The 222249-nt window shown below is 64.3% G+C and carries 215 protein-coding genes, 10 tRNA genes, 11 pseudogenes and 1 riboswitch (1 of these 237 only partly in view); of the genes and pseudogenes, 152 read left to right on the top strand and 84 right to left on the bottom strand.

The annotated features are described in order from the left end of the window. Positions 1-122: 122 nt before the first annotated feature. The 8 genes and pseudogenes from ACP7DD_RS00005 to ACP7DD_RS00040 form a co-directional block, all read left to right on the top strand. A pseudogene (locus ACP7DD_RS00005) lies at positions 123-233 on the top strand (EamA family transporter); the annotation flags it as partial. A 356-nt stretch (positions 234-589) separates the two neighbouring features. Further along, positions 590-1834, top strand: a complete 1245-nt coding sequence (gene ltrA / locus ACP7DD_RS00010) for a group II intron reverse transcriptase/maturase (RefSeq protein ID WP_426172640.1) — start codon at positions 590-592, stop codon at positions 1832-1834. A gap of 82 nt (positions 1835-1916) precedes the next feature. Next, positions 1917-2177 (top strand): annotated as a pseudogene (locus ACP7DD_RS00015) (group II intron maturase-specific domain-containing protein); the annotation flags it as partial. Between the two features lie 398 nt (positions 2178-2575). Next, positions 2576-3646 carry an efflux RND transporter periplasmic adaptor subunit gene (locus tag ACP7DD_RS00020; RefSeq protein ID WP_426172641.1) on the top strand — a complete coding sequence of 357 codons (1071 nt, stop codon included), beginning with the start codon at positions 2576-2578 and terminating at the stop codon, positions 3644-3646. Positions 3647-3791: 145 nt separating this feature from the next. After that, positions 3792-4085, top strand: a pseudogene (locus ACP7DD_RS00025) (efflux RND transporter permease subunit); the annotation flags it as partial. Further along, a pseudogene (locus ACP7DD_RS00030) lies at positions 4082-4234 on the top strand (RND transporter); the annotation flags it as partial. The pseudogenes ACP7DD_RS00025 and ACP7DD_RS00030, both read left to right, overlap by 4 nt. Positions 4235-4458: 224 nt before the next feature. After that, positions 4459-5340, top strand: a complete 882-nt coding sequence (locus ACP7DD_RS00035; protein WP_426172642.1) for a hypothetical protein — start codon at positions 4459-4461, stop codon at positions 5338-5340. Positions 5341-5486: 146 nt separating this feature from the next. Then, positions 5487-6518 (top strand): hypothetical protein, encoded by a 1032-nt coding sequence (locus ACP7DD_RS00040; protein ID WP_426172643.1) that lies wholly within the window; start codon positions 5487-5489, stop codon positions 6516-6518. A gap of 191 nt (positions 6519-6709) precedes the next feature. Here ACP7DD_RS00040 and ACP7DD_RS00045 read toward each other — a convergent pair whose 3' ends face one another. Genes ACP7DD_RS00045 through ACP7DD_RS00070 form a run of 6 tightly spaced genes read right to left on the bottom strand, consistent with a single transcriptional unit; the run spans position 6710 to position 13857 of the window. Beyond that, on the bottom strand, positions 6710-8071 hold the full coding sequence (locus tag ACP7DD_RS00045) for a sensor histidine kinase (protein ID WP_426172644.1): 1362 nt from the start codon (positions 8069-8071) through the stop codon (positions 6710-6712). Continuing rightward, positions 8068-9465 carry a sigma-54-dependent transcriptional regulator gene (locus tag ACP7DD_RS00050; protein WP_426172645.1) on the bottom strand — a complete coding sequence of 466 codons (1398 nt, stop codon included), beginning with the start codon at positions 9463-9465 and terminating at the stop codon, positions 8068-8070. The genes ACP7DD_RS00045 and ACP7DD_RS00050 overlap by 4 nt, the downstream gene beginning before the upstream one ends. Before the next feature lie 22 nt (positions 9466-9487). Next, a complete protein-coding gene (locus ACP7DD_RS00055; RefSeq protein ID WP_426172646.1) occupies positions 9488-10690 on the bottom strand; it encodes an ABC transporter permease in 1203 nt (400 codons plus the stop codon). Continuing rightward, a complete protein-coding gene (locus ACP7DD_RS00060; protein WP_426172647.1) occupies positions 10690-11922 on the bottom strand; it encodes an ABC transporter permease in 1233 nt (410 codons plus the stop codon). Before ACP7DD_RS00060 ends, ACP7DD_RS00055 begins: the two co-directional genes overlap by 1 nt. 9 nt (positions 11923-11931) lie before the next feature. Next, positions 11932-12594: an ABC transporter ATP-binding protein gene (locus tag ACP7DD_RS00065; RefSeq protein ID WP_426172648.1), complete on the bottom strand. Its 663-nt coding sequence runs from the start codon at positions 12592-12594 to the stop codon at positions 11932-11934. Positions 12595-12609: 15 nt separating this feature from the next. Beyond that, entirely contained in the window at positions 12610-13857 is a 1248-nt protein-coding gene (locus tag ACP7DD_RS00070; protein ID WP_426172649.1) for an efflux RND transporter periplasmic adaptor subunit, read from the bottom strand. A gap of 277 nt (positions 13858-14134) precedes the next feature. On the opposite strand from ACP7DD_RS00070, the gene ACP7DD_RS00075 reads away from it, so the two are divergent. The 6 genes from ACP7DD_RS00075 (at position 14135) to ACP7DD_RS00100 (ending at position 19517) form a co-directional block, all read left to right on the top strand. After that, positions 14135-15097, top strand: coding sequence for a phytanoyl-CoA dioxygenase family protein (locus tag ACP7DD_RS00075; protein WP_426172650.1), 963 nt, complete (start codon positions 14135-14137; stop codon positions 15095-15097). An 84-nt stretch (positions 15098-15181) separates the two neighbouring features. Next, positions 15182-17323, top strand: a complete 2142-nt coding sequence (locus ACP7DD_RS00080; protein WP_426172651.1) for a S46 family peptidase — start codon at positions 15182-15184, stop codon at positions 17321-17323. A gap of 203 nt (positions 17324-17526) precedes the next feature. Then, on the top strand, positions 17527-17772 hold the full coding sequence (locus tag ACP7DD_RS00085) for a helix-turn-helix domain-containing protein (RefSeq protein ID WP_426172652.1): 246 nt from the start codon (positions 17527-17529) through the stop codon (positions 17770-17772). Then, positions 17772-18371, top strand: coding sequence for a nicotinamide riboside transporter PnuC (pnuC, locus tag ACP7DD_RS00090; RefSeq protein WP_426172653.1), 600 nt, complete (start codon positions 17772-17774; stop codon positions 18369-18371). The genes ACP7DD_RS00085 and pnuC overlap by 1 nt, the downstream gene beginning before the upstream one ends. Then, positions 18371-18889 carry an AAA family ATPase gene (locus ACP7DD_RS00095; RefSeq protein ID WP_426172654.1) on the top strand — a complete coding sequence of 173 codons (519 nt, stop codon included), beginning with the start codon at positions 18371-18373 and terminating at the stop codon, positions 18887-18889. The genes pnuC and ACP7DD_RS00095 overlap by 1 nt, the downstream gene beginning before the upstream one ends. A gap of 184 nt (positions 18890-19073) precedes the next feature. Next, positions 19074-19517, top strand: a complete 444-nt coding sequence (locus ACP7DD_RS00100; RefSeq protein WP_426172655.1) for a hypothetical protein — start codon at positions 19074-19076, stop codon at positions 19515-19517. A gap of 9 nt (positions 19518-19526) precedes the next feature. Here the strand turns inward: ACP7DD_RS00100 and ACP7DD_RS00105 are convergent, their stop codons facing one another. The 3 genes from ACP7DD_RS00105 to ACP7DD_RS00115 form a co-directional block, all read right to left on the bottom strand. Further along, the gene (locus ACP7DD_RS00105) at positions 19527-21698 is read right to left on the bottom strand and encodes a TonB-dependent siderophore receptor (RefSeq protein ID WP_426172656.1); all 2172 of its coding nucleotides are present in this window, start codon (positions 21696-21698) and stop codon (positions 19527-19529) included. 80 nt (positions 21699-21778) lie between these two features. Beyond that, positions 21779-21877, bottom strand: a riboswitch (TPP riboswitch). Between the two features lie 50 nt (positions 21878-21927). Then, positions 21928-22887 (bottom strand): DUF535 family protein, encoded by a 960-nt coding sequence (locus ACP7DD_RS00110; protein WP_426172657.1) that lies wholly within the window; start codon positions 22885-22887, stop codon positions 21928-21930. A 119-nt stretch (positions 22888-23006) separates the two neighbouring features. Continuing rightward, entirely contained in the window at positions 23007-23534 is a 528-nt protein-coding gene (locus tag ACP7DD_RS00115; protein WP_426172658.1) for an SRPBCC family protein, read from the bottom strand. A 157-nt stretch (positions 23535-23691) separates the two neighbouring features. On the opposite strand from ACP7DD_RS00115, the gene ACP7DD_RS00120 reads away from it, so the two are divergent. Beyond that, on the top strand, positions 23692-24399 hold the full coding sequence (locus ACP7DD_RS00120; protein ID WP_426172659.1) for a glutathione S-transferase: 708 nt from the start codon (positions 23692-23694) through the stop codon (positions 24397-24399). An 8-nt stretch (positions 24400-24407) separates the two neighbouring features. Here ACP7DD_RS00120 and ACP7DD_RS00125 read toward each other — a convergent pair whose 3' ends face one another. Next, positions 24408-25610 carry an MFS transporter gene (locus ACP7DD_RS00125; RefSeq protein ID WP_426172660.1) on the bottom strand — a complete coding sequence of 401 codons (1203 nt, stop codon included), beginning with the start codon at positions 25608-25610 and terminating at the stop codon, positions 24408-24410. 32 nt (positions 25611-25642) lie between these two features. Between ACP7DD_RS00125 and ACP7DD_RS00130 the strand changes: the two are divergent. From ACP7DD_RS00130 to ACP7DD_RS00150, 5 genes and pseudogenes are all read left to right on the top strand, one after another. After that, a pseudogene (locus ACP7DD_RS00130) lies at positions 25643-26539 on the top strand (LysR substrate-binding domain-containing protein). Positions 26540-26733: 194 nt separating this feature from the next. Beyond that, positions 26734-26961, top strand: coding sequence for a hypothetical protein (locus tag ACP7DD_RS00135; RefSeq protein ID WP_426172661.1), 228 nt, complete (start codon positions 26734-26736; stop codon positions 26959-26961). Positions 26962-27031: 70 nt separating this feature from the next. Continuing rightward, entirely contained in the window at positions 27032-27541 is a 510-nt protein-coding gene (locus ACP7DD_RS00140; protein WP_426172662.1) for a DinB family protein, read from the top strand. A 245-nt stretch (positions 27542-27786) separates the two neighbouring features. Beyond that, the gene (locus tag ACP7DD_RS00145; RefSeq protein WP_426172663.1) at positions 27787-28530 is read left to right on the top strand and encodes an N-acyl amino acid synthase FeeM domain-containing protein; all 744 of its coding nucleotides are present in this window, start codon (positions 27787-27789) and stop codon (positions 28528-28530) included. A gap of 267 nt (positions 28531-28797) precedes the next feature. Further along, positions 28798-31764, top strand: a complete 2967-nt coding sequence (locus ACP7DD_RS00150) for a putative bifunctional diguanylate cyclase/phosphodiesterase (RefSeq protein ID WP_426172664.1) — start codon at positions 28798-28800, stop codon at positions 31762-31764. Between the two features lie 13 nt (positions 31765-31777). On the opposite strand, the gene ACP7DD_RS00155 is transcribed toward ACP7DD_RS00150, so the two are convergent. The 6 genes from ACP7DD_RS00155 to ompR all read right to left on the bottom strand — a co-directional run bounded on the left by ACP7DD_RS00155 (position 31778) and on the right by ompR (position 36558). Continuing rightward, positions 31778-32203, bottom strand: a complete 426-nt coding sequence (locus ACP7DD_RS00155; protein ID WP_426172665.1) for a DUF4124 domain-containing protein — start codon at positions 32201-32203, stop codon at positions 31778-31780. A gap of 228 nt (positions 32204-32431) precedes the next feature. Next, positions 32432-32836 (bottom strand): YXWGXW repeat-containing protein, encoded by a 405-nt coding sequence (locus ACP7DD_RS00160; RefSeq protein WP_426172666.1) that lies wholly within the window; start codon positions 32834-32836, stop codon positions 32432-32434. A 269-nt stretch (positions 32837-33105) separates the two neighbouring features. Then, positions 33106-33459, bottom strand: a complete 354-nt coding sequence (locus ACP7DD_RS00165) for a RidA family protein (protein ID WP_426172667.1) — start codon at positions 33457-33459, stop codon at positions 33106-33108. Between the two features lie 20 nt (positions 33460-33479). Beyond that, a complete protein-coding gene (locus tag ACP7DD_RS00170; RefSeq protein WP_426172668.1) occupies positions 33480-34436 on the bottom strand; it encodes a threo-3-hydroxy-L-aspartate ammonia-lyase in 957 nt (318 codons plus the stop codon). Between the two features lie 47 nt (positions 34437-34483). Next, positions 34484-35857 (bottom strand): ATP-binding protein, encoded by a 1374-nt coding sequence (locus ACP7DD_RS00175; protein WP_426172669.1) that lies wholly within the window; start codon positions 35855-35857, stop codon positions 34484-34486. Next, positions 35857-36558 (bottom strand): two-component system response regulator OmpR, encoded by a 702-nt coding sequence (ompR, locus tag ACP7DD_RS00180; protein WP_229413943.1) that lies wholly within the window; start codon positions 36556-36558, stop codon positions 35857-35859. The genes ACP7DD_RS00175 and ompR overlap by 1 nt, the downstream gene beginning before the upstream one ends. Before the next feature lie 348 nt (positions 36559-36906). Between ompR and ACP7DD_RS00185 the strand changes: the two genes are divergently transcribed. Then, complete coding sequence (locus tag ACP7DD_RS00185; protein ID WP_426172670.1) at positions 36907-37230, top strand: hypothetical protein; 324 nt, start codon at positions 36907-36909, stop codon at positions 37228-37230. Between the two features lie 206 nt (positions 37231-37436). After that, positions 37437-39359: a flagellar assembly protein A gene (locus ACP7DD_RS00190; protein ID WP_426172671.1), complete on the top strand. Its 1923-nt coding sequence runs from the start codon at positions 37437-37439 to the stop codon at positions 39357-39359. Positions 39360-39436: 77 nt separating this feature from the next. Here the strand turns inward: ACP7DD_RS00190 and arfB are convergent, their stop codons facing one another. Next, the gene (gene arfB / locus ACP7DD_RS00195) at positions 39437-39835 is read right to left on the bottom strand and encodes an alternative ribosome rescue aminoacyl-tRNA hydrolase ArfB (RefSeq protein WP_426172672.1); all 399 of its coding nucleotides are present in this window, start codon (positions 39833-39835) and stop codon (positions 39437-39439) included. Further along, positions 39832-40872, bottom strand: a complete 1041-nt coding sequence (locus ACP7DD_RS00200) for an HDOD domain-containing protein (RefSeq protein ID WP_426172673.1) — start codon at positions 40870-40872, stop codon at positions 39832-39834. The genes arfB and ACP7DD_RS00200 overlap by 4 nt, the downstream gene beginning before the upstream one ends. Before the next feature lie 168 nt (positions 40873-41040). Here ACP7DD_RS00200 and ACP7DD_RS00205 point away from each other — a divergent pair, with 168 nt between their 5' ends. Then, positions 41041-41523 (top strand): chemotaxis protein CheW, encoded by a 483-nt coding sequence (locus ACP7DD_RS00205; protein WP_426172674.1) that lies wholly within the window; start codon positions 41041-41043, stop codon positions 41521-41523. A gap of 68 nt (positions 41524-41591) precedes the next feature. Here ACP7DD_RS00205 and ACP7DD_RS00210 read toward each other — a convergent pair whose 3' ends face one another. The 4 genes from ACP7DD_RS00210 to ACP7DD_RS00225 all read right to left on the bottom strand — a co-directional run bounded on the left by ACP7DD_RS00210 (position 41592) and on the right by ACP7DD_RS00225 (position 46106). Next, positions 41592-43592, bottom strand: a complete 2001-nt coding sequence (locus ACP7DD_RS00210) for an ATP-binding cassette domain-containing protein (protein ID WP_426172675.1) — start codon at positions 43590-43592, stop codon at positions 41592-41594. Between the two features lie 107 nt (positions 43593-43699). After that, positions 43700-44587 carry a 50S ribosomal protein L3 N(5)-glutamine methyltransferase gene (gene prmB, locus ACP7DD_RS00215; RefSeq protein ID WP_426172676.1) on the bottom strand — a complete coding sequence of 296 codons (888 nt, stop codon included), beginning with the start codon at positions 44585-44587 and terminating at the stop codon, positions 43700-43702. A gap of 2 nt (positions 44588-44589) precedes the next feature. After that, a complete protein-coding gene (gene dapE / locus ACP7DD_RS00220) occupies positions 44590-45744 on the bottom strand; it encodes a succinyl-diaminopimelate desuccinylase (RefSeq protein WP_426172677.1) in 1155 nt (384 codons plus the stop codon). Next, on the bottom strand, positions 45741-46106 hold the full coding sequence (locus ACP7DD_RS00225) for an ArsC family reductase (protein WP_426172678.1): 366 nt from the start codon (positions 46104-46106) through the stop codon (positions 45741-45743). The genes dapE and ACP7DD_RS00225 overlap by 4 nt, the downstream gene beginning before the upstream one ends. 267 nt (positions 46107-46373) lie before the next feature. Between ACP7DD_RS00225 and ACP7DD_RS00230 the strand changes: the two genes are divergently transcribed. Genes ACP7DD_RS00230 through ACP7DD_RS00240 form a run of 3 tightly spaced genes read left to right on the top strand, consistent with a single transcriptional unit; the run spans position 46374 to position 49884 of the window. Continuing rightward, positions 46374-48716: an ATPase, T2SS/T4P/T4SS family gene (locus ACP7DD_RS00230; RefSeq protein WP_426172679.1), complete on the top strand. Its 2343-nt coding sequence runs from the start codon at positions 46374-46376 to the stop codon at positions 48714-48716. Between the two features lie 36 nt (positions 48717-48752). Beyond that, positions 48753-49505, top strand: a complete 753-nt coding sequence (locus tag ACP7DD_RS00235; protein WP_426172680.1) for an MGMT family protein — start codon at positions 48753-48755, stop codon at positions 49503-49505. 22 nt (positions 49506-49527) lie between these two features. After that, the gene (locus tag ACP7DD_RS00240; RefSeq protein WP_426172681.1) at positions 49528-49884 is read left to right on the top strand and encodes a YybH family protein; all 357 of its coding nucleotides are present in this window, start codon (positions 49528-49530) and stop codon (positions 49882-49884) included. On the opposite strand, the gene ACP7DD_RS00245 is transcribed toward ACP7DD_RS00240, so the two are convergent. After that, positions 49856-50275: a VOC family protein gene (locus tag ACP7DD_RS00245; protein WP_426172682.1), complete on the bottom strand. Its 420-nt coding sequence runs from the start codon at positions 50273-50275 to the stop codon at positions 49856-49858. The two genes, ACP7DD_RS00240 and ACP7DD_RS00245, sit on opposite strands and share 29 nt — an antisense overlap. A 74-nt stretch (positions 50276-50349) precedes the next feature. After that, a complete protein-coding gene (locus ACP7DD_RS00250) occupies positions 50350-50886 on the bottom strand; it encodes a pyridoxamine 5'-phosphate oxidase family protein (RefSeq protein WP_426172683.1) in 537 nt (178 codons plus the stop codon). 286 nt (positions 50887-51172) lie between these two features. Between ACP7DD_RS00250 and ACP7DD_RS00255 the strand changes: the two genes are divergently transcribed. Next, positions 51173-51355: a DUF3606 domain-containing protein gene (locus ACP7DD_RS00255; protein ID WP_426172684.1), complete on the top strand. Its 183-nt coding sequence runs from the start codon at positions 51173-51175 to the stop codon at positions 51353-51355. A gap of 13 nt (positions 51356-51368) precedes the next feature. On the opposite strand, the gene ACP7DD_RS00260 is transcribed toward ACP7DD_RS00255, so the two are convergent. The 7 genes from ACP7DD_RS00260 to ACP7DD_RS00290 form a co-directional block, all read right to left on the bottom strand. Beyond that, positions 51369-52514, bottom strand: coding sequence for a PilT/PilU family type 4a pilus ATPase (locus ACP7DD_RS00260; RefSeq protein ID WP_426172685.1), 1146 nt, complete (start codon positions 52512-52514; stop codon positions 51369-51371). A 29-nt stretch (positions 52515-52543) separates the two neighbouring features. Further along, positions 52544-53371, bottom strand: coding sequence for a 2,3,4,5-tetrahydropyridine-2,6-dicarboxylate N-succinyltransferase (dapD, locus tag ACP7DD_RS00265; protein ID WP_426172686.1), 828 nt, complete (start codon positions 53369-53371; stop codon positions 52544-52546). Beyond that, complete coding sequence (gene dapC / locus ACP7DD_RS00270) at positions 53368-54612, bottom strand: succinyldiaminopimelate transaminase (protein WP_426172687.1); 1245 nt, start codon at positions 54610-54612, stop codon at positions 53368-53370. The genes dapD and dapC overlap by 4 nt, the downstream gene beginning before the upstream one ends. Positions 54613-54743: 131 nt before the next feature. Then, on the bottom strand, positions 54744-56084 hold the full coding sequence (locus ACP7DD_RS00275; protein ID WP_426172688.1) for a diguanylate cyclase: 1341 nt from the start codon (positions 56082-56084) through the stop codon (positions 54744-54746). A gap of 183 nt (positions 56085-56267) precedes the next feature. Beyond that, positions 56268-57461: a PLP-dependent aminotransferase family protein gene (locus ACP7DD_RS00280; protein WP_426172689.1), complete on the bottom strand. Its 1194-nt coding sequence runs from the start codon at positions 57459-57461 to the stop codon at positions 56268-56270. 121 nt (positions 57462-57582) lie between these two features. Next, positions 57583-58044 (bottom strand): RidA family protein, encoded by a 462-nt coding sequence (locus ACP7DD_RS00285; RefSeq protein WP_426172690.1) that lies wholly within the window; start codon positions 58042-58044, stop codon positions 57583-57585. A 146-nt stretch (positions 58045-58190) separates the two neighbouring features. Further along, positions 58191-59117, bottom strand: a complete 927-nt coding sequence (locus ACP7DD_RS00290; RefSeq protein ID WP_426172691.1) for a DMT family transporter — start codon at positions 59115-59117, stop codon at positions 58191-58193. 75 nt (positions 59118-59192) lie between these two features. Between ACP7DD_RS00290 and ACP7DD_RS00295 the strand changes: the two genes are divergently transcribed. After that, positions 59193-60659: a PLP-dependent aminotransferase family protein gene (locus ACP7DD_RS00295; protein ID WP_426172692.1), complete on the top strand. Its 1467-nt coding sequence runs from the start codon at positions 59193-59195 to the stop codon at positions 60657-60659. Between the two features lie 76 nt (positions 60660-60735). Continuing rightward, positions 60736-62649 carry a molecular chaperone HtpG gene (gene htpG, locus ACP7DD_RS00300; protein WP_426172693.1) on the top strand — a complete coding sequence of 638 codons (1914 nt, stop codon included), beginning with the start codon at positions 60736-60738 and terminating at the stop codon, positions 62647-62649. A gap of 59 nt (positions 62650-62708) precedes the next feature. Here htpG and ACP7DD_RS00305 read toward each other — a convergent pair whose 3' ends face one another. From ACP7DD_RS00305 to kynU, 3 genes are read right to left on the bottom strand one after another with little or no spacing between them, the layout of a single operon-like run. Continuing rightward, a complete protein-coding gene (locus ACP7DD_RS00305) occupies positions 62709-63254 on the bottom strand; it encodes an RBBP9/YdeN family alpha/beta hydrolase (RefSeq protein WP_426172694.1) in 546 nt (181 codons plus the stop codon). Positions 63255-63269: 15 nt separating this feature from the next. After that, positions 63270-64199, bottom strand: a complete 930-nt coding sequence (gene kynA / locus ACP7DD_RS00310) for a tryptophan 2,3-dioxygenase (RefSeq protein ID WP_426172695.1) — start codon at positions 64197-64199, stop codon at positions 63270-63272. Then, complete coding sequence (kynU, locus tag ACP7DD_RS00315; RefSeq protein WP_426172696.1) at positions 64123-65370, bottom strand: kynureninase; 1248 nt, start codon at positions 65368-65370, stop codon at positions 64123-64125. The genes kynA and kynU overlap by 77 nt, the downstream gene beginning before the upstream one ends. A 504-nt stretch (positions 65371-65874) precedes the next feature. Between kynU and flhD the strand changes: the two genes are divergently transcribed. The 15 genes from flhD (at position 65875) to ACP7DD_RS00390 (ending at position 78561) form a co-directional block, all read left to right on the top strand. Beyond that, entirely contained in the window at positions 65875-66192 is a 318-nt protein-coding gene (gene flhD, locus ACP7DD_RS00320) for a flagellar transcriptional regulator FlhD (protein ID WP_099787901.1), read from the top strand. A gap of 58 nt (positions 66193-66250) precedes the next feature. Further along, the gene (gene flhC, locus ACP7DD_RS00325; RefSeq protein ID WP_426172697.1) at positions 66251-66802 is read left to right on the top strand and encodes a flagellar transcriptional regulator FlhC; all 552 of its coding nucleotides are present in this window, start codon (positions 66251-66253) and stop codon (positions 66800-66802) included. A gap of 37 nt (positions 66803-66839) precedes the next feature. Beyond that, the gene (locus tag ACP7DD_RS00330; RefSeq protein ID WP_426172698.1) at positions 66840-67610 is read left to right on the top strand and encodes a class I SAM-dependent methyltransferase; all 771 of its coding nucleotides are present in this window, start codon (positions 66840-66842) and stop codon (positions 67608-67610) included. Positions 67611-67803: 193 nt separating this feature from the next. After that, positions 67804-68664: a flagellar motor stator protein MotA gene (gene motA / locus ACP7DD_RS00335; RefSeq protein ID WP_426172699.1), complete on the top strand. Its 861-nt coding sequence runs from the start codon at positions 67804-67806 to the stop codon at positions 68662-68664. 54 nt (positions 68665-68718) lie between these two features. Further along, on the top strand, positions 68719-69678 hold the full coding sequence (motB, locus tag ACP7DD_RS00340) for a flagellar motor protein MotB (RefSeq protein ID WP_426172700.1): 960 nt from the start codon (positions 68719-68721) through the stop codon (positions 69676-69678). Positions 69679-69706: 28 nt separating this feature from the next. After that, on the top strand, positions 69707-70255 hold the full coding sequence (locus ACP7DD_RS00345; protein ID WP_426172701.1) for a chemotaxis protein: 549 nt from the start codon (positions 69707-69709) through the stop codon (positions 70253-70255). A gap of 61 nt (positions 70256-70316) precedes the next feature. Further along, positions 70317-70682, top strand: a complete 366-nt coding sequence (locus ACP7DD_RS00350; protein WP_099787486.1) for a response regulator — start codon at positions 70317-70319, stop codon at positions 70680-70682. Positions 70683-70745: 63 nt separating this feature from the next. Beyond that, positions 70746-72932, top strand: coding sequence for a chemotaxis protein CheA (gene cheA / locus ACP7DD_RS00355; RefSeq protein ID WP_426172702.1), 2187 nt, complete (start codon positions 70746-70748; stop codon positions 72930-72932). 45 nt (positions 72933-72977) lie between these two features. Next, positions 72978-73478 carry a chemotaxis protein CheW gene (locus tag ACP7DD_RS00360; protein WP_426172703.1) on the top strand — a complete coding sequence of 167 codons (501 nt, stop codon included), beginning with the start codon at positions 72978-72980 and terminating at the stop codon, positions 73476-73478. A 92-nt stretch (positions 73479-73570) separates the two neighbouring features. After that, positions 73571-74428 (top strand): CheR family methyltransferase, encoded by an 858-nt coding sequence (locus tag ACP7DD_RS00365; protein WP_426172704.1) that lies wholly within the window; start codon positions 73571-73573, stop codon positions 74426-74428. 16 nt (positions 74429-74444) lie between these two features. Next, entirely contained in the window at positions 74445-75047 is a 603-nt protein-coding gene (gene cheD / locus ACP7DD_RS00370; RefSeq protein ID WP_426172705.1) for a chemoreceptor glutamine deamidase CheD, read from the top strand. Between the two features lie 16 nt (positions 75048-75063). Then, positions 75064-76128 carry a protein-glutamate methylesterase/protein-glutamine glutaminase gene (locus ACP7DD_RS00375; RefSeq protein WP_426172996.1) on the top strand — a complete coding sequence of 355 codons (1065 nt, stop codon included), beginning with the start codon at positions 75064-75066 and terminating at the stop codon, positions 76126-76128. Positions 76129-76254: 126 nt separating this feature from the next. Beyond that, entirely contained in the window at positions 76255-76653 is a 399-nt protein-coding gene (gene cheY, locus ACP7DD_RS00380; protein WP_426172706.1) for a chemotaxis response regulator CheY, read from the top strand. Between the two features lies 1 nt (position 76654). Beyond that, entirely contained in the window at positions 76655-77314 is a 660-nt protein-coding gene (gene cheZ / locus ACP7DD_RS00385) for a protein phosphatase CheZ (RefSeq protein ID WP_426172707.1), read from the top strand. Between the two features lie 38 nt (positions 77315-77352). Then, on the top strand, positions 77353-78561 hold the full coding sequence (locus tag ACP7DD_RS00390) for an EAL and HDOD domain-containing protein (protein ID WP_426172708.1): 1209 nt from the start codon (positions 77353-77355) through the stop codon (positions 78559-78561). A 61-nt stretch (positions 78562-78622) separates the two neighbouring features. Here ACP7DD_RS00390 and ACP7DD_RS00395 read toward each other — a convergent pair whose 3' ends face one another. The 5 genes from ACP7DD_RS00395 to ACP7DD_RS00415 all read right to left on the bottom strand — a co-directional run bounded on the left by ACP7DD_RS00395 (position 78623) and on the right by ACP7DD_RS00415 (position 85764). Continuing rightward, positions 78623-79543, bottom strand: a complete 921-nt coding sequence (locus tag ACP7DD_RS00395; RefSeq protein WP_426172709.1) for a class I SAM-dependent methyltransferase — start codon at positions 79541-79543, stop codon at positions 78623-78625. A 9-nt stretch (positions 79544-79552) separates the two neighbouring features. Next, positions 79553-80284 (bottom strand): methyltransferase domain-containing protein, encoded by a 732-nt coding sequence (locus ACP7DD_RS00400; RefSeq protein ID WP_426172710.1) that lies wholly within the window; start codon positions 80282-80284, stop codon positions 79553-79555. A gap of 36 nt (positions 80285-80320) precedes the next feature. Next, a complete protein-coding gene (locus ACP7DD_RS00405) occupies positions 80321-81397 on the bottom strand; it encodes an iron-containing redox enzyme family protein (protein ID WP_426172711.1) in 1077 nt (358 codons plus the stop codon). A 75-nt stretch (positions 81398-81472) separates the two neighbouring features. Continuing rightward, positions 81473-81661, bottom strand: coding sequence for a hypothetical protein (locus tag ACP7DD_RS00410; RefSeq protein ID WP_426172712.1), 189 nt, complete (start codon positions 81659-81661; stop codon positions 81473-81475). 116 nt (positions 81662-81777) lie between these two features. After that, positions 81778-85764 carry an FAD-dependent oxidoreductase gene (locus ACP7DD_RS00415; RefSeq protein WP_426172713.1) on the bottom strand — a complete coding sequence of 1329 codons (3987 nt, stop codon included), beginning with the start codon at positions 85762-85764 and terminating at the stop codon, positions 81778-81780. 343 nt (positions 85765-86107) lie between these two features. Here ACP7DD_RS00415 and ACP7DD_RS00420 point away from each other — a divergent pair, with 343 nt between their 5' ends. The 4 genes from ACP7DD_RS00420 to ACP7DD_RS00435 are packed head-to-tail and all read left to right on the top strand — an operon-like array spanning position 86108 to position 89239. Further along, complete coding sequence (locus ACP7DD_RS00420; RefSeq protein WP_426172714.1) at positions 86108-86302, top strand: hypothetical protein; 195 nt, start codon at positions 86108-86110, stop codon at positions 86300-86302. A gap of 2 nt (positions 86303-86304) precedes the next feature. After that, on the top strand, positions 86305-87036 hold the full coding sequence (locus ACP7DD_RS00425; protein WP_426172715.1) for a hypothetical protein: 732 nt from the start codon (positions 86305-86307) through the stop codon (positions 87034-87036). A gap of 2 nt (positions 87037-87038) precedes the next feature. Continuing rightward, a complete protein-coding gene (locus ACP7DD_RS00430; RefSeq protein WP_426172716.1) occupies positions 87039-88052 on the top strand; it encodes an NAD/NADP octopine/nopaline dehydrogenase family protein in 1014 nt (337 codons plus the stop codon). Next, positions 88049-89239, top strand: coding sequence for an aminotransferase class V-fold PLP-dependent enzyme (locus ACP7DD_RS00435; protein ID WP_426172717.1), 1191 nt, complete (start codon positions 88049-88051; stop codon positions 89237-89239). Before ACP7DD_RS00430 ends, ACP7DD_RS00435 begins: the two co-directional genes overlap by 4 nt. Here the strand turns inward: ACP7DD_RS00435 and panC are convergent. The 4 genes from panC to ACP7DD_RS00455 all read right to left on the bottom strand — a co-directional run bounded on the left by panC (position 89236) and on the right by ACP7DD_RS00455 (position 92596). Next, complete coding sequence (gene panC / locus ACP7DD_RS00440) at positions 89236-90075, bottom strand: pantoate--beta-alanine ligase (RefSeq protein WP_426172718.1); 840 nt, start codon at positions 90073-90075, stop codon at positions 89236-89238. The two genes, ACP7DD_RS00435 and panC, sit on opposite strands and share 4 nt — an antisense overlap. Positions 90076-90108: 33 nt before the next feature. After that, on the bottom strand, positions 90109-90960 hold the full coding sequence (locus ACP7DD_RS00445) for a segregation and condensation protein A (protein WP_426172719.1): 852 nt from the start codon (positions 90958-90960) through the stop codon (positions 90109-90111). Between the two features lie 18 nt (positions 90961-90978). Then, on the bottom strand, positions 90979-91188 hold the full coding sequence (locus ACP7DD_RS00450) for a DUF3460 family protein (protein WP_426172720.1): 210 nt from the start codon (positions 91186-91188) through the stop codon (positions 90979-90981). Between the two features lie 91 nt (positions 91189-91279). After that, positions 91280-92596 (bottom strand): enoyl ACP reductase FabMG family protein, encoded by a 1317-nt coding sequence (locus tag ACP7DD_RS00455; RefSeq protein WP_426172721.1) that lies wholly within the window; start codon positions 92594-92596, stop codon positions 91280-91282. Positions 92597-92750: 154 nt separating this feature from the next. Here ACP7DD_RS00455 and ACP7DD_RS00460 point away from each other — a divergent pair, with 154 nt between their 5' ends. Beyond that, a complete protein-coding gene (locus ACP7DD_RS00460) occupies positions 92751-94904 on the top strand; it encodes a methyltransferase domain-containing protein (RefSeq protein WP_426172722.1) in 2154 nt (717 codons plus the stop codon). A gap of 73 nt (positions 94905-94977) precedes the next feature. On the opposite strand, the gene metG is transcribed toward ACP7DD_RS00460, so the two are convergent. Beyond that, positions 94978-97098, bottom strand: a complete 2121-nt coding sequence (metG, locus tag ACP7DD_RS00465) for a methionine--tRNA ligase (RefSeq protein ID WP_426172723.1) — start codon at positions 97096-97098, stop codon at positions 94978-94980. A 150-nt stretch (positions 97099-97248) separates the two neighbouring features. On the opposite strand from metG, the gene apbC reads away from it, so the two are divergent. The 25 genes from apbC (at position 97249) to ACP7DD_RS00590 (ending at position 115925) form a co-directional block, all read left to right on the top strand. Next, complete coding sequence (apbC, locus tag ACP7DD_RS00470) at positions 97249-98337, top strand: iron-sulfur cluster carrier protein ApbC (protein WP_426172724.1); 1089 nt, start codon at positions 97249-97251, stop codon at positions 98335-98337. Next, positions 98338-99369, top strand: coding sequence for an RNA methyltransferase (locus tag ACP7DD_RS00475; protein ID WP_426172725.1), 1032 nt, complete (start codon positions 98338-98340; stop codon positions 99367-99369). A 120-nt stretch (positions 99370-99489) separates the two neighbouring features. Continuing rightward, positions 99490-99891 carry a hypothetical protein gene (locus ACP7DD_RS00480; RefSeq protein ID WP_426172726.1) on the top strand — a complete coding sequence of 134 codons (402 nt, stop codon included), beginning with the start codon at positions 99490-99492 and terminating at the stop codon, positions 99889-99891. Continuing rightward, a complete protein-coding gene (locus tag ACP7DD_RS00485; RefSeq protein ID WP_426172997.1) occupies positions 99828-100142 on the top strand; it encodes a SulP family inorganic anion transporter in 315 nt (104 codons plus the stop codon). The genes ACP7DD_RS00480 and ACP7DD_RS00485 overlap by 64 nt, the downstream gene beginning before the upstream one ends. A 63-nt stretch (positions 100143-100205) precedes the next feature. Then, positions 100206-100556: an STAS domain-containing protein gene (locus ACP7DD_RS00490; protein WP_426172727.1), complete on the top strand. Its 351-nt coding sequence runs from the start codon at positions 100206-100208 to the stop codon at positions 100554-100556. A 159-nt stretch (positions 100557-100715) separates the two neighbouring features. Then, the gene (locus tag ACP7DD_RS00495) at positions 100716-101372 is read left to right on the top strand and encodes a TorD/DmsD family molecular chaperone (RefSeq protein WP_426172728.1); all 657 of its coding nucleotides are present in this window, start codon (positions 100716-100718) and stop codon (positions 101370-101372) included. A gap of 25 nt (positions 101373-101397) precedes the next feature. After that, positions 101398-101601, top strand: a complete 204-nt coding sequence (locus ACP7DD_RS00500; protein ID WP_426172729.1) for a formate dehydrogenase — start codon at positions 101398-101400, stop codon at positions 101599-101601. Positions 101602-101630: 29 nt separating this feature from the next. Then, positions 101631-104513: a molybdopterin-dependent oxidoreductase gene (locus ACP7DD_RS00505; protein ID WP_426172730.1), complete on the top strand. Its 2883-nt coding sequence runs from the start codon at positions 101631-101633 to the stop codon at positions 104511-104513. 59 nt (positions 104514-104572) lie between these two features. Beyond that, positions 104573-105253 carry a formate dehydrogenase FDH3 subunit beta gene (gene fdh3B, locus ACP7DD_RS00510; protein ID WP_426172731.1) on the top strand — a complete coding sequence of 227 codons (681 nt, stop codon included), beginning with the start codon at positions 104573-104575 and terminating at the stop codon, positions 105251-105253. After that, positions 105250-105468, top strand: coding sequence for a hypothetical protein (locus tag ACP7DD_RS00515; protein ID WP_426172732.1), 219 nt, complete (start codon positions 105250-105252; stop codon positions 105466-105468). The genes fdh3B and ACP7DD_RS00515 overlap by 4 nt, the downstream gene beginning before the upstream one ends. A gap of 12 nt (positions 105469-105480) precedes the next feature. Further along, entirely contained in the window at positions 105481-106527 is a 1047-nt protein-coding gene (locus ACP7DD_RS00520; protein WP_426172733.1) for a formate dehydrogenase subunit gamma, read from the top strand. Beyond that, positions 106524-106856, top strand: coding sequence for a hypothetical protein (locus ACP7DD_RS00525; protein ID WP_426172734.1), 333 nt, complete (start codon positions 106524-106526; stop codon positions 106854-106856). The genes ACP7DD_RS00520 and ACP7DD_RS00525 overlap by 4 nt, the downstream gene beginning before the upstream one ends. 8 nt (positions 106857-106864) lie before the next feature. After that, the gene (locus ACP7DD_RS00530) at positions 106865-107287 is read left to right on the top strand and encodes a hypothetical protein (protein ID WP_426172735.1); all 423 of its coding nucleotides are present in this window, start codon (positions 106865-106867) and stop codon (positions 107285-107287) included. Then, on the top strand, positions 107287-107748 hold the full coding sequence (locus ACP7DD_RS00535; protein ID WP_426172736.1) for a DUF3305 domain-containing protein: 462 nt from the start codon (positions 107287-107289) through the stop codon (positions 107746-107748). Before ACP7DD_RS00530 ends, ACP7DD_RS00535 begins: the two co-directional genes overlap by 1 nt. Next, positions 107748-108266 carry a DUF3306 domain-containing protein gene (locus tag ACP7DD_RS00540; protein WP_426172737.1) on the top strand — a complete coding sequence of 173 codons (519 nt, stop codon included), beginning with the start codon at positions 107748-107750 and terminating at the stop codon, positions 108264-108266. Before ACP7DD_RS00535 ends, ACP7DD_RS00540 begins: the two co-directional genes overlap by 1 nt. Before the next feature lie 92 nt (positions 108267-108358). After that, the gene (locus ACP7DD_RS00545; RefSeq protein WP_426172738.1) at positions 108359-110011 is read left to right on the top strand and encodes a 4Fe-4S binding protein; all 1653 of its coding nucleotides are present in this window, start codon (positions 108359-108361) and stop codon (positions 110009-110011) included. A 128-nt stretch (positions 110012-110139) separates the two neighbouring features. Continuing rightward, positions 110140-111534: a glutamate--tRNA ligase gene (gene gltX / locus ACP7DD_RS00550; protein WP_426172739.1), complete on the top strand. Its 1395-nt coding sequence runs from the start codon at positions 110140-110142 to the stop codon at positions 111532-111534. Positions 111535-111600: 66 nt separating this feature from the next. Continuing rightward, positions 111601-111676 (top strand) — tRNA-Ala (locus ACP7DD_RS00555). A gap of 35 nt (positions 111677-111711) precedes the next feature. Further along, positions 111712-111787: transfer RNA gene (locus tag ACP7DD_RS00560), tRNA-Glu, on the top strand. An 80-nt stretch (positions 111788-111867) separates the two neighbouring features. Next, positions 111868-111943, top strand: a tRNA-Ala gene (locus ACP7DD_RS00565). A gap of 21 nt (positions 111944-111964) precedes the next feature. After that, positions 111965-112040 (top strand) — tRNA-Glu (locus ACP7DD_RS00570). Between the two features lie 61 nt (positions 112041-112101). Then, positions 112102-112177, top strand: a tRNA-Glu gene (locus tag ACP7DD_RS00575). 130 nt (positions 112178-112307) lie between these two features. Beyond that, entirely contained in the window at positions 112308-113480 is a 1173-nt protein-coding gene (earP, locus tag ACP7DD_RS00580) for an elongation factor P maturation arginine rhamnosyltransferase EarP (protein ID WP_426172740.1), read from the top strand. Between the two features lie 122 nt (positions 113481-113602). Then, complete coding sequence (locus ACP7DD_RS00585; RefSeq protein WP_099787520.1) at positions 113603-114178, top strand: elongation factor P; 576 nt, start codon at positions 113603-113605, stop codon at positions 114176-114178. Between the two features lie 145 nt (positions 114179-114323). Beyond that, complete coding sequence (locus ACP7DD_RS00590; RefSeq protein WP_426172741.1) at positions 114324-115925, top strand: amidase; 1602 nt, start codon at positions 114324-114326, stop codon at positions 115923-115925. A 7-nt stretch (positions 115926-115932) separates the two neighbouring features. Here the strand turns inward: ACP7DD_RS00590 and ACP7DD_RS00595 are convergent, their stop codons facing one another. The 12 genes from ACP7DD_RS00595 to ACP7DD_RS00650 form a co-directional block, all read right to left on the bottom strand. After that, positions 115933-116382, bottom strand: coding sequence for a TssQ family T6SS-associated lipoprotein (locus ACP7DD_RS00595; protein ID WP_426172742.1), 450 nt, complete (start codon positions 116380-116382; stop codon positions 115933-115935). A gap of 22 nt (positions 116383-116404) precedes the next feature. Next, positions 116405-118033: a protein kinase domain-containing protein gene (locus tag ACP7DD_RS00600; protein ID WP_426172743.1), complete on the bottom strand. Its 1629-nt coding sequence runs from the start codon at positions 118031-118033 to the stop codon at positions 116405-116407. After that, positions 118030-118809 (bottom strand): PP2C family protein-serine/threonine phosphatase, encoded by a 780-nt coding sequence (locus ACP7DD_RS00605; protein WP_426172744.1) that lies wholly within the window; start codon positions 118807-118809, stop codon positions 118030-118032. The genes ACP7DD_RS00600 and ACP7DD_RS00605 overlap by 4 nt, the downstream gene beginning before the upstream one ends. Continuing rightward, positions 118802-119665 (bottom strand): type VI secretion system-associated FHA domain protein TagH, encoded by an 864-nt coding sequence (gene tagH, locus ACP7DD_RS00610; RefSeq protein ID WP_426172746.1) that lies wholly within the window; start codon positions 119663-119665, stop codon positions 118802-118804. Before tagH ends, ACP7DD_RS00605 begins: the two co-directional genes overlap by 8 nt. Beyond that, on the bottom strand, positions 119589-120998 hold the full coding sequence (gene dbpA / locus ACP7DD_RS00615; RefSeq protein WP_426172747.1) for an ATP-dependent RNA helicase DbpA: 1410 nt from the start codon (positions 120996-120998) through the stop codon (positions 119589-119591). Before dbpA ends, tagH begins: the two co-directional genes overlap by 77 nt. Before the next feature lie 49 nt (positions 120999-121047). Next, entirely contained in the window at positions 121048-121287 is a 240-nt protein-coding gene (locus ACP7DD_RS00620) for a hypothetical protein (RefSeq protein WP_426172748.1), read from the bottom strand. Between the two features lie 104 nt (positions 121288-121391). Further along, positions 121392-121468, bottom strand: a tRNA-Met gene (locus ACP7DD_RS00625). A 48-nt stretch (positions 121469-121516) separates the two neighbouring features. Further along, on the bottom strand, positions 121517-122683 hold the full coding sequence (locus tag ACP7DD_RS00630) for a methyltransferase (RefSeq protein ID WP_426172749.1): 1167 nt from the start codon (positions 122681-122683) through the stop codon (positions 121517-121519). Between the two features lie 69 nt (positions 122684-122752). Continuing rightward, positions 122753-123580: a hypothetical protein gene (locus ACP7DD_RS00635; RefSeq protein ID WP_426172750.1), complete on the bottom strand. Its 828-nt coding sequence runs from the start codon at positions 123578-123580 to the stop codon at positions 122753-122755. Between the two features lie 83 nt (positions 123581-123663). Next, positions 123664-123876, bottom strand: coding sequence for a hypothetical protein (locus ACP7DD_RS00640; RefSeq protein ID WP_426172751.1), 213 nt, complete (start codon positions 123874-123876; stop codon positions 123664-123666). Positions 123877-124021: 145 nt separating this feature from the next. Continuing rightward, positions 124022-127768: an AAA family ATPase gene (locus ACP7DD_RS00645; protein WP_426172752.1), complete on the bottom strand. Its 3747-nt coding sequence runs from the start codon at positions 127766-127768 to the stop codon at positions 124022-124024. Continuing rightward, positions 127765-129024 carry an exonuclease SbcCD subunit D C-terminal domain-containing protein gene (locus ACP7DD_RS00650; RefSeq protein ID WP_426172753.1) on the bottom strand — a complete coding sequence of 420 codons (1260 nt, stop codon included), beginning with the start codon at positions 129022-129024 and terminating at the stop codon, positions 127765-127767. The genes ACP7DD_RS00645 and ACP7DD_RS00650 overlap by 4 nt, the downstream gene beginning before the upstream one ends. A gap of 88 nt (positions 129025-129112) precedes the next feature. On the opposite strand from ACP7DD_RS00650, the pseudogene ACP7DD_RS00655 reads away from it, so the two are divergent. The 7 genes and pseudogenes from ACP7DD_RS00655 to clpB all read left to right on the top strand — a co-directional run. Continuing rightward, positions 129113-129355: pseudogene (locus ACP7DD_RS00655) on the top strand (DNA glycosylase AlkZ-like family protein); the annotation flags it as partial. Further along, positions 129250-129876: pseudogene (locus ACP7DD_RS00660) on the top strand (DNA glycosylase AlkZ-like family protein); the annotation flags it as partial. The pseudogenes ACP7DD_RS00655 and ACP7DD_RS00660, both read left to right, overlap by 106 nt. A gap of 294 nt (positions 129877-130170) precedes the next feature. Continuing rightward, the gene (locus ACP7DD_RS00665; protein WP_426172755.1) at positions 130171-130761 is read left to right on the top strand and encodes a hemerythrin domain-containing protein; all 591 of its coding nucleotides are present in this window, start codon (positions 130171-130173) and stop codon (positions 130759-130761) included. Between the two features lie 157 nt (positions 130762-130918). Beyond that, positions 130919-133465, top strand: coding sequence for a DUF349 domain-containing protein (locus ACP7DD_RS00670; RefSeq protein WP_426172756.1), 2547 nt, complete (start codon positions 130919-130921; stop codon positions 133463-133465). Beyond that, positions 133462-133920 carry a molybdenum cofactor biosynthesis protein MoaE gene (locus ACP7DD_RS00675; protein WP_426172757.1) on the top strand — a complete coding sequence of 153 codons (459 nt, stop codon included), beginning with the start codon at positions 133462-133464 and terminating at the stop codon, positions 133918-133920. The genes ACP7DD_RS00670 and ACP7DD_RS00675 overlap by 4 nt, the downstream gene beginning before the upstream one ends. Further along, positions 133917-134291: a fluoride efflux transporter CrcB gene (crcB, locus tag ACP7DD_RS00680; protein WP_426172758.1), complete on the top strand. Its 375-nt coding sequence runs from the start codon at positions 133917-133919 to the stop codon at positions 134289-134291. The genes ACP7DD_RS00675 and crcB overlap by 4 nt, the downstream gene beginning before the upstream one ends. Positions 134292-134354: 63 nt before the next feature. Then, positions 134355-136982, top strand: a complete 2628-nt coding sequence (clpB, locus tag ACP7DD_RS00685; RefSeq protein WP_426172759.1) for an ATP-dependent chaperone ClpB — start codon at positions 134355-134357, stop codon at positions 136980-136982. 10 nt (positions 136983-136992) lie between these two features. On the opposite strand, the gene ACP7DD_RS00690 is transcribed toward clpB, so the two are convergent. Next, a complete protein-coding gene (locus tag ACP7DD_RS00690) occupies positions 136993-137148 on the bottom strand; it encodes a hypothetical protein (protein ID WP_426172760.1) in 156 nt (51 codons plus the stop codon). 118 nt (positions 137149-137266) lie between these two features. Between ACP7DD_RS00690 and ACP7DD_RS00695 the strand changes: the two genes are divergently transcribed. From ACP7DD_RS00695 to ACP7DD_RS00715, 5 genes and pseudogenes are all read left to right on the top strand, one after another. Further along, positions 137267-138475 (top strand): MFS transporter, encoded by a 1209-nt coding sequence (locus ACP7DD_RS00695; RefSeq protein WP_426172761.1) that lies wholly within the window; start codon positions 137267-137269, stop codon positions 138473-138475. A 33-nt stretch (positions 138476-138508) separates the two neighbouring features. Next, positions 138509-139003, top strand: a complete 495-nt coding sequence (gene rraA / locus ACP7DD_RS00700) for a ribonuclease E activity regulator RraA (RefSeq protein WP_426172762.1) — start codon at positions 138509-138511, stop codon at positions 139001-139003. Between the two features lie 25 nt (positions 139004-139028). Next, a pseudogene (gene aceA / locus ACP7DD_RS00705) lies at positions 139029-140255 on the top strand (isocitrate lyase); the annotation flags it as partial. A 177-nt stretch (positions 140256-140432) separates the two neighbouring features. Further along, on the top strand, positions 140433-141560 hold the full coding sequence (locus ACP7DD_RS00710; protein WP_426172763.1) for a 23S rRNA (adenine(2030)-N(6))-methyltransferase RlmJ: 1128 nt from the start codon (positions 140433-140435) through the stop codon (positions 141558-141560). A 126-nt stretch (positions 141561-141686) separates the two neighbouring features. Beyond that, positions 141687-142955: an EAL and HDOD domain-containing protein gene (locus ACP7DD_RS00715; protein ID WP_426172765.1), complete on the top strand. Its 1269-nt coding sequence runs from the start codon at positions 141687-141689 to the stop codon at positions 142953-142955. Between the two features lie 6 nt (positions 142956-142961). Here the strand turns inward: ACP7DD_RS00715 and ACP7DD_RS00720 are convergent, their stop codons facing one another. Together ACP7DD_RS00720 and ACP7DD_RS00725 are read right to left on the bottom strand one after the other, a co-directional pair. Continuing rightward, positions 142962-143708 (bottom strand): SAM-dependent methyltransferase, encoded by a 747-nt coding sequence (locus tag ACP7DD_RS00720; RefSeq protein ID WP_426172766.1) that lies wholly within the window; start codon positions 143706-143708, stop codon positions 142962-142964. Between the two features lie 115 nt (positions 143709-143823). Next, positions 143824-144438 (bottom strand): Maf family nucleotide pyrophosphatase, encoded by a 615-nt coding sequence (locus tag ACP7DD_RS00725; protein ID WP_426172767.1) that lies wholly within the window; start codon positions 144436-144438, stop codon positions 143824-143826. A gap of 153 nt (positions 144439-144591) precedes the next feature. Here ACP7DD_RS00725 and ACP7DD_RS00730 point away from each other — a divergent pair, with 153 nt between their 5' ends. From ACP7DD_RS00730 to ACP7DD_RS00860, 27 genes are all read left to right on the top strand, one after another. Next, positions 144592-145089 carry a YceD family protein gene (locus ACP7DD_RS00730; protein ID WP_426172768.1) on the top strand — a complete coding sequence of 166 codons (498 nt, stop codon included), beginning with the start codon at positions 144592-144594 and terminating at the stop codon, positions 145087-145089. A gap of 200 nt (positions 145090-145289) precedes the next feature. Further along, a complete protein-coding gene (gene rpmF / locus ACP7DD_RS00735) occupies positions 145290-145472 on the top strand; it encodes a 50S ribosomal protein L32 (protein ID WP_008449924.1) in 183 nt (60 codons plus the stop codon). Positions 145473-145665: 193 nt separating this feature from the next. Further along, positions 145666-146742, top strand: coding sequence for a phosphate acyltransferase PlsX (gene plsX, locus ACP7DD_RS00740; RefSeq protein ID WP_426172769.1), 1077 nt, complete (start codon positions 145666-145668; stop codon positions 146740-146742). Positions 146743-146757: 15 nt separating this feature from the next. After that, complete coding sequence (locus ACP7DD_RS00745; RefSeq protein ID WP_426172770.1) at positions 146758-147744, top strand: beta-ketoacyl-ACP synthase III; 987 nt, start codon at positions 146758-146760, stop codon at positions 147742-147744. 41 nt (positions 147745-147785) lie between these two features. Continuing rightward, positions 147786-148727: an ACP S-malonyltransferase gene (fabD, locus tag ACP7DD_RS00750; protein ID WP_426172771.1), complete on the top strand. Its 942-nt coding sequence runs from the start codon at positions 147786-147788 to the stop codon at positions 148725-148727. 59 nt (positions 148728-148786) lie between these two features. Next, a complete protein-coding gene (gene fabG / locus ACP7DD_RS00755; RefSeq protein ID WP_426172772.1) occupies positions 148787-149524 on the top strand; it encodes a 3-oxoacyl-ACP reductase FabG in 738 nt (245 codons plus the stop codon). A gap of 182 nt (positions 149525-149706) precedes the next feature. Next, positions 149707-149946 carry an acyl carrier protein gene (gene acpP / locus ACP7DD_RS00760; RefSeq protein ID WP_018059410.1) on the top strand — a complete coding sequence of 80 codons (240 nt, stop codon included), beginning with the start codon at positions 149707-149709 and terminating at the stop codon, positions 149944-149946. A 29-nt stretch (positions 149947-149975) separates the two neighbouring features. Next, complete coding sequence (gene fabF / locus ACP7DD_RS00765) at positions 149976-151226, top strand: beta-ketoacyl-ACP synthase II (RefSeq protein WP_426172773.1); 1251 nt, start codon at positions 149976-149978, stop codon at positions 151224-151226. Positions 151227-151263: 37 nt separating this feature from the next. After that, positions 151264-151824, top strand: coding sequence for a protein YgfX (locus tag ACP7DD_RS00770; RefSeq protein ID WP_426172774.1), 561 nt, complete (start codon positions 151264-151266; stop codon positions 151822-151824). Positions 151825-151921: 97 nt separating this feature from the next. After that, entirely contained in the window at positions 151922-152530 is a 609-nt protein-coding gene (gene rpoE / locus ACP7DD_RS00775) for an RNA polymerase sigma factor RpoE (RefSeq protein WP_426172776.1), read from the top strand. 56 nt (positions 152531-152586) lie between these two features. Continuing rightward, complete coding sequence (locus ACP7DD_RS00780; protein WP_426172777.1) at positions 152587-152892, top strand: sigma-E factor negative regulatory protein; 306 nt, start codon at positions 152587-152589, stop codon at positions 152890-152892. Between the two features lie 197 nt (positions 152893-153089). Next, a complete protein-coding gene (locus ACP7DD_RS00785) occupies positions 153090-154520 on the top strand; it encodes a DegQ family serine endoprotease (RefSeq protein ID WP_426172998.1) in 1431 nt (476 codons plus the stop codon). Beyond that, positions 154517-154807 (top strand): glutaredoxin family protein, encoded by a 291-nt coding sequence (locus ACP7DD_RS00790; RefSeq protein WP_426172778.1) that lies wholly within the window; start codon positions 154517-154519, stop codon positions 154805-154807. Before ACP7DD_RS00785 ends, ACP7DD_RS00790 begins: the two co-directional genes overlap by 4 nt. Positions 154808-155124: 317 nt before the next feature. Continuing rightward, complete coding sequence (lepA, locus tag ACP7DD_RS00795; RefSeq protein WP_426172779.1) at positions 155125-156915, top strand: translation elongation factor 4; 1791 nt, start codon at positions 155125-155127, stop codon at positions 156913-156915. After that, positions 156916-157830: a signal peptidase I gene (gene lepB, locus ACP7DD_RS00800; protein WP_426172780.1), complete on the top strand. Its 915-nt coding sequence runs from the start codon at positions 156916-156918 to the stop codon at positions 157828-157830. It begins immediately after the preceding gene. Between the two features lie 18 nt (positions 157831-157848). Next, entirely contained in the window at positions 157849-158256 is a 408-nt protein-coding gene (locus ACP7DD_RS00805) for a DUF4845 domain-containing protein (RefSeq protein WP_426172781.1), read from the top strand. A gap of 29 nt (positions 158257-158285) precedes the next feature. Further along, complete coding sequence (gene rnc / locus ACP7DD_RS00810; RefSeq protein WP_426172782.1) at positions 158286-159143, top strand: ribonuclease III; 858 nt, start codon at positions 158286-158288, stop codon at positions 159141-159143. Then, on the top strand, positions 159140-160045 hold the full coding sequence (gene era / locus ACP7DD_RS00815; RefSeq protein WP_426172783.1) for a GTPase Era: 906 nt from the start codon (positions 159140-159142) through the stop codon (positions 160043-160045). Before rnc ends, era begins: the two co-directional genes overlap by 4 nt. Positions 160046-160070: 25 nt before the next feature. Then, positions 160071-160856, top strand: a complete 786-nt coding sequence (recO, locus tag ACP7DD_RS00820; RefSeq protein WP_426172784.1) for a DNA repair protein RecO — start codon at positions 160071-160073, stop codon at positions 160854-160856. Positions 160857-160881: 25 nt separating this feature from the next. After that, the gene (pdxJ, locus tag ACP7DD_RS00825) at positions 160882-161655 is read left to right on the top strand and encodes a pyridoxine 5'-phosphate synthase (protein WP_426172785.1); all 774 of its coding nucleotides are present in this window, start codon (positions 160882-160884) and stop codon (positions 161653-161655) included. Beyond that, the gene (acpS, locus tag ACP7DD_RS00830) at positions 161652-162044 is read left to right on the top strand and encodes a holo-ACP synthase (protein WP_426172786.1); all 393 of its coding nucleotides are present in this window, start codon (positions 161652-161654) and stop codon (positions 162042-162044) included. Before pdxJ ends, acpS begins: the two co-directional genes overlap by 4 nt. 18 nt (positions 162045-162062) lie before the next feature. Continuing rightward, positions 162063-163934 carry an excinuclease ABC subunit UvrC gene (uvrC, locus tag ACP7DD_RS00835; protein WP_426172787.1) on the top strand — a complete coding sequence of 624 codons (1872 nt, stop codon included), beginning with the start codon at positions 162063-162065 and terminating at the stop codon, positions 163932-163934. Between the two features lie 175 nt (positions 163935-164109). Further along, complete coding sequence (pgsA, locus tag ACP7DD_RS00840) at positions 164110-164694, top strand: CDP-diacylglycerol--glycerol-3-phosphate 3-phosphatidyltransferase (RefSeq protein ID WP_426172789.1); 585 nt, start codon at positions 164110-164112, stop codon at positions 164692-164694. Positions 164695-164763: 69 nt separating this feature from the next. Further along, a tRNA-Gly gene (locus ACP7DD_RS00845) sits at positions 164764-164839 on the top strand. A gap of 73 nt (positions 164840-164912) precedes the next feature. Continuing rightward, positions 164913-164988: transfer RNA gene (locus ACP7DD_RS00850), tRNA-Gly, on the top strand. A 46-nt stretch (positions 164989-165034) separates the two neighbouring features. Next, positions 165035-165110: transfer RNA gene (locus tag ACP7DD_RS00855), tRNA-Gly, on the top strand. Between the two features lie 76 nt (positions 165111-165186). Further along, positions 165187-165260 (top strand) — tRNA-Cys (locus tag ACP7DD_RS00860). Positions 165261-165840: 580 nt separating this feature from the next. Here the strand turns inward: ACP7DD_RS00860 and ACP7DD_RS00865 are convergent. Both ACP7DD_RS00865 and ACP7DD_RS00870 read right to left on the bottom strand, forming a co-directional pair. Then, positions 165841-166020, bottom strand: coding sequence for a tautomerase family protein (locus ACP7DD_RS00865; protein WP_426172790.1), 180 nt, complete (start codon positions 166018-166020; stop codon positions 165841-165843). A gap of 36 nt (positions 166021-166056) precedes the next feature. Further along, positions 166057-166524 carry an SDR family oxidoreductase gene (locus ACP7DD_RS00870; RefSeq protein WP_426172791.1) on the bottom strand — a complete coding sequence of 156 codons (468 nt, stop codon included), beginning with the start codon at positions 166522-166524 and terminating at the stop codon, positions 166057-166059. Here ACP7DD_RS00870 and ACP7DD_RS00875 point away from each other — a divergent pair. After that, complete coding sequence (locus ACP7DD_RS00875; protein ID WP_426172792.1) at positions 166518-166895, top strand: alpha/beta fold hydrolase; 378 nt, start codon at positions 166518-166520, stop codon at positions 166893-166895. The two genes, ACP7DD_RS00870 and ACP7DD_RS00875, sit on opposite strands and share 7 nt — an antisense overlap. Before the next feature lie 111 nt (positions 166896-167006). Here the strand turns inward: ACP7DD_RS00875 and ACP7DD_RS00880 are convergent. Then, positions 167007-167582: pseudogene (locus ACP7DD_RS00880) on the bottom strand (YceI family protein). Between the two features lie 181 nt (positions 167583-167763). On the opposite strand from ACP7DD_RS00880, the gene ACP7DD_RS00885 reads away from it, so the two are divergent. Further along, the gene (locus ACP7DD_RS00885; protein WP_426172793.1) at positions 167764-168645 is read left to right on the top strand and encodes a LysR family transcriptional regulator; all 882 of its coding nucleotides are present in this window, start codon (positions 167764-167766) and stop codon (positions 168643-168645) included. Between the two features lie 148 nt (positions 168646-168793). Here ACP7DD_RS00885 and ACP7DD_RS00890 read toward each other — a convergent pair whose 3' ends face one another. Beyond that, entirely contained in the window at positions 168794-169648 is an 855-nt protein-coding gene (locus ACP7DD_RS00890; protein WP_426172794.1) for a LysR family transcriptional regulator, read from the bottom strand. A 133-nt stretch (positions 169649-169781) separates the two neighbouring features. On the opposite strand from ACP7DD_RS00890, the gene ACP7DD_RS00895 reads away from it, so the two are divergent. From ACP7DD_RS00895 to ACP7DD_RS00915, 5 genes are read left to right on the top strand one after another with little or no spacing between them, the layout of a single operon-like run. Beyond that, positions 169782-170567 carry a dioxygenase gene (locus tag ACP7DD_RS00895; RefSeq protein WP_426172796.1) on the top strand — a complete coding sequence of 262 codons (786 nt, stop codon included), beginning with the start codon at positions 169782-169784 and terminating at the stop codon, positions 170565-170567. Between the two features lie 13 nt (positions 170568-170580). Continuing rightward, the gene (locus tag ACP7DD_RS00900) at positions 170581-171285 is read left to right on the top strand and encodes an alpha/beta hydrolase (protein WP_426172797.1); all 705 of its coding nucleotides are present in this window, start codon (positions 170581-170583) and stop codon (positions 171283-171285) included. 19 nt (positions 171286-171304) lie between these two features. Further along, positions 171305-171730, top strand: coding sequence for a DoxX family protein (locus ACP7DD_RS00905; protein WP_426172798.1), 426 nt, complete (start codon positions 171305-171307; stop codon positions 171728-171730). Between the two features lie 56 nt (positions 171731-171786). Then, positions 171787-172245 (top strand): alcohol dehydrogenase catalytic domain-containing protein, encoded by a 459-nt coding sequence (locus tag ACP7DD_RS00910; RefSeq protein WP_426172799.1) that lies wholly within the window; start codon positions 171787-171789, stop codon positions 172243-172245. Beyond that, complete coding sequence (locus tag ACP7DD_RS00915; RefSeq protein WP_426172801.1) at positions 172194-172706, top strand: zinc-binding dehydrogenase; 513 nt, start codon at positions 172194-172196, stop codon at positions 172704-172706. The genes ACP7DD_RS00910 and ACP7DD_RS00915 overlap by 52 nt, the downstream gene beginning before the upstream one ends. A gap of 25 nt (positions 172707-172731) precedes the next feature. On the opposite strand, the gene ACP7DD_RS00920 is transcribed toward ACP7DD_RS00915, so the two are convergent. Continuing rightward, positions 172732-173838: an S-(hydroxymethyl)glutathione dehydrogenase/class III alcohol dehydrogenase gene (locus tag ACP7DD_RS00920; RefSeq protein ID WP_426172802.1), complete on the bottom strand. Its 1107-nt coding sequence runs from the start codon at positions 173836-173838 to the stop codon at positions 172732-172734. Between the two features lie 147 nt (positions 173839-173985). Between ACP7DD_RS00920 and ACP7DD_RS00925 the strand changes: the two genes are divergently transcribed. Next, on the top strand, positions 173986-175005 hold the full coding sequence (locus tag ACP7DD_RS00925) for a GlxA family transcriptional regulator (RefSeq protein WP_426172803.1): 1020 nt from the start codon (positions 173986-173988) through the stop codon (positions 175003-175005). Positions 175006-175112: 107 nt separating this feature from the next. Here the strand turns inward: ACP7DD_RS00925 and ACP7DD_RS00930 are convergent, their stop codons facing one another. Both ACP7DD_RS00930 and ACP7DD_RS00935 read right to left on the bottom strand, forming a co-directional pair. After that, on the bottom strand, positions 175113-175670 hold the full coding sequence (locus ACP7DD_RS00930) for an ester cyclase (protein WP_426172804.1): 558 nt from the start codon (positions 175668-175670) through the stop codon (positions 175113-175115). Between the two features lie 189 nt (positions 175671-175859). Next, positions 175860-176783, bottom strand: a complete 924-nt coding sequence (locus ACP7DD_RS00935) for a LysR family transcriptional regulator (RefSeq protein WP_426172805.1) — start codon at positions 176781-176783, stop codon at positions 175860-175862. Positions 176784-176895: 112 nt separating this feature from the next. Between ACP7DD_RS00935 and ACP7DD_RS00940 the strand changes: the two genes are divergently transcribed. From ACP7DD_RS00940 to ACP7DD_RS01030, 19 genes and pseudogenes are all read left to right on the top strand, one after another. Next, positions 176896-177882, top strand: coding sequence for an FAD-binding oxidoreductase (locus ACP7DD_RS00940; protein ID WP_426172806.1), 987 nt, complete (start codon positions 176896-176898; stop codon positions 177880-177882). Positions 177883-177900: 18 nt separating this feature from the next. Beyond that, positions 177901-178926 carry a gentisate 1,2-dioxygenase gene (gene gtdA / locus ACP7DD_RS00945; protein ID WP_426172807.1) on the top strand — a complete coding sequence of 342 codons (1026 nt, stop codon included), beginning with the start codon at positions 177901-177903 and terminating at the stop codon, positions 178924-178926. A 16-nt stretch (positions 178927-178942) separates the two neighbouring features. Continuing rightward, positions 178943-179641, top strand: coding sequence for a fumarylacetoacetate hydrolase family protein (locus ACP7DD_RS00950; protein WP_426172808.1), 699 nt, complete (start codon positions 178943-178945; stop codon positions 179639-179641). A gap of 1 nt (position 179642) precedes the next feature. Beyond that, complete coding sequence (locus ACP7DD_RS00955; protein ID WP_426172809.1) at positions 179643-180896, top strand: aromatic ring-hydroxylating dioxygenase subunit alpha; 1254 nt, start codon at positions 179643-179645, stop codon at positions 180894-180896. Beyond that, positions 180893-181372 (top strand): aromatic-ring-hydroxylating dioxygenase subunit beta, encoded by a 480-nt coding sequence (locus ACP7DD_RS00960; RefSeq protein WP_426172810.1) that lies wholly within the window; start codon positions 180893-180895, stop codon positions 181370-181372. Before ACP7DD_RS00955 ends, ACP7DD_RS00960 begins: the two co-directional genes overlap by 4 nt. A 10-nt stretch (positions 181373-181382) precedes the next feature. Beyond that, the gene (locus ACP7DD_RS00965) at positions 181383-181697 is read left to right on the top strand and encodes a non-heme iron oxygenase ferredoxin subunit (RefSeq protein ID WP_426172811.1); all 315 of its coding nucleotides are present in this window, start codon (positions 181383-181385) and stop codon (positions 181695-181697) included. A 25-nt stretch (positions 181698-181722) separates the two neighbouring features. Next, positions 181723-182892, top strand: a pseudogene (locus ACP7DD_RS00970) (ABC transporter substrate-binding protein). A gap of 21 nt (positions 182893-182913) precedes the next feature. After that, a complete protein-coding gene (locus tag ACP7DD_RS00975; protein WP_426172812.1) occupies positions 182914-183834 on the top strand; it encodes a branched-chain amino acid ABC transporter permease in 921 nt (306 codons plus the stop codon). Further along, positions 183834-184838 carry a branched-chain amino acid ABC transporter permease gene (locus ACP7DD_RS00980; protein WP_426172813.1) on the top strand — a complete coding sequence of 335 codons (1005 nt, stop codon included), beginning with the start codon at positions 183834-183836 and terminating at the stop codon, positions 184836-184838. Before ACP7DD_RS00975 ends, ACP7DD_RS00980 begins: the two co-directional genes overlap by 1 nt. Further along, positions 184835-185581 (top strand): ABC transporter ATP-binding protein, encoded by a 747-nt coding sequence (locus tag ACP7DD_RS00985; RefSeq protein ID WP_426172814.1) that lies wholly within the window; start codon positions 184835-184837, stop codon positions 185579-185581. The genes ACP7DD_RS00980 and ACP7DD_RS00985 overlap by 4 nt, the downstream gene beginning before the upstream one ends. Position 185582: 1 nt before the next feature. Beyond that, complete coding sequence (locus ACP7DD_RS00990) at positions 185583-186305, top strand: ABC transporter ATP-binding protein (RefSeq protein ID WP_426172815.1); 723 nt, start codon at positions 185583-185585, stop codon at positions 186303-186305. After that, a complete protein-coding gene (gene maiA / locus ACP7DD_RS00995) occupies positions 186302-186961 on the top strand; it encodes a maleylacetoacetate isomerase (protein ID WP_426172816.1) in 660 nt (219 codons plus the stop codon). Before ACP7DD_RS00990 ends, maiA begins: the two co-directional genes overlap by 4 nt. Positions 186962-187005: 44 nt before the next feature. Then, on the top strand, positions 187006-188106 hold the full coding sequence (locus ACP7DD_RS01000; protein ID WP_426172817.1) for a porin: 1101 nt from the start codon (positions 187006-187008) through the stop codon (positions 188104-188106). Positions 188107-188158: 52 nt separating this feature from the next. Beyond that, positions 188159-188284: a hypothetical protein gene (locus ACP7DD_RS01005; protein ID WP_426172818.1), complete on the top strand. Its 126-nt coding sequence runs from the start codon at positions 188159-188161 to the stop codon at positions 188282-188284. Between the two features lie 39 nt (positions 188285-188323). Next, entirely contained in the window at positions 188324-188716 is a 393-nt protein-coding gene (locus ACP7DD_RS01010) for a hypothetical protein (protein WP_426172819.1), read from the top strand. A 317-nt stretch (positions 188717-189033) separates the two neighbouring features. Then, the gene (locus tag ACP7DD_RS01015) at positions 189034-190773 is read left to right on the top strand and encodes a GMC family oxidoreductase (RefSeq protein WP_426172820.1); all 1740 of its coding nucleotides are present in this window, start codon (positions 189034-189036) and stop codon (positions 190771-190773) included. A 41-nt stretch (positions 190774-190814) separates the two neighbouring features. After that, on the top strand, positions 190815-192278 hold the full coding sequence (locus tag ACP7DD_RS01020; RefSeq protein ID WP_426172821.1) for a benzaldehyde dehydrogenase: 1464 nt from the start codon (positions 190815-190817) through the stop codon (positions 192276-192278). A gap of 82 nt (positions 192279-192360) precedes the next feature. Further along, positions 192361-193056: a transporter gene (locus tag ACP7DD_RS01025; protein WP_426172822.1), complete on the top strand. Its 696-nt coding sequence runs from the start codon at positions 192361-192363 to the stop codon at positions 193054-193056. Further along, positions 193011-193226, top strand: coding sequence for a hypothetical protein (locus ACP7DD_RS01030; RefSeq protein ID WP_426172823.1), 216 nt, complete (start codon positions 193011-193013; stop codon positions 193224-193226). The genes ACP7DD_RS01025 and ACP7DD_RS01030 overlap by 46 nt, the downstream gene beginning before the upstream one ends. Here the strand turns inward: ACP7DD_RS01030 and ACP7DD_RS01035 are convergent. The 11 genes from ACP7DD_RS01035 to ACP7DD_RS01085 form a co-directional block, all read right to left on the bottom strand. Then, entirely contained in the window at positions 193213-195165 is a 1953-nt protein-coding gene (locus tag ACP7DD_RS01035) for a sigma-54-dependent Fis family transcriptional regulator (protein WP_426172824.1), read from the bottom strand. The genes ACP7DD_RS01030 and ACP7DD_RS01035 overlap by 14 nt on opposite strands. A gap of 27 nt (positions 195166-195192) precedes the next feature. After that, positions 195193-195948, bottom strand: a complete 756-nt coding sequence (locus tag ACP7DD_RS01040) for a methyl-accepting chemotaxis protein (RefSeq protein WP_426172825.1) — start codon at positions 195946-195948, stop codon at positions 195193-195195. Between the two features lie 8 nt (positions 195949-195956). Beyond that, the gene (locus ACP7DD_RS01045) at positions 195957-196658 is read right to left on the bottom strand and encodes an ABC transporter ATP-binding protein (RefSeq protein ID WP_426172826.1); all 702 of its coding nucleotides are present in this window, start codon (positions 196656-196658) and stop codon (positions 195957-195959) included. Beyond that, complete coding sequence (locus ACP7DD_RS01050) at positions 196651-197436, bottom strand: ABC transporter ATP-binding protein (protein ID WP_426172827.1); 786 nt, start codon at positions 197434-197436, stop codon at positions 196651-196653. Before ACP7DD_RS01050 ends, ACP7DD_RS01045 begins: the two co-directional genes overlap by 8 nt. After that, positions 197433-198467, bottom strand: coding sequence for a branched-chain amino acid ABC transporter permease (locus ACP7DD_RS01055; protein WP_426172828.1), 1035 nt, complete (start codon positions 198465-198467; stop codon positions 197433-197435). The genes ACP7DD_RS01050 and ACP7DD_RS01055 overlap by 4 nt, the downstream gene beginning before the upstream one ends. 3 nt (positions 198468-198470) lie before the next feature. Further along, positions 198471-199343 (bottom strand): branched-chain amino acid ABC transporter permease, encoded by an 873-nt coding sequence (locus ACP7DD_RS01060; protein ID WP_426172829.1) that lies wholly within the window; start codon positions 199341-199343, stop codon positions 198471-198473. A gap of 93 nt (positions 199344-199436) precedes the next feature. Beyond that, the gene (locus tag ACP7DD_RS01065) at positions 199437-200609 is read right to left on the bottom strand and encodes an ABC transporter substrate-binding protein (RefSeq protein ID WP_426172830.1); all 1173 of its coding nucleotides are present in this window, start codon (positions 200607-200609) and stop codon (positions 199437-199439) included. Positions 200610-200631: 22 nt separating this feature from the next. Then, a complete protein-coding gene (locus ACP7DD_RS01070) occupies positions 200632-201429 on the bottom strand; it encodes an alpha/beta fold hydrolase (protein WP_426172831.1) in 798 nt (265 codons plus the stop codon). After that, the gene (locus tag ACP7DD_RS01075; protein ID WP_426172832.1) at positions 201429-202982 is read right to left on the bottom strand and encodes a benzoate-CoA ligase family protein; all 1554 of its coding nucleotides are present in this window, start codon (positions 202980-202982) and stop codon (positions 201429-201431) included. The genes ACP7DD_RS01070 and ACP7DD_RS01075 overlap by 1 nt, the downstream gene beginning before the upstream one ends. 42 nt (positions 202983-203024) lie before the next feature. Beyond that, positions 203025-204596, bottom strand: a complete 1572-nt coding sequence (locus ACP7DD_RS01080; protein WP_426172833.1) for a 3,4-dehydroadipyl-CoA semialdehyde dehydrogenase — start codon at positions 204594-204596, stop codon at positions 203025-203027. After that, complete coding sequence (locus ACP7DD_RS01085; RefSeq protein ID WP_426172834.1) at positions 204593-205066, bottom strand: DUF4863 family protein; 474 nt, start codon at positions 205064-205066, stop codon at positions 204593-204595. Before ACP7DD_RS01085 ends, ACP7DD_RS01080 begins: the two co-directional genes overlap by 4 nt. Positions 205067-205226: 160 nt before the next feature. Between ACP7DD_RS01085 and ACP7DD_RS01090 the strand changes: the two genes are divergently transcribed. The 9 genes from ACP7DD_RS01090 to ACP7DD_RS01130 all read left to right on the top strand — a co-directional run bounded on the left by ACP7DD_RS01090 (position 205227) and on the right by ACP7DD_RS01130 (position 215454). Then, positions 205227-206126, top strand: a complete 900-nt coding sequence (locus tag ACP7DD_RS01090; RefSeq protein ID WP_426172835.1) for a helix-turn-helix transcriptional regulator — start codon at positions 205227-205229, stop codon at positions 206124-206126. Between the two features lie 200 nt (positions 206127-206326). Then, entirely contained in the window at positions 206327-207982 is a 1656-nt protein-coding gene (gene boxC, locus ACP7DD_RS01095; protein ID WP_426172836.1) for a 2,3-epoxybenzoyl-CoA dihydrolase, read from the top strand. 26 nt (positions 207983-208008) lie between these two features. Beyond that, positions 208009-209436, top strand: a complete 1428-nt coding sequence (boxB, locus tag ACP7DD_RS01100; protein ID WP_426172837.1) for a benzoyl-CoA 2,3-epoxidase subunit BoxB — start codon at positions 208009-208011, stop codon at positions 209434-209436. 69 nt (positions 209437-209505) lie between these two features. After that, complete coding sequence (gene boxA, locus ACP7DD_RS01105) at positions 209506-210741, top strand: benzoyl-CoA 2,3-epoxidase subunit BoxA (RefSeq protein WP_426172838.1); 1236 nt, start codon at positions 209506-209508, stop codon at positions 210739-210741. Positions 210742-210746: 5 nt separating this feature from the next. Then, positions 210747-211547, top strand: a complete 801-nt coding sequence (locus ACP7DD_RS01110) for an enoyl-CoA hydratase-related protein (protein ID WP_426172839.1) — start codon at positions 210747-210749, stop codon at positions 211545-211547. Between the two features lie 20 nt (positions 211548-211567). Next, positions 211568-213043 (top strand): 3-hydroxyacyl-CoA dehydrogenase, encoded by a 1476-nt coding sequence (locus ACP7DD_RS01115; RefSeq protein WP_426172999.1) that lies wholly within the window; start codon positions 211568-211570, stop codon positions 213041-213043. Then, complete coding sequence (locus ACP7DD_RS01120; protein ID WP_426172840.1) at positions 213040-213849, top strand: enoyl-CoA hydratase/isomerase family protein; 810 nt, start codon at positions 213040-213042, stop codon at positions 213847-213849. Before ACP7DD_RS01115 ends, ACP7DD_RS01120 begins: the two co-directional genes overlap by 4 nt. After that, positions 213846-214283, top strand: a complete 438-nt coding sequence (locus tag ACP7DD_RS01125) for a MaoC family dehydratase (protein ID WP_426172841.1) — start codon at positions 213846-213848, stop codon at positions 214281-214283. The genes ACP7DD_RS01120 and ACP7DD_RS01125 overlap by 4 nt, the downstream gene beginning before the upstream one ends. A gap of 79 nt (positions 214284-214362) precedes the next feature. Next, complete coding sequence (locus tag ACP7DD_RS01130; protein ID WP_426172842.1) at positions 214363-215454, top strand: porin; 1092 nt, start codon at positions 214363-214365, stop codon at positions 215452-215454. Positions 215455-215587: 133 nt separating this feature from the next. On the opposite strand, the gene ACP7DD_RS01135 is transcribed toward ACP7DD_RS01130, so the two are convergent. Next, positions 215588-216061 (bottom strand): DsbA family protein, encoded by a 474-nt coding sequence (locus tag ACP7DD_RS01135; protein WP_426172843.1) that lies wholly within the window; start codon positions 216059-216061, stop codon positions 215588-215590. Between the two features lie 206 nt (positions 216062-216267). Then, positions 216268-217413: a branched-chain amino acid ABC transporter substrate-binding protein gene (locus tag ACP7DD_RS01140; RefSeq protein ID WP_426172844.1), complete on the bottom strand. Its 1146-nt coding sequence runs from the start codon at positions 217411-217413 to the stop codon at positions 216268-216270. Positions 217414-217847: 434 nt separating this feature from the next. On the opposite strand from ACP7DD_RS01140, the gene ACP7DD_RS01145 reads away from it, so the two are divergent. The 3 genes from ACP7DD_RS01145 (at position 217848) to ACP7DD_RS01155 (ending at position 220026) form a co-directional block, all read left to right on the top strand. After that, positions 217848-217985 carry a hypothetical protein gene (locus ACP7DD_RS01145; RefSeq protein ID WP_426172845.1) on the top strand — a complete coding sequence of 46 codons (138 nt, stop codon included), beginning with the start codon at positions 217848-217850 and terminating at the stop codon, positions 217983-217985. Between the two features lie 556 nt (positions 217986-218541). Next, a complete protein-coding gene (locus ACP7DD_RS01150; protein ID WP_426172846.1) occupies positions 218542-218676 on the top strand; it encodes a hypothetical protein in 135 nt (44 codons plus the stop codon). Positions 218677-218694: 18 nt separating this feature from the next. Continuing rightward, complete coding sequence (locus ACP7DD_RS01155; protein WP_426172847.1) at positions 218695-220026, top strand: GAF domain-containing sensor histidine kinase; 1332 nt, start codon at positions 218695-218697, stop codon at positions 220024-220026. A 36-nt stretch (positions 220027-220062) separates the two neighbouring features. Here ACP7DD_RS01155 and ACP7DD_RS01160 read toward each other — a convergent pair whose 3' ends face one another. The 5 genes and pseudogenes from ACP7DD_RS01160 to ACP7DD_RS01180 form a co-directional block, all read right to left on the bottom strand. Continuing rightward, the gene (locus ACP7DD_RS01160; protein WP_426172848.1) at positions 220063-220701 is read right to left on the bottom strand and encodes a hybrid sensor histidine kinase/response regulator; all 639 of its coding nucleotides are present in this window, start codon (positions 220699-220701) and stop codon (positions 220063-220065) included. Next, a complete protein-coding gene (locus ACP7DD_RS01165) occupies positions 220679-221080 on the bottom strand; it encodes a sensor histidine kinase (protein ID WP_426172849.1) in 402 nt (133 codons plus the stop codon). The genes ACP7DD_RS01160 and ACP7DD_RS01165 overlap by 23 nt, the downstream gene beginning before the upstream one ends. Positions 221081-221106: 26 nt before the next feature. Continuing rightward, positions 221107-221400: a hypothetical protein gene (locus tag ACP7DD_RS01170; protein WP_426172850.1), complete on the bottom strand. Its 294-nt coding sequence runs from the start codon at positions 221398-221400 to the stop codon at positions 221107-221109. Positions 221401-221656: 256 nt separating this feature from the next. After that, entirely contained in the window at positions 221657-222067 is a 411-nt protein-coding gene (locus tag ACP7DD_RS01175; protein ID WP_426172851.1) for a nuclear transport factor 2 family protein, read from the bottom strand. 84 nt (positions 222068-222151) lie between these two features. Further along, positions 222152-222249: pseudogene (locus ACP7DD_RS01180) on the bottom strand (LysR family transcriptional regulator); its annotated part runs 13 nt beyond the window's last position; the annotation flags it as partial.

Genomic DNA, 222249 nt, shown 5'->3' on the forward strand with positions numbered 1-222249 from the left:
GTCGTGGTTGATGTTGACCTGTCGAAGTTCTTCGACCGGGTCAATCATGACATCCTGATCGACCGCCTGAGGAAACGCGTGGACGACTCCGGAGTGATCCGTCTGGTCCGTGCCTATCTTGCGTGCTGCTGGTGCTCTCGCGCGGCGAATGGCGCCAGCTGGCCGCGCTGCGGCTGGCGGCCGGCGACGTCTACATGATCCTGGCGACGATCTCTTGGTCGTTCTACAGCTGGCATGAGCGAAAGCAAACCGTTCGATGACGCATCGTTAAGCATTTAAGTGCTGTCAAAACCAAGGTCGTCCATCCACCTTGGGATCAGTCGGGGCGAATCCTGTTTACGGACCCGTCGGCAGCCGGTGTATAGGCGGCATGAGCTCAATACAGGCTTTGGTATGGAACGTGAGAACCTTGGTTCGGATGCTAAGGAAAATGACAAATGGCAGACACCATGAGGAAGAATACCGATGCCGGAACGAGGGGCGGAGTTGCCCGTAGTAGTGTTGAAGCCCTTGTAATGAGGGCGGAGCGAAGGGGTGGCGTTATCCGGTTGACGAAGGTCGCCAACCTGTTTTGCTGGGGATGAGTGACGTGAAATCAACAAAACCTTACAGTATTGCGAAACGTACCGTGTGGGATGCGTACCAGAAAGTGAAGGCCAACCGTGGCGCTGCCGGCATTGACGATGAAACGATCACAATGTTCGAACAGAACCTGTCGAAGAATCTCTACAAGCTATGGAATCGGATGTCGTCGGGGTCGTATCTGCCGCCGCCGGTCAAGCAGGTGGAAATTCCGAAGGCATCGGGCGGCACGAGAAAGCTTGGTATTCCCACTGTTTCCGACAGAATTGCACAAACGGCGGCCAAGCTCGTCATTGAACCGATCCTTGACCCGATGTTTCATCCGGATTCATACGGATATCGGCCAGGTAAATCGGCGAAACAGGCTGTTGCCATCACCAAAGAACGGTGCTGGCAGCATGACTGGGTGGTCGAGTTTGACATCAAAGCGGCATTCGATCAAATAGATCATGTGCTCTTGATGAAAGCCGTTCGCAAGCACGTCAAGGAAGACTGGATTCTGTTGTACATCGAGCGGTGGCTCACTGCCCCGTTCGAGACGGCAGAGGGCGTTTCCGTTCCAAGGGAGCGGGGCACGCCTCAGGGCGGCGTCGTCAGTCCGATCCTGATGAACCTGTTTATGCACTATGCGTTCGATCTTTGGGTGAAGCGCAACTATCCACAATGCCCTTTCGCTCGCTATGCTGATGACGCAGTGGTTCACTGCCGAAATCAGGCGCAGGCGGAAGACGTGATGCAATCGATCGCATTGCGGCTGGCGGAATGCGGGTTGACGATGCATCCGGAGAAATCGAAGATCGTGTACTGCAAACACAGCAGGCGCACCAAGGCGTACCAGCTCGTGCAATTTACCTTTCTCGGATTCACATTCCGACCGAGAGGTGCGCGGAACAAGCAGGGCCGGTTATTTACAAGTTTCTTACCGGCCGTCAGCGATACAGCGTTAAAGCGAATGCGCCAGGTGGTACGGGGCTGGAAGCTGCATCGGCAGACCCCAGCAACGCTGCAGGAACTGGCGTGGCAATACAACTCCATAATACGTGGGTGGGTGGACTACTATGGGGCGTTCCATCGGACAGAAATGCACAAGCTATTTCAATACCTTGATCAAAGGCTGAAGCAGTGGGCCAGACGGAAGCACAAGACACTGAGGCGGCATCCAAGGCTCAGTGCCGAGTGGCTTGGCAAGATGAAGATGGATTCCCCGGCGTTGTTCGTCCACTGGCGTGGCATGGCAGGCAAGGTTGGCTAACGGGAGCCGTATGAGGCGAGAGTCTCACGTACGGTTCTGAGAGAGGCTCAAGGTGAAATTCCTTGGGTCTACTTACCAAGGCTACTTCAAGCTGGCCCAGACGCCTACAGTCTGGAAAGCCCTCGATGAGTGGCTGCGTCACAGGCTTCGAGCCATCCAGCTCAAGCACTGGAAGCGCGGAACTACCATGTATCGTGAATTGCTGAAACTGGGTGCACCGCCATCGGTAGCCAGGCAGATCGCTGCAAACAGCCACTGCTGGTGGCGCAACAGTGCCAAATTACTCAATAGCGTGCTCACCATAGCGTACTTTGATCGCCTTGGCGTACCACGTCTTTCTTAACCTCAACTACTCGAATCGCCCGGTGCGGACCCGCATGCCGGGTGGTGTGGCAGGGGAGCGGCCCTTTTGGGCTGCCCCCTATGCCGATGTCTTTTGTCTTATTTCTCTCTGCCCATTTGTGTCACGTTTGTCGCGGTATACGTACGGTGCGAAACATGCTGATCGAACTGCCCATGCTGCAGTTTGAAGGAAAATTGTTATGTTTTTGACCAAGGAAAACCCATGGACCGGCCCCCGCTCATCGCCGAAAAGACCCTCCCGCCGCCGCATAGCCGGCGCAGCAAGATCGTCGGCGGCGTCATCGCGGTGGTCGCGATGGCCGGCCTGGGCTACTTGGGCTTGCATCTGACCGATCCGGAGGCAGCGGCCGGGGCGGGCGCGGCGCGCCCGCCACCACGGTGGGCGTGGCAACGGCCGAGAAGGCCGACAGCCCGGTGGTGCTCGACGCGCTCGGCACCGTCACCGCGGCGGCCACCGCCACGGCCACCGCCACCGTCAGGCCGCACGTGTCGGGCGTGCTGCAAAAAATCCTGTTTAGCGAGGGCCAGCTGGTCAGGGCCGGCCAGGTGCTCGCCACCATCGACCCGCGCGCGTTCGAGATGGCGCTGCTGCAGGCGTCCGGCAATCGCCAGCGCAACGAGGCGCAGCGCGACAGCGCGAAGGTCACGCTGGCGCGCTTTCGCACGCTGCTGACGCAGGACTCGATCGCCCGCCAGGAAGTCGATACGCAGGCAGCATTGGTCAAGCAGCTCGAAGGCACCGTGATGACCGACCGCGCCGCCGAAGGCGTGGCCAAACTCAATCTGAGCTACACCCAGGTCACGGCGCCGATCGGCGGGCGCGTCGGCCTGCGCGTCGTCGACATGGGCAACCTGGTCGGCAGCGGCGAGGCCAACGGCATCGCCGTCATCACCCAGCTCTCGCCGATCGACGTCGAATTCGCCGTGCCGCAGGACCAGGTGCCGGCGCTGCAGGCGCGCGTGAGCGAAGGCGCCACGCTGCCGGCTGTGGCGTTCGACCGCACCCGCACGTCCAGCCTTGCCACCGGCAAGTTCGCCGCCCTCGACAACCAGGTCGACGTGCAGACCGGCACGGTGCGCGCCAAGGCGCGCTTCGCCGACGCCAACCAGGCGCTGTTCCCCAGCCAGTTCGTCAACCTGCGCCTCGAAATACGCAACATCAAAGAGGCGGTGGTGGTGCCGGTGACGGCGCTGCGCCACGGCTCGACGGGCGACTTCGTCTACGTGCTCGATGCCGCCGACAAGACGGTGGCGCTGCGGCCGGTCACGCGCGGCCAGGCAACCGTCGACAAGGTGCAGGTCGTTACCGGACTGCAGGTCGGCGAGCAGGTCATCACCGAGGGCGCCGACCGCCTGAAGGATGGCGCCAAGGTCACGCTGCCGGCCGATGCCACCGCGCCGTCAGCTGGCGAGCGCCGTCGCCGCCAGCCAGAAGGAGCGGCCCAATGACAACCGCCAACCGTGAAACCGTCGTTCCCGCGCAGGCGGGAACCGCTACCATGCGTGCGCGGTCACTACGCATGCGTGCCATGGTTTCCCGCCTGCGCGGGAATGACGGTTTTTCGGTTGCCGGTACTGTAGACGAGGTGAGGTTATGAATCCGTCTGGCCCGTTCATCCAGCGGCCGGTCGCCACCGCGCTGCTGATGGTGGCGATCGTGCTGGCCGGCCTGGTCGGCGTCGAGTTCCTGCCGCTGTCGGCGCTGCCGCAGGTCGATTTCCCCACCATCCAGGTGCAGACGCTGTACCCCGGCGCCAGCCCGGAAGTGATGGCGCGGACCGTCACCGCGCCACTCGAGCGCCAGTTCGGCCAGATGTCGGGCCTGTCGCGCATGAGTTCGACCAGCGCCGCCGGCGTGTCGGTGGTGACCTTGCAGTTTGGCCTCGGCGGGGGCAGGTGAGCTACACCGAAGTGGTCCAGGCACAGGCGACGGCGCTGTCGGCGCGGCGCGCGCTGGTTCAGGTGCAGGCCGATCGCCAGGCAACTGCGGTAGCGCTGATCCAGTCGCTCGGCGGTGGCTGGCAAACGGCGCCCTGAACCGCGCGATCGTGGGATTGTGGGCAACACGCCGCTGCTCAAGAGAAAGGTCGGGAGGGTGAGGGTGGCCTCCCCGACAGGACCCATGCGGCAAGCTGTCTAATTTGACGTGCGCATCGTGTCTAATTTTGTCGAATTCTGTCTGTTTCTGAACGCTGCTGTAGGTACGCTGTCTAATTTAAGGAATTCGACAAAAATAGACAAAACGCGCAGAGGAAAAGAGTATGGATGCCGCATGCCTTCTCCCGGTAACCCCGGACACCCTCGTCGCTCTGCGCGACTATTTGCGAGACAGTGGCAGCGCACTTTCGGTCTCCGCCGCCGCGACAATGGCTATCGGCGCCTGGCTCCGGGCGGCGAATGACCGTGACCTGATGGCTGCCGGCGCATCACCCCAGCCACAGTCGACAGCGCGGGTAAGGGCTACGCATCTCGAGGCGGTTAACGTGGATGCACAATCGGATGCAGCGGATGCACACCCAGAAGACGACACCATCGCCAGAACCAGTGCCGACGCCGACGCCGACGCCGACGCCGACGCAAAAACCAACGCCAAGTCCATGGCAAAAATCAGAGCAAAAACCACAGCAAGCGCCAACGCGAACTCCTCTCTGGACGGGTATCAATGGAAGGAGTTGTTTCTGCCTGACGGTACCGAACTTCGCATGTGCTCGAATAATGCGGTTCATCGCGCCCGTGTCACCGGTGCGGCGATTTTCTACCAGGGGCGGCAGGTATCGCCGCGCCAGTTCACGCTGGCCGTCGCGGGAGACGGCCGCAACGCCTGGCGCGATTTGTCGCTGCGGCTGCCAGGTGAGAATCAATTCCTGCCGGCCGGTTTATTACGCCGCAGGGCCCAAGCCGACATCCGGATGCGCGCCGAAGCTCAGCTTGGAGAACGGGGAATGCGCGGCGCAGAGGCGAGCCGTCGCGGTTCGCCTGCGGACACTATCGCTGCCGCGGCGGATGCGATGGGCGACGCATTGCGCACGGCGCTCGCGCTGGTCGAGCACAGCAACACCCAGTCGTTACCAAAATACGAGCGGCGAGTCGACCCACATCGCCGCACCACCGACGTGCTTGTCAATCACATCAAGTTCGACTAGATCGGCTGGTCTCGCGTTGAAAAATTACCCAGCGCGATCCGGTAACGCCGCAGCGGCCGTGCCGTGTATCATCTGGCAATCTCGAACCTGCCGAAAAGTCCGCCATGCGCCCCTCGCTTGCCCGCGTTTCCCTCGTCCTCTCCGCCATGCTTGCCCCAACCGCTTTCGCCGCTGCCGCCGATTCGCCCGCGCCGGCTGCGTGGCGCGCCGAAGCGAGCGGCGCCACCGCCGAACTGCGCGGCCTGTCGGTAGTGAGCGATACCGTTGTGTGGGCCAGCGGCGCCAAGGGCACCGTGTTGCGTACTACCGACGGCGCGCGTTGGCAGGTGCTGCAAGTTGCCGGCGCCGAGCAGCTCGACTTTCGCGATATCCACGCCATCGATGCCAAGTCGGCGCTGGTGATGAGCGCCGGCCCCGGCGCGCTGTCGCGCATTTACCGTACCGATGACGGCGGCGCGTCGTGGCGTCTGCTGGCGACGAACCAGTTCGCCGAAGGCTTCTGGGATGCGATGGCGTTCTGGGATGCCGACAACGGCATTGTGTTCGGCGATCCGGTCAACGGCAAATTCCAGGTGTACGTCACCGCCGACGGCGGCGCCAGTTGGCGCCTGGGCGATGGCAAGGGACTCGAGGCGCTCGACAAGGAGGGCGCCTTTGCCGCCAGCGGCACCAGCCTGTCGGTGGCCGGATCGCGCGACGCGTGGATCGTCACCGGCGGGGCGCAGTCCTCGCGCGCGTTTCACTCGGCCGACCGCGGCGTCAGCTGGCAGGCAAGCACGCTGCCGATTCCGGCGGGAGCAGCCGCGCGCGGCGCCTTTTCAGTCGGCTTTGCCAATGCGCGGGTCGGCATGGCCGCCGGCGGCGACTACAAGGATGCTGCGCTGGCCGCCGTCAACGGCGCGCGCACCGACGACGGCGGCGCCAGCTGGACGGCGGCGACGATCCTGCCGGCCGGCTACATGTCGGTCGTGATGCCGGTGCCGGGCGCGCCGGCCAGTTTCGTCGCCGCCGGCCTGGCCGGCTCGGGCTATTCGCTCGATGGCGGGCGTACCTGGACGGTACTTGACCGCATCCCGGTCAACGCGGTCGGCTTCGCGTCGGCCATCACCGGCTGGGCGGTCGGGCCCAAGGGCCTGTTGATGAAGTACACCGGGCCGGCGCTGGCAGCATCGCGGTAAATACAGCGCTGGCCGGACAAACCATACGGTTGTTCTCGCCAACGCATAGTTTTCGCAGGAAAGCCACGCAGACCGCCGCCCGGTGGCGAAAATGAAGTCGACAAAACTGGCGGCAACGCTGCGCTTTGCCAGCAGCGTGCAGGCGTGTCCGGGGCGTGTCCGGGGCGCGTCCGGGGTCTGACCCGGTGGGGTCAGACCCTGTCACGCGGCCGATGGTCAACCTGCGCCGCAAACCTGATCGCAAAGCGCGTGGCGCCGTCGCCGGTGGCGGACAGCGTGTACGGAAAACCGTGCCGGTTCAGCACTTCGCGCACGAACACCAGGCCGATTCCCTGGCCGCCTTTCTTGGTGCTGAAAAAGGGCGTGAACAGCTGGCGCGCCGGCACCTGGCCGAGCTGGTTGCCCGAGTCGAGAACCGACAGGGTCGGACCGCCGGCGCCGTCGACCAGGCCGAGGCGGATGTAGCCGCCATCCTGGCCGCTCGCTTCGACCGCCTCCAGCGCGTTCTTGACGATGTTGATCAACGCCTGCTCCATCAGCTGGCTGTCGATCCGCTGCGGCGCCACGTCGTCGCAGCGGCTCCAGCCGATGTCGATGCCGCGCCGCTTGCACTGCTCGCGGTTGAGCCAGATGATATCGTCCATCATCGCCTTGATGCTGGCCGGCCGCAGTTCCGGCTCGGGCATCTTGACCACGCGCGTGAAGCGCTCGATGAATTCGCCGAGGCTGGCGTTGCGCCGCTTGACGGCCTCGATCGCGGTGGCGAAATCGACGCCGTCGCGTTCGGCCAGCTGGTCGCGGTAGTACAGCAGCGAGTCGAGCACCGAGCCGGTGGCCGCCACCGTATTGTTTACTTCATGCGCCAGTACCCGCACCAGCTTGTCGTAGGTGGCGCGCTCCGAGCTTTCCAGTTCGGCCGTCAGTTCCTCGACCATCAGGAAGTGGCGCGCGAAGCCGCGGTCGAAAAACTGGCCGCGCTGGCCGCGGTAGCGGCGCCCATCGAGATCGGTCAGCAGCCGGCTGTCGCCAAGCGGCAGCGCACCCAGTTGGGCGAGCAGTTCGCGCGCGCGCTCGCCGCCGCCGGCGTTGGCCAGCAGCTTGCCGTGCGGGCGCTCCAGTTCCAGCAGCGCCATCGCGCTGGCGTTGACCAGGCTGATGGCGCCGTCGAAGTCGAACACCAGCACCGCGCCGGGCGTCGCTTCGAGCAGGCGGTCGAGGAAGCCTTGCTGCTCGCCGATCTCGAGCCGCTCGCGGTACAGCATGCCAAGCATGGTGTTGAAGACGTTGACCAGTTCGTCGAGCTCTGGCACCGCGGTGCGCGTCAGCCGGCCGGCGTAGTTCTGGTCCTGCAGCAGGTCGTGGAAGCGCTGGGTGTAACTTAGCGGCTCGAGCGCGCGCCGTACCAGATAAAAACCAACGGCCACGCTGGCCAGCAGCAGCAGTTCGGCACCGACGAACAGCAGCGGGCGCTGCAGGAACGTCACCGCCGCAATGACGAAGAACAGCAAATGCATGGCGACCAGGTAGGCGTGCAGCCGCAGGCGCAAGGTCATGCGCCGGCCTCCTGCTCGGCGCTGCCGAGGCCATGCCGCTCGAGCCGGCGGTACAGCGCGGTGCGCGACAGGCCCAGCGTCTTCGCCACCCGCGAGATGTTCCCCTGGTGCTGCGACATCGCCGCCTCGATCATGTGGCGCTCGACCTGTTCGAGCGTCATGCCGTCGACGCCGAGGCGGTTGCCGGCGCCTGCCTGGTCACGCTGGTCGGCGCCGAGAAAGTCTGCCTGCGTCAGCTCGCTTTTGCCGCCCAGGAGCAAGGTGCGCTCGAGCGTCTGGCGCAGCTGGCGGATGTTGCCTGGCCACGGCTGCGCGCTGAGCCACTCCATCGCCTGCGGCGTGATCGACGCCGCGCCCATGCCGTAGCCGTCGGCCACCGCACTGACGATGTGTGCCGCCAGCAGCGCAATGTCGCTGCGCCGCTCGCGCAGCGGCGGCAGCCGGATCGTGATCAGGTTCAGGCGGTAGAACAGGTCTTCGCGGAAGTCGCCCGCCGCCACCAGTTCGGCCAGCTCCTGGTTGGTGGCCGAGACGATGCGCACGTCGGCCTGCTCGCTGCGGCTGGCGCCGACCGGCTGGTAGCGCTGGTCCTGCAGCACGCGCAGCAGCTTGACCTGGTCGGCGCGGTTCAACTCGCCGATTTCGTCCATGAACAGCGTGCTGCCGTGGGCGCAGGCGATGTGGCCGCGGCGGTCGACCTTGGCGTCGGTGAAGGCGCCGCGCACGTGGCCGAACATCTCGGACTCGAACAGCGACGGCGTGATCGCGCCCATGTTGATCTTGACGGCGGCGCGCGCCGCGCGCGCACTGTTGCGGTGGATGGCGTCGGCCACCAGCTCCTTGCCGGTGCCGCTTTCGCCGAGAATGAGCACCGGCGCGCGGGTGGCGGCGACCTGGCCGATGGTGGCAAGCACGCGCAGCAGCTTGGGATGCTCGCCGATGATGCTGGAGAAGTCGTACTGGGCGTCGAGCGAGGCGCGCGTGACGCGGGTCGGCGAGGGCGCTTCGAGCTGCAAGGTGGTGCCGACCAGCTGCGCGAGCTGCAGGTTGTCCCACGGCTTGGTGAAAAAATTGGCGGCGCCGGCCTGCACGCCGCGCACCGCCAGCGCGATCGAGCCCCACGCCGTCATCAACAGCACCGGCACGCCGGGGTGGCGTTCCTTGATGGCCGCCAGCAGCGCCAGGCCTTCTTCGCCGCTGGTCTGCAGCGAAAAATTCATGTCCTGCAGGACCAGGTCGAACGGTTCGGCCGCGAGCAGCGCCAGCGCCTGGGCGGCGCCGTCGCAGCAGCGGGCGGCGTAGCCCGATTGCTTGAGCAGCAGGGCCAGCGACACCTGGACGGCGCTGTCGTCGTCGACCACCAGGATGCGCATAGTGCGGGCAATATCGATCATTGTTGTCGCGTAGGCTCCAAAGCTATTCGTAGTGCAGCGCTTCGGTCGGGCTTAGCCGGCTCGCGCGCCAGCCCGGATACAGCGAGCATAGCAAGGATATCAGATAGATCACCGCCATCGATAGTGCCGCGGCGGTCAAAAATACCGGCCAGTTCAGGCTCGCTCCAAGCGCGCCGGTGATCGGCAGCTGCACCAGCAGCAGCAGCGCGACGGCCATCGCCACTGAACTCAATAGCAGCTGCTCGCCGATGATCTGGCCGTAAATCTGCGCGCTGCTCGCGCCAATCGCGCGGCGCAGGCCGATTTCCGGGATGCGCTGGGTGGTATTTTGCCACAGCACGCCGAACAGGCCGAAGGCCACCATCGCCAGCATGAAGGCGGCGATCACCGCCATGATGACCAGCGGCGCCAGGTCTTCCTTGAGCTGGCTGGCGCGCATCTCGGTCAGCGGCGCGATGGTGTAACTGAGGTCGTTGCGCACCAGCTTGAGCTGGCGCACCAGCGTTTCCTCGAACGCGCGCTCGGTCCCTGGCCGCACCTTGAGCAGGATCGTGTGGACGTCGGCTTCGCGCTCGTGCGCGGCAAAGCGCAGGAAGATGAAGTGCACTGGCGTCATCAGTTCGCCGCGGCCGCGGAATGCCTCGATCACGCCGGTGACCTTCAGCGTGCGCGGCTTCTTGTCATCGGGCTCGCTGTCGGAGAACTCTTTGCCGATCGCCGACTGGCCCGGATAGAGCTTCTCGGCCAGACTGCGCGTGATCACCACCGGCACCGTGGCCGCGCCGTCGTCGGCGGCCGAATACCAGCGGCCCTCGAGCAGGCGCATGCCGGTTACGTCGAGGTAGTCGTCGCTGGCGTCGAGCATGTCGGCCTCGATGCGCGCACCGCCGCCGGGTGGCACGAACTCGGTGCGCATGATCTGGCGCCGGTACGGCGAGAACGTCGAAAACGCCACCCGCTCGATCTGCGGCATCGCTTCGAGGCTGCGCTTGAAGCGGTCGTAGATGGCCGGATCCTGCTTGACCTCGCGGCCGGCGCCGCCGCTCAGGCCCACCGACCAGACGTGCTGGTAGGCGAAGCCGAGCGGCATCCGGTACAGCTGGTGGTAGCGCGCGCACGCGGCGGCGATGCCGAACACGATCAGGAACGCGATCAGGATTTCGAGGCTGAGCATCAGGTTTCTGGATTTGCGCTTCCAGATCAGTTTCATCATGTGGCGGAACATCAGGCATTTCCCTTCAGGGCGTGGGCAGGATCGAGGCGCGACATGTTCCAGGCGGGGATCACGCCGGACATCACGCCAAACAGCAGCGACAGCAGCAGGCCGTAGCCGAAGATGGCCAGGTTCATGTCGACTTTCAGGTAGGGCACCAGGCCGGAACCTTCCAGCCACCACAGCACCAGGCGGGCGGCGAACAGGCCGATGGCGCCGCCGGCCACGCACAGCAGCATGTTCTCGACGATGAGCTGCCATACCAGCTGGGCGCTGGTGGCGCCGAACGCCTTGCGCACGCCGATCTCGGAGCGCCGCTCCATGATGCGGCCGGTGTTCAGGTTGACCAGGTTCAGCGCCGGCAGCAGCATGAACAGCAGCATCGCCACGCCGATGATCGCCAGCAGCGTGCCTGCGCCGGAATCGACGCCGCGCGAGTTGTTCAGGTTGCGGGCGAACAGGTCGAGCTTCGAGTCGGCCATCAACAGCACCTTGGTGATCTTCTTCGGGTCGTCGAACTGCACCGTGCGGGCGATCTGCTCGACCTCGTGGCGCAGCTGCGGCAGGTCGGCCGCCGTCGGCGCCAGCAGCAGGGCGGCGAAGTCGCCGGTGTACTGCCCGCGATAGTCGGACGACGGCGACGTGGTGACCGGGGTCCAGATGTCGGCGAAGGCGTTGACGTGCATCGCGTCCTCGACCACGCCGACGATCTCGAACGATTGGCCGCCGACGCTGATTCTCTGGCCCAGCGCCGGGCCGGCGGCGAACAGCTGGCGCGCCGACGACGCGTTGACCACCGCGACGAAGCGGCCGTTGGCCACGTCGTCGGCGCCGAGGACGCGCCCGGCCAGCACGCGGAAGTCGAGAATCTTCCAGTACTCGGCATCGGTATTGCGCATCTGCAGCGCGTGCACCTGGCCGTCCTTGTACACCGACACGGTGCGCGGCAGGCTGACCGCCGACACCAGCTCGGCCGACTTCATCGGCTTCAGGTACTTGTCGATCAGCTTGAAGCCCGGCGGGCTGCTGATGCGGGTGTGCGGGCCGGTTGCCTCGACCTTCAGCACCTGCAGCAAGCGGTCGCTGTTGCCTTCCACGCCGCGCGGGAAGAACGCCGTTTCCAGCAGCGCGGCGACGACCATCAACACCACCAGCGTGAGCACGATGCACAGCAGGTTGATGGCGGTGAAGAGCTTGCGCCGCATGAAGACGATCCAGGCGGTCATCAGGTAGTTTCTGAGCATGCCTCTCTCCTAGGCGACCAGCTGGCCGTCGAACACGCGCACGATGCGCCCGGCCGCCCTGGCTTCGCGCTCGTCGTGGGTGACCATCAGCACGGTGGTGCCTTCGCCGTTTAGCTGCAGCAGGATGTCCATCACCTCGGCGCCCATCTTGCTGTCGAGGTTGCCGGTCGGTTCGTCCGCCAGCAGTACCTGCGGCTTGCCGACCATCGCGCGGGCGATCGCCACGCGCTGCTGCTGGCCGCCCGATAGCTGGTTCGGATAATGGTCCATGCGCGCGCCCAGGCCGACTTTCTCGAGCATCGCGCGCGCCGCCTGGCGCCGCTCGGCCGCGCCCATGCTGCGGTACAGCAGCGGCAGTTCGACGTTGTCGATCACGCGCAAGTCCGGGATCAGGTGGAAGCTCTGGAAGATGAAGCCGAAGGTGCTGTTGCGCAGCTGCGCCACCTGCTTGTCGCGGTACGACTTGAGCGGGATGCCGTCGATGCTGACGGTGCCGGCGCCGGGCCGGTCGAGCAGGCCGATGAGGTTCAGCAAGGTGCTCTTGCCGCATCCCGATGGCCCCATCATGGCGACGAATTCGCCCTTCTTGACATGCAGGTCGATGGCGTTCAGCGCCAGCGTTTCGACCTTGTCGGTCTGGTAGGTCTTGCTCACGTTCTCTAAGCGGATCATGGTGGCTTTCAGGGGTTAATGGGTAATGCGGATGCTGTCGGCATCCTTGAAGCGGCTGATGTCGGAAACGATGATGCGTTCGCCCGCGGTGGCGCCGGCGACGATTTCGACGGCGCGGCCGTCGCCGGCGCCGAAGTCGACGCTGCGCTTGCGGGCGACACCGTCGGTGATGACGAAGGCCGGCTGCGGACCGCGGCCGTTGAACGCGGCGCCGCTGTCGACGATCAGCGCGCCGGCTTTCTGCTCGGTGACGATGTTGACGTCGACCCGCATCTTGTTGCGCAGCTGCGCATCGTTCGGCTGGTCGAGCGCGACGAGCAGCTTGATGGCGCCGTTCTGGATCTCCGGCAGGATCGTCTGCACCTTGCCGGAGCGCTGCTTGCCGTTCTGCTCGACGCGCACCGCCTGGCCGGTTTCCAGCGCGCGCGCATGAACGTCCGACAGCGTCGCTTCGACCCGGTAGTTATTCAGTTCCGACACCTTCGCCACCAGCTGGCCGGTGGTGACGCTGGCGCCTTCATCGGCCAGGATTGCCGTCAGCATGCCGGCGAACGGCGCGCGCACGCTGGCCTGGTCGAGCAGTTGCTGCTGCTGCTGCAGCTGCTTGCGCAGGATCGCTTGCTGCAGGCGCGCGCCGTCGATGCTGCTGTGGGTGGCGCGCTTGACGTCCTCGATCAGTTCGCGCTGCTGGCGCAGCTGGATCTCGGTGCGCTTGACGTTCAGTTCCGCCGTCAGCATGTCCTCGCCCGACACCGCACCGCTTTTTCTCAGCGTCTGGAAGCGCTGCCACTTGGCCTGGGTGCTTTGCAGGTCGATTTCGAGCAGCTCGACGCTGCTGACGAGCTGCTTGCGCTTCTGCTCCATCTCCAGGGTCAGGCCGAAGATGCGGTTGTCCTGCTGCGCCAGCTGTTCCTTGACGGCGTCGAGCGAGAGCACGATGGTCTTGTCGTCCAGTTGCAGCAGCAATTCGCCGGCCTTGACCTGCTGGCCAAGCTTGGCGTGCACCTTGGCGACGTGGGTCTGGAACGGGCTCGAAACGAGTTCCTCGTGGACCGGGATGACGACGCCGGAAGCGTTAATGGTATTGGCGATGGCGCCGCGGCGCACTTCGGCGACCCGGATGTCGGCCGCGCCGATGGTCGGCCGCACGGCGCGGTTGATGGCCCAGGCGGTGGCGCACAGCGTTGCCAGCACGCCGACGGCGGCGGCCAGCTTGAGGCGGCGGCGCCGGTCGATTGCTTGCTCGCTGACAGGTTGATCCATTTGAGGGCTGAAAAAGTGATGAGTTGTGTGCTGTAGAGCAAACACCATGCCAGGCAGGGGTCAGACCCGGTTTTGCTTCTAGCGGGTCTGACCCAGGTTGCGTTGGTGCCCGCCAAACGTTGCCCGCGCCCGGCCACCACTGTCCGTTTCCGGGCACTCGACATTAATAAGCGAAAAAGGTTCGCCCGCCCGCCGCCAACGCGCTTGACAGACCTCAGCAGCGCGCCGGCGCGCGCCCCTAGAATTGATCAACTCCGAAAAGCGCGCCGCAGCGACCATGATTACCGAGCCATCCGAAGCCTCCGACGCCTACCCCGCGCTGACCGACGCGGCCGCGTTTCGCGAGTATTTCCAGCGCGAAGGCTACGTTGTCGTGCGCCACGCTTTGCCGTCGGCACTGTGCACCGAGGCCATCGACGGCTTCCTGAAAGAAGTCCACCTCGACACGCGCGCATTGTTCCAGCGCGCCACCGCGCCGCGCTACCAGCGGCACGTCTACACCGGCGCCGGCCACATGCATTGCCCGATCATGAACCTGCCCGACATTTCCAGCCGGCGCTACCCGCAGTTCAAGGGCGCCGGCATGGCGCTGCTGACCGACAAGGTGGTGCGGCGCGCGCTGGAAACGCTATTTGGCGAACCGGTGCGCCTGGTGCGCTCGATGTACTTCGACGGCCACGAGCCAAGCTGCGCGCACCGCGACAAGGCCGGCGGCAAGCCCGGCGCCAATCCCAGTGGCGCGGCGATGATCGGCGCCTGGATCGCCGCCGAAGACATCGACCCCGGCGCCGGCCGCTTTTTCGTGCTGCCCGGCAGTCACCTGCAGCAGGTGCCGGGAAAAATCCCGCTCGATCCGCGCAGCGCGCGCTGCCAGGCGGCGGTGGCCGACTTCGCCGCGCGCGGCCCGCTGCCGCTGGTGGCGCCGTCGATGGGCCAGGGCGACTTGTTGCTGTGGAACTCGATGACGATCCACGGCAGCCTGCCGGCCACCGCGCCGCAGTGTTCGCGCCGCTCGTTTACCGGCTACTACACCAGCCGCTCGCAAATTGACGACCGCCACGCCGGCGCCGGCGCCAGCGTCATGATGGGTGGCATGGAAATTTTGCACCACAGCGATCACCGCACGCTGGCGGGCAGGGCGGCCATCCTGCTGCGCTCGGAGTATCCGGGCGCCTACACCGTGCTGCGCCGGCTCAGGCACCTGCGCCCGTGGCCGGCCGGTGGCGGTACGGGCCCGTAAATACGGCCGAAAAAAGCATTTCCAGCCGTATCCATCAGCGATATACTTCCCGCTTGCTTTTTATTATCATCTGGGGATCCCATCTTGTTCAAATTACTCGTCTTGCCCGTCGCCTTGATCGGAGTGTTTGCCACCGCCAGCGCCGACGAAGGCCAGTGGCAGCCGCACCAGCTGCCGCAACTCAAAGCTGAGCTCAAGCGCATCGGCATCACCATCCCGCTCGACAAGCTGACCGACCTGTCGAAGCATCCGATGAGCGCGATCGTGTCGACCGGCGGCTGTTCGGCCTCGTTCGTCTCGGGCGACGGCCTGATCGTCACCAACCACCACTGCGGCCATGCGGCGATCCAGCGCAATTCGACCCCGGAGCACAATTACCTGCTCAACGGCTTTCTCGCCAAGGACCGCGCCGGCGAACTGCCCGGCGGCCCGAGCATGCTGGTGTACGTCACCGAAAAGGTCGAGAACGTCACCGACCGCGTGCTCAAGGGCCTGGCGCCGACCATGTCGGGCCGCGAGCGCTATGAAGAAGTGCAGGGCCGCATCAAGGCGCTGATCGCCGAATGCGAGACCGACAAGGGCTACCGCTGCTCGGTGCCGGCGTTCCACCGCGGCCTCGAGTACTACCGCATCCGCCAGCTGATGATCCGCGACGTGCGCCTGGTGTACGCGCCGTCGGAAAAGATCGGCAACTTCGGCGGCGACGTCGACAACTACGAGTGGCCGCGCCAGACCGGCGACTTCTCGTTCCTGCGCGCCTACGTCGGCAAGGATGGCCGCCCGGCCGATCCGTCGCCGGACAACGTGCCGTACAAGTCGAAGGATTTCCTGGTGGTATCAGCCGAAGGGCTCAAAAACGGCGACCCGATCCTGCTGGCCGGCTATCCGGGGCGCACCAGCCGCTACAAGATGCCGTCGGAAATCCGCTTCGCGCGCGACACCGATTTCCCGCTGCGCGTGGCCGGCATGCAAGCGGACCTGGCCGTGATCGCCGCCGCCACGATGGGCAACCCGGCGTATGACGTGCGCTATGCCAACGTGGTCAAGGGCATCAACAACGTCATGAAGAAGACGCAAGGCTTGCTCGACGGCTTTGCCCGCAAGGACATCGCCGCCATCAAGGACGTGCAGGACGCCGAGTTCCGCGCGTGGTTCAAGCAGCACCAGGGCAACGCGCCGAAGACGCTGATGGCCGACCTCGACGCGCTGATCGCCGCCGACATCGCGCTGTCGGAAGAAGAGTACGCCTGGTCGGTCGGCACCCACAGCGACCTGCTCGGCAGCGTGCGCACGCTGTACCGCCTCGCCCTCGAGCGCCAGAAGCCCGATCCGAAGCGCGACGCCGGCTACCAGGAACGCGACCTGTCGTTCATCAAGGCACGCCTGACGCGCCTCGAGCAGTCGCTGGTCCCAACTGTCGACGAGGCACGCTACGGCGCCGCCCTGCAGCGCTACAGCAAGCTGGCCGCGCGCAGCCGTCCGCATTCGCTCGACGCGCTGCTGCCGGTCGCGCGCGACGTGCCGGCGCTGTACAAGTCGACCGAACTGGCCGACACCGCCAAGCGCCTGGCGTGGATGGGCAAGGATGTCGACACGTTCCGCAAGTCGGACGACGCCTTCATCAAGCTCGCCGTCAAACTGCATGAGGTGTCGAGCTCGCTGGAAAACCGCCGCAAGGAAATCAACGGCAACCTCGAGAAGGTCATTCCACAGTACATGTCGGCCGTCATCGCATGGAAGACGAGCCAGGGCAAGCCGGTGTATCCGGATGCCAACTCGACGTTGCGGGTGACGTACGGCACGGTGTCGCCGTACTCGCCGCGCGACGGCCTGGTCAAGGGGCCGTTTTCGACCGTCGACGGCGTCGTCGAGAAGCATACCGGCGTCGATCCGTTCATCGTGCCGAAGGAAGTGCTCGACGCGGTCAAGGCCAAGCGTTTCGGCGCCTTCAAGGATCCGGTGCTGAACACGGTGCCGGTCAACTTCCTGTCGAGCGCCGACACCACCGGCGGCAATTCCGGTTCGGCCGTGATGAACAAGCGCGGCGAACTGGTGGGCCTCAATTTCGATTCGACCTACGAGTCGATCACCAAGGACTGGTACTTCGACAGCGCCATCACGCGGGCGATCCACGTCGACATCCGCTACATGCTGTGGGTGATGAAGGAAATCGATCACGCCGACAACCTGCTCAAGGAAATGACGGTCAAGTACCCGAAGAAGTAATCGGCGCTTGAACTGAAAAAAGCCGCGACAGCTGATGCTGCCGCGGCTTTTTTTGTCCGCAGGGGTCTGCCGACGCCAGCAACTCCGGGGTCTGACCCAAAAAAGCAAACCCGGGTCAGACCCCTGCGCTTGTGTTCGCTAAACGTGGCTCTGTTATTCAAGATATTGCATATGCCTCTTGCATGGCGCATACTGGTGTTGCCATGAACCACGACAACCTGCCTGCCGCCGAAGAAGCCGACATCCGCGCGGCCATCACGGCCGCGCTGGAAAGGTGGCTGCGGCAATCCGGCCTGACGCAGACCGCAGCGGCCGACCTGCTTGGCACGACCCAGGCGCGCGTTTCGGAAATCAAGCATGGCAAGACGTCCCAGTTCAGCCTCGACCTGCTGGTGCGTTTCGCCGCCCGTGCTGGCCTGCAACCTCGATTGACCCTTACCGCTCCCTGATGAACGATTCGCTTACCCTGTTCGGCCTTGCCACCACACCCCTTGAACTGATCTCCTTCGTGCTGGCGGTGATGACGGTGCTGCTCAATATTCGCCGCAATCACTGGGCCTGGCTGTTCGCGATCGTCTCGTCGGCAACCTACGGCGTGGTGTTCTTCAACGCTCGCCTGTACGGCGATTGCGGCCTGCAGCTGGTGTTCATCGTGGTGTCGGTGTGGGGCTGGCACAGCTGGCTGCGCGGCGGCCTGAAACACGAGCCGCTGCGCGTGACGCGGTTGGCGCGCGCCGGCTGGATCGCGGCGGCGGCCGGCTGGCTGGCCGGCTTCGCGCTGCTTGCCGTGTTCCTCAAGACCTGGACCAATACCGACGTGCCCTACATCGACGGCTTCCTGACCGCCGGCAGCCTGGTCGGCCAGGTGCTCCTGTCGCGCAAGAAGGTCGAAAACTGGCACGCCTGGATCATCGTCGACATCCTGTACGTCGGCCTGTACGTGTACAAGGGTCTGATGCTGACGGCGGTCCTGTACGGCCTGTTCGTGCTGATGGCCGTCGCCGGCCTGCGCGCGTGGAGCCGCGCCGCCGCCGAGGGCCAGGCGTGATGGCGGTGCGCCGCGTCGCCATCCTCGGCGCCGAGTCGTCCGGCAAATCGACGCTGGCGGCCTCGCTGGCGGTCCACTACCACACCATGTGGGTGCCCGAATACCTGCGCGAGTTCGTCGACAAGCATGCGCGCGTGCCGTACGAAAGCGACCAGTTCCGCATCGCCCAGGTGCAGATGGAACGCGAGCACGCGGCGGCGGCGCTGGCCGACGGCTGGCTGTTTTGCGATACCACGCCATTCATGACGGCCATCTACAGCGGCGTCTATTGGGGCCGGGTCGATCCGCTGCTGGGCGCGCTGGACCGCCTGCACGACTACGCCGTCACGCTGGTCACCGCGCCCGACGGGCCGTGGGTGCCCGACGGCCTGCAGCGCGAATCGGCGGCGGTGCGCCAATCGGTGCACGAGGCGGTCATCGACAAGCTCGAACGCCGCTCGATTGCCTACACGCTCGTCACCGGCAGCCTGGAACAACGCCTGCCGCAGGCAGTGCTCGCGCTGGACCAACACCTTTAACCACAACGGACTAATCGATGAAAAAAATCCTCGTGCTGGCGTCGATGGCGGCCGGCCGTCGCGCAGTTCGCCGGAAATCGGCCTGGGCTACAACGTCACCTCGCGCTGGTACACCTAACTGACGGCCGAGTGGGCCAGCCCGGGCTCGAACCACCTCGAGGCGCTCGAGTGGCAGAACGATTACATGCTGACCCAGGGCCAGTATCCGTTCGACCTGGCCTTCCACACCAACGTCGAACGCGCGCTGGACGGCTCGGGCGAGATCGGCCTGGAATTTGGCCCGGTGCTGCAGACCGAGGTTGGCCGCACCCAGCTGAATTTGAACCTGTTCCTCGAGCGCGACTACCGCGTCGAGGTATCCGAGCCGATACAGTTCAAGTACCAGTGGCAGGTCAAGTATCGCTGGGTCGAGAAGCTGCAGTTCGGCGTGCAGGGCTTTGGCGAAGTGGGGGAGTGGAACAGCTGGCTGCCGCGCGCGCAGCAGTCGCACCGCGCCGGTCCGGCGCTGTTTGGCAGCTGGGACTTGGGCGGTGGACGGGAATGGAAGTATGAAGCGGCCTGCCTGATCGGCAAGAACTCCGCCCGCAAAGCGAAGAGCTTTGCGATGCGGATCCAGTACGCCGATTAGAAGCCGACGCTAGAAATCGAACTGCGCCGACACGCGCACCGTGCGCGGCGCGCCCGGCAGCAGGTAGCCGCCCAGCGCCGGCGTAACATCGCGCCAGTAGAACTTGTCGAACACATTGTTTACGCCCGCGCGCAAGGTGGTCGGCACGCCGGCCACGCGGGTGCTGTAGGCGGCGCCAAAGTCGGCGACGTGGTAGCCCGGCACCGAAACGCTGTTCTCGACATCGAACGCCTTGCGCCCGGCGTACTGCCAGGCCGCGTTCACCTTCAGGCCGGCCACCTGCGCCACGCTGTACTCAACCCATGCGCTCGACTTGAAGCTCGGGACGTTGGTGACCCGCTTGCCGTCGATATCGGCGCGGCCGGTGCCTTCCTGAGCTGTGTGCAGCGCCAGCAGCGACAGGCCGTACTGCACGCTGCCGGCGGTCGTGCCTTGCGCCGACAGTTCAAGCCCGCGGTGGGTCTGCTCGCCGCTGCGCACAAAAGTTTTCGACGCGTCGGTGTATTCGAGCCCTTTGCGAACCTGGAACAGCGCCGCCGATAGCGTGACGCCGTTGTTCAGCGCACCCTTGACGCCCACCTCGACCTGCTTCGAGCGGCTTGGCGCCAGTGCGGTGTTTTCGAACGTCGTCTTGATCGGCGCGATGCCGCCGTGTTCGAGGCCATGCGTCATCGCCGCGTACAGGTTCCAGTCCTGGGTCGGGCTGTACACCAGCGCCACGTTCGGCAGCACGAAGTTGTCGTCGCGGTGCACGTAAAAACGCTGCGCGCCGGCGACGCGCGAGTTCTCGTCCGGGATGTACTCGTCGCGCTTGACCTGCACGTAGCGCAGGCCGGCGTGCAGCTTGAGCTGCGGCGTGAGCGCGGCGATATCCTGGACGAACAGCGCCCGTTCGTTCTCGCGGCGCCGCTCGAATACCGGGCCGGTCGACGGATTGCCCGGCGCCGGCGGCACCGCCACATTGTGATAGATGTTGCTGCTGCCGGCGTAGTCATAGACATAGTCGCCCGACTTGTCGCTGCGGGTAAACAGCGACATGCCGGCGGTGAGCCGGTGGCGCACCGCGCCGGTGGCGAATTTTCCCTGCACCAGCGCCTGCGCGCCGAACGGCGACTTCGATTCGCCCACGCTTTGGTAGTCGTAGACGTCGTAGTCGCCATTCGAGCAGTAGCCCGGATAGAAGCCGTCGCCCTCGTTGCTGCAGCCGTAAGGGAAGGCGGTGTAGTCGTCGCGCTTGAACCAGTGCTTGTTCATGCTGACCGTCGCGTTCCAATCGTCGTTGATGCGGTATTCGAAGCGCAACCCGGCGTTGCTGCTGCGCGTGTCGACCGGCTTGGCCCACGGCTGGTCGTTGAGCAGCATCGACGCCGACACGCCGGTCGGCAGCGTGGTGTTGCGGATCAGCTGGTAGCCGGGTGCCGTCAGCTGCGACTTGTGCTGGTAGTCGACATCGAACTGCAGCAGCGCGTCCGGCGAAATCTGCCAGTCGAAGGCGCCGGAGACGAACTTGCGTTCGCCGTCGGCGTTCTTGATGTACGAGCGCAGGCTCTCGGCGGCGGCGTTGATCCGGTAGCCGAAGTGCTGGTCGGCGAAGCGCCCGCCCAGGTCGACCGAGCCGTACACGGTGCCGCGCTCGCGCGCTTCCAGCGTGACCGAGCGCAGGTCGGTCACGGTCGGGCGCTTGGTGACGTAGTTGATGATGCCGCCCGGCGCGGCAACGCCGGCCTGCAGGCCCGCCAGGCCCTTGAGCACTTCGATGCGCTCCTTGTTTTCGAGCGGGATCTGGGTGTCGCCGGGGATGGCGATGCTGTCCTTGCGGTAGCTCGACGCACTGTCGAGCGTGAAGCCGCGGATCGAGAACTGCTCGGCGTAGCCGACCGCGTTGTACGAATCGCTGACGCTGGCGTCGAGCTTCATCGCGTCGGTGCTGTTGTGAATGCCCAGGTCCTGCATCTGCTCGCGCCCGATGACGCTGATCGTCGCCGGCGTTTCCAGCAGCGGTGCGTCGGCAAAGCCGCCGATAGCGGCGCGCGCGACGGCGACCGCTTTGCTGCCGGTGATGACGACTTCCTGCATCGGCTGCACGGTACTTTGCGCCGCGGTTTGTGCCGACGCGTTGATAGCGACCGCCTGCATCACTGCGAGGGCGAGCACGGAATACTTCAGGTGTGGATGTGACATTGTCTGCTCGTGGTAGTGCGCCGGCAAAGGCGAGCGCGAAAAATAAAAACCGGAGCCAAACGGGAGGAGTGAACAAAGGAGGGAGGTACTTTGCGCTTTCCTTCGCTGGCATTATCCAGATCAGGTACGAAGAGTATCTCTCACCCGGAATTTGCGTTCCAGGACCCCTAGCGAATGGCGAGTTTATCACGAACGGGCGCGCGGCGGGGCAAGCCGCGGCGGCGGGGCCCTACAGCGATTCGGTCTCGGGCAGCGGCGCGCGGCGCGTCGACGGCGTTGGCGAGCGCTTGAATTTGCGCTCGAGCGTGAGGCGCGCGGACGCGCCGATCTCGGCCCAGTTCTCGCGCCGGATGGCGGCGCGTTTGCGGTGCTTGCGCGGCATGTCGGCCAGCGGCTTGACGTAAAACGGCAGCGCCACCAGGTAGCCGCAACCGGGCAGTTCGACGCCGCCGAGTATCTTCCAGAAGCCGTCGTAGGCGTTGGCGAAGTGCTTGACATCCTGCGCGTCGTAGGTCGGGTGGCAGCTGCCCTTGATCGCGACCAGCTCATTGGCGCCGACCGCCTGCGCCACGCCCTGCATCGCGGCGAAGCAGAAAAAGCTCGGCGAATTGTTCGGGAAGGCTGCCTCGAACGCGGCGAAAGCGGCATCCGAATCGGTCCAGCGGCCCTGGTTGCGCGCGACGAACGGCACCATCGCGCTGTCGACGCCGACCACGCCGCCGGCGATCCAGCTGAAGCTCAGGCGGTGCAGGCATTTGCCGTCGGCCTCGAACGCGATCGTCAGGTCGCCCTCGGCGTTCATGCGCGAGGCCATCGCCAGCTTGATGACGAAGTCGCTGCCGCCGGCGCGGCGCTGCCACAAGATCAGGCCGCCGGCGCGGTAGACCGCGTACTTGTAGGACGTGTTGAAGGTCGCGTCATCGAACGCGTAATGGTGCAGCACGCAGGCGATGCGCGCGCGGGCGCTCAGGTTCTTGATCAGGTAGTCGCGGTGGCTCAGGTGGTGGAACAGGTCGTCGTTCGGCGGCGCGGCGACGTAGTTGCGAACCAGGTCGAGCCGGCACAGGCGCCGGTGCTGCGGGTAGAACGCCAGCACGCGCAGCGAGCGCGCCAGGCACAGCATCCAGGAGGCGAAGCTGTATTGCTCGCGGCGCGCAAGCCAGTGCCTTGTCAGGTGAGCCAGGATCATCGACGGTCCGCAGGAAGGATGGCAGTGGTAGCGCCGGCGTTGCCGCCGTGCGCCATTCAACCAGCATCATCGTTTACCTGTTTGCAACGGGCGGTGATGTAGCTCAAGAAAGGCTGAGCTTACTTTTCGGCAGCCGTTTTCAGCTGTGCCAGGCCCTTGTCGAAATCCTTGCCGATCATGTCGTCCATGTTCATGAAAACGGTCATCAGCTTGGACACGAACGGCATCGGACCGTGCATGTACCACGTCACGTTGGTGCTGTCGCCCTGCGGCGTGAGGGTGAATTCGGTGGTGCTGTGCGATTCGACCGGCTGGAAGAATGCGAGCTTGACGACCGTCCTGGACGGTGTGCTGGCGTCGACGATCTCCATGCGGCCCTTGCCGACGTCGCTGTTGCCTTCCCATTCGTAGACGGCGCCCTTGCCGCTTGCCGCGCCGCTGAATATGCGCTTCATGTTCGGGTCGAGTTTTTCCCACGGCGACCAGCTGGCCCACTGATGAAAGTCGGTCAGCAGCGACGCGATCTTTTCCGGAGTCGCCTTGACGGCGATGCTGCGCCTGACCGAAAAGCTGTCCGGCTTCATGGCCGCCAGGCCGAGGATCAGGACGACGATGGCGAGGACGCCCAATGCGATTTTCTTGATCATGTTTTCTCTCCCTGTGGTTTGGTCGTTCTGCCCGCTCTGCGGCGGTAGCGCGAGACTAGCATGGAAGGCGCCGGCGCCGAAGAAAACCCGCTGCGCGCCGCCGGGCCGGAAAAAGCCGGATAATCGGGCCGATCCATCTGGAAAACGAGGAGTCGGCATGGTCTACCAGCTTTACTACTGGCCCACCATCCAGGGCCGCGGAGAATTCGTGAGGCTGGCGCTGGAGGAAGCGCAGGCAGAGTACGTCGACGTCGCGCGCGGCAAGAACGGCACCCGCGCGCTGATGAAGATGCTGGGTGATGCGAGCGAGCCGTCGTTCGCGCCGCCGTTCCTGGTGGCCGGTGAGCAGACCATCGGCCAGGCCGCCAACATCCTGCTGTTTCTCGGCCCGCGCCATGGCCTGGCGCCGCGCGCGCAGGCGGGGCGATTGTGGATCAACCAGCTGCAGCTGACCATCGCCGACCTGGTCGCCGAAGCGCACGACACGCACCACCCGATTGCAAGCGCGCTGTATTACGAAGACCAGAAGAAGGAAGCGCGGCGCCGCAGCGCCGATTTCCTGGCCGCGCGGGTGCCGAAGTTTTTCGACTACTTTGAAGGCGTGCTGTCGAAGGCCGGGCGCGGCGGCTACTTTACCGGCGCCCGCGTCAGCTACGCCGACCTGTCGATGTTCCAGGTCATCGCCGGACTGCGCTACGCCTTTCCGCTGTCGATGGCGCGCATCGAGGCCGGCTATCCGCGCCTGGTCGCGCTGCACGAGCAGGTGGCGGCGCGGCCGAACATCGCCGCCTACCTGGCGTCGAAGCGGCGCATACCGTTCAACCAGGACGGCATTTTCCGCCACTATCCCGAACTCGATCAGTAGTCAGCCCATCACGCGGCCAGCGGCACGCCGGCGCGTTCGCCGCTGGCGATGCCGTCGCGGCGATCGAGCCGGCCGGCCAAGGTGGTCAGGGCCAGCGCGCCTACCACCACCAGCGCGCCGATCGATGGCGTCGCCATCAGGCCGAGGCGGGCGACGATCAATCCACCGCCCCAGGCGCCGAGCGCGATGCCGACATTGAAGGCGGCGATGTTCAGGCCGGACGCCACGTCCACTGCCTGCGCCGCGTCGCGTTCGGCGCGCTGCACCACATACACCTGCAGCCCCGGCACGTTGCCGAAAGCGACCGCGCCCCATGCCAGCACGGTGACCAGCACCAGCGGCTTGCTGGCGGCGGCAAACGTCAGCACCAGCAGCACGACGGCCAGCAGCGCGAAGACGATCTGAAGCGCGCGCACCGGTCCCTTGCGGTCGGCCAGCTTGCCGCCCCAGATATTGCCGGCGGCGACAGACACGCCGTACACCAGCAGCACCAGGCTGACGGTGGAGGCGGCAAAGCCGGACACCTGCTGCAGGATCGGCGCCAGGTAGGTGAACGCGATGAAGGTGCCGCCATAACCGAGCGCGGTCATGGCGTACACCAGCAGCAGGCGCGGTTTGCGCATCACCGCCAGTTGGGTCAGCAGCGACGACGGCTTGCTGCCGGCGATACCGGCCGGCACCAGGACGGCGCAGCCGACGATGGCGATCACGCCCAGCAGCGACACCGCCAGGAAGGTCGCCTGCCAGCCGAAGCTCTGGCCGATGAAGGTCCCTAGCGGCACGCCCGTCACCAGTGCCACCGTCAGGCCGGAGAACATCAGCGCGATCGCGCTGGCCGCCCTGTCTTTCGGCACCAGGCCGGTGGCGATGGTCGAGCCGATCGAGAAGAACACGCCGTGCGCGAGCCCGGTGAGGACGCGCGCGCCCATCAGCGTGGCGTAGCCCGGCGCCATCCAGGCCAGCAGGTTACCGATGGTAAATAGCACCATCAGACCGACCAGCAGATGCTTGCGCGGGATGCGGCCGGTGAGGGCGGTCAGCACCGGCGCGCCGATCGCCACACCCAGCGCGTACAGGCTGACCAAGAGGCCGGCCGACGGCACCGACACGCCAAGACTGGAGGCAATGGTGGGAATCAGCCCGACGATGACGAATTCGGTGGTGCCGATGGCGAATGCGGCGAGGGTCAGCGCCCAGAGTGCGAGAGGCATGTGCGTCCTTGACTTTTGACTGGGAGTCACGAATGAATGACGTCGACGCGTTGATTGCATTCGCCGCGGTGATAGATACGGGCTCGTTTTCGGCCGCCGCCGCGCGGCTCGGGCAAACGCCGTCCGGTGTCAGCCGCATCGTGTCGCGCCTCGAAGCGCAGCGGGGCATGACATTGATGGTTCGCACCACGCGCCGGCTCGACCTGACCGAGGAGGGCAGCTGGCTGCTGGCGCGCGCAAGGTGCTCGCCGAGCTGGAAGACACCGAGGCGCAGGTGGTGGCGCGCCGCTCGCAGCCGTCCGGCCTGGTGCGGGTGAATGCGGCGACGCCGGCGCTGGGCCACCTGGTCGCGCCGCTGGTCGCCGATTTTCTGGACGCCTACCCGCTGGCCAAACTCGAGCTGACCAGCGGCGAGACCATCGTCGACCTGATCGAGGAACGCGCCGACGTCGCTGTCCGCATCGGCCACCTGGCCGATTCGACGCTGAACGCGCGGCTGCTGGGCACGAGCCGCCTGCGCCTGCTGGCCTCGCCGGCATACCTGCTCAAGCATGGCGAGCCGGCCGATGCCGCGCAGCTGTTGGCGCACCGGCTGCTGGGGTTTTCCGCGCCGGCGTCGCTGAACATCTGGCCGCTGGCGGTGGACGGCGAAGAAGGCATGGCGGTGACGCCGGCGCTGCTGGCGTCGAGCGGCGAGACCTTGCACCAGCTCGCGCTGGCCGGCGCCGGCATCGTCTGCCTGTCGGACTTCCTGACGCGCGACGACCGCGCCGCCGGGACCCTGGTGCCGGTGCTGGCGCCGCTGACCTTGCCGTGGTCGCTGCCGGTGTGGGCGGTGTTTTACAAACAGGGCGCGCTGGCGCCGGCGGGTGGCGGCGCTGGTCGACTTCGTGGCGCGCCGGCTGGGCGAGGGCATCCTCGACCCTTGATTAGTGCGGCGCGACTTGACGCAGCCGGTGCGGCGACGAAGCGGCGGGAACCGGCGCGGCAGCCGCGATCAGACACTCTGCCACAACTGGAGAGGGCCGATGTTTACAATGATCTCGCTGATCTACCTGCAGATGGGCATGGTCGTCAATCTGGCCGGCTCGACCGTGTCGGGCGAGTTCAAGACACTGGCGCAGTGCCAGAAGGCAGCCGTGGCCAGAAGGGCGCGTTGCCTATTCCGCCCGGCCATGCGGCGGCGTGGCAGGACACGCTGTGCGTTCCGATCAACCGCGACGTGCGCGTCGGCAACGAGCGTCAGACAGATTTCGAAAAACTGCTGGCCGACGCGATCGAACCGCGCGCCTGCGACAGCGAGGGCGTCTGCCGGCGCGCCGGTATCGAGCGGCGCCGCGGCAAGCACTAGTATTGCGATTCCAGTAACATCGGCGTTTTCAGCCAGGAGCGTCACGATGCGAACCAGCCATATCCTTCTGATGGCAAATTACAACGCGACGATGAATCGCAAACTGTACCAGGCTGCGCGAACCTTGCCGGCACAGGCGCTGACGGCCGACCGCAAGGCGTTTTTCGGGTCCATCCTGGGCACCCTGAACCACCTGGTCAATGGCGACACCATCTGGCTCAAGCGTTTTGCCGCGCATCCGGCCGGCTACCGGCAGCTCGATACCGTCGCCGCATTGGCCAGTCCCACTTTCCTGGCCGAGTTGCGCTTCGACAATTTCGACGAGTTGTGGGAGCACCGGCGCTGGCTCGACGAACTGATAGTGGAATGGGCGGCGAGCATCGCCGACGCCGACCTGGACCACACCCTGGACTATGTCAATTCGCGCGGCGCGGCCCACAAGGACTTTTTCAGCGTCCTGATGCATTTCTTTAACCACCAGACCCACCACCGCGGGCAGGTCAGTACGCTGTTGTCGCAAGAAGGCATCGACATCGGCGTGACCGACCTGCTGGTGCTGATTGCCGACGCGCCGCGCTGATCCCACTTTCCGGATTCATCGCAGAAACAACGCGTGCTGCCAATTGATTGGTTTCTAATAAGAAACGAATCAAAACGTCAATTGGCAATAAGTCCATCAAAATGAGGGTGAAAAGGATGCCTAATCAACACTTTGATAATTGACCAAACCTCGATAATTAACAAACAAAATGTTAAATCTCAAGGAGTGTCGTCATGGACCAGTGCCCAGCAGTCGTGTCTTCCCAATCCCTCGTGGCCGATGTAATGACGTCTTCTTTTGTGCGTGAGCAAGCCAAGCCCGTCGAGCGGCTGCCGTTTACCATCAAGCGCGTGCAAACCGATGAGGACATGCGCAAGGCCGTGCAGATCCGCCACGCCGCCTACGCCCGCCATGTGCCCGAATTTGCCAGATCGCTGCGCGAGCCTGAACTGTCCGATTACGAGAACGATTGCGTGGTGTTGCTGGCCGAATCGAAGCTCGACGGCTCGCCGCTTGGCAGCATGCGCGTGCAGACCAACCAGGGCCGCCAGCTGAGCGTGGAAGACTCGGTCGCGCTGCCGGACTGGCTGCAGGGCCGCCGCCTGGCCGAATTGAGCCGCCTGGGCGTCGACGGCGGACGGGTGGGGCGTCTGGTCAAGATTGCACTGTTCAAGGCGTGCTTTGAGTATTGCGAGAATAACCGCATCGATTACCTGGTGCTGACCGGCCGCAGCCCGGTCGACCGTCAATACGAGCAATTGTTGTGCGTCGATGTCTTCGAGGAAAAGATGACAATTCCGCTGCAGCACGTCGGCAACATACCGCATCGCATCATGTCGTTCGACATCGCGACCGGGCAGGAGCGTTGGGAGGCGGTCAACCATCCACTGCTGGGGTTTTTCCGCCACACGCGTCATCCCGACATCGATATCTCGAAGAAGACCATGCCCCGTCCGGTTCGCGTGCCGGTCACGCCGCGCCTGCCGGATCAGCCGCGCGGCAATCCGTCCGTTTTCGCGCTGGCCTGACGCCGCCGGCACGTCCATACAGGCTTGTCACCGTTGAGTGGGGAGAGGGGCGGCGCCGTCGAGGCGCCGCCCGAATCCCCCACTTAATGGTGACATAGCCATTTTTGCCGGCAAGCGTAGTCGGGAGAACATGCACACCTTGTCGTCACGGGCCGGTTGTGCAGTACGGAAATTATTGCAAATCATCACTTTTTGCCTGTATGCTTGCGACAAGACACAATTCACGGGACCGGCCCGTGTTATGTGCCGATACACCTCTTGATCGCCATGCAGAAGTCTTTCAACCAATTACGCGATATTTTGCCGATGCTGGCGAAACGCACGTCCCAGTCGGTCCTGCACGCCTTCGCGTATTACCTCATTCCGATCGGTATCGCCACCTTTTCGCTGATCGCGCTGGTGTTCTGGACGCCGCAATATGCAGCCGATGGGGATGTGCCGCTGGTGCTGCGCACCGTCGTCGATGAGCGCGGCGCGCTGGCCCCGGCCGACGCGCTGGCCAAACTGCAACAAAAAGAACGGGTCAGCCAGTTCGACACCAAGCTGTCGGAAGCGCCCGTCTGGTTCAGCTTCGCCACGCTCAACCAGAACGGCGAGCCGGCCGTCATCGATTTTCCGTCGCGCCACGCCAGCGAGATCGCCTGCTGGGACCAGGCGTCGCTGCAGTCGCTCGGCGCCGCCTCGCGTCAGCACGCCCATCGGCAACTGAGCTCCGCCCGAGGCGGCTTCGCGCTGAAGCTGCCGGCCTTGCCGGCCTTGCCGGCCAACATCCTGTGCCGCGCCGCCTTCATCGGCCCGGCCCAGCTGACTGTGCGGCAATGGCCGGCCGGGCAGTTCGACCTGGCGATTGAGCAATATCATCGCAAGTCGGGCCTGCTCGACGGCGGCATGCTCGTGCTGGCAGTGTTCGTGCTTATTACCGCGCTGATCAACCGGCGCTCGCTGTACGTGCTGTTTTCCGCCTGGCTGATCCTGAACCTGCGGGTCGGTGCGCTGTCGGCCGGCTGGGACAGCCAGTGGCTCGGGCAGGTGGTGCCGCCGGAGTTCCTCGCAATTAGCCGTCCGATGACGTTCGTGCTGTACGCGATGTGCACGCTGACCTTGTACCAGACCTTGCTGGCCGACGAACTGAAGAACTCGCGCCACCTGGGCGGCCTGCGCCTGATCCACTGGTCGTGCCTGCCGCTGCTGCTGGCCGCCGTGCTGCTGCCGTACCGCCTGTTCTTGCCGATCATGTGGGTCATCATGGTCATCGGCCTGTCGATCACGACGGTCGGCCTGATCAGCGTGATGATCCGCTCGCGCACCCGGGTGGCATACTGGATCGCCGCATCGTTCGCCGTCACCTTCGTCGCCTCGCTGGCCGAGATGGTGTCGGCCGCGCTCGGCATGCGCGAACTGCTGGTGATCAATAGCGTCACCGCGGCGCTGGCGTCGAGCCTGCTTGCGGCGCTGGCGGTTGCCGAGCAGATGCGGATGGAGACGGTCAAGCGCATCGCCGTCCAGCAGGAACTGGAGCACACGTACGAGGTCATGCCGGTCGGCGTGTTCACCCTCGACATCTACGGCCACTTCCTCAGCGCCAATCCGGCCTTGCAGAAGATGCTGGGCGGATCGGCGCTGGTGATGGCGCGCAGTAAATGGACGCAATATTTCTCGCAGACGGTATGGAGCCAGCTGCACGATATGGTGCACAGTCATACCGAGGCAGAACTGGAAATCGAGAACCGTGACACTTCGCGCCATTTCCTGGTGCGCGCCATCCTCGCGCGCGGCCGCATCGAAGGCGTGCTGCAAGATATTACCGAGCAGACCGAGGCGACGGAGCAGCTGCGCTTCATGGCCAACAACGATCCGCTGACGAAGGTATTCAACCGCCGCGGCATCGAGAAGATGTTCGAGGGCGCGATCGGCCCGGTGGCCGACGGCAAGCCCCTGGCGCTGGCCTACGTTGACCTCGACCGCTTCAAGCTGATCAACGATCTGTTTGGCCACACCGCCGGCGACGAAGTGCTCAGGCAGGTGTGCGAGCGGATGGGCACGATGCTGGCCGGCGGCCACCAGATCGGCCGCGTCGGCGGCGACGAATTCGTCATCGTCATGCCGAACACGGCGCTGCCGCTGGCGTCGCTGATTTGCCGCGGCATCGTCGACCGCATCGGCAATACGCCGTACCGGGTCGGCGACAAGGCCTTCCACGTGCGCGGCTCGATCGGCCTGATCGAGGTCGGCGCCGGCATGCAGATGAAAGACGCCGTCTCGACCGCCGACCGCGCCTGCCGCGAAGCGAAGACCGGGCGCAAGGAGGGGCTGGTCGTCTACGAGCGCGACGCTTCCGCCTTCCTCGAGCGCGTAGCAGAACTGACGCTGGTCGAGCAATTGTCGTCGACCAATGCGACCGAAGGAATGTTCCTCGAGATGCAGCCGATCATGTCGCTGAAGGCGCCGCACGCTTCGCTCAATTTTGAGGTGCTGCTGCGCATGCGCGAGCGCGACGGCAGCGTCACCTCGGCCGGGCCGATCATCGCCGCGGCGGAAAAAAGCGGGCACGCCGGCGTCATCGACCGCTGGGTGCTGGCCAGCACGCTGAGCTGGATCCAGACCAATCTGACGAGCCTGCCCAATACCCAGTTCGTCTGCATGAACCTGTCGGGCGCGTCGCTCAACGACGAGCGCTTCGTGCAGGACACCATCGACATTCTCGCCCGCCACGTGCAGGTGGCCAGCCGGCTGTGCATGGAGATCACCGAAAGCGTCGCGCTGCACGACCTCGACAACACGCGCCGCTTCATCGACCAGGTGCGCAACTTCGGCGTCAAGATCGCGCTCGACGATTTCGGCGCAGGCTACACGTCGTTCTCGTATCTGAAGGAATTGCCGGCCGACGTGCTGAAGATCGACGGCAACTTCATCGTCAACATCAACGAGCATCCGGCCAACGTCGCGATCGTCGAAGCGATCGTCAACCTGGCGGTGAATCTGGGAATGAAGACGATTGCCGAGTGGGCGGAGGATACGGCGACGGTGCGCACGCTTGCCGAGATCGGCGTCGACTACGTGCAGGGTTTCGCGGTGTCGAGGTCGCAGTCGCCGGATCGCATGCTTACGGCGGCTTCATCAGCCAGCTTCATCCAGGACAAGGATCTGGCGCTGCTGGTGCGTACGCTAGGCGCCCCGGCCAATGTGGCGGAAGTGCCTGAGGCGATCCCGTCGCGCATGCAGGATTTGCACTAGGTTACTGGTTCGATCAGTTCAGCGCCACGCGCTGCTGTCTGGTGCTGGCGGAGGCCTGGTCGAGCACTTGCATGCTCAGCCGCGCCGCCTTCAGTGTCTCGACGTCGCGCGCCAGCATCCGGCTCTTGCCGCGCGGTGCGCTCCAGCTGTCATGCTGGATCGGCATGGGCGTAAAAGCCATCCGCGTGACGCGCCGTGCCGGCGCCGGCGCAGCCGCAGCCGGATCGACAGCGTGGGCATCGGCGGCCTGGGTAGCCGGCGCCTCGGCCGAAGCCGCAACCACCACCGTTTGTACACCCGCGCTGCACTGATTGTCCGTCAGCGTCACCCGGCCATCCTGGTCGACACATTTGACGATGTCGGCGCTATTGGCAAACGCGGCCGAGGCAGCGAACATGGCGGTGAGAAGAAGGCTGCTGCGGAAGGTCTTGTGGTTCATGATGCTGCTCCTGATTAAGATGAACCCATTTTGCCGACAGCGCAAGAAGTTATCTGTTCGCTACCGAACGTGGACAGGATTGTATTATTGTAGGACTCGTCTTGCAGCCGTTGCCCAGCAGAATCGAAATGGCGCCGACGTGAAAACGGCCCGTTCGGCCAGCGCTTTCGCGCCGCGGAACGGGCCGTTTGGTCCGGCTGTCTGTCAGCCGGCGCTGCTAAGCGATGGTTAGTTGCGGTTCGGGTTGTTAGGACGGCGGTCCTGGCTGTTTCGCACGCCGTCGCCATCTTTATCGCGGTCCATGCGGTTAGGTACGCCATCGCCGTCACGGTCGCCGCGCGCCCACTGACCGCGAGTCATTTCCCAGCGGCCATCTCGCTCGGCCCAGGTCGGCTGATTGTAGACATAACCGCGGCGATCGCGCACCCAGGTGCCGCGCACCCATGTGTGGTGATTGCGTTTCCATTCCCAGTGCCCTGGAATCCAGGTGTGGCCGCGGCGCGCTTCAGGCACGCGTTCGGCGCGCAGCGCTGGTGGCGCCTGGCGTACAACGATCACTTCGGCGGCAGCCGGCAGGGTAATGGTGCCCAGCGAGCCGGCGACGAGTGTCGCGATCAGCAGTTTTTTCATCATGATGAAATCTCCTCTTGGATAGGTGTGTCCACAGTTATAGAGTGTTCATAATGAAACGTATGTGCGCTGCTGAACATTGGGCTGTAACAGATGTGTCTGTCACGTGGTGCCCGCAACCAGCCGGGGGGGGCACCAACCGGGGTCAGCACCGACAGTGCCAACCGGGGTCAGTGCCGACAATCGGACACGGCCCCATCCTTGCAAGCCGCAGCGCCGCTCAGTTCGTGTCCGAATGTCGGCACTGACCCCGCTGGTGGCAGCAGCGGCGGTCAGGCGGGCTTGCGGGCGACCAGCTGGACTTCGATCAGATTGCCGAAATGCAGCGCCGGCAAAGGTACCACCGCGCGCGCCGGCTTGTGCTGGCCGAACACGCCGGCGTACAGCGCGTTGAACGCCGCCCAGTGCTCGACGCCCACCAGGAAGGCGGTGCACTGGACGACGTCGCCAAAACCGCAGCCGGCCGCGCGCAGCATTTTTTCGGCTTGGTCGAACACCGATATACACTGGGCGTCGAAGCCGTCTGCCAGCGCGTCGACGGCCGCCGCCGAGGGCAGGATGCCGGAGACGAACACCAGGGCGTTCGCTTCGACCGCCTGCGAATAGTGGCCGCCCGGGAGCGGCAACTAGGGCGACTGCACCAGCTTCATGCGACCAGGCGCGCGAAGCGGGCCAGGTCGACGTTGCCGCCGCTGATCAGGATGCCGACCCGCTTGCCCTCGAGCGGGACCACGCCGTGCAGCGCGGCCGCGGCGCCGAGGCACCCGGTCGGCTCGACGATCATCTTCATGCGCTCGGCGAAGAACTTCATCGTCGCCACCAGCTGGGCGTCGCTGACGGTGACGATGTCGTCGACGTCGCGCCGGATCACTTCGAAATTGTGCTCGCCGATGTGGGTGACCATGGCGCCGTCGGCGATCGTGTCGGGCACGGCGATGTGCACCACCGCGCCGCCGCGCAGCGACTGCTGGGCGTCGTTGCCGGCCTCCGGCTCGACGCCGATGATGCGGCAGTGGGGGCTCTGGGCCGACGCCGCCAGCGCGGAGCCGGCCAGCAGGCCGCCACCGCCGACGCATACCAGCAGCACGTCAAGCTGGCCGGCGTCTTCGATCAGCTCCATTGTGGCGGTGCCCTGGCCGCAGATGACGTCGGGGTGGTCGTACGGCGGAATCAGGGTCATGCCGCGCTCCTGGGCCATGCGCCGGCCGATCGCTTCGCGGTCTTCCTTGTAGCGGTCATAGACGATTACTTCGGCACCGTAGCCTTTGGTGGCGGCCACCTTCAGCGCCGGCGCATCGCGCGGCATGATGATCGCCGACGCCATCCCCAGCAGGCTGGCCGACAGCGCGATCGCCTGCGCGTGGTTACCGGACGAGAAGGTGACGACGCCGGCGCGGCGCTGCTCGTCGCTGAATTTCGACAGCGCGTTGTAGGCGCCACGGAACTTGAACGCGCCGCTGCGCTGGAAGTTCTCGCACTTGAAGAACAGCCGCGCGCGCGCCATGTCATCGGCGGTGCGCGAGGTCAGTACGGGAGTGCGGTGCGCCACGCCCTTGATGCGCGCGGCGGCTTTTTCTATTTCGCTGAACTGCAGTTGCGCCATGTCGACCATATCGAGATCCCGGTGTCAGAGTGGACCCAAGTATAGCCTCAAGCGACCATCGGCATCGACAGCTCCACCTGCAGGCCGCCGCCGTCGCGGTTGCGCAGCGCGAGCAAGGCGCCGTGGCGGCCCACCACGCGTTCGACGATCGCCAGGCCGAGGCCCGCGCCATTGGCCTGGCCGCGCGCCGTGTCCATCCGCGTGAACGGCTTGAGCAGCTGCTCGATCTGCCCGCGCGGCACGCCGACGCCATGGTCCTGCAGGCAGATCACCGCGCGCTTGACGCCGCCGGCGGCGACCACGCGACACGAGATGTCGATCTCGGTGATGTCGCCGCCCGGCGTGGCGCCGTAGCGGCGCGCATTTTCGACAAGGTTGTTGAAGACGCGCCGCAGGTCGGTCTCGTTGCCCAGCACGTGCACGCCTGCTTCGATGTCGCTGGACACGCGCATGCTGGGCATGCGTTCGGCGGCGCGCGCGACGTCGGCCAGCAGGTAGCTGATGTCGACGGTGACGAAGCTGGCCGCCTCGGTCGGCTTGGCGTAGTCGAGGAACTGGCCGATGATCGCATCCATCTGGGCGATATCGGACTGCAGGCCTTCGCGCGCTTCGGTCGACAGCTTGGCCATCTCCAGTTCGAGCTGCATGCGCGTGAGCGGCGTGCGCAGGTCGTGCGAGATGCCGGCCAAAATCAGCGCGCGGTCCGATTCGACCTGCTGCAGGTCGTCGACCATCTGGTTGAAGCTGCGGTTCGCCTCGATGATCTCCTGCGCGCCTTTTTCCGGCAGCGGGTCGGGCCGCTTGCCCTGCGCGATGGCGCGCGCGGCGGCGGTCAGGCGCGCCAGCGGAAGGTTGATCAGGCTCGAAATGAGGGCGGCGCCGAGCAGCGACAGCACGCCGACCACGCCGGCCCAGCCGAGCCACTGCACGCCGGACAGGCTGGCCAGGCGCTCGCGTTCGAGCATCAGCCAGTATTCGTCGCCGTCGATCTTGAAGCTGATCCAGAAGCCGGCGACGCCGTTCACGCGGCTCGAAAAGCGCGTGTCTGCGCCCAGCTTGTCCTTGACGATCGCCTCGATCTCCGGCATCAAGGGCGTGTCCGGCGGCGGATCGACTTCGTCGGTGGGATACAGCGCGTTGATGCGGATGCCTTCGTTGCTGACCAGGTCGAACAGCAGTTCCTTGCGCAAGTCGATGGCCGAGTGGGTCAGCGCCGCCCGCGTGATGGTCACCACCGAGATCACCAGTTCGGCCGTCTGCTTGACCTGCGGGCCGCGCTGGACGGCGTTGATCATGCCGATCCATGATGCCATCGACAGCGTCGTCAGAAGCCCCAGCAGCAGGAAGGTGCGCCAGAACAGGCCGCTCTTGAACCAGCTGAAACGGCGCGCGGCGCCGACAGTTTCGGTACGTGCTAGCACTAGCGTGGCTGGCCTTCAGGGATGAACACGTAGCCCAGGCCCCAGACGGTCTGGATGTACAGCGGGCTCGAAGGATCGGGCTCGATCAGCTTGCGCAGGCGCGAAATCTGCACGTCCAGGCTGCGGTCGAACACTTCGTATTCACGCCCGCGCGCCAGTTCCATCAGCTTCTCGCGCGACAGCGGCTGGCGCGCATGGCGCGCAAACACCTTCAGCACCGAGAATTCGCCGGTCGTCAGCGGCACCGTTTCGCCATTTTTCTTCAGCGTGCGCGTGGCCAGGTCCAGCACGAACTGGCCGAATTCGAACGAGGCGGGCGTTTCCGACGGCGCGCCCGGGATTTCGTCCGGGCCTTTGCGGCGCAGCACCGCGCCGATGCGGGCGACCAGCTCGCGCGGGTTGAACGGCTTCGGCAAATAGTCGTCGGCGCCCATCTCGAGGCCGACGATGCGGTCGACGTCTTCGCCTTTGGCCGTCAGCATGATGATCGGCGTCTGGTCGCCGGCGCCGCGCAGGCGGCGGCAGATCGACAGGCCGTCTTCGCCCGGCAGCATCAGGTCGAGCACCAGCAAGTCGTAGCGCTCGCGCAGCCACAGCTTGTTCATCGCCGGCGCGCTTTCGGCCGTCACGACGGCGAAGCCTTGTTCGGTGAGATAGCGGCGCAGCAGGTCGCGCAAGCGCACGTCGTCGTCGACTACCATAATCTTCGCCGAGTGGCCAGCCGGAGCGCCCTGCGTTGTGTTGTTGCCTGTGCCTGGTGTCAATTGTGAGTTCATAAGCCTGCCAAATTTGTCATATTGATGTCGCTATGGTAACGTGTTATCGCCGTGCAAACAGGGTTGCTTTTGATTCATTACACGCTGTTACAAACTTTACCCAATTCGTCTTATACCCCGAAACGAATGGTCATACACTGGGGTCATAGCAAATTAAGCTTAACTGTTTATACGGCATCGCGGAAGAGGAACACTATGAAAAACGCGCTCACCCCCCCCCTTGCAGCAGCAAGCGCTCGTCTTTGCGGCCGGTTGGCGCTCGTCCGCGCGGTTGTGCTTGGCTGTGCCATCGCTTGTGTCGGCGCCCCTGCATTCTCGCAGGAACGTGACAGCGACGGCCGCCGTCAGGCGCCTCCCCAGCAGGTTCAGCGCGATCAGCCGCGCGGCGAACGCACGCCGCCGCAGCAGCGCGTCGAACCGCGCCAGCACGACCAGCAGGGCGTCGATGCGCGCGCCGAAGAGCAGCGCCGCCAGGCGGCGCTGCAGCAGGACCAGGGCCGCCGCGGTGGCCGTCTCACGCCGGACGAGCGGCGCGAGCTGCGCCGCCAGATCAACGAGGCCGGCAACGACCTGTATCCGAACGCCCCGCGCCGCTAGGCGCGGTTCTCCCCCGCAGTTCAGCGGCGCGGCGCCTGCCGCCGCGCCCGCCGCCTTCCCGGTCCGACCCCTCCAAACAGTCACTTTATTGGCATTTTTACGCGCCTAAGTTGTATAGTGGGCAAATCGAAGCTGTTACGCTGTGAAAACTTCACATAGCGAACTAAAATAGCCAATAAAACAAGTCTGCCCTGATGGAGTGTGCTGTGCCGATAGATTCAGCTGTTGCCAATTTTCTCGATGCGCCAATCGGCGGGCTTGATGCACTTGGCCTGGAGCGGTGCATCGTGCGCCGGCGCGACGGCATCTACGCCGACCCGTCGTCACTGGGCAAGCTGTTCCTCACCGCGTTCGACCATGTCTTGCGCGGCAACTTCTATTTTACCGAGCTCGACTACGCGCTGGTGATCAAGGCGCTGTACGACTGCGGCCCCGATTTGCCGCGCCCGGGCAGCGGCGAGGTGATGGTGCGCTTCGCCACCGACGTGACGCCGTTCGATCCGGCGCGGCGCGCGTTATACAAGGCGGTCAAGATCGTCGGCGGCAGCGCCGAATACTATTTCGAGCCGGCCTACCTGGCCGATCCGGCCAACCCTGACGCCACCACCGAGCCAACCCCGCTCGACGTTGACGAATTCATCGCCGACATGTGGCAGAAGGGGATCCGCTTCGGTATCGATATCGGCGCGGTAAACGCGGCGATCGCCGGCGGCAAGGCCGAACGGGTGACGGTGGCGCGCCGGCTCGATGCGATGCCCGGGCGCGACGCCCAGATCGTTGAGGTATCGGAAGATATCCACCGCAGCGACGCGCCGCGCCAGCTGGCCAACGGCAAGCTCGATCTGATGGCGTTCCAGAACCGCTTCCCGCAGATCAAGCGCGGCGTCAAACTGCTCAAGAAAGTACCGCGCGCGCCCGGCGCTACCGGCTTCGAGCTGTCCGGCATTCCGATCGAGCCGGCGGTGCCCGCCGACGTTGACCTGGCGCCGATGGCGGGCCTGGGCACGGCGGTCGATTACACCGCCGACGGCAAATACCTGGTGTCGACGCAAGCCGGCTTTCTCAGCGTCGAACCAAGTTCGGGGCAGATCTCGGTGGGCGACAAGATCGTCAGCCGCGACGGCGTTTCGTCGCGCACCACCGGCAACCTGCAGCTGACGGGCGACTATGAAGAATTCGGCGAGGTGCAGGAAAAGCGTGTCATCGAAGGCGAGGGCATCACCATCCACGCCGACGTGTTCGGCAATATCGTCTCGCGCGGCGGCATGGTGCTCCTGAACCGCAACCTGGTGGGCGGCTCGGCGCACAACGCGCGCGGCGACATCGCCGTCAAAGGCATCGCTTCCGGCGCGGTGGTGCAGGCCAGCTGCGGCGAAGTGGTGATGAACCGCGCCGAGAACTGCATCATTTCCGGCACCCGCGTCACGGTCGACCATGCCGTCAACTGCGAAATCATCGCCGATGAAGTGGCCATCAAGCACGCCGAGGGCTGCGCCATCGCCGGGCGCTGCGTGACGATCAACAGTGCCGGCCCGCGCAAGCAAAGCGAGATGGTGGTGTTCGCGCTGCTGCCCGACAGCAGCCAGATCGACGAAGTGCTCAAGCTGATGGGCGCGCGCGTCGAGCAGTTCAGCGCGTTGGCCGGGCAGCGCAAGGCCGAGATGGAAAAGATGACGGGCGAACCGGAGGTGCGCAAGTACGTCATGCTCGCTTCCAAGATCCGCAAGAAGGAATTGACGCTCACCCCCGAGCAGGTGCCGGTGTTCCAGAAAATGGCGCTGGCGGTGGGGCCGGCGCTAAAGGCGATCGCCAAGGTCTCGCTCGATGTCAAGGCCGCCGAGACCGAGCGCGATGCCGGCCAGGCGCTGCTGGCGCAGCTGCTGCAGCAGCGCAGCGAGAGCGAGGGCATCAGCCAGGTCACGGTCAGCACGGTGCAGGGCGACACGGTGGTGCGCACGATGCCGTTCAACCCGGACGGCAGCAGCACGTTCGACCTGCCGCCGAAGGACATCAAGGCGCGCCTGCGCGCGTGCAGCGTGCCTGGCGAGATGATTTTTTCAGGCAGCGCCGGCACGGTCAGCTGGATCAGCGAGCAGGGCGATATCGCGGCTGCCACCAGCTTGCGTTAGCACGTCGTCCTCTCGTTGGCGAGGATGACGTTGATCGATGTCGACCTTTTTTGGCGGTCGCCGTTCCTGCCGCGCCGCTACTCGCTGACTTTGCCGCGCATCGCCTTGGTCTGCCCGCTCTTGGTTTTTGAATCGAGGCGCTTGCGCTGCGAGCTGCGGGTCGGCCTGGTAGCGCGCCGCACGGCCGGCAGCACCGCCACGCTGTCGACCAGTTCCTGCAGCCGCCGCAGCGCTTCTTCCTTGTTCTGTTCCAGGCTGCGCGACTGCTGCGCCTTCATCACCACCACGCCGTTTTGCGTGATGCGCTGATCCGACACTGCCAGCAGGCGCTCCTTGATATGCTCCGGCAGCGACGACGCACCGATATCGAAGCGCAGGTGCACCGCGCACGATACCTTGTTGACGTTCTGGCCGCCCGGGCCTTGCGCGCGGATCGCGGACAGTTCGACCTCGTCGGGGTTGACCTGGGCCGTCACGGCGCTGCCGCGTCGTCGATCGGCCGCAGCGAGCGGTAGGCGTCGTCGGCGAACGGCGCCAGGCCGCCGAACAGCGCCGGGTCGTTCGGCAGCGCGCGGCCGTTCTCGACCAGCATGCGCACCTTGCCGAGATAGTCGGTCAGCGTCAGCAAGCGTCCGAGCGGCGAGACGATGGCGTCTTTCTTCATGCCGGCCTGCTCGGTGATCGCCCGTGTGACGTTGTCGGGGAAATGCCATTCACGCCCGATGCTGCAGGTAAGCTGCCGCGCGTGGTTGACCAGCTGCGCGCAGAACATCTCCGAGCCCAGACCCTTGTCGCCCTTGGTCGCCTGGTCCAGGATGCGCAGCGAGACGATCAGCCCGACGTTTTGCACCAGGCCGGCGAGGAAGGCTTCGAACGGGTCGATGCCCATCGACTCGGCCAGCGCGCGGTTGGCTACCGCGCAGCGCTCCGAGTGGTCCCAGATGCGCGGCGCCAGCGTGCGCGTGAAGTGGCCCGAATTCATGTCGATGATCGGGCGAAAGGCGACGCTGGTAATCAGGTGGCGCAGGCCTTCCTGGCCGATCAGCATGACCGCGTGTTCGACGCTGGAGATCGACGTGCCGCTGCCGGCCAGCGAGCTGTTGGCAAGGCGGATGACGGCTGCTACCAGCACCACGTCGTTGGAAATCGTGCGCGATAGCTGGGCGCCGGAGAAGGTGTCGCTGCGCAGGCTTTGCAGCAGCTGCGGAATCATGCCGGGCAAGCGCCGCACCAGCGCGGCGCCGGACTGCTGCGAGTCGAGGACGGCGGCGAGGGCAGCGAGCGCCTGGCTTTCCTGCGCACTGATGTCGAGGTCCGATTCGCTGTCGGTATCGAACAGCCAGCGGTAATACAGGCTGCCGGCCTGGACGAGCTGGTCGAACGGCACGACCGGCCGGGTCAGCGGCGCCGCCAATGGCGCCGGCGCGGTGTCCGGCAGCGGCGCCGGCGAAGGTGCGCCTGGCGGCCCGGCCTGCGCCGCACCGGAGAACAATCGCTGCAACCATCGATACATGAATTCTTCCCTCGTTGTTGGCGCGACCATTGTAAAGCTATCCTGCAGCCTTGCAACCATATCATGTCGATAGGAAATATTGACTCCAGTCAACGGGAGCAATCGATTCCGCCACTACGATAGGAATTCGTTGTCCAGCCGTACCCCCGCACAGACGAAAGGACCATCATGCAAAGCACCTATACCGAGCTTGGCTGTTCGGGCAAGACCGAGTTCCTCAGCTTTCAGCTCGGCGGGCTCGAATACGGGCTCGATTTCAGCAAGGTCAAGGAGCTGCGGATGCTGCAGTCACTCGAGCGCTTCGCCTCGGAAGGCGAAATCATCAGCGGCGTGGCGGTGTCGCGCGGGGTGATCATGCCGATCGTCGACATGCGGGTGGCGATGAGCGGGCGCCAGAGCGTACCGGACCCGCGCACCGACGTCATTATCCTGCAGTTGTCCAATTCGATGATGGGAATGGTCGTCGATGGCGTCACCGACGTGGTCAGTCTGGACAACGACCAGATCCGCGCCATTCCCGGCACCGAGGAAGTGGCCGTCGACTACCTGATCGGACTGGGCGAATGCGAAGGGCGCCGCCTGATCCTGGTCGATATCGACAAGCTGATGTCGATCAAGCGCGACGTCGAAGGCACCAGGCAGGCCGCCTGATTCACCACCCCGGCTAGTCCTGGCCGCGCGGGCGGATACCGATTCCGCCCGCGCGCCGCCAGCCTTCCTTACGCAGCCAGCCCTTCGAGCTGCTCCTGCAAGTCCAGCCACTCCGCTTCAAGCTGCGCCAGGTCCTTGCCGAAGAAAGCCTGGTCGGCCAGCAGCAGCTTGAGCTTGGCCTTGTTGGCAGCATCGTAGGCGCCCGGTTCGAGCAGCTTGGCGTCGACTTCGGCTTTCTGCGCGTTGCGCTTGGCGATCTGCTCTTCGAGGCGCTTGATCTTGTTCTCGATCGGCTTCTTCAGCGCGGCCACTTTCTGGCGCTGCTCGGCCTCCACGCGCTTTTGTTCCTTCGTATTGACCGCGGGAGCTGGCGTCGGCGGCGCGATCGCCGAAGCGACCGGGAAGGCCGTCTTGTTGTCCTTGCCCGCCGCCGGCAGCACGCTGGTGCCTTTGCCAAGCTTGGTCTGGAACAGCCAGTCCTTGTAGTCGTCGAGGTCACCGTCGAACGGCTGCAGCTTGCCGTCGGCGACGATGATGAACTGGTCGGTCGTGGCGCGCAGCAGGTGGCGATCGTGCGATACGACGACGAGCGTGCCTTCGAACTGCGCCAGCGCCATCGTCAGCGCCTCGCGCGTTTCCAGGTCCAGGTGGTTGGTCGGCTCATCGAGCAGCAGCAGGTTCGGACGCTGCCAGACGATCAGCGACAGCGCCAGGCGCGCCTTTTCGCCGCCCGAGAACGGGCGGATCGGGCTGGTGACCATGGTGCCGGGGAAGTTGAAGCCGCCGAGGAAATTGCGCAGTTCCTGCTCGCGCACGGTCGGCGCGATTTTCTGCAAGTGCCACAGCGGCGACTCGTCGTGGCGCAGCATCTCCACCTGGTGCTGGGCGAAGTAGCCGATCGACAGGCCCTTGCCGAGGGTGGCGTCGCCCGTCAGCGGCTCGAGTTCGCCTGCGATGGTCTTGATCAAGGTCGATTTGCCGGCGCCGTTCACGCCCAACAGGCCAATGCGCTGGCCGATCTGCAGCGAGAACTTGATGTCGCGGACGATGATCTTGTCGCCGACCTTGTCGCCGTGTTCGTCGAGGATATGGTAGCCGGCGTTGACGTCTTCCATCACCAGGAGCGGGTTCGGCGCCGACAGCGGCTCGCGGAATTCGAACGAGAACTCGGCGGCGGCGCGCAGCGGCGCCATCTCTTCCATCTTGGCCAGCGCCTTCATCCGGCTTTGCGCCTGGCGCGCCTTCGAGGCCTGCGCCTTGAAGCGGTTGACGAACGATTCGAGGTGGGCGCGCTGGCGCTCCTGCTTGGCCATTGCGCCGGCGGCGAGAATCATCTGCGCGGCGCGCTGGCGTTCGAAGCTCGAGTAGTTGCCCGAGTAGCGTTTCAGCTTGCGCTCGTCGATGTGCACCACCACGTTGACGATCTCGTCGAGGAAATCGCGATCGTGCGAAATGATGATCAGGGTGCCGGCGTATTTCTTCAGCCAGTCTTCCAGCCAGATGATCGCATCCAGGTCGAGGTGATTGGTCGGCTCGTCGAGCAGCAGCAGGTCGGAAGGGCACATCAGCGCCTGCGCCAGGTTCAGGCGCATCCGCCAGCCACCCGAGAAGCTGACGATCGGCTGCTGCATCTGGTCGAGCGAGAAGCCCAGACCGAGCAGCAGCTGTTCGCCGCGCGACTGCACGGTGTAGGCGTCGGCGTCGGCCAGCGCGCTGTAGATCTCGCCGATGGCGATGCCGTTTTCGTGCGTTTCAGGCTCGGTTTCGAGGCGCGCCAGTTCCGCTTCGAGCTTGCGCAGGCTGACGTCGCCGTCGATTGCGTAGTCGAGCGCGCAGCGCTCCAGCGGCGGCGTTTCCTGTGCCACGTAGGCCATGCGCCACTTGGCCGGGAAGTCGATCTCGCCCTGGTCGGCGTGGATTTCGCCGCGCAGCATGCCGAACAGGCTCGATTTGCCGGCGCCGTTGGCGCCGATCAGGCCGATCTTGTCGCCGGGGTTGAGGGTCAGGTCGACGCCTTCGAGCAGGGGCTTGGTGCCGCGCATCAGGCTAACGTTCAGGAAACGAATCATGCTGGTCTATTCAATCTATCAAATGTGGTGCGGTGAAGCGGGTGTCGCGTCTCGGGTCTGACCTTATGGGGTCAGACCCCGGTGTTGTTAGGTGCCGGCTCGCGGCATTATTTTTTTAGCTGGTCGGCGGTGAGCAGGAACACCATGTCGTCGCCGGCGCTGGTGGTCAGCCACGTCAGCCCCAGGTGCCCGAACGCCGCTTCCGCGTATTCGCGCTCGTTGCCGATTTCGACCATCAGCATGCCGTCCGGCGTCAGGTAGTCGGCAGCGCCTTCGACGATCTTGCGCACCAGGTCCATGCCGTCGGCGCCGCCGTCGAGTGCGATCTGCGGCTCGCGCAGGTACTCCTGCGGCAGCTTGCTCATCGAGTCGGAATTGACGTACGGCGGATTGGTGACGATCAGGTCGTACTTCTTGAACGGCACATTCGCGTACAGGTCGGAAGCGATCGGGTTGACGCGGCCTTCGAGCTTGTATTGGCGGATATTGCGCTCGGCGACGGCCAGGGCGTCGGGCGAAATGTCGACCGCGTCGACCACGCTTTCCGGGAAGGCGTCGGCCATCATGATGGCCAGGCAGCCGGACCCGGTGCACAGTTCGAGGATGCTCTCGACCGCGTACGGATCCTGCACCCATGGGCTGAACTGGTTTGGAATGAGTTCGGCGATGAACGAGCGCGGCACGATCACGCGCTCGTCGACGTAGAACGCGTAGGTTCCGAGCCAGGCCTCGTTGGTGATGTAGGCGGCCGGCACGCGCTCGACCGCGCGGCGCTCGATCACCGCCAGCACCTGCAGCACTTCTTCCTGCAGCAGCTTGGCGTCGAGGAAGGGGTCGAGCTTGTCGAGCGGGAGCTTGAGCGTGTGCAGGATCAGGTACGCCGCTTCATCGAGCGCCTCGGCGCTGCCGTGGCCGAAAAACAGCTTGGCCGTGTTGAAGCGGGTGACGGCATAGCGCAGCAGGTCGCGCGAAGTGGTGAATTGAGCAGTGGTCATGGCTAGTTCTCGGTTGGGCGAGCTTGCGCCAGCAGGTTTTCCAGGGTGCGGCGATAGATGTTCTTGAGCGGATCGACGAAGCGCACGTCGATATGCTCATCGATCTTGTGGATGCTGGCGTTCGGAGGGCCGAATTCTATCACTTGCGGGCAGATCCGCGCGATGAAGCGGCCGTCCGAAGTTCCGCCCGTGGTCGACAATTCAGTGTGCACGCCGGTCTCGGCGAGGATGGCCGCGGCCACCGCGCCGGACAAGGCGCCGCGCGGCGTCAGGAATGGCAGCCCGGACAGCGTCCAAGCCAGCTGGTACTCGAGGTTGTGGCGATCGAGGATGGCGTGCACGCGCGCCTGCAGGCCGTCGGCCGTGCTGGCGGTGGAAAAGCGGAAGTTGAAGTCGATCGCCAGTTCGCCGGGGATGACGTTGTTGGCACCCGTGCCGGCATGGATGTTCGACATCTGCCAGGACGTCGGCAGGTAGTACTCGTTGCCGTCGTCCCAGCGTTCGGCGGCCAGTTCGGCCAGCGCCGGCGCCGCCTGGTGGATCGGGTTGCGCGCCAGGTGCGGGTAGGCGATGTGGCCCTGCACGCCCTTGATGACGAGGTGGCCCGACAGCGAACCGCGGCGCCCGTTCTTGATCATGTCGCCGAGCACGTGGGCCGATGTCGGTTCGCCGACCAGGCAGTAATCGATCTTCTGGCCGCGTTCTTCGAGCATGCGGCAGACGACGACGGTGCCGTCGGTGGCCGGGCCTTCCTCGTCGCTGGTGAGCAGGAAGGCGATCGAGCCTGCGTGATCCGGATGGGCGGTGATGAACTCCTCGCACGCCACCACCATCGCCGCCAGCGACGTTTTCATGTCGGCGGCGCCGCGGCCATACAGCTTGCCGTCGCGCTGGGTCGGCGCGAACGGCGGCGACTGCCACTGCTCGAGCGGGCCGGTCGGCACCACGTCGGTATGGCCGGCGAAGACGAACAGCGGCGAGCGCGTGCCGCGCCGCGCCCACAGATTGGTCACGCCGTTCGAGGTGATCGCTTCGCAGGCGAAACCGAGCGGGGCGAGCAGTTCGGTCAGGCGGCGCTGGCAGCCCTTGTCGTCGGGGGTGATCGACGACAGCGCGATCAGCTCTTCGGTCAGCGCGAGGGTGCGGGAAACGCTCATCGCGAGGCCGGGCTATCGAACAGCTGGCGGTAGATGGCGTCGGAGAAACCGACACTGGGAGCGCCGGCGCCGGCCAGCACCGGGCGCTTGATGACCGACGGCGCTTCGAGCATCAGCTCGAGGGCGCTCGCCTTGTCGACGACGACGGCGCGCTGTTCGTCGGTCAGCTTGCGCCAAGTCGTGCCCTTGCGGTTGACCAGCACTTCCCAATCGAGCTGTTCGAGCCAGGCGGCGGCGGTGGCGCGCTCGAGCCCTTGCTTCTTGAAGTCGTGGAAGGCGACGTCGTGACCATGTGCGGCGAGCCAGACGCGGGCCTTCTTGACCGTGTCGCAGTTGGGAATGCCGTACAGCTTGGTTTTCATGGTCGATGGCGCTCGCCGCTCCGGGAGGGAGCGGACAGCAATAATTGCGGGGAACCTGAAAGCATAGCATACGGAGTCCCCTGATGGAGAGTTTACACGCCTGGGCGGCCGGCCGGCGCGCCGTTGATCGTTCGCAATCGCAAGGCGCTCTCAGTTTGGCTATTCAATTTTGGCAACTATACTTGACGGGTATGCAATGTCCTGTCCTTCGAAAAGGGTCCTGCCATGTGGCTGCACTTTCCCACGCCGACGCGCTAGGCGGCGCCCATGCAAAGCCCAGTGAACACACCGGGTAGGCCCGACGGGCGCGACAGCCGCTTGCGTTTTTTCGGCGCGGTGCTCGCCTTCAGCCAGCAGGTTCGCGGCGCCGTCGATGCCGGCCAGTTCCTGCCCGAGGTGGCAAGCGCCATCTGCGAGCTGTTCGAGTGCGAGTCGATGGTGCTGTACGGCGTGAGCGGCGACTACGGCTCCATCGTCCCGCGCCACAACACGGGACCCGGCGCGGCGCACGACCTGGCGATGCCGATTTCGGACCACAGCGTTGCCGGCTACGTCGCGCTGCACCGGCGCCCGGTCTGCATCCGAGACGTGTATGACGACACCGAGCTGGCGTCGCACGCGCCGCCGCTTCGCTTCTCGCGCGAGGCCGACCTGCGCAGCGGCCGGCGCACCAGGCAGATGCTGGTCGCGCCGCTGATCGACGCCGAAGGCGACACCTTGCTCGGGGTGCTGCAGCTGTCGAACAACCGGTCCGGCCGCTACTTCCGCTCGATCGCCGCCGAAGGCATCAAGGAAGTATGCGGCGCGCTGGCGGTCGCCTTGCGCAAGCGCCTCAAGCCCGCGCCGGGCTTTCGCTCCAAGTACGATTTCCTCGTGGCCGATGCCGTGCTGAGCGCGGTGCAGCTGGAGCGGGCGCACCATGCGGCCGGCGCCGGCGGCGACGTCGAGAACGTCCTGGTCCAGCACTACCACGTCAAGCTGCCGGTGCTGGGCGCGGCGCTGGCCAGGTTCTACGGCGTGCCCTACGAGCCGTTCCGGGTCGAGCGCAGCCGGCCGGCCGGAGTGCTGAAGACGCTCAAACGCGAGTTCGTCGAACATAACCGATGGCTCATCATCGAGCAGGAACGGGACTTGCTGGTCATTCTGGCGACCGATCCGGAAGCGGTGACGCACTCGCGCATGGTACGCAACCTGTTTCCGAAGGCGCGGCTGGCGCTGCGGGTGACGACCAAGCTCGAATTCAGGCTGACGGTCGACAGGTTCTTCGGCGGTCATGCCGATGGCGTGGTCAACGCCTTGCCGGCCGGCGCGCAGGGGCAGGGCGACGACGCCGCCGAGTCGAGCGGGGTCGACGACAATGAATTGGTCAGGCTGGTCCACAAGATGATCCTCGATGCGTACCGCCAGGGCGCCAGCGACATCCACATCGAGCCCGGCGTCGGCGACGACAAGACGCTGATCCGCTTTCGCAAGGATGGCGCGCTGGAACCTTACGCCGAGGTGCCGGCGAGCTATCGCAGCGCTCTGCTGGCGCGCATCAAGATCATGTGCGACCTCGATACGTCCGAACACCGCAAGCCGCAGGACGGCAAGATCAGGTTCGGCAAGTACGTCCCGCTCGACATCGAGCTGCGGGTGCTGACGATGCCGTCGGCCGGCGGCGTCGAAGACGTCGTGATGCGCATCCTGTCCGCTGGCGAGCCGATCCCGCTCGATCAACTCGGCGTGCTGCCGCATAACCTGGCGCGCCTGAAGCAGCTGGTGGCCAATCCACACGGCTTGTTCTTCGTCTGCGGGCCGACCGGCTCGGGCAAGACCACCACGCTGCATTCGGTGCTGCGCTACCTGAACACGCCGGAGACCAAGATCTGGACCGTCGAGGACCCGGTCGAGATCACCCAGAAGGGGCTGCGCCAGGTACAGGTCAATCGCAAGATCGGCCTCGATTTCGCCACCGTGATGCGCTCGTTCCTGCGCGCCGACCCCGACATCATCATGGTCGGCGAAATGCGCGACAAGGAGACCGTGTCGATCGTGCTGGAAGCGTCACTGACCGGGCACCTGGTGTTCGCCACGCTGCATACCAACAGCGCCGCCGAGTCGATTGTGCGCCTGCTCGACATGGGGATGGATCCGTTCAACTGCGCCGACGCCTTGCTCGGCGTGCTGGCGCAGCGGCTGGCGCGGCGGCTGTGCACGCATTGCCGCCGGCCCTACCTGGCGTCGGAGCCGGAGGTCGACAGCCTGTTGGCCGAGTACTGCGCCGAGATCCGGCCGATGCCCGCATCCGAGGCGGAACGCAAGGCGAGGATGGCGCTGGCGCGCAAGGCGTGGTTCGAGCGTTACGCCGACGACGCCGGGCGCTTCACCTTGTACGAACCGGTTGGCTGCGCGCTATGCAACCGGGGATACAAGGGGCGCGTCGGCCTGCACGAACTGATGATCGCGACAGACAGGATCAAGCACATGCTGCAGGAGCGCGCGCGCGTGACGGAGCTGCTGACGGCGGCGCTGGACGACGGCATGCTGACCTTGAAAATGGACGGCATCGAGAAAGTGCTGGCCGGCGCCACCGACATGAAGCAGGTGCGCATGGTGTGCATCGGCTGACGGCGCAGCGCTGTATAGTGGCCGTTCTGGCCCACTTTGGAACGATCGATGACAGTCCCCGCGCCCGGCAGAGTAGAAAAGCTCTTCATCAAGGTTCGCCGGGGCGAGCCGCTGGTCGAATGCGACGCGCTCGATTGCGCGGCCGCGCTGGGAATCGACGGCGACGTCCACGCCAATCGTCTGAGCCCGCGGCAGATTCTGGTCACGCTGCAGTCTGAGCTCGCCGCTCTGGCGCTGGCGCCGGGCGTGCTGTTCGAGAACATGGTCGTCTCGATGTCAGATGCGGCGCCCTTCAAGCCTGGCGCGGCGATCGTCACCGATGGCGGTGTGGAGATCAGGCTCACCATGTTTTGCGAGCCGTGCAAACGGATCGCGCGGGTCGTGCCGAACCTGGCCGCAGTCGTCAATCGCCGCGGGGTGCTGGGAACCATTGTGCGCGGCGGCGCGATTCGCCGCGGCGACGCGGTTACCATCATCCCCGCCAGGTACGCCGCGCTGCCGGAATCGCCCGCGCAAAAATTTCGCGACTTCGTCTCGACTATCCCGGCCGGCAAAGTGGTGCGATACCTCGACGTGGCGATAGCGATGGGCGTCGACCAGAGTTTCATTCGTGCGCTGCCTGGCTACATCAAGCGCCATATGCCGGACCAGCTGCCGGTGCACCGTATCGTCAACGCGCACGGAAAGCTGCTCGATTTCGTTCACGGCCAACAGGCCAGGCTGGCCGACGAAGGCGTGCGGGTGACTTCGGGTTCTGTGGATTTGCACTCGTTCCTGTGGACGGGATGAATCGATCAGCAAGGGGGGCACAATGGAAATACCGGAACCGGTCAGAGACCTGGTCGACGATTGGGATGCGGCGCGCGAGGCTGGCGATGGTCTGCGCCTGGCGTCTTTTTACGCCGACGATGCGACGATCCTGCTGCCGACCGGGGAGGCTTTGCGCGGACGCGATGCGATCGCCGCCCACTACAGCAAGCTGCCTGCCGTGAAAGAGAGCGACAAGGCGCGCATCGGAGCGCGAAAATTCTTCTTCTTTCCGCCGGTAGTGCACGCGACGGCGACCGCCAGCGGCCGGCACGGCGAGAAGCATTCGTTTGTCGATATCCTGGTTCAGCAACCGGACGGCAGTTTCCTGTTCAGCTTTTCATCCTGGACGCTGCGATAGCGGCGCCGGCCTGTCGCGCGTAGCTGACCGTCAGGATTTCCCACCGGTGCCCGTCCGGCTCGTTCCAGTAAATCATGTCGCCGCCGTAGTCCTCGTTGATCTTCATGTCGACCGGTCCGCGGACGTTGCTGCGGTAGGCGATGCCGGCGCCCTGGATGCGCGCGAGGATCGCGTCGAACACCTGCTGGCTGACGCGGAAGCAGGAATGGGCGATCGGATAGGCTTCCTCGGTCTGCTGGAAATCGAGTGTCGGGCCATCGTTGCTGTAGACCGGCGAAAACACGCCATGCGAGGTTTCTTCCCATGGCACGCCGAGCAATTCGGCCAGCAGCCTGGCTGATGCGACGCGGTTGCGGCACGGGACGATGAAATGATCGAGTTCGATTGCCATCGCGCTCTCCTGCAATGTCGTTGCGATAGCGTAGCACAGGCCGCGACCTGCGCCTCGTCCGTCAATGCGTCCGGCTACGGCTTCAGCTTGCCTTCGATCGAATCGTCGAGCGTCTTGCCGACGACTGCGCCGACGAGCATCTTGGCGCCGGCGACCGCGCTGCCGTGCTTGTTGTCCCAGTAGTACGCATTGGTCGGCGTGACCTTGATGGCGGTGATGCGCGGATCGTCTTCGCCTTCGGTGAACCAGGTCTTCAGCACGAAGCCCCACAGCTTCTTGATGACGGCCTTGTCGCGCGTGATGGTGGCGGCGCCGTTCATGCTGAGGAACTCGGCATGCTTGGAACCCTGGAAGAACAGGCGCACCGCGGGATCGGCGGCGATCGACGCGTTCTTGTGGCTGTCCGACGCGCTGAGGAACCACAGGTTGCCCTGGTCGTCGACGTCGCGCACGCTCATCGGCCGCGTGCCGCCCGTTTCACCGGAAGCGTCGGCGGTGCAGAAGAAGCACGTCTCGGCATCCTTGACCATCTCCTTGAGCCTGTCGATGGCCTCCTTGCCAACGAGGTCCTTGCGGTTTTCTTCCGATTGATTCTTGTTGATCGAGTCCATGCCTGATCTCCGTAGTTCGTGGTTTGTCCTGAACAGATAGTACTGCCGGGCCAAATTTGCGAACGTTCGATACATAACGGTGCCTGATTATGTTCTTTTCTCAGAACTCTACCGCTCCCTACGAGTCAAATCTTCAGAATGTTTGAGTTACTGAGGAGACGATGAATGATCTTGGGAAAGACTGAGGAAAGAACATAATCAGGTAACGGTGAGTGCGTCATCGAACTGTGGCTGCGCCAAATCGCTGGCATTGTCGGGCTGTCCAATCACGATGAAGGGGAACGCCATGTCCGACAATCCGCTGGAGCCAGGGCCGCAGGACTACGACCGGATCAACGTCAATGTCGAGTCGGAGATCGAATACTGGTCAAAAGAACTTGGAGTGAGCCGCGACCGCCTCGCTCGGGCGATCGAGGCGGTCGGGGAAAAGGTGGGCGACGTGCGCCGCCAGCTGGGGCTGACGGGTTAGGCGGCAGCGCGCTTCAGGTATTGAGGGTGAACTCGGTGAACGAGGCGCCTTCGTCGGCCGGCTTGGCCGGTTCCGACTCCTGCTGCGCGTGCTTGCTCTCCGGTCCGTTGTTGAGCAGCCAAAGCAGGTTGGTGGCCGAATCGGCGTTCGCCAGCGCTTCTTCCTGCGATACCAGGCCGCTTTGCACCAGTTCGAGCAGCGCCGCCTCGAACGTCTGCGAGCCTGGCGACAGGCTCTTTTCCATCGCCTCCTTGATCTGGCCGATTTCGCCTTGTTCGATCAGGTCGGCCACGTAGCGGGTATTGACCATGACTTCGACCGCGGCCTGGCGGATGCCGCCGGCGCTCGAGCGCACCAGCCGCTGCGAGACGATTGCCTTGACGGCCGACGACAGATCCTGCAGCAGCGCCGGCCGGTTCTCGATCGGGTAGAAACTGATGATGCGATTGAGCGCGTTGTAGCTGTTATTGGCATGCAGCGTCGCCAGCACCAGGTGGCCCGACTGCGCATACGCCAGCGCCGCCGACATGGTTTCCTTGTCGCGGATTTCGCCAATCAGGATGCAGTCCGGCGCCTGCCGCATCGAGTTGCGCAGCGCCGTCGCAAAGCTGGCCGCGTCGCTGCCGATCTCGCGCTGGTTGACGATCGACTTCTTGTTCTTGAAGAGGTATTCGATCGGGTCTTCCAAGGTGAGGATGTGGCCGGCGCGCAGTTCGTTGCGGTGGTCCAGCATCGAGGCGATAGTGGTCGACTTGCCGGAGCCGGTGGCGCCCACCAGCAGCAGCAGGCCGCGCTTTTCCATGATCAGTTCTGACAGGATCGATGGCAGCCCGAGGTCGCCCAGCGCCGGGATATTCGCCGGCACGAAGCGAAACACCGCCGAGATCGAGCCGCGCTGGCGAAACGCCGACAGCCGGAAGCGCCCCAGGTTGGGCACCGAGATGCCCATATTGAGTTCGTTGTCGCGCCTGAGCTCTTCCATCTGCGCCGGGGTGGCGATTTCCGCCAGCAGCGACTCGATGTTGTCCGGCTCGAGCTTTTGCTGGTTGATCGGGATGAGGTTCCCGTTGATCTTGATATGCACCGGTGAGTTCACGGCAAAGAACATGTCCGACGCGTTCTTCTCTTTCATCAGCTGGAACAAGCGGTCCATCGCCATTATTTGTCTCCCGTGTGCATATCGTAGGCTCAGATCCCGCGCAGCAGCTCGTTGATGCCGGTCTTGGCGCGCGTCTTGGCGTCGACCCGCTTGACGATGACGGCGCAGTACAGGCTGTACTTGCCGTCGTCGGACGGCAGGTTTCCCGATACGACGACCGAGCCGGCCGGGATGCGGCCATACGTCACTTCGCCGGTAGCGCGGTCGTAGATCTTGGTCGACTGGCCGATGTACACGCCCATCGAGATGACCGAGTTCTCTTCGACGATGACGCCTTCGACGACTTCCGAGCGCGCGCCGATGAAGCAGTTGTCTTCGATGATGGTCGGATTGGCCTGCATCGGTTCGAGCACGCCGCCGATGCCGACGCCGCCGGACAGGTGGACGTTCTTGCCGATCTGCGCGCACGAGCCGACGGTGGCCCAGGCGTCGACCATGGTGCCTTCATCGACATAGGCGCCGATGTTGACGAACGACGGCATCAACACGACGTTCTTGCCGATGAAGCTGCCGCGGCGGGCGACCGCGCCCGGCACAACGCGAAAGCCGCCGCGGGCGAAATCGTCGGCGCTGTAGTCGGCGAACTTGCCGGGCACCTTGTCGTAGAAGCGCATGCCGTCGCCGGCCTCCATCACGCAGTTGTTCTTGAGGCGGAACGACAGCAGCACCGCCTTCTTGATCCACTGGTTGACGACCCAGTCGGCGCCGGTTTTTTGCGCCACGCGCAAGCTGCCGTCGTCAAGGCCGGCGATGACGTGGGCGACCGCGTCGCGCAGTTCGGCTGCGCCGTTGGCGGGATTGATCTCGGCGCGCTGATCCCACGCCGTGTCGATGATGGTCTGGAGCTGTTGAGTCATGATGTCTGCTTAGGTAGTGGATAAGTGGATGACTTGAGCGCGCGGCAAAACCGGACGATGCGCTGGGCCGCCTCGAGCCCTTCGTCGACTTCGGCGACCAGCGCCATGCGGATGCGGTTCATGCCCGGGTTGGCGCCGTGCGCCTCGCGCGCCAGGTAGCTGCCCGGCAGTACCGTGACATTGTATTCGGCATACAGGCGGCGGGCAAATTCGGTGTCCGACAGGCCGCTTCTGCGCACGTCGGCCCACAGGTAGAAGCCGGCATCGGGCAACTCGACGTCGAGCACCTCGCGCAGCAGCGGCGTCACCAGTGCGAACTTCTCCTTGTACTTGGCGCGGTTCTCCTGCACGTGGGTCTCGTCGCCCCAGGCGGCGATCGACGCCGCCTGCACCGGCGGCGACATGGCGCCGCCGCTGTAGGTGCGGTAGAGGAGGAATTTCCGGATGACGGCCGGGTCGCCGGCGACGAAGCCCGAGCGCATGCCCGGCACGTTCGAGCGCTTCGACAGGCTGGAAAACACCACCAGGTTGGCGTACGGACGCGCGCCGCCGCTGCGGCCGAGCTGGTGCGCCGCTTCCAGCGCGCCCAATGGCGCCGTGCTGCCGTGATAGATCTCCGAATAGCACTCGTCGGCGGCGATGACGAAGCCGTGCCTGTCGGCCAGCGCGAACAGTGTTTTCCAGTCGTCCAGCGACAGGATCGCGCCGGTCGGGTTACCCGGTGAGCACAGGTACAGAAGCTGCACGCGCGGCCACACGTCGTCGGGCACGCTGGCGTAGTCGCAGGCGAAATTGCGCGCCGGGTCGGAGTTGACGAAGTACGGCTCGGCGCCGGCCAGGTAGGCGGCGCCCTCGTAGATCTGGTAGAACGGGTTCGGGCACATCACCAGCGCGCGCCTGGATGGATCGATGACGCAGTGGGCGATGGCGAACAGCGCCTCGCGCGAGCCGTTGACCGGCAGCACCTGGGTAGCCGCGTCGAGCGGCGGCACGCCGTAGCGGCGCTCCAGCCACCCGGCGATCGCCGCGCGCAACGGCTCGCTGCCGACCGTGCTCGGGTAGCTCGCCAGGCCGTGCAGGCTGTGCGTCAGTGCCTTGTGGATGAACGGCGGCGTAGGGTGCTTGGGCTCGCCCATGCCAAGGCTGATGGGCAGGTAGCCCGGGTTCGGCGCTACTTCGGCAAACAGCCGGCGCAGTTTTTCGAACGGGTAAGGGTGCAGCTTGTCGAGATGTGGATTCACGGCGGTACCAGGGTTAGCGTGTGTGACGTTGCCTGGCCATTATAGCGCCGATAAGTCGATGCAGCCCGAGCCGGCCAGGGGCTGGTGTCAGGTCTGACATTCGGACATTTGGAAGTCGAAATGTCCGAATGTCAGACCTGACACCAGTGTTGCGACGCGACTGGGGCCATCACGCGGTTGCGGCCGGCGTCCTTGGCGGCGTACATCATGCGGTCGGCGGCGACGAAGAACTCTTCGATGCGGTCGAACTGGGTCGGCACGACGGTGGCCACGCCGATGCTGACGGTGAGCCACTCGCTGGTGCTCGAACGCGGGTGCGGCAGGTGCAGCGATTCGACCTGCGCGCGGATCGACTCGGCCAGCACGACCGCCGTGTCGAGCGCGGTCTCGGCGAACAGCAGCACGAATTCCTCGCCGCCGTAGCGCGCCGCCAGGTCGGTGGTGCGCAGGGCGCGCGATTGCAGCGCGGCGGCCACCTGCTGCAGGCAGATGTCGCCGGCGGCGTGCCCGAGTGTGTCGTTGTACAGCTTGAAATGGTCGACGTCGAGCAAGATCAGCGACAGCGGCTGGCCGCTGCGGATCGCGCGCAGCCACTCCTGTTCGAGGAAGCTGTCGAAGCGGCGTCGATTGGCGATCTGGGTCAGCTGGTCGACCATCGCGGCGTGCTGCAGCGCCGTCTCGGAGCGCTTGTGATGGGTGATGTCGTGCAGCAGGCCGATGAACAGCGGCTCGTCGGCGACCATCGGCGTGAGCGTCAGGTCCATCGCGCGCAGGGCGCCGTCGCGGTGGCGGATCAGCACTTCGCGCGCGCCGCCCGGGTGCACCGCGGCGGGGTCGGCGGCGCATGCGGCGAAATAGTCGAGGTATTCCTGCGCCAGCGTGGCGCCGAGCAGATCGGACAGCGCGTGGCCTGCCAGTTCGTCGGCGCCGTAGCCGAGATGGCGCTCGCAGGCCGGGTTGCTGTACTGGATGCGCCCGGACGCCTCGATCACCATCAGTCCTTCGTCCATGGCGTCGACGATCATGCGCAGGCGGTCGGCCTGGTCCTTCTGGGCGGCGCTGGTGCAGCGCATCTGCAGCTGGGCGCGCACGCGCGCGCGCACTTCAGCCATGCGCAGCGGCTTGCCGATGTAGTCGGCCGCGCCGATGTCGAAGCCGGCGACGATGTCGTCGGTGTCGGACTTGGCGCTCATGAAAATGACGGGGATGTTCTGCGTACGGGCGTCGCCCTTGAGCTGGCGGCACGTTTCGAGGCCGTCCATGCCGGGCATGACGACGTCGAGCAAAATCAGATCAGGCTGGACCCGCTGCGCGAGCGACAACGCGCGCTCGCCGGAGGTCGCGACGAAGGTCTGGTATCCCTGCTTGCTCATCATCGTGCGCAGCACGCCAAGGCTGGCCGGAGCGTCGTCGACGATCAGGATCGCGGGCGCGCGGGCAGGGGACAAGGTCGGTGAGGCATAGTAGCTCATACGACAAAATCATACCCTTAAGTAATCTTTTCAGGTAAGAATTGTTGCCTAGAGGTTAGGCATTGCTGTTGTAGCTGCGCAACCGCCGTTTACAACGACGGGTTGACGGATGGTTGCTGAAGTGCGTCCCCAACGGCGCCGGCAACGCACGTGCAGTTTACCTGCATGGACCTTACTCGAGCACTACTTGAACGCTGCGATCAGCTTGCCGAGGATGGCGATGCCTTCCTGGATGCGGGCTGGCGAGACGGTCACGAACGACAGGCGCAAGGTGTTCATCTCCGGCTCGTTGGCGTAGAACGGGGCGCCGGGCACGAAGGCGACCTTGGCGGCGAGCGACTGGTCGAGCAGCCTCATCGCGTCGATGTGCTTTGGCAGCTGCACCCAGATGAACATGCCGCCTTCCGGCTTGGTCCAGCTGACGTTCGACGGGAAGTGTTCCTTCATCGCATCGAGCATGGCCTGGCACTGCTTGGCGTACAGCGCGCGGATGGTCGGGATGTGCTCTTGCAGGAAGCCGTCCTTGATCACTTCGTGCACCACCATCTGGGTCAGTTGCGAGGTGTGCAGGTCGGCGGCCTGCTTGGCCAGCTCGAGGCGGCGTACCAGCGGCAGCGGCGCGACCACGTAGCCGAGGCGGATGCCGGGCGTGAGCACCTTCGAGAACGAGCCCATATAGATGACGCCTTCCGGGTTCATGTTCAGCATTTTCGGGTAAGGCTCGCCCTTGTAGCTGAGCGCGCCGTACGGATCGTCCTCGATCAGCGGCAGGTTGTGGCGCGCGCACGTTTCGACCAGTTCCAGGCGGCGCTCGACGGACAGGCTGCGGCCGGTCGGGTTCTGGAAGTTCGGCAGCGCGTACAGCATGCGCGCGCCCTTGACGACGGCGTCGATCGAGCTTGGCACCAGGCCATGGTCGTCGGTGGCGACCGAGGCGAATTCCGGGCGGTACACCGAGAACGCCTGCAGCGCGCCGAGGTAGCTCGGCGTCTCGACCAGCACGCGGCTGCCTTCGTCGATCAGCACTTTGCCGATCAGGTCGAGCGCCTGCTGCGAGCCGGACGTCATCAACACCTGCTCGGCGGCGATGGTGCAGCCTTCGGTGGACAGCGAATTGGCGATCCATTCGCGCAGCGGCGGGAAGCCGTCGGTCGGGCCGTACTGCAGCGCTACGCGACCGCTTTCGGTCAGCACCTTGTCGAATGCGCTCTTCATCTTCTCGACCGGGAAGGTGTCGGCCGACGGCAGGCCGCCGGCAAACGAGATGATATCCGGGCGCTGGGTCACCTTCAGGATCTCGCGGATGAAGGAACTCTGCATGGCCGCGGCGCGGTCGGCGAAGTGCCAGGTGATCGGGTTTGGATTTTCAATTTTCATGCTGGTCTCACAGAAGGAAAGGGCCGCGCGGGTGCTGGGCCATTATAAAGCAACCGGGTAGGCCGCTTCGTCGAAGGAAAGCGCTGGATAAGCGCCATCCGGGATGGGGTGGGGGAGGCGCTTACGCCACCTCGACGATCATTTCGATCTCGACGCAGGCGCCGCGCGGCACCTGGGCGACGCCGAAGGCCGAGCGGGCGTGCTTGCCGGCGTCGCCGAACAGTTCGCCGAGCAGCTCGGAGGCGCCGTTGGTGACCAGGTGGTGTTCGGTGTAGTCGGGGGTCGAGTTCACCAGGCTCATCAGCTTGACGATACGCTTGACGCGGGTCAGGTCGCCGCCGCAGGCTTCCTGCAGCGTGCCGACCAGGTCGATGGCGATCGTGCGCGCGGCCTGATTGCCTTCTTCGGTGCTCTTGTTCTTGCCCAGCTGACCGACGTTCGGCGTGCCGTCCGCGTTCTTGGCGATGTGTCCGGACAAAAAGATCAAGTTACCGGTTTGCACATACATCACATACGCGGCGACGGGCGCGGCCGGCGCCGCCAGGGTGATGTTGTGTTCTTTGAGTTTTTGGTAAACGGACATGATCGATCCTGATTTGATAAAAGAAAGACGGTATTGTACGTCCGGCACGCTTCGCTGCCCACCACACGCTAGGGTCAGGTCCGACATTAAGAGACCTGACCCCAGCAAAATGTCCGAACGTCAGACCTGACCCCAGCACTGATTCGCTAGCGGCGCACCTGCATCTTGCGACCGGCGGCCACCACCGCGATCACCGCAAATGCAAAGGCGAAGTTCGACAGCTCGAGCGGCTCGCCCAGCAGCAGGGCGGCGCCAACCAGCGTCAGGAACGGCTGCACCAGCTGCACCTGGCCGACCCGCGCGATGCCGCCGACGGCCATGCCGCGATACCAGAAAAAGAAGCCGATGAACATCGAGAATACGGATACGTAGGCGAAGCCGATCCAGGCGCCGGCGCCGGCGTCGGCGAAGCTGCCCAGCCGCGACCAGCACAGCCACAGCACCAGCGGCGCCACCAGCGGCACCGACAGCACCAGCGCCCAGCTGATCACCTGCTGGCCGCCGAGCGTGCGCGCCAGGCGCCCACCTTCGGCGTAGCCGAGCGCGCCAAGCACGACGGCGGCGAACATTAACAGGTCGGCCAGGTGAAAGCTGCCGCCGCTCTGGCGCAGCGCGAAGCCGATCACCAGGCCAGTACCCAGCAGCGCCATGGCCCAAAAGCCGCGAGATGGCTTTTCGTTGCCGCGCAGCGCGGAGAACACGGCGGTGGCCAGCGGCAAGATGCCGACCAGTACGGCGCCGTGCGAGGCCGGCAGGGTGCGCAGCGCAATCGATGTCAGCCACGGGAAGCCGATCACGCAGCCGAGCGACACCATCGCCAGCGGCAACAGCGCCGAGCGCGGCGGCAACGGCGCGCGGTTCCAGCGCAGCCAGACTGCGCCCAGAACGGCGGCGACGAGCGCGCGGCCAAGGGCGACAAAGGCCGGGTCGAGGCCGGCCACGGCCATGCGCGTAAATGGCAAAGTCAGGCTGAATATCGCCACCCCCGCCAGGCCGAGCAGCATGCCGCGCGTTTCGTCCGCGCTGGCGGCGCCGGCCGATGGGCTTACCGGAATTCCAATAGTTTTGTGCATCAGGTATCCTAGACGACAAAACCAGTACAGTGCGAGTACACTCACTCAGTTAATTTCTCATACTGTGACGGTAAAATGACCAGTACACTGCCTTTCACCACCTTGTTGTCGCGCGACGCCGGCGAAACGCTGATCGACCAGATTGCCCGTTCGGTCGCCGCCCGCATCGACGACAAGCTGCTGCGCGGCGGCGCCCGCATGCCGTCGATCCGCCAGTTCGCCGCCGCCCACGCGGTGTCGGCCTTCACAGTGGTGGCAAGCTACGACAAGCTGGTCGCGCGCGGCTACCTCGAGTCGCGCCGCGGCGCCGGCTTTTTCGTGCGCGAGCGTTCGCCATTAAATACCGGCGAGCGCTCGGCGGCGCCGGCGGCCGGCGCGTTCGCCAGCGAGGCCGCGGCGGCTGGCCCGCGCCGGCCGCTCGACGTGGTCTGGCTGATCCGTCACATGTTCAACGCTTCGCCGACACAGCAGGCGCCAGGATCCGGCGTGCTGCCGGCCGACTGGCTCGACGGCCCCGGCATCGCCAACGCGCTGCGCGGCGTCGGCCGCCAGCACGCCAGCCTGCTGCTCAACTATGGTGCGCCGCAAGGCTTCCTGCCGCTGCGCCAGCAGCTGCAGCGCAAACTGGCCGAGCTCGAAATCGATGCCGGCCCCGGCCAGGTCGTCACCACCGTCGGCGTGACGCAGGCGCTGGACCTGGTGGCGCGCGAATTCACCCGCCCCGGCGACACCATCTTCGTCGACGACCCGGCCTGGTACCTGATGTTCGGCTCCTTCGCCGCGCTCGGCGCGCGCGTGGTCGGCATTCCGCGCCTGGCCGATGGCCCCGACCTGGTCCAGCTGGCGCAGCTGGCGGCGCTGCACAAGCCGAAGCTCTACATCATCAACTCGGTGCTGCACAATCCCACGTCGACGTCGCTGTCGGCGGCCAAGGCGTTCCAGGTGCTGCGCCTGGCCGAGGAGCACGGCTTCACGATCGTCGAGGACGACATCTACTGCGACCTGCATCCGGGACCGGCGGTGCAGCCGGCCACCCGCATCGCCGCGCTCGACCAGCTGCAGCGGGTGATTTACCTGGGCGGGTTTTCGAAATCGATGGCCGCCAACCTGCGCGTCGGCTTCATCGCCACCTCGCCCGAATGGGCGCAGCGGCTGGCCGACCGCAAGATGCTGGCCACGCTGACCAGCAGCGACATCGCCGAGCGGGTGGTCTACAAGATCCTGTCCGAGGGCCTGTACCGCAAGCACCTCGACCGCATCCGCGCGCGGCTCGACACGGTACGCACCAGGACCGTGCGGCAGATGGAGAAGGTGGGGCTGAAGGTCGGCGTGGCGCCGACGGCGGGAATGTTCGTCTGGGCCGACGCCGGGGTCGATACGAGCGTGTTGACCGAGCGGGCCATGGCCACCGGACTGCTGCTGGCGCCGGGCAGCCTGTTTTCGCCGAACCAGCTGCCGTCGACGAAGATGCGGCTAAATGTGGCTGCGATGCAAGAGCCGACCGTCTGGGAGTTTCTGCAGCGCGAAATCGGCAAAGGCTAGCCCTTGAAATTGCTTTTTCGACCCCAATCTTGCAACAATCCGTTCGTTTATTAAACCGTTTCACAAGAGGAAAAAAATGGCCGTCGCCGAAAAAGAAACCCTTGGTTTTCAAGCTGAAGTAAAGCAGCTGCTGCAGTTGATGATTCACTCCCTGTATTCGAACAAGGAGATTTTCCTGCGCGAGCTGATCTCGAATGCGTCCGACGCCGCCGACAAGCTGCGCTTCGAGGCGATCAATAACGATGCGCTGTATGGTAATGACCATGAGCTCAAGATCATCGTCTCGTTCGACAAGGACGCCAAGACCATCACCATCTCCGACAACGGCATCGGCATGGGCCGCGATGAAGTCATCTCGCACCTCGGCACGATCGCCAAGTCAGGCACCAAGGAGTTCTTCGGCAAGCTGTCCGGCGACCAGCAGGCCGACGCAGCCCTGATCGGACAGTTCGGCGTCGGCTTCTACTCCGGCTTCATCGTCGCCGAGCGGATCATCGTCAACACGCGCCGCGCCGGCGCCTTCGCCTCCGAAGGCGTGCGCTGGGAGTCGCGCGGCGAGGGCGACTACTCGGTCGAGCCGATCGAGAAGACCAACCGCGGCACCGACGTGATCCTGCATTTGCGCGACGGCGAAGAAGAGCTGCTGTCGAGCTGGAAGCTCAAGTCGATCATCCGCAAGTACTCCGACCACATCTCGCTGCCGATCCAGATGCGCAAAGAGGAGTGGGACGCCGAGAAAAACGAGCAGGTGATCAAGGACGAATTCGAGACCATCAACCAGGCCAGCGCGCTGTGGGCTCGCAACAAGGCCGACGTCACCCAGGAGCAGTACGACGAATTCTACAAGCACGTCTCGCACGACTTCCAGGCGCCGCTGACGTTGACGCACAACCGCGTCGAGGGCCGCAGCGAGTACACCCAGCTGCTGTACGTGCCGAGCCACGCGCCGTTCGACCTGTGGGACCGCAACAAGCGCGGCGGCATCAAGCTGTACGTCAAGCGCGTGTTCATCATGGACGACGCCGAGCAGCTGATGCCGGCCTACCTGCGCTTCATCAAGGGCGTGATCGACTCGAACGACCTGCCGCTGAACGTCTCGCGCGAGATTTTGCAGGAGTCGCGCGACGTCAAGGTGATCCGCGAAGGCTCGACCAAGCGCGTGCTGGGAATGCTGGAAGAACTGGCCAACGCCGACGAGCAGGAGAAGAAGGACAAGTACACTACCTTCTGGAAGGAATTCGGCCAGGTCCTGAAGGAAGGCATCGGCGAAGACGCCACCAACAAGGACCGCATCGCCAAGCTGCTGCGCATCGCTTCGACCGCCAACGACAGCGGCGAGCAGACGACGTCGCTGGCCGATTATGTATCGCGCATGAAGGAAGGCCAGTCGAAGATCTACTACGTCGCCGGCGACAACTACATCGCGGCCAGGAACAGCCCGCACCTCGAGATCTTCCGCAAGAAGGGCGTTGAAGTGCTGCTGCTGACGGACCGCGTCGACGAGTGGATGCTGTCGTTCCTGACCGAGTTCGAAGGCAAGGAGCTGGTGTCGGTGGCCAAGGGCGACCTTGACCTGGGCGCGCTCGAGGACGAAGCCGAGAAAAAGGAGCACGAGGAAACCGAGACCTCGTACAAGGACCTGGTCGAGAAGATGAAGACGGCGCTGGGCGAGAAGGCCAAGGACGTGCGCATCACGTTCCGCCTGACCGATTCGCCGGCCTGCCTGGTCGCCGACGAGAACGAATTGTCCGGCAACCTGCTGCGCATGCTGAAGGCCGCCGGCCAGGACGCGCCCGAGTCGAAGCCCATCCTCGAGATCAATCCGAACCACCCGCTGGTGGCGCGCCTGAAGAACGAGGAAGGCGACGGCGAGAAGTTCTCGTCGTGGGCGCATATCCTGTTCGACCAGGCGCTGCTGGCCGAAGGCGGATCGCTGGCCGATCCGGCCACCTTCGTCAAGCGCCTCAACGAGATGCTGCTGGCGAAGTAAGCCAGGGGTAGTACGGAAAAAAGGGCAGAGAAAATTCTCTGCCCTTTTTTTATTCATATTTACTTTGACAGCTCGGCGCAAAAATCGGCCAGCAGCTTTTCGCCCTCCGGCCACGCGCCATGCCCGCTGTCGCCATTGATATGGCCGGCCGCGCCGATTTCAACGAACCGGCTGCCCCACGCCTGGGCGAACTGACGCGCGCGCTCGATTGTCACGTATGGATCGTTCGAACTGGCCACCACGATGCTCGGAAACGCCAGCTTGGCAAGCTGCATCGGCTTGAAGCTGCTGGCGTCTGCCGGATACGACGGCGCCTCGACGTCGCTGGGCGCGACCAGGAATGCGCCTGCCACCTTCAGCGCCGAGTCGGACGCTGCCCAGTGCGCCACCAGGGCGCACGCCAGGCCGTGCGCCACCAGCATCGGCGGGCCTTCGGCGGCCGCAATCGCCGCATCGAGCTCGACCACCCACTCGTGGCAGTCGGGGTTGATCCAGTCGCGGTGCGGCACGCGCTGCCAGGCCGGATACTTGTGCTGCCACAGCGTCTGCCAGTGCTGAGGTCCTGAATTCCACAGTCCGGCCAGTACCAATACGTCGCATTCCATACCAGTTCCTTTCATTTACAGCGCGGTGCGCAGCGAGAACAGCTCGGGGAACAGTACCACGTCGAGCATCTTGCGCAGGTAGCTCACGCCAGCGGTGCCGCCGGTACCGGTCTTGAAGCCGATGATGCGCTCCACCGTCGTGACGTGGCGGAAGCGCCAGAAGCGAAACGCGGTTTCGAGGTCGACCAGCTTCTCAGCGAGCTCGTACAGCGCCCAGTGCTTGCCGGGATCCTGGTAGACGCCCAGCCACGCCGCTTTTACGGAGTCGTCGTGCGCCGTCGGCAGCGTCCAGTCGGCGGCCAGGCGCTCCGGCGCGATGGCAAAGCCGCTGCGCGAGAGCAGCATCACCGCTTCGTCGTACACCGACGGCGCATGCAGCTCGCGTTCGAGCATCTGCTGCGCGGCCGGCGCGGTGCTGTGTACCGACAGCAGCGCGGCGTTCTTGTTCCCCAATATGAACTCGAGTTCGCGGTACTGGTGCGACTGAAAGCCCGAAGAGGCGCCCAGGAACGGGCGGATCGCGGTGTACTCCGGCGGCGTCATCGTCGCCAGCACATCCCACGCGTGCACCAGCTGGTCCATGATGCGCGCCACCCGCGCGAGCATCTTGAAGGCCGGCGCCAGTTCGCCGGCGCGCATGTTCAAGCGCACCGCCTGCAGCTCGTGCAGCATCAGCTTGAGCCACAGTTCGCTGGTCTGGTGCTGGACGATGAACAGCATCTCGTTGTGATTCGGCGAGCGCGGATGCTGGGCGTTGAGGATCTGCTCGAGCCCCAGGTAGTCGCCGTAGCTCATCGCGGTGCTGAAGTCCATCTTGGCGCCATGCCATTCGGCCGGGCATTTGGTGTCGTCGCTCATGGGTTCTCTGTCAGGTGACCGCGCCGCGGCTGGCGGCAATGTCGTAGGCTTGTTCGTCGAGGATGGCGCGCAGGATCTCGACCGCATCCCAGACGTCGGCAAAGCTGGTGTACAGCGGCGTGAAACCGAAGCGCATGATGGCCGGCTCGCGGTAGTCGCCGATGACGCCGCGCTCGATCAGTGCGGCCATCACCGCGTAGCCGTGCGGATGGGTGAAGCTGACCTGGCTGCCGCGGCGGGCATGTTCGCGCGGGGTCACCAGGCCCAGAGCTTGCTCGCCGCAGCGCGATTCCACCAGGTCGATGAACAGGTCGGTGAGGGCGAGCGACTTGGCGCGGATCGCCGCCATATCGGTCTGCTCGAACACTTCGAGGCCGCATTCGACCAGCGCGAGCGAGACCACCGGCTGGGTGCCGCACAGCGCGCGGCCGATGCCGTCGGCGGGCGCGAAGGCGGGCGCCATCGCGAACGGCGCCGCGTGGCTCCACCAGCCCGACAGCGGCTGGCGAAACGATGGCTGGTGCCGCTCGGGCACCCAGATGAACGCTGGCGCGCCCGGTCCGCCGTTGAGGTACTTATAAGTGCAGCCAACCGCCAGGTCGGCGCCGGCCGCGTTCAGGTCGACCGGCACCGCGCCGGCCGAATGGGCCAGGTCCCACAGCATCAGCGCGCCCTGGGCGTGGGCGTGGCTGCCGATGGCCGCCATGTCGTGCTGATAGCCGGTGCGGTAGTTGACGTGGGTGAGCATGACCACGGCGCAGTCGGCGTCGATCGCCGCCGGCAGGTCAAGGACCGCGTCGACCAGGCGCACGGTGTAGCCACGCGCCAGCCAGCTGGCCAGTCCCTGCGCCATATAGATATCGGTCGGGAAGTTGGCGCGCTCGGTGACGATGGTGCGGCGCGGCGCGCCGGGACGGTCCGCCTGCATCTCGAGCGCTGCCGCCAGCGCCTTGAACAGGTTCAGCGAGGTGCTGTCGGTGATGACCACTTCGCCGGCGCGCGCGCCGATCAGCGGGGCGAGGCGGTCGCCGAGGCGCTTGGGCAGGTCGAACCAGCCGGCCGTGTTCCAGCTGCGGATCAGCCCTTCGCCCCATTCGCGCGCGATCACATCGGTGGCGCGCGCCAGCGCCGTCTTCGGCCGCGCGCCGAGCGAATTGCCGTCGAGGTAAATCACGCCTGGCGGCAGCTCGAAGCGCGCGCGCAGCGGCGCCAGCGGGTCCTGCGCGTCAAGCGCCAGGCAGTCGGTTCGTGTCGTCATGCGAAAGCTTTACTAATAGAGAGGGGAGACTGCATGCGGAACCCTTCAGCAAAACATCAAAGCCGTCTATACAGGCCAATAGTGACAGTCTAACAAAGAACGAGCTTACCGCAGCCGTTCAAAAATAATTCGCAACCGCCCTAAAGTTCCCGAAAGCAGGGCCGTAATAGACTCCATGGATGAAATTTAAAAGAATTTTAGATTTATTTCAAAAAAACCCTAAAGTTCTCCATAACTTTGACGTAACCGAAATAAGACGACAGAAGAAGCGCGTCGAAGTTTCAAGATTTTGCAGTTTCCGCCAGTCAATTCCGCCCTGTTCCCATAGGGGCGCGACCACGATCACGTTGTGTTTGTCAGACAAACACCGACGGGTCGACCTCGTCATTGCCCGACGAAAAATACATCCCTCGTCCTATTTCGTAAAAGTTTCCACACAGTCAGAATGTATCTCATCGGCAATACAACTGCTTGCCGAATTTCAACGGATTCAAGGAGATGGAAATGACTGCGAACGACATGATGGCGGAAATTCGTGATGCTAATCTGAGCTACCTGATGCTCGCTCAGCAAATGATCCGTGCAGACAAGGTAACCGCGATCTTCCGTCTCGGCATCGCCGCCGACATCGCTGAACTGATCGAAGGCATGAGCAACGCCCAGATCCTCAAATTGGCAGGCGGCAACATGATGTTGGCCCGATTTCGATTTGACGACAGCGCCATCCTCTCCATGCTGACTAACTATAACAAGGACCGCAGCCTGGCACAGTCGCACGCCGCCATCCTGATGGCCGGCCAGGCAGTCGAAGAAATCGCGTAAGTCACACTGGTTCAATCAAGCACAGCAGTTCTTGGTGTAGCAGACACGGAGTTTCAAAATGAGCAAGAAAAGCGTCGTCACGGAAGCCCAGGAAATTCAGCTGGCAATTGAACTGATCCAGCTCGGCGCCCGCCTGCAATTGCTCGAAACCGAAGTGACGCTGTCGCGCGAACGCCTGCTCAAGCTGTACAAGGAACTGCGCGGAATGTCGCCGCCGAAGGGCATGCTGCCGTTTTCGACCGACTGGTTCCTGACCTGGCAGCCGAACATCCACTCCTCGCTGTTCATCAACATCCACAAATTCCTCGTCGAGCACGCCGGTGCCACCGGCATCGAAGCGGTGATGAAAGCCTACAAGCTGTACCTCGAACAAATGCCGCCGGAGCCGGGCGAAGAGCCGCTGCTGTCGCTGACGCGCGCCTGGACCCTGGTTCGTTTCTTCCAGAGCAAGATGCTGTCGATGGCCTCCTGCAAATGCTGCCAGGGCAAGTTCGTCGTCAACCAGCTCGACCTGAACGATGGTTACCAGTGCGGCCTGTGCCACATGCCTTCGCGCGCCGGCAAGACCAAGAAGTCGAAAGACGCCGCGGCGGCGCTGCTGGCCGCGTGACCTCCCGCATTACCGCATTCCCATCGAGGGGCAGGGCGTGAGCCTTGCCCTTCGTCGCATCTGGCGCGCGCCGGCGGTGCAGGCGCTGCTGCTGCAACTGGCCGCCGCGCCGCTGACGGTGGCCGCGCTGTTGCTGTTGCTGCGCGCCGGAACGCCGGTCAGCCTGGCCGGCGCCGGCCTGCTGCAGGGCGTCTGCGCCGCTGCCCTCAGCGGCTGGCGCCGGCTGGCGCCTTGGTGGCTGGCGATTCAGCTGCTGTTCCCGCTGGCGCTGCTTGCCGGGGTCTCCTTGCAGTTGCCGCCAACGCTGTTCCTCGGCGGCTTCCTGATCTTGCTATTAATATACTGGTCGACCTTCCGCACCCAGGTGCCGTATTACCCGTCCGGGCGGCGCGCCTGGGACGCGGTGGCCGCCGTGCTGCCGCCAGATCGGCCGCTGTTCGTCATCGACATCGGCAGCGGACTCGGCGGCCTGGTGCTCGACCTGGCGCGGCGCCGGCCCGACTCTACTTTTGTCGGCATCGAACTGGCGCCACTGCCGTGGCTGGCGAGCGCGCTGCGCGCCCGGCTGGCCGGCAGCGGCGCGCGTTTCGTGCGCGGCGACTACGAACAGCTCGACCTCGGCGACTACGACGCCGTGTTTGCCTACCTGTCGCCGGCGGCCATGGATGGCCTGTGGCGCAAGGCGAGCGCGGAGATGCGGCCCGGTTCGCTGTTACTCAGTTATGAGTTCAAAATCGGTGCAAAGCCGCCGGACATTAACATAATGCCTACAGGCGCCGGCCCGGCGCTTTATGGTTGGCGCTTTTAGGCGACACACCGTCATAAACGGGGCGGTTTTACTTGCCCGGTGGCCATTCTCACGCTATTGTAGTTCCCTAGGACAATTTTTTGCTCGATCGCCACGTGATTCGGTCGACACCCATTGTCACTATTTCCATTCAGTTGTTCGAACACTATGCCGGGCCGGGGCCCGATCTTTTCCACCTTGGGAGTCAGCGCTCTTGTTAGTCATCATTGGATATATCGTCGTCTGCGCCTCGGTGTTTGGCGGCTTCGCAGCTAGCGGCGGCCACCTGGCTTCGCTGTTCCAGCCGCTCGAGCTGGTGATGATCGGCGGCGCCGCGCTGGGCGCTTTCCTGGTCGGCAACAATGGCAAGTCGATCAAGGCGACGATGCAGGCGCTGCCGTCGGTGCTGAAGGGGTCGCGCCACACCAAGGAACTGTACATGGAGATGATGTCGCTGCTGTTCGACATCCTGTCCAAGGTGCGCAAGGAAGGCCTGATGTCGATCGAAGGAGACATCGACAAGCCGGAAGACAGCCCGCTGTTTTCCAAGTACCCGGGCGTGCTGGCCGACCACCACATCGTCGAATTCATGACCGATTACCTGCGTCTGATGGTGTCGGGCAACATGGATGCTTTCCAGATCGAAAACCTGATGGACAACGAAATCGAGACCCATCACCATGAAGGCGCCGTGCCGGCCCATTGCATCGCCAAGCTCGGCGACGGCCTGCCGGCGTTCGGCATCGTCGCCGCGGTGATGGGCGTGGTGCACACGATGGAGTCGGTCGGTATTCCGCCGGCCGAGCTGGGCATCTTGATCGCCAAGGCGCTGGTCGGCACCTTCCTCGGCATCTTGCTGGCGTACGCGTTCGTCACGCCGCTGTCGAGCCTGCTCGAACAGAAGCTCGAAGAGTCGACCAAGATGTTCCAGTGCGTCAAAGTCACGCTGCTGGCCAGCCTGAACGGCTACGCGCCGGCGCTGGCGGTGGAATTTGGCCGCAAGGTACTGTACTCGACAGAACGGCCGACTTTCGGCGAGCTCGAAGAGCACATCAAGAAATCGAAGACCAAGTAAGCCGCTCGATGTTAACTCTCTATTCACACGCAGACTTCCTGCCTCGGAGCGCATATGGCCGATGAGGGCTTACGACCGATAATTGTCAAGCGCATCAAGAAGACGGCGGCGGGCCACCACGGCGGCGCCTGGAAAATCGCGTACGCCGACTTCGTGACGGCGATGATGGCGTTCTTCTTGCTGATGTGGCTGCTCGGCTCGACCACCAAGGGCGACCTGAACGGCATTTCGGAGTTCTTCAAGACGCCGCTGAAGGTGGCCATGTCGGGCGGCTCGGGCAGCGGCGACAGCTCGTCGGTCATCCAGGGCGGCGGGCGCGACCTGACGCGGCGCGACGGCCAGGTCAAGAAAGGCGACGTCGAGTCGGTCAAGAAATCGTACGACCTGAAGGCGGCCAAGGCCGCGCTCGAGCGCGAAGAGGGCGTCCGCCTGCAGCAGCTGAAGGCAAAGATCGAAGCGACGATCGAAGCCAACCCGCTGCTGAAGAAATACAAGAACCAGCTGCTGCTCGACATCACCAGCGAAGGCTTGCGCATCCAGATCGTCGACGAGCAGAACCGGCCGATGTTTGCACTGGCAAAAGCGACGGTGCAGCCGTACACGGCCGATATCCTGCGCGTGATCGGCGTCGTCCTTAACGAAGTGCCGAACCGCATCGGCCTGTCCGGCCACACCGATTCGACGCCGTACTTTTCCGACGTCGGCTACAGCAACTGGGAACTGTCGAGCGACCGGGCGAACGCGTCGCGCCGCGAACTGATCATCGGCGGCATGAACGAGAACAAGATCCTGCGCGTTGTCGGACTCGGTTCGGCAGCGAACCTGGACCGCGAGGACCCGTTCAACCCGATCAACCGACGCATCAGCATCATCGTGATGAACAAGAAAACCGAAGAAACCGTCATGCGCGACAACGCGTCGCTGCAGGTGCCGGAGATGAACGGGACAACCCAGGCGGCTGCCCCAGCGGTGCTGGCGCAGCCGCCCGCGGCAGCGGCGAAGGCGGCGCCGTGATGTCGCGCGCAAGAATTGGAGGCGTCGTATGACGAGAAAGAAAATACTGGGTTCGCACGTGAAGCGGCTGCTGTCGGGCGTATCCGACCACGGCAAGAAACACTTGTCGGAAGTTGAGACGGACCTGCGCCAGACCGAATTGCTGCTCGAAGAGGCGGTCGACAAGCTCACCAGCAGCTTCATGGCGATCCACCATGTAGTCGGCGCGCGCCAGGACGGCATCAACCTGCTGCTTGCCGGCGGCACCCCGAGCGCCGACGAAATCGACCGCATGAAAGGCATGTCCGGCGAAATTGGCCAGCACGTCAATTCGGCCATTACCAGCATGCAGTTCCAGGACATGACGAGCCAGCTGATCGACCGCACGCTCAAGCGCGTTACCGGCCTGCGCGCCTTTCTCGGCACGCTCGGCACGCACGGCGAAGGCGTTGCCGCGGAAGCGGGCAGCGAGGAAATCGTCGAGCTGCTCGGCAAGGTCAGCATGGCGCTGGCGATCCAGTCGCTCGAATTGCGCAGTGTATTAAGAAAAGCAGTGAACCAGCAGCACCTTGAAAGCGGCGAGATCGAACTGTTCTAACCGTCGCTGTCACCAATAGATCCAATCAGACTAACCACGAAAACAAAAGCAGGAGCAGGAAATGGCTAAAACAATTCTCGCAGTCGACGATTCAAGCTCATTGCGCCAGATGGTGGCGTTCAGCCTGAAGGCGGCCGGCTACCTCGTGGTCGAGGCGGTCGACGGACAGGACGGCCTCGAGAAAGCCAAGCTGCAGACCGTCGACCTGGTGCTGACGGACCAGAACATGCCGCGCATGGACGGCCTGGCGCTGATCAAGCTGCTGCGCGGCCTGCCGGCCTACCAGAAGGTGCCGATCCTGATGCTGACGACCGAGTCGTCCGACGAGATGAAATCGAAGGGTCGCGCCGCCGGCGCCAATGGCTGGCTGGTCAAGCCGTTCGACCCGCAGCGGCTGATCGAAGTGGTCAAAAAAGTCATCGGTTGATGCGTCGTAGCGCGTGAAAGAAAGTACCAGTATGATGCATCGCGAAATTGACGGAGTTCCCTCATGACCATCGACATAAGCCAGTTTTTCCAGGTCTTTTTCGATGAGGCGGAGGAACTGCTGGCGGAAAAAGAACGGCTGCTGCTGGCAGTCGACATCGCCGCGCCCGACCCCGAGGATCTGAACGCCATTTTCCGCACCGCCCACTCGATCAAGGGCGGCGCCTCGACGTTCGGACTGAACGACATGTCGGACGTCACCCACATCCTCGAGTCGCTGCTCGACCGCATCCGCAAGGGCGAAATGGCGCTTACGGCCGAACACGTCGACGCCTTCCTGGCCGCCAAGGACATCCTCAAGATGCAGCTCGACGGCCATCGCAACGGCGCCCATGTCGACCAGGATGCCGTGGCCGACGTGCGCATGATGCTGCAGGAACTGTCGCAGGATGCGCCGGCGCCGGCGCGCCCGGTGGCGCCGGCCTTTGTGCAGACCGAAGTCAGGCCGAACCTTGGCGTCGGCGGGCGCCGCTACAAGATCGAGTTGCCGCATTGCGAGCAGCGCGACGTCAACGCGCTGGCCGCCGAGCTCGGCCTGCTCGGCCGCATCACCGTCTCGCCGCTCGACGGCGGGCGCCACGCGCTGACGCTGACCACCCACGAAAGCCTGGAAGACATCATCGCCATCTGCTCGTTCGTGCTCGATCCGGACGAGCTGAAGATTTTCGAGGCGCCGGCCCTGACGCCGGCCCAGCGCGCGCTCGAGGACGCCGAACGCTGCCGGATCGAAAAGTCGCTCGGCTACGGCTTTTTCGATCCGCTCGAGGCGGACGACGCCGGCGACGACGTGCAGCAGCCGGAGCAGTCCGACGAGGAACGCGGCTACGGCTTCTTCCAGCCGATCGAACAGATCCGCGCGGCCGCCGCCAGCGCCGCCGCCGCGGTGGCGCCGACCAAGCCGCTGCCGTCGGCCACCCGGATCGAGGCGCTGGAGATTTCCGAAGTGGCAGCCGAGAAAAAAGCTGCCGCCCGCAAGGACGACAAGAGCGGCGGCGCCGGCGCCGAATCGTCGTCGATCCGCGTGTCGATCGAAAAGGTCGACCAGCTGATCAACCTGATCGGCGAACTGGTGATCACCCAGGCGATGATCGAGCAGCGCAGCGACGGGCTCGATCCGATGCTGCACGAGCGATTGCTGGGTAGCGTCGGCCAGCTGACGCGCAACACGCGCGACTTGCAGGAAGCGGTCATGTCGATCCGCATGATGCCGATGGACTTCGTGTTCTCGCGTTTTCCACGCATGGTGCGCGACCTCGCCGCGAAACTCGGCAAGAAGGTCGACTTCATCACCAACGGCGCCGCGACCGAACTGGACAAGGGCCTGATCGAGCGCATCGTCGATCCGCTGACCCACCTGGTACGCAACAGCATCGACCACGGCATCGAGATGCCGGCCGCGCGGGTTGCCGCCGGCAAGACCGAAACGGGGCGATTGTTCTTGTCGGCCGGCCACCAGGGCGGCAACATCGTCATCGAAGTGTCCGACGACGGCGGCGGCCTGAACCGCGAGCGGATCCTCGAAAAGGCCGCCCAGAACGGCTTGCCGGTCAGCGACAACATGCCCGACGCCGAAGTGTGGCAACTGATTTTCGCGCCGGGCTTTTCGACCGCCGAAACCGTCACCGACGTGTCCGGCCGCGGCGTCGGCATGGATGTGGTCAAGCGCAACATCGCGGCGATGGGCGGCTCGATCGACATCCGCTCGGCGAAAGGCTTCGGCACGACCATTTCGATCTCGCTGCCGCTGACCTTGGCCATTCTCGACGGCATGTCGATCCGCGTCGGCGAGGAAGTCTATATCCTGCCGCTCGGCTTCGTCGTCGAGTCGCTGCAGCCGGCGCCGGAAGACATCAAGGAAATCGCCAACCGCGGCCGGGTCATCAAGGTGCGCGGCGAATACCTGCCGTTGATTCCGCTGTACCAGATGTTCGAGATCGAACCGCGCTTTACCAACCCGTGCGAAGGGATCGTCGTGATCCTCGAGTCCGATGGCCGCAAGGCCGGGCTGTTTGTCGACGACCTCGTCGGCCAGCAGCAGGTCGTGGTCAAGAACCTCGAGTCGAATTACCGCAAGGTGACCGGCATTTCCGGCGCCACCATTCTCGGCGACGGCGGCGTGTCGCTCATTCTCGATGTCGCCGCGCTGATGCGCTCGTCGCGCCAGCTGGCCGACGATACCGTGTTTTCGTAATTTTTCTCTAACTTTTTTTGCACTAGACCAGGATAGGAAACCACCATGTCGATGACATCCATCACCACCAAGTCCGGCGACGCGCACGACGGCGCAGGCAGCGAATTTCTCGCCTTCACGCTCGGCTCCGAGGAGTACGGCATCGATATCCTGAAGGTGCAGGAGATCCGCGGCTACGAAGCGGTCACCCGCATCGCCAACGCGCCCGAGTTCATCAAGGGCGTGATCAACCTGCGCGGCATCATCATCCCCGTGGTCGACATGCGCATCAAGTTCAACCTCGGCACGCCGGTATACGACCAGTTCACCGTCGTCATCATCCTCAACATCGGCGGGCGCATCATGGGCATGGTCGTCGATTCCGTCTCCGACGTCACCACGCTCACGCCCGACCAGGTCAAGCCGGCGCCGGAAATGGGCACCGCCTTCAATTCGGACTACCTGATTGGCCTCGGCACCATCGACGAGCGCATGCTGATCCTGGTCGACATCGACAAGCTGATGTCGTCGGGCGAAATGGGCCTGATCGAAAAGATCGCGGCGTAACAGTTGCAGCTGTAAGCGGCCACGCGCCTGGCGCGGCCGCATGTGCTCCGAGCAATATTGAAGCAGTACCGTAGAGCAGAAGGTGAAGCATCGTGTCGCAAACTAAAGCGGAATCCGGCAAGGAATTCAATTTCACCAAGAGTGATTTTGAAAGAGTCCGTGCGCTGATTTACAAACGGGCAGGTATTTCACTGGCCGACAGCAAGCAGGAAATGGTTTACAGCCGCATCGCGCGGCGCCTGCGGGCAACCGGCATCGTATCGTTTTCGACCTACCTCGACGACCTCGAGGCGGGCAAACTCAGCGGCGACGAGTGGGAGTCGTTTACCAACGCGCTGACCACCAACCTGACGTCGTTCTTTCGCGAGTCGCATCACTTCCCGCTGCTGGCCGAACACCTGAAGCGCCTGCCGCCCGGGCCGATCACCATCTGGTGTTCGGCCAGCTCGACCGGCGAGGAGCCGTATTCGATCGCGATGACCGCGTGCGAGGCGTTCAATACCTTGAGCCCGCCGGTGCAGATCATCGCCACCGACATCGACACCAATGTGCTGGCCGCCGGCGCCCACGGCGTCTACGGCATCGAACGGCTCGACAAGATGTCGGCCGAGCGCTCGAAGCGGTTTTTCCTGCGCGGCAAGGGCGACCAGCAAGGCATGGTGCGCGTGCGCCCGGAACTGCGCCAGCTGGTCACCTTCAAGCCGCTCAACCTGCTCGCCGACAGTTGGCCGCTGACGGGCCAGTTCGACGTCATCTTCTGCCGCAACGTCATGATCTATTTTGACAAGGCGACCCAGCGCAAGATCCTGGCGCGCTTTGTACCGCTGATGAAGCCGCACGCACTGCTGTTTGCCGGCCACTCTGAAAACTTTCTGTACGTCTCTGATTCGCTGAAGCTGCGCGGCAAGACGGTGTATGAACTCGAACAAGGTCGTTCCGGCAACCACTAGCCGCAGCGAAAGAATCATGGACTCCAACGAACAATTTGCCACCAACGTCTATTACGATCGAACGTTCGAGTGCGACGCGGCCAAGATCCTGCCTGGCGAGTATTACCACACCAACAAGGACATGCTGATCGTGACCGTGCTCGGCTCGTGCGTGTCGGCGTGCATCCGCGACCGCGTCAGCGGCCTGGGCGGCATGAACCACTTCATGCTGCCCGACGGCGGCAGCGACGCCAACAGTCCCGTGTCGGCGTCGATGCGCTACGGCACCTACGCGATGGAGGTGTTGATCAACGAACTGCTCAAGTCCGGCGCGCGCCGCGAGAACCTCGAAGCGAAGGTATTCGGCGGCGGCGCCGTGCTCAAGGGCTTCACCGCCATCAACGTCGGCGAGCGCAATGCCGCATTCGTCATCAGCTACCTGAAGATGGAAAAAATCCGCGTGCTGGCCGAAGACCTCAACGACATCTATCCGCGCAAGGTGTATTTCTTCCCGCGCACCGGCAAGGTGTTGGTCAAGAAATTGATGCAAACCCATAACGACACGCTGGCACAACGCGAGCGCGACTACGCCAGCCGCCTGAAGGTCGCGCCTGTTGGCGGCGAAATTGACCTGTTCTGACGAGAAGACTATGACTATGAAGATCAAGGTATTGATCGTGGACGACTCGGCGCTGATCCGCAGCGTCATGAGCGAAATCATTTCCAGCCAGCCCGACATGGAAGTGGTCGGCGTGGCGCCCGATCCGCTCGTCGCGCGCGAGCTGATCAAGCAGACCAATCCCGACGTGCTCACGCTCGACGTCGAGATGCCGAAAATGGACGGCCTCGATTTCCTCGAAAAGCTCATGCGGCTGCGTCCGATGCCGGTGCTGATGGTGTCGTCGCTGACCGACCGCGGCTCGGAAATCACCATGCGCGCGCTGGAACTGGGCGCGGTCGACTTCGTGACCAAGCCGAAGATTTCGATCCAGGCCGGCATGCGCGAATACACCGAGCTGATCGCCGACAAGATCCGCGCCGCGGCGAAGGCGCGCGTCAAGGCGCGCACGCTGGCGCCGCCCAGGTCCGACGGCGCGCTGCCGCCGATGCGCAACCCGCTGCTGTCGTCGGAGAAACTGATCATCATCGGCGCCTCCACCGGCGGCACCGAAGCCATCCGCGAATTTTTGATGCGCATGCCGTCCGACTGCCCCGGCATCCTGATCGCCCAGCACATGCCGGAAGGCTTCACCACGTCGTTCGCCCGCCGCCTCGATTCGCTGTGCAAGATCAGCGTGCGCGAAGCGGCCGGCGACGAGCGGGTGCTGCCGGGCCACGCCTACATCGCGCCTGGCCACTCGCACCTGATGCTGGCGCGCTCGGGCGCGAACTACGTCACCCGCATCGACCAGGCCGATCCGGTCAACCGCCACCGGCCGTCGGTCGACGTGCTGTTCCGCTCGGCCGCGGTGGCGGCCGGCAAGAACGCGGTCGGCGTGATCCTGACCGGGATGGGCAAGGACGGCGCGCTCGGCATGCTCGAGATGAAAAACGCCGGCGCCTACAATTTCGCCCAGGACGAGGCCTCGTGCGTCGTGTTCGGCATGCCGCGCGAGGCCATTGCGATCGGCGCCACCCATGAAGTTGCGCCGCTGACCGAGCTGCCCGGCAAGGTTCTTACCCATCTTGCAACACAAGGTGGACGATCGTTGCGCGTGTAACTCTTTAAAACGTCTTTACTTGTGAGTTTTATCGCCGTACGGCAACAAAACTGCTATCCTTTAGGCTGCTTCTCGGTGTGAAGAAGTGTGTCGATAACCGAATCAAAAGAATCAACGGAGTAATTCATGGCTGACCCAAAAATGCGCTTTTTAGTTGTTGACGATTTCTCGACGATGCGCCGCATTGTCCGGAATTTGTTGAAGGAACTGGGATACGCGAATGTCGACGAAGCCGAAGATGGCGTCATGGCGCTGGCCAAGCTGCGCAGCGAGACGTTCGATTTCGTGGTGTCCGACTGGAACATGCCGAACATGGATGGCCTGACGATGTTGCAGAACATCCGCGCCGACCCCGCGCTGGCCAAGCTGCCGGTGCTGATGGTCACGGCGGAGGCGAAGAAGGAAAACATCATCGCCGCCGCCCAGGCCGGCGCGAACGGCTACGTGGTCAAGCCGTTCACCGCTGCCACGCTGGACGAGAAGCTGAACAAGATCTTCGAGAAACTCGAAAAAGTCGGAGCCTGAAATGGGTGAGTTTATCGCCGGTGGCGTCGCTTCGGCCGGTAGCCCGGTGGACCATGCCGACGAGTTCCTGAGCCGGATCGGCCACATGACGCGCGCGCTGCACGACAGCCTGCGCGGTCTCGGCCTCGACAAGCTGATCGAAAAAGCGGCCAGCGACATTCCCGATGCGCGCGACCGCCTCGACTACGTCGCCCGCCTGTCCGAGCAGGCAGCGCAGAAGGTGCTCAACGCCACCGACGCGGCCGGCCCGCTGCAGGACAAGATCGACAGCGACGCCCAGCAATTGTCGGCGGCGTGGAACGGTCTGCTCGAAGCGCCCGCCACCACCGACGCCGAATGGCGCGAGCTGGCCGAGTCGACCATCCTGCGCCTCGACGCCACGCGCGGGGCCACCGTCGACACCAAGGCCTACCTGATGGACATCATGATGGCCCAGGATTTCCAGGACCTGACCGGCCAGGTGATCACCAAGGTGACGGCGATTGCGCAGAACCTCGAGCAGCAGCTGGTGCAGATGCTGGTCGACTTCGCGCCGCCGGAGGTCAAGCGGGAATTCGACAACGGCTTGCTCAATGGGCCGCAGATCAACCCGACCGGCAACAGCGAAGTGGTGTCGAACCAGGGCCAGGTCGACGACCTGCTCGACAGCCTCGGTTTCTGAGTTTCCCTTAGTTCTAGCAATACCGAAGCGATTCCAACATGCATCAAACAAACTTTATCGTTCGTGAACCGTTGCTCGATCCAAAGCAGCGCGTGATCGGCTACGAGCTGTCGTGGAAGCACGATGAAAACCAGCCCGTGACCGGCGCCGATCTCGAGTCGCTGATCGGCTTCGTCGCAGAAAACGTCAATGACGAAGAGACCGGCTGGTTGCTGCGCGACAAGATTTTGTTTCTCGACGCGGTGCCCGACATGCTGTCGACCGACGCGCTGTACTCGATGCCGCCGGAACGCACGGTGCTGACGCTGAAGGCGGCCGACATGGCCGACCCGGACACGCTGGCCGCGGTGCAGGGCCTGCGCGCCGGCGGCGTCGGCATCTCGGTGCGCGACGGCGACCTCGGCCACCTCGGCAAGAACCTCGGCATCAGCGCCTCCTACATCGAAGTGCGCTTTTCCGGCGCCGACGTTGCCGCCCAGGCGCGCACTTACGCCGCGGTCAAGCAGTCGACCGTGCGCATGGTGGGCCGGCCGGTAACGACGTGGGCCGATTTCGACGCCTGCGCCGCGCTCGGCCTCGACGCCTTCGTCGGCAAGCTGCACCTGACGCCGCGCCCCGGCATGCCGGTCAAGGGCATGAACCCGGCCCAGACCATCATCTTGCAGCTGATGCAGATGGTCACGGCCAACGAAGACATTCCGAAGATCGAAAGCGTGCTCAAGCGCGATCCGGCGCTGTCGTACAAGCTGCTGCGCTTCATCAACTCGGCCGGCTTCGGCAGCGGCCGCGAAATTCAGTCGCTGCGCCAGGCCATCACCTTGCTCGGTTACGCACCGCTGTACCGCTGGCTGACCTTGCTGCTGGCCACCGCCAGCACCAGCGGCTATTCGCCGGTGCTGATGGAGACGGCGGTGGTGCGCGGCCGCCTCGCCGAGCTGCTCGGCGCCAAGGCGCTCGGCCGCGGCGAAGGCGAGAACCTGTTCGTCGCCGGCATGTTCTCGCTGCTCGACCGCCTGCTCGGCCTGCCGATGAAGGAAGTGCTCGACACCATCCAGCTGCCCGACGAAGTGGTGCGCGCGCTGCTCACCCGCGGCGGCAAATACGGCCCGTACCTGGCGCTGGCCGAGGCGTGCGAACTCAATTCGAACCTGGTCGCGGGGCTGGCCAGGTCGCTTGCCATCACGCCGCTCGAAGTCAACAAGGCGCACCTGTCGGCGCTGGCGTGGGCGCAGAACGTCACCACCTGATCTGGCGTTAACTGGGCGCATATGAGCGGGGTCCGCGCGTTTGCTGCCCGCGGCAGCAGACTCAACGAATCAGCCAGCGCGCGAAATCGCCACGCGTCTCGTCGGCGCCGTCGCCGGCGCTCTCGCGCACCAGCGCGTCGAAATTTGCGCTGCCCAGCGGATCGCCGGCGCGGCCGATGCCGAACACGCTGTGCGGCCGGGTCGGCCCGCACAATGGTTCGTCGGAGATCGACAACGGCTGCCAAGCATGCTTGCGCATCAACAGATTGATGGACTTGGCCGTCAGGTAGCGCCGGTGATTGTGGCCGCAGCGGCCGGTCTGGCGTGCCTGCGCCAGCGCGCGTCCTTCGAGCAGCAGCACGGCGCCGGGCCGCGCCGCCAGGCGGCACAGCGCCAGCACCCGGTTCGGATCAACCACGTGTTCGAGCGAGCCGGTGATGACGATCAGGTCGTAACTGTGCGGTTCGAGCACCATTTCCTCGGCCGCCTGCAGCGCGATCGGCGCCTGGTAATGCTGCTGGCCATGCGCGACATAACCGGCATCGGGATCGGTGCCGAATCCCGTCCATCCGCGCATCAGGAAGGCATGCATGACGCCGCCCGCCGAGCAGCCGACGTCGAGCATGCGCCCCGGCGCGTCGAACAGGCCGGCGAGACGGCGGTACAGGTATTCGCCGCGGCTGCGCTGGTCCTGCATGAAGCCGTCGCTGGGGCCGGCGCTGCCGCTGAGGACAAGCCGGTAACGATGCTCGTAGTAGGCGCTGTAGAACGCGGCGTCGAAGCGTGGGTTCTGGAACAGATAGCCGCAACGGGCGCAGGCGAGCACGCGCAAGTCGACGTCGAGCCCATGCTCGATTTCGACGCTGGCGCGGATCAGTACCGATTCCGCCTCGTTGCATACCTCGCACGCGACCTCGGTGGCGGCGTGTTCCGGCGGCATACGCAGCCAGGCAAGGTACTCCGCCAGCGACAGGGTGCGCATGAAGCCGCCTCACTTGATGGCGAGGAAACCTTCGAAACACAGGTGCTTGAAGACCGTCATGACGTCGACAAACCCGGCGCGGCGCATCAGGTCCAGGTTGGCGCCGCTTGAAAACGGCTCCAGCACGCCCTTGATGCTGCTGGCTTTTTCGAGGATTTCCTGCGGCGTGTAGCCGTTCTCGAGCTTGAAGTCGACATACAAGGCGCTGGCGATGTCCTGGAAACGCGCATCCGGTGCCCTCACTTTTTCGAACATCATGAAAGCGCCACCCCAGTTAAGCGTCTGGTAAATCGTATCGATCAACTGTTGGCGGCGCCGCGGCGGCACGAACTGCACCGTATAGTAAGCGACCATGAAGTCGCTGCCGCGGTACGGGAACTCGCAGGCGTCCGCCACGCTGTATTCGACGTTGTCGGCGCCGTTGGTGCGCGCATGTTCTTCACGCGCGAATGCGATCATCGATGGTTCGACGTCGATGCCGATCCATTGTGCAGCGTGCGGATGGCGCCCGGCCAGGCGCTCGAGCAGCGTTCCCGTCGAGGTGCCGATCTCATAGCCGACCGAGTCGCTGTTGATGAAGTAGTCGCTGACCTGCTCGACGAGCTTGTGGCCCTGTTCGTAATGCGGTATCGACCTGGCGACATGGCCGGCGAACTTGCGTGGCGTGGCGCCGCCGAAGGTCCAGGCGGCGCGCGCCGCTTCGATGCCGTCGCCGACCGGCAGCAAGGTGGTGGTGGTCATGGTCAGTATCTCCAGGTGGCGACGGCAAGCGGCGCTTCAAAGGAAGGCAAAAGTCATCGGCTGACGCGGGAAATATTTGCCCCCGAGTTCGCCGTAATACCTCCTGATTTCATGGCTTTGCAGGTCGAACGCGTGCTTCAGGTCGTGCAGCTTGTTGACGATCTGGTCGAGCAGGGCAGCGTCGGTTACCTTGAACAGGTGCAGGTTGTCGGCCAGCAGCTCGCTGTGTCCCAGCGCCGCGTCGATCGCCTGGTGGCGGAAATACGGTTGCATCGCGCCGCTCGGCAGCTGGTAGGCGCGCTCCAGCGCTTGCTGGAACTCGTTCATTTGGGCAGGCGCCATGTCGTGTGCTTCGACCAGCGCGGCCACCAGCAGCACCGACTCCGGCGCCAGCGCGAACAGTTCGCGCATCAGCAGGCCGATCAGGCGGGTCGACACCAGCGGCTGGCTGCTGCGCACTTCTTCGCCGGTGAGGCCGATATTGACCAAGGTTTGCAGCACGAAATTCTCGTGCCCGCGCTCCTGCTCGACATACCGGTCGAGCAAGTCGGCCAGCTCACCGTCGGCGCCGCTGGCGGCGCTGGCGATCGCTTCGGGGAAATCGCGCACGTAGTGGTACATCTCGATCAGCCATCCTGTCAGAACCGTCTTTGCCAGCTTGCCCTCGATCAGTTCGTTGGCGACGAAAGCGCGGTTCAGCGCGCGGCTCCATGCGGCACAGGCACGCTCGACGCGGTCGTGCACGTGCGCCAGCGTCGGCTGCTGGCACTGGGTGGCCTGGTTGGCGTCGGGCAGCATCAGGCCGGCATCGGACAGTGCCGCCAGCATCGACACCACGTCGGCCAGCGCGGTGCCGCTGCGCTCGGCGATCTGGTGCGCGCCATTGTGGCCGGTGCAATGGCTGCGGATGTCTGCAAACGCGAGCGCCTGCGCGGTCGGCACGGCGAACCTGGCGTCCATCGTCTCGACTGTCGCCTCGGGCGCTCCGGGGGTAATCTCCCACAGGTTCTCGCGCAGGCGCGGGCGCGCGCACGATTGCGCGGGCAGGTCCGCGCTGATCGGTTTGATCGGATCGACCCGCTGGCCGACCTCGGCATAAGTGTCAGTATTCATCGCCGTTTCCGTAATCACCAAGCATTCATCGGGCCAACACTTCGTGCGGATGGGAGGCCGCACGAAGCATCGCCTTTATCCGCAGAGATAGATGGTCTTTCTCTGCTCCATTGGAACATCCGTCTCGTCCATCTTGCGGAAGATCATCGTCGCGTGTTTTGACTCACGCAGGACGTCGAGCACCATGCGCACCGTGCGCTCGGCCTCCGGGCCCGTCACGCCGGATTTCTTCGCTACCGATTCGGTCAATTGCTTCGCATTCATGTTGGATCCCTCTCGTTGGTTTAAGTCGGTGACCTGGGCGGTCACCTTCAGGACTGCACAGTTGCCATTGGACTCCTCTTGGTCAAGTTGAAAAAACTGGCAGGCGGCGTCGCCCGCTATGTCTGGATCGCGTTCATCACCGCGTCCGGCCTGACCAGGTCGAACACGACGGTCGCCGGCACCGCGGCGCGGTCCGGATGCAGGGCCAGGTAGCGGGCGCTGTCGCGCGCTTGCCGTTGCTCGATGGCGGCGCCTACGCTTCTCGCATCCTGGTAAAAGCGGTCGACCACGCTTCGCAGCGCGCCGTCGCTGAAAGCGTAGCTATCCTGCAGCACGGCGATCGCCGGGGCCAGGATGCCGCGCCCGAACACGGTTTCCGGGTACGGACCCTGGCCGGTCACCGACGCATTGATCTGGACGTCCATGAAATTCATGTTGCCGAGCGACGGATAGACCGTATCCTGGCTCGGCAGGCAGGCCAGCACGTCGGCCGCGGTCCAGTCGCGCGAGGCTTTCGCGACCGGCGGCGCGAACATCAGCGTCGACGCGTTCGGCACGAAAGCTGCGTGGTTGTAGGCGCCGTCGTTGATCACCGTGTGCTGGACCGAGAACTGCCACACGAACATGGCGAGCACTTCCTTCAGCGCATCCCTGGTGACGACGCTGGCGGGGAAGCGCTGGGCCTGGCGGGTGCCGTCGACGTAGTTAAAGGCGGGCATCAGCTTGCCGAAGAAGCGTTGCAGCTGGACGTCGGCGCGCACGCTGTCGTCGGCCGCGTAGCAGGTATCGACAAACTCGCCGGTGAAGCGGGCGATGGCCTTGTACCACAGCAGCGTATCGTGGACGTAAGGGTAGGAGAACGGGGTGTCGAGCACGCCGCGCTTGCCGGCGTCGACCGGGATCGCCTGTTCGAGGAAGCGGAAGCTGCCGTCGCCGTTGTAGATATGATCCTGCAACTGGTAGTTGCCGATGCGTCCGCACGAGAACATCAGGTCGTAGACGAAACCGAGGTTGTACACGCCGGGCTTGCCATTGACTTCGCGGGTCGCCGGGAACGGTTGCAGGAACGGGTCGTAGCCACTGTTGTAGATGGTTTGCTGAAACTCGGCCGTCTTGACCACGTGCGGGCGCAGCAGCTTGAACACGGGGTGCTGCTGGAACGGCGCCGCCGAGCAAGGCTGCGTGAGCGGGTTGAACACTTCCTCCGAGAACAGCGCGATGGACACCATCGCGCAGATCTGGTGCGTCAGCAACTGGTGGAAGCCGACGTCGTGCAGCGTCTGGCCGGCGCAGTTGGTCAGCATCTTGGCCAGCAGCCAGGCGTTCGACGCGTTGGGCATGCCGGGCCAGAACAGTTCGCCGCCCCGTTCGAGTTGCAGGCCGACCGGAACTAGCTCGTTGTCATCGTTCACGCTGAAAAACACGATCGGCTTGGGCAGGTAGCTGGCCGCCGGCGTGACAGTGCACGCCTGCAGGTAACGCCGGTAATCGGCGACGTACACAAGCTGTTCGAGCGCGCCGAGATCGCCCGGATTGGGCACGGCGGCGCGATCGACGATGGCGCGCACTTCGGCCAGCGTTACCTTCTGCAACAACGTCGGCATGAAGCCAGCTAGCTGCTGGCGGGCGAACTCGTCGTCGTCCTTGAGCCAGAACTGCGGCGCTGGAATGGTCTGGAAATTATTGCCGTAGTAGATATCCTCGAGCATGTCGGCCGTGCTGGCCGGCGCGCCTTCGCGCCGTCGCTGGCGAACCGTGGCGCTGCCGGCGCGGCCGCGTTGCGCTACGTTGTCGTCCCACTGGTCGTTGAGCATCTGCAGCACCAGGCGGTCGCGTGCATTCGCCTTCATTGCCTGCGGCACCTTGTTGAAGTCGGCGACGAAGGCCGGCACGTTGCCGTTGAACGAAAAGGTGGAGTCGCCATAGATGCTTGCGGTGGCGTGCGGCGCCACGGCGGCAGCGTCGCGGTCGACCTGGTTGTAGGCGAACTTGTAATCCAGCACGCCGGCCGTGGCGGCGTCGGCGCCGATGTCGGGCGGCGCAAAGGCGCCCCAGATCGCTTCCATCTGGCGAATCTTGTCGTCGGCGCCGGCCTGGGCCAGGATGTGATGGACCGCGTTATAGGCCGAATCGAGCGCGCCGACAATCCAGCCGTGGTGCACCGAGCAGCATTCGCCGGCGAAATTGAGGCAGCCGCCGAATTCGGGCGTGAGAAGTTCCGGATAGATGTTCTTGTACTGGCCCGGGTTGAACAGGGCGAACGCGGCGCCGCCGGCACGATTGTCCCAGAACCACGTCTTGGTGGTTCGGCCGTCCTCGTATCCGGCAAACTGGGCGTGGACGTCGGCGTCGGGATACAGGTAGGCGATGCCCTTGAGGCATTCGGCGATGCGCTCCTCGTCGTCCAGCGCGCCCAGCCGCTGCGCGTCCTGCGCCCAGCAGTACACCTGCAGCACGCCCTGGCTGGCTTCATAGCCGTACGACGGATAGATGATTTGCCGGTTCGGCCGGTCGGTTGCAGCAGCGCCCAAGCCGCCGTCCTGGCGCTGTCCAAGCGTCGCCCAGAACTGCCGCTTGAAGGTCAGGAACGCCTTGAATGCCGGCATGAATTCGCATTGGCGGATCGCCTGCGCCTTGGCATACGACAGCCCGGAGAGCAGGTCGCCGCCCAGCTGTCCGTTCAGATACGCCCCGTTCGGCAGCGTCGTGATCACATACGGGTAGCGCCGCTCGATCATCGCGCCGCCGCCCGCCGCCGCCAGGTCGCGAATGCGCAGGCGGATGCCGCCGTGGCCGTCGAACAGCGTGGCGTCATGCGCCATCTCCTCGACTTTATGTTGCAGGAACACGCGCTGGTGTTTGGCGGCGGCGCGGGCGGCAGGGCCGGCTGGCGCCGCCGCGGCGGCCGACGAGACTGGCCGCGCGTCCACCGTCAGGTTTGGCGGATCGTACGAATAGGGTCCGCCGTCGCACGCCGGCAGCATGCCCACCTGGACCTGGGCCAGCCGGCCGTCGTCGATGCCGACGCCCTGTTCGATGTCGAGCACCATGCGGCACGCGTCCGGGAAGCGCTGCATGCCCTGATCGACGGTGAGCATGCAGATCGCACTGTCGCCCGGTCGGTAGGGATTGATGCTGCCGCCCCAGTCGTAGACGGCGATGACCATTTCGACAAACGACACCGCGTACATTCCGGTGCCCACGTTGGTCGTTTCCAGATAGCTGGCCACGGCCCACGGCAGCAGATCGCTTTTGGCACCCATCGCCGGATCGTAGAATTGCTGCATGTCGCCGACGGTGAACACGGTGGTCAGGTAGTCCCACATCGAATACTGGTCGTACTGCATCATCGCCGCGAAGCCTTCGGCGAAAGAGGCATTGATGGCAGCGAGGAAGGGCTTGTTGACCTGTTGCAGCACCTTGTTGATCGGCAGGTAGATATTGCCGTGTGCGTCGGTTGTCGGCGTTACCCACGCCTGCGGCACGTCGCCGCCGTCGGCTTCGCCAAAGCCGAAGGCGGTGAGCGCATCGCTGGCGGCGGTGGTGAAGCTGGCCATGTTGTTGTAGCGCAGCCGCTGCGCCGGCGAGTCGTAATAGAACTTGCACCAGCTGACCTGGGCGTCGCCGAGGCCGCTGCGCGCGAGTACGGCGTTGACCGCCAGCGCCAGTTGCTGGACCGGCAGCATGTCGGCGGAAAACTGCGGCAAGCGCATGCCGCCGAGTTCGCCATACAGCCCGGCCCGTTCGGGATCACCGGCCGCGTAGTCGGAGGAATACCAGGTGCGGATGCGACCGCCCACGCGCTCCGAACTTTCGAACAGCTCGCAGCCAATGCCCAGCGACTGCAGCATCAGCCCGGCGTACAGTCCGGCGAAACCACCGCCGACGATGCCCACCAGCGGAATCTGCGCTGTCGCCCCCGGCGCGGCTGCGGCCAGGTGGGACTGGAACTGTCGGGCCTGAACACGCGCGCGCTGCGCGCCGACCTTGGCGCGGTAGTGGCCGCCGTGGTTCTGCAGCAGCCATTGCGAAAAGGCCGACCGCAGCGATCCGGCGTTGCGGTGCACGCTTGCGTCGGCCCGCTTGAAAGTGAAGTAGCTCATGGTCGCATCATCCTGAATTTCAAGCGTGAAATCGTGCACACGATGCTCGGCCATGGCAGCCGACGTCGCACCGGTGGACGCGGAAATGGATTGCAATAGCCGGCAAGCGGTAGTGCGCCATGGGGCAAAGGCTGCGCCGGTCTGGCGCCGGCCTGGAGACCAATTCAGCCGTGGACGAGCATAGGCTTCGCCCGCCGCCATTGATACCTATCAACTTAGGCAGTATTTATTGACGGCCGGCCTTGCTAGTCTAAAAAACAACAGTCGCATCTTGCTGACGGCATTCGCCGCCACCAACCGGGCCGCTTCCCGGCCTTTCATTTGATCCACCGAGGAGATCTACATGGGCTATGTCATCATGGAAGCAAAAGAGCTGGACGACGTACGCAACCGGCTGCATCAGAACCAGTTGAATGATCAGGACGTTCGCCTGCTCAACCTGCTGTTGCAACGCGCGCACCGCATGGCGCAGTCGCAGGTAAGCGCGGGCCGCATGTCGGTGGACCAATTGCCAGTCGGCCTCGACCTGGTCAAATGAGCGTGGCAAGGACATGGGCGACAGCGGCGCCGGCGCCGCTGTCGCCCGCCACCTTCGACGCCGCGCTCGAGACGACCTTGCATGAACAGGCGTGCCGCAACGTGCGCGAAGTGCCGCGCATTGCCGCCATCAGCGATGCCGGCCAGGCGTTCGACCTCGACTATTATCTGCGCCACCGCATCGAAACCGTACACCGCATCCGTATGACTGCCGGCACCGACGCGCTGGCGCTGGCGGCAATGGTCGCCGAACATTTTGACGCTGCACGCCGCTGGGCCGACTACACCGCCGAGGAGATGAAGCACGACCGCTTCTTCCTGGCCGACCTGGCCCGCCATGGCTGGGACGCGCAGCGGGTACTGGCGGTGCCGCCGCTGCGCGGCACTGTCGCGCTGATCGATTACCTCCGCCGCCAGATTGCCTCGGTCGGCAGCATCGCCGCGGTGGCTTACTCGATTTACGTGGAATGGCATTCCGCCCGGTTCTCGCGGCCGGCGGTGGAGCGCGCCGAGCAGGCGCTGGGCGCCGAGTTCGTCAAGGGCGCCAAGGCGCACCTGGCCGTCGACGTCAAGGAAGACCATTGTCAGGAGATGGTCGACATTGCCTACCTGCTGGCCGGTCACGACGCCGGGCTGCGCGTGCTGCGCGCCCTGGTGGTCGACATTGCCGGCTTGCTGCGCGAGAGCTTCATCGAGCTGCACCTGACCGTCGCCGAGCCAGCGCCGGAGACCTGACCGTGCACGCCTGCGTGTGCGGCGGCGGCGCCATCGGCCATGTGCTCGCTGCCGTGTTGGGCGCAAAAGCGGACGTGTCGGTGTCGGTATTGACGCGCACCTCGCAGCACTGGCGCCGCCGGGTCGAAATCCATTGCGGCGATCGCTACAGGCTGGAAGGGCGCCTGCACAAGGCCAGCGACGATGTGGCCGCCTGCGTGCGCGGTGCCGATGCGGTGTTGCTGGCGCTGTCTGCGCCGGCGCGCGCCCAGGTGCTGGCGCGCATTGCGCCGCACCTCAAGCCCGGCAGCTGGGTTGCCTGCGTTGGCAACAGCATCGGCTTCGATGGCGACGCGCGCGCGCTGCTGGGGCCGGGGGGACGCTTTCTCGGCTTCCAGCGAACCCCGTGGGTCGCCCGTCTGATCACGCCGGGCCAGCTGGTTCGCGTCAGCGGTGTGCGCGCCGCGGTCCTCGTCGCCGGCGCGCCGGCCGACCAGCTGCCCACATTCGCGGCCGCGCTGGGCTGCGCCATCGGCGTGCACTTGCCGGTGTCGGGCAACTATCATGATGTGAGCCTGGCCTACGACAATGCCACCTTGCACCCGCCGCGCCTGTACAGCCTGTTCGGACCGGAGCGACTGGCCGCCGCCGGTCAGGGTTTTTATCGGGACTGGGACGACAGCGCCAGCCAATGGCTGCTCGACATCGACGAAGAACTGCAAGCGCTGCGGCGCTCGCTTGGCGCCACGGGCGCCGGCTCGGCGCGCCGGCATTTCGGCGTCAGCCACGCCGGCCCGTTGACCCGGCTGATTCGCAGCAGCGTTGCGCTGCGAGAGATTGGCCTGCCGGTGCTGGCGGCCGCCGCCACGGGGACGGCGGTCCAGCCTGACCTGGCGTCGCGCTTTTTTCAGGAGGACATCGCGTACGGCCTGGCGCTGCAGCACCGGATGGCCGCCCGGGCCGGTATCGAGACGCCGAAGATCGGCCGCTTGCTGGACTGGGCGCGCGGCGCTTTCCAGCTCGCCGACCCGCAATGAACGCGGCGCCAGCGCCGGTCGCGGCCGATGACGAAACGTACTGGGCGGCGATACGCGCGCAGTACGCGGTCGCGCCGGATGTCATCAACCTTGAAAACGGCTTCTTCGGCGTGCAGCCGATCCCGGTGTTGCGCGCGTTCGCGCGCCACAATGAGCTGGTCAACTGGGAGGGTTCGTACTTCATGCGGGTGCGCTACCCGGGCCGGCTCGCCCGTGTGGTCGACGCGCTGGCTGCGTTTGCCGGGGTGGCGTCGGACGAGTTGCTCATCACCCGCAACCTGACCGAAGGATTCAACATCCTGCTTCAGGGTTATGCCTTTCGGGCCGGCGACGCGGTGCTGCTGGCGCGCCATGATTACGACAGCGTCGTCGACACGCTGGCGATGCTGAGGGCGCGCAAGGCGATCGAGCTGCGCGAAGTGGCGCTGCCGCTCGATCCGGCCAGCGATGCGCAGATCGTCGACTTGTACGAACAGGCGATCACGGCGCGCACGCGGGTGCTGCTCGTGACCCACCTGGTCCATCGCAGCGGCCAGATCATGCCGGTGGCCGCCATTGCCGCCATGGCGCGCCGTCACGGCGTCGACGTGATGGTCGATGCAGCACATTCATTCGCGCATTTGACCTACCGGATCCCCGACCTGGGCGCCGACTTCGTCTGCGCCAACTTGCACAAGTGGCTAGGCGCGCCGCTCGGCGTCGGCCTGCTGTACATCCGGCGCGGCCGCGTCGCCGATATCGCGCCCCTGTTCGGCGACGTCAGCCACGCAGTAAGCGATATCGCCAGGCTGGGCAACTTCGGTACCGTGCCGCCGGCGCCGATCCTGGCCATCGAAGACGCCCTCGCGTTCCACCAGCATATCGGCACGGCCAACATCGAAGCGCGCCTACGCTACCTGACGCAGTACTGGCTCGGGCAGGTGCGCCAGTTGCCGCGCGTGCGCGTCATGACGCCGAGCGACCCACGCCGCTCGTGCGCGATCGCCGCATTCAACATTGAAGGGATGGCCGCCGCCAGTGTGGTCGAGCGGCTGTTGGCGCAGCACCGCATCTTCACCGTCGCGCGTACCATCGGCGACGAGCAGGCTGTCCGGGTGACGCCGCACCTGTACACCACCACGGCGCAGCTGGACCTGCTCGTTGGCGCGGTGCGCGCGCTTGCGGGTGCGCCTGCGGTACCGCGCTAGATCTCGAGATTGTCGATCAGCCGCGTCGAGCCGAGCTTGGCCGCCGCCAGCACCACCAGCGGCGCGCCTTGCGCCAGGTCGCCGGCCGACGGCACTTGCAGATCGGACTGCCTGCGCACCGAAATGTAATCCGGATTCCAGCCGCGCTTGGCCAGGCTGTCCATCGCCTGGTGCTCGAGCTGGAAAATGTCGAGGTGGCCGTTGCGCATTTCCACCGCCACTGAATGAAGCGCTTGGAACAGCGCCGGCGCTTCCTGCCGCTCCGATCCGCTCAGGTACATATTGCGCGACGACAGCGCCAGGCCGTCGTCGGCGCGCCACGTCTCGGCGGCGATGATCTCGGTCGGCAGCGCGAACTGGCGGCTCATGTTGCGGATAATCATCAGCTGCTGGTAGTCCTTCTTGCCGAACACGGCAACGCGCGGACGCACGCACGAAAACAGCTTCAGCACCACCGTCGTCACGCCGCTGAAAAAGCCCGGGCGAAACTCGCCTTCCAGCGTATTGCCCAGGTCGTCCGGCGGTCGCACGCGAAACTCTTGCGGCTCCGGATACAGATCCTTTTCGGTCGGCGCGAACAGGATGTACACGCCTGCCTTTTCGAGTTTTTCGACGTCGCTCTGGAACGTGCGCGGATATTTCTCGAAGTCCTCGTTCGGCCCGAACTGCAGGCGGTTGACGAAGATCGAGGCGACCACCGGGTCGCCATGCTTGCGGGCCAGGCGCATCAGCGACAGGTGGCCTTCGTGCAAATTGCCCATGGTCGGCACGAACGCAGTGCGCAATTGCCCGCTCAGGTGGTCGCGCAGTTCTTCGATGGAAGAGATAATTTTCATGGGTCGGTCAGTCTAGGGAAGAGGGGGCCGGCATCAGGCCGGCGAATAGGCCAGCCGCACGTAGATCGGCGCAAATGGCGCGGCCTGGGTAATCTCGATCAGGGTTTCTTTCGCCAGTTCCAGCATGGCGACGAAGTGCACCACGACGATCGGCACGCCGCTGTGGCCATGAAACAAGTCGGCGAATTCGACAAAGCGCGCCGACTGCAATTGCCGCAGGATCGCTGACATGTGCTCGCGCACCGACAGTTCCTGGCGGCTGATTCGGTGGTGCTGGGTCAGGGTAGCGCGCTTGAGCACGTCGAGCCAGGCGCGCTGCAGGTCGCCGGCGTCGACTTCCGGCCAGTTCGGCACATTGCTCTGCTCGACGAACAGCTGCGGCCGGGTAAAGTCGCGATCGAGTTGCGGCATTGCATTCAGGTCGTAGGCGGCCAGCTTGATCTGCTCGTACTCGAGCAGGCGCCGCACCAGCTCGGCGCGCGGGTCGCCGGTCTCGTCGTCGTTGTCGGATTTTCGCTGCGGCAGCAGCATGCGCGACTTGATCTCGATGAGCATCGCAGCCATCAGCAGGTACTCGGCGGCAAGCTCCAAGTTGTGCAGGCGGATCTGGTCGACATACTTCAGGTACTGCAGGGTGACCTGCGCCATCGGGATGTCGAGGATGTTGAAGTTTTGCTTGCGGATCAGGTACAGCAGCAGGTCGAGCGGACCTTCGAAGGCGTCGAGGAAGATTTCCAGCGCGTCCGGCGGGATGTACAGGTCGGTCGGCATGCGCAGCAGCGGCTCGCCGTACAGCCGCGCTGTTGCCGCCACGTCCGGCACGGCGACAGCCGCGGCCGCGTCGGCAGGGTCAACCGCAGTGCCCACCGCCTCGTCTGGCAACATGGTCTCGACCTGAAATGCTTACAGTTTGTTCTGGTACACGTACGCTTGTTGCTTGACGCGCGAATCGGACGTGCGGTCCTGCTCGGTCAGCGTGATCGGCGCCTTGTCCCACAGCAGCGCACGGCCTTCGCGCTGGCCTTCCTCGATGGCCGGATTGGCCGCCTTCAGCGCCTTGATGAACAAGGTGTGGTCGGATTCGTACAGCTGGTGTTGTTTGGTCAGTTTCATGTTGGTCGATAGTGTTGCAGACAGGGTATTTTACCCGAGCGGGGAGGGGCCGGGGAAAACCCCGGCGCCGCGCCCCGCGGCGTGGTGTCGATCAGCGGTGCAGGGCGTTCAGTTCGCGCGCGATGATGTCGTGGTTGAGCCACAGCACCGGGCCGATCTTCTCGGCGGCGCCATGGAACATCAGCGGGCCGGCGCCTTCCAGCACCAGCGCGCTGAGGTGGTCGGTGATGAGTGCCTTGCGGTCCTTGTGCAGCTTGGTGATCTCGTCGGAGGTGCCGATCATCACCTCGGCCAGCTCCGGCGTATTGTCCATCGGCCAGGCGTCGAAGTTGCGGAACGTGGTGCTGGTCGGATCCTGGTTGTAGGCCTCGATCTTGGCCAGCAGCGACTCGAGCGACACGCCGTCTTCCAGCAGAGCCTGGCAGATCTCCCACTGCTCGTCGACCCAGGCGCCGCCGCCTTCCTTCTTCAGTGCCTGCAGCAGCGGGAACAGCGACAGCTCGACGCCGACGAAGATGTCGGACGAATTGGTGCGGATTTCCGGGCAGTTGAACACGGTGGCACTGATGCCTTGCGCCCACGCCGCCTCGGCCACGCTTTCCAGGCGCATCTTGGCGTAGCCCTGGGTGTAATTGGTGTAGGTCTGCCAGCGGTATTGCCCGCCGATCAAAATTTCGGTGCCGTGGTAGCCATAGGCGCTGTAGCGCACCTGGCCGCCGCGCTTGGCGACGCGCTCGCGGATGGCGCCGCTGGCGTGGATCAGGTGCTGCAGCGTGTTGGCGGTAACTTCGTCGAAGTTCATCAGGATCAGCTTGCCCAGGTCGCTCTCGAGCAGCGCGCGCGAGGACATGAAGCGCTCGCCGCGGCCCTTGTAGATGCGGTTGGCGATCGCCAGGAAGGCTTTCACTTTCGGGATGCCGCCGGCCATCGTGTGGGCGAAGAACACGTTGGCGCCATCGGGCACCAGCTTGTCGATCTCGGCCATGACGATGGCGGCCGACGCGGTGAAACGCTGCACGCCGGCCTGGCGGCAACGCTCGACCTTGTCCCAGTCGAGCTTGTCGTCCTGCCAGCTCTTGAGCGTCAGGCCGGCCAGCATTTCGGTCGGATTCTGTTCGCCGTCAGGCGCGTCGAGGTCGAAACCGGCCATCATCGGCACGTTGACGATGCGTCCGCCGAGCTTCTCTTCGGCTTCGGCAAGTTCTTCGGCGTCGAGCGCGCGCAGCGCGTTGTTCTCGTCGCGCCGGCCGACCGTGATGCCGACGATCGTCATGCCGGCATTGCGCGCCTCATCGATCAGGCCATTGACGTAGCCGCGGCCGAACAGTTCGCCGAACAGGACGAACACGTCGCCTTTGCGAAACAGGTTGGCCTGCGGGATGTGCCTCAAGGAAGTGGGTGCGGTCATAGAAGTTGGTGTCGCTTTTTAAATGTTGGCGCGTCATGGCGCGGATTTCTCATCAAGACTGCGCATTATAAACCGGTGCAAGGTCAACCAACCAGTTCACGCAGACCCAGTTCACTCAGAATTGAGCCGCAAAATAGTTGATAAAAAAGGCAACATGTTACGGTCAGCCAGCTTACGCTACATTGCATTGCTGTTCCTGGTGTCCGGTTTTTCGGCGTTGATCTACCAGGTCGTCTGGCAGCGCACCCTGTTTGCCACCTTCGGCATCAACAGCGAATCGGTCACGGTGATCGTGTCGCTCTTCATGTTCGGGCTCGGCCTCGGCGCGCTCGCCGGCGGCTATCTGCAGCAGCGCTTCCCGCGCCATCGGCTGCGCCTGTTCCTGTTGCTCGAACTGGGCATCGGCGCGTTCGGCCTGGTCAGCCTCGAACTGATCGGGCTGGTCAGCGCGGCGGCCGGCGACACGACGACGCCCGAACTGGTGTTGTGGGTCTACCTGATTCTGGCGATTCCGACCCTGATGATGGGCGCCACCTTGCCGATCCTGGTGGCCTGGCTGCAGGGCTACCCGCGCAATATCGGCCAGTCGGTCGGCCTGCTGTATGCCGTCAACACCATCGGCTCGGCCATCGCTGCCTGGTGCACGGTCGAACTGCTGTTCGTCCACCTGGGCCAGCAGGCGACGGTGCTGGCCGCCGCCGCCTGCAACTTTGCCACCGCCGCGCTCATTGTGCACGCCAGCCGCCGGCTGGTGCGCGAGGACCTGGCGGCAGTCGAAGCGGCGCCGCGTGCGCCAGGGGCCGCGCCGCTGCTGCCGTACCCGCTGGTGGCCGCCACCTTGCTGGCGTTCGGCTACATCTCGCTGAGCCAGGAAATCCTGTGGTTCCGCATGCTCGGCTTCATGACCGCCAACCGGCCGGAAGTGTTCGGCCTGATGCTGGCCGCGTTCCTGGTCGGCATCGCCGGCGGCTCGATGCATTCGCGCAGGGCATGTGCGCCGGACGGCAAGCCGGTGGACTACCTCGTGCGCGCGCTGTTTCTCGCCATCGCCGTGTTCTACCTGGCGCTGCCCGTCGTGGCGGCGACCTCCGCCTACGTGTCCAAGGCTGCCGGCACGGTGATGGCCTACATCGCCATTGCCGCGGTGGCATTCTTCACCGGCGGCATCCTGCCGATGCTGATGCATCTTGGCATTGCCGACGACGGCAAGGACGCGGCGAGTGCGATGTCGTGGCTGTATTTCGCCAACATCGCCGGCGCCACACTGGGGCCGCTGGTGACCGGATTCATCCTGCTCGACCTGTTTTCGCTTGAAGCCAACATCGCCGTCCTCAGCGCGCTCACCGCGCTGTTGCTGCTGGTCTTGCTCGTGGTCTTGCCGAAGGAGCGCGCCTACAGGCTGCGCGCGTTCGCGCTGATGGCGGTAATCGCGGCTGGCGCCTGCGTGCTGCACAGCGGGCTGTACGCCGGCCACCTCGAACGGCTGCAGCATGGCAAGCCGGATCGCCCTCGATTTGCCTACATCCATCAAAACCGTAGCGGCATCATTACCGTCGAGACCGATCCGCGCGGCGACATCATGTATGGCAACGGCATCTACGATGGCCGCTACAACCTCGATCTGCTGCGCAATTCGAACCTCATTGACCGTGCGTACATGATCGCCAGCCTGCACCGCAAGCCGGCGCGGGTGCTCGAAATTGGCCTTAGCACCGGGTCCTGGGCCAAGGTCATCGCCGATTATCGGGCAGTCGAGTCCTTGACCATCGTCGAGATCAACAAGGGATATGTCGACGCGATGCAGCGCTACCCCGAGATTGCCGGCGTGCTCGAGGATCCGAAGGTCAGGCTGCACATCGACGACGGCCGCCGCTGGCTGCGCAACCATCCTGCCGAAAAGTTCGACTTGATCGTGATGAACACGACGTATTACTGGCGCAGCAACGCGACCAATTTGCTATCGGTGGAATTTTTGGAGTTGGCCAAGCAGCGCCTGAAGTCTGGCGGGGTGGTCTACTACAACACGACCGGCTCGCCCGACGTCGTCTACACCGCGGCCCACGTCTTCAAGCACGTCACCTTGTTTTCCAATTTCGTTGCGGCCAGCGATGCGCCGCTTGCCCTCAGTTACGAGGAGCGGCGCGCCAACTTGATGCAGTTCGGGCTAGGCCAGGATGCGCAGCACCGCGCCGAGCTCGAGCGGCTCGCGTCAGTACCGCTGCCGGAGGTGCACGATGCGATTTTAAGGCGGCGGGCGCTGTGGAAGATCACTGACGACAACATGGCCGTCGAATTCAAGGTGCGGTAAGCGCACAGGCGATGGACGGAAACTCAGTCGGGGTAAGCGCGCAGGCGGGTACCCTTAGCATTCATGACTTGAGTTAGCGGATGCGCATGCCGGGCTTTGCGCCTGGCCATGGCTCCAGCACGTACAGGCCCGGATCGGCCTTCTCGTCGGCGGCCGATGCGCACAGCACCATGCCTTCCGAGACGCCGAACTTCATCTTGCGCGGCGCCAGGTTGGCGACCAGCACGGTCAGCTTGCCGATCAGCTGCTCCGGCTGATACGCCGACTTGATGCCCGAAAACACGTTGCGCAGCCGGCCTTCGCCGACATCGAGCGTCAGCCGCAGCAGCTTGGCCGACCCCTCGACCTGTTCGCAATTGACGATCATGGCGATGCGCAGGTCGATCTTGGTGAAGTCGTCGATCGTGATTTCCGGCGCCAGCTCCTCGACGCCTTTCGTTGCCGCATCCTCGGCCACAGGCGCTGCGACGACAGCAACCGCAGGAGCGGCCGGACGATCGAACAACTCCTCGACCATCTTGGCATCGACGCGCTGCATCAAGTGGCTGTAAGTGAAAATGGTGCGGCCGAGCATCGACTCGTACACCGTCGCGCCGCTGGTATCGCGCCATGAGTACTCGGCGTCGCCAAGGAACTCGGCCACGCGCGCGGCAACCTGCGGCAACACCGGCGACAGCAAGATCGTCAGCTGGCGGAACAGGATCAGCGCCGTCGTGCACACGTCATGCAGCTCGGCATTTTTCTCCGGGTCCTTGGCCAAAATCCACGGCTTGTTCTCGTCGACATACTGATTGGTGATGTCGGCGATCTCCATGATCTCGCGCAGCGCCTTGCCGTACTCGCGGCTCTCGAAATTGGCGCCGATGTTGGCCTGGCGCTCTGCGCCGTTGACTGTCAGCGCGCGGCCGATCCATTGCTGCGCCTTGGGAGTCAGCGTCTCGGCCAGCTTGCCGTCGAACTTCTTGGCGATGAAGCCGGCGCAGCGGCTGGCGATGTTGACGTATTTGCCGATCAGGTCGCTGTTGACGCGCGCCACGAAGTCGTCGCCATTGAAGTCGAGGTCTTCGACCTTCGAGTTCAGCTTGAAGGCGATGTAATAGCGCAGCCATTCCGGATTCATCTTCAGGTCAAGGTAGCGCAGCGGCGAAATGCCGGTGCCGCGCGACTTCGACATTTTTTCGTTGTTGACCGTCAGGTGGCCGTGCACGTTGACCTTCAGCTTGTCGATGATCGGGTGCTGGGCGAAATTGAGCATCGCCGGCCAGAACAGCAGGTGAAACGAGACGATGTCCTTGCCGATGAAGTGCACCTGCTCGGCGTCCGGATCTTGCAGGAAGGCGTCGTAATCGATGCCTTGCTTGCTGAAGTAGTGCTTCAGGCTGGCCAGGTAGCCGACCGGCGCGTCCAGCCACACGTAGAAAAATTTGCCCGGCGCATCAGGAATCGGGATGCCGAAGTAGGGCGCATCGCGGGAAATGTCCCAGTCGGCCAGCTTTTCGCCGGCGTCGCCCAGCCACTCGGACACCTTGTTGACCATTTCCGGTTGCAGGCGGCCAGGCGTGTTCAGCCATTCCTTCAGGAAGGTGTAGCAGCGCGGGTCCGACAGCGCGAAGAAATACTGCTCGGACGGCTTCAGGATCGGCGTCGAACCGGTAAACACCGAGAACGGGTTCACCAGGTCGGTCGGCTGGTAGGCCGAACCGCACACTTCGCAATTGTCGCCGTACTGGTCGTTGGCGCCGCAGTTCGGGCATTCGCCCTTGATGTTGCGGTCGGCCAGGAACATGCCCTTGACCGGGTCGAAGAAGCGGTCGACCGTCTTGGTGACGATCAGGCCGGCATCGCGCAGCTTGCGGTAGATGCCCTGCGACAGTTCGACGTTTTCCGGCGAATCGGTCGAATACCAGTTGTCGAAGCCGATGTGGAAGCCGTCCAGGTACTGCTGGCGCCCGGCGGCAATCTTCGCCACGAACTCCTGCGGCGTGATGCCTTCCTTCTCGGCGGCGATCATGATCGGCGTGCCGTGGGTATCGTCGGCGCAGACGAAATGAACCTCGCGTTTGCCCGCCGCGTCCTGTTGCATTCGCTGGAAACGCACCCAGATATCGGCCTGGATGTACTCCATCATGTGGCCGATGTGAAAGGCTGCGTTAGCGTAGGGCAGGGCGGTAGTGACGAACAGCTTGCGGGTCATGGTCGAAATGCGCTTATCGTTAGATGAAAATAAGCATTTTACCAGCGCTTGCCGCCAATCGGCACGGCGCAGGGGCCGGCTTTGCCATTCCGGCACGGTCGGCGTTGTCAATTTGCGCTAAACTTCGCCATCCCATCCGAAAGGCTACCAATGAGCATCACCGTAGAAGACGTCAACGCCGCACTGGCGGCGGTCATCGATCCGAATACCCAAAAAGATTACGTTTCTTCCAAATCGGTCAAGAACATCAAGGTCGGCGACGCCGGCATCAGCCTCGACATCGAGCTCGGCTACCCGGCGCGCAGCCAGCTCGGCGCGATTCGCGCCGACGTCACGCGCGCGCTGTCGGCGCTGCCGGGCGCCGGCACCGTCGACGTCAACGTCACCTCGAAGATCATCTCGCACACGGTGCAGCGCGGCCTCAAGCTGATGCCGAACGTGAAAAACATCATCGCCGTCGCCTCCGGCAAGGGCGGCGTCGGCAAGTCGACCACCGCGGTCAACCTGGCGCTGGCGCTAGCCGCCGAAGGCGCCGCGGTCGGCATCCTCGACGCCGACATCTACGGCCCGTCGCTGCCGATGATGCTGGGCATTAACGGGCGCCCGGAAACGACCGACGGCAAGACCATGGAGCCGCTCGAAAACCACGGCCTGCAAGTGTCGTCGATCGGCTTCATGATCGATCCGGACGAGCCGATGGTGTGGCGCGGCCCGATGGTCACGCAGGCGCTGCAGCAGCTGCTCGACCAGACCAACTGGCGCGACCTCGACTACCTGATCGTCGACATGCCGCCTGGCACCGGCGACATCCAGCTGACGCTGTCGCAGAAAGTGCCCGTCACCGGCGCCGTGATTGTCACCACGCCGCAGGACATCGCGCTGCTCGACGCGCGCAAGGGCCTGAAGATGTTCGAGAAAGTCGGCATCCCGATTCTCGGCGTGGTCGAGAACATGAGCACGCACACCTGTTCGAACTGCGGCCACACCGAAGCCATTTTCGGCCACGGCGGCGGCGAGAAGATGTGCGCCGACTTCGGCGTCGAATTCCTCGGCGCGTTGCCCCTGACGATGGCGATCCGCGAGCAGACCGACTCGGGCCGCCCGACCGTGGTGGCCGAGCCGGACGGTCCAGTCGCGCGGGTCTACAAGGACATCGCCCGCAAGGTCGCCATCAAGATTGCCGAGAAGGCGAAGGACATGACGAGCAAGTTCCCGAGCATCGTCATCAAGAACGACTAAGTGCAGCTGGACGTCATCCGCCAGCGGCTGCGCGCGCTCGGCGCCCAGCCCTTGCACGAACAGCGCATATTGCGCGACTGGGTGCAATGCCAGCCGCACGACCAGGGCCGGCGCCGCCCCGACGATTTCCTGCCAAAACCGGTGCGCGAAGCCTTGCCTGCGCTCGACGCCGCCTTGCAGGCGATGGCGCGGGTGATCAGCACGCATCCCGCCGATGACGGCTCGGCGCGCCTGCTGGTGGGCCTGGCCGATGGACAAGCTGTGGAAACGGTGCTGCTGCCGCGCGACGGCGTATGCGTGTCGAGCCAGGTTGGCTGCGCCGTCGGCTGCCAGTTCTGCATGACCGGCCGCGACGGCCTGCTCCGCCAGGTGACGAGCGGCGAGATCGTCGCTCAGGTGGTGCTGGCGCGCGCGCGGCGGCCGGTCAAGAAAGTCGTCTTCATGGGCATGGGGGAGCCCGCCCACAACCTCGACAACGTGATCGATGCCATCGCGCTGCTCGGAACCGAAGGCAACATCGGCCACAAGAACCTGGTGTTCTCGACCGTTGGCGACGTGCGCGCTTTCGAGCGAATGGCCGCCGGCGTCGTCAAGCCGGCGCTGGCGTTGTCGCTGCACACCACCAAGCCTGCACTGCGCGAACAACTGCTGCCGCGTGCGCCAAAGCTGACTCCGCGTGAACTTGTCGACCATGGCGAGCGCTACGCGCGCCTGACCGGTTACCCGGTGCAATTCCAGTGGACGCTGTTAGAAGGCGTCAACGATGGCGCCGACGAAATGGACGGCATCGTCGAGCTACTCAAAGGCAAGCACGCCGTGCTGAACATGATCCCCTACAACACCATCCCCGACCTGGCGTTCAAGCGTCCGAGCTGGGAAAAGGCGAGGGCGATTGCCGCCGCGCTGCACCAGCGCGGCGTGCTGACCAAGCTGCGCGACTCGGCCGGGCAGGACGTCGACGGCGGCTGCGGCCAGCTGCGCGCCCGCGCCGCCAATCCGCGCACGATCCCGATCCGTTCAATAGAGGTCTGACCCGGTTTTTTCCGTTGGGGTCAGACCCCGGTTTCGTTGGCAGATGCAATCCTTTGCCAACCAAGCCGCGATCTGAATGCAAGACAACCGTCGGCATCTGCTCACAAATCATGCCGTTTATTGGACAATACTCGCGTCCTGATCGCGCTCACCGTGGCCATCATTTACCTGCTTCCCAAGCTGACCACCGCCGTGCCATCGGCGCTGGTGGCTATTTTTGCCGTCGCCGGCATCGTCGCCGCGGCCGGCATCGATACCAAAACTGTCGGCGACATGGGGTCGATTGCCGGCGGCCTGCCGGCGTTCCATCTCCCCCAGGTGCGGTTCACGCTTGGGACGTTCTACGTCATTGCGCCATATTCGCTGATCCTGGCGGCCATCGGCCTGATCGAATCGCCGCTGACGCTTAACCTGGTCGACGAAATCACCGCGGCCGCGGGCAGCCGAACAAGGAATCGCTGGCCCAGGGCGCGGCCAACGTCGTCGCCGGCCTGTTCGCCACCATGGGCGGCTGCGCCATGATCGGCCACAGCATGATCAACATCGGCAACGGCGCGCGCCACCGTCTGTCGGGCGTTGTTGCCGCCGTCTTCCTGCTCGGCTTCATCCTGTCGCCGTCGCGCTGGATCGAAATGATTCCCCTGGCCGCGCTGATCGGCCTGATGTTCGTAGTGGCCGCCAAGACCTTCGAATGGAGCAGCCTGCAGGCGCTGCGCAAGATCCCACGCCAGGACGCCATCATTGTCGTCGGCGTGACTGTCATTACGTGCTGACCGACCTGGCCATCGCCGTTCTCAGCGGAGTCGTCTTCGCCGCGCTGGTGTTCGCTTGGCAGCATGCCAGGCAAGATCAACGTGCGCACGCGCATCGACGACGCCGGCCGGAAAGTCTACGAATTGGAAGGCAGCCTGTTCTTCGCTTCGGCGACCAACTTCGCCGAACTGTTCACGCCAAAGGACGAGCCGCAACTTGTCGTCATCGAATTCGGCAAGGCCAAGGTCGTCGACCACTCCGCCATCGAGACTATCGACGCTCTGGCGCTGCGCTACCAGCAGGCCGGCAAAGTGCTGCACCTGCGGCATCTGAGCCCCGATTGCCTCGAATTGCTCGACAACGCCAAGCCGATGGTGGAGGTCAATGCGTTCGAAGATCCCCACTACCACATCGCCGATGACAAGCTCGGTTAAGAGCGCCGGGCGACGATTGACGCACCGCCGCAATATGTGTCCGATCATTCCCGCCGAGCACATTAACCCGCGCACGATTGAATCTGCCAATCGGATTTCGCTCGACACTTGTTAAAGTCGGAGTAGACTATTTAGCACGACACCATGAGGAAAGCTCACATGCAACTGGGCTCGGAAGGCAGCATCGAACCATCCTGTTTGCGCTCTGCGGGCCCGCCACTGCCGCACGAGGAGCAGGCGCGCGCGGACCTGTATGGGCTGCTGGCGCGCCTGTTGCTCGCGCCGCCCGACGACGCCCTGCTGGACAGCCTGGCCGGCGCCGACGCGATTCTAGCCTCCGACGCCGAACAGCCGCTCGAGCGGGCATGGCACGAGCTGTCGCTGGTGGCGCGCCTGCTTCCCTTCGAACTGGTGCGCGACGAATTCAACGACCTGTTTGTCAGTACCAGCATTGCGCGTGTCAGTCCCTACGGCTCGCTCTACCTTGCCGGCTTCCTGCACGAAAAACCACTGGTCGCGCTGCGCACCGACCTGGCCGGTCTTGGCCTTGGCCGGCGCATTGGCGCCGGCGAAACCGAAGACCATCTCGGCGCGCTGTGCGAAACCATGCGCCGCCTGATTGTCGGCGGCCATGATGTCGAGCGCCAGCAACAATTTTTCGAGATGCACATTGCGCCATGGACGGCGGCCTGCCTGCACCACCTGCGCCACGCCGAAGGCGCCCAGTTCTACCAGCGCGTGGCCGACCTGGCCGGCGCGCTCTTCGACATCGAACGCGAAGCCTTCCAGGTAGCCGAAGACTACGCCGATGACTGATCAACCCAACCCTGAGAGTGCGTTCATGGACGAGCAAAAAACCAAGACGGTCAATCCCACCCGGCGCAGCTTCCTGCGCGCGGCCGGCGGTGCCGGCGCGCTCGGCGCGCTCGCCGCGGTAGCGGCGGAAACCGGCGTGGCGCCGGTGGCCGCCGCGCCGGCCGAACCGTCGGGCTACCATGAAACTGAGCACATCCGTCAATACTACCGGACCGCAAGATACTGGTAAGGCCAGGCCCACGAACAGGAGCAAATCGCATGCCCGTCGTTAAAAAATCAGCCGTTGGCGCCGCGGTGGCGGGCGCCACCCCCGCTTTGCAGCAGGGCCTGGCGCGCGCGGCGGCGGCCACGGTCAAGCGCCGTACCTTCCTGGTACGCGCGGGACTCACCGCCGGCGCCGCCGGCCTGGCGCGCTCGCTGCCGTTCAACGTCATCGAACCGGCCCGCGCGGCCGACCCGAAGGCGGCGCCGGTCGGCACCGCCGAAATCAAACATACCGTCTGCACCCACTGTTCGGTCGGCTGCTCGGTCGAGGCCGTGGTCAGCAACGGCGTCTGGATCCGCCAGGAGCCGGCCTTCGATTCGCCGCTGAACATGGGCGCCCACTGCGCCAAGGGCGCGTCGGTGCGCGAACACGGTCACGGCGAACACCGCCTGCGCTATCCGATGAAGCTCGTCGCCGGCAAATACCAGCGCATCTCGTGGGACCAGGCCATCAACGAAATTGGCGACCGCATGCTGGCGCTGCGCAAGGACGCGGGGCCCGATTCGATCATGACCATCGGCGGCAGCAAGCACAGCAACGAACAGGCCTACCTGATGCGCAAGTTCGTCTCGATGTGGGGCACCAACAACTGTGACCACCAGGCCCGAATCTGCCACTCGACCACGGTGGCCGGCGTGGCCCAGACCTTCGGCTACGGGGCGATGACGAACTCGTTTAACGACCTGCACTTCAGCAAGGCCGTCATGTTCATCGGCTCCAACCCGGCCGAGGCGCACCCGATCTCGATGCTGCACTTCCTGCACGCCAAGGAACTTGGCGCGAAAATGATCGTCATCGACCCGCGCTTTACCCGCACCGCGCGCTTCGCCCACCATTACGTGCGCATCCGGCCGGGCACCGACATCGCGCTGGTGTGGGGCATCCTGTGGCACGTCTTCGGCAACGGCTGGGAAGACAAGGCCTTCATCGAGCAGCGTACCTACGGCATGGACGACGTGCGCAAGGAGGTGGCGAAGTGGACTCCCGACAAGGTCTCTGACGTCACCGGCGTGCCGGAAGCGAGCGTGCGTCTCGCCGCCGAAATGCTTGCAAAGAACAAGCCATCGTCGGTCGTGTGGTGCATGGGCATCACCCAGCACCATGTCGGCACGGCCAACGTGCGCGCCTTGTCGATCCTGCAGCTCGCCCTCGGCAACATCGGCGTGGCCGGCGGCGGCGCCAACATCTACCGCGGTCACGACAACGTGCAAGGCGCCACCGACGTCGGACCGAACCCCGATTCCTTGCCCGGCTACTACGGCGTGGCCGAAGGCGCCTGGAAGTATTTTGCCACCGCCTGGGGCGTCGACTACAACTGGCTCAAGAGCCGCTTTGCGTCGAAGGAGCTGATGGAAAAGCCCGGCATGGCGGTGTCGCGCTGGTTCGACGGCGTGCTGGAGAAAAACCAGTTCGTCGACCAGCCGAGCAACTTGCGCGCCGTGCTGTACTGGGGGCATGCCCCGAACAGCCAGACCCGCCTGCCGGACATGAAGGCGGCCATGCAAAAGCTCGACATGCTGGTGGTGATCGATCCTTACCCGACCATGACGGCGGCCATGCACGGCCGCACCGACGGCGTCTACCTGCTGCCGGCGACCACCCAGTTCGAAACGTCCGGCTCGGTGACAGCGTCGAACCGCAGCATCCAGTGGCGGGAAAAAGTCATCGAGCCGCTGTTCGAGTGCAAGACCGACCAGGAGATCATGTACCTGTTCGCGCGCAAGTTCGGTTTTGCCGAGCAGCTGGTCAAGAACATCAAGGTGGTCAACAACGAGCCGGTGATCGAAGACATCCTGCGCGAAATTAACCGCACCTGCTGGACCATCGGCTACACCGGCTGCTCGCCCGAGCGGCTCAAGCTGCACATGCAGAACAAGCACACCTTCAATCCGACTACACTCAGGGCCGATTCGGGCCCATGCAAGGGCGACTACTACGGTCTGCCGTGGCCGTGCTGGGGCACGCCGGAAATGAAGCACCCCGGAACGCCGATCCTGTACGACCTGTCCAAGTCGGTTGCCGAGGGCGGTTTGCCGTTCCGCGCCAACTGGGGCGTCGAGCACAACGGCGTGACCTTGCTGGCGGCCGACGGCTCGACCACGAACGCCAGCGAGCTCGATACCGGCTACCCTGAGTTCGACCACGTCTTCCTCAAAAAACTCGGCTGGTGGTCGGAGCTGACTCCCGCTGAGGTGGCCCAGGCCGAGGGCAAGAACTGGAAGACCGACTTGTCGGGCGGCATCATCCGCGTCGCCATCCAGCACGGCTGCGCGCCGTTCGGCAACGCGCGCGCGCGCTGCAACGTCTGGAACTTCCCCGATCCGGTACCGGTTCACCGCGAGCCGCTGCTGTCGCCGCGACGCGACCTGGTGGCGCGTTACCCGACCTACGAGGACAAGGCCAGCTTCTGGCGTGTGCCGACCTTGTACAAGTCGGTGCAGCAAGTCGATTTTTCGAAGCAGTATCCACTGATCATGACGTCCGGCCGGCTGGTCGAGTACGAGGGCGGCGGCGACGAGACCCGTTCCAATCCGTGGCTGGCCGAGCTGCAGCAGAACATGTTCTGCGAAATCAATCCGGCTGACGCGGCGCAGGTGGGGGCCGTGACGGGCCATTACATCAACGTCGAAACGCCGACTGGTGCGCGCATGAAGATGATGGCCATGGTGACGCCGCGGGTGCCGCCAGGACTGGTGTGGATGCCATTTCACTTCGGCGGCTGGTGGAACGGCGAAGACATGGTCGACAAGTATCCGGAGGGCGCCGCGCCGCTGGTGCGCGGCGAGGCTGTCAACAGCGGCTGGAGCTATGGCTACGACGCCGTGACGATGATGCAGGAAACCAAGGTGTCGCTGTGCCGCCTGGCGCGCGCCTGACGGCTTGAGGCCAGTGGAGCCACGCGGCGACAACAATTAACAGCAAGGAGACGAGTGCCATGCCAGCCCGGATGAAATTCATTTGCGACACCGAACGCTGCATCGACTGCAACGGCTGCGTGACGGCGTGCAAGAACGAGAACGAAACGCCGTGGGGCGTCAACCGCCGCCGCGTCGTCACCATCGACGATGGCGTGCCGGGCGAGCATTCGATCTCGGTCGCTTGCATGCACTGCACCGACGCGCCGTGCCTGGCCGTGTGCCCGACCAACTGCATCTACCATACCGACGACGGCATCGTGTTGCACAACAAGGACCAGTGCATCGGCTGCGGCTACTGCTCGCTGGCCTGTCCGTTCGGCGCGCCGCAGTTCCCCGCCACCGGCCTGTTCAACCACCGCGGCAAGATGGACAAGTGTACTTTTTGTGCGGGTGGTCCCGAACCGGATTTGTCCGAGGCCGAATTCAAGAAATACGGCCGCAACCGCATTGCCGAGGGCAAGCTGCCGGCCTGCGCAGAACAGTGCGGCACCAAGGCGCTGCTGGGCGGCGACGCCGACATCATCGCCGACATCTACAAGCAGCGCGTCGAAACGCGCGGCTACGGTCCCGAGTTGTGGGGCTGGAACATCGCCTACAACCGGCCCAAGGGCGGCGGCGAGATCCAGGCCAAGGGCAGCGGCCCGCGCGAAAACCAGCTCGACGACGCCCAGAACAAGCCGAAGAGGCATCCGCTATGAGCGCGCGGCATTGCGTCGCCGCCGTCGGCATGGCGGTGCTGCTGTCGGGCTGCCTGGAAGTGAAGCAGCATCCTTCCTATATAGACGGCGAGTATGCCGGCAAGGTCGACAACCGCTCCGAGCAGGTAAGGTTCCACAGCGACAAAATGGCCTGGACCGCGGCAGTCAGCAACCGCACGCTGCGGCAGAACGAGTACAACCGGGCCAACCCCTGAAAGGACTACGTGATGCGCTCATTGACATCCCTGTGGCGTAGCCTGATGCTGTTGCTGGCGCTGATGCTCGCCGGCCACGCGCTGGCCGAGGTACCGCACCGCGCCGCCAAGCCGGCCTACGCCGAAGAGCAGACCATCTTGCAAACCGAAAAGGACAGTCCGGAATCGGGCGTTTCGTCAACCGCGTCCGGCAAGGTCCACGTCGACCGCCATTACCTCGGCCAGTACGGCAGCACCGAAGGCACCGTCATCTTGCAGCGCGGCGGCAACACCTGGCGCCTGCTGCGCAACGGTCCGATCGCCATGGCGGCCGGCTTGCTGCTGCTGGTCACGCCCTTGCTGCTGCTCGGCTTCTACCTTGGCGTCGGCCCCGCGCGCACGACCGAGCAGCCTGCCGGGCACCGCCTCGAACGCTTCAATCGCTGGCAGCGCTGGGTGCACTGGGCCACGGCCTACAGTTTCCTGGCGCTGGCGTTGACCGGCCTGATCATCCTGTTCGGCAAGAACGTCCTGCTGCCCTGGATGGGCCACGGCATTTTCTACTGGGTCGCGATGATCTCGAAGGTGATCCACAACTTCGTCGGGCCGCTGTTCATCCTGTGCTCGATCATCATGTTCATCACGTTCGTGCGAAATAACATCTTCCGCCGCTGGGACTGGCAATGGATCAAGCAGGGCGGCGGGCTGGTGTCGCACAAGCACGTTCCGGCTGGCTACTTCAACGCCGGCGAAAAGCTGTGGTTCTGGGGCGGCGTGGTCCTGCTTGGCCTGGTCATGTCGGTCACCGGCCTGGTACTCGACTTCGTCAATTTCGGCCAGACCCGCTACGTGCAGCAGCTCGCCAACTATCTGCATCTGGCGGGCGCCACGCTGTACATGGTGGCGGCGATGGGTCATATTTATATCGGCACGATCGGCACGCCCGGCGCCTACCAGGCAATGAAGGACGGCACGGTTGATGCCAACTGGGCCAAGGCCCACCACGAACTGTGGTACGACGAGGTCACCCACACAACCCCGCCGACCTCGCCGGTCCCGCAACGCAGGAGGCGCGAATGATCAGGCACACATTATTGTTGATGGCGGCCGCCGCCGCGCTGCTGGCTGGCGGTTGCAGCCGCGGCGACAAAGCGGCCGATGACGGCATCCGCAAGACCAACTTCCCCGGCGGCGTCACTGCCGGCGGCGGCACCAGCGGCGAAGTGATCGCGCGCGCGCAAACGCCGGTGACCGACGGCAGCTATGCGGGCGGCACGCCGGGCATCGCCGGCGGCTCGGGCGGCACGACGGGCGGCACCGCCACCGCCGGCGCGGTACAGGAATCTGGCCACGGGCCGTCGGGCGCCACGGCGCCGCCGGCGGCAAAGCAGACGCCGAGCGGGCAATAGGAGAGGGCATGCACACCAAACTGTTGATTGCACTGGTGCTGGCGGCGACGAGCGGCGCGGCGCTGGCCGCGCTGCCGCCGCCGACCCCGGCCCAGGTAGAGCAGCAAAAGGCCAAGAAGGCCATCGCCGATGCCCAGGCCGAAAAGGACAAGCTGGCACTGCTGGCGAAGATGGACCAACTGACCGCCAACTGGCGCGGCAGGGCCGGCGCCAAGGGCTGGACGGTGAATCCGCCGACCCCGTTGCCGGCGCCCGTGCAGGCGATCACCGCGCCGGCCCTGCAGTCGGCGCCGTCGGGGCAGCCGAGCGGCCAGCTGACCGTGACCGGCGCACAGGCGCCGATCACCAGCGAAAAGGCCGGCACCGCCGCGCCAAGCGCCGACACCAAGACGGCGCCGTCACCGCCGGCCTCCACCGTGAAGACGAAGTAATGCAACTTGCCAGCCTGCCGATTGCCGTCATCATGCAGCGCCGCGTGATCGAACACCGCTGGGCCGACGAGGCCTGGTCGGCGATCGCGGTGCTGACCGACCCGGGTGGGTTGCCGCCGATGCAGCCGCTGCCGTCGAGTGGCGGGCGCGAGGCCTACATGGTGTCCGGCCTCGAGCTGCAGCTGTATCCGGACGAGAACGACGGCTACTTCGAAAACTGGATCGCGCCGGCGTCGAAAGTGTTCGTCATGTGGCGCATGCTCGAAGGCCGCGCGATGCCGCTGAAGGCTTCGGTCAGCTACGCCGAGGGCACCCGCATGTTCGATTCCGGCGAAGCGGCCGACGGCGTGGCGATGCCGCCCGATATCCACAACTGGCTGGCCGGCTACCTGCGCGAACATTACCAGCCGCGCGACCCGGGCGAACGCCACGGCAGGCGTGCGCGCAGCCAGGAGCGATGATGCCGAGCGAAGGATTCCTGCAGCGCTGGTCCAGGCTCAAGGCCGAGCCGGTCGCGCCGGCCCCGGTAGAAGTCGCGCCGGCGCTCCCTGTTGCGCCGGCTGCCGAGCCTGAAGCGGACGTGGCGCTGCCGACCCTGGCCGATGCTGCCGCGCTCGATGCCGGTTCCGACTACTCGGTCTTTGTCGGCCGCGGCGTCGACGCGTCGGTGCGCCGGCTGGCCATGAAAAAGCTGTTCGCCGATCCGCACTTCAACGTCAAGGACGGGCTCGACATTTATATGGGCGACTACACCATTCCGTCGCCGGTCAGCGAAGCGATGCTCGCGTCGCTGTCGCACGCGCGCAATATTTTCGCCCGCATCGACGACGCGCTGACCCCGGAACAAGACGAACCTGCGCCAGTCGCCGGGCCACCCCCGCCTGGCGAAATGACGGCGCTACCCCCACCCGACGATGCACTGTCGGCCGCAGCGCCAGCGCTGCAACCAGACGACCATGCCGTCAAATTGAACTTATGACGCAAACTCAGAACGTCGTTCCCGCACAGGCGCGAACCTGCGCTGCAAGACGGTTTTAGATCACCGATATTCTCACCCGACCAGGAAGCTGCATGAATTCACCCGATCGACTGAGCAGGGAACGGCCCAAGATGGCCGCACTGGAAGCGGCCGCGGCGCTGCCCGGCCCCGATCCCGTTCCCACCGTCACCTACCATTCGACGGGCAAGACGATAATTATCGGCAGTGCCGCCGACTGCGCGCCGTGGGCCGAGGGCCTCTGCGCCCAGCTCGAACTGACCGTGCTGCTGACTGACCCGCCACCGGCCGGCGCCGCCGAGCCGGCGCGGCTGTACCCGGCGCATCGCGCCCACGCCATCCGCGTCGATGGCTGGCTAGGCGCCTTCGACGTCGTCTGGCAAGAGGGCGCCGCCGAGCGCACTGGCCGCGTTGACCTGGTGCTCGATTTGTCGCCGGCGCCGCTGCTGGGCCGGCACCAGAAGCCGGCCGGCTATTTCGCCCCAGGCGCCGATCTGGCCAAGCGGGCGCGTGCGGTCGAGCAGCTGGCCGACATGATCGGCGAATTCGAGAAGCCGAAATACTTCAGCTACAAGGAACGCATCTGCGCCCACAGCCGCAATCGCCTGATCGGCTGCAACGCCTGCATCGAGATCTGTTCCGCCCAGGCCATCGCCGGCGCGGGCGACCGCATCCGCGTCAATCCGAACCTGTGCGCCGGCTGCGGCGCCTGCACCACGGTCTGCCCGACCGGCGCGCTGACCTACGCCTACCCGAGCCCGGCCTACACCGGCGAACGGCTGCGCACGCTGGTATTCACCTATCGCGAAGCGGGCGGTGGCGCGCCGGTGCTGCTGTTCCACAGCGGCGAGCACGGCAAGGCGCTGATCGGCGAACTGGAAACCAGCGGGCAGGGCGTGCCGCCCAACGTCATCCCGGTCGAATTGCAGCACACCGCCTCGGTCGGCATCGACGTCTGGCTGGCGGCGATCGCCTACGGCGCCGGCGCCGTGATGGTGTTGATGACGGACGAGGAAGCGCCGCAATACCGCACCGCGGTGGCCGCGCAGATGGACATCGCCAACATCATTCTCAACGGCCTCGGCTACGAAGGCCGGCATTGCACTTTGCTGCAAGCGAACCACGCGCAGCTGCTTGGCGTGGTGCTGGCGCGCCCGGTCTTGACGACCGGCGTCACCGAGCCTGGCGGCTTCCACGTCATGATGAACAAGCGCAACACGCTCGACCTGGCCTTGTCGCACCTGGCGCGGGTAGCGCCGCTCAAACCCGCGCTGGTACCGCTGCCGGCCGGCGCGCCGTTCGGCGCCATCCAGGTCGACACCGCCAAATGCAGCCTGTGCATGGCGTGCGTCGGCGCCTGCCCGGCATCGGCGCTGATGGACAGCCCGACCATGCCCGAGTTGCGCTTCGTCGAAAAAAATTGCGTCCAGTGCGGCTTGTGCGCGACCACCTGTCCCGAGGATGCAATCGTGCTCGACCCGCGCATGTCGTTCGCCGATACCTGGAACAAGCCGGTGGTGCTGAACGAATCGACGCCGTTCTGTTGCATCCGCTGCTCCAAGCCGTTCGGCACGCTGCAGATGGTCGAGAACATGCTCGGCAAGCTGGGCGCGCATCCGGCGTTCGCCGGCAGCCTGGACCGGCTGAAGATGTGCGGCGACTGCCGCGTGGTCGACATCATGAAAAGTGGCGACAGCGCCCGCATCACCGGCGGCCACGGCTTGTAAGTTCAGCAGACCCCTGCTGCCCCTTGGGGCGCGAACCCCTGCCACATCGGATCACTGAGCAGAACCGCGCTGCCTAGTCCCCCAGCGACGCTGTAAAATAGATTCTTTACTCAAGCACATCTATCGCCATGACCGTCGTTCGCACCCGTTTCGCTCCCAGCCCCACCGGCTACCTCCACCTCGGCGGCGCCCGCACCGCGCTGTACTCGTGGGCGTTCGCCCGCCACTTCGGCGGCACCTTTATCCTGCGCATCGAAGACACCGACCTCGAGCGCTCGACGCCGGAGGCGGTGCAGGCGATCATCGACGGCATGCAGTGGCTCGGTCTCGACCACGACGAGGGCCCGTTCTACCAGATGCAGCGCATGGACCGCTACCGCGAAGTGGTCGGCCAGATGCTCGAAGCAGGCACCGCCTACCAGTGCTATTCGTCGCCGGAAGAAGTCGAGGCGATGCGCGAGCGCATGCGCGCGGCCGGCGACAAGCCGCGCTACGACGGCACCTGGCGCCCAGAGCCTGGCAAGGCGCTGCCGCCGGTGCCGGCCGACCGCAAGCCGGTGGTGCGCTTCAAGAATCCGCTGGACGGCGAAGTGACGTGGGACGATGTCGTCAAAGGCACCATCACGATCGGCAACAAGGAGCTCGACGACCTGGTCATCGCGCGCCCGGACGGCACGCCGACGTACAACTTCTGCGTTGCCGTCGACGACTGGGACATGCAGATCACCCACGTGCTGCGTGGCGACGATCATGTCAACAACACGCCGCGCCAGATCAACATCCTGCGCGCGATCGGCGCGCCGCTGCCGCTGTACGGCCACCTGCCGATGATCCTCGGCGCCGACGGCGAGAAGCTGTCGAAGCGCCACGGCGCCGTCAGCGTGATGGACTACCCGGCCCAGGGCTACCTGCCGGAGGCGATGCTCAATTACCTGGCGCGCCTCGGCTGGAGCCACGGCGACGACGAAGTGTTCTCGATGCAGCAGTTCACCGAGTGGTTCGACCTCAACAACCTGACCCGCTCGCCGGCGCAGTTCAACCCCGAAAAGCTCAACTGGATCAACAACCAGTACATCAAGCAGGCCAACAACGAACGGCTCGCTTCGCTGGCGCGCCCGCGGATGCTGACCGAAGGCGCCGAGTTCAACGGCAACCCGGCACTGGCGCCTGTGCTCGCGCTGATGAAGGAGCGTGCCAACACCGTCAACGAACTGGCCGACGCGGCGATGCTGTTCTACCGTGATCCGACCCCGGAGCCGGCCTTGCTGGCGCAGCACCTGACCGATGCCGTCAAGCCGGCGCTGGCGCAGTTTGCCGAGCGCTGCGAAACGGTCGAGTGGCACCGCCCGGCGCTGGCGGCGATGGTCAAGGAAGTGCTGGCCGCAAACAACATCAAGATGCCGCAGCTGGCGATGCCTTTGCGCCTGGTTCTGACCGGCCAGCTGCAAACGCCGGCCATCGATGCGGTGCTCGAACTGTTCGACCGCGACGTCATTCTGGCGCGTGTTCGCAAATATCTTTGATTAAACTCGCTTCTGGCATTTGCGGAATGCAAGAGAGTAGTCTATAATTTTGCTTCTTCACCGGACGGGGGTATAGCTCAGCTGGGAGAGCGCTTGCATGGCATGCAAGAGGTCAGCGGTTCGATCCCGCTTACCTCCACCACGTTGAAGAGAAGTAGGCAGTAAAATTAGTTCAAGGTCCCCATCGTCTAGAGGCCTAGGACATCACCCTTTCACGGTGAGTACAGGGGTTCGAATCCCCTTGGGGACGCCAGGATTCGATAGTGCGGAAAATGTAGTTGTTCAGCTACACAACCCTGACTAGTCAGGGTTTTTTTTGCACTGCCAGTATTGGGGGGTATAGCTCAGCTGGGAGAGCGCTTGCATGGCATGCAAGAGGTCATCGGTTCGATCCCGTTTACCTCCACCAAGTTGTTTAAGTAAAGTTGCAGTCCCCATCGTCTAGAGGCCTAGGACATCACCCTTTCACGGTGAGTACAGGGGTTCGAATCCCCTTGGGGACGCCAGGATTGAAGTAGCGTGCAATAACAGGTCAGGGTGGTAGAATATCGCCCAGGACAGATTTCTGTCCCCATCGTCTAGAGGCCTAGGACATCACCCTTTCACGGTGAGTACAGGGGTTCGAATCCCCTTGGGGACGCCAGTTAAAAGCCGGAGCAGACCAACGCGCATGCGTACAGGTGCTTCGGCTTTTTTATGTCCGCGCGGTTTCGGCCGGTAGCCGACGCGACTTCCGCTAAAATAACGCGCCGATCCCACTTCCACAGTTGCCCATGCTCGCCACAACGAACCCGACTACGCTCGCGATCTTCTGCAAGGTTGTCGATAACTATGGCGACATCGGCATCTGCTGGCGCCTGGCGCGCCAACTGCAGCACGAGCATGGCGTCGCCGTGACGATGTGGGTCGATAATCTGCGAAGCTTTCAGCGCATCTGCCCGGTTGTCGAGCTCGATGCCGACGCGCAGCGCGTCGCCGGCGTCGATGTGCGCCACTGGCGCGACCAGGAGGGCGCTTTTGCGGTCGCCGACGTCGCCGACATCGTCATCGAATTCTTTGGCTGCGACATTCCGCCCGGATACATTGCCGCCATGGCGCAGTGCGAGCCGCGCCCGGTGTGGCTGAACCTCGAAGGGCTGAGCGCGGAGGAGTGGGTCGAAGGCTGCCATACCTTGCCGTCGCCGCATCCGCGCCTGCCGTTGCTGAAGCATTTTTTCTTCCCCGGTTTTACCGCCAACACCGGCGGGCTGCTGCGCGAAGCGGCGCTCGACGAGCAGCGCCGCCAGTTCCAGCAAGATCCGGCGGCGATGGCCGCGTTTCTGGCGTCCTTTGGCGTCACCGCTGCGGAAATGGCGTCGACGCGCATCTCGCTGTTTTGCTATCCGCACGCGCCGGTCGCAGAAATGTTCGCCATCTGGCAAGGCAGTGCCAGCGCCATCACCTGCCTGGTGCCGGAAGGCGTTGCAGCCGACGCGGTGCGGGATTTTATTGGCGGCGCAGCCGACGCCGGCGCGGCGCGCACGCGTGGGTCGCTCACGGTGCGCGTGCTGCCGTTCGTGCCGCAGCCCGACTACGACAAGCTGCTGTGGGCATGCGACCTCAATTTCGTCCGCGGCGAGGATTCCATCGTGCGCGCCCAGTGGGCAGGGCGGCCGTTCGTCTGGCACATTTATCCGCAGGACGAAGACCTGCACCACAAGAAATTGCGCGCCTTCCTCGGCCGATACTCCGGCGGCATTGTCAGCCTCGACACGTTTTCGCTGCGCTGGAACGACGCCGGCGTCGATGCCGGCGCCGACTGGCCGGCGCTGTGGCGCGCTTTCGAGGCCGACCTGCCGGCGATCGCGCGCCGCACCGACGCCTGGCACGCTGAAATGCTCGGCCACGGCGACCTGGCCGCCAACCTGCTCGACTTTGCCCAGTCGATGAGGCAGCTGGCGGACTAAACTAGGGTATAATGCCCGGTTAATCCAGACCCTATTTTTATTCGATCAAACGTGAGCTTGCGGCGCTTGGCCGAGAGGCGACAGATGATTTTTATGCAACCCACCTTTTACGTACACTCTCTATGAAACCTGCAAAAGAAATTCGTGTTGGCAACATCATTATGGTCGACGCGAAGCCAATGATCGTGTTGCGTTCCGACGTCAACGGTTCGAGCCGCACGGGCTTCACCTACAAGTGGAAGATGAAGAATCTTCTGACCGACACCCCGATGGAAAACGTCTTCCGCGGCGACGACAAGTTCGACGTCGTCGTGCTCGACAAGAAGCCGGTGACGTATTCGTACTTTGCCGATCCGCTGTTCGTCTTCATGGATGCCGACTACAACCAGTACGAAATCGAAGAAGAGAACCTGGGCGAAGCGCTGCACTACCTGAAAGACGGCATGGAATGCGAAGCCGTTTTCTACAACGAAAAAGCGATCTCGGTCGAACTGCCGACCACCATCGCGCGCAAGGTTGCCTACTCGGAGCCGGCGGTCAAGGGCAACACGTCGGGCAACGTCCTGAAAGAAGCCAAGATCGAGAACGCCATCGAAGCGCACCAGCACAGCGTGCAGGTCCCGCTGTTCGTCAGCACCGACGACGTCATCGAAATCGACACCCGCACCAACGAGTACAAGCGCGTCGTTCGCAACTAAGTCGCCGTCCTGTCTCGAAAAGCGCTGCCACGGTCGGGCAGCGTTTTTTTTCGCCTGGGCCACCGGGGTCTGACCGGAAAAAACGGGTCAGACCCCTTTTGTTGCTGGTATGCTATTCAGACCTCATTCACACATTGGAGATTGCATGGATCGCAGGGATTTTGTTCGACTCGGCATGGCCGCTACCGCCGTCGCCACCGCATCGACCGCCAACGCAGCGGGCAAGCTTGCCCCGGCAGGCGCGGACGGCAGCATCCTCGAGGCCGGCGTCCTCGAACAGCAGGCCATGATGAAAGCCGGTAAGCTCAGCTCGCAGTCGCTGGTCGCCCAGTACCTGGCCCGCATCAACGCCATCGACAAGCGCGGCCCGCGCCTCAATTCGGTCATCGAGCTCAATCCCGACGCCCTCAACATCGCCGCCGACATGGACCGCGAGCGCGCCGCCAACAAGGTGCGCGGCCCGCTGCACGGCATCCCGGTGCTATTGAAGGACAACATCGCCACCGCCGACAAGATGAGCACCAGCGCCGGCTCGCTGGCGCTGGCCGGCGTGCGCGCCACGCGCGATGCGCACGTCGTCGCCCAGCTGCGCGCCGCCGGCGCCGTCATCATCGGCAAGACCAACCTGTCGGAATGGGCCAACATGCGCTCGACCCATTCGACCAGCGGCTGGAGTGGCCGCGGCGGCCTGACCCGCAATCCGTATGCGCTCGACCGCAACACCAGCGGCTCGAGCTCCGGCTCGGGCGCGGCGATTGCTGCCAGCCTCGCCACGCTGGCAGTGGGCACCGAGACCGATGGCTCGATCGTCTCGCCGGCGTCGACCTGCGGCCTGGTCGGCATCAAGCCGACCCTGGGCCTGTTAAGCCGCAGCGGCATCATCCCGATCGCCCATTCGCAGGACACCGCCGGCCCGATGACCCGCACCGTCGCCGACGCCGCCCTGATGCTGTCCGCGATGGCTGGCGTCGATGCGTCCGACCCGATCACCAAGGACAGCGCCGGCAAGCCGACCGACTACGCCGCCGCGCTGGTCAAGGGCGGCCTGAAAGGGATGCGGCTCGGCGTGGCGCGCAATTTCTTCGGCAGCGGCGACGCCGTCGACGCCATCATCGAGCGCGAACTGGCGGTGCTGAAGGCGCGCGGCGCGATCCTGGTCGACGTCAAGGTGCCGAACATCGACAAGTACAGCGACAGCGAAACCGAGGTGCTGCTGTACGAATTCAAGCCGGGCCTGGAAGCCTACCTGGCCGGCTATGCGCCGCACGCGCCGATCAAGAACATGGCCGACCTGGTCGCCTATAACATCAAGCACAGCACCAGGGAGATGCCGTTCTTCGCGCAGGAGCACCTGGTCAAGTCGCAGGCCAAGGCGGGCCTGAAGGAGAAGGAGTACACCGAAGCGCTGGCCAACAACCATCGCTATTCGCGCGCCGAAGGCATCGACCAGGTCATGAAGGAGCACAAGCTCGACGCTCTGGTGGCGCCGACCGGCGGGCCGGCGTGGCTGACGGACTTCATCAACGGCGACCATTACGGCGGCAGCTTCTCGTCGCCGGCCGCGGTGGCCGGCTATCCGCACATCACCGTGCCGGCGGGGCATACCAACGGCCTGCCGATCGGGATCTCGTTTGTCGGGGGAGCGTTCAGCGAAGCGGCGCTGATCGGCATGGCGTACGACTACGAACAGGCCACGCTGCACCGGCGCCCCCCGCGCTATCTGGCGTCGGTCAACCTGCCGGCCTGACGCCGGCTTACTTGCTCTTTTTCGCCTTGACGAACACCGGGCCCCACAGCGGGTGCCCGTGCTCGCCGGGCTCGAGGTCGAACGAAGGATCGAGCTTGAGCGCTTTTTCGAACTGCTGGCGGCACAGCGTCTGGCGCGACGTCACGCAGTAGCTGAAGGCGGTGTATTTCAGCGCTTGCAGTTGCGTCGCCTTCGATCCGCCTGATACATCGGCCGCGGCGAGGCGCTTGATGGCGTCGTTGTAGTCGCCGTTGTTATACATGGCCACGCCTTCCTTCAGGCCTGACTGCACCGGCGCCGCCGCCGCTGCCGGCGGCGCCGCCTCTGGGCGAGCGCCGGCTGCCGGCGTTGCTGCCGCGAGCTTGCCGCCAAGGGCGGCCGGCAAGTTGGCGCAGCCGGTGACGACGACGGCGCCGAACAGGCAGGCGAGGGAAGCGAGGGTGCGAATACTGGTCATGTTGAAGTCCTGTGTTGTCTATTTATTTTTTTGCCGACGCGAAGTCATGCTCGATCGTGCCGGTTTTGCTCTTGCCTGAGTCCAGGTCGATCGAATGATCCGGAAAACTCGGATTGACGAGGCGGACCTTGTGTTTGCCGGCCGGTAGTACCAGTCGTTTCATCGGCGGGCTGACGCCTTTTTCGCGGCCGTTCACGTATACGGTTCCCCATGGCTTGATCGCCAGTTTGTAGGTCACCATCTCGACGACCGGCGCCGCCGGCTTCGCTTCCGGCGCTGGCCGCGCAGGTTCGGCCGCCGGCGTCACTTTCGGTTCCTCCGACGCGGCAGCGACCAGCGCGACGGCGGCAGGCGCGGATGCTGCCGGCGCCTGATCCTGCGCCAACGGCTTGACCGGAGCCTCGATGGCGGGCGCCGACGCAGCCGGCGCCGCCGTATGCGGCAGCGCAATCATGATCGTATCGTCGGCGGTGCTGTGCACCAGTGCATACAGGCCGCTGCCGGCCACCAGCACCAGTGCGGCGGCGGCGGCGATCAGTTGCCAGCGCTTTTTGCCGACCAGCGGCACGTTCGCCGTGGCCGGAATCGGCGCGGCGCTCGCCGGCGCCGCTGCCGGCGGGGCGACCGGCATGGCGATCACAGTTTCGTCCGCATCTTGCGCGTCCGGGCGCGCGGCGGGCGCGGCGCGCTGGGTGGCGCCGGGCGCACGCACCGGCGGCGGCGGCCCGAGCGACACGATGCCGAGCAGGTCGCGAAATTGGTCGATCGTCTGCGGCCGGTCTTGCGACAGCACGGCCAGGCCCTTGTCGATGGCGGCCAGGAACGCGGCGCTGTAGCCTTCCGGCGCCACTAGCGCCAGCGGCGTCACCGGATCCTTGATCATGCGCGCGATCGAACTTGGCGGCGCCTGCTTGACGACGGCGAAGTACATCACCGCGGCGAGCGCATAAATGTCGGTGAACTGTCCCTGTTCGAGCGAGGCGTCGCCGGCGTACTGTTCCACCGGCGCGTAACCGGGCTTGAGGATCACCGTCAGGCCCTTGGTCATGTCGCCGATGATCTGGCGCGCCGAGCCGAAGTCGAGCAGCACGGCGTCGCCGTTTCCCTGCACGATGATGTTGTCCGGCGAGACGTCGCGGTGCACGATCTGCATCGTGTACAGCATCTCGAGCGCCTGCAGGATCTGGCGCAGGATCTTGCGGCACCAGGCTTCGTCGACCAGCTCCGGGCTGGCGGCGACGATGTCCTTGATGGTGCGGCCCTGGTAGTACTGCATCGCCGTGTAGGCGGTGCGGTTCTGCTCCCAGAAGCGGTACACCTTGACGAGCGACGGATGGTCGAACTGGGCCAGAAAGCGCGCCTCGTTGATGAAGCTTTTCAGGCCCAGCTTGAACGTTTCCTGATGCCGTTCGGCGCGCAGCGACACGCCGCGGTCGCCGCCGCGCATCGCCAGCGCGCCTGGCATGTATTCCTTGATCGCCACCGTGCGCTGCAGCGAATGGTCATAGGCGATGTAGACGATGCCGAAGCCGCCTTCGCCAAGTACGCCGGTGATTTCGAAATCGGACAGGCGGGTGCCGATCGGCAGGCAGTTCTCCGAACCGCTGCCCGCTGCCACGCCGTCCTCGCCAACCGGGACTGATGTCGTCATGTCGCTGCTTCCTGCTGGTGCACGCGGATCGCGTACACCGAATAATTATCGCGTACCTTGCCGGCCGCCTTGACGGCGCTGTCGGCAATCGCGCACATCGCCGCCAGCCAGTCCTCGCTGCGCGCGCTCGTTGCCAGGGCTTGTTCCATCTCGTTCTCCTGCACCCATTCCCACAGGCCGTCGCTGCAAACGAGCAGCGCGTCGCCGGCTTCGAGCGCGATGGCTCCGTCGCTGACGGCCACCGGGACCTCGCCTTCGGCGCCTACCGCGGCGACCAGGATGTGGCGCTGCGGGTGCACGCGCAACTGGTCGGCGCTGGCGTAGCCGGCCTCGATCAGCTGCTGCGTCAGGCTATGGTCCTTCGTCACCGCCAGCATGCGGCCGGCGCGAAACAGGTAGATGCGGGTGTCGCCAAGGTGGGCCCACACGGCGCTGGCGGCGTGTTCGTCGACCAGCAGCGCGGCGACCGTCGAACTCATGTCGGCCAGCTCGGCGTCGGCAGCCCTGGCGTGGGCGACGCTGTCGATCGACTTGCCGACATACGCCTGCAGCGCGGCCGCGCCGAACGCCGGCGCCGCGCCGAATGCACCGAGCACGGCGTCGGCGACCAGGCGCGAGGCCACTTCGCCGCCGTGGTGGCCGCCGGTACCGTCGGCCACCACGAAGCAGGTCAGCGCGCCGTTGCGCGCCGCGCCCATCGCGTCCTGGTTGGTCGCGCGCATGCCGATGTCACTGGCCTGCGCCCACGACAGCTTCACCACGGCGCCGCTAGTCATGCTGGGCCTCATCGTCGGTGCGCTCGACTTCCTGTTCGTAGGCGGCCAAAAAAGCGGCGCCGAACAGGGTCTTGAACTGGTCTTGCGCTTCGCCGGCGATGGCGCCGTATTCGCGTTCGTATTGCCGCCAGAGGGCGGCGGTGCGGCGCGACGGCGCCAGCTTGTCGATCAGGCCGGGCGCCGGCAGCGCCGCCGCCAGCCGGTCCGGGTCGAGCCGGTCCATCACCGCCTGCATGCTGGCGCGGGTGCCGGCGACGACGCCCATCTGGTGGCCGCGCAGGTCGTGCCAGGCGTCGTCGAGCGACTCGAGCGGCTCCATGAAGCCGGGCATTTTCTTGCGCAGCATCTGGGTCAGCACGGTCTGGCTGTCGGGGAAAAACTTCAGCGGGTTGTTGTTGCGCACCAACACCATCGTGACGTCGGCCTTCGCTTCCTGCTTGACCAGCGAGCGCAGTGCCAGCAGGTCGATCGCTCCCTGCAGCGACTTGGCCATCAATTTGCCCAGCAGCTCCATCAGTTCCGGCGTCAGTTCGGCCGAAATCGCGTCGGCCGAAATGCCGGCGCCGCGCAGGAAAGCCTGCTTTAGCGCCAGCGCTTCCGGCGACTCGAGCCCGGTAGCTGGGGCGGCCGGGTCTGGTGCGGCAGGGGTAGGCATTGTCATTATTGTCAGGCGCGAGGACGCCTTATGTTTATCTACAGCAATAATGCCAGATTCGGCCGGATCGTGCACGCGCAAACGTGCACTGCCGGCCGCCTGCGCCGCTGTCTGTTGCGCCCGGTCAGGCCTCGATGAAGCGCATCTTGAAGCTGCGGCCCTTGATGTTGCCGAAGTCGCGGCCGAGCTGATTGCCGGCATTCAGGCGCGTGAATGCCTGCTCGGCGATATGGCGGTCGAGCGCCACATAGGTCTGGAACTCGGTGACGTTGATCTTGCCGACCTGTTCCTTGAGCAGGCCGGCGTCGCCGGTCAGGGCGCCGAGCAGGTCGCCCGGGCGCAGCTTGTCCTTCTTGCCGCCCATGATGCATAGCGTGACCATCGGCGCCGGCGCCGCTTCCAGTTCGGCGCCTTCGAGTTCCTTCAGGTCGTGCCAGCTGACCTTGGCGCCCTGGTAGTCCTCGATCAGGCGCACCCATTTCTTCTCGTTCGGCGCGCACAGCGACAGCGCCAGGCCCGATTCGCCGGCGCGGCCGGTGCGTCCGACGCGGTGGATGTGCACCTCGGTGTCTTTCGACACGTCGACGTTGATCACCGCGCCCAGGTTGGCGATATCGAGGCCGCGCGCGGCGACGTCGGTTGCCACCAGCACCGAGCAGCTGCGGTTGGCGAACAGCACTAGGATCTCGTCGCGTTCGCGCTGTTCCAGTTCGCCGTACAAGGCCAGCGCCGAGAAACCCTGGCTGCGCAGTTCGGCCGCCAGCTCGCGGCAGTGCACCTTGGTGTTACAGAATGCCAGCGTCGACACCGGCTTGAAATGCTTCAGCAGCATGCCGACAGCGGCGTCGCGCTCGTCGAAGCCGACTTCATAGAAGCGCTGCTCGATCTGGCTGGCGTCGTGCTGCGCCTCGACCTTGATCTCGACCGGGTCGCGCAAGAACAATTCGGTGGCGCGGCGGATGTCGTCCGGGTAGGTCGCCGAGAACAGCAAGGTCTGGCGCCGCGCCGGGCAGGCGCTGACGATGCCGGCAATCTCGTCGTAGAAGCCCATGTCGGTCATGCGGTCCGCCTCGTCGAGCACCAGGGTCTGCACGTTCGACAGATTCAAGGTGCCGCGCCCGAGGTGGTCGCGGATCCGGCCGGGCGTGCCGACGACGATGTGGGCGCCGTGTTCGAGCGACGCCATTTGCGGGCGCATCGGCGCGCCGCCGGTCAGGGTCAGGATCTTGATGTTGCCTTCGCCGCGGGCGAGCCGGCGCAGTTCATTCGCCACCTGGTCGGCCAGCTCGCGCGTCGGGCACATCACCAGACCCTGGATGGCGAACCAGGCGGGATTGAGCTTGTGCAGGATGCCGATGCCGAACGCCGCGGTCTTGCCGCTGCCGGTCTTGGCTTGCGCGATCAGGTCGCGCCCGTGCAGCACCGGCGGCAGGCTCTGGGCCTGGATCGTCGTCATCTCGGTGTAGCCGAGCGTGTCGAGATTGGCCAGCAGGGAAGGCGCGAGCGGCAGCGTGGAAAAGGCATTGGGATTCATGGACGGGCCGATCGAAGGTTACGGGGGAAAGCGTGCTGCGACAGCCAGTCTAGCAGGAGGCGGCCCACACCGGCAGCCCGGTCAGGTCGAGGCCTTCGTCGCGGCGCCATACCGGCAGGCCGCTGGCATCGGTGTCGTCGAGCAGTTCGAGCTGGTGCTGGCGGATGCCGGCGATGCGGCTGCGTGGGGCGCGTTTGGCGGGTGCACCGGCCATGTCCGGCGAGACCGGCGGCAAATCGGCGTCGAAGCCTACCAGGTCCAACGTCGCGTTGTCTTTTTTGTCTCTCATGGCGCTCGTTGCAGCTGCGTTTCCTGCCGCACGTGTCGTAAAACGCGCCGCAGAAAACAAAAGCCCGGCTGCAAGAGTCGGGCTCGATGTTTAAAACAAGTGTTTGGTTGCGGGGACAGGATTTGAACCTGTGACCTTCGGGTTATGAGCCCGACGAGCTGCCAGACTGCTCCACCCCGCAAGACAGATTATACGGACAATCGGCCGCTTGCGCAATGGGCAGTATTTTCTATCGTGTAGACAGCCGCCACAGCGACGTTACTTCGGCCGCGCGGGCCATATGCAGCGGGTCGGTTACGTCGCTGGCGCGCGGATGGGTAGGGCGCACGTCGTGGCGCTCGAGCACGGCCAGGCCGGCCGCGTCGATCATCGCCATCAGCTCGTCGCGCGGGCGCAGGCCCAGGTGCTCGGCCAGGTCCGACAGGATCAGCCAGCCTTCGCCGCCGGGGGCGAGGTGGTCGGCCAGGCCGTTCAGGAAGCCTTTCAGCATGCGGCTGTCCGGATCGTAAATCGCCGCTTCGATCGATGAGCTGGGCCGGCCCGGCAGCCACGGCGGATTGCAGACGATCAGCGGCGCGCGCCCGTCCGGGAACAGGTCGGCCTGGATCACCTCGACGTGGGGATCATAGCCGAGCCGGTGGATGTTGTCGCGCGCGCACGACAGCGCCCGCTGGTCCATGTCGGTGGCGATTACTTTGGTCACGCCGCGCTTGGCCAGCAGCGCGGCCAGCACGCCGGTACCGGCGCCGATGTCGAAAGCGAGGCTGGCGGAGGCCGCCAGCGGTGCGTTGGCGACCAGGTCGACGTATTCGCCGCGGATGGGCGAGAACACGCCGTAGTGAGGGTGGATGCGCGCGCCCAGCGCCGCAATCTCGACGCCGTTCTTGCGCCACTCATGGGCGCCGATCAGGCCAAGCAGCTCGCGCAGCGACGCCACGAACGGCTGGTCCGCGCGTCCATACGCTTCGTTGCAGGCCTGCTCGACGTCGGGCGCGCGGCGCAGTGGGATGGTGTAGTCGGCGTCGAACGGGATCAGCAGCATCGCCAGCGTGCGGGCGCGCTGCGACTGCGCCTGGCGATGCAGGTGAAATGCTTCGGCCGGGGTGGCGGGCGCTTTCGGCGCCTTGGCGCGCTTGCCTTTGTCTCCCTTGTGGTCGGCGCGCCGCGCCAGCGCCTGCAGCAGCTGACGCCCGTTCTGGAAGTCGCCGCGCCACAGCAGCGCGGTGCCTTCGCAGGCCAGGCAATAGGCCAGGTCGGCCGGCGTCTGGTCGTTGGCGATCACGACTTTTTTCGGCGCCGGCATGCCGCTTTCGGAGCGCCACAGCGCCGAGCGTTCGACATCGCCCTCGCTCCAGTGGATGCGGGCAGGCGCGCCGGTGGCGGGAAGGTCGGACATGGCGGGGCAATCGAAATGACAATGCCGCCATTATAGGCGCTGCGACCCGGGCGTGGCCCGGGGTCAGGCTCAGGCGCTGGTGACGGTGCTGCTGGCGGCCGGCTCGCTGTACGAAGCCAGTGCGCGATTGCGTTCGACGGTGGAGGCGAGCGGATTATCCTGCGGTGCGCGCGGCGCCAGCAGCGCGGCGGTGTTCACCAGGCGGATCAGGCGCAGCGACAGGTTGCCCTTGTTGCCGTCGTTTTTGCCGGAATCGACCGATACTTCCAGCTCGCGGCCGAGCAGTTTGAACAGGTCGGACAGGCTACCGGGGAATTTCACTTCGGGCAGCTGCTTGCCGGTCAGCGCCGCCATCGGCTGCGACTCGGCCGGCGCCTGCTCGGCGCTGCGCGTTTGCTGGCTCGTCGCCGTGATCGACGCCTCGTACCTGACTTCGATGTCGAAATCGAAGACCTGGCCGTCGTTGGTGGTGATCTGGCCGCGGCCGATGAACGACGAACTGTCGTGAAACTGCAGCGCTGCCGTGTCGACGCTGCCGCTGGCGTTCTCGAAGTGTTCGACCGAGGTGCTCAGGCTGGTGTCGGCCGTCAGGCTGATGGCGCTGAAATTGAAGGTGGCGCCCTTGGCTGCATCGCCAAACAGGCTCTCGGCAAACTTGGTGAGGAAGTTTTGCGCTACATCAATGGTCCGGTCGCCCAGCTTGGCCACGCGTGCGTTCAGCGCCTCCTGCGACAGGTTGACGTTGTTCGATGACAGCGCCACCGGTTCTACCACTGGCAGCCTGGCGGGGATTTTGCCGCTCGCCGACGCTTGCTGCGCCACTGTGCTTTCCTGCTGGGCAGGCTTGAACAGCGGCGATTGGATCGGGCGTGAGCCCAGTGCGGATAGATTGGACATGATGGTTAGCCTGCATCTAGTTGATGAGCGTATACAGGGTAACGGCCGACGTCCGGTTTACTTTAGCTGTTTATTTGATACTTTTAATGATGATGCATCCATCCATCGTCGTTTGCTTGCAGATACGACTCGACGGCGGCCTTGTTGCCGGTCGCATGGCGCTTGACTTCGCCGCAGGCGCAGATGCCCTGGTAGGGCTGGATATGCGAGCAGGCGGACACCTTCTGCAGAAAGACTTTGACGGCCTTCGAGCAGTGGGCACACTTGAAAGTGAGGATGCGGGCTGGTTTCAACATAAGAGAAAGGGTAAGTGGGTAGAGCGCCATTTTATCAAACCGAGGTCACAAACCGGGGTCAGGCCTGAAATTCGGACATTTTCGCGGGCTCAGGTCTGACACCGAATGTCAGACCTGACCCCAGCTTTTATTGGAGGGGCGGCTGCTATTGGACCGTGACGCTGCTGCTGCCGCCGCCGCCCGGCTGCACCATGATCTTCGTGGCGATCCGCTCCGTCATCTCCTGCACGTGCGAGATGACGCCGACCTTGCGGCCCATCGACTGCAGCCCGTCCAGCGCGTCCATCGCGATGCGCAGCGTATCGCTGTCAAGGCTGCCGAAGCCCTCGTCGATGAACAAAGACTCGACGCGCACCCGGTTCGACGACAGCGACGCCAAGCCAAGCGCCAGCGCCAGCGACACCAGGAAGGACTCGCCGCCCGACAGCGAATTGACGCCGCGCACCTCGCCGCCCATGTCCTGGTCACGCACCATCAGGCCAAGCGACGGGCCGCCATTGCTGACGATCCGCTCCAGCCGGTAGCGCTTGGCCAGCTCCGCCAGGTGGTTGTTGGCGTACCCCAGCAGTACGTCGAGCGTGAACTGCTGGGCGTAATTGCGAAATTTCTTGCCGTCCTGCGATCCGATCAGCTCGGACAGCTTGCCCCAGCGCCGTTCGGCCACCTGCTGCGTGTCGATTTCGGCCAGCACCGCCGCGCCGATCGCGCGGCGCGCGTCGTCCTGCGCCGCAGCAAGCCGCAGGCCGGCCGCCAGGTCGTGCGCCGCCTTGCGCTCCGCCAGCACCACCGCCAGCGCCGCGGCCACCGGATCGGCGCCCGCTTCGGCGCCCGCTTCGGCGTCGGCCGGCGCGCTCACTTGATGCTGCTCGCGCCGGGCGCGGCGCTCGGCGAGCACCGTCGCCGCGCGCGCCACGGCGGCATCGAACGCGTCGATGGCGGCCCGCTCGAGGGCGATGGCGTCCGGCGTCACCGCTAGCAGCGCCGCCAGGCTGTCGATCGGGCCGAGCGCCGGATGGCGCACAGGGAACGCTTCGAGCCATGCGCTCACCCGTGCCGCGGCGGCATCGACCGCGGCGGCGATTGATTCCCGCCGCTGCGTGTTTTGCGCCAAGGCTTCGCGTACGCGCACCACTTCCTGGCCGGCCCGCACGCCGGCATCCTGCTGCTGCGCCAGCGCGGCTCTCGCCGTGTCGATGGCGCCGGCCAGCGCCAGTTCGACGCCGCGCACCGGAGCGCCTCCCCACAACTGACCGCGCTCACGCCGCATGGCGCCGGTCTCAAGATCGATGCGGGCAAATTCAGCCTGTGCGGCAGCTTCGATGCGGCGCGCCTGCTCGAGCCACAGGCGCGCGGCGTCGTGCTCCGCTGCCAGCTTACCCAGGGCCAGCGTGCGTTTTGCCTGCTGGGCCGATTGTTCGTTCCATTGCTGCGCCTCGGTTTCGCGCGCGCTGCGAAAGCGCGCAGGCGCCGCCTGCCATCGGGCCTGCCAGTCGCCTTCGAACGCGCCATCGAGTTCCTCCAGCAAAGCTGCCAGCGCAAGCCCCGCCTGCTCGCGCCGGTCGGTGAGCGCGTTCAGTTCATTGGCCGCGTCGACCAGCTGGCTGCGCGTCGCTACTGCCGCCGCCTGCAATCGTGCGTGGCCGGCGGCGGCCTTGTCGCAGCTGGTCTGCGCGCCATCCCTGGCGCGCGCGGCGTCGCGCGCCGCTTGTTCGCGCACGTCCAACAGCGCCGATTGATCTCTCAGCGCGGCGAGCTGGCCGCCAAACCACGCGGCGCGCTGGTCTTCGGCCTGCGCCTCGGCGGCAACGGGGTGCGCCTGCCAGCGATCGGCCAGCTGCGCCGCGCGCGCTGCAAGAGCCGCCGCGTCAAGCGCCTGCGCCGACAGCTGGGTCGCTGCCGAATCGGCGCCGACGCGCTGCGTGGCCTGCTGCGCCAGATTCTCGCGCAGCAGCTTGTGGCAGCGCTGTACTTCAGCGCGCAGCGTTGCCAGCAGGGCGTGCAGGCGCACATCCTGGTGCTGGTACGGGTGTTCGGCACTGCCGCATACGGGGCACGGTTCGTCGTCGACGAGTTGGGCGCGCAAGTCTTCGACGCTGTCGGCACAGGCCAGTTCGGCCGCGCTCAGCGAGCGTTCCGCTTGTTCGACGGCGGCCGCGCATGGCGCCGCGAGTGCAAGCGCCGCCGCCAGCGCCGCCTCGGCAGCGTCCTTCAGCGCGACCAGCCGCGCGCCTTGTTCGGTGACTTGCTGCAGGCGCTCGCGCGTGGCCGACAGGTCGCTCCAGATCCTTTCGCCGCCGCCAAGCGATTCGCGGCGGGCATTGACCAGGCCGCGTTCGGCGCGCATCTGGTCGGCGTCGAAAGCGGCCAGCGCGCCGATGGCTCGCTGGCGCGCATCTTCCGCCTCCGCCAGCGATGTCGTCGCGCTCTCCGCTTTGGCGCGCGCTTCGGCGTCGGCCTCGCCGGCCCGCTCCGCTGTTTGCTGCGCCGTCGCCAGGGCAGTGGCCAGCGTGGCCTGATTCGCCGCGCCCTGGCCGGCTTGGGCCAGCAGCTTGTCCCAGCGTGGCCACTGTGCGGCAAGAATCTCGAACTGCCGATGCGCCGCCAGCCATGTGTCTCCGGCGTCGCGCGCGGCGCGCGTTTCGTCAAGCTGCGCAGTCTTTGCCGCCAGCGCGTCCTGTGCCAGCACCACGTCGCGCTGCGCCGCATCACGCGCGGACACGGTCTGCACGTGCGCCGGCGCTTGCGTGGAAATCGCTGCATCGAGGGCCTTGGCGCGGTCAAGCTGCGGCACGGCCGCGCGTTGCGCCTGCTCGGCGTCGGCGAGCGCGCCGGCGGCGGCGGTGGACGCAAGCGCCGCTTGCTCTTGCGCCGCGATGGCGCCCTGCAAGGCGGTTACGCCCGCCGTCAGCGCCGCTTGAAGCGCCTGCTGTTCGGCCGCCAGCCGTTCGCTGTCGGCCACCAGCGCGCGCGCCGGCTGCACCGCATCGAGCGTGGCCAGCGCGGTTCTCCGCCCGGCTGCCGTTGCCGCGTTGTCGGCCGCCGCGGTCATATCGGCGTCGGCCTGCGCTTCGTGCTGACGCAGCCTGGCCGCATCCTGATGCCAGCGCAGGTTGCGCTCGAGTAGCTCCCTGCGCTCGTCGATGGCGGCCAGCGCCACGTCTGCGGCGGCGCGCTGTTCGTCCAGCGCGCCGCGCTCCTCGGCCGCCAGCGGCGTCTGGTCCTTCAGACGCGCCGCCAGCTGCGCGGTGAGGTTTTGTTCGATCCGGTAGCGCTCATGCGCGCGCTTCGAGATGTCGCTGTAGATCGCGCTTCCTGTCAGCGTCTCGAGCAGCGCGCCGCGTTCGTTTTCCTCGGTTTTGAGGAAGGCCGAAAATTCGTTCTGCGCCAGTAGCACCGCGCGCGTGAACTGCTCGAACGACAGGCCGATGCGCTGGACGATTTCGGCCTGCACTTCGGTCTTGGTGCCGCCCAGCGCGGCCATCTCTGGCAGCCGGTGCAGCGTCATGGCGGAGCTTTGCAGCACGCCGCTGGCCCTCCGGTGCGCGCGCCGCACGCTCCAGTTGGCGCGGTAACGGCCACCGTCGTTGCCGACGAAGTCGACTTCGGCCACCGCTTCGGCCGCGCCGCGCCGCAGCAGCGAGCGCGGATCCTGCGCCGTCACCGTTTCAGCGCCGACGTCAGGCAGCTGGCTGCCGACGCCGCGCCTGAGCAAGCGCGGCGTGGCGTCGTACAGTGCCAGGCACAGCGCATCGAGCAGGGTGCTCTTGCCGGCGCCGGTCGGCCCGCTGATGGCAAACAGGCCCGACGATGCCAGCGGCTCCTGTTCGAAGTCGACCGCGAATTCGCCGGCCAGCGAGGCCAGGTTCTTGCCGCTGATTTTAAGGATCCTCATGGCGCGCTTTCGGCGCCGGCGGCCAGCACCAGTTCGGCAAAAGCGCTTTGCTGGTCCGTCGGCGCTTCCTCGCCATACCGTTGCAGGTACAGGCGGCGGAAGATGTCGTCCGGCTGCATCTGCGCCAACTGGTCAAGCGTCATCGCCACCGTCTCCGGCGCCACTGTCTTCTGGCGGCGGGTCGGTTCGATCTTGGCCAGGCGTACCGGCTTGCCGGCCAGCGCCGCCTCGATGCGCCCGCGCAGGCCCGGCTCGGGCGCGTCGAGCAGTACCCGCACTTCGATGAACGGCTGCGCCGTCGGCGCCAGATCGGCATCGAACGCCAGCGACGCCAGCGCGGCCAGCGCTTCTTCCAGCGGCGCCGGCTGCGGCGGCACGCGCAGCAACTGCACCGCGCGTGGCACCATCAGCGGCGTCACTTCGCGCGCGACGCCATCGGCCAGGTCGATACGCAGCACCTGGTGCTGGTAGCCGACTTCAGCGAACGACAGCGGAATCGGGCTGCCGCAATAGCGGATGTGCTCCTTCTGGCCGACCCGCTGCGCCAGGTGCAGGTGGCCCAGCGCGACGTAGGCGATCGACGCATCGAACATGGTCGCCGGCAGCGCCTCGGTGCCGCCGATGACGATGCGCCGCTCCGAGTCGAGCGAGGCCTGGCCGTCCACCATGTGGCAGTGGCCCATCGCCAGGATCGCCTGGCCGGGCAGGCGGCGCGCCTGCGCCAGCGCGTACGCCTGCTGATAAAGCTTGGCGATGCCATGCGAGTAAGGGTCGAGCGGCGCCTCGCCGTCGGCGGCGGCGACGCGCGGCAGGTCGCCTGGGCGCAGGAAAGGGATCGCCACGCACCACGCGGCCACGGCGCCGTGCTTGTCGTGCAGCGGCACCAGCATGCGCTCCATGTCGATCTCGCCGTCCGCATTGCGCATGACGTGCCCGATCACCACCGTGCCGTGCGCTTCGAGCAGCGGTCCGGGCGCCTCCAGCCGTCCGGGCGAATCGTGGTTGCCCGCGATGAGGACGATGTCGAGCCGCGGCGCGCGGGCGCGGGCCTGCTGCAGGAAGCGATATAGCTGCTTCTGCGCGCCGGCCGACGGATTGGCGGTGTCGAACACGTCGCCCGAGATCAGCAGCGCGTCGGCCTGTTCGGCGACGATGCTGTCGAGCAGCCAGTCGAGGAAGCACTGGTGCTCGTGCGAACGGTCGAAATTGTGGAGGGTCTGGCCGAGGTGCCAGTCGGAGGTGTGCAACAGCCGCATGAGGTCGCTTAAGTTCGGAAAACAATCGCTTACTATAACGCAGAGTTCATCGGCCGCGCCGCGGCCGGATCTTCATTAGAATGCGTGCATGACCGAACTGACATTGACTCCCGCTGCCGCGCGCGCGCTGCACCTGGCCGCGCAGGGGATGCTGCAGCCGCGCCGCGCCAAGGCCGTCAAAGAAGACGTGATCGCGGCAATCCGCACGATGGGCGTGCTGCAGATCGACACCATCAGCGTCGTCGCGCGCAGTCCCTACCTGGTGCTGTGGAGCCGGCTGGGCGACTACGACCCGGCCTGGCTCGACGAGCACCTGGCCGAAGGGCGCCTGTTCGAATATTGGGCGCACGAAGCGTGCTTCGTGCCGATCGAAAGAGCGAGAGGCGCTCGCTCGAAGCGCTGTTCACGGCCGGCCAGCTGATGATCGCGCGGCGCCACAACTTCCAGCGCGTGTACGACCTGGCAGAGCGCGTGCACCCGGAATGGCACGACAGGCGCCTGGCGCCACTGGCCGACACGCGCCGCGAGCTGGTGCTGCAAGCGGTGAAGGCGCTCGGCGTATGCAAGGCGGCGTGGATTGCCGACTATCACCGCACGCGCCGGTCGCATCCCGACCCGGCGCAGCTGGCCGGCGAGGGCGCGCTGCTGCGCGCCAGCGTGACCGGCTGGGATGCGCCTGTACACATACATCCGGATCATCGTGAGCTGGCGCAGCGCGCGGCGGCAGCGGACTTGAGCGCCAGCGTGACGACGCTGCTGTCGCCTTCGACCCGATCGTCTGGGACCGCCGGCGCGCGCTCGAACTGGCCGCACTGCTGCGTTGCGCGCGCTGGCACGGCTGCCCACAGGTGATGCTGACGCAGGCGAGCCCGGCCGCTTTTGGCGTGCAACTGCAAGATGCGCTGGCTGAACATGGCGCTTGTTGAAGGCGCACTTCTTATTGGCATGGCGCAACATGCTTACGCCTTGTCAAGCCTCCAAGTTTGCGCTAGATCAAACACGGACCTGTCGACCATCTTTACACTCATTCATTCGGGCTGATGAGAAAAGCAACTCTCTCCAAGCCGGTTTCAACCACCACATTCCTCGCCGAAGCATTGGCTCCCACCTGGCGAGCCGGCGTCGCGCTGGGCAAAAGGAGAACGAATGCTAACTGCAACATACACGCTGGTTGCCCTGTCGGTCGAGCAAGCAAGCGTCCGCATAAGTCTGCAGTCCCTACAAAAAGTGCTTTATAACAATTTCGTTCAACAGCGCGCGCTGACCCCTGGCCAGGTAGATTATGCGTGTGACGCGCTGCGCCGCCTGTACGACACTTGCCATTGGCGCAAGATTGAAAAATTCCTGATTCCGGCCATCCACCGCGCCACCCACGAAGCGGACCAGCTGCTCGCCGAGCTCGACCATCTCAACAGCGCGGCCGCCGAGGCGATGGGCGAAATCGCCGAACGGTTTGCCGGCTTGTCGGTCGACTCGGCCGACCGTGTCGCCGACTTTTGCGCCGCCGTCGACACGTTCTGCAATTCCTTGCTGCAGCGCCTGGCGCGCGAAGAGCAGGAACTGTTCCCCGTTGCCCGCACCGTCATCTCGGGCGAAGCGTGGTTCTCGATCGCTAACAAGATGCTGGCCCACGAAGCCTACATGCAGGAAACCAAGCCGCGTCCGGGCCCGGTCGCACCGATCGCGCGTGGCCGCCTGGCCAGCCAGCGCGCCAACCGCGTTACGCTGACGCACTGAGTTTCGCAAACTTCTCCGCTGCGCGCCCGGCCGGGCGCGTGCCGGCCACGCCTCCCGCCAGATTCCCTGAACGCATCATCGGCCTACACGGCGGCCGAATCGCCGCTTATCCTGCCTTCTTGCTATCATGGCGGTTTTGAGCGATTGAGCCGACGTCATGTTCGAATTCCTTTTCAAGCGCCCAGGCGACAAGCCCGGCGAGGCGCCTACTGCAACGGCGCCGCAACCCGCTCCTGCTGCCGCGCCAGCCGGTTCGCCACGCGCGCTGCAAGCCGAAAAAGTAAAGCAGCTCGCCGGCGACGAGGCCGCCGCGGTCGAGTTCATCCTGCAATCCGAATTTTCCGAACTGCGCCTGGCGGCGGCGGAGTTTGTCCACACGCCGGCGCAGCTCGAGCGTGTCCACAGCGCCATTCGCAACACCGACCGGCGCGTCGCCAAGCTGATGCAGTCGCGGCTCGACGCCATCCGTCACCACCAGGCCGAGTTGCAGCGTGGCCAGGCCTGCATCGACCAGGCGGCGCAGCTGCTGAAAGACGAAAAACTGACGCCCAATCACGTCGCCGAACTTGACCGGCGCTGGTCGGTCATCGCCGCGCCGGAACTGGCCGGCGAGTTCGACGCCATCCGCGCCGCGCTGGCGCAGCGCCTCGAAGCCCAAGTCGTGCTGCAGCGTGGCGTCATCGACAGTGTCGGCGCGCTGCGCAAGCTCGCCGGCAGTGGACTGCCGGCAGCCGACGTCGCCGCCCAGCTCGAACAGCTCGCTGCCGCCCACGCCGCCGCGCTGGCGGCGCCGGAGCACGCCTCGCTGCCGCGCAACCTGGTCAGCGAGTTCGCCGCCGAACACGCCCGCGTCAGCGCCAGCCTTGGCGCCATCGCGCAAGGCGAAGGCGCGCTCGCTGCCCGCGAAGCGCTCCTGGCCGAATGGCAGGGCGCCGCCACGCCGCTCAACGCTGAAACGCTGCGGCGCGAATGGAACAAGCTGCCGCCGGCGCCGGCCGGCGACGCCGCGGCCAGCCTGCAGCAGCGCGTCGACGCGCTGCTGGCAGCGATCCCGCCCGAGCAGCGCAAGCCGAAGGAAGCACGGCCTGCGGGGCAGCCGAAGTCGCCGCCGGCCGGCGCCGACCAGCAATTCCTCGACCACCTGAGCGCGATGGAAGCGGCGCTCGAACACGGCTCGCTCGGCACCGCCGCCGAACACGACAAGGCGCTCAAGGACAGCAAGGGCGCGCGCCTGACGCCGGCGCAGTCGGACCGCCTGGCGCACGGGCGCGGCGAACTCAAACGCCTGTCGGACTGGGCGCGCTGGGGCGGCAACGTCTCGCGCGAAGAGCTGATCAAGTCGGTCGAACAGCTGGCCACCCAGTCGCTGGCGATGAGCGAGCTGGCCAAGAAGGTCGGCAGCATGCGCGAACGCTGGAAGGCGCTCGACACCCTGTCCGGCGCCGCGCCGAAAAGCCTGTGGGAGCGCTTCGACGGCGCCTGCAGCGCCGCCTATGCGCCGGCCGCCGCCCACTTCAAGCACCTGGCCGAAGAGCGCCACACCAACGCGGCCAAGGCGCAGGCGCTGATCGCCGAAGCGGGCGCCGAAGCGGCCAAGCTGGAAAATGCCGACAGCGTCGACTGGAAGCACATGGCCGTCACGGTGCAGCGCCTGCGCCTGGGCTGGAGCCACCTGGGCGCGATCGACCGCAAGGAGAAAAAACGCCTCGACCAGCAGTTCACCGACGTGCTCAACGTGCTGCAAGGGCCGCTCGAGCAGCAGCGCAAATCGGAAGTGGCGCACCGCGAGGAACTCATCGAGCAGGTCGCCGCCCTGAACCCCGCCGACCGCCATGCGCTCGACGCCTTGCGCGCGGCGCAGGAACGCTGGCAGGAACTGGCGCGCGCGCTGCCGCTCGAACGCAAGGCCGAGCAGGCGATGTGGCACCGCTTCCGCGCCGCCTGCGACGCCGTCTTCGCCAAGCGCAAGGAGAGCGCGCACGCCGCCGACGCCGAGCGCCGCTCGCATCAGGCGGCCAAGGACGCGATCTGCGCGCGGCTCGAAGCTGCCGCCGCAACCAGCCTCGATGTGGCAAGCGCCGCGCGCTTGCTGCGCGAAGCTGCCACCGAATGGCATGCGGCCGGACCGGTGCCGCGCGCGGCCGAAACCAAGGTCGACAAGCGCTATCACGCCGCGATCGCCGCCGTCCAGCACCAGGCCGACAGCGCGCGCCGTGCCGCCGGCATGGCGCAGGCCTGCGCCTTGCGCGACAAGCTGCGCCTGTGCCAGCTGATCGAGACGTCGCTCGCCAACGGCAGCGCCGACGAGCAGGACTGGGCCGCGCGCTGGCCCGCGCTGCCGCCGCTGCAGCCCGATTACGAACGCGCGCTCGGTTTGCGCTTCCAGGCGGCGCTGGCGGCGCTGGCGGCGCTGGCGGGCGACCGTGCCGCTTGCGTGGCCAAGCTCGAACAGAACCGCGCCAAGCTGCTGCACGAAGTGCTGCGCCTGGAGATTGCGGCCGGCATCGACAGCGGCAGCGAGTTCGCCCGCGAGCGCCTCAAGCTGCAGGTTGAAGTGCTGCAGTCGTCGCTCAATTCGGGCCAGAAGCCGTTGATCCAGGCCGCCCAGTTCCTGCAGCTGTGCGAAATGCCGGCGCTGGCCGACGACCGCACCGTCTCGCGCATCGAGCAGTTGTTCGCCCGCGTCGGCAAGGAAGCGCGGTGAAAGAGGTCCGGGTGCAGCGGGCCGACTTCGATCTGTCGACCGAGGTGGCGCGCCTGCGCGCGGACGATCCGCGGGTCGGCGCTGTAGTCAGTTTTGTCGGCGCCGTGCGCGACATGAACGACGGCGCCAGCGTGGCCGAGATGGAACTCGAGCACTATCCCGGCATGACGGAGCGGTCGCTTGAGCGCATCGTGGAACTGGCCTGCGCGCGCTGGCCGCTGTCCGGCGCCTTGGTCATCCACCGCGTCGGGCCCCTTAAGTCGATGGAGCAGATCGTGCTGGTCGCCTGCAGCGCGGCGCACCGCGGCGAAGCGTTCGCCGCCTGCGAATTCATCATCGACTATCTCAAGACCGATGCGCCGTTCTGGAAAAAAGAGCAGACGCCGGACGGCGCGCGCTGGGTTGACGCGCGCGTGACGGACGACGCCGCGATGGCCAAGTGGGCCAGCCCTTGAGCTGGCTCGCAGTGGGACTGGGCGCGGCGCTCGGCGCCTGGCTGCGCTGGGGACTGGCGTTGTGGCTCGGCAGCGTGCACGGCAAACTCCATCTGGGCACGCTGGCGGCCAACCTCGGCGGCGGCTACCTGGTGGGCATCGCGCTCGGCTTTTTTGCCGCCTCGCCGCACGTGGCGCCAGAGTGGCGCCTATTCGTCATCACCGGCATTCTCGGCGGTCTGACGACGTTTTCCAGCTTTTCCGGCGAATCGGTGCTGCTGTTGCAGCGCGGTGACTACGGCTGGGCGCTGGCGCACTCGGCGCTGCACCTGTTCGGCTCGATCGCCTTCTGCATCGCCGGCTTCGCCACGTGGCGCGCGTTGTCTTCCTGACTTGAAAAGCGGGTCAACACCCCAATCTGTTCTGCATTAGAGGACAACATTGGGAGTTTTACCATGCGGCAAGATAAACTGACAACCAAACTGCAGGAAGCGCTGTCCGACGCGCAGAGTTTGGCGGTCGGCAATGACAACCAATATATCGAACCGGTGCACCTGCTGGTGGCCCTGCTCGGCCAGGACGACGGCAGCGCGCGCTCGCTGCTGCAGCGCGCCGGCGTCAACGTCGCCAGCCTGCAAACGTCGCTGCGCGGCGCGCTCGAACGGCTGCCGAAAGTGTCCGGCACCGGCGGCGAGACCCAGGTCGGCCGCGAGCTGATGAACGTGCTCAACCTCGCCGACAAGGATGCCCAGAAGCGCGGCGACCAGTTCGTATCGAGCGAGATGGTGCTGCTCGCGCTCAGCGACGACAAGTCCGATGCCGGCAAGCTGGCGCGCGAAGCGGGCCTGACGCGCAAGGCCCTCGAGGCTGCGGTCGACACGGTGCGTGGCGGCGAGTCGGTCAATTCGTCCGACGCCGAAGGCCAGCGCGAGGCGCTCAAAAAATACACGCTCGACGTGACCGAACGCGCCCGCCAGGGCAAGCTCGATCCGGTGATCGGGCGCGACGACGAGATCCGCCGCACCATGCAGATCCTGCAGCGGCGTACCAAAAACAACCCGGTGCTGATCGGCGAGCCGGGCGTGGGCAAGACGGCAATCGCCGAAGGCCTGGCGCAGCGCATCGTCAATGGCGAGGTGCCCGATTCGCTCAAGGGCAAGCGGCTGCTCTCGCTCGACATGGCGGCGCTGGTCGCCGGCGCCAAGTTCCGCGGCGAATTCGAGGAGCGCCTCAAGGCGGTGCTGAAGGAACTGGCGCAGGACGAAGGCCAGACGATCGTCTTCATCGACGAGATTCACACCATCGTCGGCGCCGGCAAGGCCGAGGGCGCGATGGACGCCGGTAATATGCTCAAACCTGCGCTGGCGCGCGGCGAACTGCACTGCATCGGCGCCACCACGCTCGACGAGTACCGCAAGTACATCGAAAAGGACGCCGCGCTGGAGCGCCGCTTCCAGAAAGTGCTGGTCGAGGAGCCCAGCGTGGAGGCGACCATCGCCATCCTGCGCGGCCTGCAGGACAAGTACGAGCTGCACCACAAGGTGGAGATCACCTACGCGGCCATCATCGCCGCGGCCGAACTGTCGCACCGCTACATCACCGACCGCTTCCTGCCCGACAAGGCGATCGACCTGATCGACGAGGCGGCGTCGAAAATCAAGATCGAGATCGACTCCAAGCCGGAGGTGATGGACAAGCTTGAACGGCGCATCATCCAGCTCAAGATCGAGCGCGAGGCGGTCAAGAAGGAGAAGGACGAGGCGTCGCAGCGCCGTCTCGGCCTGATCGAAGAGGAGATCGCGCGCCTCGAACGCGAATACAACGACTACGAGGAGATCCTCAAGGCCGAGAAGTCGATGGTGCAGGGCACCACCCACATCAAGGAAGAGATCGAGCGCATCAAGCACCAGATGGAAGAGGCCAAGCGCAGCAGCGACTACGCGCGCATGTCCGAACTCCAGTACGGCAAGCTGCCCGATCTCGAGGCGCAGCTCAAGCAGGCCGAAGCTGCGACGATTACCGCCGATGCGGCGGCGGGCGGCAAGCCCAAGCTGCTGCGCACCCAGGTCGGGGCGGAGGAAATCGCCGAAGTGGTGTCGCGTTCGACCGGCATTCCGGTGTCGCGCATGCTGCAAGGCGAGCGCGAGAAGCTGCTGCACATCGAGGAAAAGCTGCACGAGCGCGTGGTCGGCCAGGACGAGGCGATCCAGGCGGTGTCGGATGCGATTCGCCGCTCGCGCGCCGGTCTGGCTGACCCGAACCGGCCGTATGGCTCGTTCATGTTCCTCGGTCCCACCGGCGTCGGCAAGACGGAGCTGTGCAAGGCGCTCGCTTCCTTCCTGTTCGATACCGAGGAATCGATGATCCGCATCGACATGAGCGAATTCATGGAGAAGCATTCGGTGGCGCGGCTCATCGGCGCGCCGCCGGGTTACGTCGGCTACGACGAAGGCGGCTACCTGACCGAGGCGGTGCGGCGCCGGCCGTACTCCGTGATCCTGCTCGACGAAGTCGAGAAGGCGCACCAGGACGTCTTCAACGTGCTGCTGCAGGTGCTCGACGACGGCCGCATGACCGACGGGCAGGGGCGCACGGTGGACTTCAAGAACACGGTGATCGTCATGACGTCCAATCTTGGCTCGCACAAGATCCAGGCGATGGAGAGCAACGATCCGGGCGTGGTCAAGCTGGCGGTGATGGCCGAAGTGCGCGGCCATTTCCGGCCCGAGTTCGTCAACCGGATCGACGAGATCGTGGTGTTCCATTCGCTCGACGAGAAGAACATCGGCGCGATCGCCAAGATCCAGCTCAAGCACCTGGAGACGCGTTTGGCGGCGATGGAGATGACGCTCGAGATGTCGGACGAGGCGCTGCAGAAGATCGCGGAAGCCGGCTACGATCCGGTGTATGGCGCGCGCCCGCTCAAGCGCGCGATCCAGCAGCAGATCGAAAATCCGCTGTCGCGGCTGATCCTGGAAGGGCGCTACGGTCCGAAGGATACGATCCCGATCGGGGTCGACCGCGGCCAGCTGGTGTTCGGCCGTGGCGCCAAAGCGGTCGAGCTGGAGAAGGCGCCGACGTGACGATGCACGATCAATCGCTCGCCTGACACGACATGGCACGGGCGCCGAACAAGCCGCCGCCCGGCTCATCGACGCCACCCAAACCAGCGCCATCCCCGCCTTCGCGAGGATGGCGTTTATTTTTATCGACGACGTCGATGTCGGCGGTTTCTGCCGATGCGAACAAGCCGTCGCGCCTACATTCGCGCCGATGCGTACTCACGCGGCGTGCATAAATGGACCGCGCCCGACTCGGCCAGATGAATCTGGCTACAATATCTGCTTGACCACAGCAGGATGACCTCATGCAATCGGCTTCACTGCGACAGGACGCGCGCGTCATCGGCCTCGTTGGTCTGGCCCACGGCGTCTCCCACTTCTATCACCTTCTGCTGGCCGCGGTGTTCCCTTGGCTCAAGCCCGCGTTCGACCTGAGCTACTCCCAGCTCGGCCTGTTGATGACCGTGTTCTTCATCGTCTCCGGCGTTGGCCAGGCGCTGGCCGGCTTCGTCGTCGACCGCGTCGGCGCCAGCCGCGTGCTGATGGGCGGGCTGGCGCTGCTTGGCGGCGCCGCGCTGCTGTTGGCCGGCGCCCAGGACTACCCGATGCTGCTGTGCGGCTCGCTCGTTGCCGGCATGGGCAACGCGGTGTTCCATCCGGCCGACTACACCATCCTCAACCAGCGCGTGTCGAAAGCGCGTCTGGCGCACGGCTTCTCCGTGCATGGCGTCAGCGGTAGCCTCGGCTGGGCTGCGGCGCCCGTGTTCCTCGGCGGCGTGGCCGCCATGTCCGACTGGCGCAGCGCGGTGCTGGCCGCCGCCGCCATTCCATTCACCATGCTGCTGGTCGTGTTCCTCAACCGCGCCGCCTTGCGCGCCGACCCACCCGCGCACGTCAAACCCGGTCAGTCGGAAGAGAGCGCGCTCGCTTTCCTGCGCCTGCCAACCGTGTGGATGTGCTTCAGCTTCTTTTTCCTGTCGTCGATCGCGCTGGCCGGCATCCAGAGCTTTGCTTCCTCCAGCCTGGTGTCGATATACTACGTATCGCTGGCATCGGCCACCACCGCCTACACCGCCTTCATGCTGGCCTCGGCCGGCGGCATGCTGGCCGGCGGCTTCGTCGCCGCGCGTGCGCTCAACCATGACCGCGTCATCACCATCGCGTTCGCGGTCGCCGCCGCGCTGGCCGTGCTGCTGGCGATGGCCGTCACGCCCGCCTGGATGGTCGTGCCGCTGATGGCGGCCATTGGCTTCGCCTCCGGCGTGGCCGGGCCGTCGCGCGACCTGCTGATCCGCTCCGCCGCGCCGAGCAACGCCACCGGGCGCGTGTTCGGCGTCGTCTACTCTGGTCTCGACAGCGGCCTGGCGGTCGGACCGCTGATGTTCGGCGCGATGATGGATGCGAACCGGCCGTCGTGGGTCTTCCTTTGCGTTGGACTCTTCTATGCGCTGTCGATCGCCACCGCGGTAAGCGTAGGCGTCAGCAAGCGCCCGCAGGCGCTGCAAAAAGGCTAGAATTGTCACCATCTATTCTGACTGGGACCTGCCATGGACTTTGCCACTACCGATCTTTGCGACGCACACGCCGAACTGCTTGACGATGGCCGGGCGGGGGTGCTGCCGCCGGGGTTTCGCCTGTTCGGGCAGCGCGTCAAGTTCTCCGGGCCGGCGGCCACGCTGGAGGTCTTCGAAGACAATGCGCTGGTGCGCAGCGCGCTTGAAGGCCCCGGCGGCGGGCGCGTGCTGGTGGTCGATGGTGGCGCCAGCATGCGGCGCGCGCTGGTCGGTGGCCAACTGGCGCTGCTGGCGCAAGACAACGGCTGGAGCGGCATCGTGGTCAACGGCTGCGTGCGCGACTCGGATCAGATCAATAGCTGCGAAATCGGCGTGCGCGCCCTGGACACCCACCCGCAGCGAGCGGCCAGGGCCGGTGCCGGCGCGGTCGACGTCGGCATCCTGATCGGCGGCATCAAGATTCGTCCCGGCGACTGGATCTACGCCGATGCCGACGGCATTCTGGTGGCGCAACAACAGCTCGCCTGACACTTCAGTTCACCTGCTTCTTTAGTTGCCCAGCGTCAATCCTGACGAGCGGGCCAGCTACCACCATGGGCCTCGCCCGCGCGCCCAGGCACACCGATGTGTCACGAGGCGGTGGTGGGAGCTGCTGCATTCCGAACCGTTCGTCGCCACGCTGGGCGCGATGACCGGCAACCAGGCGATGCAGCAAGTCAAGGCCGGGTTGAAGGCGATCTACCTGTCGGGCTGGCAAGTGGCGGGCGACGCCAACTTGGCCGGCGAGATGTATCCCGACCAGTCGCTGTACCCGGCCAATTCGGTGCCGATGGTCGTCAGGCGCATCAACAACACGTTCCAGCGCGCCGACCAGATCCAGTGGTCCGAGGGCAAGGACGACATCGATTACTTCGCGCCGATCATCGTCGATGCCGAAGCCGGCTTCGGCGGCGCGCTGAACGCCTACGAACTGATGAAGTCGATGATCGACGCCGGCGCTGCCGGCGTCCACTTCGAAGATCCGCCGGCGTCGGTCAAGAAATGCGGCCACTTGGGTGGCAAGGTGCTGGTGCCGACCCGCGAATTGATCGAGAAGCTGACGGCTGCGCGCCTGGCGGCCGACGTGTCGGGCACGCCGACCCTGGTGATTGCCCGCACCGACGCCGAGGCGGCAGACCTGCTAACGTCCGACATCGACCCGAATGACCAGCCGTTCTGTACCGGCGAGCGCACCGTCGAAGGCTTTTTCAAGGTCCGCAACGGCCTCGGCCAGTCGATCGCCCGCGCCCTTGCGTATGCGCCGTATGCCGACCTGGTCTGGTGCAAGACGGGCAAGCCCGACCTGGCGTTCGCCAAGCAGTTCGCCGATGCGGTCCACGCCAAGTTCCCCGGCAAGCTGCTTGCCTATCACTGCTCGCCATCGTTCAACTGGAAGAAGAAGAACCTCGACGACGCCACCATCGCCAAGTTCCAGCATGAACTCGGTGCAATGGGCTACAAGTTCCAGTTCATCACGCTCGCCGGTTTCCACGCACTCAATTACCGCATGTTCAACCTGGCGCACGGATACGCGCGCCGCAACATGACGGCGTTCGTCGAACTGCAGGAGGCCGAATTTGCCGCCGCCGACAAGGGCTTCACGGCGGTCAAGCACCAGCGCGAAGTCGGCACCGGCTACTTCGACGCGGTGACGCAGACGATCCAGCAGAATCAGAGCTCGACGACCGAGCTGCACGGCTCGACCGAAGACGAGCAATTCTTCGACGAAAAGAAAGTCGCTCAGGTAGCGAGCACGTCCGGGGTCTGGCCGCGACGCACAGTCCCTGCGTCAGACCCTTTTACTCCCTCCCAAACCGCCGAAATTCTCCACAAACGCCATTGTGGTGGATAATGACGACATATTCCGCCGCATGTTTCGTCTGCCGCGCGCCGTTTCATCTACATTTTTGGAATTCCCATGCTTAGCTACCGCCACGCCTTTCACGCGGGTAATCACGCTGATGTCCTCAAGCATTTCGTGCAGATCCAGTTGCACGAGTACATGAATCAAAAGGACACCGCCTACACCTACATCGACACCCACTCGGGCGCCGGCGTGTATGCGCTTGACGGCGGTTACGCCTCGAAGAACGCCGAGTACGAGACCGGCATCGGACCGCTGTGGGAGCGTACCGACATGCCGAAGCAGCTGGCCGATTACGTCAACCTGGTCAAGGGCCTCAATCCGAGCGGCAAGATGCGCTACTACCCCGGTTCACCATACTGCGCCGACAAGGCGATGCGCGAGCAGGATCGCCTGCGCCTGTTCGAGCTGCATCCGGCCGACGCCAAGATCCTCGCCGACAATTTCCGCAAGGTAGCCGAGCACGCGGCCGCCCAGGGCGAACGCCCGAGCGCGCGCGGCAAGCGCGTGCTGGTCGAGCGCGGCGATGGCTTCCACGCGCTGAAAACGCTGCTGCCGCCGCCGTCGCGCCGCGCACTGGTGCTGATCGACCCGCCTTACGAAGACAAGCAAGATTACCGCAAGGTGCGCGACGCGCTGGAAGACTCGCTCGTGCGCTTCCCGACCGGCATCTTCGCCATCTGGTATCCAGTGCTGCAGCGCATGGAATCGCGCCAGTTCGCCGACAAGCTCAAGCGGCTGCCGGCCAAGGAATGGCTGAACGTGACGCTGACCGTGTCGACGCCCGGCCCGGACGGCTTCGGCTTGCACAGCAGCGGCATGTTTATCGTCAATCCGCCGTACACGCTGGAGCCGACCCTGCGCCAGGTGATGCCGTACCTGGTGCAAGTGCTGGGCAAGGATGCCGGCGCCACCTTCGTCATCGAATCGGGCACCCAGTTGACCGGCTCGTCGACCTCGCGGGTCGGCGCCAACGGCAGCGCCCGCGTGCCGGTCGGCAATGCGCGCCGCGCCAGCCCGACGTCCGGCACCGGCTCGTTGCGCTTGCCTGGCCAGGCGCCGGCCGGCACCCCCGGCGCCGCCGGCGCCATCGGCCCGCGCGCACCGGCCACAACGTCGTCGCCGCGGCGCACCAGCGGCCGTCCGACCGGCCCGTCCAAGCCAGGATCGCGCCGTCCCTGACCGCGTGCAGGTTTCGATGTCGAAATGTAAATGGACTTTGATTTTGTAGTATAGTCAAAGAGAGGGTGCCCCGGCCGTGTAATTTGGCTGGGCGACTGCGCGCCCATTTGTTTCTTGGGGGTATCTGTGCCTATCGATGCAGCGGCCCAGTTGTCTTTGCCGTTCGACCAATTCTACCTGGCGCGTCAGCCCATCCTGGGGCGTGACCAGCGTCTGGTCGCCTTCGAACTGCTGTTCCGCACGGCAGGCTCGACCGAAGCGAACGTCACCGATGACGCCGCCGCGACCGCGGCAGTGATTTCCCACGCGTCGCAACTGGGCATGGAGCACGTGGTCGGTGCGCAACTGGCATTCGTCAACGTCAGCGCCGAATCACTGATGGGCGACTACGTCCGCTTCCTTCCGGCCGACAAGGTCATCCTGGAAATCCTCGAAACCGTCAAGGCGACGCCGGCGCTGGTGGCCCGCGTGGCCGAGCTGAAGGCGCTCGGCTTCAAGTTCGCGCTCGACGACGTCGTCGCCGAATCGGACGATGTGCGCGCCTTGTTCAAGCTGGTGGACATTATCAAGATCGACGTCAAAGGTGTCGATCCGGCGCGGCTGCCGGCGCTGGCCGAAGCGCTGCGGCGCGATAACAAAAAGCTGCTCGCCGAAAAAGTGGAAACGGTGGAAGTATTCAGCACCTGCCTGGAGCTGGGCTTCGAATATTTCCAGGGCTTCTATTTTGCCCGCCCGGTCATCCTGAGCGGCAAGAAGATCGCCCCGTCCAAATTAGCGATCCTGCACCTGCTCGAGCTGGTCGACTCGGACGCGGACGCTCACACCATCGAGCTGGCGGTCAAGCGCGACGCCCTGATCAGCCTGAACCTGCTGCGCTTGGTCAACACGCCAGCCTCCGGTGCGCGCGGCAAAATCGACACGCTCGGCCAGGCCATCGAAGTGCTCGGCCGCCAGCAGTTGCAGCGCTGGCTGCAGATCTTGCTGTATGCAACGCCCGGCGCCGAGGTCGAGATGAACCTGCCGCTGCTGCAGATGGCGACCTTGCGCGGCAAGATGCTCGAACTGATGACCTTGAAGATCCATCCCGGCCAGCATGCGGCGGCCGATATGGCGTTCACGGTCGGCATCATGTCGCTGACCGAGGCGCTGTTTTCGATGTCGATGCGCGACATCCTCGCCACCGTCGATGTCGCCCACGAAGTCAGTTCGGCGCTGCTCGAGCGCGAAGGCGAGTATGGCGACATGCTCAACGTCGTCGAAATCCTCGAAAAGGCCAAGTCGGGCAAGGCGCTGACGGCGGCCTTGCGCCTGCTCGACCTGACCATCAAGGATGTGCGCGAGATCGAGATGGCTGCGTTCGAGTGGGTCAACGAGCTGGCGCAGGAAGTGCACTAGCTTTGCCTAAGCCAGCAGCAAAAACACCGTCGGTTTCTTGTGAAATTCGGGCATCTTGCCGCTCGCCAGCAGTCCTTTCCACTTGGCCCCGCTCAGCGTGCGGATCGATTCGGTCGGCAGGCTCAGGTCGGTGGCGACGCAGATCAGCGTGTCCGGCGCGCAGGTGCCAACGAGTGCATCGAGCATTGCGCCGTTGCGGTAGGGCGTCTCGATCAGCAGCTGGGTCTGTTTTTCGCGGCTGGAGCGTTGCTCGAGTTCCTTGATGCGCTTGGCGCGCAGTGCCGCATCGGTCGGCAGATAGCCGTTGAAAGCGAAACTTTGTCCGTTCAGTCCGCTGGCCATCACCGCCAGCAGCAGCGACGACGGCCCGACCAGCGGCTTGACCGCAATGCCATGCTGATGCGCCAGGCGCACCAGGTCCGCGCCCGGGTCGGCCACCGCCGGCACGCCTGCCTCCGACACCAGGCCGGCATCGCGACCGGCCAGCAGCGGCGCCAGCAGGCCGGCGAGGGCGGCCGCCGGCGTATTCACGTTCAACTGCGCTATCTCGATTTCCTGCAGCGGTTTCGCCAGCGGATGGTCGATCGCGATCAGTTTCAGAAAGCCGCGAGCAGTCTTGGCGTTTTCGGCGACGAAGTAATCGAGCCGGGCCGTCAGCGCCTGTACGTTGGCCGGAATAATATGGTTCAGCGCGCCAGGCGCCGGCTCGGTGGTGCCGAGCGTGTTCGGGATCAGGTAGAGGGTGCCAGGCATGTCGTTCTGTAAGAGGTATCGGTTGGAAAAATCGGGGGCAGACCCGGTCGTTGAACGGCCTTGCTGGCCTTTCGCCGTCGTGTAAACGGGTCTGACCCCGTTTATTTTGGGCCGGTCAGAGGCCGAAAAAACGCACGCCGGCCTTGCGCAGCATGGCGGTGAGGGCGATCATCGGCAAGCCGGTCAGCGCGGTCGGGTCGCTGCTGTCGATGCGCTCGAGGATGGCGATGCCGAGCCCTTCGTTCTTGGCGCTGCCGGCGCAATCGTAAGGCTGCTCGATGCGCAGGTAGGCGTCGAGCTCGGCATCGGGCAGGTCGCGAAAGGTGACCACCGTCTGGATGTTTTCCAGCTGCGCCGGCCCGGTCAGGGCGCTGGCGCGACCGTCCCACACGCACAATGCAGTATGAAAGACGACCTTGCGGCCGCGCATTTTCTGCAGCTGGGCAAGCGCGCGGGCATGGTCGCCCGGTTTGCCGATCTGCTCGCCGTCTAGCGTGGCAACCTGGTCCGAGCCGATGACGATGCTGCCGGGCGAGCGCTGCGCCACGGCCGCCGCTTTCTCGCGCGCCAGCCGCAGCGCGGTCGCTTCCGGCGCTTCGCCAGCCAATGGGGTTTCGATAATGTCGGGCACCATCACGTCGAACGGCAGGCGCAGGCGCTCAAGCAATTCGCGCCGATACGGCGAACTGGACGCAAGAATCAGGCGGGAAGGGGCAGAACTTGGTATCATGACGGACTCGATGGGGGCGATTTCTGGCTTGCGTGGTGCAAACTGCCGGTCTGCAACATGTCTCGCCCGCAGGTGCAAAAAAATGCGCCAAGTCTTTGACTCCATGGCGGCAAGCCTGCTATTATCGCAGGTTTTCTCGGGGTAGTTTCTCAAATGAGCGCTTTTGTCATCGACGCTTTTGAATTTAGTCGAAGCAACGGCCACCGCGACGGCGTCACGCCTGTTGCCGAGATGAGCCGGTTAAGTAAGGATTGTGCCGACCAGTCTGGCGAGATCGCCTGGACGGTCGAAGGCGGCGTTACCAGTCACGGCTATCCGTCGATCACCTTGTCGGTGTCCGGCACGGTACAGCTGGTGTGCCAGCGTTGCCTCGCCCCGTTTGCTTGCGAGATGGATTCTTCTACCATGCTCGTGCTCGGCAGGGATGACGAGGAAGCCGATCAGATCGAGGAAATCGTCGACGACGAGAGTATCGACGTGATCGTCGGCAGCCGCACCACCGACCTGCGCGACCTGATCGAAGACGAGGCGCTGCTGGCCTTGCCGCAGGTGCCGAAGCACGCGGTGTGCCCCGACAGCAAGCTGATCGACGCGCTGAAGACGGACAAGCCGTCGCCGTTCTCGGTCTTGAAAGACCTGACACCAGAATAAGCAGTACCGCAATACCGGATAAGCAGTACGTACAGAACGTGTCAAACGCGTGTAGTAATCGAGTATGGCAGTGTTGGTAGGAAATGCAGCAAAAGCGTTAAACATGTCGGTGAGAAACATTTGCCGCTGGGATACTCGATTCGCATGTATTTGCTAGTCGAATGTGTTAGAATTTTAGAACTTATGTATTAGGAGTTATCATGGCAGTTCAGCAAAATAAGAAGTCCCCTTCGAAGCGCGGCATGCACCGTTCGCACGATTTCCTGGTTGCTCCGCAGCTCGGTATCGAGCCTACGACTGGTGAGACGCACCTGCGTCACCACATCAGCCCGAACGGCTTCTATCGTGGTCGTAAAGTTCTCAAGACCAAGAACGACGAGTAATCGACGTTTTAGTTTCGAGTAAGATGAGGGCGGTGCGACGCATTTTTTCTGCGTGGCGCCGCTTTTTCTTTGACCTCGGCTGCAAAAAACATTTGCACACCGTCATTTTGAATTACGCTGACTCTGCCTGGCGCTCGCCCACAGATCGCATCCTGCCGCCTGCCATGTTTGAGCCGCGGTACGCACCTTACAAATGACAATTACACTTTCGATAGACTGCATGGGGGGCGATCATGGCAGCTCCATCACCATTCCCGCGGCCATTTCTTTCCTCGCGCACGAGCCGGAAGCCGCTCTCATCCTGGTCGGCCTCGAAGCCGAACTGCGCGCCGAACTGAAACGCCTGAAGGCGGACACCCACCCCCGCATCACCGTGCAGCACGCTGCCGAAGTGGTGGCGATGGACGATCCGCTCGAAGTGGCGCTGCGCCGCAAGAAGGATTCGTCGATGCGCGTGGCGGTTGAAATGGTCAAGGACGGCAAGGCCCAGGCCTGCGTTTCCGCCGGCAACACGGCCGCCCTGATGGCGATCTCGCGCTATGTGCTTAAAACCATGCAGGGCGTCGACCGTCCGGCCATCTGCGGCATCATGCCGAACCAGAAGAACGGCCCGACCTACATGCTCGACCTCGGCGCCAACGTCGACTGCGAACCGCACCACCTGCACCAGTTCGCGGTGATGGGCTCGGTCCTGTTCTCGGCGATGGAGCGCACCGCGCGCCCGACCATCGGCCTGCTCAACGTCGGCACCGAAGACATCAAGGGCAATGAAGTCGTCAAAGCGACCGGCAAGCTGCTGCAGGACGACCATGCGCGCGGCAAGCTCAACTTCTACGGCAACGTCGAAGGCAACGATATCTTCAAGGGTACGACCGATGTGATCGTCTGCGACGGCTTCGTCGGCAACGTCACGCTGAAGGCGGCCGAAGGCCTAGGCCGCTTCATGAAGGACGTCATGAATACCGAGTTCCGGCGCAACCCGCTAACGATGATCGGCGCCCTGATCGCCGGCGGCGCCCTCAAGCAGATCCGCAATCGCTTCAATCCATCGCGCTACAACGGCGCCAGCCTGCTCGGCCTGCGCGGCCTGGTGTTCAAGAGCCACGGCGGTGCCGATGCCTACTCGTTCGAGTGGGCACTCAAGCGCGCCTTCGATGCTGCAAAATACAACGTGCAGGAACAACTGTCGGCGATGATTGCCGAACTGATACCATGCACACCTGACCGCAGCGCGGTGATCGAACCGGCAGTGCCAGGCTCAACAATTTAAGCAGGACGGCTAGCAATGACTCTGTATAGCAAAATTATCGGCACCGGCAGCTATCTGCCGCAGCAACGGGTGACCAACGCCGACCTGGCCGCGCAATTGGCGGCCAAGGGCGTCGAAACGTCCGACGAATGGATTTTTTCCCGCAGCGGCATCTCCGCGCGCCACTTCGCCGCGCCGGACCAGTTGTCGTCCGACCTGGCAGTGGCGGCGGCAAAGCAGGCGCTGGCGATGGCCGACAAGCAGCCGCACGACATCGATCTCGTCATCGTCGCCAGTTCGACGCCGGACTTCTACGGAAGTTTCCCAAGCACGGCGTGCATCGTCCAGCGCAAGCTCGGCATGACCAACAACAGCGCCGCCTTCGACGTCCAGGCCGTCTGTAGCGGCTTCGTCTACGCGGTGTCGGTGGCGGACGCCTTCATCAAGGCCGGCGCCCACAAGAACGTGCTGGTGATCGGCGCTGAAGTGTTTTCGCGCATCCTCAATTTCGACGACCGCACCACCTGCGTGCTGTTCGGCGACGGCGCCGGCGCCATCGTGCTGACCGCCTCCGACGAGCCGGGCATCCTGGCGACCAAGCTGCACGCCGACGGCAGCTACGCCGACATCCTTAGCGTGCCGGGCAACCTGGCCAACGGCGCCATCGCCGGCAGCGCCTTCCTGTACATGGACGGCCCGGCAGTGTTCAAGCTGGCCGTCTCGGTGCTCGAGCAGGTCGCCCACGAAGCGCTCGACCACGCCGGCATGACGGCCGAGCAGCTCGACTGGCTGGTGCCGCACCAGGCCAATATCCGCATCATGAAAAGCACCGCCAAAAAGCTGAACCTGCCGATCGAAAAGATGGTCGTCACCGTCGACCAGCACGGCAACACGTCGGCCGCATCGATCCCGCTGGCGCTCGACGCAGCGGTGCGCGATGGGCGCATCAAGCCGGGCCATAATGTCATGATGGAAGGGGTCGGCGGCGGCTTTACGTGGGGCGCGGTACTGGCGCGCATGTAAGTACGCTTGTAAGAAACCTTAATTTGGAGCACGACGATTCAATGAGTAAATTCGCATTCCTGTTTCCCGGCCAAGGCTCGCAAGCGGTCGGCATGTTGAGTGGCTTCGCCGGCAACGCCGCTGTCGCCGAGACCGTCGCCGAAGCGTCCGACGCGCTCAGCGTCGACATCGGCCGCCTGATCGCCGACGGTCCCAAGGAAGAACTCGATCTGACCACCAATACCCAGCCGGTGATGCTGACCGCGGCCGTGGCGGTGTACCGCGCCTGGCTTGCCGCCGGCGGCCCGGTGCCGGCCATGGTGGCCGGCCACAGCCTGGGCGAATACTCGGCCCTGGTGGCAGCCGGCGTGATCAAGTTCAAGGATGCGGTGCCGCTGGTGCGTTTCCGCGCCGAAGCGATGCAGGCCGCGGTGCCTGTCGGGCAGGGCGGCATGGCTGTCATCCTGGGCCTCGGCGCCGACGACGTGCGCGCACTGTGCGTGGAAGCGGCCGCCGCCGCGCCGGGCTCGGTGGTCGAGCCGGTCAACTTCAACGAACCAACCCAGATCGTCATCGCCGGCCACACTGCCGCCGTCGAGCGCGCCTGCGAACTGGCCAAGGCCAAGGGCGCCAAGCGCGCCATGAAGCTGGCGGTATCGGCGCCGTTCCACTCGTCGCTGCTGCAGCCGGCGTCGGACCGTCTGAACGCGTACATGGCCGGCATCGAATTCGCCACGCCGTCCATCGCGCTGGTCAACAACGTCGACGTCGCCATTCAAGGCGATCCGCAGGCCATCAAGGACGCATTGGTGCGCCAGGCCGCGAGCCCGGTGCGCTGGGTCGAGACGATGGAATACATGGCGGCGCAAGGTATTGCCAGCGTGATCGAATGCGCGCCGAGCAAGGTGCTGATCGGCATGGCCAAGCGCATCGATGCACGCCTGGCCGGCGAAGCGCTGGTCGACCAGGCCGCGCTCGATCGCGTGCTGGCCACGCTGGCCTGATGGCCAACGTGGCGCCTGCCGTACGCGGGCGCCGCTGCTACTAACTAATTAGGATAACCATGAATCTGGAAAATCAAGTCGCGCTGGTTACCGGCGCATCGCGCGGCATCGGCAAGGCGATCGCCCTCGAACTGGCCCGCCAAGGCGCCAAGGTGGTCGGCACCGCCACCACCGACAGCGGCGCGGCCGCCATTTCGGATTACCTGAAGGAATTCGGCGGCAAAGGCGTGATGCTGAACGTCACCGATGCCGCCGCCTGCGCCGCCACGGTGGCCGATGTCCAGGCCAGTTACGGCAGCCTGTCGATCCTGGTCAACAATGCCGGCATCACGCAGGACCAGCTGGCCATGCGCATGAAGGATGAAGAGTGGGATAGCGTCATCTCGACGAACCTGAGCGCGGTGGGCCGGCTGGCGCGCGCTGTTCTGCGCGGCATGATGAAAGCTAAGCATGGGCGTATTATTAACATCACGTCGGTGGTAGCATCGTCGGGCAATCCGGGGCAGATGAATTACGCCGCGGCGAAAGCGGGCGTCGAAGGCATGAGCCGCGCGCTGGCGCGTGAAATCGGCAGCCGCAACATCACGGTCAACTGCGTCGCGCCGGGATTCATCGATACCGACATGACCAACGGGCTCGGCGCCGACCAGCACGCAGCCTTGCTGACGCAGATTCCGCTGGCGCGCCTTGGCGAGCCGGCAGATATTGCACACGCGGTCGCTTTCCTGGCCGGGCCGCAGGCAGCCTATATCACGGGCACCACCTTGCACGTGAATGGCGGCATGTACATGAATTGATGCGGATTTGTCTGAAGTCGGGCAGAATTGGCGGAAGGCGCCAGGAGCGCGATTCCAGTAAAATCTCATCTTTTAGCACGGCTTTCGGTCGAGTTAGTGTCAGACACCGAAATTAGTTTTACAACGCGCAAACCTGATAAAATGCGCGCACTTTCCGTTACACACACATTGGAGCCTATAACATGTCGGATATCGAACAACGCGTTAAAAAAATCGTCGCTGAGCAACTCGGTGTTGCAGAAGTAGACATCAAAATCGAGTCCTCGTTCGTTGACGACCTCGGCGCAGATTCCCTCGACACGGTCGAACTGGTAATGGCACTGGAAGACGAATTCGAAATGGAAATCCCGGACGAGCAGGCTGAAAAGATCACGACCGTGAAGCAGGCAATCGACTACGCTACCGCGCACGTCAAGGCCTAAGCTTCATTTAGCATTCCAGGAGAAATCGCTTGAGCCGTTCACGAAACCGTCGTGTCGTCGTCACCGGCCTGGGCTGCGTCTCCCCTATCGGCAACACGATTGCCGAGAGTTGGAGCGCGGCGCTGGCCGGCAAGTCGGGCATTGCCAATATCACCAAGTTCGACGCAGAGCCGTTTTCGACCCGCTTCGCGGGCGAAGTCAAAGGTTTCAATATCGAAGAGTACATCTCCGGTAAAGAAGCGCGCCACATGGATACATTCATCCATTTTGGCATGGCAGCAGGAATCCAGGCGTTGCAGGATTCCGGCCTCGTCGTGACCGAGGAAAATGCCGACCGTATCGGTGTCATCGTCGGTTCCGGCATCGGCGGCCTGCCGATGATCGAAGAGACCAAGGAAGACTACGACAAGCGCGGCCCGCGCCGCATTTCGCCGTTTTTCGTGCCCGCGTCGATCATCAACATGATCTCCGGCGACCTGTCCATCAAGTACGGCCTGCGCGGCCCGAACCTGGCCATCGTCACCGCTTGCACCACCGGCTTGCACTGCATCGGCGCCGCTGGCCGCCTGATTGAATACGGCGACGCCGACGTGATGATTGCCGGCGGCGCCGAGTCGACCATCTCGCCACTTGGCCTGGGCGGTTTCGCGTCGGCCAAGGCACTGTCTTCGCGCAACGATGATCCTGCCACCGCCTCGCGTCCATGGGACCGCGACCGCGACGGCTTCGTCCTCGGCGAAGGCGCCGGCGTGATGGTGCTGGAAGAGTACGAGCATGCCAAGGCGCGCGGCGCGACCATCTACGCCGAACTGATCGGCTTCGGCATGAGCGCCGACGCCTATCACATGACGTCGCCGGTCGAAGACGGCGCCGGCGCCAGCCGCTGCATGGTGTCCGCGCTGAACAACGCCGGCATCAACTTCGACCAGGTGCATTACGTCAACGCGCACGGCACGTCGACGCCGCAAGGCGACCTGGCCGAAGTGCAGGGCCTGAAGAAGACCTTTGGCGACCACGCCAGGAAGCTGGTGGTCAACTCGACCAAGTCGATGACCGGCCACCTGCTTGGCGGCGCCGGCGGCATCGAAGCCGTGTTTACCGTGCTGGCGATGCACCACCAGGTGTCGCCGCCGACGATCAACATCTTCAACCAGGATCCGGCCTGCGATCTCGATTTCTGCGCCAACATCGCGCGGGACATGCAGATCGAGTACGCAGTGAAGAACTCGTTCGGCTTCGGCGGCACCAACGGCTCGCTGGTGTTTGCCAAGGCGCCGTAAGCGCACACTACGGCGGTCGTAAAAACCGGCCGCCAGCGTGAACCTCCAACGCCCATCCTTGTCAAAAGGATGGGCGTTGACGTTTCTGCCTTCAGCTTTGCGTGGCCCGCGCGCCGTCGCCGCCCGTTCAACTTCCTTCCTCATGTCGATTGCGGTATCTGCCGTCATTGTTCCGTCGCGCGTGCTGCGCTGGGCGATGCTGTGCCATGGCCTTGCCAGCGTCAGCGCGGGCATCGCGCTCGCCCTTGCCGGGTCGCGCCTGGCCGGCCTGCAGTGGGGCGCGGCGCTTGCCTGCATGCTCGCCGGCGCAGCTTTGCTGTGCTCGCCAGCCCCCGGCCGAAATGTGCGCCGGATTGATATTTCTGGAGTCGGCCAGCTACGCCTGACGGTACAACAAGGGGTGGGCCAGGCGGGCGCGCGTGCCGGTGTCATGCGCCTTTTGCCCGGCTCGACCGTGTGGCCGGGCCTGTTGCTGCTGAGACTGCGCGGCGACGACGGCAAGCATTGCGCCTTGGTGCTGTTGCCCGACAGCGTGGCGGCGGGCCAGTTTCGACGGCTGGCGGTAGCGATTCGCGATGTTGCAGCACGAAAAGAATAAATAATCGGAAACCAACAAAAAACGTTGAACTTATTGCAGCGAGCCAACTCTTATACACAAGGAGTCAACGCCGCTGCAACTCACGGGACATGGTGCAGTGACGACAGAACGAGAGTGTGATCAGTTGTTGGTGGAGCGCGTACAAGGCGGCGACCGGCAGGCGTTCGACCTGCTGGTGGGAAAATATCAGCGAAGGCTGATGCGTCTGGTATCGCGCCTGGTGCACGACCCTGCAGAGGCGGAGGATGTTGTTCAGGAAACGTTCATCAAGGCGTACCGAGCCCTGCGGCATTTCCGCGGTGATTCGGCATTTTATACGTGGTTGTACCGGATAGGAATCAACACGGCAAAGAATTTTCTTGTCACACAGGGCCGGCGAGCGCCGACGTCGACCGAGGCCGATGCCGAGCGCGCCGAGGCGTTCGACGATGCCGACAGCCTGCGGGACATCAACACCCCGGAATCGATGTTGGCAAGCAAGCAGATTGCCTACACCGTCAATGCCGCGATGGAAGCATTACCGCTCGAGCTGCGCACCGCCATCGTGCTGCGCGAGATCGAAGGATTGAGCTACGAAGAGATATCGGAAGTGATGGCGTGTCCGATTGGCACGGTGCGAAGCCGGATTTTCCGGGCCCGCGAAGTCATTGCCGAGAAATTGAGGCCTTTGCTAGATTTCCCGGTTGACAAGCGGCGTAAGCTATAGCGATGATGGCAACAGGTCGTGATAATTTGATCACACGGACGGTGATGGAAACACAGATGGACACACAGAAGAAAATTCGCGAGCATATTTCCGCCTTGAGCGACGGCGAACTGGCAGCGATCGACCTGGAACTGGCGTTTGCCGCCTTGCGCGCGGCCGACGGCGAGCAGGCCTGGAGCACCTACCACCGCATCGGCGACGTGCTGCGCGCACAAGCTTCGCCCGAGCTGTCCGACGACTTCAATCACCGGCTGTCGGCCAAGCTCGCGCTCGAGCCTGCGCACGCTGTGCGGCGCGCGCCCGCGCCTGCGCAGTCCGAGCCGGAGAAGGCGAGCGCCAAGAAGGTGGCGACGACGTCTTGAAAGCACGCTCTGCACGCCGGCATGGCGGTGCCGATCGGGCCGCGCTTTCGCTGCCGCGTGTTTGGCCGCCACGCACCGCGGCAGCAAGAAGACAAGGCGCGCATTTTCGCTTACCATTGCGTCAATAGCCGACCTGACCACACTCCGATCCCATGCGCAAACAAATGACTGCCATCCGCCTCGTCCTTCCTATCCTGATGCTGGCCGGCGCCAGCCTGCTGCCTGCCGGCGCCGTCCTCGCTGCCGCTCCGGTTGCCGTGCCGGTCGTTACCGGCCTGCCTGATTTCACCGACCTGATCGATAAAGTCGGCCCGGCGGTGGTCAACATCCGCACCACCGAGAAGATCAAGCTGGGGCAGGGCGCCCCTGGCGACGAGGAGATGCAGGAATTCCTGCGCCGCTTCTTCGGCCAGCCGTCGCCGCGTTCGCCGACGCCGCGCGGGCGCCGCGGCGCGCAGCCGCAGGAAGAAGAGGTGCAGCGCGGCGTCGGTTCCGGCTTCATCATCTCCAACGATGGCTTCGTGCTGACCAACGCCCACGTCGTCGAAGGCGCCGACGAAGTGCTCGTCACGCTGACCGACCGGCGCGAATTCAAGGCCAAGGTGCTCGGCGCGGACAAGCGCTCCGACGTGGCCGTGCTCAAGGTCGAGGCATCCAACCTGCCGTTCCTGCGCACTGGCGACTCCAGCAAGATCCGCGTCGGCGAATGGGTCATTGCGATCGGCTCGCCGTTCAACCTCGAAAACTCGGTTTCGGCCGGCATCATTTCGGCCAAGGCGCGCGACACCGGCGACTACCTGCCGCTGATCCAGACCGACGTCGCCGTCAACCCAGGCAACTCCGGCGGCCCCTTGATCAATATGCGCGGCGAAGTGGTTGGCATCAATTCCCAGATCGCCACCATGTCCGGCGGCTATAACGGCATTTCGTTCGCCGTGCCGATCGACGAGGCGATCCGGGTTGCCGACCAGCTGCGCAAGACCGGCAAGGTCACGCGCGGCCGGCTTGGCGTGCAGATCGGCGAAGTGAGCAAGGACGTCGCCGAGTCGCTTGGCATGGGCAAGGCGCGCGGCGCCGAGGTTTCGCTGGTCGAGCCGGGCGGTCCTGCCGACAAGGCCGGCATCAAGGTTGGCGACATCATCCTCAAATTCAACGGCAACGCCATCGAGCGCAGCGCCGACCTGCCGCGCCAGGTGGGCGCCACGCCGATCGGCAGCCGCGCCACCGTCACCGTGTGGCGCAAGGGCGCGCAGCAGGATCTGCCCGTCACGATCGCCGCGCTGGAAGAAGAGAAGGCGGTTCCGAAGCCGACGCCGAAAAAGCCGAAGGCCGATGCGGCGCCGAACGCGCTGGGACTGCACGTGTCCGACCTGACCGAGGCGCAGCGCAAGGAGCTGAAGGCCGATGCGGTACTGGTCGACGCCAGCGAAGGCGCCGCGGCGCGTGGCGGCGTGCTGCCGGGCGACCTGGTGCTGCAGATCAATAACACCGACGTCAAGGATGCGAAGCAGTTCAACGCTATCGTCGCCAAGCTCGATCCGAAGAAGTCGGTCGCGCTGCTGGTGCGCCGCAGCAGCCCGCAGGGTGCCGCGACGACGTTCTACCTCGTCATCCGGCCGCGCCCGTGACGGCGGCGGTTGCCCGCTTCACGCTGTACTCGCGCGGTTACTGCCACCTGTGCGACGCCATGCTGGCGGCCTTGAACGCGCTGCAGACCGAGGCGCAGCGGTTCACGGTCGACGTCATCGACGTTGACGCCGACCCGGCGCTGGTGGCGCGCTTCGACGAGCTGGTACCGGTGCTGTACGGCGACCTGGCCGCGCCCGAGCTGTGCCACTACTTCCTCGACGCCGGCGCGGTGCGCGCTTACCTGGCAAGCGACCACCACAGGTCATCGCCGCTTTCGCGGGGATGACGTTAATTGCTTCGTCGTCGCTGTCGTGCGTCGCCACTTCTGTTGTATTTCTGAAAAGCCTGGCGCCGGTTTTGGCCGCCTATTCGCCGCCGGGCGCCGCCGTCCCCGCATAACACGGGCTTTCTACCCTGAAATCCGGTAAAATGCGATGGTCGGAAAAGCTTCTGTCCTAGCAAACAGCTTCTCTCGCTTGATAAGGCGCTCGTCTGGGGATTGCTACAGCCCCACCGGAGCGCTTTTTTCATGGCGCCGGCACTGCCCGCGCCGCGAGCCCCGACGCCATCGTCGCCTTTTTCATCTTGGTCTTGAATTTGTTAATGAACAACATACGTAACTTCTCCATCATCGCCCACATCGACCACGGCAAATCGACGCTGGCCGACCGTATCATCCAGATCTGCGGCGGCCTGTCGGACCGCGACATGGAAGCCCAGGTACTCGATTCGATGGACCTGGAGCGCGAACGCGGCATTACCATCAAGGCCCAGACCGCCGCGCTGCACTACAAGGCGCGCGACGGCCAGGTCTACAACCTGAACCTGATCGATACCCCCGGCCACGTCGACTTCAGCTATGAAGTGTCGCGCTCGCTGTCGGCCTGCGAAGGCGCGCTGCTGGTGGTCGACGCCTCCCAGGGCGTCGAAGCGCAGACCGTGGCGAACTGCTATACCGCGCTCGACCTCGGCGTCGAAGTGGTGCCGGTGTTGAACAAGATCGACCTGCCGCACGCCGATCCAGCCAATGCGATCAAGGAAATCGAAGACGTCATCGGCATTGACGCCACCGACGCGGTGCAATGCTCGGCCAAGAGCGGGCTCGGCGTTGAAGACGTGATCGAGTCGCTGATCGCCAAGGTACCGCCGCCGAAGGGCGACAAGAATGCGCCGCTGCAGGCGCTGATCGTCGACTCGTGGTTCGACAATTATGTCGGCGTGGTGATGCTGGTGCGCGTGATGAACGGCACCCTGAAACCGAAGGAAAAGATCCTCTTGATGGCATCCGATTCGACCCAGCTGGTCGAAAGCGTCGGCGTATTCAGCCCGCGTTCGCAGTCGCTGCCGGAGCTCTCCGCCGGCCAGGTCGGCTTCGTCATCGCCGGCATCAAGGAACTGAAGGCCGCCAAAGTGGGCGACACCGTCACCCACGCCGCCAAGCCGGCGGCAGCGCCGTTGCCAGGCTTTAAGGAAGTGCAACCACAAGTGTTCGCCGGCCTGTTTCCGGTCGAGGCGAACCAGTACGACGCGCTGCGCGACTCGCTCGAAAAGCTCAAGCTGAACGACGCCGCCTTGATGTACGAGCCGGAAGTTTCGCAGGCGCTCGGCTTCGGCTTCCGCTGCGGCTTCCTTGGCCTGTTGCACATGGAGATCGTGCAGGAACGTCTCGAGCGCGAGTTCGACATGGACCTGATCACCACCGCGCCGACCGTCGTCTACGAAGTCGAAATGCGCGACGGCAGCATCGTCAAGGTCGACAACCCGTCGAAGATGCCGGAAACGACCAAGATCCTCGAAGTGCGCGAGCCGATCGTCACGGTCAACCTTTACATGCCGCAAGAATATGTCGGCTCGGTCATCACGCTGTGCGTGGGCAAGCGCGGCGTGCAGCTCGACATGAGCTACCACGGCCGCCAGGTCAAGCTGGTGTACGAAATGCCGATGGCCGAAATCGTCCTCGACTTCTTCGACAAGCTCAAGTCGACGTCGCGCGGCTACGCCTCGATGGACTACGAGTTCAAGGAATACCGTTCGGCCGACGTGGTCAAGGTCGACATGCTGATCAACAGCGAAAAAGTCGACGCGCTGGCCATCATCGTGCACCGCGCCAACGCGACCTACCGCGGCCGCCAGGTCGCCGCCAAGATGCGCGAACTGATTCCGCGCCAGATGTTCGACGTCGCCATCCAGGCGGCGATCGGCGTCAACGTCATTTCGCGCGAAAACGTCAAGGCGCTGCGCAAGAACGTGCTGGCCAAGTGCTACGGCGGCGACATCAGCCGCAAGAAGAAGCTGCTCGAAAAGCAGAAGGCCGGCAAGAAACGCATGAAGCAGGTGGGCTCGGTGGAAATCCCGCAAGAGGCATTCCTGGCAATTTTACAAGTGGACGGTTAAATGAATCTGCAAGTCATCTTAGGAAATTTCGCATTGATCCTGTTCGTGGCGATGTGTGTCACGGGGGTAATCTGGTTCCTCGATATCTTCTACTTTGCCAAGCAGCGCCGCGCCGCCGCCGATGTTGCGTTGGCCGCCTTCGACGGCCGCAACGCCAAGCTGGCGGCCGAGGGCATCAAGACCGACAACACCAGCCGCCACGCGATCGAAGCGGCGCTGCTGCGCCAGCCGACATGGATCGAGTACTCGGGCAGCTTTTTCCCGGTCATCGCGCTGGTGTTTTTCCTGCGCTCGTTCCTGTACGAGCCGTTCAAGATTCCATCGTCGTCGATGGTGCCGACCCTCGTCATCGGCGACCTGATCCTGGTGAACAAATTCACCTACGGCATCCGGCTGCCGGTGTTGAACAAGAAAATCATTGACGTCGGCGATCCGCAGCGCGGCGACGTGATGGTGTTCAAGTATCCGAAGGACATGTCGCAGGATTACATCAAACGCGTCATCGGCGTGCCAGGTGATAAAATCACCTATGAAAACAAGCGCTTAACGGTCAACGACAAGCCGGTGACCTACACCGCCAAGGGCGACTACCTGGAAGACGAGGGCCTGGAATACCACCAGCTGTTTGATGAAAATTTAGCAAACGTGCAACATCAAATTCTGAATAACAAGAATAAACGTACCATCGATCTGGGCCAGGTAGACAATTTCCCGAACCGTGAAGCGTGTGTTTATTCCTACGAGAAATTTACCTGTATCGTACCGGAAGGCAATTACTTTATGATGGGCGATAACCGCGATAACAGCCTCGACAGCCGTTACTGGGGCTTTGTGCCCAACAAGAACATCGTCGGCAAGGCGTTTTTCGTGTGGATGAACCTGGGCAATTGGAAGCGCATCGGTGGCATACACTAAGTCTTGAAGGGATCCGCAATGCAAGAATCGAAACAGTTTTTCCCGCACGCTCAGCGCGGCGTGTCGCTCACCGGACTGATCTTCGTGATGGCGGTCATCGGCGTCGTCGCCGTGTTCGCCATGAAAGTGTTCCCGACCTTTCTGGAGTACAAGGCATCGAAAGACGGCATCGTTGCGGCCAAGGCGGCCGGCGGCACCGTCGTCGAGATGCAGCAAAGTTTCGACAAGAACGCCGATATCAACCGCATCGAAGCGATCACCGGCAAGGATCTGGTGATCACCAAGGACACCGGCGAAACCGAAATCAGCTTCGCCTATGAAAAACGCATCCCGATCGCCGGCAACGTGACCTTGCTGATCGACTACGCCGCCACCACCGCCAAGAATGGCGTGGTCGCGCCCAAGCCGGACACGGCAGCACGTTAATTGATGGAAGACCAACCGACATTTCGCCCATGAATCTTCAGTTATTGCAGTCTCGCTTAGCTTATACGTTCCGGGATGCTGGCCTGCTGCAGCAAGCCTTGACGCACCGTAGCCACAGCAGCTTGCATAACGAGCGCCTCGAGTTCCTCGGCGATTCGATCCTGAACTGCGTCGTTGCCTCGGTGCTCTATGAGCGCTTTGCCAGCATCGACGAGGGCGACCTGTCGCGCCTGCGCGCCAACCTGGTCAAGCAGCAGTCGCTGTACGAAATTGCCCAGAAGCTCGAACTGTCGCAGTTCCTGCGCCTCGGCGAAGGCGAGCTGAAGTCGGGCGGCTTTCGCCGGCCGTCGATCCTGGCCGACACGCTCGAAGCGCTGCTTGGCGCCATTTTCCTCGACGCCGGCTTCAATGCCGCGCGCGACGTCATCCGCGCCTTCTATATCCCGATTCTCGATTCGGTCGACCCGCGCACGCTCGGCAAGGATGCCAAGACCTTGCTGCAGGAATTTTTACAGAGTAAGAAAATCTCGCTGCCAACCTACAACGTGGTGGCGACCCATGGGGCGGCGCACAGCCAGGAATTCGAAATCGAATGCCTGGTGCCCAAGCTCGGCATCCAGGTCTACGGCCGCGGCGGCAGCCGCCGTGCCGGCGAGCAGGCCGCCGCCAAGCTGGCGCTCGAGGTGGCCGAACAGGCATTGCTGAAGACGCCGGCCGCGGCGCGCAAGGCCAAGCCGCGCGCCGCCCAGCTCAAACTGGCCGGCATCGCCACTATCCAGAGCGAGCACGGCGCCGAGCCGGCCGAAGTCATCATCGAAGCCAAGGCCGAACCAAAAACGGAAGCCAAAGCCCCCAAACAAACGCAATCAGAAACGAAGTCAGCATGAATACCTCCAGCAGCACCCCAGACAACTTCCGCTGTGGCTACATCGCCATCGTCGGCCGCCCGAACGTCGGCAAGTCGACGTTGATGAACGTGCTGATCGGCGCGAAAGTGTCGATCACGTCGCGCAAGGCGCAGACCACGCGCCACCGCATCACCGGCATCCAGACGGTCGACGACGCCCAGTTCATCTACGTCGACACGCCGGGCTTCCAGACCCGCCACAGCAACGCGCTCAACAAGACGCTCAACAAGACGGTGACGAACACGCTCATTTCGGCCGACGTCATCCTCTACCTGGTCGAGGCGGGCACCTTCGGGCCGGCCGACCAGCAAGTGGTCGACCTGTTGCCCAAAGAAGTGCCGGTGATCCTGGTGATCAACAAGTCGGACCGCGTCAAGGACAAGGCCGCGCTGATGCCGTTCGCGCAGGAAATCGCCGCCAAGCACAACTTCACCGCCATCGTGCCGGTCTCGGCCAAGCTGCGCTTCCAGGTCGACGCGCTGCAAGCAGAGATCAAGAAGTATCTGCCGGAAAACGCGCCGATCTTCGGGCCGGACGACATCACCGACCGCAGCGAGAAATTCCTCGCCGCCGAAATCGTCCGCGAGAAAGTGTTTCGCCTGGTCGGCGACGAGTTGCCTTACACCAGCACCGTGCTGATCGAGCAGTTCGAGCAGGAGGGCGACCTGCGCCGCATCTTCGCGGCGGTGCTGGTCGAACGCGACACCCACAAGTCTATGCTGATCGGTAACAAAGGCGCGCGCCTGAAGGAAATCTCGACCCAGTCGCGGCTCGACATGGAAAAGCTGTTCGGCGGCCCCGTGTACCTGGAAATCTGGATCAAGGTCAAGTCGGGCTGGGCCGACAACGAAGCCGGGCTGCGCGCCTACGGCTACGAATAGGGCGCCGTCGCGCCTGCCTGTGCGCATGGACACCCTCGACGCCGACCTCGACACTCCCGCACCGCCGGCAGCGCCGGCCAAGCGCAGCCGCGCCTTGCCGCGCGACCGCATCAACGGTCAGCCCGGCTTCGTGCTGCACAGCTACCCGTACAAAGAAACCAGCCTCATCGTCGACATGTTCACGCGCGACTTCGGCCGCATTGGCCTTGTCGCCAAGGGCGCCAAGCGGCCACTGTCGAAGCTGCGCGGCGTGCTGCAGACCTTCCAGCCGCTGTCGACCTCGTGGAGCGGACGCGCCGAACTGCGCACCCTGATCGACGCCGAATGGGTAGGCGGCATGCTGCCGCTCGAACGCACGGCGCTGCTGTGCGGCTTTTACCTCAACGAACTGCTGGTCAAGCTGATCGCGCGCGACGATCCGCATCCGGTGCTGTTTGATCAGTACGTGGCTACGCTGAACCAGCTGGCCCACAATGAACCTGCACAAATTGTCTTGAGAAAATTCGAACGGGCCTTACTTAAGGAGACAGGCGTGGCCGCTGATCTGGGCCGCTGCGCCGGTTCGGGCGATCCGGTCGAGCCGGGCGTCGTCTACGTTGTCGATCCCGAACGCGGTCCGCGCCCGGCGCGCGCTGCGGACAACTGGCCGGCGGTCGACGGCCAGACCCTGCTCGACATGGAGGCCGACGACTATGCCGACCCGCTGACCCAGCTGCAAAGCAAGCAGCTGATGCGCTTCCTGCTGGCGCACCAGCTGGGCGGCGCGCCGCTCAACACACGCCAGATCCTGATCGATTTGCTGCAGTTATAACCATCCAATCCACCAGGGCGACATCATGAGCTTCCTGCACCCATCCGGCCCGGTCATCGACCTGGGCGTCAACATCGACCACGTGGCGACGCTGCGCAATGCGCGCGGCACGACGTATCCCGATCCGCTGCGCGCGGCGCTCATCGCCGAGCAGGCCGGCGCCGACGTCATCACGCTGCACCTGCGCGAAGACCGCCGACACATCTTGGACGCCGACGTGATTGCGCTGCGAGAGCAGCTGATGACGCGCATGAACCTGGAAGCGGCAGTGACGCAGGAGATGATCGACTTCGCCTGCAGGATCGGTCCGCAGGATGTCTGCCTGGTGCCCGAGCGGCGCGCGGAAGTGACCACCGAAGGCGGCCTCGATGTGGTGCGCTACTACAAGCAGGTCCAAGCGGCCATCAGGCAGCTGCAAGGGGAGGGCATCCGCGTCAGCCTGTTCATCGACGCCGACGAGCAGCAGATCGCCGCAGCCGACGAACTTGGCGCGCCGGTCATCGAGCTGCACACCGGCCGCTACGCCGAAGCCGAAGGCGCCGACCTGGCGCACGAACTCGAACGCATCCGCGCCGGCGCCCGCTTCGGCGTGGCGCGCGGGCTGAAGGTCAACGCCGGCCACGGCCTGCACTACACCAACGTGCAGGCGATCGCCGCGCTGGAAGACATCGGAGAACTCAACATCGGCCACGCCATCGTCGCCCACGCGGTGTTTGCCGGCTTCGAGAACGCGGTGCGCGAGATGAAGGCGATCATGGTCGCCGCGCGTCTTGGCGTTACCCTGGGCCGCCGCGCATGATCTACGGGATCGGTACCGACATCGTGCAGATCTCGCGCATCGAAGGCGCGCTCGGTCGCAACGAGCGCTTCGCCGAAAAGATCCTCGGCCCCGAGGAGCTGGTCAAGTTTCATGCGCGCCGCGCCAGGAACGACGTACGCGGCCTGCGTTTTCTGGCCACCCGTTTTTCGGCCAAGGAAGCGTTTTCGAAGGCGATTGGCCTTGGCATGCGCATGCCGATGACGTGGCGCTCGGCGCAGATGCTCAACGCGCCCTCCGGCAAGCCGGTGATCGTGTGCAGTGGCGCGCTCGACGAATTCATGCGCGATAATAAGCTCAGCGCGCAGGTGACGATCAGCGACGAAGCCGACTACGGTGTCGCTTTCGTCATCGTCACCCAGGGCGCCTGAGCCATACAAGGTAGAGCAATGTCCGAAGCCATTTCCCCAGTTCCCGCCGCCAGCGCGCCCGATCCGCGCGCGCTGGTGCTGGCCACCGTCGCCAAGCTGCCCAACCTGCCGGGCGTGTACCGCTATTTCGACGCCAACGACGCCGTGCTCTACGTCGGCAAGGCGCGCGACCTGAAAAAGCGCGTCTCGAGCTACTTCCAGAAGAACCTGGCCAGCCCGCGCATTTCGATCATGGTCGAGCGCATCGCGCGGCTCGAAACCACCGTCACCAACAGCGAAGCCGAAGCGCTGATCCTGGAAAACAACCTGATCAAGGCGCTCAAGCCGCGCTTTAACATCCTGTTCCGCGACGATAAGTCATACCCGTACCTGAAGATCAGCGGGCAGGACGTGCCGCGCATGGCCTACTACCGCGGTGCGCTCGACAAGAAGAGCCAGTACTTCGGCCCGTTCCCGAGTGCGTGGGCGGTGAAGGAATCGATGCAGATCCTGCAGAAGGTGTTCATGCTGCGCACCTGCGAGGACAGCGTGTATTCGAACCGCACGCGTCCCTGCCTGCTGCACCAGATCGGCCGCTGCAGCGCGCCGTGCGTGGCCAACATCACCGCGGAAGACTATCGCATCGACGTCGAAAACGCCGGCAAATTCCTGCGCGGGCGCCAGACCGAAGTGATGGCCGACCTCGAGAAGAAGATGCATGGCTACGCCGAGCAGCTCAAGTTCGAGCAGGCCGCCGCGGTGCGCAACCAGATCCAGTCGCTGTCGAAAGTGCTGCACCAGCAAAGCATGGAGACGGCCGGCGACGCCGACGTCGACATCATCGCCGTGGTGGTGCAGGGCGGTAAAGCCTGCGTCAACCTGGCGATGGTGCGCGGCGGGCGCCACCTGGGCGACCGTGCCTATTTTCCGAGCCAGGTGATGGAAGCGATCGCCGAGGCGCCGATCGAAGTGGAGGTGCTGGCCGCCTTCCTGGCGCAGCACTACAGCGAAAAATTCATCCCCGGCACGCTGATCCTGAACATCGAGTTCGACCAGCCGGCCCTGATGATGGCGCTCACCGAGCAGTGCGGCCACCGCATCAACTTGATCTTCCAGCCGCAGGAGCCGCGCCGCCAGTGGCTCGAGATGGCGGTCAAGGGCGCCGAGTTGTCGCTGGCGCGCCTGCTGTCCGAGCAGGGCTCGCAGCAGTCGCGCACCCGCGCGCTGGCCGAGGCGCTGACGCTCGACCTCGACGACCTCGACGCCCTGCGCGTTGAGTGCTTCGACATCAGCCACACGATGGGCGAAGCGACCCAGGCCTCGTGCGTGGTGTTCCATCACCACGCGATGCAAAACAGCGAGTACCGGCGCTACAACATCAACGGCATCACGCCGGGCGACGATTACGCGGCGATGCGCCAGGTGCTGATGCGCCGCTACGAAAAGGTCGTCAACAACGAGGGCGTCATGCCCGACGTGGTGCTGATCGACGGCGGCAAGGGCCAGATCGAAATGGCGCGCCAGGTATTCGCCGAACTGGGGCTCGACATCAGCCTGATCGTCGGCGTGGCGAAGGGCGAAGCGCGGCGCGTGGGCCTGGAGACGCTGCTGTTCGTCGACGGCCGCGCGGCGCAGGAACTGGGCAAGGACTCGGCGGCGCTGATGCTGGTGGCCCTGATCCGCGACGAGGCGCACCGCTTCGCCATCACCGGCATGCGCGCCAAGCGCGCCAAGGCGCGCCAGACGTCGCAGCTGGAGGAGATCGAGGGCATCGGCGCCAAACGGCGCCAGCGCCTGCTGGCGCGCTTTGGCGGCCTGCGTGGCGTGGCCAGTGCAAGCGTCGAAGACCTGAAGTCGGTCGAGGGCATCTCCACCTCGCTGGCCGAAGAAATCTACAAGCAACTGCATTGAGGCGCGCTACAGAAATCGCATCGGTAAATACGCGCAGCAAGCTGTTGACGTCGTTCCCGGGCAGGCGCCAATCCACGCCGAGTGCTCTTTTGCTTCAACCTAACTGGTCTATTAAGCAATAGCGCGGTAGACTAGCGGCGCACCCATTTCTAACAGTAACCAGCTCACGCGCCCTATGCCTTTTAACATCCCGATTCTCCTGACCTGGTTACGCGTTGCACTGATCCCGCTTGTGGTCGGCGTCTATTACCTGCCGCTGCACTGGCTGCCGCGCTCCGACCAGGACCTGGCCGCCACGATCGTGTTCATCGTCGCCGCCATCACCGACTGGTTCGACGGCTTCCTGGCGCGGCGCTGGAACCAGACCTCGGCGTTCGGCGCCTTCCTCGACCCGGTGGCCGACAAGCTGATGGTGACCGGCGCGCTGCTGGTGCTGGTGCACCTGGACCGGGTCGACCACTTCATCGCCTTCATCATCATCGGCCGCGAGATCGCCATTTCGGCGCTGCGCGAATGGATGGCGCAACTGGGCGCCTCGCGCTCGGTGGCGGTCAGTTCGCTCGGCAAGATCAAGACGGCGGCGCAGATGACGGCGATCCCGATGCTGCTGTTTCACGACGTGCTGTTCGGCATCGTCGACACCCAGCTGCTGGGCGAAGCGTTCCTGTACATCGCCGCGATCCTGACGGTGTGGTCGATGTTTTATTACATGCGGCGCGCGTGGCCGCTGATCAAGGAAAAGGCCGGCGCATTCGATTGATGAATCGACAGCGCGTTGCCTTGACAACCGGTCAGGATGATCTATAATGCCTGCCTGTTGTGACACGATGCGGGAGTAGCTCAGTTGGTAGAGCGCAACCTTGCCAAGGTTGAGGTCGAGAGTTCGAGACTCTTCTCCCGCTCCAGAAATGGACAAATCGTCGTCAGGTTGTCCTTGAAAATGAGCACCTTTTCTGCGATAATCGTTGTCTTGTAAATGCGGGAGTAGCTCAGTTGGTAGAGCGCAACCTTGCCAAGGTTGAGGTCGAGAGTTCGAGACTCTTCTCCCGCTCCAGTGCTTCACTGGAGCTTGCAGTGGTAGTAAAATGTATGGCTCCAATGCGGGAGTAGCTCAGTTGGTAGAGCGCAACCTTGCCAAGGTTGAGGTCGAGAGTTCGAGACTCTTCTCCCGCTCCAGAATTCTAAAAGGGAAGCCTGGCTTCCCTTTTTTGATGCAGCGCCCAGTCGGGTCGCAGCGCAATCAGTACCCTCTGGCGAGGTAGCAAAGAGGTTATGCAGCGGCCTGCAAAGCCGTTTAGACGGGTTCGATTCCCGTCCTCGCCTCCATAAATTCAAGGACTTAGCTCACTCTGGGCTAGTTCGAACGAGATTCCAACCTTCCGAACCGTGAGGTTGGCCTCCTCCGAAACGGCTAACTGGCCGTTTGACATTCCGCCGTCTAATACTACGAAGAATCATGGCGTCCATCAAAAGCTTTCCCGGGTTCATTTCAGCTCAGCGTTAAGAATCGGCACTTGCCGAAAACGTTTGTGGGCGACGTCCGACTCCTTCGAACAGGCTGATGCATATGGAAAACAGCTGGTCAGTGTCCTTGACTGGCATAGCTTCCGACGCACACCTATTTAGCGAAACCGGCAAACAGCGTCATGTAAGTAGCGTCGAAGCTGGCGAGCGCTCTGCGCGCCTCGGCATCGGGATTGCCATACACGACGAGCGAAGCGATCGTCACCATCGACAGGAAGCGTTCGGCATAACCGCCGAAGGTCTGCTCGTCGGCACTGATCTGTACTGGTAGGCGAAAGTCCCAGGCTCCTTGAGCGAGGCGGCGACAATTTCCGTTACCAGCCCGCGAAACGCGGGCAACCGGCCCGGCTTGACGTTCAGCGTAAACACCCAGTACAGATCGTCAACCATACAATTTCCCCGCTCCCGCCCAGTCTGCTGGGGCGACGTCCTCGAAGATGACGTAGATGTAGGCGGGGTCGGTGCCGGTGTTCTTGACGATGCTTTCGGTAATTTCTTTGGCAACTGCTTGTTTGGCGACGGCGTCTTTGCCTTCAAACCAGGTAACGCGAACGACGGGCATGGTGTGCTCCTTGAAGTTAAGTTCATGACGCGGGTGTTACCAGGCGATGACGTTGTCCTGGAAGGCGACAAAAGCGGCTCCGGTGTTGCCCGCGTGCTTGGCGATCGTGACGGCCAGGCCGGCGCAGCGCACGCTCATCTCGACCGGCGCGTCGGGGCCGCCCATGTCGGTCTTGACCCAGCCCGGCATCAGCGCCAGGATCGAGCGCTCACCGCCGGCGCGCGCGGCATAGCTGCGCAGCAGCATGTTAAGCGCGGCCTTGCTGGCGCGGTAGGTCTCGTAGCCGCCGGTAGTGTTGTCCGAGATACTGCCCAAGGCCGACGTCATGGCGGCCAGCGAGCCATTGCCGCGCACGTGCTGCGCGAGATGTTCGAGCGCGCGCATCGGGCTCGGGGCGTTTGTCACCATCCGTTGGTAAAACTCGTCGGTGCTGATCTGGCCGATGGTCTGTGCCGGGTCGTCGCTGACGCCGGCGACGACGAACAGCAGGTCCAGTTGTGACATCCAGTTGCGCCAGGTGCCTGTCCGAGCGCACCGAGCGCGGCGCCCGTATTGCGCGCTTCTCGGCGGACCTGAAGGAATTCGGTGAACACCTCGGCGTGAAGAAGGCGCACTACGTGGGCTGGTCGATGGGCGCAGCCGTGCTGTGGGGCTACATCGACCTGTTCGGCACGAAGGGCATCAACAAGCTGGTGTTGATCGACGAACCGCCCTCTATTTACAGGCATGCCGACTGGTCCGAAAAAGAAAGACTGGACGCCGGCGGCATGACCAGCTCGCCCGAGCGCATGGTCGAGGCCTTCACCACTGGCAAGCCGGTCAGCTCGCTGGCCGCCGATGCGCTCGAGTCCGCACGGCGCAATTTGTCGCTGTGATGGCGCAGGAGGTCGGCGCCGGACAGGTGCACTGCGGCTGATGACGACCGGCAGCGCCTGGACCAGCGATGCCGGGTGAGGATGCAGTGTCGCACCTTCGCGAGTCATGCGTTACTGCTTGAGCGCCTCGACCTGGATGGCCAGCTTCACCTCGGGATTGAATCCCATCTGGGTACCATAGCTGATGCCGAAATCGCTGCGATTGAAGGTGGCTACAGCGTTGGCGCCGCAGACTTCACGCTTGAACATCGGGTGCTCCATGCACTTGAACTGGCTGAGCACTAGCTTGACTGGATTGGTCACCCCATGCAGCGTCAGGTCACCACTCACCACGGCAGGCTTGTCGCCCTTGAATTTGATCGAACGCGACTTATACACGGCGTGCGGGTACTTGGCGACGTCGAACATCTCCGCGCTCATCGCGTGTTCGTTCAGCTTGGCGTGGCCGAAGTCGATGCTGGCGGTGTCGATCGTGATGTCGACCGTTCCCGTTTTGGCCGCGCGATCGAGCGCGATGCTGCCGCTGGTCTGGGTGAACTTGCCGCGCCAGATCGACATGCCGCCAAGGTGGTCGGCCTAGAAGCTCGGGTAGGTGTGGTCCGGCTCGATCGTATAGGTGTCGGCGGCGAAACTGGTTGAGGCGGCGCCTGCGGCAAGCAGAACGGCAAGGAGGTGGCGGTAGTTCATAAAATGGATTCCTGTCGTGTGAAATGTATCCTGCCGGTGGGGCAAAAGTTTAGGTCAATTCTGTGCTTGGCCTTCTAGCCTCAGCGACAGAGCTCACAGTAGGCTTATTCTTCGGCGAAATAAATGGCGTACTATATGACTTACTGTTCCTTAAATTGAGATAATGGATAAGTTCCAACAAATGAAAGTCTTCACGGCCGTGGTCGAGGCCGGTAGCTTCACCGGCGCTGCGGACGTGCTCGACATGTCCAAGGCCGCCGTGTCGCGCTACGTCGGCGAGCTCGAGGAGCGGCTCGGCACCCGGCTGTTGCACCGGACGACGCGCAAGCTCTCGCGCACCACCGAAGGCGAGATCTTCTACGAACGCTGTCGCGAGTTGCTGGCCAATGTCGACGAGGCAGAAGCTGAAATCACCGCGCGCCATGGCGAAGCGTCCGGCTTGCTGAAAGTGAACGTCCCGGTGACCTTCGGCCTGATGCACCTGGCACAGTTGTGGCCCGAATTGCTCGCCCGCCATCAAAAGCTGGCGCTCGACATCACGCTGTCGGATCGGGTCGCCGACCTGGTGGAAGAGGGGTTCGACTTGGCAGTGCGTATCGGACAGATGCCGTCGTCTTCGCTGATCGGCCGCAAGCTCGCTTCGACGCGGATGGTGGTGTGCGCGGCGCCGGCTTATCTGGAGCGCCGCGGTACGCCGTTGCAGCCGCAGGACTTGCTGACGCACGACGTCATTTCATACACGCTGTTTTCGACCGGCGAAAACTGGACTTTTGCCGGCCCGGACGGCAACGTGTCGGTGAGGGTCAATCCGAGGGTACGCACCAACAGCGGCGACACCTGCCGCGCTGCCGCGCTGCAGCAACAGGGAGTGATCCTGCAGCCGACTTTCATGGTGGGACCAGATCTCGCGTCCGGGGCGCTGCGTGAAATCATGCCCGATTATCGCTCGGTCGAGCTGGGGGTATATGCTGTTTATCCATCGCGCAAGTTCGTCACGCCCAAGCTGCGCGTAGTGATCGACTTCCTGGTGGAGGCCTTCGCCCATCCCGTGTGGGTCGGCTGATCAGGTCCTGGCACCGTGCGGTTGCTGATTTGGGAACCAGCCAGCGCGGCACCCGGTCCGCCCCTTCGGCGTACTTGCCGAACGCGCGTTGGATTAAATGCAGCTTTGTCGATTTTGTGGTCGCGACATTTGGCGCCGGCTCAAACAACTAAACCGCAAGCGCGGCGACCATAAAGTCGACGAAGGTCCTTACTTTGGCGGACAGGTGTTTGCGGCTCGGGTAAACAGCGTACACCCCCAGTTCTGCCGACTGCCACTCCGGCAGCAAACGCACCAGCCTGCCAGCGTCGATGTCTTCGCCGACGATGAAGTGAGGCTGGAAAATGATACCGGCGCCGCTTTGCGCCGCCAGACGGATGATGTCGCCGTTGTCTGCCCGTATGGGGCCGGCAATGGCGACCGTTGCCGGCCCTTGCGGGCCTTCCATGCGCCACTCGGCGCCGCTGCCCGTCAGCGTATAGCCGAGGCACGCGTGCTGGGCCAGTTCCGCCGGCGTCTGCGGCGCACCGTGCCGGGCCAGGTACGCGGGCGCGGCGCAGACGATGCTGTGCACGCCACCGATTTTTCTTGCGATCATGTCGGACTGCGGCATTGCGCCGATCCTGATCGCCAGGTCGAAACCTTCGTCGACCAGGTCGACCTTGCGGTCGCTCAGCGAAATGTCCAGCTGCACCTGGGGGTACGCCTGCGTATACGCGCCGATGATGGCGGCCAGCCGATGCTGCCCATACGATAGCGGTATCGTCACCCTGAGCACGCCTTGCGGCGTGCGCGTCATCTGGCCGGCAATCTGTTCGGCCTCCTCGACATCGCTGATGATCTGGGTACTGCGCTCATAGAACGCACGGCCGGTTTCAGTCAGGCTAAGCCGGCGCGTGGTGCGGTTCATCAGGCGCGTGCCCAGATGCTCCTCCAGCTTCTGGATCTGTTTCGACACCATTGCGCGCGAGATGTCGAGCTTGTTGGCCGCTGCAGCGAAACTTCCGCCTTCGACTACCGCCATGTACATTTTCATCGATCCGAACAAATCCATAACTGCCATTGTCAATTAAATGGAAATAGTCTAGTCCTCCAACACACCTTTATCAACGATTTAAATCTATATACCATGGTTGCATCTTCACAGGAGGTGCACCATGTCCCCGTTACCAACCATCTTTGTTTCGCACGGATCGCCAATGCTGGCGCTGCAGGACAGTCCTGCACGGCGCTTTCTCCAGGATCTTGGCCGCAGCTTGCCCCGGCCAAAGGCGATCGTTGTCGTCTCCGCCCACTGGGAGACCGCGGGCAGTCCGGCCGTGTCGCTTGCCGCCCAGCCCGAAACGATCCATGACTTTGGCGGATTTCCGCAGGACCTGTTCGCAATCCGCTACCCGGCTGCCGGGGCGCCAGAACTGGCCGAGCAAGCGGCGTCGTTGTTCGAAGCCGCCGGTATCGCGGTGGGGCGCAGCGCCCAACGCGGCCTGGACCACGGCGCGTGGGTTCCGCTCAGCCTGATGTATCCGGACGCCAATGTGCCGGTAATGCAAATCTCGCTGGTGCGCGGCGCCGATCCGGCGGCCCATGAAACGCTCGGAAGCGCCTTGTCGCAGTTGCGCCATGAAGGCGTGCTGGTGATCGGCTCCGGGTCGCTGACGCATAACTTGTACGAGTTCCGTGGGCAGCCGGTCGACGCGCCCGCGCCTTACTGGGTGACCGAGTTCGAGCTCTGGATGCGTGAGCAGCTGGAGGCAAGCGACGGCGCGGCATTGCTGGACTATCGCAAGAGGGCGCCATCGGCCGTAAAGAATCATCCAAGCGAGGAGCACCTGTTGCCGCTGTTTGTGGCGATGGGCGCGGCTGGCGCCGGCGCGAAGGCACAACTTCTGCATTCAAGTGTCGAGCACGGCGTGCTGGCAATGGACGCGTACGCATTCAATTAACGAAAGGACTGAAATGACTGGCACATTGAATGACACACGGGTCGAATCCGGGTCCGGTTTGGTTTATCGGATCCAAGCCGCCCCAACCGGGCAGGGCAAAGCGCCGTGCCTGATCTTGCTGCACGGCGTGGGCGCCAACGAGGCAGGTTGTATCGACCTCGCGCGGCAGATGCATCCGCAGCTGACTGTGGTGCTGGTGCGCGGCCCGCTGGAGTTCGGGCCGATGCAGTTCGGCTGGTTCCAGGTGAGCTTCACCCAGGACGGGCCGTCGATCAACGCCGCGCAGGCCGACCTTTCCCGCGCCAAGCTGATCCGTTTTATCGAGCAACTGCCGCAGGAGTATGACATCGATCCGGCGCGGATCTGGATTGCCGGTTTCAGCCAGGGCGGCATCATGCGCGCCAGCGTCGGGCTCACGGCGCCAGAAGACGTGGCCGGCTTCGGCATCTTGAGCGGGCGCATCTTGCCGGAAGTGCTGCCGGCGGTGAAGGCGGGACCGTCGCTTGGCAAGGTCCATGCTTTCGTCAGTCACGGCGTGCAGGACCAGAAGCTGGGTATTCATTTTGCCCGGCATGCAAAGCAGGTGCTCGAGGGCTTCGGTGTGCCGTTGCAGTATCGGGAGTACGAGGCCGGCCATTCACTGGATCTGGCGATGACAGGCGATTTCAAACAATGGCTGGGCGGTCAACTCGACCAGTCCGACGCTTCCCATACTTAATTCAACAGAAAGAAAAATCATGCAATCCAATACAACGATTCATACCAATACCGACGACGCCGGCAAGCTGGTTCTGCGTGCAGCACTGGCAATTATTTTGTTATTCCATGGCTACGCCAAGCTTACCGGCGGCATTGGCTTCGTCGGCGACATGCTAGCCAAGGCCGGCGCCCCGGCGGCGCTCGGCTACCTGGTTTATGTGGGCGAGGTGCTTGCACCGCTGATGATCCTCGCCGGCGTATTGACCCGTCCTGCGGCACTGGTGGTTGCGATCAATATGGTGGTGGCAGTCTTGCTTGTGCATACCGGCCAGTTCTTCACTATGAATGACACGGGCGGCTGGGCGCTTGAATTGCAGGGCATGTTTTTTATCGCTGCGATCACGGTTGCACTTCTTGGAGCTGGGCGCTACAGCGTGAGCGGCGTGAATGGCCGCTACAATTAAGTACGGTTGATCAGTCACTTTTCGCTATCGCAGCCACTCGCAAAAAGGACACAACCATGGCATTTCCGACGACGATGAAGGCGGCAGTGTTGCATGCCTCCGGTGGACCGGAGGCACTGACGATTGAAGACCGGCCCGTTCCAGTGCCGCAGCCGGGCGAGCTGCTGATTCGTGTTGCGGCGTTCGGCCTGAACCGCTCGGAATTATTGACACGGCAGGGTCATTCGCCGAACATTCGTTTTCCCCGCATCCTCGGAATAGAAGCCGTCGGTACGGTCGCCGCGGCGCCGGGCGGCGCGCTCGCGCGAGGACAGAAGGTCGCGACAGTGATGGGCGGCATGGGTCGCGTCTTCGATGGCAGCTATGCGCAGTACACGTGCGTTCCAGCGCACCAGGTCCGTTCAGTGCGCACTGACCTGCCTTGGGAAAAACTCGGCGCTCTCCCGGAGATGCTTCAGACCGCGTGGGGGGCATTGCTCCGTGGACTGCGCCTCCAGCGTGGGAGCGGCTGCTGATCCGAGGAGGCACTACGTCGATCGGATTTGCGGCGGCGGCCATTGCGCGGGCGCACGGCGCGCAGGTCGGTGCCACCTCGCGACAATCGTCCAGCGCGGCGCTCATTCGGGCGAGCGGCGCCGACAAGGTGCTGGAACTGGTGGGTACTGCGACGCTGGCGGACTCTCTCGCCGCGGTGCGCGAACCGGGGCTCGTCTGCATGGCCGGCATGGTCGGCGACCGCTGGTCGTTTGCGGAAATCGCGCCGATGGATGTCATCCCGACGGGCGTGTCGCTGACTACCTATTCAGGTGGCGTCGCCGATTTCCTTGCGATGCCGCTGCAAGAGCTTATCGATCGGGTAGCGGACGGCCGGCTGCCGGTAGCAGCCGCCCGTGTTTTCAGGCTAGACGGCATTGTCGAAGCGCATCGCTTGATGGAGTCGAATCAGGCCGGCGGCAAGATAGTTGTCCTCTGCTGAACGATTGCGACGCATCAAGTTATCCTCAATACAGCACGACCGAACGGATTGATTCACCACTCTTGATCAGGTCGAAACCTTCGTTGATACGCTCAAGCGGCAGACGGTGGGTGATCAGGTCGTCTATGTTGAGCTTGCCTTCCATGTACCAGTCGACAATTTTCGGCACATCGGTGCGACCACGGGCGCCGCCGAAGGCCGAACCGCGCCACTCGCGGCCAGTGACAAGCTGGAACGGACGGGTCGAGATTTCCTCGCCGGCAGCGGCGACGCCGATGATGAACGATTTGCCCCAGCCCTTGTGGGTACACTCGAGCGCTTCGCGCATGGTTGTCGTGTTGCCGATGCATTCGAACGAGTAGTCGGCGCCGCCGTCAGTGATCTGTACGATGGCGTCGACGACATTCTCTACTTCCTTCGGATTAACGAAGTGCGTCATGCCGAATTTGCGCGCCATCTGCTGGCGGGCCGGATTGATGTCGACGCCGATGATCTTGTCGGCGCCGACCATCCTGGCCGCCTGAATGACGTTCAGTCCGATGCCGCCAAGACCGAATACCACCACGTTGGCGCCGGCCTCGACCTTGGCCGAGAACAGTACCGCGCCGACGCCAGTGGTCACGCCGCAACCGATGTAGCATACCTTGTCGAACGGTGCGTCCTCGCGGATTTTGGCCAGCGCGATTTCCGGCACCACGATGTAGTTGGAGAACGTTGACGTTCCCATGTAATGGAAAAGCGGCTTGCCGTGTAGCGAAAACCGGCTGGTGGCGTCCGGCATCAGGCCGCGGCCTTGCGTGCTGCGGATTTTCTGGCACAGATTCGTTTTCTGCGAGAGGCAATATTTGCACTCACGGCATTCCGGTGTGTACAAGGGAATCACGTGGTCATCTTTCTTCAAGGTCTTCACGCCCGGGCCGGCGTCGACAACGATGCCAGCTCCCTCGTGGCCCAAAATTGCCGGAAAAATGCCTTCTGGGTCGGCACCCGACAGCGTGTAATAATCGGTGTGGCAAATTCCGGTGGCCTTGAGTTCGATGAGGACCTCGCCCTCGCGCGGGCCCTGCAGATCGACTTCTTCGATCGTTAATGGCTTGCCAGCCTGCCATGCAACAGCTGCTTTGGTTTTCATATTTTCCTTGCTATGAACTGGAGTGAATTGCAGGTCGCAATTATGCCGAGATGCGTGTTGGGCTTGTCGAGGTCCACCCATGAATGGCAGGAATTCGTGGCACAATGACTGGAATTTCAGCGTCCTGCAAGGTAAAAGCGTCTCCTCATGAACAGCACGGCGTTAACTACCACAACTACCCTCGACATGATTGTGTACCCGGGATTCAAAGCACTGGAGGCGATCGGTCCAATGTCGGTATTCGAGTATGCCAACTTGCATCTGCAGCGGCGTAACCGGCCTCCCGGCTATGACGTGCGCATTGCATCCATCCATCTGGGCCGGGTGCCGTCCGACACGCTGATGTCCCTCGAGGCAACCAAGGTATTGAGCACGCTGTCGTTGCCAGATGGCGCCATCATCGTCGGCTCCCGGCATATACAGGCCGCACTGGCGGACGGCGCCGCCATTGTCGACTGGGTAGCACAAGTGAGTCCACGCATCACTCGCCTGGCCGCGCTGTGTTCCGGCGCGTTTTTCCTTGCCGCCGCTGGTGTCCTTGATGGTAAGCGCGCCACCACGCATTGGAGCGTCGCAGACCGCTTGCAAGCCGACTTTCCCTCAGTGTTGGTCGATGCGGACGCGATTTTCCTGCGCGCCGATAACCTGTGGACGTCGGCCGGCGTCACCGCCGGCATCGACCTGGCATTGGCCATGGTCGAGGAGGACTTCGGCCGCGACCTGGCGCTGGAGGTAGCGACAGAAATGGTGGTGTACTTGAAGCGCCCGGGCGGACAGTCGCAATTTAGCGCACACTTGCTGAGCGAGCGAACGGCGCGGCCAAATATTCGCGAACTGCAGAACTGGATATTGGAAAACCTGCACGAACGATTCACCGTGGCGCAGTTGGCGGAGAAGGCTTTGATGAGTGAACGTCACTTCGCGCGGACGTTCCAGCAGGAGGTGGGACTGAGCACCCACGAGTTCATCGAAGGGTGTCGCTTCGAGCGGGCCACGCAGTTGCTGGCGGATCTGGCGTTGTCACTGAAGACCGTTGCCGCGCGCGCATGCTTCAGCGATGAGGCCCACATGCGGCGGGTTTTCCTGAAAAAGCTGGGCATCCCACCGAGGATGTATCGGGAGCGCTTTGCCACCACCGGCGTCGGGGCTGCCGCGCGCGACGATTGAACGTGGTGTGGGAGACCTTTTCCACGGTATTCGCGTGTTTTCACCCCGACTGAGAATGAGTATGACCCGAGCGACGCCGCCTCGGGCGGCGGTGAGACCATGTTGGATTATTTGGCAAGTCCGAGCTGTTTGGTGAAGTCCTGGGCATCCCAGAACAGCCACTCGTGGTCCATGCTGCCGTTCGTCCAATGCCCGATTGTCGCCATCGTAATGGCAAAACGCTGGCCCGTTGGCTGGATGAACTTTCCTTCGCCGATCGGCATCGGCTTGGTGAACGTGCCGGTCATGATCCCGGTCGTTGTCGTCCACGAGCCCGAGCCGAAACGGATCGGATGCTTCTTGATCGCGATGTCCGGAGCGTAGACAAACATGTCCTTGAGATCGGCAATATGCTTTTCGATACCCTTGGTTTCGTGTCCGTCCGGCCACGTCACGATGATGTCTTTTGCGTGGCTTTCGGCCAGGCGGTCCCATTTCTGATTCGAGAATACCTCGAAATCGAGGGTGTCGAACGTCTTCAAGTGACGTTCGACACTGGGCGCTTGTTTCTCGTAGGCGGGTGGTGGGAACTTCGGCGCTTCGACCACTGAGGGCTCGGCCGCATGGGCAGCGAAGCCCGCGGCGAGCAAGGTGAAGAAGACGGCAGGGCGGATGGCGTTGATCATGGTGTCTTTCGGTTGGAGGCCGCCGAGTTGGCTGCCATTGAGCCGACTTTACATGTTTCATCTTCGCGCATAAACTGTAATTTCTTGAATTGTTTGTTCCGATATTTGGCATAGTCTCGCCACCGTTGTGAGGCTGTCGAATAGCGCTCGACCAAAAGCGTCGCCACGGTCGCCGCGCCTACCTACGAACTAGGCGGGGCTGCCCGTTCCGCCGTCGGCGAACCGATCGAAGATGAGGCGCCGCAACCATTGATTGGCCGGCTCCTTATTGAATCGCGCGTGCCAGAAGATGTTGATGCTCACTTCCGGCAGCGATAAGGGATGGGTGACGTATTTCAAGCCGAACGGCTTCACGCAGGCCATTGCGTAACGTTCCGGCACGGTCGCGATCATCGAACTGGCCGACAGGATATGTCCGACCGCGACGAAGTGCGGCACGGTCAGGGATACCCGGCGGTTGATGCCCAGCCGTTCGATCGTCTGGTCGACAATCGCGTGCCCCGTCCCGCCCGACACCACCACGACGTGCTCCGCGCGCTCGAACTCTTCGACCGAGATGCTCGCCTTGTCGAGCTCATGACCTTTCCGAAACATGCACACGTAGCGCTGCCGGAACAGTTTGCGTTGGAAGTAGCCCGATTTGAGCTGCGGCAGCAAGCCGATCGCCATGTCGATATGCCCCGCTTCCATCTCGTCCTGCAGATTCACGGCGGTGTTGCGCACAGTGCTGACGGTCACGTCGGGCGCCTGCTCGCGCAAGGCAGCCATCAGCGCCGGAAGGAAGTAGACCTCGCCAATATCGGTCATGCCGATCTTGAATTTCCGATCGCTGGTGATGGGGTCGAAGCGCACACCCTCGTTGAGCGAATCGAAGATGGTCGATAGTGCGTAGCCGATCGGCTCGCCGAGCTGCGCCGCGTATGGAGTTGGCGCCATGCCTTTCGCCGTGCGCACGAACAATTCGTCCCCGAGTACAACCCTGAGCCGTTTTAACGCATTGCTGACACCGGGCTGAGTCATCCCCAGCGTCTCGGCAACCTTGGAAACTCTGCGCTCGGCGAGTAGCTGATGAAACACCAGCAAAAGGTTCAGATCGAGATTTTTCAGGTCCATGGCTACATTAGTATTGCTGTTGGTGATGTATGACATTCGTGAAATGCTATTTATTTATATTACCTGAATTCCTATACTCGAACCACTTTCTCCTCACGCAGTGGACGCCGTCATGGAAATCCTCGTACAACCTTTGAACCGCAAGCTTCACGCGGAGCCGGGGGCCAATCTGCTGGCCACCCTGCGCGAACATCAGGTGCCGATTTCCTACAGCTGCACGGCCGGCCGTTGCGGCACTTGCCGCTGCAAAGTGATCAAGGGCGAGGTGTTGGAAACCGGGCGCGAATCGAAAATTACGCATCCGGACGACGAAGGCTATGTGCTCGCCTGCATGAGCGTTCTTACCGGCGACTGCGTGATCGAAGTGCCGGAAACGGACGAAGTCGTCACCCATCCAGCCCGCATCATCAAGGCCACCGTTACGGCCATCGAAACACTGACCCACGACATCCGCCGGCTGCGGCTGAAGCCAGCCAAGCCACTGGAGTTTTCGCCCGGGCAGTACGCCAGCCTGCAGTTCACGTCCGACCATATCCGCCCATATTCGATGGCTAATGTGCCCGGCAGCGATGAACTGGAATTTCACGTGCGCCTCGTGCCGGGCGGCCGCGTGACCGGTTATATCGACGCGCAGCTGAAGCTGGGCGATGCGGTGCGCGTCAGCGGCCCGCTCGGCACAGCCTACCTGCGCGCGAAGCACACCGGCCCGATGTTGTGCGTGGCCGGCGGTACAGGCCTCGCGCCGGTGCTGTCGATTGTGCGCGGCGCGCTCGGCGCAGGCATGGACAACCCGATTCACGTGTACTTCGGTGTGCGCAGCCCGCAAGACGTGTACGGCCTCGAATGGCTCACCGACCTGCAGCAGCGCCACGCGAATCTGCACGTGCATGTCGTCATCAGCTCCGGCAATAGCGATCCGCTGCTGCGCTCCGGCCTCGTGACGGACGCCTTCAACGCCGACTGGGACGACCTGACCGGATGGCGCGCCTATCTGTGCGGCGCGCCGCCGATGTTGGAGTCCGCCGCCATGCTCGTCAAGAAAAAGGGCGTGCCGGCGCTGAACGTCCACGCCGACGCGTTCTACCCCAGCGGTATTTAACAAGACAGGAGACAAACGATGACCACCACTGCCCGCCAGGAGTTCTACCAGCGGATCGACCAGCAGCACATGACGCCCTTGTGGGAAGTCCTCGGCGCGCTGGTGCCGAAAGCCCCGACTTCGCCGCTGCAAGCGGCTCTGTGGCGCTACGCCGACGTGCGCGACCACGTGATGGAGGCGGGGCGCCTGATCACCGCGGCCGAAGCGGAACGCCGCGTGCTCATTTTGGAGAACCCCGCCTTGCGCGGCAATTCGTCGATTACCCAGTCGCTTTACGCCGGCCTGCAGTTGATCATGCCAGGCGAAGTCGCGCCGGCTCACCGCCATGCGCAATCCGCGCTGCGCCTGGTGCTGGACGGAGAAGGGGCGTACACCGCGGTCGATGGCGAGCGCACGACGATGCGGCGCGGCGATTTCATCATCACGCCGGCCTGGACGTGGCACGATCACGGCAACCTGGGCGACCAGCCGGTGGTCTGGCTCGATGGCCTCGACATCCCGACCGTGCGTTTCTTCGATGCCGGGTTCGCCGAGCACGGCGCGGCCGCCACGCAGGAAACCGCGCGCCCTGAAGGCGACGCGCTGGCCCGTTACGGTAACAACATGCTGCCAGTCGATTTTCACCAGACCCCATCGCAGCCGACCAAGGTGTTCGTCTACCCGTTCAGCAAAACGCGCGAGTCGCTGATGGGCATTGCCCGCGGCGCCATCGATGCTCACTTCGGCCACAAGCTGCGCTATGTGAATCCGGCCACCGGCGCGTCGCCGATGCCCACCATCGGCGCTTTTGCCCAGTACCTGCCGGCCGGCGTCGAGACGAGGCAGTACCGCGCCACCGATAGCACCGTCTACGTGTGCCTGGAGGGCGGCGGCAGCGCGGAAATCGGCGGCGTCAGCGTCGATTTTGCCCTCAACGATGTATTCGTGGTGCCGTCCTGGCATCCGCTGCGTTTGCGCGCGGCGAGCGACTGCATCCTTTTCAGCTTTTCGGACCGGCCGATGCAGCAGGTGCTCGGCCTGTGGCGCGAAGAAAAAATGGCTTAACCTAATGGAGACCAAGATGAAATACGCAGTCCCCCCAGCACCCGTCTACACGCTCGCCGTCGCCGGCAGCGACGAGCTATTCCCCGTCAACCGCATATTCTGCGTCGGCCGCAATTACGCCGCCCACGCCCGCGAGATGGGGCGCGATCCGGACCGCGAAGCGCCGTTCTTCTTCATGAAGCCGGCCAGCGCGGCGGTTGCGGTCGACAACGCCGAAGTGACGATTCCCTATCCTCCGAAGACGTCGAACTTCCACTTCGAGGTCGAGCTGGTCGTGGCCATCACCAAAGGCGGCAAGAACATCCCGGTCGAACAGGCGCTCGAGCACGTCTATGGCTACGCGGTCGGCCTCGACATGACACGCCGCGACGTGCAACTCGAGGCGCGCGACAAAGGCCGGCCTTGGGAATTCGGCAAATCGTTTTCGCAGTCGGCGCCGATCGGCCCGATCCATCCGGCCAGCGCAGTCGGTCATCTTTGCGACGCCACGATCGCGTTGACTGTCAACGGCGAGCACCGCCAGTCGTCGAACATCTCGAAGCTGATCTGGTCGGTGGCCGAATCGATCGCCTACCTGTCAGAGTATGAAACGCTGGAACCGGGCGACATCATCATGACCGGCACGCCGGAAGGCGTCAACGCCGTGGTTCCGGGCGACGTCATGCACGGCTCGGTGGACGGCCTGACCGCCATCACCGTGCGCGTGGGGAGCTGACATGGCCGCCGTGTTCCCGATCAAGCCGGTCTGGGACCAGCCAGGGTCCAGCCGCATTCCGTTCTGGGCGTACACCGACGAAGCGCTGTACAAGCGCGAACTCGAGCGCCTGTTCTACCACGGCCACTGGTGCTACGTCGGCCTGGAAGCGGAAATTCCCAACCCGGGCGACTACAAGCGCTCGGTCATCGGCGAGCGTTCGGTCATCCTGACGCGCGCCGCCGACGGCAGCATCAACGTGGTGGAAAACGTCTGTGCGCACCGCGGCATGCAGTTCTGCCGCGAGCGCCATGGCAACAAGACCGAGTTCGTCTGCCCCTACCACCAGTGGACCTACACCCTGACCGGCGACCTGCAGGGCGTGCCGTTCCGGCGCGGCGTCAAACAGGACGGCAAGATCAACGGCGGCATGCCGAAGGAATTCAACACCGCCGATCATGGCCTGACCAAGCTGAAGGTCGCTACCCGCGGCGGCGTGGTGTTCGCGTCGTTCGACCATGACATCGAGTCGCTCGAGGATTTTCTCGGGCCCGACATGACGGCGTACTTCGACCGCCTGTTCAACGGCCGCAAGCTCACTATCCTCGGCTACAACCGCCAGCGCATTCCGGGCAACTGGAAGCTGATGCAGGAGAACATCAAGGACCCTTACCATCCGGGCTTGCTGCATACCTGGTTCGTCACGTACGGCCTGTGGCGCGCGGATAACAAGTCGGAACTGAAGATGGATGCGCAGTACCGCCACGCGGCGATGATCTCGACGCGGGGACAGCAGGCAGCCACCAAGGAAGTTACCGCCGGTGTGACGTCCTTCAAGGCAGGCATGGAAATCAACGACAAGCGCCTGCTCGACATCGTGCCGGAGCCGTGGTGGAACGGCCCGACGGCCGTGATGATGACGGTGTTCCCAAGCGTGATCTTCCAGCAGCAGGTCAACAGCGTCTCGACCCGCCACATCCAGCCCGACGGTGCCGGTTCGTTCGACTTCGTGTGGACCCATTTCGGCTTCGAAGACGACACGCCGGAAATGACCGAGCGCCGGCTGATCCAGGCCAACCTGTTCGGGCCAGCTGGTTTCGTCTCGGCCGACGACGGCGAGGTCATCGAGCTGTCGCAGATGGGCTTCGAACAGAAACCGTTCCATCGCACCCTCGCTGAGCTGGGCGGCTACGGCGTCGAAAACACCGACCACATGGTCACCGAGACGCTGATCCGCGGGATGTACAACTACTGGCGAAAGGTGATGGAGGTATGAACACGCTCGATTTCGATACCTGGATGGCGCTCAACAGGCTGTACGCCGATTACGCGGCGGCGGTCGATTCAAACGACTGGGACAAGTGGATCTCGCTGTTCGTCGAGGACTGCGACTACCGCGTCCAGCCGCGCGAGAACCACGAACGCGGCCTGCCGCTCGCCACGCTGGCCCTGATCAGCGGCGGCATGCTGCGCGACCGCGCCTACGGCATCAAGGAGACCTTGTTCCACGATCCGTACTACCAGCGCCACGTCACCGGCGTGCCTTTGGTGGAGTCAGTGGTCGACGGCATCATCGTCGCCCAGGCCAATTACGCGGTGTTTCGCACCAAGTTGAGCCAGGAGACGACGGTGTTCAACGTGGGCCGCTACCTGGACCGCATCCGCATCACCGCCGATGGCCTGCGCTTCGAGCAGCGCCACTGCATCTACGACAGCGAGATGATCCCGAACTCGCTGATTTACCCAATCTGAGGAGAACACCATGGCAGAAAACTGGACCGACGTCAGCGCCCTGGCCGATGTGCCGGACGACGACGTCGCCGCGGTGACGGTCGGCGGCGCCGAGCTGGCGCTGTACGGCGTCGACGGCACCGTCTTCGCGACCGATAACGTCTGCACGCATGGACACGCGCGCCTGTGCGACGGCTTCCTCGATGGTCACGAGATCGAGTGCCCGCTGCACCAGGGGAAATTCGACATCCGCAACGGCCACGCAACGTGCCAGCCGGCCACCGACCCTTTGCGCATCTTCCCCGTCAAGATCGAAAACGGACGTGTGTTCGTCGATCTCGGCTAACTCTTTTACCCACCAGGAGACATTCATGCATAACAACTACAAAATCCTCTGCGCCGCGCTGCTGATCGCCGGCGTCACCTCCCAAGCCAGCGCCCAGGTACGGATCGGCCTGTCCGGCCCGCTGTCCGGTCCTGTCGCCGTGGTCGGCCAGGACCAGGTCGATGGTTTCATGCTCGCGCTCGAGCAAGGCGGCGGCAAGCTCGGCGGCCAGGCCGTCACAATCTTCAAGGAAGACGACCAGCTCAAGCCGGAAGTGGGTAACCAGGTCGTGCGAAAATTCATCGAAAAGGACATGGTCCACGCGATCGTCGGCCTGGGCTTTTCGAATGTGCTGATGGCGACCCTGAAGCCACTGGTCGACTCCGGTACGGTGGCGCTCGCCACCAATGCCGGCCCGTCGCCGCTGGCCGGTGCGTCGTGCGCCCCCAACGTGTTTTCGGTGGCATGGCAAAACGATGGCGCCGCCGAGAGCATGGGCAAGTACATGCAGGAGAAGGGCATCAAGCGCGTCTACCTGATGGCGCCGAATTACTAGGCCGGCAAAGACATGCTGATCGGCTTCAAGCGCTTCTTCAAAGGCGAGATCGTCGACGAGGTCTACACCCAGGTGGGCCAGTCGGACTACTCGGCCGAAATTTCGCAGCTGCAGGCGGCCAAGCCGGATGCGGTGTTCGCCTTCTACCCGGGCGGCATGGGCGTGAACTACATCCGCCAACTGAGCCAGGCAGGTCTGCTTAAATCGATCCCCAACTATTCCGTATTTACCGTCGACGCGACCACCATGCCGGCGCTGCGCGATGCCGCCACCGGAACCATCTCGGGCGCCATGTGGGATATCGCCATCGACAACCCGGAAAACAAGCAGTTCATTGAAGCGTTCCGCGCCAATTACAAGCGCCTGCCAAGCGAGTATGCAGCCGCTGCATACGATGCCGCCCGCCTGCTCGATGTGGCTATCCGCCGCACCGGGGCGAACTACGGCGACAAGAAGGCTTTGGCTGCGGCGGTCAAGGCCGCGGGGCAGGATTTCAAGTCGGTGCGGGGTCCGTTCCGCTTCAATAAGAACAACATGCCGATCCAGAACTACTACGCCTTCCAGGTCGCCAGCGTCGGCGCCGCGCCGGTCATCAAGCTGCTGGGCACACCGCTGGCCAATCACGCGGATGCCTATCAATCCAAGTGCTCGATGCAGTAAAGCCAGGTAGCGGAGATCCCCATGAGTATCAGTCTCATCCTGACGCAGCTGCTAAATGGCCTGCAATTCGGCGTCCTGCTGTTCCTGCTGGCCGCCGGACTCACGCTGGTGTTCGGCATCATGAGTTTCGTGAACCTGGCGCACGGCTCGCTCTACATGCTGGGCGCCTACTTTGCCGCCACCGCCTACCAGCACACCGACTCCTTTGCGCTGGCGGTGGTGGCAGCGGTCGCCGGCTGTGTGCTGTTGGGGGTGATACTCGAGCGAACCGCGATTGCGCGCCTGTACGGGCGCGATCACCTCGACCATGTGCTGGCCACGTTCGGGCTGGTGCTGTTCTTTAACGAGATGGCCCGCATCATCTGGGGTCCGCAGCCGTACTTCCTGCCGCTGCCGGCTTTCCTCGAAAGCACCGTCGACCTGTTCGGCATCAGCTACCCGAGCTATCGCTTCGCCATCATCGTGGTCGGACTGGTGGTGGCGGTAGGCGCGCACCTGCTGATGCACAAGACGCGGCTCGGCATGCTGATCCGCGCCGGCGCGTCGAACCCGGCGATGGTGTCCGCGCTCGGCGTCGACATCAAGCTGCTCAACTCGGTGCTGTTCGCGCTGGGCGCGGCGCTGGCCGGCCTTGCCGGCGTCATGGCCGGCCCGATCATGTCGATCCAGACCGGCATGGGTGAGCCGGTGCTGATCACCGCGCTGGTGGTCATCGTCATCGGCGGCATCGGTTCGGTCAGCGGCGCGCTGTATGCGTCGCTGATCGTCGGCGTCGCCGACACCCTCGGCCGCGCCTTCCTGCCTACGCTGCTGCGCGAAATCGCCAGCCGCGACGTCGCCAATGCGGCCGGCCCGGCGCTGGCGTCGATGCTTATCTACTTGCTGATGGCCGTCGTGCTGGCCGTGCGTCCGCAAGGCCTGTTTCCCGCCGGGAGGACATGATGTCGTCATTTGAAACACTCCGCAGGCCGGGCAATGTTGTCCCGCTGCTGCTCTTGCTGCTGCTCGCGCTGGTGCCGTTTGTCGCCGGCGCTACCGGGCAGACGTTTTATATCGCGTTTTTTGCCCGCATTATCATCTACGCCATCGCCGCCACCGCGTTGAACCTGGCGCTCGGTTTCGGCGGCCTGGTGAGCCTCGGGCACGCGCTGTTCCTCGGGCTGGGCGCCTACAGCGTGGCCATTCCTGCCTTTCACGGCATCGGCAACGGCTGGATCCACCTGGCCGTGTGCATCGTTTCATGCGGCCTGGTGGGCTTGCTGACCGGCGCCGTGAGCCTGCGCACGACCGGCATCGGCTTCATCATGATCACGCTCGCGTTCGCGCAAATGGGCTACTTCGTGTTCGTCAGCCTGAAGCAGTATGGCGGTGACGATGGCACCCCGGTGGCTGCGCCGAGCGAATTTTTCGGGGTCAGCCTCGGCCAGACGGTGCCGCTGTACTGGGTGGCGCTGGCGGTGCTGTGCCTGGTGATCTGGTGGGGCGCGCACCTGCGCGCGTCGCCGTTCGGCATGGTGCTGCGCGGCGCCCGCCAGAATGCGCGCCGGATCAACGCGATCGGCTTTCGCAGCACGCGCTACCAGCTGGCCGCGTATGTGATGTCGGCCATCTTGTGCGGCATTGCCGGCATGCTGCTGGCGAACCTGACGGCCTTCGCTTCACCGGCGACGCTGAGCTGGATCGTCTCCGGCGACCTGATCGTCATGATCGTGCTGGGCGGCCTGGGCACGGTGTTCGGGCCCTTGCTCGGCGCGCTCGCCTTCATCGGCGCCGAGGAAGTGCTGAAAGGTTTCACCGAATCGTGGCCGGCCGTGTTCGGGTTCGCCATCTTCCTGATCGCGCTGCTGCGCACTGCCGGCCTTGCCGGCCTGCTCGAGAAAATCAGCCATCGCCGCCGCGCCCACGCCGATGAGGTGAAGGTCGACGCCGTGGGAGAACACGCATGAGCATGCTGCGAACGGAATCTCTGGTCAAGCGCTTCGGCGGCATCCTGGTCAGCGACGCGATCTCGATCGACATCGTGCCGGGCGAACTGCACGCCATCATTGGCCCGAACGGCGCCGGCAAGACCACGCTGATCAACCAGCTGTCCGGCGAGATGGCGTCGAATTCGGGCCGCGTGTGGTTCGACGGCGCCGACGTGACGGCGCTGCCGATTCACGAGCGGGCGCGGCGCGGCCTGCTGCGCTCGTACCAGATCACGTCGATCTTCGAGGATTTCACGGTGCGCGAAAACGCCGTGCTGTCGGCGGTCGGCGCGCGCGAGCATGGCTGGCGCTTCCTGCAGCCGATGCTGGGCCGCTCGGGACCGGCCAAATCGGCGCAGGACGCGCTGGTGGCCTGCGGACTGGCGGCGCGCGCGGACGTGCCGGCGGCCGACCTGGCGTACGGCGAGCGGCGCCAGCTCGAGATGGCGATGGCGCTCGCAGCGCAACCCAAGTTCCTGCTGCTCGACGAGCCGATGGCCGGCATGAGCGTGCAGGAGTCGGCCGCCGTGGTGGCGATGCTGACGCGCCTGAAGGGCACTTATACGATCCTGCTGATCGAACACGACATGCAAGCGGTATTCGCGCTGGCCGACCGCATCACGGTGCTGGTCTACGGCAAGGTGATGTTTACCGGTACGCCCGACGAAATCCGCAACCATCCGGAGGTACGCGCGGTGTACCTGGGCGAACAAGAGGACTGAGATGACCACGCTACTCGAAATGAAAAATGTCCAGGCCGCCTACGGCCACGCGCAGGCGCTGTTCGGCATGGGCTTCGACGTCAGGGCGGGGGAAGTGGTGACACTGCTCGGCCGCAATGGCATGGGCCGTTCGACCACGATCAAGTGCCTGTTCGGCATGCTGCCGGTGAAGTCCGGCGCCATCACCTTCGGCGGCAAGTCGCTGACGTCGATGTCGTCGCACGGCATCGCCCGGCTTGGCCTGGGGCTGGTGCCCGAGGGGCGCCAGGTGTTCCCGACCTTATCGGTCGAGGAGAACCTGATTGCCACCGCGCGCGCGCCGCGCCACGGCCAGGCCAGCCTGCAGCCATGGGACCTCGAGCGGGTGTATCGGTTCTTCCCGCGCCTGAAGGAGCGGCGCGGCAACCATGGCTGGCAGCTGTCCGGCGGCGAGCAGCAGATGCTGGCGATCGGCCGCGCACTGATGACCAACCCGCGACTGCTGGTGCTCGACGAGGCGACCGAGGGGCTGGCGCCGCTCATCCGCGCCGAGATATGGGCCGTGCTGGCAAAACTGAAGCAGGAAGGGCTGGCGCAGATCGTCATCGACAAGAACGTCGGGGCGCTGCTGAAACTGGCCGACCGTCACTTCGTGATGGAAAAGGGCAGGGTGGTGTGGCAGGGTGATTCGGCCCAGCTTCGCAACGAGCCCGCCATCGTTCAACAATATATGGGGGTTTCATGAGCACTGCAAAACTGGTACTGCACAACTACTTCCGCAGTTCGTCGGCGTACCGGGTGCGCATCGCGCTGCATCTGAAGGGGCTGCCGTTCGAATACGCATCGGTGCAGCTGAACCGCAATGGCGGCGAGCAGTTCAATCCGGCCAACAGCGAGCGCAATCCGCAGCAGCTGGTGCCGGTACTGAGCGATGGCGACATCGATATCAGCCAGTCGCTGGCGATCATCGAATACCTCGACGAGACCTACCCGGCGGTGCCGCTGCTGCCGTCCGCGCCGCGCGAGCGCGCCAAGGTGCGTCAGCTCTCGCTGGCGATGGCGTGCGACATTCATCCGCTGAACAATCTGCGCGTCCTGAAATATTTGACCGGCCCGCTTGGCGCGGACGATGCGGCGAAGGCAGCCTGGATCGATCATTGGCACGTCACCGGATTGACGGCGCTGGAGACCGAGCTGGCGCGCGACACGCAACGCGGCCGATTCTGCGTGGGCGATACGCCGACCATGGCCGACTGCTGCCTGGTGCCGCAGTTGTTTGCCGCCAGCCGCTTCGGGCTGGACCTCGCGCCGTTCCCGACCTTGCGCGCGATCGACGCGGCATGCCAGGAACTGCCCGAATTTCAGCTGGCCCATCCGGCCCGACAACCCGATAGCGAATAGCCCCGCGTAGTTCCTTGAAGTAAAACAAAACTGGAGACATCGTAATGAAAAAAGTAGTTCTCGCCGCCACCCTGGCACTCATCGGCGGCGCCACCGCAAGTTCGGCGATCGCGCAAAGCCAGGTCACTATCTACGGCGTTGTCGACAGCGGGCTGGTCTACACGACAAATACCAATGCGGCCGGCGACTCGATGGTCAAGATGCCTGGATTGACAGGTAGCGTACCCTCGCGCCTGGGCTTTCGCGGCACCGAAGACCTTGGCAACGGGCTGCAGGCGATCTTCGTCCTCGAAGGCGGCCTGAATCTCGACACCGGCACCATGGGACAGGGTAACCGTTTGTTCGGCCGCCAGGCGAACGTCGGGTTGAAGGGCGGGTTCGGCACGCTGACGCTGGGACGCCAGATCAACATGACGTTCCTGTCGGCGCTCAAATCGGACGTGATGGGGCCGAACCTGTTCAGCATGTCGAGCATCGACTTGTACATTCCGAATGCGCGCAGCGATAACGCCATAGGCTACCTCGGCAATTTCTCCGCGTTCACTGTCGGGGCGACGTATAGCCTGGGCCGCGACGCCTCCGCCGCCGGTGGCCCATCGGCGACGAACTGTGCCGGCGAGGTCGCCGGCAACTCCAAAGCATGCCGTCAAGTGACCGCTTTGCTGGGCTACGACAACAAGGCCTGGGGCGTGACGACTTCGTACGACATCATGTACGGCAATGCCGGCGCTGCTGGCGGCCTGACCACCAGCGAGTCGCGCGATCGCCGCACGACGCTCAACGGCTACGCAATGGTTGGCGCCACGAAGATTGGCGCTGGCGTGATGGCGCGCAAAAAGACTGCGGCGACGCCGGCCAACGATCTGAAGACGGACCTGTATTACATCGGCGCTAGTTATCCGCTAACGCCAGCCTTGCAGCTCGATGGCCAAGTGGCGCGACATGACGTCGACGGCAGCGCCAACGATTCGACCTTGTCGGTCTTGCGTCTCACCTACAGCCTGTCGAAGCGGACCGCTGTGTACAGCTCTCTTGGACACATGAAGAACAACGGGTCGGCCGCGATCGCACTCGACGTCGGCGGAACGGTCGGCGCTGGCATCAACCAGTCGGGCCTGTCGGCCGGCTTGCGTCACTCGTTCTGATCGGCTGATCAGGCAAGGCGCCGGCATTTTTTTTGGCAAAGGGAAAGTTCAAATGAGCATGTCAAGCACGGATGCCCACGGCACCAGCGTCGTCGCGCATGATGTTCACGTCGACCATCGTGAGCATTATGAACGCTGGATGCTCAACGCTATTCAGGCCCACGCGAGCTTTGCCTGATTCTTGGCCACCGATGTTATCCGACCAGTTGGTTCTGGCTTGCGCTTTCTCGTGGTTGTACGTTTCGACAGTGAAGCGGGCGCGCAGGCATGGCTGGCGTCGGATACGCGGGCCGGATTGCTGATTGAAGCAATGCCTTGGCTGCTTAGCGAAGAGCGCTATCATGTTCATGCGGGCTCTGATTTTTGGTTTACGCCACCCGGTCCTGGTCCGGTGCCGAGGCGGTGGAAGCAATGGATGCTGTCCACCGCTGCGGTATTCCCTTTGACGGTCGTGATGCCTCTGCTGGTCGACGCGATAGCCGATCCGTTGGCGCCCGGGATGCCCGACCTGCTGCTCAAGGGGCTCATCGCGACGTCGATTTCTGGGGTGATGGTGTATTCGCTGATGCCAGCGCTGATCCGGCTGGCCGGACGCTGGCTCACCAAGTAGCAACCGTTTGCATCCGGTCGCCTGGTTTGTCCAACAACGTCGGTGCGGCAGCGCATTGACGTCCATAGCGACCGTCGTCAACCAATAGAATGCCTCGCACCTGTCGCACATTGAGACTATCGGGTTGCATGTTGACAATGTCAAGGTGCGACTGCGCAGCAACGTCGTCTTACGGCACATCGATCACCCCCTTATAAATCAGCTACTTGCCCGCTTGTTTCGGTCCAGTTGCGAATGGCATACCTCTTGCATTGCAGAAGGTGCAGCAACAGCGTGCGCGATAGACGCACACCATTCGAAAATTGGACGGAGACGAGATGAAAAAGACATACCCCGAGAGCGGCGAACTCGAACGCGGTGACCGTATCAACCAGCTTGAACAGGCCATGATGCGCGGCCAGATTGACCGGCGCAATTTCATGAAGTTCGCGGCAGCGCTTGGACTTTCTGCTGCCTCTGCCACCGCGATGGCACAAAAGGCGTCCGCAATAGACGCCAACCAGTCGGCGCTGGCCAGCAATCTGCTAACCCAGTACGACTACATCGTATGCGGCGCTGGCTCATCGGGCTGCGTCGTGGCCAGTCGCTTGTCGGAGAATCCCGACGTGAAGGTGCTGCTGATCGAGGCAGGTGGAAGCGACCAGGTGGCCAGCATCCAGGATCCCGGCATCTGGTTCACCAACCTTGGAACGGAGCGCGAATGGGGCGACAAGTCGCTGCCGCAACGCCACCTGAATAACCGCCAGCTCTCGCTGGCGATGGGCAAGGCGGTCGGGGGCGGCAGCAGCATCAACGTGATGGCCTACGTTCGGGGCCACAAGAACGATTTCGAGTATTGGGCTACAGAAGCGGGTGACCCGTCGTGGAATTGCCAGCACGTACTGGCCATCTACAAGCGCATCGAAAACTGGCAGGGTGCGCCCGATCCCTGCTACCGCGGACGAGGCGGCAATGTGTGGGTGCAGCCGGCGCACAATCCCAATCCGATCGCGCCGGCCATGATGAAAGCGGCAGCTTCGGTGGGAATTCCGTCCTTCGCCGATCACAATGGCGCCATGATGGAAGGCCCCGGTGGCTGCTCTATCGCCAATACGAGCATCAAGGACGGTCGCCGGCTGAATATGGCGGCGCACTATCTGCACCCGGTCATGGATCGGCCAAACCTGACGGTGCTGACCCAGGCCGAAGTGCAGAAAGTCACGCTGGCCGGCAAGCGGGCTACCGGCGTTGAATTTCTCTGGCAAGGCAAGCTGCGCAAGATTGGCGCCGCCAAAGAAGTGGTTTTGTCGACCGGCGCCCTGAATTCGCCGAAGCTGTTGATGCTGTCGGGGATAGGCGACGAGGCGTCGCTCAAGCGCGCGGGCATTCGCGCGGTCCACCATTTGCCCGGCGTCGGCCAGAATTTCATGGATCACATCCTGCTCGGCGGATGCATCTGGGAATACAACACCCCGCAAGCGCCGCGCAACAATTTTGCCGAGGCGACGTTTTTCTGGAAGAGCGACAGCCGCCTCGATACGCCGGACTTGCAACCGTTCCAAATTGAAATCCCCTACACGAGCGAGGTCACCGGCAAGCAGTTTGCCATTCCACCGGCGGCGTGGTCAATTGCGCCCGGACTGGTTCGTCCCGCAAGCCGCGGCTTTGTCGCGCTGCAGTCATCGGATCCGCGCGACCGCCTGAAGATTCAGGCCAACTTCCTCAGCGAGCCGGCCGACATGCGCGCGCGGGTTCGCGCGGTGGAGCTGTGCAGGGAGATTGGCAATGCACCCGAAATGCGCGAATTCGCCAAGCGGGAAGTAATGCCGGGCCCGCTGAAAGGCAAGGAGATGGAGAACTTCATTCGCAACGCCGCGATGACGTACTGGCATCAGACGGGCACTTGCAAAATGGGCCGCGACCGGATGGCTGTCGTCGACAACAAGCTGCGCGTGCGCGGTATCACCGGGCTGCGGGTTGCCGATGGCTCCGTCATGCCGCGCGTGACGACAGGTAATACGATGGCGCCCTGCATGATCATCGGCGAGCGGATGGCGGAAATCCTGAAGCACGCTTAAGGCTGACATATCCAGCGACATCAACAGACAGGAAGTGAACAATGAATGCATCGAACGACTTCAATGAATGGGACGGCAAGGTATTCTCAGGTGGATGGGGAGTGTCCGGGGGCGGGACCGCGCCCGTGGTCGAACCGGCGACGCAGCAGGTGCTGGCGCAGGTGGGCATCGGCAGCGCCGAGGATGTCAATCGCGCCGCGCAAATCGCCACTGAGGCGCAGCCCGCATGGGCGGCGGTCCCGTTCGACCGCCGCGCCAAGATCATGCGCGATGCCGCCTTTCTGGTTCAGCAGCGGGCGGCGGAGTTCAACTTGTGGAATATCCGCGAGTGCGGTTCGATCCCCGCCAAGGCGGAGTGGGAACTGGGTGCGACTTGCGAGCAGATGCTGATGGCAGCTGCCTTGCCGATGCAGCCGGACGGTCTTTCCTTTCCGTCGGCAATGCCTGGTCGCCGCAACCTATGGCGCCAGGTGCCGATCGGCGTGATCGGCGTAATCTCACCGTGGAACTTCCCTCTGTTGCTGGCCATGCGTTCGGTTGCGCCGGCGCTTGCTCTTGGCAATGCGGTGATCCTCAAGCCGGATCAGCAAAGCGCGGTCTGCGGCGGCCTGCTGATCGCCAAGGCCTTCGAGGATGCCGGCCTGCCCGCTGGCGTGCTGCATGTGATCCCTGGCGGGCCGGCGACGGGCGACGCGCTGGTCAAGCATCCGGACGTCGGCATGATCTCGTTCACCGGCTCGACCGCCGTCGGCCGCATGATCGGCCAGACGTGCGGATACATGTTGAAGAAGGTCGCGCTCGAGCTCGGGGGCAACAACGCCATCATCGTGCTCGATGACGCCGACGTCGATGCCGCCAGTTCCAGTGGCGCCTGGGGCTCGTTCCTGCACCAAGGGCAAATTTGCATGCAAACCGGGCGCCACCTGGTGCACCGCTCGGTCGCAGCGCAGTATGCCGAGAAACTGGCGGCGCGCGCGGAAAAACTGCACGTCGGCGATCCGCATATCAGCCAGGTGCACCTGGGGCCGCTGATCAACCGCAAGCAGTGTGACCGTGTGCACGGCATCGTCGAAGAATCGCTGCGGGCCGGCGCCAGGGCGCTGACCGGGGCCAGCCACCACGATCTGTTCTATCGGCCGACCGTGCTGGTCGATGTCACGCCCGATATGGCCGCATTCAAGGAGGAGCTGTTTGGTCCGGTGGCGCCGGTGACGGTTTTCGATGACGACGACGAAGCGGTCGAACTGGTCAACCGGTCGGCGTACGGCCTGTGCGCTGCAATTCATACTCGCTCGGTGTCGCGCGGCATCGCCATTTCTCAGCGACTCAAAACCGGCATGGTTCATATCAACGACCAGACCGTCAATAGCGAGTTCCATGTGCCTTTCGGCGGCATGGGATCGTCCAGCAATGGCGGCCGCTTCGGCGGTCCCGCCAATGTCCATGAGTTCACGCAGAGTCAGTGGCTAAGCGTCATGGACCAGCCGATCTTGTATCCGTTCTAGCCATTACCCATAACATAAAAATCAGGAGACACGATTCATGCACTGCACGCACAAACGCACTTCATCGGCTGCCAGGCTTCGTATGGCATTCGCGCTGGCCGGCCTGATCGCAGCTGGTTCCGGCGCAAGCGCTGCCGAAATCGCCACGGATCCCGGTGACTACGCCGCTTTACCGCCGGGTCTCAACCTGGCGATCATCTACTATCAACATGCCGAACGAAACGCGTATTACTCGGGCGGCGCCAGAACCCAGGGGCCGTTCAAACTGGTCACCGATATTGGCCTGGCGCGCTTCGTGCACTTCATGAAAGTAGGCGACTTTGTCGTCGACCCGCAAATCATCGTCCCATTCGGCAAGGTCAACCTGCGCTCGCCGTTCGGGCCCTTGACGCCAGTCTCAGCAAGCGGTGTCGGCGATCCCCTGGTCAGCGGAACGGCGTGGCTGCTCAATCGCCAGGAGCAGAAGCAATGGTGGGGGATCTCCGCCTTCGTCTCGGTGCCGGCCGGCAGTTACGACGCTGCCCGGGGACCGGTCAACGTCGGGGAAAATCGCTGGAAGGGCATTTTTCAATCCGCCTACGTAACGGCGCTGGGGAAAAACTTCATGCTCGATGCCATCGCAGAGTATGCGACTTACGGCGAAAACAGTAATTTCCTCGGACTCAGGAAGCAGCAGGACGCCAGCTACGGGATCCATCGCACCTGCGCTACGTCGTTTCGCCGGCGACCTCCGTGGCCCTGTCGTACTATCACGACTTCGGTGGCGAAAGCCGGCTGAACGACGCCGCGCAAAACGACCGCATGAACAACGGCCGCTGGCAGATAGGCATCGCCTCGTTCGTCACCTCCACTATGCAGTTGCAGCTGCAAGCCGGCAAGGCGTCGAAGACGGAAAATGGCGCGCGCGAGTCGAACCGGGCGAACTTCAGGCTGGTCAGCGTGTTGTAGTTGTGTGGCTGGCGGCCTGGGCTGGAAGAAAGTCAGGTCGCCGGCCGCTTAGCCGCCGATGCAAGGTCGAACGGCTTATGCCTAGTTGATGCGCTGCCAACGTGATGTTACCGTTACATTGAGCTAGTGCGCGGTGCACGACTTCTATTTCAAGCGCCTTCAGGGATGTGGGTTGCCGACCCTTCTGCTCGTCCCCTGATTCGCTTGGAAGGGAAGTGGGGAGCCGTTTTGCCAAACGCACCGCGTCGGGGAGGTGTTCGAGCGCAATGGGTTCGTCTGCGCTGGCCATTGCCTTTGCAAAGCGCAAGGCGTGACGCAGCTCGCGGGTGTTGCCGGGCCAGTCGTACGCGACTAGCGCCGCACGAAGATCCCACCCGCATCGCTCGTCGACGATGCCTTCATTACGCAGCAGCACGTCAATGAGCGCTGACAGGTCTGTTCTCTGGCGAAGGGGCGGAATACACAAGCGCAGACCATGCAGTCGAAAGTACAGATCGCTCCTGAACGTATTCTTCCGCACCATGTCGTCCAAGTCCTGGTGGGTAGCGCTGATGAGCTGGAAGTCGAGTTTCCGGGGTGAGCTCTCGCCGAGTCGGGTCACCTCCCGGCTCTCGAGCACGCGCAAAAGTCGTGTTTGCATGTCATAGGGCATATCGCCTATTTCGTCGAGAAATAAGGTGCCGCCGTGCGCTTCCTCGATCTTGCCGCGGGCGCCGCCTCGGCGCGCCCCGGTGTAGGCGCCGTCCGCATAGCCGAACAACTCTCCTTCAATCAGGTCCCTCGGAATCGCACCGCAGTTGATTGCCACGAAATTGCCGCCGCCGCCGGTACTGAGGGCATGCAACGCGCGCGCGGCAACTTCTTTGCCAGTACCCGTTTCACCCTGCAGCAGGATTGGCAAGCGGGCCCCCAGCGCGCGCGTGGCCTTTTCCAGCGCTGCGTGAATACCGGCATCGCCAAATTGTGCCAGCGGAGTTCGCTTGCCGATACCGTCCGGCTTTGCCGCGCGTGCAGCCGATACCTGCTTGCGCTGAACCATCAGCGTGCGCGCGAATACGCGCAGGCCCGATTGCAGCGTCAGCGGAAAGTAATGGGGCGCCGCGATCGCGTCATCGATGAACCGTTCGTACACGCCATGAAACAGGTCCTGAAAGCGCATGTGCGCCAGCTGCGTACCGCGGCCAAAAAACCCATGCGCGGAGCGGCTGGCTGCATTTACCTCGCCGTCCGCGCCGAAGGCCAGGATCGCAGGCGCAAACCAGGCCGATGCGTCCATGCTCCAGCTTAACGCCACTGAAATATGCGCTGGCGTTTGCAGGAATAGCGCAGTCTCGATCGCGGCGGCGCAGTCGCGTATCAGCGACAATGCGCCGAATTGCGGTGCGGCCGTGTCACGCGTGATGTCGATCGAACCGGCCAGGACCCCGTCGGGAGCGTAGATCGGCGCCGCGACGCATTGAAATGACTGGTTCTGCGAGAAAAAGTGCTCAGGGCCGAGAATACCAATGGGACGGCCTTCCGCCATCGCCGTGGCCATGGCGTTGGTGGCGACTGCCGCCTCAGACAGATCCACACCCGGACGCAGAGCCTGGCGAAGCATCTTCCCGCAACTGTCGATCGGCCCGTTGACGGCAACGCAACAACCAGCCCGGTCAGTCAGGAGAATGCCGTAGCCAGCACCGCTGATGGCGCCGGCCAGGCGGATCATCGCCGGTTCAGCGGCGACGATCAGTTGACGGTTTCGCTCAACTGCTTCAATGACGTCGCTGCGCTGTACGTGGTTAAATTCGATGGCTTCGTTCGCATCGCGACCACGCTCTGCGCAGCGCTGCCATGATCGCCAGACGGCATCCTGCACCAAGCCTTTCGGCGTCGTACCGTCTGAAAAAAACAGTTTGCGGGCCTGCTCCACGCTGACAGGATTTGTCGTAATGTCCACTTTGTACCCCTTTTCCAGGCCCGGCAATCAGGACGAGAGTCGAGCGATGTCGCTACTCAGGCGTTCGCCGATCACCAGCTGCTGATCGAGGGCCGCGCCGACCTGCCGTACGATCAGAACGCGCTGTTTTGCGCCCGCGACGATTTCTTCCATCGCCAGCAGCGCCAGTTCGGCGCGACGGGCGCCCTCGTGCGCGTTGGTCAGCGTAGTCTCGGCCTCGGCAATGGCATTGTGCGACGACTGTTTGAGCTGGTCCGCAATCACGCCAATCTCTTTGCCCGAGACGCGCGATCGTTCGGCCAGGTGCCGAACTTCGGCGGCGACGACCGCAAACCCGCGTCCGGCGGCCCCGGCGCGGGCCGCTTCGATGGCGGCGTTCAACGCGAGCAGGTTGGTCTGATTGGCGATGCTTTGAATCGTTTCGACCAGTTCGCTGATCATCGCCGATTGCCTGGATAATGCATGATTGGTCTGGAAAGAACGTTCAAGATATTGGGCGACAATACTGATCGACGTGGCAGTTTGTTGCACAGCGTCGGTGCCACGGACGACGCTTTCGCCCGAGGTCTTGGCCACAGCACCGGCCCGTGCCATGTCGTTAATGGCCTGGCGGATTGAGCCGAGCAATTGATTCACATGCGCTTCGCACAGTCCGGTATCGATCGGGGCCGTCATGTCGGCATCTGCATCGATCAAGGCCGGTGGCGCAATAGATTCCTCCGCACACGCGTGTGTTTCTTTCCGGTGGCTGAACAGTGACAGCGCTTTGCTTAAGGATTTCATCCAATCTCCTAGACGCCGAGATAGCGCGCCAGTTTGTCCGGCGCCGCCAGCAGTGCGGCCGAGGAGCCGGCTTCGACGACTTTGCCTTTTTCCAGCACGATCGCCATGTCGGTATGCGACAGCACCGCGTGGTAGTTGCGGTCGACAATCAGGGTGCTGATGCCGGTCTCCCCGATCAGCCTGATGACGCGCCAGATCTCCTGCACGATCAGCGGCGCCAGGCCTTCGGTCGCTTCATCGAGGATCAGCAGGTCGGGGTTTGTCATCAGCGCGCGGCCGATCGCCAGCATCTGCTGCTCGCCGCCGGACAGCTGCTGGCCGCCGTGGTCGAGCCGCTCGGCCAGCCGGGGAAAGGTGGCCATTACGCGCTCGAAGTCCCAGTCGTCGCGCCCTTGCGGACCGCGCCGCGCGCTCATCATCAGGTTTTCGCGCACTGAAAGGTTGGGGAAGATGCCGCGGCCTTCAGGCACGTAGCCGATGCCGCGGCGCGCCATGCGCTCGGGGCTGGCGCCAGTGCAGTCCTGGCCGCGCCAGGCCAGCGTGCCGGACGCCGCCGGCACGAACCCCATCAGCGACCGGATCAGCGTGGTCTTGCCCATGCCGTTGCGCCCGAGTAGGCCGACCGCCTTGCCGTGCGCGATGTCGAGATCGATGCCGTGCAGGATATGGCTGTCGCCGTAGTAAGTGTGGAGAGATCGGATCTCAAGCATGATGTGCTTTCTGGTCGTGCGATTCGCCCAGGTAGGCAAGCCTGACCTCGGGGCTGGTACGGATGTTGTCGGGCGTGTCGGTGGCGATCACGCGGCCGTTCACCATCACGGTGATGCGGTCGGCGACACGAAACACCGCGTCCATGTCGTGCTCGACGAGCAGAATTGCGTGGTTCGCTTTCAGCCGTTCGAGCATTGCCAGCATCCGTTCGGTTTCCTCGGCGCCCATGCCCGCGAGTGGCTCGTCGAGCAGCAGCACGGCCGGCGCGGTCGCCAGGCACATGGCGATTTCCAGCTGTCGCTGCTGGCCATGGCTGATGGCGCCGGCAATGCGATGCGCCGATTCGGCCAACCCGGCCGTTTCGAGGGACTCCCAGGCGCGTTCGACACTTGCGCGGCAGGTGCTGGCCGCCTGCCACAGCGTCCACGGTTTCTGCACCGCCGCCTGGGCGGCCAGGCGGCAGTTTTCGAGCAGTGTGAACGTGGTAAAAATGGTGGTGCGCTGGTAGCTGCGCCCGATTCCCTCGCGTGCGCGGCGTGCCTGGCTCCAGCCGGTGATGGGCGTGCCGCGCAGTCGGATCTCGCCATCGGAGGGAGGCATCTCGCCCGACAACATGTTGATGAGGGTCGATTTTCCGGCGCCATTGGTGCCGATCACGGCGTGTACTTCGCCCAGGTGCAGCGCCACCGACACCTCGTCGACAGCGGCCAGGCCGCCGAAGCGCCGGCTTAGCGACGCGGCCTCCAGCAGCGGGGTGGCATTCGGCCTGGCGCTCATGAAACGTCTCCTTCGACATGCGCGCGGCGGCGCGCCTTCCACTGGGCGACCGTGCCGATCAACCCGTTGGGCATGAAGGCGACGAACAGGATCATCGTCAGTCCCAGCGTCAGTTGCCAGTGCTTGGCCGCCGGACCGAGGATTGCTTCGGACGAGTACAGCTCCTTGAGCAGGATGAAGGCCACTGCGCCCAGTACCGCGCCGCGCAGGCTGCCAAGGCCGCCAAGGATGATCATCAGCAAAACGGCGCCCGACTCGTGCCACGACAACAGCTCAGGGTTGACGGCGCCGTTGCGGCTCGCCGTCAGGAAGCCGGCCGCGCCGGCCAGCATGGCGGCGATGACGAATGCCGCCAGCTTGTAGGCGTAGGTGTTGTAGCCGGTGGCGCGCATGCGCTGTTCGTTGGCGCGGATGCCGGCCAGCGCGTGGCCGAAGCGTGAACGCTGGATCAGCACCAGCAGGGCGTAGCAGCCGGCAAGGCAGGCAATCACCAGCCAGTACATGTGCAGCGGCTTTTCAAGGTCGACCAGCACCTGGCTACCGGTCTTCAGCAAAGGGCGCACGGCAAGGAAGATGCCGTCGCTGCCGCCGCCGATCTTGGTGTCGTGGAAAACGAAATATGCCATCTGGGCGAAGGCCAGCGTGACCATGATGAAGTAGACCCCCTTGGTGCGCAGGCTGAGCGCACCGACCACCAGCGCATAGGCGCCGGCGGCCAGCATCGCCAGCGCCAGCAACACGGCGAGCGAACCGGGGTCGTATTCAGGCGACGCCAGCACGGTAATGTATGCGCCGATGCCGTAGAAGGCGGCGTGCCCAAGGCTGATCAGGCCGGTCCAGCCGACCAGCAGTTCCAGGCTCAGCGCGAAAATGGCGTAGATGGCGATCTTCAGCACCAGTTCCTGCAAATAGGGCGACAGCACCAGTGGCAGCGCCGCCAGTACCGCCACCACCAGCAGCGGCCACCAGGCACCCAGCGCCGGTGCGCGGGGCGCCGCCGTGCGGGCCGGGTTCAGCGTTGAAATGTTCATGACTTAATAACCTTTGCTTTTCAGGCCCTGCGGACGCCAGATCAGGATCAGCGCCATCAACACGTAAATACTCAGTCCGCTCACCTGCGCGAACAGCACCTTGCCGAAGGTGTCGACGAAGCCCACCAGCAGCGAGGCGATCAGGGCGCCGGAAATCGATCCGATGCCGCCGATGACCACCACCACGAAGCAGATGATCAGCACCTGGCCGCCCATGCCGGGGTAGACCGACGTCATCGGGGCGGCGATCATGCCGGCCAGCGCCGCCAGCGCGACACCGGCGGCGAACACGATCCGGTACAGCAGGCCGATATTGATGCCGAGGCCGCGCACCATGTCGCGGTTGCTGGCGCCGGCGCGGATCATCATGCCGAGCCGGGTGCGGTTGACCACCCAGTAAAGGCCGACGGCGACGAGCAGGCAGGCACCCGAGGCGAACAGGTTGTAGACGGGGTAGGTCATCAGGTCGCCAAGCGCGACACTGCCGGACAGCCACGGCGGGGCCGTGACGCCGTGCACTTCATTGCCGGCCAGAAGGGCGCGCACTTCCTCGAACACCAGGATCAGCGCGTACGTCATCAGGACCTGCTGCAGGTGGTCACGCTGGTACAGGTAGCTGAAAAAGACCCATTCGAGCACGAAGCCGAGTATCGCGGCCAGTACGACACCAGCGAGCAGCTGCAGCAGGAACTGGTCGCCGAACAGGGGCGCGAGCGACCAGGCCATGTAGGCGCCGATCATGTAGAAGCTGCCGTGCGCCAGGTTGATGACGCCCATGATGCCGAAGATGAGGGTGAGGCCGCTGGCAACCAGGAACAGCAGCAGCCCGTACTGCACGGCATTGAGGCATTGCGCGAGAAACGTCGAGAATTCCATGATGGTTCCAGAAGGCGGGGAGGGCGGAGCGCGGAGTCGGAAGCAGGCGCGGCCGCTTGTGGCCGGCGCCCGGGAACAGGTCGCGGCAGCGTCTTACATCCGGCACCCGCGCGCCGGGTCGGCCAGCGCTTTCATGGCGACACCCTTGAACTCATTGTTGTTGCCCTTTACCTGGCGCAGGTAGACGTCCTGGACCGGGTTGTGCGATGGCGACATGCGGAACTTCCCCCGCGGGCTGTCGATCATCGCGCTCGCCATGCCGGCAATGACCTTGTCCTGCTTGGCGATGTCGCCGCCGGCCGCCTTCAGGCCGGCGTGCAGCATCTGGGCCGCATCATAGCCCTGCACCGCGTACACGTCCGCGTTGAGCTTGTACGATTTGGCGAAACTGAGGCGGAACGCATTGTCGCGCGGGGTGTTCAGGTTATCGGCGTAGTGCAGCGTGGTCAGCATGCCTTGCGCCGCCGGTCCCTGGGCTTCCAGCGTGCCGTCGGTCAGGAAGCCGGGGCCGTACAGCGGCATGGTCTTGTTCAGCCCCGCGGCGGCATAGTCCTTGACAAACTTGACGGCGCCGCCGCCGGCAAAGAATGCGTACACCGCATCGGGCTTGTCGGCCGCGATCTGGGTCAGCAGGGCCTGGAACTCGACGTTCGGGAACGGCAGGTTCAGGCTCTGCGAGACCTTGCCGCCGGCTTTTTCGAACCCTTCGGTGAACGCCGCCACCGATTCGTTGCCGAAGGCATAGTTCCAGGTGATGGTCGCAATTTTCTTGTGGCCGCGCTGCGCCGCTACCTGGCCCATCGCATAGCCCGACTGCCAGCTCGAAAACGAGCTGCGAAAGATGTTCTTCGCGCACATCGTGCCGGTGATGGCGTTGGCGCCACCGTTCGGCACGATCAGCAAGGTGCCGGTTTCCTTGGCCACCTTGGCCATCGCCAGTGCCACGCCGGAGTGCACGGTGCCCACCACGACGTCGACCTGGTCGCGCTTGATCAGTTTGTTGATGTTGTCGGTGGCCTTCGAAGGATCCGACTCGTCGTCGACCTTCGAATAGGCGATCTCGCGCCCTTCCAGCTTGCCGCCCTGTTCGGCCACGTACAGCTTGAAGCCGTTCTCGATCATGGTGCCCAGATTGGCGAAAGTGCCGGTGGCCGGCAGCATCAGGCCGACCTTGACCGGCGCGGTCTGGGCGGCGGCCTGACCGGCGAACAGCATGGCCGCGATGGCGACGGCGGTGAGGCGGGGATTACGGAACGGCGTGCTCATGGTTGTCTCCAATGTGGTTTTTTTACTGGCTGGTGTTACGGGTGTGGCTGGTGATGAAGTTTCCTGCTATCCGGCTCAGCTCTGCTGGCTGATCGCGGTGCGGCGAGTGACCGCAATGGGCCAGCACCGCCACCTGCGCGCCGGGCACGATGCGGCCGATGGCGTGCACTTGTTCGAGGGTGCCGTATTCGTCGTCCTCGCCCTGGATCGCCAGCAGCGGGCAGCCAATGTCGTCCAGCTCGCGCTCGATATTCCAGTCGCGGAAGGCGGGATCGAGCCAGATGTCGTTCCAGCCCCAAAAGGCGGAATCGACATCGGCGTGGTGTTGCGCCAGCCGGGCGCGCAGGCCGTCTTCGAGGTACGCTGCGCGGGCAGCGGCGATGTTGGTGATCGTCACCTGCTCGACGAAAAGGTGGGGCGCCACGGCGACCACGCCGCCGACCTGGTGCGGATAGTGCGCCGCATGGAGCAATGCGATCGAGCCGCCGTCGCTGTGGCCGAACAGCCAGGGCCGTTCGATGCCGAGCGCGGCGAACAACGCCGGCAGCACTTCAAAGGCCTGGCGATGCATGAAGTCCTGACCCCAGCGCTCATCGGCCGGGCGCGCAGTCGAATTCCCGTAGCCGTAACGGGAGAACACCAGTCCGCGCAATCCGTGCGCTGCGCAAAACTGGCGCGGGAAGTCCTTCCACATGGCCAGCGATCCGAGGCCCTCGTGGAGAAAAACCACTATCGGGTGCGCCGACACATCGGCGCCGACCCATGCGTATTCGATATCGAGCGGGGCGCCCTGCCAGTCGATTTGTACAGTTGCGCTCATCAGGACGGGCTCCGCAGCCGGAAGCGCTGGATCTTGCCGGTGGCCGTTTTTGGCAGCTCGGCGAGGAAGATCACTTCGCGCGGATATTTGTGCGGCGCCATGCGCGCCTTGACCCAGGCCTGCAGCTCCTGCGCCAGCGCCGCACTGCCTTCGATTCCGGCGCTGACGACATACGCGGTGGTGCGAGTCAGGCCCTGCGCATCGAGCATGCCGACCACCGCGCATTCGCGCACCGCGTCGTGGGTCATCAGCACCGCTTCGACCTCGATCGGCGAAACGTACTGGCCGCTCACCTTGAGCATGTCGTCGGCGCGGCCGGCATAGGTGTAGTAGCCGTCGGCGTCGACGACGTACTTGTCGCCGCTGCGGGTCCATTCGCCGAGGAAGGTGGCCTCGCTCTTGGCGCGGTTGTTCCAGTACATCAGCGCCGAACTTGGTCCGCGGATGTACAGGTCGCCGATCTCGCCCGCAGCGACCCGGGTGCCGTCTTCACCGCGCAGTTCCACCTCGTAGCCCGGCACCGGCTTGCCGGTGGCGCCGTAGCGGATATCGGCCGGCTGATTTGACAGGAAGATGTGCAGCATCTCGGTCGATCCCAGGCCATCGAGGATGTCGCAGCCAAAGTGGTCCCGGAAGCGCTCGCCGATATTGCGCGGTAGCGCCTCGCCGGCCGACGTACAGATGCGCAGGCGGCAGTCGGCCCTGGCCGGCAGGCACTCCGACGCCAGCAGGCCAACGTACAGCGTCGGCACGCCGCAAAAAATAGTCGGCTGGTTGCGCACCAGGCGCTCGCACACCGCCTGTGGCGTCGGCCGCTCGGCCATCAGGATGGTGGTGGCGCCGGCGTACAGCGGGAAAGTGAGGGCGTTGCCCAGGCCATAGGCGAAAAACAGCTTGGCGACCGAGAAAACGGTGTCGTCTTCGCGCATGCCGAGCACGCCCGCGGCGTACAGTTCCGCGGTCCAGAACAGATTCGCGTGCGAGTGCACCGTGCCTTTCGGGCGCCCGGTCGAGCCTGACGAATACAGCCAGAACGCGAATTGGTCGGCCGCGGTATCGGCCGCCGTCGCCAGCGGCGCATCGTTGAGCAGCTGGTCGAAGCTGAGCACCGCGGCGGGCAGGGTGTCGATGCTGCCGGCCGCCACCAGGGGCACGGCCACGCCAGCGATCGAGATCGCTTCGAGCACGCCGGGCAGCAGCGCAGCCGAGGCGATGACGGCGCGGGCGCCGCTGTCGGCCAGCATATACGCATGGTCGGCCGGCGGCAGCAGCGTGTTGACCGGCACCGGCACCACGCCGGCCAGCAGCGCGCCGAGAAATGCGATCGGCAGGTCGACACTGTCCTGCATCACCAGCAATACCCGTTCTTCCGGATGAATGCCCAGGGCCAGCAGGCCGGCGGCGCAGGCGCGGGCGCGCCGTTCCAGTTCGGCGTAACTCAGTTCGCCGGTGTCGTCGACGTAGGCCGTCTTTGCCGGCCGGGTGGCGTTACGTTCGAAGATGCATTGGGCAAAGTTAAATCGCGCCGGCACCTGCAGGGTCGGATGTTCCATTCTGTCTCCTTGTGCCGCTTGTACGTGCGCGGCTTATTGGGTCTAGCTGTTCCAGCGGGTGGCATTTTGCGGCAGGTGCTGCAACGTCGCAGCGGAAGCCTGGAGCGCGGTACGCCGGTGATAAAAGCCCAAGGCGCGCATGCCGCCCAGCTCTTCTCCGCCGCCGGCGCGGCCCGGTCCGCCGTGCACAGAGGCCGGCATCACGTTGCCATGCCCGGTGTGGGTCTTGCCGACATCGGCGCTGACCAGGTGCACCCGGCCGTGCGAGCCGGCCAGTTCGGTGGCCGCCCGCGCCATCCACGCATGGTCGCCGCTGAACACCGACGCCACCAGAGAGCCGTGGCCGCGGTGCGCCAGCGCCAGCGCGTGGGCGCCGTCGCGGTAACCGAGCAGGGTGGAGACGGGTCCGAAAACCTCGTGTTCGTTGACCAGCTTCGCCTGTTCGCCTTCGCGCACGCCGAGCAGCGTCGGCGCCACGCAGCAGGCGACCGCCGGATCGGCGTCGACCGGCTCGCGCCCGGCGCCTGAATGCAGCAGCTCCGCTTCACCGCGCAACGTGGCCAGGCCCGACTGGACCGACTCGAACTGCTCGCGGCTCACCAGTGCGCCCATGCGGACATCAAGGTTGCGCGGATTGCCGACCGTGACCTGCGCCAGCTTTGCGCTTACCGCCTCGGCCACCGCGTCGTAGCAGGCCGCCGGCACCAGCGCACGCCGCACGGCGGTGCAGCGCTGACCGCTCTTGGTGGTCATCTCGCGCACCAGTTCATTGACATACAGGTCGAATTCCGCGCTGCCCGGTATGGCGTCAGGGCCAAGGATCGAGCAGTTCAGGCTGTCCGCTTCGATATTGGCGCGCACTGAATTACGCGCCACGGCGCGGTGCGAGCGCACCAAGGCCGCGGTGTCGGCCGAGCCGGTGAACGAGAGCACGTCGAACGGGCCGAGGGCGTCCATCAGGCCGGCCGAGCTGCCGCAGACAATCGACAGCGCACCAGCTGGCAGCAAGCCGGAGGCGAGCACGTCGGCCACCATGCGATGGGTCAGCCAGGCGGTTACGGTGGCCGGCTTGATCACCACGGGCACGCCGGAGAGCAGGGCAGGCGCCGCCTTTTCCCAGAAACCCCAGGCCGGGAAATTGAAGGCGTTGATGAACAGCGCCAGGCCGCGCACCGGCGCCAGCACGTGCTGCGACTGGAACAACTGGTCTTTCGACAGCATCGCCGGGCTGCCGTCGAGCAGCAAGCTGCTGCTGTCGAGGGTGGCGCCAATCTTGGCGTAGTAGCCGAGCGTGAAACAGGCGCCCTCGATATCGACGGCCGAGTCGGCCTTGGTGGTGCCGGAGTTGGCCAACGAGATGTCGTAATACGCTTCGCGGTTTGCCTGCAGTACCTTGACCACTTCGCCGAGCATGGCGGCGCGCTGGCCGTAGCTCATCGCCTGCAGTGCGGGGGCGCCGTGGCTGCGCGCAAAGTCGAAGCCGGCGGCAAGGCCGTCAGCGGGGCCACCCACCTGTGCCAGCGCGGCGCCGGTCACCGGGTCGAGCAAGGTGGTGGTGGCGGACGTTGCGCCCTGCCAGGCGCCGCCGAGGTAGTTGTTCAGGTAGGGAATCATGCCGGCACCGCGGCGAAGTCGATGGCGCCGTTCGGCAGCAGGTACAGCACCAGCGCGCGCCCGGCGGTGACGGTGGGCCGGTGCGCGCTGCCCGCTTCGTAGACGCACCAGCCGGCGGGGTAGTTGTCGAAACTGGCGGCGGGCGTCAGTGGAATGATCAGGTCGATTTCGCCGTTGGGGTGGGCGTGGTGCGGGCCGGCGATGTCTTCCATGTCGACGACGTCGACGCTGAAACCGTGGGTGGCGTCGGTTGCCTTCAGCGCGCGGCCATAGCGGATGCCGCCGCCTTCGCGGTTGCACAGCCATCCTTCCTTGACGCCGGTGCGGCAGGCGGCGGCGAGCGCCTCGTAAGTGTCGCTGCCGGGACCATGTTCGGCGTTCAGGTGGGCCTCGAGCGACGCGTCGAGCGGTGCGCCGGCAATTTCGCCGGTGACGCGGGCAACCAGAGTTTGAAAGGCATTGACATCCATCTAAAGTTCTCCACGCGGGTTGGAAACGGCAGCCAGCAGGTAGAATATCCCCGGCGCTTACTTATAGTGCATCTTGAATCGAGTATAGATGCAATATCTTGCTTAAGTCAAGAACATGATTCATAATATATTTCATCCGATTGAGCGATTTCCAAAACATATGGCAGATTTAGTTGATCAAGAGAAGGATCCCTTCCTTATCGCATTGGGAGCGCGGCTCAAGAGTCTGCGCGGGCGGCGCGGCCTGACGCGCAAGGCGCTGTCGCAGCTCGCCGATGTGTCGGAGCGCCATGTCGCCAACGTCGAGTCGGGCGTCGGCAACGCGTCGATCATGTTCTTGCGCCAGCTGGCCCAGGTGCTCAATTGCACGTTGGCCGAGATGATCGGCGACGAGACCGCGTCGTCGCCGGAATGGCTGATGATCCGGGAGATTTTGCGCGGCCGGCCGGACGAGGAGCTGAGCAAGGCGCGCACCGCGTTGGCCGGGATGTTCGAGACGCCGACCAGCGATTCGGCGCGGCGCCAGCGCGTCGCGCTGATCGGCTTGCGCGGCGCCGGCAAGTCGTCGCTCGGCCAGATGCTGGCCGATCACTGGATGGTGCCGTTCATCGAATTGAGCCGCCAGATCGAGGCGATGGCCGGCTGCAGCATCGCCGAGATCCATGCGCTGTATGGCCCGAATGCCTACCGGCGTTACGAGCGCCGCGCCCTCGAAGAGACGGTCCGAAACTTCCCGCGCGCCGTGATCGCCACGCCTGGCGGGGTAGTGTCGGACCCCGCAACGTTCAACTTGTTGCTGTCGCACTGCTATACAGTATGGTTGAAAGCATCCCCGGAAGAGCATATGGGGCGCGTGGTGGCGCAGGGCGATACCCGTCCGATGTCCGGTAACAAGGAAGCGATGGAAGATCTCAAGCAGATCCTCGAAAGCCGCGCCCAGTTCTACTCGAAAGCCGACCAGACGTTCGACACCACCGAAATGACGCAGGAGGCAAGCTTCGTCGGCCTGCTCGACAATTTGCGTAGTTCGGTCCTCAAGCAGGACAAGTCTTTCTTTTAGTGAACCCTGCGCGGCGGCGATCGCTGCCGCGCGCATCCATCTCCCTCGCCTCTTCGTCGTGGCCATCGCTGGTCAAATGCACGTTTCTGCACTTTTTTTCTTGACGCGTCGATTTAACTGCAATATAGTTCATTCAACCCGCCTGAGATGCAGCATATTGCTTGTAGTCTGGCCGTACCAGCCCACCACGAAGGAGCGTCATGAACACTACGCATATCAATTACGAAACGGCTCCCGAGCGATACAAGCACTGGACGCTATCCTGCGAAGGCGCAATCGCCACGCTGACGATGAACGTCAATGAGGATGGCGGCATCAAGGAAGGATACAAGCTCAAGCTCAATTCGTACGATCTTGGCGTCGACATCGAACTGCACGATGCGGTGCAGCGGATCCGCTTCGAGCACCCTGAAGTGCGCACCGTCGTCATGGCCAGCAGCCGCGACCGGATTTTCTGCTCCGGCGCCAACATCTTCATGCTGGGAAAATCGACCCACGCGTGGAAAGTCAATTTCTGCAAATTCACCAACGAGACGCGCAACGGCCTCGAAGATTCCAGCCGGCACTCCGGCCTCAAATTTGTCGCCGCCGTCAACGGCGCCTGCGCCGGCGGCGGCTACGAGCTCGCTGCCGCCTGCGACGAAATCATCCTGGTCGACGACCGCTCATCGTCGGTCAGTTTGCCGGAAGTGCCGCTGCTGGGCGTGCTGCCGGGCACTGGCGGCCTGACGCGCCTGACCGACAAGCGCAAGGTGCGCCACGACCTGGCCGATATCTTCTGCACCACATCGGAAGGGGTGCGCGGCCAGAAGGCCAAAGATTGGCGCCTGGTCGATGAAGTGGCCAAGCCGGCCCAGTTCCAGCAGGTGGTGCGCGAACGCGCGCTGGCGCTTGCCGCCGGCAGCGACCGTCCGGCCGACGGCAAGGGCGTCACGCTGACCGCGCTGCGCAAGGAAGTGGGCGCCGACACGCTGGACTATGAATTCGTCAGCGTCGCCATCGACCGCGCCAACCGCAATGCGACGCTGACCGTGCGCGCGCCGTCAAAGCCGCAGCCGACAGACATCGCCGGCATCGAAGGTGCCGGCGTGAACTGGTGGCCGCTGCAGATGGCGCGTGAACTCGACGACGCCATCCTCCACATGCGCACCAATGAACTCGATATCGGCACCTGGATCCTCAAGACGCGCGGTGACGCCGCCGCCGTGCTGGCGTCCGACGCCACGCTCGAGGCGCACCAGTCGCACTGGTTGGTGCGCGAGAGCATCGGCTTGCTGCGGCGCACGCTGGCGCGCCTCGATGTGTCGTCGCGCTCGCTGTTCGCGCTGATCGACGAAGAGTCGTGCACGGCGGGCTCGCTGTTCGAGATCTCCCTCAGCGCCGACCGCATCTACATGCTGGCGCTGCCGGGCGCGCCTGACCGGGCGCCGAAAATCACCGTATCGCCGCTCAACTTCGGCACGCTGCCGATGGTGACCGCGCAATCGCGCATCGCCCGCCGCTTCTACGAAGATGAAGCGCAGCTCGGCGCGGTGCGCGCCACCATCGGCCAGCCGCTCGACGCCGCACAGGCGCTGGCGCTGGGCCTGATCACCGCCGATCCGGATGACCTGGACTGGGCCGACGAGACGCGCCTGGCACTCGAGGAGCGCGCCAGCATGTCGCCCGATGCGCTGACCGGACTGGAAGCGAACCTGCGCTTCAACGGCAAGGAAAACATGGACACCCGCATCTTCGGCCGCCTCACCGCGTGGCAGAACTGGATCTTCATCCGCCCGAACGCCGTCGGCGAGTTCGGCGCACTGAAGGTCTACGGCAGCGGCAACAAGGCCCAATTCGACATGAACCGCGTGTAAGCGCCCCATCTTTCAAAGGAATTATTGTGAGCTCAATTAACTACAGCGAAATCATCCCGAACAATGTCAACCTGTCCGAAGACAAGACCTTGCAGCGCGCGCTCGAGCAGTGGCAGCCGAACTATCTGAAGTGGTGGGGCGACATGGGGCCCGACAACTCCAGCAACCACGACGTCTACCTGCGCACTGCGATCAACGTCACGCCGGAAGGCTGGGCCAATTTCGGCCACGTCAAGATGCCGGACTACCGCTGGGGCATTTTCCTGGCCCAGCAGGAGCAGGGCCGCAAGGTCAATTTTGGTGAAAGCAAAGGTTCCGACGCCTGGCAGGAAGTGCCGGGCGAGCACCGCGCCAACCTTCGCCGCATGATCGTCACGCAGGGCGACACCGAGCCGGCGTCGGTCGAGCAGCAGCGCCACCTGGGCCTGACAGCACCGTCGAACTACGACCTGCGCAACCTGTTCCAGATTAACGTCGAAGAAGGCCGCCATTTGTGGGCGATGGTCTACCTGCTGCACAAGTACTTCGGCCGCGACGGACGCGAGGAAGCCGAGGCGCTGTTGCAGCGTAACTCGGGCGACCAGGACAAGCCGCGCATCCTCGAGGCATTCAACGAAGAGACCCCGGACTGGCTGGCCTTCTACATGTTCACCTACTTCACCGACCGCGATGGCAAGTTTCAGCTGAACGCGCTGGCCGAATCGGGCTTCGATCCGCTGGCGCGCACCTGCCGCTTCATGCTCACTGAAGAGGCGCACCACATGTTCGTCGGCGAATCGGGCATTTCGCGCATCGTCAACCGCACGTGCGCCGTCATGCGCGAGTTCAATATCGAAGATCCGGAGCAGCTGCGCAGCAAGGGCGTCATCGACCTGCCGACCATCCAGCGCTACCTGAACTTTCACTTCAGCGTGACGATCGACCTGTTCGGCGCCGACCAGTCGTCGAATGCCGCCGCGTTCTACACGGCCGGCCTCAAAGGCCGCTACGAAGAGATGAAGCGCGACGACGACCATCTGCTGAAGAACCAGCAGTACCGCATTCTCGAAGTCTCGGGCGACCGCCTGGTCGAGCGCGAAATGCCGATGCTAAATTCGCTCAACGAAGTGCTGCGCGACGATTACATCCGCGATTCGGTGGCCGGCGTGGCGCGCTGGAACAAGGTGATCGAAAAGGCCGGACTGGCGTTTCGTCTGACCACGCCGCACAAGGCGTTCAACCGCCACATCGGCAGCTTCTCCGACTTCAAGATCTCGCCCGAAGGGCGCGTGTTGTCGGAAGCCGAATGGGCGTCCAACTCGTGCCGCTGGCTGCCGAGCGAAGACGACCGCGCTTATGTCGCCTCGCTGATGGGCCGTGTCACCGAGCCGGGCAAGATGGCCGGCTGGATCGCGCCGCCGCCGGTGGGCATCAACCGCCAGGCGCCGGACTTCGAATACGTTCGCTTCAACTAAGGCGCGACCGGCCCGCCGCAGCTTCCGGCGGGCCGGTTCCGCCCGCACGACTTTTGGGATGGTTTTGACATGAACGCTGCACACCCTGTCGTCCTGATACGGCAACACCTGATCGATCCCGAGGTCTGCATTCGCTGCAATACCTGTGAAGAGATCTGCCCGATCGACGCCATCACCCACGATGACCGCAATTACGTCGTCGACGCTTCGATCTGCAACTCCTGCAACGCCTGCATTTCGCCGTGTCCGACCGGGTCGATCGATCACTGGCGCACGGTCGAGGCGAGCAACGCCTACTCGATGGCCGAGCAGCTGACGTGGGACGAACTGCCGGCGCAGCAAGGCCTGCCCGAACCGGACGCCAGCCTGGCGCCGCCCGCGCCACAGACGCAGGCCGGCTACCAGGTCAACGCTGGCGAGTCGGCCTCGTCGACCAGGGCTCCGTGGTCGGCCGCGCATCCCTACCTGAACCTGTATTCGATCAAGACGCCGGTGCTTGCGACCGTGGCCGGCAATTACCGCCTGACGGCGCAGGAAACCGAGAGCGACATCCACCATATCGTGCTCGATTTCGGTACCCACTTCTTTGCGCTGCTCGAGGGGCAGTCGATCGGCATCATCCCGCCTGGTCTCGATGCCAATGGCAAGCCGCATTACCTGCGCATGTATTCGGTCGCCAGTCCGCGCGAGGGAGAGCGCGACGGCTACAACAACCTGGCGCTGACCGTCAAACGGGTCGTCACCGACCATTCCGGCGCGCCATCGCTGGGCGTCGCGTCGAACTACCTGTGCGACTTGCCGAAGGGCGCCCAGGTCCAGGTGACGGGACCGTTCGGCAACAACTTCCTGATGCCGAATCAGGCCGGCTCGAACATCATCATGATCTGCACCGGTACCGGCTCGGCGCCGATGCGCGCGATGACCGAGCACCGCCGCCGGTTGCTGGCGAAGGGCCAATCGGCCGGGGGCAAGCTGATGCTATTCTTCGGCGCGCGCCGGCCCGAGGAGCTGCCGTATTTCGGACCGCTTCTCAAGCTGCCGGCCGCGTTCATCGACATTCACCTGGCGTTCTCGCGCGTCGAAGGCCAGCCGCGTACCTACGTGCAGGACAAGATCCGTGAAGCGCAGTCGGCTGTCACCGAGGTACTCCAGGGTGATACCTACATTTATATCTGCGGCCTGAAGGGCATGGAAACAGGCGTGCTCGAAGCGCTCGGCGAAAGCTGCCGCAACGTCGGTATCGACTGGCCGGCGCTGCATGCGCGCATGGTCCAGGAAGGCCGCTTCCACGTGGAGACTTACTAAGCCTCATGCAAACGACAAGCTATCAAACGCTGGCGGTGGACACCGATCCGCGTGGAGTGACACGCGTCACCCTCAATCGCCCGGACGTAATGAACGCGTTCGACGAAACCATGATCGCCGAGCTGACGGCCGTCTTCGAGCAGCTTGCCACGGCGCCGTTAACGCGCGTCGTCGTCCTCGCTGCTGCCGGCAAGGCATTCAGCGCCGGCGCCGACCTGCGCTGGATGGAGCGCGCCAGCACCCAGAGCGAGCATGCGAACCTGGAAGACGCGCGCCGGTTCGCCTACATGATGCATGTGCTGCAGGCCTGTCTTAAGCCAGTGGTCGCACTGGTCGATGGCGCCGCGTTCGGCGGCGGCGTCGGCCTTTGCTGCGCCTGCGATATCGTTATCGCATCGCCGCGGGCGAAGTTCGCGGTCAGCGAAGCGAAGTTCGGCATCCTGCCGGCGGTGATTGGCCCATACCTGACCAATGCCGTCGGCAAGCGCCATGCGTTGCGCCTGGCGTTGACCGCGGAACTGATCGACGCAACACGGGCCGCTGAAATCGGTCTTGTGCATGAACTGGCCGAAGCCGATCAGCTGGACGCCACGGTCGACCGCGTGATCGCCTGTTTGCTGGCCAACGGTCCGCAGGCGCTCGCCGAAGTAAAACAGTGGTTCGGTCAGCTCAAGGTCGGCCCGGTCATCGAAGCGGTGCGCGAACGCAGCGCCAGCACGATTGCGCGCGTGCGCTGCACCGACGAGGCGCGTGAAGGTTTCGCGGCATTCCTCGGAAAACGCCCGGCCGCATGGGTGCGCGCGTGAACCGGCCCGCAGGCGAGCGGATGGTCGGCGTAGTAGGCGCCGGCACCATGGGCGCCGGCATTGCGCAGGTTGCGGCGGCGGCAGGTCACCCGGTGCGCCTGCTCGACGCCCGGCCCGGCGCGGCCGCGGCGGCGCGCGCGCAAATCGCCGCCGCGCTATCCAGGCTGGTTGAAAAGGGGAAGATCGAAGCGCACGCCTCCGACGCGCTGATTGCGCGTATCGTCGCTGTGAATGCCCTGGGCGAGCTCGCCGCGGCGTCGATCGTGATCGAGGTGATCGTCGAGGATCTGGCCGCAAAACAGGGGTTGCTGCGCGAGCTGGAAGGCCACGTCGCGAGCGACGCTGTGCTGGCGTCGAATACCTCGACGATCTCAGTGACTGCGATCGCCCAGGGCATGCGCAATCCGGAGCGCGTCGTCGGCATGCATTTCTTTAACCCTGTGCCGCAAATGAAGCTGGTCGAAGTGGTGTCGGGCGCGGAGACGTCGGCCGATGTCGCCGCCGACATCTTCGAACTGGCTCTGCGCTGGGGGAAAACGCCGGTGCACGCAAAGTCGACGCCTGGCTTCATCGTCAACCGTATTGCGCGTCCGTTCTATGCCGAGGCGCTGCAGTTGCTGCTCGAGCAGGCTGGTACGCCGGCGCAGCTGGACGACTGCGCCCGTGGGGCGGGCTTCCGCATGGGGCCGTGCGAGCTGATGGACCTGATCGGACACGACATCAACTACGCCGTCACTCAGTCGGTGTTCAACGCAACCTACGGTGACCGGCGCTTCCAGCCGTCAGTGGTGCAGAAGGCGCTGGTGGACGGCGGGCGCCTGGGCCGCAAGGCGGGCAAGGGGTTCTATGAAGGTGCTGCAGCGGGCAGTGCAGCGGTGGCCGCCGCGCCGCCATCGGTGCTCGAAGTGCATGGCGACAGTTCGATGGCGCAGCAGCTTGCGCGAGTTTTAGCCGAACGCTCCATCGGCTTCGACCGCGTGGCCGGCAGCGACTGGAACGGCTTGCTGATCGACGGCATTCAGATGCACCTGACGGACGGGCGCTGCGCGGCACAAGTTGCGGCGCAGCGACGTCAAACTGCGCTGGGCGTGATTGACTGGCCATTAGGATCCAATGCTGGCGCACTGGCGATCGCCTTCGCACCTGGCGTTGACGCCGGCGCGCAGTCACGCGCCGGCGCAGCACTGGCTGCATGCGGCTGGCAACCGCGGATCCTGCGCGACGTTGCCGGCCTGCTGGTCGCGCGCACCGTAGCGATGCTGATCAACGAAGCATCCGATGCAGTATGGCAGGGCGTGTGCGACCAAGACAGCGTCGATCAGGCGATGCGGCTCGGGACCAACTATCCGATGGGGCCTTTCGAGTGGCTGGCACTGGTCGGCGCCGATGCCACCGTGGCACTGCTCGATAACCTCGACTCAGCTTATCGTGGCGAACGATATCGGGTCAGCCCGCTGCTGCGCCAACGGTATTGGACTGAAAGGATCGCGGAATGATGGAACAGATTTTGGTCGAGACGACGGCTTTCCGCGTCGACCTCGACGCCGGCGGCGTCGCCCACGTGGTGTTCCAGCCCGCCGGTGGGATGCCGGTGCTCGACATGGATGGCCACCGGGCCCTGGCCGGCATCTGGCGCCGCCTCGACGAGCATCCGGACGTCAAGGTGATATTGGTGGAAAGCGAGGGCAAGGGCTTTTGCGCCGGCGGCGACATGGCGATGGTGGAGAACATGCTGGGCAGCCAACCTGTCCGGACGCGCATCATGGCCGAAGCGCGTGAGCTGGTTCGAGGCATGGTCGACTGCGGCAAACCGATCGTCGCGGCGATCAACGGCGCAGCCGTCGGCGCCGGCCTGGCGGTGGCACTGCTGGCGGATATTTCGATCGTCGCCAAGGGCGCCAAGCTGATCGACGGGCACACCAAGCTGGGCGTGGCCGCCGGCGACCACGCGGCGCTGATATGGCCTCTGCTGTGCGGGATGGCCAAGGCCAAGTACTACCTGCTGCTGTGCGAGACGGTCAGCGGTGAAGAGGCTGAACGCATCGGCCTCGTGAGCGTGGCCGTCGATGCGCAGCAGGTGGGGCCGGAGGCGCTCGCCATCGCGCGGCGCCTGGCGGCCGGCAGTCCGGGCGCGCTGGCCCATACCAAGCGTTCCCTGAACCTGTGGCTGCAGGCGGCCTGGCCGGCGTTCGAAGCGTCGCTCAATGCCGAGTTCATGGGCTTTGCCGAAGCCGATGCCCGCGAAGGCCTCGCCGCGCTGAAGGAGAAGCGGGCGCCGTTGTTCGGGGTGCCGCAGTCATGAAATTCGAGGACCTGCATCGCGGCCGGCACATCGAGGCTGGTCCAGCGTGCGTGTTGGCTGCGGAGATCATCGAATTCGCCCGCAAGTTCGATAACCAGTGGTTCCACACCGATCCGATGCGAGCGGAGTCTGGCGTGTGGAATGGCCTGATCGCGAGCGGCTTTCACACCTGTTCCATCGCCATGCAGTTGGTGGCGACCACTATCCTCGAAGGATCTGAATCATACGCGTCGCCGGGCCTCGCTTACGTGAAGTGGCCGCATCCCGTCAGGCCGAACGACTTGCTGACGTTGCACGTCGACGTGCTCGAGTCGAAGGTGTCGACATCCAAGCCCTGGCTGGGCGTGATCCGATGGACCTGGCGCCTGGTAAATCAAAACGACGTCACCGTGCTCGAACTGGAAGCTACCAGCCTGTTCAAACTGGCGGCGTGACCGGCGCGGGCCAGCCGCCAGCCCTACATAATTACCACCCCAGGAAGTATGAAACACCATAACTAAGGAGACAATAAAAATGAAAAAACAGGTCATCACGGCAGTCGCTATCGGCGCTGCGCTGTGCGCATCGGGCGCCATGGCGCAGAGCGCGGTCAACATCTACGGGCTGGTGGACACGGGCCTCGTGTACACCACGAACGTCAACGCAGCGGGCAGTTCGATGACGAAGATGCCTTCTCTGTCGGGCTCCTTCCCGTCGCGTCTGGGCTTTCGCGGCACTGAAGATCTCGGCAATGGCCTGCAGGCCTTTTTCGTCCTGGAAAATGGTTTCGGACCCGATACCGGAACGATCGGGCAGGGCGGACGCCTGTTCGGACGCCAGGCCAACGTCGGACTGAAAGGCGCGTTCGGCACGATCACGCTGGGTCGCCAGAACAATATGACGTTTCTGTCCGGCGTGAAGTCCGACGTACTTGGACCGAACATTTTTGGTACCGGAAGCGTCGACGGCTATCTGCCGAACGCGCGCACCGACAACGCCATTGGCTATCTGGGCGTATTTTCGGGTGTAACGATCGGTGCGACGTATAGCTTTGGGCGTGACGCCTCGGCTGCGGGCGGCCCAGGGGCCACCAACTGCGCCGGCGAAGTGCCAGGCAACTCGAAGGCCTGCCGCCAGGTGACAGGCCTGCTTGGCTACGACGGCAAGGGCTTCGGCGTCAACGTGACGTATGACGTCCTGAACGGCAATACAGGTGCAGCCGGCGGACTGACGTCGAGCGACAACGACGACAAGCGCATCACGGCGAACGGCTATGTCATGCTGGGAGCGACCAAGGTCGGCGGCGGCATCATCGGCCGCAAGACGCGCGCTGTCACCGCACTGAGTGAGTCGGACATGTATTATCTCGGCGTGAGCCACCCGGTGTCGCCGCAGATCACCGTAGATGCCGAGGTGATTCGCCGGGACCAGAAAAACAGCAGTTCGGATGTGACGATGGTCGCGGCCCGCGCCACCTATGCCTTGTCGAAACGCACCGCTGTCTACACCTCGATCGGTCGTGTACGCAATAAGGGGTTGTCGGCAGTGGCGCTCGATGCGGGCGGCACGGTGGGAGCTGGCTTGAGTCAGAATGGCATCGTGGCGGGCTTGAAGCATAGCTTCTGAGATACGAACATGGCGGTAGTCCGGCGGGGCCTGCCCCGTCCGCAGCGCCCGAGAAGTAGGAAATAGCCCGCCGTCCCGTGGGCTATTTTTTTTGTGACGCAGCTTCGCTCAAATTTTGCGAAGGTATCGCTACTTACCAGCCGCCGGTGGCAAGCCATTCATCGACCAGCTTTAGCTTGTCGACCCCGAAAAACGGCTCGCCGTCGACCATGATGAATGGCGACCCGAAGACTCCCTTCGCGATCGCGTCATCGACGCTTGCGCGCAGGCTGGCGCTGATGCGCGGATCGCCGAGCGCTTCCTGCAACAGCAGTTCCGGCACCTGAACGGCGCGGCCGGCTGCAATGAGCTCTTCGGGCTGGTCGAGTTGATGGTTCGACTCCCAATACGCGCGCAGCGCATTGCTGGCAAACGCCTGTGCCGCTTCGGGTGATGTGTGCGCAATCCAGTTGAATGCGCGTGCCGCGGGCAACGGGTTGATAGGGGCTGCATCAAGCGAGCGCGCGAGCGTCACGTTGTGCTTTCGGCAGTACCGTGCGGCCTCGGTCCGGATGTAGTCGGTCTTTAAGGGGATCTCCATCAACAATTTTGAACCCATGATTTTCATGACCGATCAACAGCGCCACGGCCTCGATGCTGTCGGCGCCCGCTGCCCGGCGCAACACGCCCGCATGGCTGCGCAACGGCAAGCTGTCGGTGTACGGGTCCTCCACCAAGTCCAGCCAGCATACTGAGGTGCCGACCCGAGTGGCTGATTAATAACACGGCAATACGGCCTGCAAAGCCGTTCTGGCGGGTTCGCTGGACCGACGCCTATCGCAGAACTTCGAGCTTGGTTTTCTTGCCGTTGCGATAGGTATACAGGGTAAGCGCGGCATTGCTCAGGTCGCCGTACTGGTCGAACATGATCGTCCCTGTCACGCCCTGATACTTGATCCTCGCGATCTCGGGAACGTACTTTGCCGGGTCCGATGATCCAGCGTTTTGCATTGCCGTTGCCAGCACCATTACCGCGTCGTAAGCGTACGGGGCATATGTCTGCACGTCCAGGTTGAACCTCTTTTTATAGCGTTCGACGAAATCGGCCAGCAGTTTTTCCTGCGCGCCGCTGACGCCGCCGGCCACTGCGCACGTCACCTTGTCATTGGCCAGGGCGTCGCCGGCCAGCTGGGGAAGCTTTTCCGAGCAGACACCGTCGCCGGCGACGAACCTGACGTCCAGGCCCAGCGCCTTCATTTGTTTGAGCATCGGCCCGCCGACGGCATCCATGCCGCCAAAGAAAACGAGGTCGACGTTCTTGCTCTTTACTTGTGTAAGGATGGCGTTGAAATCAGTCGCCTTGTCGTTGGTGAACTGGCGCGTCACGATCGTTGCCCCGCCCGGCGCTGTTTTTACCGCTTTGGCGAACTCGTCGGCCAAGCCCTGGCCAAATGCGGTGCGGTCGTCAATCACCGCGATGCGCTTCGCTTTCAGGTGCATGACCGCGTACCGACCCAAAGCATTTCCAACCTTGTTGTCGTTGGCGACCAGCCGGAAGGCCGATTTGAAGCCCTGATGCGTGTACAGCGGAGTCGTCGCCGCCGGGGTGATCTGCGGAATCCCCGCGCTGTGATAAATCTTCGACGCAGGAACGCTGGTCCCCGATTGTAGGTGACCCACGACGCCCGCGACCTTTGCATCGACCAGTTTCTGCGCGACCGCGGTGCCTTGCTTGGGATCGCCGCCATCATCTTCAGCGATCAGTACCCAGCGGACCGTCTTGCCACCGATCGTGAAGGCCTTGGCATTCAGGTCGTCTACCGCCATTCGCGCGCCGTTTTCGGTGTCCTTGCCGGCATGCGCACTCGGCCCGGAAACGGCGGAAGCGCTACCGATCTTGACGATTTCGTCGGCAGCGCCGGCGCTGCCGGAAAAGGGGAGAGCGACCGCGAGGAGGATTACATTGCTCAGTTGGCGCATATGGCGGGTTCCACGCTTCAGGCCTGATTTCGAGTGTGGCGACCGGTGGCGGTAGGGCCAATTATAGGGCCGGCGTGGTGCGCAGACAATTCAATAGAATGATATATCCTCAGTCTTTTTGAAGGACAGTTCGACATTACGTTGATCATAAGAAATAGCTATCATCTGGATAAGATGACTGCCCGTGGGATTGTGCGAAGATCGACTGGTCTGCTGCTGAACGCAGCTGCCCCTTGATTTTCCCGCATTCCTGTCGTCGCTGTCGCTCTTTCCCCGCGCCTGCCAGCACAATTTACTATTTGAAGCCACCACTGGCGCGACCGGTGTCGTGCGCTGGTAGATACCCTGTAACAGACAACGAAAGTTTCAGTGAGAAATCTAGGGAATCGGCATCGGCCAGTGACAGCGCGCGTTCCATGTGCTGGGGCACTCGCATGAGCACGGAGACGACCCTCGACGCACCCGTGCTGAGCCTGGCGAACTGTGCGGACGAACCGATCCATGTGCCGGGCACGGTGCAGCGCCACGGCGCCATGCTCGTGTTTGACGCCTTCGCCATGCTCGAAGCCTGAAGCGCCAATGCGGCCGCGCTGCTGCTGCTGGAGGTGAGCAATGGCCTGCCGCTGGGATCGGTGGGGCTTCCGCCACCGGTTCGCCAGATGGTCGAAGAATGCATCGCGCTGTCGGCCGGCGACGCGATACCGCTGGTGCTGGCAGTAGAACTGGGCGGACACGAGTTCGATTGCGTCGCGCACACCCATTGCGGGCGAGTCATCGTCGAGTTCGAGCTGCGTGACGTGTCGCTGCAAACCGTCGGCATCTTTGCGTTGAAAGCGCACAGCGCGCTCGACAGGCTCAAGCGCCAGACGACCGTGCGGTCGCTGTTGCAAATGGCGACCGATCAGGTCAGGGGCATCACCGGTTTCGACCGCGTGATGGGCTACCGCTTCGGACCGGATGGCAGTGGCGACGTGATTGCCGAATCGCGCTGCGACAGGCTGGCGCCGTTGCTCGGCATGCGCTATCCGGCCGGCGACATTCCCGAGCAGGCGCGGCGCCTGTACGTGTTGAACAGCTTGCGGCTGATTCCCGACGTGAGCGCAATGCCGGTGCCCGTGCTGGGGCGCAGTGGCCGCCCCCCCGGTCGACATGAGCCATTGCGTGCTGCGCAGCGTCTCGCCGGTACACATCGAATACCTGCGCAACATGGGTGTCGGCGCTTCGATGAGCGTGTCCGTCATCGTCGATGGCCGCCTGTGGTGATTGATCGCCTGTCACCACATGAGTCCGCGCCGCGTTCCTTACGCCATCCGCATGACGGCCGATGTCATCGCCCAGGAGCTGGCGGCGACGGTGCAGACGCTGGAGGCCCAGCGGCGTGCCGAAACGATCGCCCGCGCGGCCGACATGCGCACCGACCTGATGCAAGCGTTGTTGATTGGCGAGGATGGACTGCGCGAAATCGCCTCGCGCGCGGCGGCCATTTGCGCTTCCCTCGATTGCCCGGCATTGATCGTCATCCAGTCCGGCCGTCACGTCGTGCATGGCGAGCTCGATGCGGCCACCGCGGCGGTGATCGTGCGCGCCGATCCTGGCGCCGGCGACGTGCTGCTGCAGCGCTTGCGGGCAGACGACTGGCCGGAGGCGGCGCGCGGCCACGTCCAGGCGTGGCCCGGCATGCTGGCCATGTGTTTCGATCCGCCGACCGATGGGTGGATGATTGCGATGCGACCCGAACAGGTCGCGTCGATCCGCTGGGCCGGCAAGCCCGAGAAGATCGTCAAGGTGGGGCCGATGGGAGCTCGCCTGACACCGCGCGGCTCGTTTGACGAGTGGCTCGAAACGGTACGTGGACGCGCCGAGAGCTGGTCGCCGACCCATCTGCTGATTGCCCGGCAAATGCAGGAAGAACTGCACCGGGCCAGCATTGCGCGCCAGAACGAAACCGACCTGGCGCGCTCGCAACTGATGGCGATGCTGGGACATGACCTGCGCGAGCCGCTGCATGCGATTCAAATGGCCGCCACGCTGTTGCAAAACGGCGGCGCGGCGGCGCCGATGGGACTGCGCATCCAGAATTCGAGCAATCGCATGAGCCGGCTCATCAGCCAGGTCCTCGACGTCAGCAAGATCGAGACCGGTATCGGGCTCGGTTCGCAGATGCAGCGGCTAGATCTGGCAATTGTCGTCGGCGATGTGGTTGGCGAAGCGAGCATTGGCTATCCCGAGGTGGTCTACAAGGTGGCAGGGGACAGCTGCGCGATGGTCGACGGCGACGCCGACCGCCTGGCGCAGGTTGCAACCAAGCTGTTGAGCAACGCGCGCAGCCACGGACTGCGCACCGGATCGATCGACATTTCCCTGAAGGTCGGGGAGCGCAACGTGATTTTTTCGGTCAGCAACCTCGCCGAGGCGCTGAACCCGGCCACGGTGAGCAGCCTTTACAAGCCTTTCAAGGCCGCCTCGCTGCACAATGCCCGCAATCGCGGCGGCATGGGCCTGGGCTTGTACATTACTGAACGCATCGTGTCCGAACATGGCGGCAGGCTGACATATTCCTATGCGCAAGGCAGGGTGGTATTCAGTGTGTCACTGCCGCTGTCGGTCGCCTGATACGGCGTGGCCCGGCATGCCTGCCGTCACCACGGATCAGGCGGCGCACTCGGCTAGCACCCTGTACAGGGCTGGCATATCGAGCGGCTTGACCAGATAGTGGTCGAACCCGGCGGCGCGGGCCAGATCGCGCTGGGGGCGATCGCTGTAGCCGGTGGTGGCGACGGCAAACGGCGCATCATCAGGGCGGGCCGCCTTCAGCGCGGCGACGACTTCCAGCCCGGTCAAGCCTGGCAGGCCAAGATCGCACAGGATGATATCGAACTGGCCCGCGAGCGCTACCGGCAGGCCATCGACGCCATCGAAGCTGCTGGTGACCTGGTGCCCTGCCATTGCAAGCAGCATCGCCATCAGTTCGTTGGCGTCGACGTTGTCTTCGATGATGAGGATTTTTCGGCACGCCGCCCCGCCTTCAATCGGGACCGGCACCGCTGCAGGAGGCACGGGAGCGACTGGCAGCGTGATCCGGAAACTGCTCCCGGCGCCGTCGCCGGCGCTGGTCACGGCCGAGGTCCCGCCATGCAGGCGCACAATGGTACGAACGAGCGACAGCCCGATGCCGAGCCCGCCCGGCGCACGCTCGAGCGTCCGGTGTCCTTGCGTGAACATATCGAAAATAAACGGCTGCAGCTCGGCCGGTATGCCGGCGCCGTCATCGCGGACAGTGATTTCCACCGCGTCCCCGTCGCACTTGGCGACGCATGGCAATGCGAGCGCCCGTGTCGGAGAACTGGCTTGCATTGATGACCAAATTGGCAAACACCTGCGCCAGCCTGATCAAGTCGCCCGACACCGTGACCTCTTCCGGCAAGTTGACCCGAAGCTGCTGTTGGCGCGAATGGACGGAGGGATGGCTGGTCTCGAGCGCCGAATTGATGACATCGCGCAGGCGAACCGGTGCGAGTTTCAGGACGATCTTGCCGCTGGCGGCGCGCGAGGCGTCGAGCAGGTCGTCGAGCAGGCGCGACATGTGGCCGATCTGCCGGTCCAGCACGGTGTGCGCCTGGGCAGCGCCGGCGCTCACTTGCGTGCCTGACAACAGCTGATTCGCCATCCATCGATTGCAATGGATTGCGCAATTCATGCGCCAGCATGGACAGGAACTCGGCCTGCGGCAAGGTGTCGGCCGCGCCGGCGTGATCGGGGTGCCGCTGCGCTCGTTCCATGGGCCGTGTCGACCGGCGTCTTGCGACGAGCCGCGGCGACGTCGATGGGCGCCTGTCCCGATCCGACGCGAATCTCCTCGAGCAAGCGGACCACGGTGGCGCGCAAGGACACCAGTTCAAGCTCATCGCGAGCGTGTTGCTGGTCGGAAGGCGACGGCGGCGACGGCGGGGCGCCGGCTTCAAACAGCGGATCGAGGTCGCTCGGCATGGCGTAGTCTTTCAGGAATTGATTACGCCCTGCCATCCCGCGGGGGGAATCGACACGTACGCCAGCTAGTTTGCTGCACACAGGAAGCAAACACGATACTACCTATTCGCGGCCGGTGGGCGAAACGTGACGATTCAGCATCGATGCAGCCGATCAACGCGCGGCTGGGATCGCCGGCGTGTGATCCTGCGAGAGGTCAATTGCGCGGCGGCGGCGGCGGGCGAATGCCGGTGTACTGGGCCAATACCATTTTCCATTAGCCGGCGCTGTTGTGCGCCACCAACGTCGCGCGCAGCGACATCTTGCGCGTTTCGCCGGCAACGGTCATCGTATAGGTGAGCTTGACGGTCTGGATCGCTACGTCGCCGAACACCCGCGTCAGCTCGTTTTCGATCGTCAACGGTGGTGCCTGCGTCTTTTTCTCCGGCGCGTAGAAGCCCAGCATTTTGGCGCGGTCGTCGAGCTCGCCGACGGGCGAAATCTCGACGTAGTTCTCCGCAGTCAACGCGCGTAGGGTCGGCAGGTCGAAACTGCGCTGCGCTTCAAGAAACTTGCCTGTCAGGCCGGTCACGGCGGCGGTATCGTCACGCGCGAACGCGCCCCCGCCGGCGACCGACAGCGACAAGGCAACGACGGCAACACGCAAATGCGCAGCAAGCAGTTTCATGGGGAACTCCGGCAGATGGAAAAATTGACTATACGGCACTCAAAGTATGCCGGTCAACTTTGTGCATACACACTGGCAAGGGCCTGCGAAACCCGTGGCCATGCGCTGCACACGCGGCCCGATCGGCAGCGCCACCATATCTTGTTCGAGCCGCTCCTCGTAGCGGATTCCGGCGTCGCAGC

Source organism: Massilia sp. TWR1-2-2, from assembly GCF_049897565.1.
Classification (GTDB): domain Bacteria; phylum Pseudomonadota; class Gammaproteobacteria; order Burkholderiales; family Burkholderiaceae_D; genus JAFCUW01.

What these genes read in the sequence shown, in the direction of transcription:
- ACP7DD_RS00780 (WP_426172777.1), top strand. Translation starts at nt 152,587, where the DNA reads ATGGACACACAGAAGAAAATTCGCGAGCATATTTCCGCCTTGAGCGAC.
- ACP7DD_RS01115 (WP_426172999.1), top strand. Translation starts at nt 211,568, where the DNA reads ATGGTCGGCGTAGTAGGCGCCGGCACCATGGGCGCCGGCATTGCGCAG.
- lepB (WP_426172780.1), top strand. Translation starts at nt 156,916, where the DNA reads ATGAATCTGCAAGTCATCTTAGGAAATTTCGCATTGATCCTGTTCGTG.
- maiA (WP_426172816.1), top strand. Translation starts at nt 186,302, where the DNA reads ATGAGCACTGCAAAACTGGTACTGCACAACTACTTCCGCAGTTCGTCG.
- ACP7DD_RS00060 (WP_426172647.1), bottom strand. Translation starts at nt 11,922, where the DNA reads ATGCTCAGAAACTACCTGATGACCGCCTGGATCGTCTTCATGCGGCGC.
- ACP7DD_RS00530 (WP_426172735.1), top strand. Translation starts at nt 106,865, where the DNA reads ATGCACACCAAACTGTTGATTGCACTGGTGCTGGCGGCGACGAGCGGC.
- ACP7DD_RS01090 (WP_426172835.1), top strand. Translation starts at nt 205,227, where the DNA reads ATGGCAGATTTAGTTGATCAAGAGAAGGATCCCTTCCTTATCGCATTG.
- ACP7DD_RS00745 (WP_426172770.1), top strand. Translation starts at nt 146,758, where the DNA reads ATGACTCTGTATAGCAAAATTATCGGCACCGGCAGCTATCTGCCGCAG.
- ACP7DD_RS00730 (WP_426172768.1), top strand. Translation starts at nt 144,592, where the DNA reads ATGAGCGCTTTTGTCATCGACGCTTTTGAATTTAGTCGAAGCAACGGC.
- ACP7DD_RS00350 (WP_099787486.1), top strand. Translation starts at nt 70,317, where the DNA reads ATGGCTAAAACAATTCTCGCAGTCGACGATTCAAGCTCATTGCGCCAG.
- ACP7DD_RS00670 (WP_426172756.1), top strand. Translation starts at nt 130,919, where the DNA reads ATGTTCGAATTCCTTTTCAAGCGCCCAGGCGACAAGCCCGGCGAGGCG.
- ACP7DD_RS00435 (WP_426172717.1), top strand. Translation starts at nt 88,049, where the DNA reads ATGAACGCGGCGCCAGCGCCGGTCGCGGCCGATGACGAAACGTACTGG.
- ACP7DD_RS00395 (WP_426172709.1), bottom strand. Translation starts at nt 79,543, where the DNA reads ATGCGCACCCTGTCGCTGGCGGAGTACCTTGCCTGGCTGCGTATGCCG.
- ACP7DD_RS00125 (WP_426172660.1), bottom strand. Translation starts at nt 25,610, where the DNA reads ATGCCTCTCGCACTCTGGGCGCTGACCCTCGCCGCATTCGCCATCGGC.
- ACP7DD_RS00520 (WP_426172733.1), top strand. Translation starts at nt 105,481, where the DNA reads ATGCGCTCATTGACATCCCTGTGGCGTAGCCTGATGCTGTTGCTGGCG.
- ACP7DD_RS00295 (WP_426172692.1), top strand. Translation starts at nt 59,193, where the DNA reads ATGACCAGTACACTGCCTTTCACCACCTTGTTGTCGCGCGACGCCGGC.
- dapD (WP_426172686.1), bottom strand. Translation starts at nt 53,371, where the DNA reads ATGACTCAACAGCTCCAGACCATCATCGACACGGCGTGGGATCAGCGC.
- htpG (WP_426172693.1), top strand. Translation starts at nt 60,736, where the DNA reads ATGGCCGTCGCCGAAAAAGAAACCCTTGGTTTTCAAGCTGAAGTAAAG.
- ACP7DD_RS01070 (WP_426172831.1), bottom strand. Translation starts at nt 201,429, where the DNA reads ATGAGCGCAACTGTACAAATCGACTGGCAGGGCGCCCCGCTCGATATC.
- cheY (WP_426172706.1), top strand. Translation starts at nt 76,255, where the DNA reads ATGGCTGACCCAAAAATGCGCTTTTTAGTTGTTGACGATTTCTCGACG.
- ACP7DD_RS00955 (WP_426172809.1), top strand. Translation starts at nt 179,643, where the DNA reads ATGGCCGCCGTGTTCCCGATCAAGCCGGTCTGGGACCAGCCAGGGTCC.
- ACP7DD_RS00720 (WP_426172766.1), bottom strand. Translation starts at nt 143,708, where the DNA reads ATGCCTGGCACCCTCTACCTGATCCCGAACACGCTCGGCACCACCGAG.
- ACP7DD_RS00150 (WP_426172664.1), top strand. Translation starts at nt 28,798, where the DNA reads ATGCAGAAGTCTTTCAACCAATTACGCGATATTTTGCCGATGCTGGCG.
- pdxJ (WP_426172785.1), top strand. Translation starts at nt 160,882, where the DNA reads ATGAGCTTCCTGCACCCATCCGGCCCGGTCATCGACCTGGGCGTCAAC.
- flhC (WP_426172697.1), top strand. Translation starts at nt 66,251, where the DNA reads ATGAGCAAGAAAAGCGTCGTCACGGAAGCCCAGGAAATTCAGCTGGCA.
- ACP7DD_RS00305 (WP_426172694.1), bottom strand. Translation starts at nt 63,254, where the DNA reads ATGGAATGCGACGTATTGGTACTGGCCGGACTGTGGAATTCAGGACCT.
- ACP7DD_RS00950 (WP_426172808.1), top strand. Translation starts at nt 178,943, where the DNA reads ATGAAATACGCAGTCCCCCCAGCACCCGTCTACACGCTCGCCGTCGCC.
- metG (WP_426172723.1), bottom strand. Translation starts at nt 97,098, where the DNA reads ATGACCCGCAAGCTGTTCGTCACTACCGCCCTGCCCTACGCTAACGCA.
- ACP7DD_RS01015 (WP_426172820.1), top strand. Translation starts at nt 189,034, where the DNA reads ATGAAAAAGACATACCCCGAGAGCGGCGAACTCGAACGCGGTGACCGT.
- rraA (WP_426172762.1), top strand. Translation starts at nt 138,509, where the DNA reads ATGGACTTTGCCACTACCGATCTTTGCGACGCACACGCCGAACTGCTT.
- ACP7DD_RS00900 (WP_426172797.1), top strand. Translation starts at nt 170,581, where the DNA reads ATGACTGGCACATTGAATGACACACGGGTCGAATCCGGGTCCGGTTTG.
- ACP7DD_RS01020 (WP_426172821.1), top strand. Translation starts at nt 190,815, where the DNA reads ATGAATGCATCGAACGACTTCAATGAATGGGACGGCAAGGTATTCTCA.
- uvrC (WP_426172787.1), top strand. Translation starts at nt 162,063, where the DNA reads ATGTCCGAAGCCATTTCCCCAGTTCCCGCCGCCAGCGCGCCCGATCCG.
- ACP7DD_RS00455 (WP_426172721.1), bottom strand. Translation starts at nt 92,596, where the DNA reads ATGACCGCACCCACTTCCTTGAGGCACATCCCGCAGGCCAACCTGTTT.
- ACP7DD_RS01065 (WP_426172830.1), bottom strand. Translation starts at nt 200,609, where the DNA reads ATGAGCACGCCGTTCCGTAATCCCCGCCTCACCGCCGTCGCCATCGCG.
- ACP7DD_RS00620 (WP_426172748.1), bottom strand. Translation starts at nt 121,287, where the DNA reads ATGAGAGACAAAAAAGACAACGCGACGTTGGACCTGGTAGGCTTCGAC.
- ACP7DD_RS00870 (WP_426172791.1), bottom strand. Translation starts at nt 166,524, where the DNA reads ATGTCACAACTGGACCTGCTGTTCGTCGTCGCCGGCGTCAGCGACGAC.
- boxC (WP_426172836.1), top strand. Translation starts at nt 206,327, where the DNA reads ATGAACACTACGCATATCAATTACGAAACGGCTCCCGAGCGATACAAG.
- ACP7DD_RS00920 (WP_426172802.1), bottom strand. Translation starts at nt 173,838, where the DNA reads ATGAAAACCAAAGCAGCTGTTGCATGGCAGGCTGGCAAGCCATTAACG.
- ACP7DD_RS00590 (WP_426172741.1), top strand. Translation starts at nt 114,324, where the DNA reads ATGGATCGCAGGGATTTTGTTCGACTCGGCATGGCCGCTACCGCCGTC.
- cheD (WP_426172705.1), top strand. Translation starts at nt 74,445, where the DNA reads ATGGACTCCAACGAACAATTTGCCACCAACGTCTATTACGATCGAACG.
- boxA (WP_426172838.1), top strand. Translation starts at nt 209,506, where the DNA reads ATGAACGCTGCACACCCTGTCGTCCTGATACGGCAACACCTGATCGAT.
- ACP7DD_RS01060 (WP_426172829.1), bottom strand. Translation starts at nt 199,343, where the DNA reads ATGGAATTCTCGACGTTTCTCGCGCAATGCCTCAATGCCGTGCAGTAC.
- panC (WP_426172718.1), bottom strand. Translation starts at nt 90,075, where the DNA reads ATGAAAATTATCTCTTCCATCGAAGAACTGCGCGACCACCTGAGCGGG.
- ACP7DD_RS00400 (WP_426172710.1), bottom strand. Translation starts at nt 80,284, where the DNA reads ATGACCACCACCACCTTGCTGCCGGTCGGCGACGGCATCGAAGCGGCG.
- ACP7DD_RS00600 (WP_426172743.1), bottom strand. Translation starts at nt 118,033, where the DNA reads ATGACGACATCAGTCCCGGTTGGCGAGGACGGCGTGGCAGCGGGCAGC.
- ACP7DD_RS00085 (WP_426172652.1), top strand. Translation starts at nt 17,527, where the DNA reads ATGAACCACGACAACCTGCCTGCCGCCGAAGAAGCCGACATCCGCGCG.
- ACP7DD_RS00940 (WP_426172806.1), top strand. Translation starts at nt 176,896, where the DNA reads ATGGAAATCCTCGTACAACCTTTGAACCGCAAGCTTCACGCGGAGCCG.
- prmB (WP_426172676.1), bottom strand. Translation starts at nt 44,587, where the DNA reads ATGACCACTGCTCAATTCACCACTTCGCGCGACCTGCTGCGCTATGCC.
- ACP7DD_RS00540 (WP_426172737.1), top strand. Translation starts at nt 107,748, where the DNA reads ATGCCGAGCGAAGGATTCCTGCAGCGCTGGTCCAGGCTCAAGGCCGAG.
- ACP7DD_RS00115 (WP_426172658.1), bottom strand. Translation starts at nt 23,534, where the DNA reads ATGATCAAGAAAATCGCATTGGGCGTCCTCGCCATCGTCGTCCTGATC.
- ACP7DD_RS01045 (WP_426172826.1), bottom strand. Translation starts at nt 196,658, where the DNA reads ATGCTTGAGATCCGATCTCTCCACACTTACTACGGCGACAGCCATATC.
- ACP7DD_RS00040 (WP_426172643.1), top strand. Translation starts at nt 5,487, where the DNA reads ATGCTTGCCCCAACCGCTTTCGCCGCTGCCGCCGATTCGCCCGCGCCG.
- rnc (WP_426172782.1), top strand. Translation starts at nt 158,286, where the DNA reads ATGAATCTTCAGTTATTGCAGTCTCGCTTAGCTTATACGTTCCGGGAT.
- ACP7DD_RS01040 (WP_426172825.1), bottom strand. Translation starts at nt 195,948, where the DNA reads ATGAAATCCTTAAGCAAAGCGCTGTCACTGTTCAGCCACCGGAAAGAA.
- ACP7DD_RS01000 (WP_426172817.1), top strand. Translation starts at nt 187,006, where the DNA reads ATGAAAAAAGTAGTTCTCGCCGCCACCCTGGCACTCATCGGCGGCGCC.
- ACP7DD_RS00545 (WP_426172738.1), top strand. Translation starts at nt 108,359, where the DNA reads ATGAATTCACCCGATCGACTGAGCAGGGAACGGCCCAAGATGGCCGCA.
- ACP7DD_RS00460 (WP_426172722.1), top strand. Translation starts at nt 92,751, where the DNA reads ATGTTACGGTCAGCCAGCTTACGCTACATTGCATTGCTGTTCCTGGTG.
- earP (WP_426172740.1), top strand. Translation starts at nt 112,308, where the DNA reads ATGCTCGCCACAACGAACCCGACTACGCTCGCGATCTTCTGCAAGGTT.
- ACP7DD_RS00890 (WP_426172794.1), bottom strand. Translation starts at nt 169,648, where the DNA reads ATGGCGGTAGTCGAAGGCGGAAGTTTCGCTGCAGCGGCCAACAAGCTC.
- ACP7DD_RS00725 (WP_426172767.1), bottom strand. Translation starts at nt 144,438, where the DNA reads ATGATACCAAGTTCTGCCCCTTCCCGCCTGATTCTTGCGTCCAGTTCG.
- fabD (WP_426172771.1), top strand. Translation starts at nt 147,786, where the DNA reads ATGAGTAAATTCGCATTCCTGTTTCCCGGCCAAGGCTCGCAAGCGGTC.
- tagH (WP_426172746.1), bottom strand. Translation starts at nt 119,665, where the DNA reads ATGCCGGCAATCAGCTCGGCCGCGACTTCGGCAACATCAAGGGCCGCA.
- gtdA (WP_426172807.1), top strand. Translation starts at nt 177,901, where the DNA reads ATGACCACCACTGCCCGCCAGGAGTTCTACCAGCGGATCGACCAGCAG.
- ACP7DD_RS00445 (WP_426172719.1), bottom strand. Translation starts at nt 90,960, where the DNA reads ATGTTGCCAGACGAGGCGGTGGGCACTGCGGTTGACCCTGCCGACGCG.
- gltX (WP_426172739.1), top strand. Translation starts at nt 110,140, where the DNA reads ATGACCGTCGTTCGCACCCGTTTCGCTCCCAGCCCCACCGGCTACCTC.
- ACP7DD_RS00155 (WP_426172665.1), bottom strand. Translation starts at nt 32,203, where the DNA reads ATGAACCACAAGACCTTCCGCAGCAGCCTTCTTCTCACCGCCATGTTC.
- ACP7DD_RS01110 (WP_426172839.1), top strand. Translation starts at nt 210,747, where the DNA reads ATGCAAACGACAAGCTATCAAACGCTGGCGGTGGACACCGATCCGCGT.
- ACP7DD_RS00275 (WP_426172688.1), bottom strand. Translation starts at nt 56,084, where the DNA reads ATGAGCTACTATGCCTCACCGACCTTGTCCCCTGCCCGCGCGCCCGCG.
- ACP7DD_RS00360 (WP_426172703.1), top strand. Translation starts at nt 72,978, where the DNA reads ATGTCGATGACATCCATCACCACCAAGTCCGGCGACGCGCACGACGGC.
- ACP7DD_RS00205 (WP_426172674.1), top strand. Translation starts at nt 41,041, where the DNA reads ATGCAAAGCACCTATACCGAGCTTGGCTGTTCGGGCAAGACCGAGTTC.
- ACP7DD_RS01080 (WP_426172833.1), bottom strand. Translation starts at nt 204,596, where the DNA reads ATGATTCCCTACCTGAACAACTACCTCGGCGGCGCCTGGCAGGGCGCA.
- ACP7DD_RS00605 (WP_426172744.1), bottom strand. Translation starts at nt 118,809, where the DNA reads ATGACTAGCGGCGCCGTGGTGAAGCTGTCGTGGGCGCAGGCCAGTGAC.
- ACP7DD_RS00110 (WP_426172657.1), bottom strand. Translation starts at nt 22,887, where the DNA reads ATGATCCTGGCTCACCTGACAAGGCACTGGCTTGCGCGCCGCGAGCAA.
- ACP7DD_RS00160 (WP_426172666.1), bottom strand. Translation starts at nt 32,836, where the DNA reads ATGATGAAAAAACTGCTGATCGCGACACTCGTCGCCGGCTCGCTGGGC.
- ACP7DD_RS00140 (WP_426172662.1), top strand. Translation starts at nt 27,032, where the DNA reads ATGGCAAATTACAACGCGACGATGAATCGCAAACTGTACCAGGCTGCG.
- flhD (WP_099787901.1), top strand. Translation starts at nt 65,875, where the DNA reads ATGACTGCGAACGACATGATGGCGGAAATTCGTGATGCTAATCTGAGC.
- acpS (WP_426172786.1), top strand. Translation starts at nt 161,652, where the DNA reads ATGATCTACGGGATCGGTACCGACATCGTGCAGATCTCGCGCATCGAA.
- ACP7DD_RS00285 (WP_426172690.1), bottom strand. Translation starts at nt 58,044, where the DNA reads ATGTCCGTTTACCAAAAACTCAAAGAACACAACATCACCCTGGCGGCG.
- ACP7DD_RS00535 (WP_426172736.1), top strand. Translation starts at nt 107,287, where the DNA reads ATGCAACTTGCCAGCCTGCCGATTGCCGTCATCATGCAGCGCCGCGTG.
- pnuC (WP_426172653.1), top strand. Translation starts at nt 17,772, where the DNA reads ATGAACGATTCGCTTACCCTGTTCGGCCTTGCCACCACACCCCTTGAA.
- ACP7DD_RS00120 (WP_426172659.1), top strand. Translation starts at nt 23,692, where the DNA reads ATGGTCTACCAGCTTTACTACTGGCCCACCATCCAGGGCCGCGGAGAA.
- ACP7DD_RS00290 (WP_426172691.1), bottom strand. Translation starts at nt 59,117, where the DNA reads ATGCACAAAACTATTGGAATTCCGGTAAGCCCATCGGCCGGCGCCGCC.
- ACP7DD_RS00975 (WP_426172812.1), top strand. Translation starts at nt 182,914, where the DNA reads ATGAGTATCAGTCTCATCCTGACGCAGCTGCTAAATGGCCTGCAATTC.
- ACP7DD_RS00710 (WP_426172763.1), top strand. Translation starts at nt 140,433, where the DNA reads ATGCTTAGCTACCGCCACGCCTTTCACGCGGGTAATCACGCTGATGTC.
- ACP7DD_RS01145 (WP_426172845.1), top strand. Translation starts at nt 217,848, where the DNA reads ATGAGCACGGAGACGACCCTCGACGCACCCGTGCTGAGCCTGGCGAAC.
- ACP7DD_RS00345 (WP_426172701.1), top strand. Translation starts at nt 69,707, where the DNA reads ATGACGAGAAAGAAAATACTGGGTTCGCACGTGAAGCGGCTGCTGTCG.
- lepA (WP_426172779.1), top strand. Translation starts at nt 155,125, where the DNA reads ATGAACAACATACGTAACTTCTCCATCATCGCCCACATCGACCACGGC.
- ACP7DD_RS00930 (WP_426172804.1), bottom strand. Translation starts at nt 175,670, where the DNA reads ATGATCAACGCCATCCGCCCTGCCGTCTTCTTCACCTTGCTCGCCGCG.
- ACP7DD_RS00145 (WP_426172663.1), top strand. Translation starts at nt 27,787, where the DNA reads ATGACGTCTTCTTTTGTGCGTGAGCAAGCCAAGCCCGTCGAGCGGCTG.
- ACP7DD_RS00055 (WP_426172646.1), bottom strand. Translation starts at nt 10,690, where the DNA reads ATGTTCCGCCACATGATGAAACTGATCTGGAAGCGCAAATCCAGAAAC.
- dbpA (WP_426172747.1), bottom strand. Translation starts at nt 120,998, where the DNA reads ATGAATCCCAATGCCTTTTCCACGCTGCCGCTCGCGCCTTCCCTGCTG.
- ACP7DD_RS01175 (WP_426172851.1), bottom strand. Translation starts at nt 222,067, where the DNA reads ATGAAACTGCTTGCTGCGCATTTGCGTGTTGCCGTCGTTGCCTTGTCG.
- ACP7DD_RS00500 (WP_426172729.1), top strand. Translation starts at nt 101,398, where the DNA reads ATGGACGAGCAAAAAACCAAGACGGTCAATCCCACCCGGCGCAGCTTC.
- ACP7DD_RS00405 (WP_426172711.1), bottom strand. Translation starts at nt 81,397, where the DNA reads ATGAATACTGACACTTATGCCGAGGTCGGCCAGCGGGTCGATCCGATC.
- ACP7DD_RS01085 (WP_426172834.1), bottom strand. Translation starts at nt 205,066, where the DNA reads ATGGATGTCAATGCCTTTCAAACTCTGGTTGCCCGCGTCACCGGCGAA.
- ACP7DD_RS00045 (WP_426172644.1), bottom strand. Translation starts at nt 8,071, where the DNA reads ATGACCTTGCGCCTGCGGCTGCACGCCTACCTGGTCGCCATGCATTTG.
- ACP7DD_RS00905 (WP_426172798.1), top strand. Translation starts at nt 171,305, where the DNA reads ATGCAATCCAATACAACGATTCATACCAATACCGACGACGCCGGCAAG.
- ACP7DD_RS01165 (WP_426172849.1), bottom strand. Translation starts at nt 221,080, where the DNA reads ATGGCGAATCAGCTGTTGTCAGGCACGCAAGTGAGCGCCGGCGCTGCC.
- ACP7DD_RS00095 (WP_426172654.1), top strand. Translation starts at nt 18,371, where the DNA reads ATGGCGGTGCGCCGCGTCGCCATCCTCGGCGCCGAGTCGTCCGGCAAA.
- ACP7DD_RS00895 (WP_426172796.1), top strand. Translation starts at nt 169,782, where the DNA reads ATGTCCCCGTTACCAACCATCTTTGTTTCGCACGGATCGCCAATGCTG.
- ACP7DD_RS00495 (WP_426172728.1), top strand. Translation starts at nt 100,716, where the DNA reads ATGCAACTGGGCTCGGAAGGCAGCATCGAACCATCCTGTTTGCGCTCT.
- ACP7DD_RS01005 (WP_426172818.1), top strand. Translation starts at nt 188,159, where the DNA reads ATGAGCATGTCAAGCACGGATGCCCACGGCACCAGCGTCGTCGCGCAT.
- ACP7DD_RS01125 (WP_426172841.1), top strand. Translation starts at nt 213,846, where the DNA reads ATGAAATTCGAGGACCTGCATCGCGGCCGGCACATCGAGGCTGGTCCA.
- kynU (WP_426172696.1), bottom strand. Translation starts at nt 65,370, where the DNA reads ATGACGACACGAACCGACTGCCTGGCGCTTGACGCGCAGGACCCGCTG.
- ACP7DD_RS00650 (WP_426172753.1), bottom strand. Translation starts at nt 129,024, where the DNA reads ATGCGGCTGTTGCACACCTCCGACTGGCACCTCGGCCAGACCCTCCAC.
- ACP7DD_RS00505 (WP_426172730.1), top strand. Translation starts at nt 101,631, where the DNA reads ATGCCCGTCGTTAAAAAATCAGCCGTTGGCGCCGCGGTGGCGGGCGCC.
- ACP7DD_RS00515 (WP_426172732.1), top strand. Translation starts at nt 105,250, where the DNA reads ATGAGCGCGCGGCATTGCGTCGCCGCCGTCGGCATGGCGGTGCTGCTG.
- motB (WP_426172700.1), top strand. Translation starts at nt 68,719, where the DNA reads ATGGCCGATGAGGGCTTACGACCGATAATTGTCAAGCGCATCAAGAAG.
- ACP7DD_RS00035 (WP_426172642.1), top strand. Translation starts at nt 4,459, where the DNA reads ATGGATGCCGCATGCCTTCTCCCGGTAACCCCGGACACCCTCGTCGCT.
- recO (WP_426172784.1), top strand. Translation starts at nt 160,071, where the DNA reads ATGGACACCCTCGACGCCGACCTCGACACTCCCGCACCGCCGGCAGCG.
- ACP7DD_RS00885 (WP_426172793.1), top strand. Translation starts at nt 167,764, where the DNA reads ATGAAAGTCTTCACGGCCGTGGTCGAGGCCGGTAGCTTCACCGGCGCT.
- ACP7DD_RS00210 (WP_426172675.1), bottom strand. Translation starts at nt 43,592, where the DNA reads ATGATTCGTTTCCTGAACGTTAGCCTGATGCGCGGCACCAAGCCCCTG.
- ACP7DD_RS00980 (WP_426172813.1), top strand. Translation starts at nt 183,834, where the DNA reads ATGTCGTCATTTGAAACACTCCGCAGGCCGGGCAATGTTGTCCCGCTG.
- ACP7DD_RS00490 (WP_426172727.1), top strand. Translation starts at nt 100,206, where the DNA reads ATGCCAGGCAAGATCAACGTGCGCACGCGCATCGACGACGCCGGCCGG.
- ACP7DD_RS00630 (WP_426172749.1), bottom strand. Translation starts at nt 122,683, where the DNA reads ATGTCCGACCTTCCCGCCACCGGCGCGCCTGCCCGCATCCACTGGAGC.
- ACP7DD_RS00075 (WP_426172650.1), top strand. Translation starts at nt 14,135, where the DNA reads ATGATTACCGAGCCATCCGAAGCCTCCGACGCCTACCCCGCGCTGACC.
- fabG (WP_426172772.1), top strand. Translation starts at nt 148,787, where the DNA reads ATGAATCTGGAAAATCAAGTCGCGCTGGTTACCGGCGCATCGCGCGGC.
- ACP7DD_RS00105 (WP_426172656.1), bottom strand. Translation starts at nt 21,698, where the DNA reads ATGTCACATCCACACCTGAAGTATTCCGTGCTCGCCCTCGCAGTGATG.
- rpmF (WP_008449924.1), top strand. Translation starts at nt 145,290, where the DNA reads ATGGCAGTTCAGCAAAATAAGAAGTCCCCTTCGAAGCGCGGCATGCAC.
- era (WP_426172783.1), top strand. Translation starts at nt 159,140, where the DNA reads ATGAATACCTCCAGCAGCACCCCAGACAACTTCCGCTGTGGCTACATC.
- ACP7DD_RS00225 (WP_426172678.1), bottom strand. Translation starts at nt 46,106, where the DNA reads ATGAAAACCAAGCTGTACGGCATTCCCAACTGCGACACGGTCAAGAAG.
- ACP7DD_RS00200 (WP_426172673.1), bottom strand. Translation starts at nt 40,872, where the DNA reads ATGTATCGATGGTTGCAGCGATTGTTCTCCGGTGCGGCGCAGGCCGGG.
- ACP7DD_RS00280 (WP_426172689.1), bottom strand. Translation starts at nt 57,461, where the DNA reads ATGAAAATTGAAAATCCAAACCCGATCACCTGGCACTTCGCCGACCGC.
- ACP7DD_RS01135 (WP_426172843.1), bottom strand. Translation starts at nt 216,061, where the DNA reads ATGAAAATCATGGGTTCAAAATTGTTGATGGAGATCCCCTTAAAGACC.
- fdh3B (WP_426172731.1), top strand. Translation starts at nt 104,573, where the DNA reads ATGCCAGCCCGGATGAAATTCATTTGCGACACCGAACGCTGCATCGAC.
- ACP7DD_RS00695 (WP_426172761.1), top strand. Translation starts at nt 137,267, where the DNA reads ATGCAATCGGCTTCACTGCGACAGGACGCGCGCGTCATCGGCCTCGTT.
- ACP7DD_RS00785 (WP_426172998.1), top strand. Translation starts at nt 153,090, where the DNA reads ATGCTGGCCGGCGCCAGCCTGCTGCCTGCCGGCGCCGTCCTCGCTGCC.
- acpP (WP_018059410.1), top strand. Translation starts at nt 149,707, where the DNA reads ATGTCGGATATCGAACAACGCGTTAAAAAAATCGTCGCTGAGCAACTC.
- ACP7DD_RS01025 (WP_426172822.1), top strand. Translation starts at nt 192,361, where the DNA reads ATGGCATTCGCGCTGGCCGGCCTGATCGCAGCTGGTTCCGGCGCAAGC.
- ACP7DD_RS00985 (WP_426172814.1), top strand. Translation starts at nt 184,835, where the DNA reads ATGAGCATGCTGCGAACGGAATCTCTGGTCAAGCGCTTCGGCGGCATC.
- ACP7DD_RS01140 (WP_426172844.1), bottom strand. Translation starts at nt 217,413, where the DNA reads ATGCGCCAACTGAGCAATGTAATCCTCCTCGCGGTCGCTCTCCCCTTT.
- pgsA (WP_426172789.1), top strand. Translation starts at nt 164,110, where the DNA reads ATGCCTTTTAACATCCCGATTCTCCTGACCTGGTTACGCGTTGCACTG.
- ACP7DD_RS01050 (WP_426172827.1), bottom strand. Translation starts at nt 197,436, where the DNA reads ATGAGCGCCAGGCCGAATGCCACCCCGCTGCTGGAGGCCGCGTCGCTA.
- dapE (WP_426172677.1), bottom strand. Translation starts at nt 45,744, where the DNA reads ATGAGCGTTTCCCGCACCCTCGCGCTGACCGAAGAGCTGATCGCGCTG.
- ACP7DD_RS01155 (WP_426172847.1), top strand. Translation starts at nt 218,695, where the DNA reads ATGAGTCCGCGCCGCGTTCCTTACGCCATCCGCATGACGGCCGATGTC.
- ACP7DD_RS00990 (WP_426172815.1), top strand. Translation starts at nt 185,583, where the DNA reads ATGACCACGCTACTCGAAATGAAAAATGTCCAGGCCGCCTACGGCCAC.
- ACP7DD_RS01075 (WP_426172832.1), bottom strand. Translation starts at nt 202,982, where the DNA reads ATGGAACATCCGACCCTGCAGGTGCCGGCGCGATTTAACTTTGCCCAA.
- ACP7DD_RS00070 (WP_426172649.1), bottom strand. Translation starts at nt 13,857, where the DNA reads ATGGATCAACCTGTCAGCGAGCAAGCAATCGACCGGCGCCGCCGCCTC.
- ACP7DD_RS00170 (WP_426172668.1), bottom strand. Translation starts at nt 34,436, where the DNA reads ATGGCGCAACTGCAGTTCAGCGAAATAGAAAAAGCCGCCGCGCGCATC.
- ACP7DD_RS00665 (WP_426172755.1), top strand. Translation starts at nt 130,171, where the DNA reads ATGCTAACTGCAACATACACGCTGGTTGCCCTGTCGGTCGAGCAAGCA.
- ACP7DD_RS00925 (WP_426172803.1), top strand. Translation starts at nt 173,986, where the DNA reads ATGAACAGCACGGCGTTAACTACCACAACTACCCTCGACATGATTGTG.
- ACP7DD_RS00050 (WP_426172645.1), bottom strand. Translation starts at nt 9,465, where the DNA reads ATGATCGATATTGCCCGCACTATGCGCATCCTGGTGGTCGACGACGAC.
- plsX (WP_426172769.1), top strand. Translation starts at nt 145,666, where the DNA reads ATGACAATTACACTTTCGATAGACTGCATGGGGGGCGATCATGGCAGC.
- ACP7DD_RS00420 (WP_426172714.1), top strand. Translation starts at nt 86,108, where the DNA reads ATGGGCTATGTCATCATGGAAGCAAAAGAGCTGGACGACGTACGCAAC.
- ACP7DD_RS00410 (WP_426172712.1), bottom strand. Translation starts at nt 81,661, where the DNA reads ATGAATGCGAAGCAATTGACCGAATCGGTAGCGAAGAAATCCGGCGTG.
- ACP7DD_RS01170 (WP_426172850.1), bottom strand. Translation starts at nt 221,400, where the DNA reads ATGCCGAGCGACCTCGATCCGCTGTTTGAAGCCGGCGCCCCGCCGTCG.
- ACP7DD_RS00595 (WP_426172742.1), bottom strand. Translation starts at nt 116,382, where the DNA reads ATGACCAGTATTCGCACCCTCGCTTCCCTCGCCTGCCTGTTCGGCGCC.
- apbC (WP_426172724.1), top strand. Translation starts at nt 97,249, where the DNA reads ATGAGCATCACCGTAGAAGACGTCAACGCCGCACTGGCGGCGGTCATC.
- ACP7DD_RS00450 (WP_426172720.1), bottom strand. Translation starts at nt 91,188, where the DNA reads ATGAAACTGACCAAACAACACCAGCTGTACGAATCCGACCACACCTTG.
- ACP7DD_RS00245 (WP_426172682.1), bottom strand. Translation starts at nt 50,275, where the DNA reads ATGGCAATCGAACTCGATCATTTCATCGTCCCGTGCCGCAACCGCGTC.
- kynA (WP_426172695.1), bottom strand. Translation starts at nt 64,199, where the DNA reads ATGCGGTCGAGATCCTGCGCGCCATCCTCGACGAACAAGCCTACGACA.
- ACP7DD_RS00865 (WP_426172790.1), bottom strand. Translation starts at nt 166,020, where the DNA reads ATGCCCGTCGTTCGCGTTACCTGGTTTGAAGGCAAAGACGCCGTCGCC.
- ACP7DD_RS00525 (WP_426172734.1), top strand. Translation starts at nt 106,524, where the DNA reads ATGATCAGGCACACATTATTGTTGATGGCGGCCGCCGCCGCGCTGCTG.
- ACP7DD_RS00250 (WP_426172683.1), bottom strand. Translation starts at nt 50,886, where the DNA reads ATGGACTCGATCAACAAGAATCAATCGGAAGAAAACCGCAAGGACCTC.
- ACP7DD_RS00230 (WP_426172679.1), top strand. Translation starts at nt 46,374, where the DNA reads ATGCAAAGCCCAGTGAACACACCGGGTAGGCCCGACGGGCGCGACAGC.
- ACP7DD_RS00635 (WP_426172750.1), bottom strand. Translation starts at nt 123,580, where the DNA reads ATGTCCAATCTATCCGCACTGGGCTCACGCCCGATCCAATCGCCGCTG.
- ACP7DD_RS00585 (WP_099787520.1), top strand. Translation starts at nt 113,603, where the DNA reads ATGAAACCTGCAAAAGAAATTCGTGTTGGCAACATCATTATGGTCGAC.
- ACP7DD_RS00240 (WP_426172681.1), top strand. Translation starts at nt 49,528, where the DNA reads ATGGAAATACCGGAACCGGTCAGAGACCTGGTCGACGATTGGGATGCG.
- ACP7DD_RS00260 (WP_426172685.1), bottom strand. Translation starts at nt 52,514, where the DNA reads ATGGCGATGGACCGCTTGTTCCAGCTGATGAAAGAGAAGAACGCGTCG.
- ACP7DD_RS01130 (WP_426172842.1), top strand. Translation starts at nt 214,363, where the DNA reads ATGAAAAAACAGGTCATCACGGCAGTCGCTATCGGCGCTGCGCTGTGC.
- ACP7DD_RS00645 (WP_426172752.1), bottom strand. Translation starts at nt 127,768, where the DNA reads ATGAGGATCCTTAAAATCAGCGGCAAGAACCTGGCCTCGCTGGCCGGC.
- ACP7DD_RS00960 (WP_426172810.1), top strand. Translation starts at nt 180,893, where the DNA reads ATGAACACGCTCGATTTCGATACCTGGATGGCGCTCAACAGGCTGTAC.
- cheA (WP_426172702.1), top strand. Translation starts at nt 70,746, where the DNA reads ATGACCATCGACATAAGCCAGTTTTTCCAGGTCTTTTTCGATGAGGCG.
- ACP7DD_RS01120 (WP_426172840.1), top strand. Translation starts at nt 213,040, where the DNA reads ATGATGGAACAGATTTTGGTCGAGACGACGGCTTTCCGCGTCGACCTC.
- ACP7DD_RS00935 (WP_426172805.1), bottom strand. Translation starts at nt 176,783, where the DNA reads ATGGACCTGAAAAATCTCGATCTGAACCTTTTGCTGGTGTTTCATCAG.
- ACP7DD_RS00255 (WP_426172684.1), top strand. Translation starts at nt 51,173, where the DNA reads ATGTCCGACAATCCGCTGGAGCCAGGGCCGCAGGACTACGACCGGATC.
- cheZ (WP_426172707.1), top strand. Translation starts at nt 76,655, where the DNA reads ATGGGTGAGTTTATCGCCGGTGGCGTCGCTTCGGCCGGTAGCCCGGTG.
- ACP7DD_RS00390 (WP_426172708.1), top strand. Translation starts at nt 77,353, where the DNA reads ATGCATCAAACAAACTTTATCGTTCGTGAACCGTTGCTCGATCCAAAG.
- ACP7DD_RS00100 (WP_426172655.1), top strand. Translation starts at nt 19,074, where the DNA reads ATGCTGACCCAGGGCCAGTATCCGTTCGACCTGGCCTTCCACACCAAC.
- ACP7DD_RS00805 (WP_426172781.1), top strand. Translation starts at nt 157,849, where the DNA reads ATGCAAGAATCGAAACAGTTTTTCCCGCACGCTCAGCGCGGCGTGTCG.
- ACP7DD_RS00065 (WP_426172648.1), bottom strand. Translation starts at nt 12,594, where the DNA reads ATGATCCGCTTAGAGAACGTGAGCAAGACCTACCAGACCGACAAGGTC.
- ACP7DD_RS00640 (WP_426172751.1), bottom strand. Translation starts at nt 123,876, where the DNA reads ATGTTGAAACCAGCCCGCATCCTCACTTTCAAGTGTGCCCACTGCTCG.
- clpB (WP_426172759.1), top strand. Translation starts at nt 134,355, where the DNA reads ATGCGGCAAGATAAACTGACAACCAAACTGCAGGAAGCGCTGTCCGAC.
- ACP7DD_RS01055 (WP_426172828.1), bottom strand. Translation starts at nt 198,467, where the DNA reads ATGAACATTTCAACGCTGAACCCGGCCCGCACGGCGGCGCCCCGCGCA.
- ACP7DD_RS00965 (WP_426172811.1), top strand. Translation starts at nt 181,383, where the DNA reads ATGGCAGAAAACTGGACCGACGTCAGCGCCCTGGCCGATGTGCCGGAC.
- ACP7DD_RS00375 (WP_426172996.1), top strand. Translation starts at nt 75,064, where the DNA reads ATGAAGATCAAGGTATTGATCGTGGACGACTCGGCGCTGATCCGCAGC.
- ACP7DD_RS00415 (WP_426172713.1), bottom strand. Translation starts at nt 85,764, where the DNA reads ATGAGCTACTTCACTTTCAAGCGGGCCGACGCAAGCGTGCACCGCAAC.
- ompR (WP_229413943.1), bottom strand. Translation starts at nt 36,558, where the DNA reads ATGGTAGTCGACGACGACGTGCGCTTGCGCGACCTGCTGCGCCGCTAT.
- ACP7DD_RS00910 (WP_426172799.1), top strand. Translation starts at nt 171,787, where the DNA reads ATGGCATTTCCGACGACGATGAAGGCGGCAGTGTTGCATGCCTCCGGT.